226 protein-coding genes, 2 tRNA genes, 1 other RNA gene and 1 pseudogene (2 of these 230 cut by a window edge) are annotated in these 230,686 nt (G+C 39.9%); 114 read left to right on the plus strand and 116 right to left on the minus strand.

Annotation, left to right across the window (positions count from 1 at the left end; genetic code table 11):
- Positions 1 to 130: the start of a replication-associated recombination protein A gene (locus G529_RS0108580; RefSeq protein WP_026915137.1), read on the minus strand. Its footprint begins 1,145 nt before the window's first position; the window shows 130 of its 1,275 coding nt (coding positions 1–130); its start codon is at positions 128 to 130; the stop codon falls past the left edge of the window.
- Between the two features lie 76 nt (positions 131 to 206).
- Between G529_RS0108580 and G529_RS0108585 the strand changes: the two genes are divergently transcribed.
- Positions 207 to 944, plus strand: coding sequence for a rhomboid family intramembrane serine protease (locus G529_RS0108585; RefSeq protein ID WP_026915138.1), 738 nt, complete (start codon positions 207 to 209; stop codon positions 942 to 944).
- Here G529_RS0108585 and rlmB read toward each other — a convergent pair.
- The 6 genes from rlmB to G529_RS0108615 form a co-directional block, all read right to left on the minus strand.
- Positions 941 to 1,675 (minus strand): 23S rRNA (guanosine(2251)-2'-O)-methyltransferase RlmB, encoded by a 735-nt coding sequence (rlmB, locus tag G529_RS0108590; RefSeq protein ID WP_026915139.1) that lies wholly within the window; start codon positions 1,673 to 1,675, stop codon positions 941 to 943. The genes G529_RS0108585 and rlmB overlap by 4 nt on opposite strands.
- 93 nt (positions 1,676 to 1,768) lie before the next feature.
- Positions 1,769 to 3,241: a SusD/RagB family nutrient-binding outer membrane lipoprotein gene (locus G529_RS15685; protein WP_051201405.1), complete on the minus strand. Its 1,473-nt coding sequence runs from the start codon at positions 3,239 to 3,241 to the stop codon at positions 1,769 to 1,771.
- Between the two features lie 10 nt (positions 3,242 to 3,251).
- Positions 3,252 to 6,506 carry a SusC/RagA family TonB-linked outer membrane protein gene (locus G529_RS0108600; RefSeq protein ID WP_026915140.1) on the minus strand — a complete coding sequence of 1,085 codons (3,255 nt, stop codon included), beginning with the start codon at positions 6,504 to 6,506 and terminating at the stop codon, positions 3,252 to 3,254.
- Between the two features lie 208 nt (positions 6,507 to 6,714).
- On the minus strand, positions 6,715 to 7,398 hold the full coding sequence (locus tag G529_RS0108605) for a hypothetical protein (RefSeq protein WP_026915141.1): 684 nt from the start codon (positions 7,396 to 7,398) through the stop codon (positions 6,715 to 6,717).
- 88 nt (positions 7,399 to 7,486) lie between these two features.
- Positions 7,487 to 8,893, minus strand: coding sequence for a SusD/RagB family nutrient-binding outer membrane lipoprotein (locus G529_RS0108610; RefSeq protein WP_026915142.1), 1,407 nt, complete (start codon positions 8,891 to 8,893; stop codon positions 7,487 to 7,489).
- Between the two features lie 15 nt (positions 8,894 to 8,908).
- Entirely contained in the window at positions 8,909 to 12,064 is a 3,156-nt protein-coding gene (locus tag G529_RS0108615; protein WP_026915143.1) for a SusC/RagA family TonB-linked outer membrane protein, read from the minus strand.
- A gap of 339 nt (positions 12,065 to 12,403) precedes the next feature.
- Here G529_RS0108615 and rpsL point away from each other — a divergent pair, with 339 nt between their 5' ends.
- From rpsL to ctlX, 40 genes are all read left to right on the plus strand, one after another.
- Entirely contained in the window at positions 12,404 to 12,778 is a 375-nt protein-coding gene (gene rpsL / locus G529_RS0108620) for a 30S ribosomal protein S12 (protein WP_010230128.1), read from the plus strand.
- 23 nt (positions 12,779 to 12,801) lie between these two features.
- Complete coding sequence (rpsG, locus tag G529_RS0108625) at positions 12,802 to 13,278, plus strand: 30S ribosomal protein S7 (RefSeq protein WP_026915144.1); 477 nt, start codon at positions 12,802 to 12,804, stop codon at positions 13,276 to 13,278.
- A 6-nt stretch (positions 13,279 to 13,284) separates the two neighbouring features.
- Positions 13,285 to 15,396: an elongation factor G gene (gene fusA, locus G529_RS0108630; RefSeq protein ID WP_026915145.1), complete on the plus strand. Its 2,112-nt coding sequence runs from the start codon at positions 13,285 to 13,287 to the stop codon at positions 15,394 to 15,396.
- A 10-nt stretch (positions 15,397 to 15,406) separates the two neighbouring features.
- The gene (gene rpsJ, locus G529_RS0108635; protein WP_026915146.1) at positions 15,407 to 15,712 is read left to right on the plus strand and encodes a 30S ribosomal protein S10; all 306 of its coding nucleotides are present in this window, start codon (positions 15,407 to 15,409) and stop codon (positions 15,710 to 15,712) included.
- Positions 15,713 to 15,858: 146 nt separating this feature from the next.
- Positions 15,859 to 16,470, plus strand: a complete 612-nt coding sequence (rplC, locus tag G529_RS0108640) for a 50S ribosomal protein L3 (RefSeq protein WP_026915147.1) — start codon at positions 15,859 to 15,861, stop codon at positions 16,468 to 16,470.
- Positions 16,470 to 17,096: a 50S ribosomal protein L4 gene (gene rplD / locus G529_RS0108645; protein WP_026915148.1), complete on the plus strand. Its 627-nt coding sequence runs from the start codon at positions 16,470 to 16,472 to the stop codon at positions 17,094 to 17,096. The genes rplC and rplD overlap by 1 nt, the downstream gene beginning before the upstream one ends.
- Before the next feature lie 9 nt (positions 17,097 to 17,105).
- Positions 17,106 to 17,396, plus strand: coding sequence for a 50S ribosomal protein L23 (rplW, locus tag G529_RS0108650; RefSeq protein ID WP_026915149.1), 291 nt, complete (start codon positions 17,106 to 17,108; stop codon positions 17,394 to 17,396).
- A 9-nt stretch (positions 17,397 to 17,405) separates the two neighbouring features.
- A complete protein-coding gene (gene rplB, locus G529_RS0108655) occupies positions 17,406 to 18,242 on the plus strand; it encodes a 50S ribosomal protein L2 (RefSeq protein ID WP_026915150.1) in 837 nt (278 codons plus the stop codon).
- A gap of 3 nt (positions 18,243 to 18,245) precedes the next feature.
- Positions 18,246 to 18,524, plus strand: coding sequence for a 30S ribosomal protein S19 (rpsS, locus tag G529_RS0108660; RefSeq protein WP_011710692.1), 279 nt, complete (start codon positions 18,246 to 18,248; stop codon positions 18,522 to 18,524).
- An 8-nt stretch (positions 18,525 to 18,532) separates the two neighbouring features.
- A complete protein-coding gene (gene rplV / locus G529_RS0108665) occupies positions 18,533 to 18,940 on the plus strand; it encodes a 50S ribosomal protein L22 (protein ID WP_011710691.1) in 408 nt (135 codons plus the stop codon).
- Between the two features lie 8 nt (positions 18,941 to 18,948).
- Positions 18,949 to 19,668, plus strand: a complete 720-nt coding sequence (gene rpsC / locus G529_RS0108670; protein WP_026915151.1) for a 30S ribosomal protein S3 — start codon at positions 18,949 to 18,951, stop codon at positions 19,666 to 19,668.
- A gap of 20 nt (positions 19,669 to 19,688) precedes the next feature.
- Positions 19,689 to 20,108: a 50S ribosomal protein L16 gene (gene rplP / locus G529_RS0108675; RefSeq protein WP_026915152.1), complete on the plus strand. Its 420-nt coding sequence runs from the start codon at positions 19,689 to 19,691 to the stop codon at positions 20,106 to 20,108.
- Between the two features lie 11 nt (positions 20,109 to 20,119).
- Complete coding sequence (gene rpmC / locus G529_RS0108680; RefSeq protein ID WP_026915153.1) at positions 20,120 to 20,311, plus strand: 50S ribosomal protein L29; 192 nt, start codon at positions 20,120 to 20,122, stop codon at positions 20,309 to 20,311.
- 18 nt (positions 20,312 to 20,329) lie between these two features.
- Positions 20,330 to 20,587: a 30S ribosomal protein S17 gene (rpsQ, locus tag G529_RS0108685; protein ID WP_026915154.1), complete on the plus strand. Its 258-nt coding sequence runs from the start codon at positions 20,330 to 20,332 to the stop codon at positions 20,585 to 20,587.
- A 3-nt stretch (positions 20,588 to 20,590) separates the two neighbouring features.
- Positions 20,591 to 20,959, plus strand: coding sequence for a 50S ribosomal protein L14 (gene rplN, locus G529_RS0108690; protein WP_026915155.1), 369 nt, complete (start codon positions 20,591 to 20,593; stop codon positions 20,957 to 20,959).
- A 12-nt stretch (positions 20,960 to 20,971) separates the two neighbouring features.
- Complete coding sequence (rplX, locus tag G529_RS0108695) at positions 20,972 to 21,283, plus strand: 50S ribosomal protein L24 (protein ID WP_026915156.1); 312 nt, start codon at positions 20,972 to 20,974, stop codon at positions 21,281 to 21,283.
- A gap of 2 nt (positions 21,284 to 21,285) precedes the next feature.
- Complete coding sequence (gene rplE / locus G529_RS0108700; RefSeq protein WP_026915157.1) at positions 21,286 to 21,837, plus strand: 50S ribosomal protein L5; 552 nt, start codon at positions 21,286 to 21,288, stop codon at positions 21,835 to 21,837.
- 2 nt (positions 21,838 to 21,839) lie between these two features.
- A complete protein-coding gene (rpsN, locus tag G529_RS0108705) occupies positions 21,840 to 22,109 on the plus strand; it encodes a 30S ribosomal protein S14 (RefSeq protein ID WP_026915158.1) in 270 nt (89 codons plus the stop codon).
- 56 nt (positions 22,110 to 22,165) lie between these two features.
- On the plus strand, positions 22,166 to 22,564 hold the full coding sequence (gene rpsH, locus G529_RS0108710; protein WP_026915159.1) for a 30S ribosomal protein S8: 399 nt from the start codon (positions 22,166 to 22,168) through the stop codon (positions 22,562 to 22,564).
- A gap of 19 nt (positions 22,565 to 22,583) precedes the next feature.
- Positions 22,584 to 23,126, plus strand: coding sequence for a 50S ribosomal protein L6 (gene rplF / locus G529_RS0108715; protein ID WP_026915160.1), 543 nt, complete (start codon positions 22,584 to 22,586; stop codon positions 23,124 to 23,126).
- An 11-nt stretch (positions 23,127 to 23,137) separates the two neighbouring features.
- Positions 23,138 to 23,494, plus strand: coding sequence for a 50S ribosomal protein L18 (rplR, locus tag G529_RS0108720; protein WP_026915161.1), 357 nt, complete (start codon positions 23,138 to 23,140; stop codon positions 23,492 to 23,494).
- Positions 23,495 to 23,499: 5 nt separating this feature from the next.
- Entirely contained in the window at positions 23,500 to 24,024 is a 525-nt protein-coding gene (gene rpsE / locus G529_RS0108725) for a 30S ribosomal protein S5 (RefSeq protein WP_011710679.1), read from the plus strand.
- Between the two features lie 14 nt (positions 24,025 to 24,038).
- Complete coding sequence (gene rpmD, locus G529_RS0108730) at positions 24,039 to 24,221, plus strand: 50S ribosomal protein L30 (protein WP_026915162.1); 183 nt, start codon at positions 24,039 to 24,041, stop codon at positions 24,219 to 24,221.
- Positions 24,222 to 24,230: 9 nt separating this feature from the next.
- The gene (rplO, locus tag G529_RS0108735; RefSeq protein WP_026915163.1) at positions 24,231 to 24,683 is read left to right on the plus strand and encodes a 50S ribosomal protein L15; all 453 of its coding nucleotides are present in this window, start codon (positions 24,231 to 24,233) and stop codon (positions 24,681 to 24,683) included.
- Between the two features lie 11 nt (positions 24,684 to 24,694).
- Positions 24,695 to 26,032 (plus strand): preprotein translocase subunit SecY, encoded by a 1,338-nt coding sequence (gene secY, locus G529_RS0108740; RefSeq protein WP_026915164.1) that lies wholly within the window; start codon positions 24,695 to 24,697, stop codon positions 26,030 to 26,032.
- A 2-nt stretch (positions 26,033 to 26,034) separates the two neighbouring features.
- Positions 26,035 to 26,250, plus strand: coding sequence for a translation initiation factor IF-1 (gene infA / locus G529_RS0108745; protein WP_011710675.1), 216 nt, complete (start codon positions 26,035 to 26,037; stop codon positions 26,248 to 26,250).
- A gap of 115 nt (positions 26,251 to 26,365) precedes the next feature.
- On the plus strand, positions 26,366 to 26,482 hold the full coding sequence (ykgO, locus tag G529_RS16380; protein ID WP_010519235.1) for a type B 50S ribosomal protein L36: 117 nt from the start codon (positions 26,366 to 26,368) through the stop codon (positions 26,480 to 26,482).
- Positions 26,483 to 26,484: 2 nt separating this feature from the next.
- Positions 26,485 to 26,859, plus strand: a complete 375-nt coding sequence (gene rpsM / locus G529_RS0108750) for a 30S ribosomal protein S13 (RefSeq protein ID WP_026915165.1) — start codon at positions 26,485 to 26,487, stop codon at positions 26,857 to 26,859.
- A gap of 8 nt (positions 26,860 to 26,867) precedes the next feature.
- Positions 26,868 to 27,272: a 30S ribosomal protein S11 gene (gene rpsK / locus G529_RS0108755; protein WP_026915166.1), complete on the plus strand. Its 405-nt coding sequence runs from the start codon at positions 26,868 to 26,870 to the stop codon at positions 27,270 to 27,272.
- Positions 27,273 to 27,355: 83 nt separating this feature from the next.
- Entirely contained in the window at positions 27,356 to 27,961 is a 606-nt protein-coding gene (rpsD, locus tag G529_RS0108760; protein ID WP_026915167.1) for a 30S ribosomal protein S4, read from the plus strand.
- A 25-nt stretch (positions 27,962 to 27,986) separates the two neighbouring features.
- Entirely contained in the window at positions 27,987 to 28,979 is a 993-nt protein-coding gene (locus G529_RS0108765) for a DNA-directed RNA polymerase subunit alpha (protein WP_026915168.1), read from the plus strand.
- A gap of 98 nt (positions 28,980 to 29,077) precedes the next feature.
- On the plus strand, positions 29,078 to 29,614 hold the full coding sequence (rplQ, locus tag G529_RS0108770) for a 50S ribosomal protein L17 (RefSeq protein WP_026915169.1): 537 nt from the start codon (positions 29,078 to 29,080) through the stop codon (positions 29,612 to 29,614).
- A gap of 110 nt (positions 29,615 to 29,724) precedes the next feature.
- Positions 29,725 to 30,840 (plus strand): glutamine-hydrolyzing carbamoyl-phosphate synthase small subunit, encoded by a 1,116-nt coding sequence (carA, locus tag G529_RS0108775; protein ID WP_026915170.1) that lies wholly within the window; start codon positions 29,725 to 29,727, stop codon positions 30,838 to 30,840.
- A 104-nt stretch (positions 30,841 to 30,944) separates the two neighbouring features.
- Complete coding sequence (locus G529_RS0108780) at positions 30,945 to 32,162, plus strand: hypothetical protein (protein WP_026915171.1); 1,218 nt, start codon at positions 30,945 to 30,947, stop codon at positions 32,160 to 32,162.
- Positions 32,163 to 32,282: 120 nt separating this feature from the next.
- On the plus strand, positions 32,283 to 32,741 hold the full coding sequence (locus tag G529_RS16195; RefSeq protein WP_157514594.1) for a hypothetical protein: 459 nt from the start codon (positions 32,283 to 32,285) through the stop codon (positions 32,739 to 32,741).
- A gap of 184 nt (positions 32,742 to 32,925) precedes the next feature.
- Entirely contained in the window at positions 32,926 to 34,215 is a 1,290-nt protein-coding gene (gene eno / locus G529_RS0108790; RefSeq protein ID WP_026915172.1) for a phosphopyruvate hydratase, read from the plus strand.
- A 144-nt stretch (positions 34,216 to 34,359) separates the two neighbouring features.
- Complete coding sequence (locus G529_RS15695) at positions 34,360 to 35,931, plus strand: glycogen synthase (RefSeq protein ID WP_035695875.1); 1,572 nt, start codon at positions 34,360 to 34,362, stop codon at positions 35,929 to 35,931.
- Between the two features lie 219 nt (positions 35,932 to 36,150).
- A complete protein-coding gene (locus tag G529_RS0108800; RefSeq protein ID WP_026915173.1) occupies positions 36,151 to 37,434 on the plus strand; it encodes a citrate synthase in 1,284 nt (427 codons plus the stop codon).
- An 82-nt stretch (positions 37,435 to 37,516) separates the two neighbouring features.
- Entirely contained in the window at positions 37,517 to 38,428 is a 912-nt protein-coding gene (locus G529_RS0108805) for a dimethylarginine dimethylaminohydrolase family protein (RefSeq protein WP_026915174.1), read from the plus strand.
- Between the two features lie 9 nt (positions 38,429 to 38,437).
- Complete coding sequence (gene ctlX, locus G529_RS0108810) at positions 38,438 to 39,361, plus strand: citrulline utilization hydrolase CtlX (RefSeq protein WP_026915175.1); 924 nt, start codon at positions 38,438 to 38,440, stop codon at positions 39,359 to 39,361.
- An 8-nt stretch (positions 39,362 to 39,369) separates the two neighbouring features.
- Here the strand turns inward: ctlX and G529_RS0108815 are convergent, their stop codons facing one another.
- Together G529_RS0108815 and G529_RS0108820 are read right to left on the minus strand one after the other, a co-directional pair.
- Complete coding sequence (locus tag G529_RS0108815; protein ID WP_026915176.1) at positions 39,370 to 40,845, minus strand: BCCT family transporter; 1,476 nt, start codon at positions 40,843 to 40,845, stop codon at positions 39,370 to 39,372.
- Between the two features lie 16 nt (positions 40,846 to 40,861).
- The gene (locus tag G529_RS0108820; protein ID WP_026915177.1) at positions 40,862 to 42,304 is read right to left on the minus strand and encodes an SDR family oxidoreductase; all 1,443 of its coding nucleotides are present in this window, start codon (positions 42,302 to 42,304) and stop codon (positions 40,862 to 40,864) included.
- 70 nt (positions 42,305 to 42,374) lie between these two features.
- On the opposite strand from G529_RS0108820, the gene G529_RS0108825 reads away from it, so the two are divergent.
- Positions 42,375 to 42,578 (plus strand): hypothetical protein, encoded by a 204-nt coding sequence (locus tag G529_RS0108825; RefSeq protein WP_026915178.1) that lies wholly within the window; start codon positions 42,375 to 42,377, stop codon positions 42,576 to 42,578.
- Here G529_RS0108825 and G529_RS0108830 read toward each other — a convergent pair whose 3' ends face one another.
- Both G529_RS0108830 and G529_RS0108835 read right to left on the minus strand, forming a co-directional pair.
- On the minus strand, positions 42,579 to 43,211 hold the full coding sequence (locus G529_RS0108830) for a MarC family NAAT transporter (RefSeq protein WP_026915179.1): 633 nt from the start codon (positions 43,209 to 43,211) through the stop codon (positions 42,579 to 42,581). It lies immediately after the preceding gene.
- A gap of 102 nt (positions 43,212 to 43,313) precedes the next feature.
- Complete coding sequence (locus G529_RS0108835) at positions 43,314 to 43,739, minus strand: hypothetical protein (RefSeq protein WP_026915180.1); 426 nt, start codon at positions 43,737 to 43,739, stop codon at positions 43,314 to 43,316.
- A gap of 112 nt (positions 43,740 to 43,851) precedes the next feature.
- Between G529_RS0108835 and argS the strand changes: the two genes are divergently transcribed.
- The 3 genes from argS (at position 43,852) to G529_RS0108850 (ending at position 48,014) form a co-directional block, all read left to right on the plus strand.
- Complete coding sequence (argS, locus tag G529_RS0108840; RefSeq protein WP_026915181.1) at positions 43,852 to 45,630, plus strand: arginine--tRNA ligase; 1,779 nt, start codon at positions 43,852 to 43,854, stop codon at positions 45,628 to 45,630.
- A 113-nt stretch (positions 45,631 to 45,743) separates the two neighbouring features.
- Positions 45,744 to 47,072, plus strand: coding sequence for a signal recognition particle protein (gene ffh, locus G529_RS0108845; protein ID WP_026915182.1), 1,329 nt, complete (start codon positions 45,744 to 45,746; stop codon positions 47,070 to 47,072).
- A gap of 36 nt (positions 47,073 to 47,108) precedes the next feature.
- Entirely contained in the window at positions 47,109 to 48,014 is a 906-nt protein-coding gene (locus tag G529_RS0108850; protein WP_026915183.1) for a bifunctional 5,10-methylenetetrahydrofolate dehydrogenase/5,10-methenyltetrahydrofolate cyclohydrolase, read from the plus strand.
- Positions 48,015 to 48,047: 33 nt separating this feature from the next.
- On the opposite strand, the gene G529_RS0108855 is transcribed toward G529_RS0108850, so the two are convergent.
- From G529_RS0108855 to rluF, 4 genes are all read right to left on the minus strand, one after another.
- The gene (locus G529_RS0108855) at positions 48,048 to 48,446 is read right to left on the minus strand and encodes a YkvA family protein (RefSeq protein WP_026915184.1); all 399 of its coding nucleotides are present in this window, start codon (positions 48,444 to 48,446) and stop codon (positions 48,048 to 48,050) included.
- Between the two features lie 15 nt (positions 48,447 to 48,461).
- A complete protein-coding gene (locus G529_RS0108860; protein WP_026915185.1) occupies positions 48,462 to 49,481 on the minus strand; it encodes an AI-2E family transporter in 1,020 nt (339 codons plus the stop codon).
- A gap of 24 nt (positions 49,482 to 49,505) precedes the next feature.
- Positions 49,506 to 49,928, minus strand: coding sequence for a VOC family protein (locus G529_RS16525; RefSeq protein ID WP_026915186.1), 423 nt, complete (start codon positions 49,926 to 49,928; stop codon positions 49,506 to 49,508).
- 102 nt (positions 49,929 to 50,030) lie between these two features.
- The gene (rluF, locus tag G529_RS0108870) at positions 50,031 to 50,822 is read right to left on the minus strand and encodes a 23S rRNA pseudouridine(2604) synthase RluF (protein WP_026915187.1); all 792 of its coding nucleotides are present in this window, start codon (positions 50,820 to 50,822) and stop codon (positions 50,031 to 50,033) included.
- 117 nt (positions 50,823 to 50,939) lie between these two features.
- Here rluF and G529_RS0108875 point away from each other — a divergent pair, with 117 nt between their 5' ends.
- The 4 genes from G529_RS0108875 (at position 50,940) to dnaG (ending at position 55,411) form a co-directional block, all read left to right on the plus strand.
- A complete protein-coding gene (locus tag G529_RS0108875; RefSeq protein ID WP_026915188.1) occupies positions 50,940 to 51,503 on the plus strand; it encodes an RNA polymerase sigma factor in 564 nt (187 codons plus the stop codon).
- Positions 51,490 to 52,260 carry a hypothetical protein gene (locus G529_RS0108880; RefSeq protein WP_026915189.1) on the plus strand — a complete coding sequence of 257 codons (771 nt, stop codon included), beginning with the start codon at positions 51,490 to 51,492 and terminating at the stop codon, positions 52,258 to 52,260. Before G529_RS0108875 ends, G529_RS0108880 begins: the two co-directional genes overlap by 14 nt.
- Before the next feature lie 49 nt (positions 52,261 to 52,309).
- Complete coding sequence (locus tag G529_RS0108885; RefSeq protein ID WP_026915190.1) at positions 52,310 to 53,338, plus strand: hypothetical protein; 1,029 nt, start codon at positions 52,310 to 52,312, stop codon at positions 53,336 to 53,338.
- A gap of 114 nt (positions 53,339 to 53,452) precedes the next feature.
- Positions 53,453 to 55,411 carry a DNA primase gene (gene dnaG / locus G529_RS0108890; protein WP_026915191.1) on the plus strand — a complete coding sequence of 653 codons (1,959 nt, stop codon included), beginning with the start codon at positions 53,453 to 53,455 and terminating at the stop codon, positions 55,409 to 55,411.
- Here the strand turns inward: dnaG and G529_RS0108895 are convergent.
- Positions 55,404 to 56,042, minus strand: a complete 639-nt coding sequence (locus G529_RS0108895) for a response regulator (protein WP_026915192.1) — start codon at positions 56,040 to 56,042, stop codon at positions 55,404 to 55,406. The genes dnaG and G529_RS0108895 overlap by 8 nt on opposite strands.
- Before the next feature lie 115 nt (positions 56,043 to 56,157).
- Positions 56,158 to 56,949 (minus strand): NAD(+) synthase, encoded by a 792-nt coding sequence (gene nadE, locus G529_RS0108900; protein ID WP_026915193.1) that lies wholly within the window; start codon positions 56,947 to 56,949, stop codon positions 56,158 to 56,160.
- 106 nt (positions 56,950 to 57,055) lie between these two features.
- On the opposite strand from nadE, the gene gldB reads away from it, so the two are divergent.
- The 3 genes from gldB to G529_RS0108915 are packed head-to-tail and all read left to right on the plus strand — an operon-like array spanning position 57,056 to position 58,713.
- Entirely contained in the window at positions 57,056 to 58,015 is a 960-nt protein-coding gene (gene gldB, locus G529_RS0108905) for a gliding motility lipoprotein GldB (protein WP_026915194.1), read from the plus strand.
- Entirely contained in the window at positions 58,015 to 58,353 is a 339-nt protein-coding gene (gene gldC, locus G529_RS0108910; protein ID WP_026915195.1) for a gliding motility protein GldC, read from the plus strand. The genes gldB and gldC overlap by 1 nt, the downstream gene beginning before the upstream one ends.
- A complete protein-coding gene (locus G529_RS0108915) occupies positions 58,354 to 58,713 on the plus strand; it encodes a hypothetical protein (protein ID WP_026915196.1) in 360 nt (119 codons plus the stop codon). It begins immediately after the preceding gene.
- On the opposite strand, the gene G529_RS0108920 is transcribed toward G529_RS0108915, so the two are convergent.
- From G529_RS0108920 to G529_RS0108930, 3 genes are read right to left on the minus strand one after another with little or no spacing between them, the layout of a single operon-like run.
- On the minus strand, positions 58,710 to 59,417 hold the full coding sequence (locus G529_RS0108920; RefSeq protein ID WP_026915197.1) for a hypothetical protein: 708 nt from the start codon (positions 59,415 to 59,417) through the stop codon (positions 58,710 to 58,712). The genes G529_RS0108915 and G529_RS0108920 overlap by 4 nt on opposite strands.
- Complete coding sequence (yihA, locus tag G529_RS0108925; protein WP_026915198.1) at positions 59,418 to 60,023, minus strand: ribosome biogenesis GTP-binding protein YihA/YsxC; 606 nt, start codon at positions 60,021 to 60,023, stop codon at positions 59,418 to 59,420.
- A 12-nt stretch (positions 60,024 to 60,035) separates the two neighbouring features.
- Entirely contained in the window at positions 60,036 to 60,800 is a 765-nt protein-coding gene (locus G529_RS0108930) for an alpha/beta fold hydrolase (RefSeq protein WP_026915199.1), read from the minus strand.
- Between the two features lie 290 nt (positions 60,801 to 61,090).
- On the opposite strand from G529_RS0108930, the gene mraZ reads away from it, so the two are divergent.
- From mraZ to ftsZ, 13 genes are read left to right on the plus strand one after another with little or no spacing between them, the layout of a single operon-like run.
- On the plus strand, positions 61,091 to 61,561 hold the full coding sequence (gene mraZ / locus G529_RS0108935) for a division/cell wall cluster transcriptional repressor MraZ (RefSeq protein ID WP_026915200.1): 471 nt from the start codon (positions 61,091 to 61,093) through the stop codon (positions 61,559 to 61,561).
- A complete protein-coding gene (gene rsmH, locus G529_RS0108940; RefSeq protein WP_035695878.1) occupies positions 61,536 to 62,444 on the plus strand; it encodes a 16S rRNA (cytosine(1402)-N(4))-methyltransferase RsmH in 909 nt (302 codons plus the stop codon). Before mraZ ends, rsmH begins: the two co-directional genes overlap by 26 nt.
- A 5-nt stretch (positions 62,445 to 62,449) precedes the next feature.
- Positions 62,450 to 62,767 carry an FtsL-like putative cell division protein gene (locus G529_RS0108945; protein WP_026915202.1) on the plus strand — a complete coding sequence of 106 codons (318 nt, stop codon included), beginning with the start codon at positions 62,450 to 62,452 and terminating at the stop codon, positions 62,765 to 62,767.
- 7 nt (positions 62,768 to 62,774) lie between these two features.
- Complete coding sequence (locus G529_RS0108950) at positions 62,775 to 64,766, plus strand: penicillin-binding protein (protein WP_026915203.1); 1,992 nt, start codon at positions 62,775 to 62,777, stop codon at positions 64,764 to 64,766.
- Positions 64,766 to 66,232: a UDP-N-acetylmuramoyl-L-alanyl-D-glutamate--2,6-diaminopimelate ligase gene (locus G529_RS0108955; protein WP_026915204.1), complete on the plus strand. Its 1,467-nt coding sequence runs from the start codon at positions 64,766 to 64,768 to the stop codon at positions 66,230 to 66,232. Before G529_RS0108950 ends, G529_RS0108955 begins: the two co-directional genes overlap by 1 nt.
- Positions 66,232 to 67,464 (plus strand): phospho-N-acetylmuramoyl-pentapeptide-transferase, encoded by a 1,233-nt coding sequence (gene mraY, locus G529_RS0108960; RefSeq protein WP_026915205.1) that lies wholly within the window; start codon positions 66,232 to 66,234, stop codon positions 67,462 to 67,464. Before G529_RS0108955 ends, mraY begins: the two co-directional genes overlap by 1 nt.
- Position 67,465: 1 nt before the next feature.
- Positions 67,466 to 68,800 (plus strand): UDP-N-acetylmuramoyl-L-alanine--D-glutamate ligase, encoded by a 1,335-nt coding sequence (murD, locus tag G529_RS0108965; RefSeq protein WP_026915206.1) that lies wholly within the window; start codon positions 67,466 to 67,468, stop codon positions 68,798 to 68,800.
- Between the two features lie 21 nt (positions 68,801 to 68,821).
- On the plus strand, positions 68,822 to 70,030 hold the full coding sequence (locus G529_RS0108970) for an FtsW/RodA/SpoVE family cell cycle protein (RefSeq protein WP_026915207.1): 1,209 nt from the start codon (positions 68,822 to 68,824) through the stop codon (positions 70,028 to 70,030).
- Entirely contained in the window at positions 70,027 to 71,124 is a 1,098-nt protein-coding gene (gene murG / locus G529_RS0108975; protein WP_026915208.1) for an undecaprenyldiphospho-muramoylpentapeptide beta-N-acetylglucosaminyltransferase, read from the plus strand. Before G529_RS0108970 ends, murG begins: the two co-directional genes overlap by 4 nt.
- On the plus strand, positions 71,125 to 72,483 hold the full coding sequence (gene murC, locus G529_RS0108980; RefSeq protein WP_026915209.1) for a UDP-N-acetylmuramate--L-alanine ligase: 1,359 nt from the start codon (positions 71,125 to 71,127) through the stop codon (positions 72,481 to 72,483). It abuts the gene before it with no gap.
- Positions 72,473 to 73,189 (plus strand): cell division protein FtsQ/DivIB, encoded by a 717-nt coding sequence (locus G529_RS0108985; protein WP_026915210.1) that lies wholly within the window; start codon positions 72,473 to 72,475, stop codon positions 73,187 to 73,189. Before murC ends, G529_RS0108985 begins: the two co-directional genes overlap by 11 nt.
- Before the next feature lie 3 nt (positions 73,190 to 73,192).
- Positions 73,193 to 74,548, plus strand: coding sequence for a cell division protein FtsA (gene ftsA, locus G529_RS0108990; protein WP_026915211.1), 1,356 nt, complete (start codon positions 73,193 to 73,195; stop codon positions 74,546 to 74,548).
- Positions 74,549 to 74,588: 40 nt separating this feature from the next.
- Positions 74,589 to 76,580, plus strand: coding sequence for a cell division protein FtsZ (gene ftsZ / locus G529_RS0108995; protein ID WP_026915212.1), 1,992 nt, complete (start codon positions 74,589 to 74,591; stop codon positions 76,578 to 76,580).
- Positions 76,581 to 76,649: 69 nt separating this feature from the next.
- Here the strand turns inward: ftsZ and G529_RS0109000 are convergent, their stop codons facing one another.
- The 6 genes from G529_RS0109000 to G529_RS0109025 form a co-directional block, all read right to left on the minus strand.
- The gene (locus tag G529_RS0109000; protein ID WP_026915213.1) at positions 76,650 to 76,847 is read right to left on the minus strand and encodes a hypothetical protein; all 198 of its coding nucleotides are present in this window, start codon (positions 76,845 to 76,847) and stop codon (positions 76,650 to 76,652) included.
- A 73-nt stretch (positions 76,848 to 76,920) separates the two neighbouring features.
- Positions 76,921 to 77,517: an inorganic diphosphatase gene (locus tag G529_RS0109005; protein ID WP_026915214.1), complete on the minus strand. Its 597-nt coding sequence runs from the start codon at positions 77,515 to 77,517 to the stop codon at positions 76,921 to 76,923.
- Position 77,518: 1 nt separating this feature from the next.
- Positions 77,519 to 78,076 (minus strand): hypothetical protein, encoded by a 558-nt coding sequence (locus tag G529_RS0109010; protein ID WP_026915215.1) that lies wholly within the window; start codon positions 78,074 to 78,076, stop codon positions 77,519 to 77,521.
- Between the two features lie 14 nt (positions 78,077 to 78,090).
- Positions 78,091 to 79,614, minus strand: coding sequence for a helicase HerA-like domain-containing protein (locus G529_RS0109015; protein ID WP_026915216.1), 1,524 nt, complete (start codon positions 79,612 to 79,614; stop codon positions 78,091 to 78,093).
- The gene (locus tag G529_RS0109020) at positions 79,611 to 80,663 is read right to left on the minus strand and encodes a S66 peptidase family protein (RefSeq protein WP_026915217.1); all 1,053 of its coding nucleotides are present in this window, start codon (positions 80,661 to 80,663) and stop codon (positions 79,611 to 79,613) included. Before G529_RS0109020 ends, G529_RS0109015 begins: the two co-directional genes overlap by 4 nt.
- 49 nt (positions 80,664 to 80,712) lie before the next feature.
- Positions 80,713 to 81,978, minus strand: a complete 1,266-nt coding sequence (locus tag G529_RS0109025) for a D-alanyl-D-alanine carboxypeptidase/D-alanyl-D-alanine-endopeptidase (RefSeq protein ID WP_157514595.1) — start codon at positions 81,976 to 81,978, stop codon at positions 80,713 to 80,715.
- Positions 81,979 to 82,092: 114 nt separating this feature from the next.
- On the opposite strand from G529_RS0109025, the gene G529_RS0109030 reads away from it, so the two are divergent.
- Positions 82,093 to 82,725: a 7-carboxy-7-deazaguanine synthase QueE gene (locus G529_RS0109030; RefSeq protein WP_026915219.1), complete on the plus strand. Its 633-nt coding sequence runs from the start codon at positions 82,093 to 82,095 to the stop codon at positions 82,723 to 82,725.
- A 51-nt stretch (positions 82,726 to 82,776) separates the two neighbouring features.
- On the opposite strand, the gene G529_RS0109035 is transcribed toward G529_RS0109030, so the two are convergent.
- Positions 82,777 to 83,355, minus strand: a complete 579-nt coding sequence (locus G529_RS0109035) for a DUF2911 domain-containing protein (RefSeq protein WP_026915220.1) — start codon at positions 83,353 to 83,355, stop codon at positions 82,777 to 82,779.
- Positions 83,356 to 83,614: 259 nt separating this feature from the next.
- Between G529_RS0109035 and asnB the strand changes: the two genes are divergently transcribed.
- The 5 genes from asnB (at position 83,615) to secDF (ending at position 92,643) form a co-directional block, all read left to right on the plus strand.
- Complete coding sequence (gene asnB / locus G529_RS0109040) at positions 83,615 to 85,219, plus strand: asparagine synthase B (RefSeq protein ID WP_026915221.1); 1,605 nt, start codon at positions 83,615 to 83,617, stop codon at positions 85,217 to 85,219.
- 182 nt (positions 85,220 to 85,401) lie between these two features.
- Positions 85,402 to 87,342, plus strand: coding sequence for a DNA topoisomerase (ATP-hydrolyzing) subunit B (gene gyrB / locus G529_RS0109045; RefSeq protein ID WP_026915222.1), 1,941 nt, complete (start codon positions 85,402 to 85,404; stop codon positions 87,340 to 87,342).
- 126 nt (positions 87,343 to 87,468) lie between these two features.
- Positions 87,469 to 88,452, plus strand: a complete 984-nt coding sequence (locus G529_RS0109050; RefSeq protein WP_157514596.1) for a DUF6588 family protein — start codon at positions 87,469 to 87,471, stop codon at positions 88,450 to 88,452.
- A 94-nt stretch (positions 88,453 to 88,546) separates the two neighbouring features.
- A complete protein-coding gene (gene mdh / locus G529_RS0109055) occupies positions 88,547 to 89,473 on the plus strand; it encodes a malate dehydrogenase (protein ID WP_026915224.1) in 927 nt (308 codons plus the stop codon).
- A gap of 167 nt (positions 89,474 to 89,640) precedes the next feature.
- The gene (secDF, locus tag G529_RS0109060) at positions 89,641 to 92,643 is read left to right on the plus strand and encodes a protein translocase subunit SecDF (RefSeq protein ID WP_026915225.1); all 3,003 of its coding nucleotides are present in this window, start codon (positions 89,641 to 89,643) and stop codon (positions 92,641 to 92,643) included.
- Between the two features lie 737 nt (positions 92,644 to 93,380).
- On the opposite strand, the gene G529_RS0109070 is transcribed toward secDF, so the two are convergent.
- The 5 genes from G529_RS0109070 to folE are packed head-to-tail and all read right to left on the minus strand — an operon-like array spanning position 93,381 to position 97,171.
- A complete protein-coding gene (locus tag G529_RS0109070; RefSeq protein ID WP_035695886.1) occupies positions 93,381 to 93,878 on the minus strand; it encodes a DUF192 domain-containing protein in 498 nt (165 codons plus the stop codon).
- Positions 93,879 to 93,881: 3 nt separating this feature from the next.
- The gene (lgt, locus tag G529_RS0109075; protein ID WP_026915227.1) at positions 93,882 to 94,694 is read right to left on the minus strand and encodes a prolipoprotein diacylglyceryl transferase; all 813 of its coding nucleotides are present in this window, start codon (positions 94,692 to 94,694) and stop codon (positions 93,882 to 93,884) included.
- 44 nt (positions 94,695 to 94,738) lie between these two features.
- Positions 94,739 to 94,987: a membrane protein insertion efficiency factor YidD gene (yidD, locus tag G529_RS16385; RefSeq protein WP_084509767.1), complete on the minus strand. Its 249-nt coding sequence runs from the start codon at positions 94,985 to 94,987 to the stop codon at positions 94,739 to 94,741.
- Between the two features lies 1 nt (position 94,988).
- Positions 94,989 to 96,476 carry a cysteine--tRNA ligase gene (gene cysS / locus G529_RS0109080; RefSeq protein WP_026915228.1) on the minus strand — a complete coding sequence of 496 codons (1,488 nt, stop codon included), beginning with the start codon at positions 96,474 to 96,476 and terminating at the stop codon, positions 94,989 to 94,991.
- 17 nt (positions 96,477 to 96,493) lie between these two features.
- A complete protein-coding gene (folE, locus tag G529_RS0109085) occupies positions 96,494 to 97,171 on the minus strand; it encodes a GTP cyclohydrolase I FolE (RefSeq protein ID WP_026915229.1) in 678 nt (225 codons plus the stop codon).
- Positions 97,172 to 97,324: 153 nt separating this feature from the next.
- Here folE and G529_RS15705 point away from each other — a divergent pair, with 153 nt between their 5' ends.
- Entirely contained in the window at positions 97,325 to 99,154 is a 1,830-nt protein-coding gene (locus tag G529_RS15705; RefSeq protein WP_051201407.1) for a T9SS type B sorting domain-containing protein, read from the plus strand.
- Positions 99,155 to 99,201: 47 nt separating this feature from the next.
- Here G529_RS15705 and G529_RS0109095 read toward each other — a convergent pair whose 3' ends face one another.
- Entirely contained in the window at positions 99,202 to 100,713 is a 1,512-nt protein-coding gene (locus G529_RS0109095) for an OmpP1/FadL family transporter (protein ID WP_026915230.1), read from the minus strand.
- A 70-nt stretch (positions 100,714 to 100,783) separates the two neighbouring features.
- Positions 100,784 to 101,914 (minus strand): hypothetical protein, encoded by a 1,131-nt coding sequence (locus G529_RS0109100; protein WP_026915231.1) that lies wholly within the window; start codon positions 101,912 to 101,914, stop codon positions 100,784 to 100,786.
- Positions 101,915 to 102,020: 106 nt separating this feature from the next.
- On the opposite strand from G529_RS0109100, the gene proS reads away from it, so the two are divergent.
- The 4 genes from proS (at position 102,021) to rpsT (ending at position 104,062) form a co-directional block, all read left to right on the plus strand.
- Positions 102,021 to 103,499 (plus strand): proline--tRNA ligase, encoded by a 1,479-nt coding sequence (gene proS / locus G529_RS0109105; RefSeq protein WP_026915232.1) that lies wholly within the window; start codon positions 102,021 to 102,023, stop codon positions 103,497 to 103,499.
- Between the two features lie 77 nt (positions 103,500 to 103,576).
- Positions 103,577 to 103,648, plus strand: a tRNA-Glu gene (locus G529_RS0109110).
- Positions 103,649 to 103,711: 63 nt separating this feature from the next.
- Positions 103,712 to 103,783: transfer RNA gene (locus G529_RS0109115), tRNA-Glu, on the plus strand.
- 30 nt (positions 103,784 to 103,813) lie between these two features.
- Positions 103,814 to 104,062 (plus strand): 30S ribosomal protein S20, encoded by a 249-nt coding sequence (rpsT, locus tag G529_RS0109120; RefSeq protein ID WP_026915233.1) that lies wholly within the window; start codon positions 103,814 to 103,816, stop codon positions 104,060 to 104,062.
- Between the two features lie 76 nt (positions 104,063 to 104,138).
- On the opposite strand, the gene G529_RS0109125 is transcribed toward rpsT, so the two are convergent.
- Both G529_RS0109125 and pepE read right to left on the minus strand, forming a co-directional pair.
- Positions 104,139 to 105,053, minus strand: coding sequence for a glutaminase (locus G529_RS0109125; protein ID WP_026915234.1), 915 nt, complete (start codon positions 105,051 to 105,053; stop codon positions 104,139 to 104,141).
- 1 nt (position 105,054) lies between these two features.
- Positions 105,055 to 105,759, minus strand: coding sequence for a dipeptidase PepE (gene pepE, locus G529_RS0109130; RefSeq protein ID WP_026915235.1), 705 nt, complete (start codon positions 105,757 to 105,759; stop codon positions 105,055 to 105,057).
- 150 nt (positions 105,760 to 105,909) lie between these two features.
- On the opposite strand from pepE, the gene G529_RS0109135 reads away from it, so the two are divergent.
- From G529_RS0109135 to G529_RS0109165, 7 genes are all read left to right on the plus strand, one after another.
- Positions 105,910 to 106,686: a carboxypeptidase-like regulatory domain-containing protein gene (locus G529_RS0109135; protein WP_026915236.1), complete on the plus strand. Its 777-nt coding sequence runs from the start codon at positions 105,910 to 105,912 to the stop codon at positions 106,684 to 106,686.
- 19 nt (positions 106,687 to 106,705) lie between these two features.
- Complete coding sequence (locus G529_RS0109140; RefSeq protein WP_157514597.1) at positions 106,706 to 107,449, plus strand: hypothetical protein; 744 nt, start codon at positions 106,706 to 106,708, stop codon at positions 107,447 to 107,449.
- Between the two features lie 46 nt (positions 107,450 to 107,495).
- Positions 107,496 to 108,299: a carboxypeptidase-like regulatory domain-containing protein gene (locus G529_RS0109145; protein ID WP_026915238.1), complete on the plus strand. Its 804-nt coding sequence runs from the start codon at positions 107,496 to 107,498 to the stop codon at positions 108,297 to 108,299.
- A gap of 98 nt (positions 108,300 to 108,397) precedes the next feature.
- Complete coding sequence (locus tag G529_RS15710) at positions 108,398 to 108,898, plus strand: DUF6702 family protein (RefSeq protein WP_051201408.1); 501 nt, start codon at positions 108,398 to 108,400, stop codon at positions 108,896 to 108,898.
- 61 nt (positions 108,899 to 108,959) lie between these two features.
- Positions 108,960 to 111,257: a M1 family metallopeptidase gene (locus G529_RS0109155; protein WP_026915239.1), complete on the plus strand. Its 2,298-nt coding sequence runs from the start codon at positions 108,960 to 108,962 to the stop codon at positions 111,255 to 111,257.
- Positions 111,258 to 111,338: 81 nt separating this feature from the next.
- Positions 111,339 to 111,620, plus strand: a complete 282-nt coding sequence (locus G529_RS0109160; protein WP_026915240.1) for a Sec-independent protein translocase subunit TatA/TatB — start codon at positions 111,339 to 111,341, stop codon at positions 111,618 to 111,620.
- Positions 111,621 to 111,628: 8 nt separating this feature from the next.
- On the plus strand, positions 111,629 to 112,186 hold the full coding sequence (locus G529_RS0109165; protein WP_026915241.1) for a phosphatase PAP2 family protein: 558 nt from the start codon (positions 111,629 to 111,631) through the stop codon (positions 112,184 to 112,186).
- On the opposite strand, the gene G529_RS0109170 is transcribed toward G529_RS0109165, so the two are convergent.
- Positions 112,187 to 112,828, minus strand: coding sequence for an O-methyltransferase (locus G529_RS0109170; protein ID WP_026915242.1), 642 nt, complete (start codon positions 112,826 to 112,828; stop codon positions 112,187 to 112,189).
- A gap of 92 nt (positions 112,829 to 112,920) precedes the next feature.
- Here G529_RS0109170 and kynU point away from each other — a divergent pair, with 92 nt between their 5' ends.
- Positions 112,921 to 114,207: a kynureninase gene (gene kynU, locus G529_RS0109180; protein ID WP_026915243.1), complete on the plus strand. Its 1,287-nt coding sequence runs from the start codon at positions 112,921 to 112,923 to the stop codon at positions 114,205 to 114,207.
- A gap of 40 nt (positions 114,208 to 114,247) precedes the next feature.
- On the opposite strand, the gene G529_RS0109185 is transcribed toward kynU, so the two are convergent.
- The 9 genes and pseudogenes from G529_RS0109185 to G529_RS0109220 all read right to left on the minus strand — a co-directional run bounded on the left by G529_RS0109185 (position 114,248) and on the right by G529_RS0109220 (position 121,168).
- On the minus strand, positions 114,248 to 114,919 hold the full coding sequence (locus G529_RS0109185) for a hypothetical protein (protein ID WP_026915244.1): 672 nt from the start codon (positions 114,917 to 114,919) through the stop codon (positions 114,248 to 114,250).
- A gap of 34 nt (positions 114,920 to 114,953) precedes the next feature.
- Positions 114,954 to 115,699: pseudogene (locus tag G529_RS15715) on the minus strand (SDR family oxidoreductase).
- Between the two features lie 63 nt (positions 115,700 to 115,762).
- Positions 115,763 to 115,918, minus strand: a complete 156-nt coding sequence (locus G529_RS16530) for a lmo0937 family membrane protein (RefSeq protein WP_157514598.1) — start codon at positions 115,916 to 115,918, stop codon at positions 115,763 to 115,765.
- Positions 115,919 to 116,054: 136 nt separating this feature from the next.
- A complete protein-coding gene (locus G529_RS0109195; RefSeq protein ID WP_026915245.1) occupies positions 116,055 to 117,602 on the minus strand; it encodes a cryptochrome/photolyase family protein in 1,548 nt (515 codons plus the stop codon).
- The gene (locus tag G529_RS0109200; protein WP_026915246.1) at positions 117,590 to 118,870 is read right to left on the minus strand and encodes a DASH family cryptochrome; all 1,281 of its coding nucleotides are present in this window, start codon (positions 118,868 to 118,870) and stop codon (positions 117,590 to 117,592) included. Before G529_RS0109200 ends, G529_RS0109195 begins: the two co-directional genes overlap by 13 nt.
- Complete coding sequence (locus G529_RS16390; RefSeq protein WP_084509769.1) at positions 118,867 to 119,013, minus strand: DUF2256 domain-containing protein; 147 nt, start codon at positions 119,011 to 119,013, stop codon at positions 118,867 to 118,869. The genes G529_RS0109200 and G529_RS16390 overlap by 4 nt, the downstream gene beginning before the upstream one ends.
- Positions 119,006 to 119,653 carry a flavin reductase family protein gene (locus tag G529_RS0109210; RefSeq protein ID WP_026915247.1) on the minus strand — a complete coding sequence of 216 codons (648 nt, stop codon included), beginning with the start codon at positions 119,651 to 119,653 and terminating at the stop codon, positions 119,006 to 119,008. Before G529_RS0109210 ends, G529_RS16390 begins: the two co-directional genes overlap by 8 nt.
- A 75-nt stretch (positions 119,654 to 119,728) precedes the next feature.
- Complete coding sequence (locus tag G529_RS0109215) at positions 119,729 to 119,974, minus strand: hypothetical protein (RefSeq protein WP_026915248.1); 246 nt, start codon at positions 119,972 to 119,974, stop codon at positions 119,729 to 119,731.
- A gap of 87 nt (positions 119,975 to 120,061) precedes the next feature.
- Positions 120,062 to 121,168, minus strand: a complete 1,107-nt coding sequence (locus tag G529_RS0109220) for an alkene reductase (RefSeq protein ID WP_035695891.1) — start codon at positions 121,166 to 121,168, stop codon at positions 120,062 to 120,064.
- A 198-nt stretch (positions 121,169 to 121,366) separates the two neighbouring features.
- On the opposite strand from G529_RS0109220, the gene G529_RS0109225 reads away from it, so the two are divergent.
- Complete coding sequence (locus G529_RS0109225; RefSeq protein WP_026915250.1) at positions 121,367 to 122,710, plus strand: FAD-dependent oxidoreductase; 1,344 nt, start codon at positions 121,367 to 121,369, stop codon at positions 122,708 to 122,710.
- A gap of 30 nt (positions 122,711 to 122,740) precedes the next feature.
- Here the strand turns inward: G529_RS0109225 and msrA are convergent, their stop codons facing one another.
- The 4 genes from msrA to G529_RS0109245 all read right to left on the minus strand — a co-directional run bounded on the left by msrA (position 122,741) and on the right by G529_RS0109245 (position 126,050).
- A complete protein-coding gene (gene msrA, locus G529_RS0109230) occupies positions 122,741 to 123,403 on the minus strand; it encodes a peptide-methionine (S)-S-oxide reductase MsrA (protein WP_026915251.1) in 663 nt (220 codons plus the stop codon).
- A 1-nt stretch (position 123,404) separates the two neighbouring features.
- A complete protein-coding gene (locus G529_RS0109235; protein WP_026915252.1) occupies positions 123,405 to 123,992 on the minus strand; it encodes a hypothetical protein in 588 nt (195 codons plus the stop codon).
- Between the two features lie 182 nt (positions 123,993 to 124,174).
- The gene (locus G529_RS0109240; RefSeq protein WP_026915253.1) at positions 124,175 to 124,954 is read right to left on the minus strand and encodes a zinc ribbon domain-containing protein; all 780 of its coding nucleotides are present in this window, start codon (positions 124,952 to 124,954) and stop codon (positions 124,175 to 124,177) included.
- A gap of 1 nt (position 124,955) precedes the next feature.
- Positions 124,956 to 126,050, minus strand: a complete 1,095-nt coding sequence (locus tag G529_RS0109245; RefSeq protein ID WP_026915254.1) for a Nif3-like dinuclear metal center hexameric protein — start codon at positions 126,048 to 126,050, stop codon at positions 124,956 to 124,958.
- 86 nt (positions 126,051 to 126,136) lie between these two features.
- On the opposite strand from G529_RS0109245, the gene lpxK reads away from it, so the two are divergent.
- Positions 126,137 to 127,141: a tetraacyldisaccharide 4'-kinase gene (gene lpxK, locus G529_RS0109250; RefSeq protein ID WP_026915255.1), complete on the plus strand. Its 1,005-nt coding sequence runs from the start codon at positions 126,137 to 126,139 to the stop codon at positions 127,139 to 127,141.
- Between the two features lie 105 nt (positions 127,142 to 127,246).
- Here the strand turns inward: lpxK and G529_RS0109255 are convergent, their stop codons facing one another.
- From G529_RS0109255 to G529_RS0109280, 6 genes are all read right to left on the minus strand, one after another.
- The gene (locus tag G529_RS0109255) at positions 127,247 to 129,475 is read right to left on the minus strand and encodes a hybrid sensor histidine kinase/response regulator (protein WP_026915256.1); all 2,229 of its coding nucleotides are present in this window, start codon (positions 129,473 to 129,475) and stop codon (positions 127,247 to 127,249) included.
- Between the two features lie 44 nt (positions 129,476 to 129,519).
- The gene (gene gap, locus G529_RS0109260; protein ID WP_026915257.1) at positions 129,520 to 130,527 is read right to left on the minus strand and encodes a type I glyceraldehyde-3-phosphate dehydrogenase; all 1,008 of its coding nucleotides are present in this window, start codon (positions 130,525 to 130,527) and stop codon (positions 129,520 to 129,522) included.
- Positions 130,528 to 130,536: 9 nt separating this feature from the next.
- Positions 130,537 to 131,418: a lipoyl synthase gene (gene lipA, locus G529_RS0109265; RefSeq protein ID WP_026915258.1), complete on the minus strand. Its 882-nt coding sequence runs from the start codon at positions 131,416 to 131,418 to the stop codon at positions 130,537 to 130,539.
- Positions 131,419 to 131,496: 78 nt separating this feature from the next.
- Entirely contained in the window at positions 131,497 to 132,066 is a 570-nt protein-coding gene (locus G529_RS0109270) for an RNA polymerase sigma factor (RefSeq protein WP_026915259.1), read from the minus strand.
- Complete coding sequence (locus G529_RS0109275; protein ID WP_026915260.1) at positions 132,057 to 133,157, minus strand: glycosyltransferase; 1,101 nt, start codon at positions 133,155 to 133,157, stop codon at positions 132,057 to 132,059. The genes G529_RS0109270 and G529_RS0109275 overlap by 10 nt, the downstream gene beginning before the upstream one ends.
- Before the next feature lie 5 nt (positions 133,158 to 133,162).
- Positions 133,163 to 133,369: a hypothetical protein gene (locus tag G529_RS0109280; RefSeq protein ID WP_026915261.1), complete on the minus strand. Its 207-nt coding sequence runs from the start codon at positions 133,367 to 133,369 to the stop codon at positions 133,163 to 133,165.
- A 166-nt stretch (positions 133,370 to 133,535) separates the two neighbouring features.
- Here G529_RS0109280 and G529_RS0109285 point away from each other — a divergent pair, with 166 nt between their 5' ends.
- The gene (locus G529_RS0109285) at positions 133,536 to 134,156 is read left to right on the plus strand and encodes a fasciclin domain-containing protein (protein WP_026915262.1); all 621 of its coding nucleotides are present in this window, start codon (positions 133,536 to 133,538) and stop codon (positions 134,154 to 134,156) included.
- Between the two features lie 48 nt (positions 134,157 to 134,204).
- Here the strand turns inward: G529_RS0109285 and murB are convergent, their stop codons facing one another.
- From murB to G529_RS0109300, 3 genes are all read right to left on the minus strand, one after another.
- On the minus strand, positions 134,205 to 135,221 hold the full coding sequence (gene murB / locus G529_RS0109290; RefSeq protein WP_026915263.1) for a UDP-N-acetylmuramate dehydrogenase: 1,017 nt from the start codon (positions 135,219 to 135,221) through the stop codon (positions 134,205 to 134,207).
- On the minus strand, positions 135,221 to 136,417 hold the full coding sequence (locus G529_RS0109295) for a pyridoxal phosphate-dependent aminotransferase (RefSeq protein ID WP_026915264.1): 1,197 nt from the start codon (positions 136,415 to 136,417) through the stop codon (positions 135,221 to 135,223). Before G529_RS0109295 ends, murB begins: the two co-directional genes overlap by 1 nt.
- Before the next feature lie 150 nt (positions 136,418 to 136,567).
- Positions 136,568 to 136,954: a DUF1573 domain-containing protein gene (locus G529_RS0109300; protein ID WP_026915265.1), complete on the minus strand. Its 387-nt coding sequence runs from the start codon at positions 136,952 to 136,954 to the stop codon at positions 136,568 to 136,570.
- A gap of 134 nt (positions 136,955 to 137,088) precedes the next feature.
- Here G529_RS0109300 and G529_RS0109305 point away from each other — a divergent pair, with 134 nt between their 5' ends.
- On the plus strand, positions 137,089 to 139,719 hold the full coding sequence (locus G529_RS0109305; RefSeq protein WP_026915266.1) for a valine--tRNA ligase: 2,631 nt from the start codon (positions 137,089 to 137,091) through the stop codon (positions 139,717 to 139,719).
- Between the two features lie 56 nt (positions 139,720 to 139,775).
- Here the strand turns inward: G529_RS0109305 and G529_RS0109310 are convergent, their stop codons facing one another.
- The 6 genes from G529_RS0109310 to rsfS all read right to left on the minus strand — a co-directional run bounded on the left by G529_RS0109310 (position 139,776) and on the right by rsfS (position 144,696).
- Entirely contained in the window at positions 139,776 to 140,066 is a 291-nt protein-coding gene (locus tag G529_RS0109310; protein ID WP_245566904.1) for an acyl-CoA-binding protein, read from the minus strand.
- Complete coding sequence (locus G529_RS0109315) at positions 140,053 to 140,709, minus strand: phosphatidylserine decarboxylase family protein (protein WP_026915268.1); 657 nt, start codon at positions 140,707 to 140,709, stop codon at positions 140,053 to 140,055. The genes G529_RS0109310 and G529_RS0109315 overlap by 14 nt, the downstream gene beginning before the upstream one ends.
- A complete protein-coding gene (locus G529_RS0109320) occupies positions 140,699 to 141,535 on the minus strand; it encodes a phosphatidate cytidylyltransferase (RefSeq protein ID WP_026915269.1) in 837 nt (278 codons plus the stop codon). Before G529_RS0109320 ends, G529_RS0109315 begins: the two co-directional genes overlap by 11 nt.
- 3 nt (positions 141,536 to 141,538) lie before the next feature.
- Positions 141,539 to 142,150: an LUD domain-containing protein gene (locus tag G529_RS0109325; protein ID WP_026915270.1), complete on the minus strand. Its 612-nt coding sequence runs from the start codon at positions 142,148 to 142,150 to the stop codon at positions 141,539 to 141,541.
- Between the two features lie 94 nt (positions 142,151 to 142,244).
- The gene (gene ftsH, locus G529_RS0109330; RefSeq protein WP_026915271.1) at positions 142,245 to 144,302 is read right to left on the minus strand and encodes an ATP-dependent zinc metalloprotease FtsH; all 2,058 of its coding nucleotides are present in this window, start codon (positions 144,300 to 144,302) and stop codon (positions 142,245 to 142,247) included.
- 22 nt (positions 144,303 to 144,324) lie between these two features.
- Positions 144,325 to 144,696: a ribosome silencing factor gene (rsfS, locus tag G529_RS0109335; protein ID WP_026915272.1), complete on the minus strand. Its 372-nt coding sequence runs from the start codon at positions 144,694 to 144,696 to the stop codon at positions 144,325 to 144,327.
- Positions 144,697 to 144,788: 92 nt separating this feature from the next.
- On the opposite strand from rsfS, the gene G529_RS0109340 reads away from it, so the two are divergent.
- On the plus strand, positions 144,789 to 145,517 hold the full coding sequence (locus G529_RS0109340; RefSeq protein WP_026915273.1) for a biotin--[acetyl-CoA-carboxylase] ligase: 729 nt from the start codon (positions 144,789 to 144,791) through the stop codon (positions 145,515 to 145,517).
- Positions 145,518 to 145,550: 33 nt separating this feature from the next.
- Here the strand turns inward: G529_RS0109340 and G529_RS0109345 are convergent, their stop codons facing one another.
- Positions 145,551 to 145,943, minus strand: coding sequence for an SRPBCC family protein (locus G529_RS0109345; RefSeq protein ID WP_026915274.1), 393 nt, complete (start codon positions 145,941 to 145,943; stop codon positions 145,551 to 145,553).
- A gap of 1 nt (position 145,944) precedes the next feature.
- Positions 145,945 to 146,586 carry an orotate phosphoribosyltransferase gene (gene pyrE, locus G529_RS0109350; protein WP_026915275.1) on the minus strand — a complete coding sequence of 214 codons (642 nt, stop codon included), beginning with the start codon at positions 146,584 to 146,586 and terminating at the stop codon, positions 145,945 to 145,947.
- 8 nt (positions 146,587 to 146,594) lie between these two features.
- Between pyrE and G529_RS0109355 the strand changes: the two genes are divergently transcribed.
- Positions 146,595 to 147,218, plus strand: coding sequence for an NUDIX hydrolase (locus G529_RS0109355; protein ID WP_026915276.1), 624 nt, complete (start codon positions 146,595 to 146,597; stop codon positions 147,216 to 147,218).
- Here the strand turns inward: G529_RS0109355 and G529_RS0109360 are convergent.
- Entirely contained in the window at positions 147,186 to 148,937 is a 1,752-nt protein-coding gene (locus G529_RS0109360) for a M14 family metallopeptidase (RefSeq protein ID WP_026915277.1), read from the minus strand. The two genes, G529_RS0109355 and G529_RS0109360, sit on opposite strands and share 33 nt — an antisense overlap.
- 164 nt (positions 148,938 to 149,101) lie before the next feature.
- On the opposite strand from G529_RS0109360, the gene G529_RS0109365 reads away from it, so the two are divergent.
- The gene (locus G529_RS0109365) at positions 149,102 to 150,394 is read left to right on the plus strand and encodes a PQQ-dependent sugar dehydrogenase (protein WP_026915278.1); all 1,293 of its coding nucleotides are present in this window, start codon (positions 149,102 to 149,104) and stop codon (positions 150,392 to 150,394) included.
- A 9-nt stretch (positions 150,395 to 150,403) separates the two neighbouring features.
- Positions 150,404 to 152,695: a TonB-dependent receptor domain-containing protein gene (locus G529_RS0109370; protein WP_026915279.1), complete on the plus strand. Its 2,292-nt coding sequence runs from the start codon at positions 150,404 to 150,406 to the stop codon at positions 152,693 to 152,695.
- On the opposite strand, the gene coaD is transcribed toward G529_RS0109370, so the two are convergent.
- Positions 152,692 to 153,153 carry a pantetheine-phosphate adenylyltransferase gene (gene coaD, locus G529_RS0109375; protein ID WP_026915280.1) on the minus strand — a complete coding sequence of 154 codons (462 nt, stop codon included), beginning with the start codon at positions 153,151 to 153,153 and terminating at the stop codon, positions 152,692 to 152,694. The two genes, G529_RS0109370 and coaD, sit on opposite strands and share 4 nt — an antisense overlap.
- 17 nt (positions 153,154 to 153,170) lie before the next feature.
- On the minus strand, positions 153,171 to 154,148 hold the full coding sequence (locus G529_RS0109380; RefSeq protein ID WP_026915281.1) for a D-alanine--D-alanine ligase: 978 nt from the start codon (positions 154,146 to 154,148) through the stop codon (positions 153,171 to 153,173).
- A 101-nt stretch (positions 154,149 to 154,249) separates the two neighbouring features.
- Here G529_RS0109380 and G529_RS0109385 point away from each other — a divergent pair, with 101 nt between their 5' ends.
- From G529_RS0109385 to G529_RS0109400, 4 genes are all read left to right on the plus strand, one after another.
- A complete protein-coding gene (locus G529_RS0109385; protein ID WP_026915282.1) occupies positions 154,250 to 154,873 on the plus strand; it encodes a PASTA domain-containing protein in 624 nt (207 codons plus the stop codon).
- A complete protein-coding gene (locus G529_RS0109390; protein ID WP_245566905.1) occupies positions 154,863 to 155,915 on the plus strand; it encodes an RluA family pseudouridine synthase in 1,053 nt (350 codons plus the stop codon). The genes G529_RS0109385 and G529_RS0109390 overlap by 11 nt, the downstream gene beginning before the upstream one ends.
- 90 nt (positions 155,916 to 156,005) lie before the next feature.
- Positions 156,006 to 156,767: a peroxide stress protein YaaA gene (gene yaaA, locus G529_RS0109395; protein WP_026915284.1), complete on the plus strand. Its 762-nt coding sequence runs from the start codon at positions 156,006 to 156,008 to the stop codon at positions 156,765 to 156,767.
- Positions 156,768 to 156,771: 4 nt separating this feature from the next.
- The gene (locus G529_RS0109400; RefSeq protein ID WP_026915285.1) at positions 156,772 to 157,437 is read left to right on the plus strand and encodes a uracil-DNA glycosylase family protein; all 666 of its coding nucleotides are present in this window, start codon (positions 156,772 to 156,774) and stop codon (positions 157,435 to 157,437) included.
- Position 157,438: 1 nt separating this feature from the next.
- Here G529_RS0109400 and G529_RS16395 read toward each other — a convergent pair whose 3' ends face one another.
- The 12 genes from G529_RS16395 to G529_RS0109460 form a co-directional block, all read right to left on the minus strand.
- Positions 157,439 to 157,573, minus strand: a complete 135-nt coding sequence (locus G529_RS16395; protein ID WP_084509770.1) for a 30S ribosomal protein THX — start codon at positions 157,571 to 157,573, stop codon at positions 157,439 to 157,441.
- Positions 157,574 to 157,717 (minus strand): hypothetical protein, encoded by a 144-nt coding sequence (locus G529_RS16620; protein ID WP_169513788.1) that lies wholly within the window; start codon positions 157,715 to 157,717, stop codon positions 157,574 to 157,576.
- Between the two features lie 76 nt (positions 157,718 to 157,793).
- Positions 157,794 to 158,558: a tryptophan synthase subunit alpha gene (trpA, locus tag G529_RS0109415; RefSeq protein WP_026915286.1), complete on the minus strand. Its 765-nt coding sequence runs from the start codon at positions 158,556 to 158,558 to the stop codon at positions 157,794 to 157,796.
- A 3-nt stretch (positions 158,559 to 158,561) separates the two neighbouring features.
- Positions 158,562 to 159,743 carry a tryptophan synthase subunit beta gene (gene trpB / locus G529_RS0109420; protein ID WP_026915287.1) on the minus strand — a complete coding sequence of 394 codons (1,182 nt, stop codon included), beginning with the start codon at positions 159,741 to 159,743 and terminating at the stop codon, positions 158,562 to 158,564.
- A gap of 1 nt (position 159,744) precedes the next feature.
- The gene (locus G529_RS0109425) at positions 159,745 to 160,443 is read right to left on the minus strand and encodes a phosphoribosylanthranilate isomerase (protein ID WP_245566906.1); all 699 of its coding nucleotides are present in this window, start codon (positions 160,441 to 160,443) and stop codon (positions 159,745 to 159,747) included.
- A 9-nt stretch (positions 160,444 to 160,452) separates the two neighbouring features.
- Positions 160,453 to 161,244, minus strand: coding sequence for an indole-3-glycerol phosphate synthase TrpC (gene trpC / locus G529_RS0109430; RefSeq protein WP_026915289.1), 792 nt, complete (start codon positions 161,242 to 161,244; stop codon positions 160,453 to 160,455).
- An 11-nt stretch (positions 161,245 to 161,255) separates the two neighbouring features.
- The gene (trpD, locus tag G529_RS0109435; protein WP_026915290.1) at positions 161,256 to 162,248 is read right to left on the minus strand and encodes an anthranilate phosphoribosyltransferase; all 993 of its coding nucleotides are present in this window, start codon (positions 162,246 to 162,248) and stop codon (positions 161,256 to 161,258) included.
- The gene (locus tag G529_RS15720; RefSeq protein WP_051201442.1) at positions 162,245 to 162,862 is read right to left on the minus strand and encodes an anthranilate synthase component II; all 618 of its coding nucleotides are present in this window, start codon (positions 162,860 to 162,862) and stop codon (positions 162,245 to 162,247) included. Before G529_RS15720 ends, trpD begins: the two co-directional genes overlap by 4 nt.
- A gap of 10 nt (positions 162,863 to 162,872) precedes the next feature.
- Positions 162,873 to 164,267, minus strand: coding sequence for an anthranilate synthase component I family protein (locus G529_RS0109445; protein ID WP_026915291.1), 1,395 nt, complete (start codon positions 164,265 to 164,267; stop codon positions 162,873 to 162,875).
- 218 nt (positions 164,268 to 164,485) lie between these two features.
- Positions 164,486 to 165,055 (minus strand): YceI family protein, encoded by a 570-nt coding sequence (locus tag G529_RS0109450; protein WP_026915292.1) that lies wholly within the window; start codon positions 165,053 to 165,055, stop codon positions 164,486 to 164,488.
- Between the two features lie 16 nt (positions 165,056 to 165,071).
- Positions 165,072 to 165,725, minus strand: coding sequence for an NAD(P)H-dependent oxidoreductase (locus tag G529_RS0109455; RefSeq protein ID WP_026915293.1), 654 nt, complete (start codon positions 165,723 to 165,725; stop codon positions 165,072 to 165,074).
- Positions 165,703 to 166,161 (minus strand): MarR family winged helix-turn-helix transcriptional regulator, encoded by a 459-nt coding sequence (locus tag G529_RS0109460; protein WP_026915294.1) that lies wholly within the window; start codon positions 166,159 to 166,161, stop codon positions 165,703 to 165,705. Before G529_RS0109460 ends, G529_RS0109455 begins: the two co-directional genes overlap by 23 nt.
- A 136-nt stretch (positions 166,162 to 166,297) precedes the next feature.
- On the opposite strand from G529_RS0109460, the gene G529_RS0109465 reads away from it, so the two are divergent.
- Together G529_RS0109465 and G529_RS0109470 are read left to right on the plus strand one after the other, a co-directional pair.
- A complete protein-coding gene (locus G529_RS0109465; protein WP_026915295.1) occupies positions 166,298 to 166,612 on the plus strand; it encodes a rhodanese-like domain-containing protein in 315 nt (104 codons plus the stop codon).
- 158 nt (positions 166,613 to 166,770) lie between these two features.
- Entirely contained in the window at positions 166,771 to 167,454 is a 684-nt protein-coding gene (locus G529_RS0109470; RefSeq protein WP_026915296.1) for an outer membrane beta-barrel protein, read from the plus strand.
- Positions 167,455 to 167,495: 41 nt separating this feature from the next.
- On the opposite strand, the gene G529_RS0109475 is transcribed toward G529_RS0109470, so the two are convergent.
- From G529_RS0109475 to G529_RS0109505, 7 genes are all read right to left on the minus strand, one after another.
- On the minus strand, positions 167,496 to 169,319 hold the full coding sequence (locus G529_RS0109475; protein WP_026915297.1) for a sodium:solute symporter family protein: 1,824 nt from the start codon (positions 169,317 to 169,319) through the stop codon (positions 167,496 to 167,498).
- 272 nt (positions 169,320 to 169,591) lie between these two features.
- Positions 169,592 to 170,440: a 23S rRNA (adenine(1618)-N(6))-methyltransferase RlmF gene (gene rlmF / locus G529_RS0109480; RefSeq protein WP_026915298.1), complete on the minus strand. Its 849-nt coding sequence runs from the start codon at positions 170,438 to 170,440 to the stop codon at positions 169,592 to 169,594.
- Positions 170,441 to 170,498: 58 nt separating this feature from the next.
- Positions 170,499 to 171,920, minus strand: a complete 1,422-nt coding sequence (locus tag G529_RS0109485) for an exonuclease domain-containing protein (protein WP_026915299.1) — start codon at positions 171,918 to 171,920, stop codon at positions 170,499 to 170,501.
- A 102-nt stretch (positions 171,921 to 172,022) separates the two neighbouring features.
- The gene (locus tag G529_RS0109490) at positions 172,023 to 173,144 is read right to left on the minus strand and encodes a PepSY-associated TM helix domain-containing protein (RefSeq protein ID WP_026915300.1); all 1,122 of its coding nucleotides are present in this window, start codon (positions 173,142 to 173,144) and stop codon (positions 172,023 to 172,025) included.
- Positions 173,145 to 173,492: 348 nt separating this feature from the next.
- Positions 173,493 to 173,624, minus strand: a complete 132-nt coding sequence (locus tag G529_RS16770) for a hypothetical protein (RefSeq protein WP_262489257.1) — start codon at positions 173,622 to 173,624, stop codon at positions 173,493 to 173,495.
- Between the two features lie 64 nt (positions 173,625 to 173,688).
- Positions 173,689 to 180,147 carry an alpha-2-macroglobulin family protein gene (locus G529_RS16200; protein ID WP_026915301.1) on the minus strand — a complete coding sequence of 2,153 codons (6,459 nt, stop codon included), beginning with the start codon at positions 180,145 to 180,147 and terminating at the stop codon, positions 173,689 to 173,691.
- Between the two features lie 110 nt (positions 180,148 to 180,257).
- Positions 180,258 to 181,022, minus strand: coding sequence for a helix-turn-helix domain-containing protein (locus G529_RS0109505; protein ID WP_026915302.1), 765 nt, complete (start codon positions 181,020 to 181,022; stop codon positions 180,258 to 180,260).
- Positions 181,023 to 181,288: 266 nt separating this feature from the next.
- Between G529_RS0109505 and G529_RS0109510 the strand changes: the two genes are divergently transcribed.
- The 7 genes from G529_RS0109510 to G529_RS0109540 all read left to right on the plus strand — a co-directional run bounded on the left by G529_RS0109510 (position 181,289) and on the right by G529_RS0109540 (position 191,867).
- Positions 181,289 to 181,684, plus strand: a complete 396-nt coding sequence (locus G529_RS0109510; RefSeq protein WP_026915303.1) for a type III secretion system chaperone family protein — start codon at positions 181,289 to 181,291, stop codon at positions 181,682 to 181,684.
- Positions 181,685 to 181,695: 11 nt separating this feature from the next.
- Entirely contained in the window at positions 181,696 to 182,412 is a 717-nt protein-coding gene (locus tag G529_RS0109515) for a PspA/IM30 family protein (RefSeq protein ID WP_026915304.1), read from the plus strand.
- A 2-nt stretch (positions 182,413 to 182,414) separates the two neighbouring features.
- On the plus strand, positions 182,415 to 183,125 hold the full coding sequence (locus G529_RS0109520; protein ID WP_026915305.1) for a hypothetical protein: 711 nt from the start codon (positions 182,415 to 182,417) through the stop codon (positions 183,123 to 183,125).
- Between the two features lie 15 nt (positions 183,126 to 183,140).
- On the plus strand, positions 183,141 to 185,216 hold the full coding sequence (locus tag G529_RS0109525) for a flotillin family protein (RefSeq protein WP_026915306.1): 2,076 nt from the start codon (positions 183,141 to 183,143) through the stop codon (positions 185,214 to 185,216).
- Positions 185,217 to 185,291: 75 nt separating this feature from the next.
- Positions 185,292 to 190,169, plus strand: coding sequence for a DNA repair ATPase (locus G529_RS0109530; RefSeq protein WP_026915307.1), 4,878 nt, complete (start codon positions 185,292 to 185,294; stop codon positions 190,167 to 190,169).
- Between the two features lie 81 nt (positions 190,170 to 190,250).
- Positions 190,251 to 191,129: a DUF808 domain-containing protein gene (locus G529_RS0109535; protein WP_026915308.1), complete on the plus strand. Its 879-nt coding sequence runs from the start codon at positions 190,251 to 190,253 to the stop codon at positions 191,127 to 191,129.
- A gap of 90 nt (positions 191,130 to 191,219) precedes the next feature.
- Positions 191,220 to 191,867 (plus strand): class I SAM-dependent methyltransferase, encoded by a 648-nt coding sequence (locus tag G529_RS0109540; RefSeq protein ID WP_035695896.1) that lies wholly within the window; start codon positions 191,220 to 191,222, stop codon positions 191,865 to 191,867.
- Positions 191,868 to 192,158: 291 nt separating this feature from the next.
- Here the strand turns inward: G529_RS0109540 and G529_RS0109545 are convergent, their stop codons facing one another.
- The 3 genes from G529_RS0109545 to aceB form a co-directional block, all read right to left on the minus strand.
- Entirely contained in the window at positions 192,159 to 192,374 is a 216-nt protein-coding gene (locus tag G529_RS0109545; RefSeq protein ID WP_026915310.1) for a hypothetical protein, read from the minus strand.
- Between the two features lie 419 nt (positions 192,375 to 192,793).
- Positions 192,794 to 194,413: an isocitrate lyase gene (locus G529_RS0109550; protein WP_026915311.1), complete on the minus strand. Its 1,620-nt coding sequence runs from the start codon at positions 194,411 to 194,413 to the stop codon at positions 192,794 to 192,796.
- 81 nt (positions 194,414 to 194,494) lie between these two features.
- Positions 194,495 to 196,093 (minus strand): malate synthase A, encoded by a 1,599-nt coding sequence (aceB, locus tag G529_RS0109555; RefSeq protein WP_026915312.1) that lies wholly within the window; start codon positions 196,091 to 196,093, stop codon positions 194,495 to 194,497.
- A 119-nt stretch (positions 196,094 to 196,212) separates the two neighbouring features.
- On the opposite strand from aceB, the gene G529_RS0109560 reads away from it, so the two are divergent.
- A complete protein-coding gene (locus G529_RS0109560) occupies positions 196,213 to 197,691 on the plus strand; it encodes a helix-turn-helix domain-containing protein (protein ID WP_026915313.1) in 1,479 nt (492 codons plus the stop codon).
- Positions 197,692 to 197,700: 9 nt separating this feature from the next.
- Here the strand turns inward: G529_RS0109560 and G529_RS0109565 are convergent, their stop codons facing one another.
- The 8 genes from G529_RS0109565 to G529_RS0109610 all read right to left on the minus strand — a co-directional run bounded on the left by G529_RS0109565 (position 197,701) and on the right by G529_RS0109610 (position 204,251).
- Positions 197,701 to 198,099, minus strand: a complete 399-nt coding sequence (locus G529_RS0109565; protein ID WP_026915314.1) for a hypothetical protein — start codon at positions 198,097 to 198,099, stop codon at positions 197,701 to 197,703.
- 339 nt (positions 198,100 to 198,438) lie between these two features.
- Positions 198,439 to 198,954 carry a cyclic-phosphate processing receiver domain-containing protein gene (locus tag G529_RS16810; protein ID WP_051201409.1) on the minus strand — a complete coding sequence of 172 codons (516 nt, stop codon included), beginning with the start codon at positions 198,952 to 198,954 and terminating at the stop codon, positions 198,439 to 198,441.
- Between the two features lie 374 nt (positions 198,955 to 199,328).
- Positions 199,329 to 199,751, minus strand: a complete 423-nt coding sequence (locus tag G529_RS0109585; protein WP_026915316.1) for a hypothetical protein — start codon at positions 199,749 to 199,751, stop codon at positions 199,329 to 199,331.
- Complete coding sequence (locus G529_RS0109590; protein ID WP_026915317.1) at positions 199,720 to 200,163, minus strand: GreA/GreB family elongation factor; 444 nt, start codon at positions 200,161 to 200,163, stop codon at positions 199,720 to 199,722. Before G529_RS0109590 ends, G529_RS0109585 begins: the two co-directional genes overlap by 32 nt.
- Before the next feature lie 26 nt (positions 200,164 to 200,189).
- Positions 200,190 to 201,470, minus strand: coding sequence for a Glu/Leu/Phe/Val family dehydrogenase (locus G529_RS0109595; RefSeq protein ID WP_026915318.1), 1,281 nt, complete (start codon positions 201,468 to 201,470; stop codon positions 200,190 to 200,192).
- Between the two features lie 6 nt (positions 201,471 to 201,476).
- Positions 201,477 to 201,638 carry a hypothetical protein gene (locus G529_RS16540; protein ID WP_157514601.1) on the minus strand — a complete coding sequence of 54 codons (162 nt, stop codon included), beginning with the start codon at positions 201,636 to 201,638 and terminating at the stop codon, positions 201,477 to 201,479.
- A gap of 189 nt (positions 201,639 to 201,827) precedes the next feature.
- Complete coding sequence (locus tag G529_RS0109605; RefSeq protein WP_026915320.1) at positions 201,828 to 203,150, minus strand: sigma-54-dependent transcriptional regulator; 1,323 nt, start codon at positions 203,148 to 203,150, stop codon at positions 201,828 to 201,830.
- A 3-nt stretch (positions 203,151 to 203,153) separates the two neighbouring features.
- Positions 203,154 to 204,251 (minus strand): sensor histidine kinase, encoded by a 1,098-nt coding sequence (locus tag G529_RS0109610; RefSeq protein WP_026915321.1) that lies wholly within the window; start codon positions 204,249 to 204,251, stop codon positions 203,154 to 203,156.
- 676 nt (positions 204,252 to 204,927) lie between these two features.
- Between G529_RS0109610 and G529_RS0109615 the strand changes: the two genes are divergently transcribed.
- Entirely contained in the window at positions 204,928 to 205,500 is a 573-nt protein-coding gene (locus G529_RS0109615) for a hypothetical protein (protein ID WP_026915322.1), read from the plus strand.
- Positions 205,501 to 205,710: 210 nt separating this feature from the next.
- On the opposite strand, the gene ssrA is transcribed toward G529_RS0109615, so the two are convergent.
- Positions 205,711 to 206,110, minus strand: a transfer-messenger RNA (tmRNA) gene (gene ssrA / locus G529_RS16400).
- A 264-nt stretch (positions 206,111 to 206,374) separates the two neighbouring features.
- Here ssrA and G529_RS0109630 point away from each other — a divergent pair.
- The 3 genes from G529_RS0109630 to G529_RS0109645 all read left to right on the plus strand — a co-directional run bounded on the left by G529_RS0109630 (position 206,375) and on the right by G529_RS0109645 (position 210,530).
- Positions 206,375 to 207,583, plus strand: a complete 1,209-nt coding sequence (locus G529_RS0109630; protein ID WP_026915323.1) for an NAD(P)-dependent oxidoreductase — start codon at positions 206,375 to 206,377, stop codon at positions 207,581 to 207,583.
- 4 nt (positions 207,584 to 207,587) lie between these two features.
- Complete coding sequence (locus tag G529_RS15735) at positions 207,588 to 208,418, plus strand: endonuclease/exonuclease/phosphatase family protein (RefSeq protein ID WP_035696038.1); 831 nt, start codon at positions 207,588 to 207,590, stop codon at positions 208,416 to 208,418.
- A 123-nt stretch (positions 208,419 to 208,541) separates the two neighbouring features.
- Positions 208,542 to 210,530 (plus strand): alpha/beta hydrolase family protein, encoded by a 1,989-nt coding sequence (locus tag G529_RS0109645; protein WP_026915326.1) that lies wholly within the window; start codon positions 208,542 to 208,544, stop codon positions 210,528 to 210,530.
- Here G529_RS0109645 and G529_RS16405 read toward each other — a convergent pair.
- The 12 genes from G529_RS16405 to kdsA all read right to left on the minus strand — a co-directional run bounded on the left by G529_RS16405 (position 210,489) and on the right by kdsA (position 221,756).
- Positions 210,489 to 210,881 (minus strand): ribosomal maturation YjgA family protein, encoded by a 393-nt coding sequence (locus G529_RS16405; RefSeq protein WP_084509782.1) that lies wholly within the window; start codon positions 210,879 to 210,881, stop codon positions 210,489 to 210,491. The genes G529_RS0109645 and G529_RS16405 overlap by 42 nt on opposite strands.
- A 49-nt stretch (positions 210,882 to 210,930) precedes the next feature.
- Positions 210,931 to 212,310, minus strand: coding sequence for a cell envelope integrity protein CreD (creD, locus tag G529_RS0109650; protein WP_026915327.1), 1,380 nt, complete (start codon positions 212,308 to 212,310; stop codon positions 210,931 to 210,933).
- 21 nt (positions 212,311 to 212,331) lie between these two features.
- Positions 212,332 to 213,102, minus strand: coding sequence for an oxygenase MpaB family protein (locus tag G529_RS0109655; RefSeq protein WP_026915328.1), 771 nt, complete (start codon positions 213,100 to 213,102; stop codon positions 212,332 to 212,334).
- A gap of 11 nt (positions 213,103 to 213,113) precedes the next feature.
- Entirely contained in the window at positions 213,114 to 213,398 is a 285-nt protein-coding gene (locus tag G529_RS0109660; protein WP_026915329.1) for a hypothetical protein, read from the minus strand.
- Positions 213,399 to 213,461: 63 nt separating this feature from the next.
- A complete protein-coding gene (locus G529_RS0109665; protein ID WP_026915330.1) occupies positions 213,462 to 213,770 on the minus strand; it encodes a winged helix-turn-helix domain-containing protein in 309 nt (102 codons plus the stop codon).
- Positions 213,770 to 214,405 (minus strand): hypothetical protein, encoded by a 636-nt coding sequence (locus G529_RS0109670; RefSeq protein ID WP_026915331.1) that lies wholly within the window; start codon positions 214,403 to 214,405, stop codon positions 213,770 to 213,772. Before G529_RS0109670 ends, G529_RS0109665 begins: the two co-directional genes overlap by 1 nt.
- Before the next feature lie 102 nt (positions 214,406 to 214,507).
- Positions 214,508 to 215,863, minus strand: a complete 1,356-nt coding sequence (locus G529_RS0109675; protein WP_026915332.1) for a mechanosensitive ion channel — start codon at positions 215,861 to 215,863, stop codon at positions 214,508 to 214,510.
- A 153-nt stretch (positions 215,864 to 216,016) separates the two neighbouring features.
- On the minus strand, positions 216,017 to 216,871 hold the full coding sequence (locus G529_RS0109680; protein ID WP_026915333.1) for a universal stress protein: 855 nt from the start codon (positions 216,869 to 216,871) through the stop codon (positions 216,017 to 216,019).
- The gene (locus G529_RS0109685) at positions 216,871 to 218,499 is read right to left on the minus strand and encodes a BCCT family transporter (RefSeq protein WP_026915334.1); all 1,629 of its coding nucleotides are present in this window, start codon (positions 218,497 to 218,499) and stop codon (positions 216,871 to 216,873) included. The genes G529_RS0109680 and G529_RS0109685 overlap by 1 nt, the downstream gene beginning before the upstream one ends.
- 18 nt (positions 218,500 to 218,517) lie before the next feature.
- Positions 218,518 to 219,663 carry a hypothetical protein gene (locus tag G529_RS0109690; protein ID WP_026915335.1) on the minus strand — a complete coding sequence of 382 codons (1,146 nt, stop codon included), beginning with the start codon at positions 219,661 to 219,663 and terminating at the stop codon, positions 218,518 to 218,520.
- A 37-nt stretch (positions 219,664 to 219,700) separates the two neighbouring features.
- Positions 219,701 to 220,837, minus strand: coding sequence for a porin (locus tag G529_RS0109695; protein WP_035695900.1), 1,137 nt, complete (start codon positions 220,835 to 220,837; stop codon positions 219,701 to 219,703).
- Positions 220,838 to 220,937: 100 nt separating this feature from the next.
- Complete coding sequence (kdsA, locus tag G529_RS0109700) at positions 220,938 to 221,756, minus strand: 3-deoxy-8-phosphooctulonate synthase (RefSeq protein WP_026915337.1); 819 nt, start codon at positions 221,754 to 221,756, stop codon at positions 220,938 to 220,940.
- A 124-nt stretch (positions 221,757 to 221,880) separates the two neighbouring features.
- Here kdsA and G529_RS0109705 point away from each other — a divergent pair, with 124 nt between their 5' ends.
- The 3 genes from G529_RS0109705 to G529_RS0109715 all read left to right on the plus strand — a co-directional run bounded on the left by G529_RS0109705 (position 221,881) and on the right by G529_RS0109715 (position 225,396).
- A complete protein-coding gene (locus tag G529_RS0109705; protein WP_026915338.1) occupies positions 221,881 to 222,366 on the plus strand; it encodes a DinB family protein in 486 nt (161 codons plus the stop codon).
- A 185-nt stretch (positions 222,367 to 222,551) separates the two neighbouring features.
- Positions 222,552 to 224,354, plus strand: a complete 1,803-nt coding sequence (typA, locus tag G529_RS0109710; RefSeq protein WP_026915339.1) for a translational GTPase TypA — start codon at positions 222,552 to 222,554, stop codon at positions 224,352 to 224,354.
- A gap of 136 nt (positions 224,355 to 224,490) precedes the next feature.
- Complete coding sequence (locus tag G529_RS0109715) at positions 224,491 to 225,396, plus strand: EamA family transporter (protein WP_026915340.1); 906 nt, start codon at positions 224,491 to 224,493, stop codon at positions 225,394 to 225,396.
- 84 nt (positions 225,397 to 225,480) lie between these two features.
- On the opposite strand, the gene ppgK is transcribed toward G529_RS0109715, so the two are convergent.
- From ppgK to G529_RS0109735, 3 genes are all read right to left on the minus strand, one after another.
- Positions 225,481 to 226,227, minus strand: coding sequence for a polyphosphate--glucose phosphotransferase (gene ppgK / locus G529_RS0109720; protein ID WP_026915341.1), 747 nt, complete (start codon positions 226,225 to 226,227; stop codon positions 225,481 to 225,483).
- 213 nt (positions 226,228 to 226,440) lie between these two features.
- Entirely contained in the window at positions 226,441 to 227,031 is a 591-nt protein-coding gene (locus tag G529_RS0109725; RefSeq protein ID WP_026915342.1) for a fasciclin domain-containing protein, read from the minus strand.
- Between the two features lie 373 nt (positions 227,032 to 227,404).
- Entirely contained in the window at positions 227,405 to 228,088 is a 684-nt protein-coding gene (locus G529_RS0109735; RefSeq protein ID WP_026915344.1) for a cell division ATP-binding protein FtsE, read from the minus strand.
- A gap of 161 nt (positions 228,089 to 228,249) precedes the next feature.
- On the opposite strand from G529_RS0109735, the gene G529_RS0109740 reads away from it, so the two are divergent.
- Positions 228,250 to 230,686, plus strand: partial view of a tetratricopeptide repeat protein gene (locus G529_RS0109740; protein ID WP_026915345.1) — the 5' portion only. Its footprint extends 584 nt past the window's final position; the window shows 2,437 of its 3,021 coding nt (coding positions 1–2,437); its start codon is at positions 228,250 to 228,252; its stop codon lies beyond the right edge, outside the window.

Consider the following 230,686-nt stretch of genomic DNA (forward strand, 5'->3'; position numbering starts at 1 on the left):
ATATCATAGATGGGATGATACCCTGTTTTATTTGCTGTCTTAAAGCACCATTTTTTCCAATTAGGTGGTGTTGACTCAAATAATCATCGAGAGTTTTTGGTCTTAATCTTTCTGCAAGTGGTTGACTCATGAAATTTTATCTGACAAGTTAACATCCTGAACTTTTTGGATGCTTTTTTGTAATATTAATTAAAATTGAATACAATTTGAAAACATCCTCTCCATTTGTTTTTACCACTGGAACGATCGGATATCCTCTTTTATTTGTGTTGATGATCTGGATTGTTTTCTGGGCAGAGCTGCGATTCAATTTAGATCTGGCGCCATTCGGCATTAGGCCCGGGGAGTTGATTGGACTACGGGGAATCGTATTCTCACCTTTTATGCATTCAGATATCAAGCATCTGTTCAATAATACTATTCCTTTATTCATATTATCACTGGCACTTTTTTACTTCTATAGGCCTCTGCGATGGAAAGTGTTGTTAATAGGTCTCGTTACAACAGGTTTAATCACCTGGCTTATTGGCCGCCCTGCGAATCATATTGGAGCTAGTGGAATTATTTACCTGCTTGCGGGTTTTCTATTTTTCAAAGGTGTTTTTTCAAAGAATTATCGGTTAGTGGCATTATCGCTCATAGTCGTGTTTGTCTACGGCGGGTTGATTTGGTATGTCACTCCTATAGACCCGAAAATTTCCTGGGAAGGTCATCTTGCAGGATTAGTGAGCGGTCTGAGTCTGGCAGTTCTATTTAAAAAGGATGTTGCCAAACCTCCCAAATTTCAATGGCAGTCCCCAGATTTCAAGGAGTCTGATGACCTGTTTATGCAACATTTTGATGAAAACGGAAACTTTGTAGATAATTTACCTTTTCAGGATGTGGAAGAGGAGGAAACCGTTTTCAATTATATTTATATTGAAAAAAAGGAGGATAAAGCTTAGCTTCTTTGTCTTACTGTTTCGTAAAGAACCGCACCACAAGCTACTGAAACGTTTAAAGAAGCAATCTCTCCCAGTAATGGCAATTTTGCCCTGAAGTCAGAAATTTTAAGAATGGAATTGGATACACCTCTGGCTTCATCTCCCATCACGATCGCAAGTGGTTGTTTTAAGTTTACATCGTAGATTGTGTCATCAGTCTTTTCGGTAGCTGCTACAATCTTCACATCATAAGTTTGGAGATGGAAAATGGCATCTTTTATATGATCTACCTTGCAAATGGGTACTTTAAAAACGGCGCCGGCAGATGTTTTCACCGTATCAGCATTAATAGGTGCAGATCCTTTCTCCTGAATAATAATTCCATCTACGCCGCAACATTCAGCTGTTCTTATAATGGCTCCGAAATTCCTTACATCTGTAATTCCATCAAGAAGGAGGTATAAGGGTTTTGTCGCTTTATTCTGAACGGACTCTACAAGATCATTAAGACTTACGAAACTGACAGGAGAGATATTCGCTACAACACCCTGGTGATTGCCTTTGCTGAGTTTGTTCAATTTCTCGATTGGAACGTAAGAGACCGTAAAAGATCCGTTTTTAAGATGTCGGTTAAGTTCCTGAAACAAGTTTCCGGACAAGCCTTTTTGAATGAATATTTTCTCAATGCTTTTTCCGCTTTCAATCGCTTCGATCACAGCTCGAATCCCGAATATTCTTGTAGTTTCTTCCATGCCTCAAAGTTAGTATATTTTATCCTTCCTGAAATGAATAACAAAAAAAAGCCACCCATTTGGGTGGCTTTCTTAATTGAATGATTTCAATTTTTATTCATCATCCTCCTCAGTCGCTGGACCAGGGTAAGTTGATTGATCTGGCTGAGTCACATCCCAGAAAATAGGAGTTTGTGCAGCATCACCACCAATTGCACCAGCAGCATCAATGTAGTTAGCATTGTTCAGGTTCTGCTCATCAATTGGATAAGTATATCTAAGCGGAACGAAAGTCTCATTATCTGTTGGGATATTGAAAACCGGGTCGTCATACAATCTCCAGGTAGACCATCCTTCCGCAGGGTTGTCGTACATGGCGATCCAGAACTGAGTTGCAAATTGCATTTCAGAACCATCATAGGCTACATCAGATTGTGAAAGATATTCTTCAATCGCGTCGCCTGAAATACCCCAGTATTCCATAGATGCTGTGATCGCAGCATTGTAGTGAGTTTCAGCATCTCCTGGTACATTGTATCCAAGTTCAGCAGCTTTCGAAAGATTGAATCTAACTTCAGCATAATCCAGAAGAATTCCTTCTCTGGTTGGATCCAGGAAAGCGTCCCCAATATGCGTGAAAGAACCATAGTTGTTACTTCCACCATAATCACCACCAAGGTAACCATCTGCGATGTTATCATCAAAGTATACCATTCTTCTTGGATCTTCGAACTGGTTCATGTAATCAACGATCGTTTCAGAAGCAAGAAAATCAGATCTACCACTCTGTACAAGGTCTTCCCACAATGGGTTAGTATTTGGTGCGTTAGATTGATAATCTATAGTAGCATTGTCATCATTAGACATAAACACTCCAGCTTCCACTGCAGCTTCTACAGTAGACTGAGATAGAGAAGGATTTACATCCTGTAATCTCATCCCCATTCTAAGTTTAAGAGAGTTTGCAAACATCATCCATTTGCTCATGTCTCCACCATATACTACGTCAGAACCGGTGTAACCCTGTCCTGCTGAAAGCATGTCATTTACGGCATCTAATCTTGAAATTAAATCTGCGTAAATAGTTGCAGCATCATCATATTCTGGAAGAGAGAATTCACTTGGCTGAAGAGCCTGAGTGTAAGGAATGTCACCAAAACCATCAACAAGTAGATGCCAGGTATATACTTCCATCACTTCCAGTTGCCCTAATCTTGCGTCCTTCTCTGCCTGAGAAATCGCGTCATTTTCGTTTACAACTCGTTTAGCATCCTGAAGGTCATAAATTACATTTGTGTAATATCGACTCCAAACTGCATCTGGATTTTGACGAGCGGTAAAATCGTAGTTAGGCTCATCTGTGTATGTGGTTGTCGTGAAGTACTGAGCCAGGAACCTGTAAAGAGGTTCGTTTACGTTCGGGCTGGCTGTATAGTCACCAACGCTTACAGTAGCAGCTGTAAAAAGAAAATCTGAGGCTACTGCATCGGGATTCTTAGGATCCCGGTTTAAGTTTTCATACTGTTCATCACTCTGGCAGGACCAAAGCATTGCAACAGCTGAAAGAGCAACAATATATTTTTTCATAGTATTTTAATTAAAAGTTAAATTTAAGACTAGCACCTATTTCTCTCATAGTTGGGTAAGCACCAGACTGGTATCCTTGGATGTTACCAGCACTTAAACCTGCTTCAGGATCTGCATATGGAATATTCTTATGAATGATCCAAAGGTTACGTCCAATAAATGATACAGAAGCTCTTGTGAATGGAAGCGCATCCAGAACTCTATCACCAAAGTTATAGGTTAAAGTAGCTTCTCTTAGTTTCACATAACTAGCATCGTATACGTGAAGCGCATTAGGAGCACGTGCGTACCCGTAAGGGTTTGCATAGTAATCTGTTCTTGCTCTAGTCTCGTTTGGAGTAGTGTTGGTTACTTCATAAGTACCATCAGCATTAAAGCTAACATCTCCCTGTACACCATCTAAAAGAACACCACCACCATTTTCGATAGTATTTCTAATAGGGTTTCCAAGTTCATTGGTGCCTACACTGCTAGCATAAATACCGGTAGCAGTACCGTACCACTGGTCAAGAGAGAAAATATCTCCACCTTTTTGAACATCGATCAAAAATCCAAGGGAAATATTTTTGTAAGAAAGATTGTTTTGAACACCACCAATCCAGTCTGGCTGGAAGTCACCAATTACATAGTTCGAGTTAGGAGTTTTAGCATAGTAACCAGCAGAAGTGATCACTTTGTTTCCTTGATTATCGTAAACGAAATCTGTTCCTCTAATAGCACCATAAGGTTCTCCCGGAGCAGCGTTGATAGAAATACCTCCCTGTAAGCTAGCCAATTGTAAGTTGTCAATACCATCTGCAAGTTCCAGTACTTCGTTCTCATTCTTCGCCCAGTTTACATTGATGTTCCAGTTAAAGTCTTCTGTTCTAATTGGATTCAAAGTAAGAGCAACCTCAATACCTTTATTTTCAATCACCCCTGCATTCAGCAATTGCTGGCTGAAACCAGTAGATGGAGATACAGGTACTGGAGTAATCTGGTCTTCAGTTCTTGATCTATAGTATGAAAGGTCTAACCCAATTCTTCTATCGAAGAAGTTAGTTTCCAAACCAACCTCGTACGACTTAAGACGCTCAGGTTTCAAATCTGGATTTCTAAGAGTTGTATTGTTACTTGCTACACCTGCACCGTCAAAACCGGCGAAAATTGTGTACGTATTAAATACGTTGTATGGGTTGGTATCATTACCTACTTCAGCGTAGTTACCTCTAAGTTTTGCGAAACTCAACCATTCAGCATCAACCAGGTTCGATAGTAAAACACTTGCAGAAACAGAAGGGTAGTAGAATGTATTGTTTTCTTTTGGTAATGTAGAAGAACGGTCTCTACGAATAGTACCTTCAATAAAGTAAGTGTTGAATAAACCTACACTAGCTCTGGCGTAGACACCATCAAGCATTCTAACGGACTCGTATTCTGAAGGTGGGTTTATTGGGCTGGCACTGTTACTTAAAGCATAGAAACCTGGCTTGTTTAATCCACCGTTTGTAGAAGCAAAAATGCTGTTTCTTTCGTTTCTTCTTAAGTTGAAACCAACGTTACCATCAACGTTTACTTCATCACTCAAATCCTTGTTGAAGTTAAGGATCAAATCATAGTTATACTCTGCAGCTCTATTGTTATAACGGCTATATTTCGCTATATCTGCAGAACCAACGTTAATTCTTTCTTCCTGTAGTTCATCAAAAGTATCAAAAGTAAATCTTCCCAAAATACTGAATACATCATTTAATTCGTAGTTCAGGTTGATGTTACCAAAGTACCTGTTACGAGTGTCAGTCTGGAAGTTTTCGTAGAATGTCCAGTATGGGTTATCAGAGTAGATAGGAGATAGATCATCAGGAGAGTTTGGGTTCCAGGTAATGTTTTGTCCTGTTGCCTCATAAGCTCTTCTTTGCTCTTCAAAATCTACATTCGTCTGGAACCACTGTCTGAACTGTTGCATGATGTTCAAAGAACTATATCCAGTTCCATAACGACCTTTACCGTCTGTCTTTGTGTAAGTAATGTTCGCCTGAGCATTAAACTTATCTGTAAATTCATGAGAACCACTGAACTTTAGCGTGTTTCTCTTGATGTTCGAATTCGGAAGGTTACCTTGTTGGTTCAGGTGAGTACCACTCAATCTGAAAGAAGAAGTTTCAGATCCACCATCCAAAGCAACAGAGTTTACAGAAGTGTAACCAGTTTGCCATACACTGTTTGGATCATTCGCACCAGCTACCCAAGGAGAAGCTTGTTGGTAAGTGTCAAGATCTGGATAGATAGAGTTCCACTGGTAGATTTGTCTGTTAGGATCAAATGCAGCACCAAAAGAAGCATCTTCAGTAAATGGAGTTGTTTCATCCAGGTTACCATCACCGTCCACGTCGTAAAGGTTGAAGTAACCATCATCAGAAGCATAGTACGCGCCGTATCCAGCACCGTACTGATCCTGATATTCTGGTAATGTTTCCATATCTGGATTTGTTACAGTGATAGAAGACTGTACAGATACACCAATACCTTTACCTTTAGAACCTTTTTTAGTTTCAATAATTACAACACCATTCGCAGCTCTTGCTCCATATAAAGCTGTTGCAGCCGCACCCTTAAGTACGTTAATGGAAGCGATGTCATTCGGGTTGATATCCGAAGCAGCGTTACCATAATCATAACCACCACGACCAGCAGCCTGTCCGCTACTGTTAGGGGTGTTATTGCTAATAGGAGTACCATCTACAACGAAAAGTGCCTGGTTGTTTCCTGTAAGAGAAGAGTTACCACGAATTACAACGTTCGTAGATCCACCAAGTGTTCCTGAAGACTTAATACTAAGACCAGAAACCTTACCTGATAGAGAGTTCACGAAGTTTTGTTGTGGAACATCAGAGACAGCTTCACCACCTACTTCCTGAGTAGAGTAACCTAGCTGTTTCTTCTCTCTTTTAATACCTAATGCAGTTACGACAACTTCATCAAGTTGTGCAGAGTCATTTTCCATTACCACATCGATTTGATCGTTTGTGCTAACAGTGTACTCTGCATTTTTCAGTCCAACAAATGAAAAAACTAGAACATCTCCCTGAGATGCAGTGATTTCATAGTTACCATCAAAATCTGTTTGGGTACCCGTGCCAGTACCTTTAATTAAAACGTTCACACCAGGAAGGGGCAGACCGTCTGAGTCTGTCACCGTACCCGCAATGGAACGTTCCTGTGCAAAAGTTATTTGCACCACGAACGCTAGCAATAGCGTTAAAATACTACTAAACTTTGTTTTCATTTTAAAATTTGTTTGAATTAGCCGACATCAAATGTGAGCAGAATAAAGCGTTAAAGCAAACATAATTTTACATTGAAAACATAAAAACAGTCTAAATGACTGTAATTCAGATAGGTGTGAAATTTAATTTAACATTCAGTGATCATTAGTAAAGTTCAGCAGTTTTTTTTGAGTGACATTAATATCAAATTCGATTTGGCTAGAAGTTCTAAAGATCGTGATAGAAATCTAAAATTGGTGAAAGATCCTGTGGTGAATTGATCTGCAGATTGTTTGACGCGATATAGTTCTTTACCTGCTCCTTTCGATCTTTCAATGCTTTTAGAACATGCTTCTCTTTTAGCCTGATCTTTACATATTTTTGGTCACTGTTAAGAATGTAATAGTTTGTGGTCAGTTTATACTCAGAGCTCAAAGTATTATCCTTACTGGATGTCCATCCGCTGGCGTTGGGATCATTTAAATCTTTCACATATTCTACGATTACATTTCTGGATGGTGGACTTATTACGTGATAGTAGCGCGTTTCTTTCTTTTCCTTTTCAAATTCATCACCATCAATTTTCGAAAATAGTAATTCTTCATTCTCATTCTTCAGGATAAAACCTTTCATGGAGTCATCCATTAGTTTCAAAGGTTCTCCGTTTGAACTGACTTTGTACACCAGGTTATTCCCATGAATATCGTAATTCATTTGCTGTGGTCTGGTGGTAGAACCATTGTTATTGATTCCATAACCTACATACCACTCAGAGCTTAAAAAAGGAGTGCCTTTGGGAGAGCTTCTCGTTATTTTGAAACCATCTGAAAGATTTCCTGAATTTGTAGGATTTTGAGCATGAATGTTTAACGATAGCGATAGAAGTATGGAAATTGTAAGTATTTTGTTCATAATCTTGAGTTATTGGATATACAGTTCAATATAAATAAAAACCTGCCCATTCATGAGCAGGTTTTTGAAGTACTAAAACAAGTTGTGACTATTCAAATAACCAAATTTTAGTATTAAGTTCATCTGCACCCTGAGCTGAAATTGCTTCGTTATAGCTTTCTTCGTTTAGGGAGGCAGCAGTTGCCGCATAGGCTTGTCTGTCTGGAATATCGGTTGCATTACTCAACAAATCATCTGGAGCTGTAAGCGCTTTTTCGTATCCCATGGCTTCCAGTCTTCTCCATTCTGCCCAAGCTTCATATCCCTGGAAATATAGAGCTACCCATTTTTCATATCCTATGGATTCCAAACCATCGTAAGGATTTTCGTTGATATAGTCTGAAGCGTCTTCAGATGATTGTCCCCATTGCTGAAAGGATGCCGTGATAGCCTGTGCATAAAGATCTTCAGCATCTTCACTAGTCCAGCCTAATTCTGCAGCTTCAGCTCTTGCGAAAAGTACTTCAGCATATGTGAACATGTACAGGCTTGCTTCCTGATTGTAGATAATATCTTCAGTAATAAATGAATAATCATCTGTTGCAGAATTGGACATTCCGTAAGGTGCACCAACAAAAGTTCCAGAGTTGAATGCAGGTTCAGCCATTCCCATTAATCTTTCGTCCTCTGGGTCTTCTGCAGATCCAGAACCTACCAGGGCATTAACGAAAACGTCACTTACAAGATAATCTCTTCTAAAGCTTGGCGCCAGGAATCTATCTTCCCATGGGTTGTCATTATTTTCATCTGCAAGATAAGGGTATGTGAAATTGTCAGAATTGCTCATGATCTCATTCCCTAAAGCTTCATTGAATTTTTGCTGCCCCAGAGCAGGATCAGCATTGGACAATCTTAAGGCCATCACCATCTTTAAGGTTTGCCCAAAGGATTCCCATCTCGATACGTCACCTCCAAAGATGTAGTCACCCTGAACAGCCGTACCTCCGGTTTGAATCATCGCCAGAGCAGAATCGAGCTCCGCAAACAATCCATTGTAGATTTCTTCCTGAGAGTCATAGGCTGGGAATTGGTTTTCTAAGCCCTGTAGCGCTTCAGAATATGGTAATCTTCCCCATCTTGTTGTCATACCTTCCATGAGGTAAACTCTAAGAATTGTTCCCGCTGCGATTTGATTAGGATTTTCGCTAATCTCAATCATCCTGTCAATGTCAGTAAGTACACCATACCAATAGGAAGTATCCCAGTTTAAAGTTTGATATCTGGATTCCTCGTCGTATTGACCATTGGATAAATACTGTACGTAAAGGTTTGGAGTTGTTGCACTTACATATGCAGAAACTGCACCTTCAGCACTGGCAAGCAAGCTTCCAGAGGAAGGTTGTGTGGGTTCATTGGGATTTTCGTTAATCCCGTGAAAGTCGACCTTTTCGCAGCTGCTAAAGCACACGATTGCCGAAGCAAAAAGGACTGATTTTTTTATAAAGTTCATTTTCATTTTAATAGCTTTTAATTAGAAAGAAATATTCACGTTAAGACCAATAGTTCTTGTATTTGGTGACTGTCCACCTTCTGTCCATCCATAACCAGTAATTTGACTGTCTTCAAGTTCAGAAATATCGATATCGTCTATTGAACTGTAAATTAACCAGAGGTTACTAGCGAATACACCAATGTTTAGCTTCTTGATTGGCGTGTTATCGATCAGGCTGCCATTAACTTCGTAGTCAAGTCTAGCCTGTCTTAGTTTCACATAGGACGCGTCATAGAGCCATTCTTCATGAAGAGCAAACAATCTTCCGTAGTAAGTTTGCGCTTCTACGTAGTAAGATGCTGGCTCACCTGTAGTTTCATCTACACCTTCGATAAGAATACCTCCGGTATCTGCATCTGCATCTGAAGCAGCTACAGCAGCGCCACCACCAGTAACTGGATCACGTAATGGGTTTCCAGCTGCGTTATTACCAATAGTGCTCTCACCCAAACCGGAGTAAGCGTTGAACATTTTTGTTACGGAAAAGATCTTTCCACCTTTCTGAAAGTCGAAGTCCAATCCTAAAGATAGGTTTTTGTACTGCATGAATGAAGTTGCTCCACCAGTCCAATCAGGTAGTACATTTCCTAAATATTGGTTGGAATCGTATCGAGGGTTACCCGTTTCTGATAGAAGTATATTACCTGCGTCATCTCTTCTATAGGCTCTACCATAGATTGCACCCCACTCTTCACCAACTCTTTCCTGAAGTTGGATCCCTCTCCAGGTTGTAGATAAAACGTTCACATCTGTTCCTGGAGCAATTGCATCTACCGTTCTTTCCAGAGTTGCGAAGTTTGCATTGATATCCCAGACAAAGTTGTCGTTTCTTACTGGAACCACGTTGAAAGCTAATTCCCAACCTTTATAAGTTTGTTCTCCTGAGTTTGTAGAAAAACTTGTAAAACCGGTTGATGGATCTAATGAAACTCCTGCTGGTAACTGGTCGTCCTGTTTGTTGAAATATGTTACATCAAGCCCTAAACGGTTGTCTGCAAATCTCATTTCAGTACCAAATTCATATTCTCTTCGAACACCTCCAGTTAAGTTTGGATTGTTCAGTCCGCTTTTTACAGATAGTTTTCCGAAGGAACCATAAGGTGTTCCAATATTGTAAGTTTCTGAAATTTGAAAAACACCTGGGAATCTTGGTGCCTCAGCGACACTGGCTCTTAATTTACCAAAGGATAGGATATCATTTTGAGGTAGTAGTTTGCTAAAAATCAAACTTAAAGAACCTCCATAAGTTTCCACTCTGTTATCATCAGAATTTGCAGTTGACTGCCAATCCAATCTGGCAGAACCATCCAGGTAAAGTAAGTCTCTAAATCCAATCGAAGCTTTAGAAAATATGGACTGTCTACCAATTTCCTGGTAATAGCTTGATAGATTTGGTCTGTCTCTTGAAGTATTCAGGCTGTAGAAACCATCTGCGGTAAGTCCTCCGGCAGTAGATGCTGAAATAGATTTCTCATTTCTATCGTAAACTTCGAATCCAACACTTGCGCTAATATCAAAATCACTTGTAAGGTCTTTCTGATAGTTTAGGATACCAAATAATTCATCTGTATTATTAGTTTCTTCATATTCAGAATAGAAAGGTTGAGCAAGTCCACCAAATCCTGCTCTATTAGAGCTTTCATAAGTGTTAAGTGTTTTTCTAACTTCGACACTGGCAGTAAGATCCTCGTTAAAAGTATAATTAAGACCTAATCTACCATAAAGAGCATTTTTATTTTGTGGATTTACATTCTCATTCGTAATGAAGTAAGGCATATCCCAATAAAGAGGTGATGTATTGGTCGGGCTGTTAAGGTTCCAGCTAACCACCTCACCGTTTCTTCTATAATCCTTTAGGCGATCAATATCCAGCTGTCTTTGCCACCACTGGTTGAAGTTGGAAGCAATATTTCCATAACCATTGGAAGGATAGTTGGATGTTCTTCTATCCTGATAATTTAAGCTGGCAAAACCTTCTAATTTATCTGAAATATCTACACTGGCACTCAATGACCCTTGTACTGTGTTTCTTTCAGAATTAGGAATCACACCAGTTCTGTCAATTTTAGCAAGACTCGCTCTCACTGAGAATCCTTCTCCACCTTTACTGAAGGTTACATTTGTATTTGAAGTAATTCCAGTTTCGAAAAAGTCACGGATGTTGTCTGGATTTGGTGAAAAAGGTCTTAATTCTCCAAACTCCGGTGTATTAGGAATCCACGAATCCCAGTGTCTAACTAACTGACCATCCATTTTTGGTCCCCAGCTTTCATCTGCATAGTATTCTACCATCGACTGTCCATCAAATGAACTCCACTCCGCAGGGTGGATAGATGGGTCAAAGTTGAACGTGTTGAACTCCTGAGAGTAACCGCCTCCATATTCATTCTGGTATTCAGGAATTTTATAAACATTTTCCATCGCAGAACTATGATTGATGGAAATACTGCTTTGTCCCTGTCCGGCACTTTTCGTTGTAATGATGATCACACCATTGATACCCTGCGGTCCATATAATGCAGTGGCAGCAGCACCCTTTAATACAGACATGTCTGCGATGTCATCAGTAATGATGTCTGAAGCACTCTGAACTTTAACGTTATCTACAATGTAAAGCACACCAGTGTTACCTCTTAAACGAATATTGGAGTTACCAAATCCAGAACTTGGAGCTCCTGTAAACTGTACACCCGCAACTTTACCTGCCAGGGCGTTGTTGATGTTGGTTTCTCGAGCTTTTATAAGAGATTCCCCTTCAACGGTCTGCTGGGCATAACCCAAACTCTGTTTTTCACGCTTTATCCCGAGAGCTGTAACTACAACCTCCTGGAGTTGTGCGGAGTCATTCTCCATGGTAATATCGATTGTGTCAATATTATCCACTGTATACTCTGTTTGTTTTAAACCAATGAATGAAAAAACAAGCACATCACCCTGATTTGCCTGAATTTGATACTTCCCATCGAAGTCGGTTTGAGTACCCGTGCCAGTACCTTTAATCAGAACGTTTACACCTGGAAGTGGAAGACCGTCTGAATCGGTCACTGTTCCAGTTATAGAACGTTCCTGTGCGAGAGTGATCTGCACCACGAACGCTAAAAATAGCGTTAAAATAATTCTAAACTTTGTTCTCATTTTTGAATTTGTTTGAGTTAGCCAGCCGCAAAAATTATAATTTAATGTTAATAAAGCAAATTTTAACTAAAAAAATGCAATAAAAAATTGAAACCACCGAGAATCATTCAGGTTTTTGGCGACTACGCTAAATTTTTCTTCATTGAGTTTAGGGATCTCTGCTATTCTCGAAGTGCGCAGGTGACGTTTAATACACGTCTAATTAGCCTTGATATCGCAATATTCTATTATAGAAATTTAAGTATGGCATATATTTGATTATTAGGTTTTTATTTATACCTTTGCAAACCCTAAAAATCTGGGGATTAAAATTTATTAATAATTAGTGTATAGGAAATTATGCCAACAATTTCACAATTAGTACGAAAAGGAAGAGCCAAAATAACCAAGAAGAGTAAATCGGCTGCTTTGGATTCGTGCCCTCAAAGGAGAGGTGTTTGCACACGTGTGTATACTACAACTCCTAAGAAACCAAACTCTGCTATGAGAAAAGTAGCAAGGGTAAGGTTGACTAACGGGAAAGAGGTTAACGCCTACATTCCTGGAGAAGGACACAATCTACAAGAGCACTCGATAGTATTGGTTAGAGGTGGAAGGGTAAAAGATTTACCAGGTGTTAGATATCACATTGTTCGTGGTGCGCTAGATACTGCCGGTGTTGAAGGTAGAACTCAGCGAAGATCTAAGTATGGTGCAAAACGCCCTAAGAAGTAATTAAAAACTTTTAATGTAAAGAAATGAGAAAAAGACAGGCGAAAAAGAGACCGCTTTTACCAGATCCTAAATTCAATGATCAACTAGTTACACGTTTTGTGAACATGATGATGTGGGATGGTAAGAAATCGGTTGCCTTTAAAATTTTCTATGATGCTATTGCGATTGTAGAAGAGAAAAAACAAGACGAAGAGAAATCTGGTTTGGAAATATGGAAAGATGCTCTTTCTAACGTTATGCCTCACGTTGAAGTGAGAAGTAGACGAGTAGGTGGTGCGACCTTCCAGATACCAATGCAGATTCGTCCAGATCGTAAGGTGTCTACTGCTATGAAGTGGTTAATTAGTTTTGCGCGTAAGAGAAATGAGAAGTCTATGGCTGGAAAGCTATCTGCTGAAATTCTGGCTGCTGCAAAAGAAGAAGGAGCTGCTGTTAAGAAAAGAGTAGATACTCATAAAATGGCTGAAGCTAACAAAGCATTCTCTCACTTTAGATTCTAAAACAACATGGCACAAAGAGATTTAAAATTTACTAGAAATATTGGAATTGCGGCTCATATTGATGCAGGTAAAACTACAACTACAGAGCGTATCCTTTATTATACAGGTATAAGTCATAAAATTGGTGAAGTTCATGATGGTGCTGCCACAATGGACTGGATGGAGCAGGAGCAGGAGCGTGGAATTACCATTACTTCTGCAGCGACACACTGTAAGTGGATGTACCGCGATCAGGAATTTACTGTTAATATTATTGATACTCCAGGTCACGTTGATTTTACTGTAGAGGTAGAACGTTCCTTACGTGTTCTTGATGGGGTTGTTGCATTGTTTTCTGCAGTAGATGGGGTAGAGCCTCAGTCTGAAACTGTATGGAGACAGGCTGATAAATATAGAGTACCACGTCTAGGTTTCGTGAATAAGATGGATCGTCAGGGTGCAGATTTTTTCAATGTTTGTCGTCAGGTAAGAGAAATGCTTGGTGGTAACCCGGTGCCGCTTCAGGTGCCAATTGGTGATGAAATCGACTTTAGAGGAGTGGTTGATCTTATTTCTAAAAAAGCGATTATCTGGAATGATGAGGATCATGGAATGACTTATGATACTATCGATATTCCAGAAGAGCTTGTAGATGATGTGAATAAATACCGTGCAGAATTAGTAGAAGCGGTTGCAGAGTACGATGAGGCTTTGATGGAGAAATTCTTCGAGGACGAATCTTCAATCACAGAAGATGAGATCATCGCTGCATTAAGAGCTGCTACTATTGATATGAGCATCATACCAATGATGTGTGGTTCTGCTTTTAAAAATAAAGGTGTTCAGGCGATGCTTGACGCTGTAATGCGTTACCTTCCTTCTCCAGTTGATGTGGAAGCGATTGAAGGTACGAATCCTGAAACAGGTAAAGAGGAAAGTCGTAAGCCAAATGTGGATTCTCCATTCTCTGCGCTTGCATTTAAAATTGCTACCGATCCTTTCGTGGGACGTTTAGCATTCTTCCGTGCCTATTCAGGTACTCTTGATGCTGGTTCTTACGTATTAAACGTTCGTTCAGGTAAGAAAGAGCGTATTTCAAGAATTTATCAAATGCACTCTAATAAGCAAGAGCCTATCGATAGTATTGAGGCTGGAGATATTGGAGCTGCTGTTGGATTCAAGGATATCAAAACTGGTGATACTCTTACTGATTTGAATCATCCAATTGTTCTTGAATCTATGTCTTTTCCTGCACCGGTAATTGGTATTGCTGTGGAGCCTAAAACAAAGGCAGATGTTGAGAAGATGGGAATGGCTCTTGGTAAGCTTGCTGAAGAAGATCCAACATTCACAGTAAAGACTGATGATAATTCAGGACAAACAATTATCTCTGGTATGGGTGAGCTTCACCTGGAGATTATTATTGACCGAATGAAGCGTGAGTTCAAAGTGGAAGTAAACGTTGGTGAGCCTCAGGTTGAGTACAAAGAAGCTGTACGTAGAGATGCTGATCAAAGAGAGGTTTATAAGAAACAGTCTGGTGGTCGTGGTAAATTTGCGGATATCGTATTTACTATGGGACCTGTAGATGAAGATTTTGAAGGTGATGGTCTGCAGTTTATTGATTCTATTAAAGGTGGTCGTATTCCTAAAGAATTCGTTCCTTCCGTAGAAAAAGGATTTAAAGAGGCTATGAAGAATGGTCCTTTAGCTGGATTTACGATGGACTCACTAAAAGTGGAGCTTAAGGATGGATCTTTCCACCCTGTGGATTCAGATCAACTTTCTTTCGAACTGGCTGCTAAAATGGGTTACAAATCTGCTGCTAAATCTGCAGGAGCCGTAATTCTTGAGCCAATCATGAAAGTAGAGGTTGTTACTCCGGAAGAGAATATGGGTGATATCGTTGGTGACCTTAACAGAAGAAGAGGTCAGGTAAACAACATGTCAGACAGATCTGGAGCGAAAGTAATCAAAGCTGAAGTGCCACTTTCTGAAATGTTTGGATATGTTACAACATTAAGAACACTTTCATCAGGTAGAGCAACTTCAACTATGGAATTCTCTCACTATGCTGAGACTCCTTCTAATATTTCTGAAGAAGTGATCAAAGCAGCTAGAGGAGCAGCAAACGAATAATCTTAAGGAAATGAGTCAAAAAATCAGAATAAAACTAAAATCTTACGATCATAACCTGGTAGACAAGTCTGCAGAAAAGATCGTAAAAACCGTAAAGACTACGGGAGCTGTTGTTACCGGACCAATTCCGTTACCAACGAACAAAAAAATCTTTACAGTTCTTCGTTCACCTCACGTGAACAAGAAATCTAGAGAGCAGTTTCAATTAAGCTCTTACAAGAGATTACTTGATATCTATAGCTCTTCTTCAAAAACGATCGATGCGTTGATGAAGCTCGAACTTCCTAGTGGAGTAGAAGTAGAGATTAAAGTGTGATAAAACAGTTCCGCGCACTGCGGTGCGCGGTTAACATGTCCTGAGCGTTTCGCGAGGGAAAAACGGTGAAAAATACAATTCAGGGCTGAATGTGTTTTTCAGCCCTTAGTTTTTTAAATAAGTAAACAATTAATAATTAATTAAATATGTCTGGGTTAATAGGAAAAAAGATCGGTATGACCAGCATCTTCGACGAGAATGGGAAAAATATCCCATGTACCGTAATCGAAGCTGGACCATGCCTGGTTACCCAAGTCAGAACCAAAGAGGTTGACGGGTATGAAGCAATTCAACTTGGTTTCGATGACAAAAAGACTGTTAATAAGGCTGCTGAAGGGCATGCTAAAAAAGCAGGAACCGTTGCAAAACGTAAAGTCGTTGAATTCAAGGGATATAGTGAAGATTATAAACTTGGTGACTCTGTTACCGTGGAACATTTCAAAGAAGGTGAATTTGTGGATATCGCAGGCACATCTAAAGGTAAAGGTTTCCAGGGTGTTGTAAAGAGACACGGTTTTGGAGGAGTTGGACAGGCCACACACGGTCAGCACAACAGATTGAGAGCTCCTGGTTCTATTGGTGCCGCTTCTTATCCTGCGAGAGTATTCAAGGGGATGAAGATGGCCGGAAGAATGGGTGGCGAGAGAGTTAAAGTTGAAAACCTGAAAGTTTTGAAGGTTGTGGCAGATAAGAACCTTTTGGTTGTGAAAGGATGTGTGCCGGGATCTAAAAACTCATACGTAATCATTAGTAAGTAATGGAAGTAGCAGTTTTAGATATTAAAGGAAAAGAAACAGGCAGAAAAGCGCAGCTTTCTGATTCTGTTTTCGCTATAGAGCCTAATGAGCACGCTGTTTACCTGGATGTGAAGCAATATCTGGCTAACCAACGTCAAGGTACTCACAAGGCAAAAGAAAGAGCTGAGATCGCTGGATCTACGCGTAAGATCAAGAAACAAAAAGGTACTGGTACGGCAAGAGCTGGTAGTATCAAGTCTCCTATCTTCAAAGGTGGTGGACGTGTTTTTGGTCCGAGACCAAGAAATTATGGTTTCAAATTAAATAAAAACCTTAAGCGTCTTGCTAGAAAATCTGCTTTATCAATTAAAGCAAATGACAAGGCAATTATGGTAGTTGAAGATTTTTCATTCGATACTCCAAAAACTAAGAATTTCATCGAAGTTCTTCAGGCTCTGGGGATTGACAGTAAAAAATCGCTTATTGTGTTGGGTGACTCAAATAAAAATGTATATTTGTCGTCGCGCAATTTAAAATCCTCAGAAGTTATAAGTAGCTCAGAATTAAGTACTTACAAAATACTTAATGCTAAGAGTATCGTCTTCGTAGAAGGATCTTTAGAAGGAATTGAGTCGAAATTAAGTTAATAAACCGTTATGAGCATCTTGATTAAACCTGTTATTACAGAAAAAGCTACTACAGATAGTGAGATGAACAATCGTTTCACTTTCGTGGTAAGTAACAAGGCAAATAAGATTCAGATCAAAGACGCAGTTGAATCTGCTTATGGCGTGTCTGTTACTAAAGTTCGAACTATGAATGTCCGCCCAGATCGAAAGACTAAATATACTAAGTCTGGAATGATCACTGGTAAAACTAATGCTTACAAGAAAGCAGTAGTACAGGTGGCGGAAGGTGAAACAATTGATTTATACAGTAATCTTTAAGATTAAACAATGTCAGTTAGAAAATTAAAACCAATTACACCTGGTCAGCGTTTTAGAGTAGTAAATGGGTATGACGCCATTACTACTGATAAGCCGGAGAAAAGCCTATTGGCGCCGATAAAAAAATCAGGTGGTAGAAACAGTCAGGGAAAAATGACCATGCGCTACAAAGGTGGTGGTCATAAAAGAAGGTATCGTGTTATCGATTTTAAGCGTGATAAGCAGGGAATCCCTGCTACTGTTGCTTCTATCGAATACGATCCAAACAGAACGGCCTTTATCGCATTATTGAATTATCAGGATGGAGAGAAAAGGTATATTATTGCTCAGAACGGGCTTCAGGTTGGACAGAATGTAGTTTCTTCCAATGAGGCTGCTTCTCCTGAGATCGGGAATGCGATGCCATTGGCAAACATTCCACTAGGTACGGTAATTTCCTGTATCGAGTTAAGACCAGGTCAGGGAGCTGTGATGGCGCGTAGTGCTGGTGCTTTCGCTCAGTTGCTAGCGAGAGAAGGTAAGTATGCGACGATCAAATTGCCTTCAGGGGAAATTAGACGTGTTCTTTCACTTTGTATAGCTACAATCGGAGCTGTTTCTAACAGTGATCACCAATTGATGGTTGGTGGTAAAGCCGGTAGAAGCAGATGGTTAGGTATACGTCCAAGAACGAGACCGGTTGCGATGAACCCTGTCGATCACCCAATGGGTGGTGGTGAAGGTAGAGCTTCAGGTGGTCACCCACGTTCTAGAAAAGGTCTTCCTGCTAAAGGATTCAAGACCCGCTCAAGAACTAAAGCGAGTAATAAATATATTGTAGAACGTAGAAAGACTAGAAAGAAATAAGATATGGCACGTTCATTAAAAAAAGGACCTTTCGTTCATTACAAACTGGAACAAAAAGTGGCTCAGAATGTCGAGTCAGGAAAGAAAGCCGTGATCAAAACCTGGTCTAGAGCTTCTATGATTACTCCAGATTTCGTAGGACAAACTATCGCAGTGCACAATGGGAAACAATTTGTTCCTGTGTATGTAACTGAGAACATGGTAGGTCATAAACTAGGAGAATTTTCACCAACTCGTTCTTTCAGAGGACATGCAGGTGCAAAAAATAAAGGTAGAAAATAATTGAAGCTATGGGAGTTCGTAAAAGAGAAAGAGCAGAGCAAATAAAAGAAGCCAAGAAACAGGTAGCTTTTGCAAAGTTGAATAACTGCCCTACTTCGCCTAGAAAAATGCGTCTTATGGCGGATTTAGTAAGAGGAGAGAAAGTAGAAAAAGCGCTTCATATTCTAAAGTTCAGTAAAAAAGAAGCATCTAATCGATTAGAGAAACTTTTAGTTTCAGCTATTGCCAACTGGCAGGCTAAGAATGAGGATGCTAACCTTGAGGAAGCTGAGCTATTTGTGAAAGAGATTCGTGTAGACGGAGGAAGTATGTTAAAAAGACTTCGTCCTGCTCCACAGGGTCGTGCACACCGAATTAGAAAGAGATCCAATCACGTTACTTTAGTGCTTGGAGCAAACAATAATACACAAAGCTAAGAGATAGTATGGGACAGAAAACAAATCCAATCGGGAATCGCCTTGGTATCATTAGAGGTTGGGAATCCAACTGGTACGGAGGTAATGACTACGGCGATAAACTTGCCGAAGACGATAAGATTAGAAAGTACATCCATGCGCGTCTTTCTAAAGCGAGTGTATCGCGTGTAATCATCGAGCGCACGCTTAAGCTTGTAACCGTTACTATCACCACTGCCAGACCTGGTATTATTATCGGAAAAGGTGGACAGGAGGTAGACAAGCTTAAGGAAGAGCTTAAAAAGATTACCGACAAGGAGGTTCAAATCAACATCTTTGAAATCAAAAGGCCAGAACTTGACGCTCATTTAGTGGCTTCAAGTGTTGCAAGACAAATCGAGAACAGAATTTCTTACCGTCGAGCAATTAAAATGGCTATTGCGGCTGCAATGAGGATGAATGCAGAAGGAATCAAAATTGAGATTTCCGGACGTTTAAATGGTGCTGAAATGGCACGTTCAGAATCTTACAAAGATGGTAGAATTCCTTTGTCTACTTTTAGGGCTGATATTGATTATGCTTTGATCGAAGCTCATACTACCTATGGTAGATTGGGAATCAAAGTATGGATCATGAAAGGTGAGGTATACGGAAAAAGAGAGCTTTCGCCTCTTGTTGGTCTTGCGAAGAACCAAGGAAAAAAATCCGGTGCCGGACGAGGTGGGAACAAATCACGTCGTAGAAAGTAATTTTTTAAAGTAAAGAAAAAATGTTACAACCTAAAAGAACAAAATACCGTAAGCAACAAAAAGGCCGTATGAAGGGGCTTGCTCAAAGAGGGCACAGACTTTCAAACGGAACCTTCGGAATCAAATCAATGGATTCCAGCTTTGTTACTGCACGTCAAATAGAAGCAGCACGTATTGCCGCTACCCGATATATGAAAAGAGAAGGTTCTATCTGGATCAAAATATTTCCAGATAAGCCTATTACAAAGAAACCTCTTGAAGTACGTATGGGTAAAGGTAAAGGTGCCGTAGAATATTGGGCAGCAGTGGTAAAACCAGGAAGAATCATGTTCGAAATTGGCGGTGTGCCAATGGCGACTGCTAAAGAGGCATTACGTCTTGCAGCACAAAAACTTCCGGTAAGAACAAAATTTGTTGTAGCTAGAGATTATCAAGAATAATAATTGGAATTATGAAACAATCAGAAGTAAAAGAATTGTCTGTTGCAGAATTGCAAGAAGAACTTGGTAAGTCTCGAAAAGCTTATTCAGATTTAAAAATGGCTCATGCTGTTTCGCCTTTGGAAAATCCGATACAGTTGAGAACTGAAAGGAGAAAAGTGGCGAGACTAGCTACAGAGTTAACTAAAAGAGAACAACAATAATTGTTATTCTGCTGAAAGATGGAAAAAAGAAACTTAAGAAAAGAGCGTGTAGGGGTTGTTACAAGTAACAAAATGCAGAAATCCATAGTGGTTGCTGAAGTGAAAAAAGTAAAACACCCTATGTATGGAAAATTCGTTTTGAAAACGAAAAAGTACGTAGCACACGACGAAAATAACGACTGCAACGAAGGTGATACTGTAAAGATCATGGAAACAAGACCTTTAAGTAAATCCAAGACTTGGAGATTAGTAGAAATAATTGAAAGAGCGAAGTAAATCATGGTACAACAAGAGTCCAGACTAAAAGTAGCAGATAACACCGGTGCTAAAGAAGTTTTAGCCATTCGTGTGTTAGGAGGTACAAAGAAAAGATACGCATCTGTTGGAGACAAGATAGTTGTCAGTGTAAAAGAAGCTACACCTAACGGAAATATCAAGAAGGGTGCAGTTTCAACAGCAGTTGTTGTTCGTACCAAGAAAGAAGTGCGCAGGCCAGACGGATCTTACATCCGTTTTGATGATAATGCATGTGTACTTTTAGGCCCTCAGGGTGAAATGCGCGGTACTCGTGTATTTGGTCCTGTAGCACGTGAACTTCGTGATAAGCAATTCATGAAAATTGTATCATTGGCACCTGAAGTGCTTTAATACATTAAGAAAATGACAAAGCTTAAAATAAAATCAGGAGATACCGTACGTGTAATCGCTGGTGACCATAAAGGTCAGGAAGGGAAAGTGCAGAAGGTACTTATCGAGAAGAATAAAGCCATTGTGGAAGGTGTCAATATGATTTCCAAACACGAGAAGCCTAGTGCTTCTAATCCACAGGGTGGAATCAAGGAGAAAGAAGCTCCAATCCATATTTCTAACCTATCACTTATCGATAAGAACGGTGATACAACGAGAGTTGGTTATAGAGAAAAAGATGGTAAGAAAGTGAGATTCTCTAAAAAATCTAATGAAGTAATATAGTTATGGCATACGTACCAAGACTTAGACAGGAATATAACGAGAGAGTAAAGAATGCTCTTAAGGAAGAATTCAGTTACTCCAATGTAATGGAGGTGCCAAAACTGGAGAAAATAGTAATTAGCCGTGGAGTTGGTGGAGCAGTAGCCGATAAGAAACTTATCGACCATGCTATCGACGAACTTTCTGCAATTAGTGGACAAAAGGCTGTTGCTACGATCTCTAAGAAGGATGTTGCATCATTCAAATTACGTAAAGGAATGCCAATTGGTGCTAAAGTTACTTTACGTGGATATAGAATGTATGAATTTCTTGATAGATTGATTACCAGTGCACTTCCGCGTGTTCGTGATTTCAATGGTATCAAAGCTAATGGTTTTGATGGTAGAGGAAATTACAACCTGGGAATCACTGAACAAATCATCTTCCCGGAGATCGATATCGATGCTGTGAATAGAATCGCTGGAATGGATATCACTTTTGTTACTTCTGCGGAAACCGATAAGGAAGCAAAAGCATTGTTAACCGAACTAGGATTACCTTTTAAAAAGAACTAATTATGGCTAAAGAATCAATGAAAGCCCGTGAGGTGAAAAGACAGAAATTGGTAAAGAAGTATGCTGAAAAACGCGCTGCTCTTAAAGAAGCAGGTGATTACGAAGCACTACAGAAATTGCCAAAGAACTCTTCTCCGGTTCGTTTGCATAACAGATGTAAATTAACAGGAAGACCTAAAGGGTATATGAGACAATTTGGTCTTTCTCGAGTAATGTTCAGAGAAATGGCTAATCAAGGTCTTATACCAGGTGTTAAAAAGGCAAGCTGGTAATATTATAAACTGGATGAAGGTTCAATAAGGAAAACCACATCCGCAAATAAATTTAAATGAATACAGATCCTATTGCAGATTACTTAACAAGAATCAGGAATGCAAATGCTGCAAACCACAGAGTTGTGGAAATTCCTGCTTCCAATGTTAAAAAAGAGATCACTAAGATATTATTCGATCAGGGATATATTCTAAGTTACAAGTTCGAAGATACTACCGCTCAGGGAACTATCAAGATTGCTTTGAAGTATGATAAAATTACTAAAGAGCCGGTAATTAAGAAGATTCAACGAATAAGTAAACCTGGTTTACGTAAGTATGCCGGATCAACCGAGATTCCAAGAATCCTGAATGGTTTGGGTATCGCGATTGTTTCAACTTCTCATGGAGTAATGACTGGGAAACAGGCTAAAGCCGACAAAGTTGGTGGAGAAGTACTGTGCTACGTTTACTAATACTTAAAAGACTAAAGAAATGTCAAGAATAGGTAAAAATCCAATTACAATTCCAGAAGGTGTGACAGTAGAGCACAAAGACGGTCTTGTAACGGTAAAAGGAAAATTAGGAGAGCTTAAGCAGCAGGTGCAGGATATCGATGTGAAAATCGAAGATAATGTAATTACTTTTGAGCGTACTTCTGATAAAAGTGATCAAAAAGCAAAACACGGTCTTTACCGTGCTTTGGTTAATAATATGATTGAAGGTGTATCTAATGGATTCACTAAATCACTTGAACTCGTTGGTGTTGGTTACAGAGCTAGCAATCAGGGGAATAAGTTAGATTTGGCTGTTGGATATTCTCATAATATTGTACTAGATTTGGCTCCCGAAATTAGCGTGGAGACCATTTCAGAAAAAGGTAAGAACCCTATCGTTAAGCTTACTTCTCATGACAAGCAACTTGTTGGACAGGTAGCTGCGAAGATCCGATCAATGAGAAAGCCTGAACCTTACAAAGGAAAAGGTATCAAATTTGTTGGTGAGCAATTGAGAAGAAAAGCAGGTAAATCAGCATAATAAAGATAGTTATGGCAGTGTCAAAACAAGATAGAAGAAATAAAATTAGAAAACGTATCCGTAAGGATATAGTTGGAACAACAAGCCGTCCTAGATTATCTGTATTCAGAAGCAATAAAGAAATTTATGCTCAGATTATCGATGACGTTGAAGGTAAAACTTTAGCTTCAGCATCTTCAAGAGATAAAGATATCGTGTCTGCATCTGCAGATAGAAAAGAGCAGGCTCAAATGGTTGGAAAAGCCATTGCTGAGAAAGCGAAAAGTGCTGGTATCGATACAATCTCTTTCGATAGAGGTGGATATCTATATCACGGTAGAGTTAAATCATTAGCAGAAGGTGCTCGAGAAGGAGGACTTAAATTCTAGAAAATATGTATCAAGATTATAAAAACGTAGAACATGTAAAACCAGGAGGTCTTGAATTGAAGGATCGTTTGGTTGGAGTACAACGTGTTACTAAGGTTACAAAAGGTGGTAGAGCCTTTGGATTCTCTGCTATTGTAGTAGTAGGAGATGAGAATGGTGTAGTTGGTCAGGGACTTGGAAAATCCAAAGAAGTGGCAGATGCTATCTCTAAGGCTGTAGAAGACGCTAAGAAAAATCTGGTACGCATCCCTTTACATAAAGGAACATTACCTCACGAACAAAAAGGTAAGTATGGTGGAGCAAGAGTTATGCTTCTTCCAGCTGCCGCTGGTACCGGGATTATTGCCGGTGGGGCGATTCGTGCGGTACTTGAGTCTGTAGGTGTGCATGATGTACTTTCTAAGAATCAGGGATCTTCGAACCCACACAACGTTGTAAAAGCTACTTTCGATGCTTTGCTTCAATTAAGAAGTGCTGAAACTGTTGCAAAACAGAGAGGTGTTTCTTTGGAAAAAGTATTTAAAGGATAAAATCAAGGAAAAAGATGGGAAAGATAAAAGTCACTAAAAGGAAAAGTGCTATTAACCGCACGAAAAATCAGAAGCTTGTTCTTGAGTCATTAGGACTTAAGAAGATCGGGCAGACGGTGGAACATGACGATACGCCAAATATCCTTGGTATGGTAAATAAAGTTAAACACTTAGTTTCTGTTGAAGAAACGAAATAATAATCTCTCATGGATTTAAGTAACTTAAAACCTGCAGAAGGTTCAGTTAGAAAGAATAGCAAGCGAATTGGTCGTGGTGAAGGATCTGGTAAAGGTGGAACTGCTACCAGAGGTCACAAAGGAGCCAAGTCTCGTTCTGGTTATTCGAAAAAGATCGGATTTGAAGGAGGGCAGATGCCACTTCAAAGACGTGTGCCTAAATTTGGGTTCACAAACAGAAATCGTAAGGTTTACCAGGGTATTAACCTGGATACTCTTCAAACTCTGGTTGATGAAGGAAGAATTAAGGATACAGTTGATATGGACGTGCTTGCGGAAAACGGCCTTGCCGGTAGAAACGAGCTTGTTAAGATATTAGGTAGAGGTGAATTAAAGGCAAAGTTGAAAATATCTGTTCATAAATTTACGGCCTCAGCGAAAGAAGCTATCGAAGCTGCCGGAGGTGAAGTTGTTACTTTATAATAGATATTCAAATGAAATTCATCAATACGATTCAAAATATTTGGAAAATCGAGGAGCTAAAAAATAGAATTTTAGTTACCCTCGGTTTGCTTTTGGTATATCGTTTCGGGGCGCAGGTAGTGCTTCCCGGAATCGATGCCGCTCAGCTTTCGAGCCTGGCTAACCAGACAGATAGTGGTTTATTAGGTTTACTGAACGCATTTACAGGTGGTGCATTTTCGAATGCTTCTGTTTTCGCCTTAGGGATCATGCCGTATATCTCCGCTTCTATTGTGGTGCAGTTAATGGGAATAGCCATTCCTTATCTGCAAAAGCTTCAGAAAGAAGGTGAGAGTGGACGTAAAAAGATCAATCAAATCACTAGATGGTTAACCATCGCTATCACATTGGTTCAAGGGCCAGGTTACATTTACAACCTGTTTGCTACCCTTCCTGGGGAGGCATTTTTACTGGGAGATAACTTGACATTTGTTATTTCTTCTGTAATTATTCTTACTACAGGAACCATTTTTGCTATGTGGCTAGGTGAGAAGATCACAGATAAAGGTATCGGTAATGGTATTTCATTGTTGATAATGGTGGGTATCATCGCTACGTTACCACAGGCTTTCATTCAGGAATTCGCTTCCAGGGTATTTGAGTCCAATGGTGGAATGGTAATGATATTGATCGAACTAGTTATCTGGTTTGCGATTATTATGGCTTCTGTTATGCTAGTTATGGCAGTTCGCCAGATACCGGTGCAGTATGCAAGGAGATCTGCGTCTGGTGGTTACGAGAAAAATGTTTTTGGATCCAGACAGTATATTCCTTTAAAATTGAATGCCTCTGGTGTGATGCCAATTATTTTCGCTCAGGCAATCATGTTTATTCCTGTAGCACTTGCGGGTCTTTCAGATTCCGACACTGCTCAGGGTGTAACAGCAGCTTTTCAGAACATATTTGGTTTCTGGTATAATCTTGTGTTCGCTTTATTGATTATCGTGTTCACATACTTCTATACAGCGATTACAGTGCCAACTAATAAAATGGCAGATGATCTTAAGCGAAGTGGTGGATTTATTCCCGGGATTCGTCCAGGAACAGAAACTGCCGAGTACTTAGATAGGATCATGTCTCAAATTACGCTTCCTGGATCTATTTTCCTGGCTCTTATTGCGGTGTTCCCTGCAATAGTTTTCTCTTTGCTGGGTGTACAGCAAAGTTGGGCGTTGTTCTTCGGAGGGACTTCCCTTCTGATTATGGTTGGAGTTGCAATAGATACTATGCAGCAGGTAAATTCTTATCTACTGAATAGACACTATGACGGATTAATGAAAACAGGTAAAAACAGAAAAGCAGTAGCTTAATTATGGCAAAGCAGGCAGCGATTGAACAAGACGGAACCATCATTGAAGCATTGTCCAATGCAATGTTTCGAGTGGAATTAGAAAATGGTCACGTAGTGACTGCACATATCTCCGGTAAGATGCGTATGCATTACATTAAATTACTTCCTGGAGATAAGGTGAAACTGGAAATGAGTCCTTACGATTTAACTAAGGCTCGAATAACTTACAGATACTAAAAAGTAATTTTCAGCCTTTTATAAATTTTTTATACTTTTGCACTCTGAAAAATTTATGACGGCTAAAATTTCACTAAAAGGATAATTCCTTGTAAGTGAATTAAAAAGAGATAAGATGAAAGTTAGAGCATCAATAAAAAAGAGAAGTGCCGACTGCAAGATTGTTCGCAGAAAAGGGCGCCTTTATGTTATTAACAAAAAGAATCCTAGATTTAAACAAAGACAAGGCTAATTATGGCAAGAATTGCAGGGGTAGATATACCTAAACAAAAGCGAGGAGTTATAGCGTTGACCTATATCTTCGGAATTGGCAGAAGCAGGGCTCAGGAGATACTTGCACAAGCTAACGTAGACGAGAGTAAGAAAGTTTCTGAATGGGACGATGATGAAATCGGTAAAATTCGTGAAGCCGTTGGTCAGTTTACAATCGAAGGTGAGTTGCGTACTGAGGTTCAAATGAGCATCAAGCGTCTTATGGACATTGGTTGTTACAGAGGAATTCGTCACAGAGCTGGTTTACCTTTAAGAGGACAGCGTACTAAGAATAACTCGAGAACCAGAAAAGGTAGAAGAAAAACAGTTGCTAACAAGAAAAAAGCAACTAAATAGTAATTAGTATGGCAAAGAAGACAAATCAAAAGGCCGGTAAGACTCAGAAGAAACGTAAAGTAATCGTTGAATCCAACGGTGAAGCACACGTGACCGCTTCTTTCAACAACATCATAATTTCCCTTACCAACAAAAAGGGTGATGTTGTAGCGTGGTCATCTGCTGGTAAGATGGGCTTTAGAGGATCTAAGAAAAATACTCCTTATGCTGCGCAGTTAGCTGCTGAAGACGCTTCGAAAGTAGCGCATGAAGCTGGTATGCGTAAAGTTAAGGTTTATGTGAAAGGTCCTGGAAATGGTAGAGAGTCTGCGATTAGAGCAGTACACAACAGTGGTATCGAGGTTACTGAAATCATCGACATCACTCCACTTCCACATAATGGATGTCGTCCTCCTAAGAGACGTAGAGTTTAATAAAATTTAATCATAGAGAAGGATTAAGATTATCGAAGGACTTATGCCTTAATTCATAATCCCTTTTCAAAACCACATTAGTAATGGCAAGATATACAGGTCCAAAAACTAAAATAGCCCGTAAGTTCGGTGAAGCTATTTTTGGTGACGACAAATCTTTCGAAAAAAGAAATTATCCTCCAGGACAACACGGTAACAACCGTCGTCGAGGAAAGAAATCGGAATACGCTATCCAGTTGATGGAAAAGCAAAAAGCTAAGTATACATATGGTATTCTGGAGCGTCAATTCCGTAATATGTTTGAAAAAGCAACCAGAGCACAGGGTATTACCGGTGAGGTTCTTCTTCAACTTTGTGAGTCTCGTTTAGATAACGTAGTGTACCGTATGGGTGTAGCACCTTCAAGAAGAGCTGCTCGTCAGTTAGTTGGACACCGTCACATCACAGTAAACGGAGAACTTGTAAATATTCCATCTTACCACCTTAAAGCCGGAGATGTTGTTGGTGTAAGAGAAAAATCTAAATCACTTGGTGTAATTCAGGAGTCATTATCTAACAGTAGTAATGTTTACGAATGGCTTTCATGGAATTCTGAAAAGAAAGAAGGTACTTTCGTATCTGTCCCTGGAAGAGTTCAAATTCCTGAAAACATCAACGAGCAATTTATAGTCGAATTATATTCGAAATAATAATTCATCATACAGAAGTCGAAATATGGCAATACTAAATTTTCAGAAGCCCGATAAAGTTATAATGATTGATTCAACAGATTTCGAAGGGAAATTTGAATTTCGCCCTTTGGAACCTGGATATGGATTGACTGTTGGTAACGCTTTAAGACGAGTGCTTTTATCTTCTTTGGAAGGTTTCGCGATCACTTCAGTAAGAATTGAAGGTGTTGATCATGAATTCTCTACCATCGCAGGTGTAGTGGAAGATGTAACTGAGATCATTTTGAATTTAAAACAAGTTAGATTCAAAAGACAGATCGATGAGATCGATAATGAATCAGTAACAATTTCAGTTTCCGGAGAAGAGCAATTAACTGCCGGTCACTTCCAGAAATTTATCTCAGGTTTTCAAATTTTAAATCCAGATCAGGTAATCTGTCATATGGATAAAAAAGTGAACCTGAACATGGAAGTTACTATTGAAAAGGGTAGAGGTTACGTTCCGGCAGAAGAAAACAAAAAGGCCAATGCACCGCTAGGTACAATTTTCGTTGATTCTATTTACACTCCTATAAAGAATGTTAAGTATAGTATCGAAAATTACCGTGTGGAGCAGAAGACTGACTATGAGAAGCTGGTATTCGAAATCATTAGTGATGGTTCCATTCATCCTAAAGACGCTTTAACTGAAGCTGCAAAAACACTTATTCACCACTTTATGTTATTCTCTGATGAGAGAATCACTCTGGAAGCTGATGAAATTGCACAGACTGAAACTTATGATGAGGAAAGTCTTCACATGAGACAACTGCTTAAAACAAAACTGGTCGATCTTGACCTGTCTGTTAGAGCACTGAATTGTCTGAAAGCTGCGGAAGTCGATACTTTGGGAGATCTTGTTTCTTACAATAAGAATGACCTTATGAAGTTTAGAAATTTCGGAAAGAAATCCTTAACTGAATTAGAAGAGCTTGTAAGTAATAAAGGTTTGAACTTTGGAATGGATCTTTCGAAATACAAACTAGATAAAGACTAATATAAAGGCGAGATCTCTCGCCTTTCATTTATAATTAAAATCTGTCATATTTTGCTCCCCATAAAGGGTTGTAGCAAGATGGCAAAAGATAAAAAGTCATGAGACACGGAAAAAAAACAAATCATTTAGGTAGAAAAACTGCTCATCGTAAAGCGATGCTTGCGAATATGGCATGTTCCCTAATTGAACACAAGCGCATCAACACTACAGTAGCTAAAGCGAAAGCTTTGAAAGTATTTGTTGAGCCTCTAGTAACTAAATCTAAGGCTGATACTACTCATAACAGACGTATTGTTTTTAGTAAGTTAAGAAGCAAGGAAGCGGTTAGCGAACTTTTTCGCGAGGTAGCTCCTAAAGTTGGTGATCGTCCAGGTGGTTACACAAGAGTGATTAAACTTGGGAGTCGTCTTGGCGATGCTGCTGAAATGGCACTTGTGGAATTAGTTGATTTCAACGAGACTTACAATGTAGGTGGTGATAAGCCTAAGAAGAAGAAGTCTACTCGTAGAGCAGGTAAGAAGAAAGCTGATGAAACTACAGCTCAACCTGAAGCAACGAAAACTGAATCTAAAAAAGAAGAGTCTAAAGCTGAAGAGCCAAAGACTGATACTAAAGAAGACAAAAAAGAGGAATAGAAATGAATCTTTTCAACTTCTAATTTTTAAAAAGGATAAGCTTTCAGAGTTTATCCTTTTTTTATATCCATACGATAATTGTTTAATTTTATTGCCACAATAACACAACTATGAAATATCAGGCGAAAAGAAAAGCGATCATTTTACTCGAAGATGGAACGATCTTCTACGGAAAGGCAGTAGGTAATGCAGAGGGTGAAGCCTCTGGCGAAGTTTGTTTCAATACAGGAATGACTGGTTACCAGGAAATCTTTACAGATCCATCTTATTACGGACAGCTCATGGTTACCACCAATGCACACATTGGAAATTATGGAACCAGTCAGGATGAGAATGAATCTAATGGAGCAAAGATCGCCGGTTTGATTTGTAAGAACTTCAGCTATGTACAAACCAGACCTTCAGCAGATCAAACTTTACAGGAATTTTTAGACTCTAATAGCATTTTCGCGATTTCAGATGTAGATACTCGGGCTCTTGTAACTTATATTCGAGAGAATGGAGCCATGAACGCGATTATATCTACAGACGTGGATAACGTGGAATCTCTTCAGAAAAAATTAAAAGAGGTGCCGAATATGAATGGCCTGGAACTAGCATCAAAAGTTTCAACCAAAAAGGCTTATTATTACGGTGACGAAAGTTCAGATTTGAAAATTGCTGCTCTGGATGTTGGAATTAAAACGAACATTCTACGTCATCTTGCTCAGAGAGGGGCTTATATTAAGATATTTCCTTACGATGCCAGTTACGAGGATATGAAATCCTGGAATCCAGATGGTTACTTTCTTTCGAACGGTCCTGGTGATCCTCAGCCACTGGAGAATGCCATTAGTGTAACAAAACAGATCATTGAGAATGATCATCCTTTATTCGGAATTTGTTTGGGTCACCAGATCATTGCACTAGCCAATGGAATTGATACCTACAAAATGCATCATGGTCACCGCGGAATTAATCATCCGGTTAAGAATATGATCACTGGTAAAGGAGAGATCACTTCACAGAATCATGGTTTTTCAGTAGATAAAGCTCAAACTGAAGCTCATGAGGATGTCGAGGTAACTCATGTTTGCCTGAACGATCAAACTCTTGGTGGATTGGCTATGAAATCTAAGAATGTGTTCTCTGTGCAGTACCATCCGGAAGCTGGACCAGGTCCACATGACGCCAGTTATCTTTTTGATGAGTTTATTGATAGAATCAAACAAAAGCAATCAGCATAATAAAAAAGCCGGAGTTTAAACTCCGGCTTTTTTATTACTCTTAGGTCTAAATAAAATTTGTTTAAATAGAATTTAATTCTAGTTTTGGGAACCAAATCCAAAGAATGAAATATTTACTTACGCTATCTGCAATTCTAGTTTCTGCAACTCTATTTTCTCAGATTCAATTTGAAAAAGGCTATTACCTAACCAACACTGGTGAAAAAATTAACTGTTTTATTAAAAATTCTGATTGGAATTATACCCCTGAAAGTTTTGAGTATAGATTAGCACAGGATGCAGATTCGAAAACTGCAAATCTGAACGAAGTCCAGGAATTTAGAGTAAATGATTTTTTCTTTATCAGAAAACCTGTAGAAATCGAGATTTCTTCAGATAAAACCAGTGAACTTAGCACTGAAAGAAAACCACAATTTTCAAAGAATGAAGTTTTTCTAAGATTACTCGTAGATGGTGAGGTCAAATTATATGAGCATAATTCCAGGACCAAAGCTAATTACTTTTATAGTGTGTACGAAGGAGGGGTAGAACCTTTGATTTTTAAAAAATATCAGGTCAACGGCAAAATCAAAGAGAATGGAAGGTTCAGGCAACAATTGGCTTCAGATCTTCAATGCACTAATCGAAATTTTCAGGTGAGTTCCATCTCTTATAATCGTAGAGATTTGATATCCCATATCCAGAAAGTAAATGAATGCCTGGGATCAAATTCAGAGATCTATTTAAATAGAGATAAAAAATCAAAACTAGTGGTATACCCCGTTATAGGTGTGGGATATGCAAACTTAGAAGTAGATAAAGGCCTTGGTGCGAAAGGCACTAGTTTGAGTAGTCTGGAGTATAGTGCTGGTTTAGAATTGGAGTATATTTTCAATTTTAATAAGTATAAATGGTCGGCATCTATCGAATCAATTTATCGAAAATTTCAGGCTGAGCAATCGATTGAGAATGCCGGCTACCAATCTGATTTGAATGTAGATTACCAATCAATCTCTACATTTTTAGCAGTCAGACATTATTTCTATCTAAGTGAGAATTCAAAAATCTTCGCTCATACTGGGCCTGTCGTCGATATTCCTCTCAATTCTGAAATTTTATATGCCAATACTGGTAGAGCTATAGATCCCGTATTAAATGACCTGGATGTCAATTTTGGTTTTGGTGTTGGAGTAGGTTACGCATTCGCTGATAAAGTAAGATTGAGTGTCGATTACAATTCAAAAAATATCACTGGAGAAAAGTTTGTAGAAGCCAACTACGATCTGGATTGGAGAAGTTCGTATTCAAGTTTTAGTTTGAAAATTGAATACGCAATTTTTTAGTTTTACAAATACTCTAGATCATCAGACGTGTTTCCCATGTTCAAAAAAATAGTTCTAATAAGTTTTGGAGTCTTTATATGTAATTATAGCTACTCTCAATCAACCGAAAATCAGTTTTCTTTGAATATTTTAATGCCTTCAGCAGAATATGAGCTGGCACTAGGTCAAAATACCAGTCTTGACACCAGTCTTGGACTGGGCTTTGCATATCATTATTCAGATTTCAGTGATGAAAGTGAGTACGGAGTCTATCCGAATCTGAAGGCTCAATACCGCTGGTATTATAACTTTGCCAAGAGACTTGATAAGGGTAAAAAGGTGTCTGAGAATAGTGGGAATTATGTAGCGGGTGTGGTACTGCTGTCCAGTGGAGAGCCTCTTTTTGGAGACATGGAATTGCGGAATGATTTGTCTGGGTTCGTTGGGCCTGCCTGGGGATTGCAACGTGTTTATAATAGTAATTTTAAATTAAATCTTAACCTGGGAATAGGATATGGTTTCAATGATCATGGGGATGGCTATGTTTCTCCGCTACTGGACCTTCAGCTAGGATTCAAACTAGGAAAATATTTGAATTAAGAGTTTAAAATTTCACCCTCGCTGAATTTTCCTATTTTACTTTTATTGCATTCCGAAGCTATAACGTCGAAAACGTTTTAGTAGATTTCCTGTTATAAATGCTTTAAAACTAGCCTTCTCAGTCGGAATTTTGGCACTGTATTCGTATCTTGCCTGTAATTCATATAAAAACAAAAAATAGATTATGAGCGCAATTTTAGATATACATGCACGTCAAATATTTGACTCCAGAGGAAATCCAACCGTAGAAGTAGATGTTTACACAGAAAATGGAATTTTAGGAAGGGCTGCAGTTCCTTCCGGAGCATCTACTGGAGAGCACGAAGCGGTTGAACTCAGGGACGGAGGAAATGATTTCATGGGAAAAGGGGTATCTAAAGCGATCGAAAATGTAAACGATGTGATTGCACAAAAGCTTCTGGGTTTTTCTGTATTTGAACAAAATCTTATCGACCAGACTATGAGGGATCTTGATGGGACTCCAAACAAGTCAAAACTGGGTGCTAATGCTATTCTGGGCGTATCTCTTGCTGTTGCCAAGGCAGCGGCGAATGAGCTTAATATGCCGTTATACAGATATATTGGAGGTGTTAGTGCTAATACGCTACCAGTACCTATGATGAATATCATCAATGGAGGTTCTCACAGTGATGCTCCTATCGCATTTCAGGAATTTATGATCATGCCCGTAATGGCCGAGAGTTTTTCTCATGCTTTAAAAACTGGAACAGAGATATTTCATAATCTTAAAAAAGTACTTCATGATCGCGGATTGAGTACCGCAGTAGGTGATGAAGGTGGGTTTGCACCAACTCTTGATGGAACTGAAGATGCACTTGATACGATACTAAAAGCCATTAAGCAGGCTGGATACGAACCAGGGAAGGATGTGATGATCGCACTCGATTGTGCAGCTGCTGAATTTTATGTGGATGGTAAGTACGATTACACCAAATTTGAAGGAGACAAAGGAAAGATTCGAACCAGTGAGGAGCAGGCTGAATATCTTGCTGAATTAGCATCCAAGTATCCAATTATTTCTATTGAAGATGGGATGGATGAGAACGACTGGGAAGGTTGGAAGGCTGTTACCGATAAAATTGGTGATAAAGTCCAGCTAGTTGGTGATGATCTGTTCGTAACAAATGTTGAGCGCCTTGGAAGAGGAATCAAAGAAAATATCGCCAACTCGATACTGATCAAAGTAAACCAGATTGGTACTTTGACTGAGACGATTGCTGCTGTAAATATGGCTCACAATGCGGGCTATACATCTGTAATGTCACATCGCTCAGGAGAAACTGAAGACAATACCATAGCAGACCTTGCAGTAGCACTAAATACCGGACAGATCAAAACCGGTTCTGCTTCAAGAAGTGATAGAATGGCCAAATACAACCAATTACTCAGAATAGAGGAAGAATTGGGAGATGTTGCTTACTATCCTCAGGATAAAGCTTTTAAAATAAAATAGTCAAAAACTAGAATTTTTAGAAGCCTCTTCAATTTGAAGAGGCTTTTTTTGTTTAAGAGATAGTATATTAACAATCATTTAATTAAAAGAATACTTGAATAATCAATAGAATCCTTAATTTCAATCAAATAACCAACCTAACTATTGAAATCTAGATTTTTATTTGTCGCTGCCGAGAATGATGCCATACCCCGTTGTAAAGCTGGAGGAATGGGAGATGTGGTAAGGGACGTACCAAGGCAGATCGCTGCCAGAGGAGATGAAGCCATCGTGATCACACCTTCTTATTCCAGAATTCACCTTCAGGATAGCCAACGCATTAGTGAAATTAAATTTACATTCAGAGGGGTGCCTCACACGGGAGAGCTTTACGAAGTCCAGGGCAAAAAGGAAATAGAAGGGATTCGACATTTTGTCATTCATCATCATGATATTAAGGCCGGGGATATTGCGCATATCTATTTTAACGATGCAGATCAGCCGTTTTTTACAGATGCGAACATCTTTTCGTTATTCTGCTCTGCCGTAGCGGCTACGATTAAGGCTGGTATTTTTGGTGAAATCAATGTAGTACATCTTCATGACTGGCATACAAGCATGTTATTGTTCCTAAGGGAATTCGATCCTGAATATGAGCTTCTGAAGAGTATTCATTTTGTTTATTCAATTCACAACCTGGCTATACAGGGAATTCGACCTTTTAGCAATAATTATTCTTCGGTGGATGCGTTTTTTCCGAATGTTCCGTATGATTATGAAGTATTACAGGATAGAAGGTACCCGGACTGTATAAACCTCATGGCTGTTGGAATCAGGCTGGCTGATGCCGTACATACGGTCTCGCCTTCTTATATGGAGGATATTCAGAAGCCAAGTGATCCGCCTCACTTTATCGGGGGAGAAGGTTTGGAAGAAGATCTTAGAAACGCAAATAAGGAAAACAGGCTTTTTGGAATCCTAAACGGTGCGAATTACACAGATATTAATTCAGTCGAAAAAGGCATTCTTTTCAGGCAATGTATAAGGCGACTTTTTCGATGGTTACAGGAGGAGAATAAGGATTATAAATCGCATTATCTGGCTCATACTGGTGAAAAACTTACACGCTGGCAGCAAAAACAGCCAGATTTTATTTGTTGCAGTGTAGCCCGGTTAACTGAACAGAAATTCTTTTTCTTCAGGGAGAACCCAGATCTTTTACCAGCTCTTATGAAAAAACTGGAAGAGGTGAACGGAATTTATCTTTTACTTGGAACAGGAGCACCTGAATATGAAACAATTTTTAGAGAAGCCAGCTACAAATACAAGAACCTGATCTTTATCAATGCCCAGTCTGAAAGTGTGATCGATATGCTTTACCAGGAGTCTGACCTCTACCTAATGCCAAGTCAGTTTGAGCCATGTGGGATTAGCCAGATGCTGGCTATGAGAAATGGTCAGCCCTGCCTCGTTCACAATACCGGAGGTTTGAAAGACACTGTTGTTCACGGTAAAACAGGTTTTAGCTTTGATGGCAACACCACTGAAGAGAAAACGGCTGACTTTTTAAAGCAGTTTTCCAATGCGGTGGATCTTTTCTTTCAGAATAAGAAGGAATGGAAAAAGATCAGGGAGAATGCTAAAAAGCAGCGCTTCACCTGGAATAAATCTGTAGATGCGTACTATGAGCTGTTGTATCGATATGACAAAGATCAGGTCAGTAATTTGCAATCTTAAAATAACTCCGGGATTAGCCGCTGTCGGTTAATTTTTTTCATATTGTTCCCGTAATTATTAAATAAGGCCAGACTTACCCTTTAGACTTAGTTAAAATTTGCGAAAACGGAATAAAATAGGCGTATTTCTGAAATTTCAATAGTCGGCTTAAAATAATTTTAACACTAAAATTCGTAAATTAGCAATCCTTAAAAATTAATCTAAAGAACAAAATATAATATGTCTAAAACAGCGACTTTCGAATTTGACGGAAAGAAATATGAATTTCCCGTTACTGTGGGAACTGAAGATGAAATTGGTATAGATATCAAGAAGCTTCGTGGAGAAGCCGGGCTTATCACATTGGATCCAGGTTTTAAAAATACTGGTAGTTGTGAAAGTGCGATCACCTTCCTTGATGGTGAGAAAGGGGTGCTTAGATATAGAGGGTATGCGATAGAGGATCTGGCTGAAAAGGCTGATTTCCTGGAAGTAGCCTATCTTTTAATATTTGGAGAGCTGCCAAACAAGTCGCAGCTTGACAAATTTACCAAGGATATCAAAGAGCAGTCTCATGTAGACGAAGAGATGAAGAAGATCCTTGATGGTTTTCCTAAATCAGCTCACCCAATGGGCGTTCTTTCGTCCTTGACTAGTGCGCTTATCGCTTTCAATCCATCATCTGTGGATGTTTCTTCAGAAGAAGATATGTATAAGGCAATTGTCAAGATTCTGGGGAAATTCCCGGTTCTTGCAGCCTGGACGTTAAGAAAGAAGAACAGTCTTCCATTGAATTATGGTGACGAAGATCTGGGATATGTGGAGAATCTTCACAAAATGATGTTCGAAAAGCCGAACAAGTCATACGCTGCAGATAAAGCTGTAATCGAAGCACTGGATAAGCTGTTGATCCTTCATGCAGACCACGAGCAGAACTGTTCGACTTCTACTGTAAGAATGGTAGGATCTTCACATGCCGGACTATTTGCTTCAATTTCAGCTGGAATTTCAGCACTTTGGGGACCTCTTCACGGCGGTGCAAATCAGGCGGTGATCGAAATGCTGGAAAAGATCAAGGAAGACGGTGGTGATACGCATAAATTCATGCAAAAAGCGAAAGACAAGGAAGATCCATTCCGTTTGATGGGATTTGGTCACAGGGTTTACAAAAACTTCGATCCACGTGCCAAGATCATTAAGAAATCTGCAGATGAAGTATTAGGTCAGCTTGGTGTACAGGATCCAGTTCTGGACATCGCGAAAGGCCTGGAAAAAGAAGCGCTTGAAGATGATTATTTCGTACAGAGAAAACTGTATCCTAACGTAGATTTCTATTCAGGAATTATATACAGAGCTTTGGGAATCCCGGTAGAGATGTTTACCGTGATGTTTGCATTAGGTAGACTTCCAGGATGGATCGCACAATGGAGAGAAATGAGACTTAGAAAAGAACCAATTGGAAGACCTCGCCAGATTTATATTGGAGAGAACTTAAGAGATTTTAAACCACTTGGAAGTAGATAATATCTGGTTCCATATTTTACGAATACCATAAAAAAGCTTCATGATCGCATGAAGCTTTTTTATATTTGTCAAAACCCTAGCAATGAAATTGCATATATCAAGTGAAACGTCCAGATTACGTGCTGTAGTGCTGGGAACTGCCAGAAGCATTGGACCTATTCCTACTTTGGAGGAAGCTTACGATCCAAAATCTCAGGAACATATTAAGGCTGGAACCTACCCGACAGAAGAGGACATGGTAGCAGAAATGGAGGCTGTAGCCGCTGTTCTGGAGAAATATGATGTTCAGGTGTTCAGGCCTAAAATTATTGAAGACTACAACCAGATCTTTACAAGGGACATCGCATTCGTGATCGACGATAAATTTATCAAATCGAATATCCTGCCAGACAGAGATCAGGAGATTGAAGCGATAGAGCACGTTATGAAACAAATTGATCCGGCAAAGATCATTACTTTGCCTGAAGAAGCTCATATTGAAGGAGGAGACGTAATGCCTATGGGCGATCATATCTTTGTGGGAACCTATAAAGGAGAGGATTACCGCAATTATATTACCGCAAGAACTAATCAACAGGCGGTAGCTGCTTTAGTGAAATTGTTCCCGAATAAAAAAGTGATCAGTTTCAGCTTAAAGAAAAGTAATCACGTCGCCAAAGACAACGCACTGCACCTGGATTGTTGCTTTCAACCCGTTGGTAAAAATAAAGCGATCATTTACAAAGGCGGCTTTCTAATTGAAGAGGAATATAACTGGCTCGTTAATTACTTCGGAAAAAAAAATGTCTACGAGATCACTCGCGATGAAATGTATCATATGAATTCGAATATTTTCTCCATTTCTGAAGATGTAGTGATTTCAGAAAAAGGATTTACACGACTTAATACCTGGCTGAGAGAGCAAGGAATTAAAGTAGAGGAAGTGCCTTATGCTGAAATATCCAAACAGGAAGGATTACTTCGCTGTTCAACCTTACCACTAATTCGCGATTAACTTAAAGCTATGAAACAGATTACAGATACCATTTTAATGGTAAGACCGGTAAACTTCAGAATGAATGAACAAACGGCTGTTAATAATTATTTTCAGAAAAAAGTTGATGCAGATAATGTAAATGCTCTAGCTACCAGAGAGTTTGATGCATTTGTAGATAAGTTAAGGGAGGTTGGAGTGCAAGTGATTGTGGTAGATGATATCAAGGAAGAAGATACACCAGATTCCATTTTCCCAAATAACTGGGTGTCTTTCCATAGCGATGGGGAGATAGCGCTATATCCTATGTTCGCCGAGAACAGGCGTAAGGAGAGACGACTTGAATATTTCTCCAAACTCGAGGAAGCTGGCCTGAAGATCAATAATATTGTAGATTATACTTCAGCTGAAGAAGACGATATTTTCCTTGAAGGAACCGGAAGTCTTATCCTGGACCGGGTTCATCAAAAAGCATATTGTGCCATCTCTCCAAGAGCAGATGAAGATCTGGTAATAGAATTTTGTGAGGATTTCGAGTATACCCCGGTTATTTTCAACGCTTATCAAAGTGTAAATGGTAAGCGACTTCCAATTTATCATACCAATGTGATGATGTGCCTTGCTGAAGAATTCGCGGTGATTTGTCTTGATACCATTGATGACAAAAAGGAGCGTAAGAATGTGGTCAAACACCTTAAGATGGATGGTAAGGATATCATTTCCATAAGTGAGGAACAAATGCATGAGTTCGCCGGGAATATGTTACAGGTTCAGGGTGCAACGGAGAAATATCTCGTAATGAGTGCTCGTGCGCACAGAAGCCTTAACCAGGAACAGTTGCGTAGCATAGAGAAACATTGCAAGATCTTAAGTTCTGAAATCGAGACGATCGAAACCTGTGGTGGAGGTAGTGCTCGCTGTATGATGGCTGAAGTATTCCTGCCTAAAGCCTGAGACTATACCTAATTCTTCCGCAGCAGCTTTCTGCTGAATAAAAAGATGATAATTACGCTTAGAATGGCGAATGGAAGGGAACTGATGATCAGGAATTTTTGCATAGCCGTGAGAACATTGGAATCTGGTTTAGTGTGACCGAGTACAATAATAGCCTCACAAAATATAAGTATCAATACCGCCCATACCAGGCGGTATTTCTTTTTTGGTTCAGGATTTCCTTTATCTGTAAACATACTTAGAACGAAGATGGCTGAATCTACAGAGGTTACCAGGAAGCTAACTAACAATATGATAATGATCAAACTGGAGAAAGCAGGGAAGGGGTAATTTTCGATGAAGATAAAAAGTGAGGTGAATACATTGCCAAATTCGTTGTTATAAGTACTTATCTCTCCAATTAATTCGAATGCTGAAGTACCAAAAACGCTGAACCAGAAAAAACTACCCAGGGATGGAATTAAAAGCACTCCAAAGATTAACTCTCTAATACTTCTGCCTTTTGAGATCCTGGCTATAAAAACACCAGTGAAAGGAGCCCAGGCCAGCCAGAACGCCCAGTAGTAATATGTCCAGTCGGTAAGAAACTGCTTTCCCGGATCCAAATCTCCACTTGCCAGGCTCAGCGGTATAAAATCAAAAACATAATGATAAAGTGACTGGAAGAAATTCAGAATCATTTCCGGGATATTTCCCAGGAAGAAAACGAATAATAGAAGTGTAACGGTAGTATAGATGTTCCAATTGGAAATTCGCTTAATTCCCTTATTTACACCAGCCCAGGCTGAGAAAAAGGCCAGCACGCAGATGACAAGTATCAGGAACAGGTTTGGTAACAAATTGCCTGGATCTTTGGATCGCAAATGACTTATGCCACCTTCAATCTGCGAAGTTCCAAGCCCAATGGCAGCTACAAGACCTATTACCGTGGTAAGAATCGTAAGAATGTCGATGGATTTTCCCCAACGATTCCCCTGAAATACCTGCAAGCTTGAACTTAAACGTATATCCTGTTTTTCTACAAATAAACTAAAGGCTATGATCAACGCGAATAAACCATAAAAGGCCCAGGCAGTAAAGCCCCATTGATAAAAAGTATATTCCAGAGCTATAATCTTTGCTGAAGAACCCGTCTCTATAGGAGGATTCAAATACATATATACCGGTTCCTGAACAGCCCTTAGCAATATGCCGGCTCCCATCCCGGCGCTATACAGCATGGCGATCCAGGATAAACGATCATATTCTGGCGGGGAATTTCCTAATTTTATCTTTCCGATTTTGGACATAGCGATGATAAACAGAAAAAAAACACAACCCAGACCCAGCCACAAATAAAATGTTCCGAAATATTCACGTACCCAGACCGACCCGATTTCGATAGCTTCGTAAAATTGTTCTGTGAAAAGAAGGATAAAAAAGGATCCTATTAATAATATCGTAGCAGAGAGGGTAAGTACCTTGTTTCTGAACAATTCTTTCATAAGACTACTTGAATTTTTAGGATTTTTTTCCGGAAGAACCATAAGCGATCCTGTTGATCATTCCTTCAAAAATAAAGAAATGGAAGGGGTACATCGCATACCAGTATGCGCGTCCCAGAAGTCCCTTAGGTCTGAAAGTCGCATTTTGATGTAGCACATTATTTTCATCGATCCTAAACTCCAGCCAGGCTTCTCCTGGTACTTTCATTTCAGCAAACAACAGCAATCTTTTTTCTTCTTTATCGGCAAGTAGAACTCTCCAGAAGTCCAGGGAATCTCCTGCATGCAGCTTTGTAGCATGGGTTCGCCCCCTGCGGAGTCCAACACCGCCGGCAAGTTTATCCAGGTAACCCCTTATTTTCCAGAGCCAGTTTCCATAGTACCACCCGGTCAAGCCACCAATGGCCCAGACTCTTTCTAAAACTGCGTTAGGATCTTCTATTTGTTTTGATTTTTTATCCTGCATGCATCCGTATTTCGGGATCTGGATATATTTATTCAGTTCACGGCGAAAACGACCGCTGCTCATACTATCCTTCCAGCTCGAGATGACTTCATTTTGTTCGATCTTATAAAAGGCCATTCTTATTGCCTCCTTATATGGAATCAGGTCTACATTTAGAAGTTCCTGTAAACGAGTATCCTTCGTGATTACTTCTACAGACATGCTATCTACCAGGTTCTGTGCGAGCTTATAGGAGGTTGAGGTTACAAAATAGAGCCAGTATGAACTCAATTTTGGAGACATCACGGGAACACGAATAATCCAGAGTTTTAGTTTTCGAACCTCAGCATATTGCAGCATCATTTCCTTATAGGTAAGAATGTCTGGACCACCAATGTCGTAAGACTCATTATAGCAATCTTCGCAGCCTATAACTCTTATCAAGTACTGAATTACATTTCGTATGGCGATGGGTTGAATGCGTGTATCCACCCATTTTGGTGTTACCATCACCGGTAATTTTTCGCAAAGATCTCGGATAATTTCGAAAGATGAACTGCCACTGCCTACGATGATTGCAGCACGTAGCACCGTGACATTATAATCACCTTTATATAGAATTTCTTCAACTGCTTTCCGGGATTTTAAGTGCTTGGATAATTCTTCTTCATTAATAATACCGCTAAGGTAGATCACCTGTTCTACAGAGGTTTCAGCCATCATGGTGTTGAAATTCCTGGCTGCTTTTGCTTCCTTTTTATCGAAATCTGCTGTAGAACCTGTCATCGAGTGAATCAGGTAATAAGCGGCATCGATATTTTGAATGGCTTCAGGAGCTTTAGTGTCTTCAAGATAATCGATCTCAACGATCTCGACCTTTTCCCTAAGTTCCTCGTTGGAAGTGAATCTGTGCTTGTTTCTAACCGCGCATATTACTTCATGGCCCTGTTCAAGTAATTGAGGTAGAAGCCTCATGCCAATATAACCGTTAGCACCGGTAAGTAGTATGCGCATTTCAGAAGTTTGAACTTCAAATTATAAATTAAATCATTATTTTCACCTGAGATTAGTAAAACTTTATTAAATGAATAACGTCCTTAAATTTGTTTTGCTCATTATCGGGATAGGGCTTATTGGCTATGGGGTTTATGATCTTCTAACCCCAGAATTTTCCATTGATGCAGGACCTCTTCAGGTTGAAGCCCATGGCGACCAGACACAGTCATACGCCATGATCGCATTTGGAGTACTTGCTCTTATTGGAGGGCTGGCTTTCGGGAAACGTTAGTTACAGACTTATCGTTTTAAATATGTTTATCACAGATGAGCTGATATACTCCACTCCAATGGCGATCACTATAAAACCTATAATTCTCGAAATCGCATTGATTCCAGATGCGCCGAGCATGGATACTATGTAATGGGAGCTTCTAAGAACCAGTAGTGTCGCTAAACAAACACTAAAAATGGCTCCAACCGCGATCAATTTTTCATTCCAGGTTGCGTATTCTTCATACAAACCAATTAAAAACGAGATGGAACCAGGGCCTGCAAGCATCGGGATGGCTAATGGAGTTAGTGAAACGCCGTCACGCTGGAAGGCATCTTCCTGAACCTTTGGTTTTTCCATCCCTTTGTGTTTTGCAAAGGAACCTGTAAGTAAAGCAAATCCAGACGTAGTGATGATAAGACCACCGGCTATTCTTAAAGAATCCAGGCTTATTCCGAAGAAATTGAGAATATATCTTCCGGTAAAGAAGCTGATTAGCAGGATCACGAATATGTTGATAGCAGTAAGGAGTGAAGTGCGAGAACGTTCAGGTTTCGTATCCTCTTTGGTAAGTCCTACGAAAATTGGAACCGTGCCTAAAGGATTGATAACCGAGAACAGCGCGGCGAAAACATAAATGAATAGCTCCATTGATTTTTTCGGCAAATGTGCATCGATAAACGATTCGCTAGGAAAAATTCAAATCAATTTTAGGTTAAGGAATTGTATCTAAATTTGATTAATATACATTCTTTACAGATCGTCGATTTGCGTAGGTGCATTATCGGTCTTATAATTGATGATCTTTTGAAAGAACTTATGAATGCCTGGTGTGTCTGCTTTCACCTTTATAAAATGATGATCCCGGTAAATACTATATTCTTCGGCTTTACCTTTATAGAGATTTAGTTTATAATACGGGATCACCAGCGCATAGGTCTCAAGAAGTGATCTAAACATCACGATGATACCATTGCCTCGCATTTCAACATTACACACATTCGCATTGTTGTCAAGAATGAGCAGGTTATGTATGTCTATACTACAGGAAGTTATTTGTAGCTTAGGGGAACCGGAGCCACGAAGTTTAACCCGCTCCATTAATGTGAATGGTTTTCCCACCTCGGCATTAATTTTTTCTGAAATTGCCGGCCGGTTGTAAGAGATATTAATTAGCATTTCTTTTTTCCTAAATATAAGGATTTGCGCTCAAAGGCTAGAGACAGGAACTTCAATTCTTTTTATCTTTGCGCACTTAATTGAATACAGAACAGGCTAAAAAGCATTGAAAATGACCATAGAACAAATTCTTGCCGCTAAAGTTAAAGAAGCAGTAATCAAACATTATGAGGTAGAAGCTCCAACCCTAGAGTTCCAGCCAACGCGTAAGGATTTTGAAGGAGACATTACTCTGGTCGTATTTCCAATGCTGAAGCAAATAAAAACCAATCCTGCACAGTTAGCCGAAAATATTGGAAGCTATTTGAAAGCTGAGGTGACTGAAGTGGCAGATTATAATGTAGTCAAGGGATTTCTCAATATCGTTATTAGTGATTCATACTATATCAATTTCTTTAATGAAATAAGGGATCGATCAGATTTTGGGGTGTTACTGCCTCAAAGTGACGCCAGCGGAATCATGATTGAATATAGTTCGCCAAATACCAACAAGCCTTTGCATCTTGGTCATATTCGTAATAATCTTTTAGGATTTTCTGTAGCAGAGATCTTAAAGGCTGCTGGGAATACGGTGCACAAAGTACAGGTGATCAACGATCGTGGAATACATATTTGTAAATCCATGGTAGCCTGGCAGAAATTTGGGGAAGAGGAAACTCCAGAGTCTACTGGATTGAAAGGTGATAAACTGGTTGGAAATTATTACGTGAAATTCGACCAGGAATACAAGAAAGAGATTGCGTTATTAAAAGAGCAGGGAAAATCTGAAGATGAAGCTAAGGCAGAAGCTCCAATATTTGTCGAGGCCCAGGAGATGTTGCGAAAATGGGAAGCGAACGATCCCGAGGTTGTGAAATTATGGTCAACCATGAACCAATGGGTATACGATGGTTTTGAAAAGACCTACGACGCTCTGGGTGTCGATTTCGATAAGAACTACTATGAAAGTGAAACCTATCTTTTAGGTAAAGATAACGTGATGAAAGGCTTGGAAGATGGAGTTTTCTATCAGAAGGCAGACGGAAGTGTCTGGATCGATCTAAGTGATGAAGGCCTGGATGAGAAGATCGTACTTCGAAGCGATGGAACGGCAGTGTATATGACCCAGGATATAGGGACGGCCATCCAGAGGTTTGCAGATTTTGATATCAACCAGATGGTTTACACTGTAGGAAACGAACAGGAATATCATTTTAAAGTATTGTTTCTTATTCTGAAAAAACTAGGTTATGACTGGGCAGCTGCATTATATCACCTGAGTTATGGAATGGTGGATCTTCCAAGTGGGAAAATGAAAAGCCGTGAGGGAACCGTGGTAGATGCAGATGACCTCATTAAAGAAATGACCGAAACAGCTCGTACTATTTCTGAAGAACTTGGAAAACTTGAAGGCTATTCAGATTCAGAAAAAGAAGAGCTTTATAGAATCATTGGTCTTGGAGCGCTCAAATATTATATTCTGAAGGTGGATCCCCGAAAAAGAATTCTTTTCAATCCTGAAGAATCTGTAGATTTCCAGGGGAATACAGGTCCATTTATTCAGTACACCTATGCAAGAATTCAGTCCATTCTGAGGAAAGCCGAATTCGATACTACAGCGGCGCTTTCAGAAGAATTTAAATTTCATGAGAAGGAAAAGGAATTGATCAAGCAATTGCAATTATTCCCGGAAACCATCGGGCTGGCAGCAGAGAACCATTCACCGGCTTTAATTGCAAATTATACGTATGAACTGGTGAAATCTTTCAATTCGTTCTACCAGAATGTACAGATACTTGGTATTGATGACGAGGCCGAAAAAGTTTTCAGGGTGCAACTTTCAGGAGTTGTGGCCAACGTGATCAAATCGGCTTTTAAGTTACTTGGAATTGAGGTTCCAGAACGTATGTAATGGAGATGATGTAGCCACGATATTTAAGAAGATGGACTTTATACTTCAGCTTCAAATCATTAAATTTGCAATTCGCTGCCAGTCAGCAAGAGAATAAAACCACAGGAAAAATTATGTTTGATAATTTAAGCGATAAGTTAGATAATGCCTTTCACGTTCTAAAAGGACACGGGCAGATCACCGAGATAAATGTTGCGGAAAGCCTTAAAGAGGTTAGACGAGCTTTAGTTGATGCCGATGTAAACTACAAGATTGCCAAGGAATTCACCAGTACGGTGAAAGAAAAGGCTATGGGGCAGGATGTACTAAAGACATTGAAGCCAGGCCAGTTAATGGTAAAACTTGTAAAAGACGAGTTGACCGAACTAATGGGCGGTGAAGCTGCAGGAATCAATCTAAGCGGTAATCCATCAGTGATCCTGATGTCTGGTTTACAGGGTAGTGGTAAAACTACTTTCTCTGGAAAACTTGCAAACTTCCTTAAAAATAAAAAGACTAAAAAGCCTTTACTGGTAGCCTGTGATGTATACCGTCCTGCGGCGATCAACCAGTTACATGTAGTTGGAGAGCAGATTGGGGTTGAGGTATTTTCAGATGAAGGTAACCAGGATCCAGTGGCAATCTCACAGGCCGCTATAGCCTATGCTAAAGAGAATGGTCATAATGTGGTAATTATTGATACCGCGGGTCGACTTGCTGTGGATGAAGCGATGATGACCGAGATCTCGAACATTCATAAAGCGATCGAACCTCAGGAGACTTTGTTCGTGGTAGATTCCATGACAGGTCAGGATGCTGTAAATACGGCAAAAACCTTCAATGATCGCCTTAATTTTGATGGTGTTATTCTTACCAAACTGGATGGTGATACTCGTGGTGGTGCGGCAATTTCCATTAAATCTGTTGTAAACAAGCCAATCAAATTTATTGGTACCGGTGAAAAAATGGATGCGATCGATATTTTCTATCCTTCGCGTATGGCAGACAGGATCCTTGGAATGGGTGATGTTGTCTCGCTTGTAGAAAGAGCTCAGGAGCAATATGATGAAGAAGAAGCGAGAAAACTTCAAAAGAAAATTGCCAAAAATAAATTCGGTTTTGATGATTTCCTGAATCAGCTTCAGCAGATCAAGAAAATGGGATCCATGAAAGATCTTTTGGGAATGATCCCTGGAGCTGGAAAGATGCTGAAGGATGTAGATATAGACGATGACGCTTTCAAAGGCATTGAAGCGATCATACATTCAATGACTCCACTGGAAAGAAGTGAGCCAAAGGTGATTAACGCCAGTCGAAAGAAAAGAATTGCAAAAGGATCTGGTACAACGGTGCAGGAAGTAAATCAATTACTTAAGCAATTTAACCAGATGGGCAAGATGATGAAAATGATGCAAGGCGGCGGAGGCCGAAAAATGATGCAAATGATGAAGGGAATGAATTAATTCCCTTTTTTTAATACAACGCAAACACAACACACAATGACAATACTCGATGGTAAACAGGTTAGTAACGATATCAAAAATGAGATCGCTGCTGAAGTTGCCAAACTCAAATCTCGTGGGGATAAGGTTCCACATCTGGCTGCGATCATCGTAGGGAAGGATGGTGCTAGTTTAACTTATGTAAACAGCAAGGTTAAGGCTTGTGAACGAGTGGGATTTCAATCTTCACTTTACCGAATGCCGCATACCGTAAGCGAGATCGAGCTACTGGACAAGATTCAGGAGCTTAATGAAAATGATGATATTGATGGTTTTATCGTGCAGCTTCCATTGCCTCCACAAATAGACACGCAAAAGGTTTTGAATGCCGTGGATCCAGATAAGGATGTAGATGGTTTCCATCCCACGAACTTTGGGAAGATGGCACTGGATATGACCACCTTTATCCCTGCAACGCCTTTTGGAATACTGGAACTTCTGGAGCGTTATGACATTCCTACCAAAGGGAAGCATACGGTGGTGATTGGAAGAAGTTATATCGTGGGAAGGCCTATGAGCATTTTAATGGGGCGTAGTGGTTTCCCTGGAAATTCCACGGTAACCTTAACTCATGAGTTCACAAAAAATATTACCCAGGTGACGTCGCAGGCAGATATTATTATTATCGCCGTAGGAATTCCAGATTTTCTGAAAGCTGAAATGATCAAGGATGATGCGGTCATAATTGATGTGGGAATCACCAGGGTGCCTGATGATAATACTGAAAAGGGATACGTGATTAAAGGCGATGTGGACTTTGAAAATGTAAGCAAACGAGCTTCACATATTACACCTGTTCCAGGTGGAGTGGGGCCAATGACGGTTTCGATGTTATTGAAGAATACGCTTCTTGCCAGAGAAAGGCATAAAAAAAGAGCCGATATTAAATCTTTAGAACGATAAAAAAAAGAGGGAATTTGATTCCCTCTTTTTTTTTTAAGCCTGTTCTTCAATTTTCCAGTCCAGATAATTATGGAGATCAGATTCTATAAATCGTAGTCCAAAAGTGATGATCGCCAGGTCATCGATATACCCAAGGCCTGGAATGAAGTCTGGAATGATATCCAGAGGATTCAGAATGTACAGGAAAGAAAAGGCAATGGTAGCGATGGTAAACCAGGGCACCTTGTTATAGATTCCTTTCCTGTAATCCTTCAGCATCCCATACATTAGTTTCGCAAGTTCGCTGTATTTCTGTAATAAGCCTGAGTTATTGATCTTATCATCAACCTTATCCTGGTTATCCATTGCAATACTTACATCATTATCGTCGATCTTGGTTACTTCAGTTTTAAAGTAATCTTCATCTATTTTTTTCTTAAGGTTTTCAAACATAGGTTCTTTTTTAAGTTATAATCGGTGGTGAGCATTTCCATACTCTTTTTTGTAGATCTTCAGAATTAATAAGAATAAGGATACCAGTAATGGTCCAAAAATCAGCCCTATAAATCCAAATAAGGGAACTCCTACGATCACTCCAAAAAGGGTGATCAATGGATGTACACTGGCAAGTTTTTCAAGGACATAAAGTCTAATGATATTATCTGTGGAACCCACCACGACTAGGCCATAGATGAGCAATGCAATAGCTTGAAAATCATTTCCCTGTGCAAATAGTAGAATGACCGCGGGCAGAACTCCTATAGCGGTTCCTATGAATGGGATCATGGAGCCTATTGCTGTGATAACGAACCAGAAAAAAGGATCTGGCACTCCAAATATCAGGTATCCTATAAGTGCGATCACGCCCTGTACGATTGCTACAAGCGGTATCCCCAATGCATTGCTTCTAACCAGCTGGTCACTTTCATCGCCTATCACGCGTATATTATCTTTTCCTAACGGAATATAGTCGATCAGGGAATGTCGCATCTCTTTTTGATTGATGAGCATATAATACAGCATAAAGTACATGATCCCTATGGCAATAAAAGCGTCAAAAGTTCCACCGGCAAGATTCTGCAGATTGGAGGAAAGCCATCCGGTTACGGCAGAGGTGTCTATGCTTTCACTTATGTTGTAACCGATGTATTCCTCGGCATTATTTAATTGATCTTTCAATGCGCTGAGTACCCTTTCAGAATTGGCAACTGCCTTACCAATCTTACTGGTTAGCATAATAGCTATCAATGTAACCGGGACCAGGATGCCTATAATGCTTCCAGTCATAAGAAGTCCGGCGGCAAGGGCTGGTTTCCATCCACGTGTTACCAGTTTTTTCTGCCAGCCTTTCATGATCACATAAAGGGTCACCGCACCAAGAACTCCAGAAAGATAGGGCACTACCTCACGGAATATCAATACCGACAAAAACAGTATCAATAGTAATACAAATATTTGCCGTACAAGTGACGGTTTCAGTCTATCCATTGGCCTGGTTGATAAGTGAAAGTTCTATGTTGCAAATAACTGGCTCATATCCTTGAATGCTTTGAATTCCAATGCATTTCCGCAGGGATCTTTGAAAAACATGGTAGCCTGTTCTCCTGGTTTTCCTTCAAACCTGATATAAGGTTCTATGACAAAATCGACATTTTTTCTTTTTAACAAACCGGCAAATTCATGAAAAACATCCCATTGCAATACAACCCCAAAATGAGGGACCGGAACTTCCTTGCCATCTACAGGATTGGAAGTTGAGTTCGGCGTTTCCTTTGGGTCCTGGTAATGTATGACGAGCTGATGTCCAAAAAAATTGAAATCTACCCAGTGATCACTACTTCGACCTTCTCCACAACCTAAGGTTTCTTTATAAAATTTTCTGCAAGATTCCAGGTTGGATACCGGGATCGCTAAATGAAATGGCTGTACTTTCATAGAATTAAGATTGGTTGGTTCTAAAAAATGAACTCTAAGGGTTCATGACTTAAAATTAACAAGAACTACCAATATTGCTACATAGAACAGCCTAATTCTGTGTTAAGATTTGGAGATTCTAGGACGCTTTTTTTTCTCGTGTTGTCCTTGTTCAAGAATGGAGCCTTCTTCAGTTTTTGTAGATTCTCCTGTAAGTCTATTGATCGTGTCCAGCTCTTCTCTAGTAAGATCACGCCATTGGCCTACTGGAAGATCCAGGGAAACATTCATGATTCTTACTCTTTTTAAGGAGGTCACCTCATAGTCTAAATATTCGCACATGCGACGAATTTGTCTGTTCAAACCTTGTGTAAGAATGATCCTGAAAGTATGTCTTCCGAGTTTTTCCACTTCGCATTCCCGGGTCACTGTATCCAGAATAGGAATGCCCGAAGACATTTTTTGAATAAATTCTGAAGTAATTGGTTTGTTTACCGAGACCACATACTCTTTCTCGTGATTGTTTCGCGCCCGCAGAATCTTGTTGACGATATCCCCGTCATTGGTAAGGAAAATAAGGCCTTCACTCGGTTTGTCCAATCGGCCTATGGGAAATATTCGTTTTGGGTAATTAATATAATCTACAATATTGTCTTTTTCCACTCGGGTATCTGTAGTGCAAACGATACCAACAGGCTTATTAAAAGCTATATAAACATTTGGTTCTTTAAGCTCGGCTTTGGAGACAGGTTCTCCATTCACTTTTACCACATCGCCCGGTTTTACCTTGGTCCCCATTTCTGGGACTTTATCATTGATCGTGATACGGCCCTGGTCAATCAACTTGTCTGCCTCTCTGCGGGAGCAATATCCTAACTGACTCAAATACTTATTAATTCGAACTTCCTCTGCCATGTTACAAAGATAAGGATAGAATTTGGACGCCAGAATTTGTAAAAAAATAAAATTTTTAAAAGCTCAGGCAACCTTTTGTAACTTTCTCTCGTCTATATAATAGAAGGCCTTTTGAAAATGGTAAAAGTAATACAGCTTTTTAAGAACGAATCCTCTCTTATCAAAAGAGCGAGTGCTGGTAGCAGGGATGCCCAGAAGCAGATCTATGAAAAGCACGCTTCAAAAATGTTAAGCGTTTGCCGGCAGTATATAAAGGATCTGCATCATGCCGAGGATACAATGTTGAAGGGTTTCATGAAAGTATTTACTCACCTGGATTCTTTTAAGGAAGAAGGTAGTTTTGAAGGCTGGATCAGGAAGATCATGGTTCGGGAAAGTATCAGTTTTTTAAGGCAGTTCAAAGAGATGGAATTTCAGGAAGATGCGGAGTTTGGAAACGAAGTGGCGAATAATATTAATTCTGAAATGGACGTGGCAGACATACAATCACTTATAGATAGTCTGCCTGAAGGTTATAAAGCAGTATTTGTCATGTATGCCGTAGAAGGTTACAGGCATCATGAAATTGCTGAAATGCTGGAAATAAGCGAAGGGACCTCAAAATCCCAGCTGTTCAAAGCTCGCAAGATGCTACAGCAAAAAATCAAAAACAATAATACATCTAGTTATGGCGCCAATTAAATTTGAAGAACATATCAGGGAAAAACTGGATAGCCGGGAGATCAGTCCGTCAGCTGGAAGTTGGAATAAACTTAGCGAACAATTAGATAAAAAGGAAAGCTCGGGAAAGAATAATAGATGGTGGATCTCCTCAATAGCTGCAATTTTTGTGCTTGCGCTCTGCGGAATCATCTACCTGAACATGCATAGCAATGTCAAAAATACTATAGTGAACACTCCGGAAATTCAGAATCCTTCTAAAAATACCGTCGATGAATTTGAGGATCCGGTGCAGGTGGCAGAGCAGCAACAAACTGAAGAACCGCGAGCTCAGCAGGCATCAAAGCCAGAGTATAAGAAAGATCCAGTTTCCGAAGATGTAAGAGTTAGTCCCAACAACAAAGAGCAGATAGCTTCAGTCACAATAGTAAAATCGGTCGAGCCAGAGCCATTAGAAATAATATCGCCATTTACCTTACAGGATTTGAAAATTTCCGAAGAAGTGAATAAAGTACTGGCAGAGGTTTCAAGGCTTGAATCTGAAAATGGAGAGGTTAGCGATCCAGAAGTGGAAGCATTGTTAAATAATGCGATTGCTAATCTTCAAAATGAAAACATCAGGAAGTCTGGCGAAATTTCAGCAGATGCTTTGCTGGCAGATGTGGAAGCTGAAGTTTATGAGTCATTTAAAGAGAAAGTATTTGAACTGGTGAAAACCGGTTATCAGAAAGCAGCAGTCGCTGTTTCAAATAAACTTGATCATTCCGAAGAAAAATAAGTATCCCTAAGAGGGTCATTCATCAATCAATAACTAAATACCAAACATCATGAAATCATTACTCATTACAATCGCATTATGCATTCTTAGTTTTAGTCCGTGTGACGCACAAACCGTGGAAATTACAAATGGGAACAAGATCGAAGTTCTAAAGAAACAGCGCGAAAACATCATCAAACAGGAGAAGGACGAACTCAAGGCAGAAGTAGAAGCTATCAATGAGCGACTTGATAACGAAGAAATTTCTATGCAGGAAGCCGATAAGCTGAAAGAGGAAGCTGCTAAGAAACATGCGCTGAATATCGAAAATCGTCTGGCTATCCTTGATAATAAAATCGCGCTTCTGGAAAGAAACGAGGAATCTAAAGTTGAAAGTGACAAAACATTCGTTTTCTCCTGGAAAGATGAAGACGATAAAGAAGATCCTGATTACGAGGACAAAAGAACCACGTCCACTTTGATGGTCGCAGCAGGATTTAATAATGCACTTTTGGACGGGCAATCCCTCAATGATTCAGATTTTAAAATTGGCGGGAGTCGGTTTTTCGAAATTGGTTGGGTGTGGAATACGAGAGTTTTCGAAGAATCGAACTGGTTAAGGCTTAAATACGGAGTTTCATTTCAGTTCAACGGACTCAAACCTACAGATAACAGATTCCTGGTTGACAACGATGGAATCACAGAATTGCGGGAATTTGAATATGACCTGAACAAGTCAAAATTCAGAATGGATAACCTGGTCATCCCGGTGCATTTTGAGTTTGGACCTTCAAAGAAAATTGACCATGACGGAGATTATACATTTTCAACCTATAAAAAATTTAAAGTTGGTCTTGGAGGGTATACCGGTTTCAGTTTAGGTGAAAGACAGAAACTTAAATATAAAGAAGATGGGGACAGAACCAAGGAAAAATTAAAATCTGATTACAACACCAATGATTTTATATATGGATTGAGTGCCTATGTAGGATGGGGAAATACTTCGCTCTACGCAAAATATGATCTAAACCCGATCTTTGAAGATCCAAACCCGGAGTTAAATAATGTCTCACTTGGAATTCGTTTCGATCTTGATTAATTAGCCAATATAGTTTAGTTTTGCGGGGCTTTAAATTTGAGTAATCATTTTTGAAGCTCTTTCTTTTTTGAAGCCTTTTCATTTTGTATTTTTCCATTAAATAGTTGTGAAAATTTGATCTCCAGAACCACCATAGATAATGTTTTTGAAACCGCCCGTGTAGAGGAGGTGATTGGGGATTTTGTACAATTGAAGAAGTCTGGTAGTAATTTAAAAGGGCTTAGTCCTTTTACAGACGAACGTTCTCCAAGTTTTATGGTATCCCCGGTGAAACAGATCTGGAAAGATTTTAGTAGCGGAAAAGGAGGAAATGTAGTGGCGTTTTTAATGGAGCACGAACACTTCAATTACCCTGAAGCGATCAAGTATCTCGCAAAGAAGTACGGTATTGAGGTAGAGGAAACGCAGCAAACCGATGAACAGAAAGAGCTAGCCGATGAGCGCGAAAGTATGTACCTGGTTTCAGAATATGCCAGTAAATATTTTCAGACGCAAATGCATAAGACCGATGAAGGTCAGGCAATAGGTCTAAGCTACTTTAAAGAACGCGGCTTTACTTCTGAAACTATTAAAAAGTTTGATCTGGGATACTCTCCAGATGAATGGGATGCTTTCACGAAAAACGCACTCGGTGATGGATACAAACTGGAATTTCTGGAAAAGACGGGTCTGAGTATTGTGAAGGATGAGAAGACATTCGACCGTTTTAAGGGAAGAGTCATGTTTCCCATCCAATCAATGTCTGGACGGGTTCTTGGCTTTGGAGGAAGAATCCTCGGGAACACCAAGAAAGCAGCTAAATACCTCAATTCTCCGGAAAGTGATATTTACCATAAGAGTAAAGTGCTTTACGGGATTTATCACGCCAAGCAATCTATTGCCAAAGAAGATAATTGTTACCTCGTTGAAGGGTATACCGATGTCATACAGTTTCACCAAAGTGGTATCGAAAACACAGTATCCTCGTCTGGAACGGCATTGACCTCAGAGCAGATCAGGTTAATTAACAGGTTGACCAGGAATATCACTGTGTTGTTTGATGGCGATGCTGCGGGAACCAGGGCATCTATGCGAGGAATCGATCTTATTCTGGAGCAGGGCATGAACGTGAAGGTTTGTCCGTTTCCAGAAGGTGAGGATCCGGATAGTTTTGCCCGCTCACATTCTGAAGCTGAACTTGAGGAATTTCTCAAAGAAAATTCATACGATTTTATTACCTATAAGGCCTCTCTCCTCATGGATGAGGCTAAGAATGATCCGGTGAAAAAGGCAGATCTCATTAGAGACATGGTACAGAGTATTGCGAAAATTCCAGATAATATCCAGAAGGAAGTTTATTTGCAGGAATGCTCCAGGATCATGGATATTTCTGAAGATGTTTTATACGCCACTTTAGCTCAACTGGAGAAGAAGGACGGTAAGACTCCGTCCAGGTCTGAGAAGAAACCGATGCAGGTGGTTCGAAATGAAGAAACTACGCCGGTAAAGAAAATAGATCAGCTATATATACTGGAGCGAAAAATTATAAGTCTGCTGGTTCTCTACGGAAGGCAGGAAGGTGAATTTCACGATGTTATTTTAAAACATAATGATCAGGGTGAGCCGGTGTATGAATCTGAAGTGCAGGAGGCCAAGGTATTCGAAAAAATTTACCTCGATCTTCAGGAAGATGAAATTGAATTTACCAATAAGGATTTCAGAGAATTATTCTCATTATTGATAGAGAAGCTTAATTCTGAAGATGAATTTGGAGTGGAAATGATCATTAATGACCTTGAGAAATCTCAGGCTGTTGAACTCACAGATATCCTAATGGAAGATGAGCAGTATGAGCTTCATGATTGGGAACGTCATGACATTCCTGTTAAAAGTAAAACTCAGGGAGTTGCCCAATTCGTAACGCAGACTATACTATCATTACGTAGATTTCTTGTTGGTCGTAAGATCAACGAACTCATGGAAGAAATTCGCGAAGTATCCTCAGAAGAGGAGCGCACTGAAAAAATTCAGGATATTATGAGCTATACCAGTTTAAGTACGATTCTATCCGATCGCCTGGGCAGGGTTATGTAGTATTAAGCTGTAATAATCTGGATTGCGTGATAAGATCTGCTACATTGTCCACTTTCAATTTCTTCAGTAACCTGGTTTTATAAGTGCTCACCGTCTTTTCGTTAATGTCCAGCGCCTCAGCAATATCCTTATTTCTTTTTCCGGAAGAAAGCAGATTTAATACTTCCGTTTCGCGGGTAGAAAGCTTCTTGAATTTTGTAATCAAACTCTTACCTCTGGTGATACCGGAATTCAGTTTTTCTGTGATCTTGCGATTTAAGTAGATCCCACCTCGTGCAACCTGGTAAATTGCCTTCTCCAGAGTCTCACTATCTGTATGCTTGGAAATATAACCAGCAGCTCCTGCTTTGATCGCACTTAGAGCATACATTTCTTCAGGATGTGAACTGAAAATTAGTGTTTTTACTTCTGGAAATTCCTGCTTGATCCTTCTAATGGCGTTGATACCGTTGATTTGCGGAAGATCCAGTTCCACGATCAAAACTTCGGGAGCGTTCTTTTCTAACTGACTGAACAACTGGGTGCCACTGCTTACTCTGCCTGTAACCTGAAGTGCCGGATTGTTCTGAAGTACGCATTTGATCCCTTCAAAAATAATTGGATGATGGTCTGCAATTAATACTCGATACATGATTCTAAGTTAAAAACAAGTCCGGGGGTAACTCGTTGAGTTTGGTTTCTTTAACCTAAAAATACTGCTTTGACCACTGTTATGGGAAATCAGCTACATATATTCGACAAGATGATTATTTCAATAGATGAACGGGTATGTCGCAAACCGGAATCGGAACCATCTTATGTGTATTCGCAGCATTCAAACGCGAATATATCTGGAAGACTTCCAGCTGCCTGCCCTCAAAATCTTCAGCGGCTTTTCCAGCTTCTTTTTGAGACATAGCCCATTCCAGTTCATCATAGGAAGCTCCTAACTGGTCCTCATCACTTCGGCTATCACCAAATAATCCGTCTGTGGGAGCTGCGGTCATGATGTCTTCAATAATATTCAGATATTTTCCAAGGGCGTATACTTCACTTTTCATGAGATCGGCAATTGGGCTAAGGTCCACACCACCATCCCCGTATTTTGTATAGAATCCAACTCCAAAATCCTCTACTTTATTTCCAGTTCCGGCAACAAGATATTTATGTAAACCGGCAAAATAATATAAGGTGGTCATTCGCAGCCTTGCTCTTGAATTTGCCAGAGTAAGATCAAGGGAAGGAGATTTTCTTTCCTGCGGCATTGCAGATTTAAACTGTTCAAAAACCGGGGTAAGATTTACTTCTAGGTTGCTCACGTTCGCAAAATTATGTTCCAGCTCACTAATATGCTTTCTTGCGCGGGTAACCTGGCTGCTGGCCTGGTGAATTGGCATTTCCAGGCATAGAGTAGGCATTCCTGTTTTGGCGCAAAGTGTTGAGGTTACAGCTGAATCTATACCGCCGCTCACGCCAACTACAAATCCGTTCATATTCGCTTTAGTAGCGTATTCTTTTAACCAGTTTATGATATGATCTGCGACTTTTTCGGTTTGCATAATGTTGGGTGATTTAATTAGTAAGTAATACCTTTGCCTCACAAATCTAACACTAAAAGCCAATTTTTAAAAGATGGCTGCGTTAAAGCCTTCCTAATTGCCTGATATGCTTAAAAAGATCCTGGTTTTGTTCATCATTATTCTGGTAGTTTCCTGTAACCAAAAGACAGGAACTGAAGAAAAGATCGAAGCGATAGAGCTCGATCTGCAAGTCATTAGATTTGAGCAGGAATTTGCGGGTACAGATCCCCGCCAGTTACCTGAATTAAAGCAAAAATATCCATTTCTATTTCCTGAGCAGTTTCCAGATTCAGTTTGGATAGAAAAACTATCTGATAGTCTTCAGCTGGAGATCAATCAGGCTGTAGAGGAAGAGTTTTCAGATTTTACGACACAGGAAAATGAATTGTACGCGCTTTTCCAGCATATCAACTATTACTTTCCGGAGTTTGAAATACCGGCGGTGATCACAGTAACTTCAGAAGTGGATTATAAGAACAAAATAATTTATGCTGAAGATTATTTATTTGTTTCCCTCGACACCTATTTGGGTACAGATCATCCATTCTATACCGGTCTTCAGAATTACCTGAAAAAGAATTTTAAAAAAGATCAGATCGTAGTAGATGCTGCGGAAGAGATCGCGAAAAAATACGTGCCGGGTCCAGATTCGCGAACCTTTCTAAGTCATATGGTATATTACGGAAAAATCCAGTATCTAAAAGAAGTATGGCTGCCAACACTTGATCCCGCACGAAGAATAGGCTATACTAAAGCCGAATACGACTTTGCAGAAGCTAATGAATCCCAGATCTGGAGATATTTTGTAGAGAACGAGCTTATATACGATACAGACAACCAGTTGCAAACACGCTTTTTATATCCTGCCCCATTTTCAAAATTTTACCTGCAGCTGGATGCTGAAAGTCCGGCCAGGTTAGGTCAATATATTGGGCTTGAGATCGTGAAAGCATACATGGATAAGAACGACGTATCCCTGAGCCGGATGCTGAAAACATCTGCGGAAGAGATTTTTAATAATGCCAATTTTAAACCAAGGAAATAATGCCAGAATTTAAAAAATCTGAGATCAATATAGAAGTTGTAACCGATGAGAATCACGTTCCTGAAAATATAACATGGAGTGCTGAGGATGGAAATGTCTATAAAGAAGATGCAAAAGCGCTGATGCTTTCGGTGTGGGATAGCAAAGATCAGGAAACTTTGAGAATTGATTTGTGGACTAAGGAAATGCCGGTAGATGAAATGAAAAAGTTCTTTCATCAGACTTTAGTTTCTATGAGCGACACCTATTATCGAGCGACCCAGGACGATAAAATGCGTGATACTATGAAAGATTTCTGCGATTATTTTGCGGAAAAGACTGAAATCAAAAGAGGCTAATTGGAAAAACTGATTTTTGTTTACAATGCCGACTCCGGCAAACTGAATTCGATCATTGGTGCATTTCAAAAAATTGTAGATCCCAATTCATACAATTGTAGTTTGTGTAAGTTAACCTATGGAGCTTTTGACGAGAAAAAGCAATGGAGGCATTTTCGTGAAAATGCCGATCTGGATATGGAATTCCTGCATAAAGATGAGTTTTTGAAAAGCTATGCTTCCAAGTTTGGACATAAATTTGACTTCCCGATCATTCTCGCGCAGAACCAGAAAGGTCTGGAAGTGCTGGTGTCAACTTCAGAATTAAAGGGAATTACAGAGGTTGAGGAGCTAATTTCAAAAATTAAGGAAAGAACCTAATTTTTATGATCTACCGGAAAAAATTGTGACCAGTTGGCCGGCTCAAGATGTTTCGCAATACCCTGTAAACCATATTCGCCATTTCTTATTAACATTTCTCCATTTGGTTTGATAATCGCGTAAGAACCGCATAAACTAGGATTCTGAAATAAAGCCTTTCGCAAAAAACCAGATTGATCCTGGAAAATCATTTTCTTCTGATTTTCTTTAAGTTCAGGCAGCATAATGCCTTTTTGAAAATGGCTGGAGAACACAACCTGAGGATACTTCTTCTGTACTTGTTTTAAATTGCTGGATAGATATCGGTATTTGTTATTAATACGCTGCGGAGTCCATTTATTTGGCGCTGCATTAGTGCAGTAATCATTTTTAAAGATGTAATGCAGGATGAAAATGGTTTTATCTGTATATGTCTTGCCGGTGAGATTCGTCATAGATTTCTTAAACTGCCGGTAATTGATATTGTAGGTTTCGTATTCAGGATGACTGAATCTTAGAACCATCCTACTATCCTTGGCTTTATATTTCCATAAGGCATAGTCGCTGGTTCCAGTTACTAATTTTGCATCGAAGGCTTCTTTAGAAATAGAGTTTCCATCCTTATCCAGGTAAAAGTTAGTGGGCGGAACCTTATGGGTACTGCAAGAGAATAGCAGGAGTATGCTAAAAAGGGTGTATATTATTCTGATACATCCAATTTGCATTTACTTACTATTCAACTGTTCGTTGATACCTTCGATATAACCCAGAACTTCCTCTTTACCTAAACCTGCAGATGCTGAAGTAATAAAATATTCTGGCATCTCCTCCCAGCTTTCCAGCATTTCAGCCTTGTAATTGGCGATATGTTTATCGAGAACTTTTGGTTTCAGCTTATCGGCTTTGGTAAAAATGATACAGAATGGGATCGCGTTTTCACCCATCCATTGCATGAACTCCATGTCGATAGGTTGAGGGGAATGTCTGGAATCAATTAGAACAAATGCACATACCATTTGTTTACGTTGCTCGAAATAGGCGGTAATGAATTTCTGAAAGACCTTCTTTGTGGATTTTGAAACCTGGGCGTAACCATAACCTGGTAAATCTACAAGGTGCCAGTTCTTATTGATCAGGAAATGATTGATTAGCTGAGTTTTTCCTGGTTTTGCCGAAGTTTTAGCCAATGCCTTTCTACCCGTGAGCATATTGATAAGCGATGATTTCCCAACATTACTGCGGCCAATAAACGCGTACTCGGGCAGCGAACTGTTGGGACAATGATCAACTTTCGAATTGCTAATAACGAATTCTGCAGTTTTGATCTTCATAATAAAAGATTTTTAAATAGCTCTTTCTTTAAGCCATGCGTGTAACACCTGGTTGAATTCCTCTGGATGCTCCATCATTGCGGCGTGACCACACTTGTCGATCCAGTAAAGATCTGAATCTGGTAGTAATCTCTGAAAATCTTCGGCAACCTCTGGAGGAGTTACTGTATCGTTCTTTCCCCAGATGATGCAGGTTGGTGTTTGCATCTTAGGCAGGTCTTTCGCCATATTGTGACGAATGGCGCTCTTGGCAATGGCCAGTGTTTTAACCAGTTTATTGCGATCACTTACTGTTTCATAAACTTCATCAACGATTTCCTTGGTGGCAACCTTTGGGTCGTAAAAAACAGCTTCAGCTTTTTTCTTGATAAAGTCGTAATCCCCGCGTCTCGGGTAGCTTTCACCCATAGCATTTTCGTAAAGGCCAGAACTACCGGTAATAACTAAAGCTTTTACGCTTTCAGAAAACATTTTGGTAGCCAGAAGAGCTATATGACCTCCCAAAGAATTACCTAATAAGATCACTTTATCAAAACCTTTATGGTCCAGAAACTCCTTTAGATATTTCGCGAACGTGCCTACACTGGTTTTAAGTAGGGACATCGAATAAAGTGGTAATTCCGGGATTAAAACCTTATAGCCATTTTCCGGAAAGTGACTTACAACTCCGTCAAAATTACTTAGGCCTCCCATAAGTCCGTGAAGAATAACAATCGGGGTGCCTTCGCCTTTTTCTAGATATGTGAATTTCCCCTCCTGCCTTAAGTGATCTTTCATTGATAGCCTTTGCGGTTAGCAATCGCAAATATAGCGATTTCGATACAAGTATAATCATTTTTGATTAACTGCAAGCTCATTTCCGGGAAGTGGGAATAGAAGATTCGAGAAGAAAAAACTACTCAGCGCTCCACTTTTTCCCACGATTTTTCAAAAGTCTGAATAATAAGGAAATAGAGCTATTTAGAAGGTTTTCAATCACATACGGTGGTAAAACTTATCAACATTGTGGTAGAAAGTGGTAAAATGTGGTATTATTTTCAATATATTTGACTTTGTAAAGTAAGATCGTGGTAAATCTCATTGGAACATACGAATGTAAAGTTGATGCTAAGGGCCGGTTAATGGTTCCTTCAGCATTAAAAAAGCAATTGTCTCCAATGTTGCAGGATGGGTTTGTCATCAAAAGATCGGTTTTTCAACCTTGCCTGGAATTATATCCAATGGAGCAATGGAATCTTATGATGACGAAGATCAATAAACTTAACAGGTTTAAAAAGCAAAATAATGACTTTATAAGAAGGTTCACGGCCGGTGTAAAAACTGTGGAGGTGGACTCAAATGGACGTCTTTTGATTCCGAAGGACCTGATAGGTTTTGCCGGGATTGAGAAAGAGATCGTCCTGTCTTCTGCGATCGCCATCGTGGAGATTTGGGATAAGGATAAATACGAAACTGCCATCGGCGGTTCTTCAGATGAGGACTTTGCAAGTCTTGCTGAAGAAGTGATGGGAAATGACGACTTCGATGGAATATCATAATCCAGTACTCTTAAAGGAATCTGTAGATGGTCTTGATATCAAGCCAGACGGAGTGTATGTAGATGTGACCTTTGGAGGTGGAGGTCATTCCCGGGAGATCCTTAGCAGGTTGGGACCGGCGGGTAAACTATTCGCTTTTGACCAGGACAAGGACGCGCTTCAGAATAAAATAGATGATGCACGTTTTACGCTCATCAATGAGAACTTTAGGTTTTTAAAAAGATTTCTAAGGTTCTACGGGGTAAAAAAAGTTGATGGCATTCTTGGTGATTTCGGGGTTTCCTCGCATCAGTTCAATGAAGCTGAAAGAGGCTTTAGTACAAGATTCGATGCCAGGCTGGACATGAGGATGAACCAAGGAGATAAGTTGAGTGCGTATGAAGTCATTAATGAATACGAAGAGGAGCAGTTGAAGACGTTGTTCTATGCCTATGCAGATTTGAAGAACGCTCCCAAACTGGCCCGAACCATTGTCGAGCAAAGAACCAATGGGCCAATTGAGACCAGTGACGAGCTCAAAGAACTTTTAATGCCGCTGTTGTTCCGCGGAAAGGAAAATAAGATCCTTGCGCAGATCTATCAGGCTATTCGAATAGAAGTGAATCAGGAAATTGAGGTGCTGAAGGAATTTCTTCAGCAAACTGAAGAAGTGATTCGTCCGGACGGAAGGTTGAGCCTGATCTCCTACCATTCACTTGAGGACAGGCTGGTGAAGCGATACATAAGAAGTGGATTGTTTGAAGGAGAACCGGAGAAAGATATGTATGGTAATATCGATGTTCCTTTTAAGAAAGCCGGTGGCCTGATTGTGCCAACCAAAGACGAAATAAAGAGAAATAACAGGGCAAGAAGCGCCAAATTAAGAGTGGCGCATAAGCTGTAAATACTATGAAAAAAGGCTTTTACAATATACTCAAGGCTAATTTTCTAATTAGCGAAGATGCTGTAAAAAACTGGCGGTTCATCGTCTATTGTACCGTTCTGGCTATCATTATGATCGCCAGTTCTCACAACGCAGAAAAAAAAGTGCACCAGATCGCAAGATTGAGCACAGAAGTAAAGGAATTGAGAAGTGAGCATATTGAGCGAAGATCAGATCTTATGAAGATCAAAATGGAATCCACTATCACCGAAGCTATGTCGGGTAAAGGTATTGGGCCGTCTGATACGCCACCGAACAAAATTAGAGTCATCATAAAAGAATAAACCTTAAATGGCAACAACAGAAAAAAGCATCCTGAATCGTATGTACTTCGTGGCCGGCTGCCTGTTCCTCTTCGCGATCGCGGTAGGGGTTAAGTTGTTGAATATTCAGTTTGTTCATGGTGAACATTACAAAAGTCTTGCGGAAGAGCGCACCTTAAGAAATTTTAAAATTCCAGCCAACCGTGGGAATCTTTATGATTCTAACGGAAATCTTTTGGCTACTTCAGTTCCCAAATATGATATTCGTTTTGACGCTGTAACTGTTTCAGACAAAAATTTTGAAGAGAATATTGGAGAACTGTCTGCAAAACTCTCTAAAATGCTTGGCCGTTCAGCTTCCTATTACTCTCAGAAATTAAGAACAGCTCGTGCCAATAAGCAACGTTATGTGCTAATTGCCAAGAACCTTGGATATTCAGAATACATGAAGATCAAGAGTTTTCCTATGTTCAATCTGGGTGCTTATAAAGGTGGGATGATCACAGAGCAAAGCACGGTAAGGGAACACCCGCTTGGTAAAATGGGTGAACGAACGGTAGGTTATGAGCGCAGGGACGAGAACGGGTATTTTACTCGCGTTGGTCTGGAAGGGGCCTTTAGCAATTATCTAAGAGGGACAGACGGTCGACGCCTGAAGCAGAAAATAGCCAAGGGACAATGGAAGCCTATTAGCGATAATAACGAAATGGAGCCCAAAGATGGCTATGACGTTATCTCTACCATCGATGTGAACATACAGGATATAGCACATCATTCATTATTACGCCAGTTGGAACATTTTGAAGCAGATCACGGGACTGTAGTGGTTATGGAAACCGCAACCGGAGAGATCAAAGCAATGTCTAACCTTGGCCGTACAGAAGATGGCAACTACTTCGAAAAAAGAAATTACGCTGTTTACGAAGCGCATGAACCTGGCTCCACTTTCAAATTAATGGCCATGGTAGCCGCCCTTGAAGATGAGGTGGTGGATACCAGCCAGGTAATCGATACAGAGAAGGGGGTGGTTCGGTATTATGGTCGTCCTGTACGCGATTCGCATCATGGTGGTTATGGGGAGATTTCAGCGGCGAAAGCATTTGAATTGTCTTCGAATACTGCATTTACAAAAATGATCACCGAGGGTTATAAGAATGATCCTTCGAAATTCGTGGACAGATTATATGATATGGGACTTAATGATAAGATTGGTCTTGAAATAAAGGGAGAAGGGTCCCCTCGAATTCCTCATCCTGAAGATAAGTCCTGGAATGGTTTGAGTCTTCCCTGGATGGCCTTTGGGTATGGGGTGGCTATCACACCTTTGCAAACACTTACTTTCTACAACGCGATCGCAAACGATGGTGAAATGATCAAGCCACGATTCATCAAGGCGGTAAAGGATCGGGATAAAGCTATTCTTACGATGGACAAACAGGTGATGAATCCATCTATCTGTTCTCCGGAAACTGCAGCGAAAGTTCGTGAGATGATGAAAAATACTGTAGAACGCGGTACAGCTGCAAACATATATACAGAGAACTTTTCGATGGCTGGAAAAACTGGAACCTGCCAGACCGAATATTGGATAGAGCCAGGCAGATATATAGCCTCCTTCGCTGGATATTTTCCTGCGGAAGATCCTAAATACTCCTGTATCGTAGTAATCCATAAACCAAACAGAAGAAAGGGATATTATGGAAATATCGTGGCGGCACCGGTTTTTAAGGATATCGCCAGAAAGATATATACCGATACCCCGGTGATGGATGAGCTGGAGAACCTTGAATTTGAAAATGAGGATATCCAATCAGATTTCGATACGTACTATGCGAGCATTCAGAACGAAAAAATGCTAATGCCAGATGTCACCGGGATGCCGGCTATGGACGCGATCTCTATCCTTGAAAATCTGGGGATACAGGTGCGGTTGAATGGAAAAGGTATTGTAAAAAGACAATCTGTTTCGGCAGGACAAAAATTAGATAATAACGCCATTGTAAATCTAGAATTGAGTTAATGCAGGTTTTAAAAGACATACTCTACAAAGTGAATATCAAATCGGTTTCCGGAGATACCGGGGTGACCATACGTGATATTCATTTTGATTCCAGAAAAGTTTCTCTAAATGATGTTTTTATCGCCATTCGTGGAAGTCTTAGTGACGGTCACGACTATATAAAAAATGCTGAAAATCAGGGCGCGCTGGCCATTGTGTGTGAGGAGCTTCCGAAGGAAAAAGTCAACGGCGTCACCTATATTGAAGTTGCAGACTCTAAGAGAGCCCTGGCATATATTGCAGCTAATTATTACGAGAATCCCTCAGAAAATCTAAAGTTGGTGGGAGTTACCGGAACTAACGGGAAAACAACCATTGCGACTTTGCTCTATGACCTGTTTACCAAAGCTGGGTTTAAGTGCGGACTTCTTTCTACCGTAAAGATCATGATTGGAGACGAAGAGCGAACTGCTATTCGAACCACTCCAGATTCTATAAGTATCAATTCCCATTTAAGTGAGATGAATGATGCCGGTGTGGAATTCTGCTTTATGGAAGTAAGTTCACATGGGATTGATCAGCATCGCACAAGCGCTCTAAAATTTGCAGGCGGTATTTTCACTAATCTCTCGCATGATCATCTTGATTATCACAAGGACTTTGCAGAATACCGTAATGTGAAAAAGAGGTTTTTTGATGAATTACCTGCTTCAGCTTTTGCGCTCACCAATATAGATGATAAGAATGGTGAAGTGATGCTTCAGAATACAAAAGCGAAGAAATACAGCTACGCACTAAAATCTTATGCAGATTACCAGGCGCAAATCCTTGAAAATAATTTTACAGGTTTACTTCTGAAGGTGAAAGATCAGGAATTATGGACGAGACTCATAGGTACTTTTAACGCTTACAATATTCTTGCGATTTATGCTACTGCGGAATTGTTAGGTCTAAAAACCCTGGAAACGCTTCGTATCATAAGCGAATTGAATTCTGTTAGCGGAAGGTTTCAATATATCATTTCCGAAAGAGAAAAAATCACTGCGATTGTAGACTACGCTCATACTCCCGATGCTCTTAAGAATGTTTTGGAGACCATCAACAGCATTCGTACAAAAAATGAAAATCTCATTACAGTTGTAGGTTGTGGAGGTGATCGCGATACTACGAAACGACCTAAAATGGGACATATCGCATCGGCACTAAGCAGTAAAGTGATCTTTACCAGTGATAATCCAAGAACAGAGGATCCAGATAAGATCATAGAAGATGTGGAAGCCGGTGTGGAACCACAGAATTTTAAAAAGATTATGAGTGTTACCAATCGCAAGCAGGCCATTAGGACTGCATGCCAGATGGCGACCAATAACGATATCATTCTAATTGCCGGGAAAGGTCATGAGACCTACCAGGAGGTGAATGGAGAACGATTTGATTTTGACGATCTCAAAATCGTAAAGGAATTTCTAAAAACTCTGGATAAATAATGCTGTATTACCTGTTTAAATTTTTAGAAGATAGATATCAGCTGCCGGGAGCCCAGTTATTTGAGTTCCTGTCTTTCAGATCTGCCATGGCTATTATTCTATCGCTGGGAATTTCGACCATCTATGGTAAAAGGATTATTAATTACCTGAGAGCGAAACAAATAGGTGAAAGCGTTAGGGATCTTGGATTAAAAGGTCAGACTGAAAAAGCAGGCACGCCAACCATGGGAGGTGTGATCATTATCGTTGCGACACTTATCCCTGTGCTGCTGTTTGCAAAACTGGAAAATATCTATGTAATCCTGTTGATCATTACCACCTTGTGGATGGGAGCGATCGGTTTTCTGGATGATTATATAAAAACCTTTAAAAAAGATAAGGAAGGATTAAAAGGAATATTCAAGGTGATTGGCCAGATTGGCCTGGGTCTAATCGTCGGATGTACCATGTATTTTCATCCGCAGGTGACCACGAAAGAGGTAATCACTGAAACAAACCCAACTGAAAATGTGATCGCCAGAGCAGAAGTTGTGGATATGGGTCCGGAAATAAAGGATACCAGTACGACCATTCCTTTTGTAAAGGACAACGAATTTGAATACTCCAGCCTGATAAGCTGGATAGATGCAGACCTTGTGAACTATGCATGGCTCATTTTTATTCCTATCGTGATCTTTATCGTTACGGCGGTATCAAACGGAGCAAACCTGACCGATGGGATCGACGGACTCGCCGCGGGATCTTCAGCTATAATCGTACTCACCCTGGGTATTTTCGCGTGGGTTTCCGGTAACATCATTTTTTCAGATTATCTCAATATCATGTACATACCGAGATCTGGAGAAATGACCATTTTCATAACAGCTTTCGCAGGTGCACTGGTAGGTTTTCTATGGTATAATACTTATCCCGCGCAGGTTTTCATGGGAGATACCGGAAGTTTGACCATTGGTGGGATCATTGCGGTTCTGGCTATTGCAACTAGAAAAGAATTACTGATTCCTCTTTTATGCGGAATCTTCCTGGTAGAAAATCTATCAGTGGTGATGCAGGTAGGCTGGTTCAAATGGACCAAGAGGAAATATGGTGAAGGTAGAAGGATATTTTTAATGTCACCACTTCATCACCATTATCAGAAAAAAGGCAGGCACGAAAGTAAGATCGTAGTAAGATTCTGGATTATTGGAATATTCCTCGCAATTCTTACCATCGTCACCTTAAAAGTACGCTAGGATGGAAAGACTGGTCATACTTGGAGGTGGAGAAAGTGGCGTAGGTACTGCCATCCTGGGAAAGGAAAAAGGATACGACGTGTTTCTTTCTGATAAAGGAAGGATCAAGGATAAGTACCGTGATGTTCTTACAAAACTTGAAATAGATTGGGAAGATGAACAACATTCAGAAGAAAAGATTCTCAATGCGAATGTGGTAATGAAAAGTCCGGGAATTCCCGATACTGCTGCGCTGGTTGTAAAGCTTCGGAAGAACGATATTCCTGTTATCTCAGAAATTGAATTTGCTTCCTGGTTTTCTGAAACTCCCGTAATCGGGATCACAGGCAGTAATGGTAAGACCACGGTGACCAATCTAATTCAGCATTTACTGAAGAATGGAAACATCAATTCAGGAATGGGTGGAAATATTGGAAACAGCTATGCGAAAATGGTTGCTGAAGATCGGCATGATTGGTTCGTGCTGGAGTTATCCAGTTTTCAGCTGGACGGGATCAGCGATTTTAAACCACATATCGCGATCCTGACTAATATAACACCAGATCATTTAGATCGCTATGATTACAAATTTGAAAATTATATAGAATCAAAATTCAGAATTACAAAAAACCAGACAGCCGAAGATTATTTCATCTATGATGCAGATGATCCAGTGATCACAGAATGGCTTGAGAAAAATTCTGTGAGAGCACAAAAGCTGCCATTTTCGATGGAAAAGAAACTTGAAAATGGCGCTTACTTAGAAGATACAAATATTGTTATAAAAATAAATAATACCGAGTTCACCATGTCGACATCAGATATATCCCTACAGGGCAAACATAACACCAAAAATGCAATGGCTGCGGCCACCGTTTCGCAGTTGCTTCGAATTAGAAAGCAGACCATCAGAGAAAGTATGGCCAATTTTCAGGGTGTGGAACATCGTCTTGAAAAGGTGCTGAAAATTAACAATGTTATGTATATCAACGATTCCAAGGCTACGAACGTAAACGCTACCTATTATGCACTGGAAAGTATGGAGTCTGAAACTGTCTGGATCCTTGGAGGTGTAGATAAAGGCAATGTATATGATGACCTGCTGCCATTGGTTAATGAAAAAGTGAAAGCGATCATTTGCCTGGGGGTTGATAATGAAAAAATTAAGAGTGCCTTTGGTAATATCGTGGAAAATCTGGTTGAAACGGCATCTATGGAAGAAGCGGTGAAAGTGGCGTACAGGTTCGCCGACAAGGGTGATAATGTGTTGTTATCTCCTGCCTGTGCGAGTTTCGATCTGTTTGAAAATTACGAAGACAGAGGAAGACAGTTTAAGAACGCCGTGCGTAATCTATAACAAGGTATTGAATAGCGAATAATGAGCAACGTTTTTGCAAATCTAAAAGGTGATAAAGTGATCTGGGCGGTAGCAGCTTTGCTGGCGATCTTTTCCTTTTTACCGGTGTACAGCGCCAGTAGTAATCTGGCCTATCTCCATGGAGATGGTAGTACAACCGGGTTTCTTATCATGCACTTTTTTCATTTATTGCTTGGTTTCTGCCTGTTGTTCGCGGTTCATAAAATACCATATCACTATTTTCGGGGTATCAGTATATTACTGCTTCCAGTCGTGATCCTGTTGCTTATCTTTACCATTGCACAGGGAACGACCATAGACGGTGCGTATGCCAGTAGATGGATACGAATTCCCGTATTGAACGTATCCTTTCAATCTTCAACTCTGGCCTCGGTGGTTTTAATGGTTTATGTTGCCAGGTATCTTTCAAAAATCACCGAAAAAAAAGTCACCTTTAAGGAAACAATAATTCCGCTCTGGGCGCCTGTTTTCGCGGTTTTAATATTAATTTTGCCGGCCAATTTCTCTACAACGGCCATCATTTTCGTCATGACCTTGATACTGATGTTTTTAGGTGGTTATCCAATAAAATATCTCTCGGCAATTGTTGGAGCTGGAATTGTAATGCTGGGGATTTTCGTACTTACGGCTAAAGCATTTCCGGGTTTGTTACCCAACAGGGTCGATACCTGGTCCAGCCGGATCGAAACATTTTTTGATGGCGAGGAAGCAGATGAGCAGTACCAGGTTGAGAAAGCAAAAATTGCGATCGCTCAGGGTGGTATCACCGGAACTGGAATAGGTAAAAGCGTACAAAGAAATTTTTTACCGCAGTCCTCATCAGATTTTATTTACGCGATCATCGTGGAAGAAATGGGATTGATTGGAGCTTTTGGAGTCATGCTGGCTTATTTGCTCCTGTTATTTAGAATTGTCATCGTGGCTACCAAAGCGAGCAGCATATTTGGGAAGCTGGTGGTCATGGGCGTTGGATTGCCTGTAGTTTTTCAGGCACTTATCAACATGGGTGTCGCGGTGGAGTTATTTCCTGTTACAGGACAAACGCTTCCTTTGGTGAGTAGTGGTGGAACGTCCATCTGGATGACCTGCATTGCCCTGGGAATCATTTTAAGTGTAAGTGCAAGAAGAGAGGAAATTAAAGAGTTTGAAAATGAAAGTCTTGAAGGCGAGGAGGAGAATCCTCTGGATATTTTGAGCGAAGCGATATGAAGAAGAACATGCGAGTTATATTATCAGGTGGTGGAACAGGTGGACATATCTATCCTGCGATCGCGATTGCAGATGAGATCAAAAATCGTCATCCAGAAGCTGAAATATTATTCGTAGGTGCGAAGGATCGAATGGAGATGGAGAAGGTGCCTCAGGCTGGTTACCAAATTGAGGGATTGTGGATCACAGGGATCGATCGTTCTTTAAGTCTTAGAAACTTATCATTTCCTTTTAAACTCATTAGCAGTATCTCCAAATCGAGAAAGATCATTAAAAGGTTTAAACCAGATGTGGTGATTGGTACTGGTGGATTTGCCAGCGGCCCGCTACTTAGGGTAGCCATATCCAGAAATATACCTACACTCGTTCAGGAACAGAATAGCCTGCCGGGTATCACCAATAAAATACTTGCTAAGAATGCAAGCGTTATCTGTGCCGCCTACGAAAAGGTGAAAAATTATTTCCCTGCGGAAAAAACTGTCATTACAGGAAATCCCGTAAGACAGGATCTTCTGGAGGTCAATAAACTAAGACAGGAAGCTCAGGAATATTTTAAACTGAAGCCAGGAAAGAAAACTGTACTTATTTTGGGCGGAAGCCTGGGTGCAAGAAGGATCAATAAATTGATTGAAACCTACTTAAAAAGGTTCGAACAGGAGAATGTGCAGTTAATCTGGCAGATTGGGAAGCTATATTACTCAGATTATAAAAAATATGCTTCAGAGGCTATTGTGGCTAAAGAATATATCAATCGTATGGACTTTGCCTATGCAGCTGCAGATGTGATCATTTCTAGAGCTGGAGCAGGAAGTGTTTCAGAATTATGCATAGTGGGAAAACCGGTATTATTTATACCATCTCCTAATGTTGCTGAAAACCATCAGGCTAAAAATGCCATGGCGGTAACAGATCATGACGCGGCTTTGATGATCACTGAAGATGAACTTACAGAAAAATTCGATCCATGCTTTTTTAGTTTTCTTAAAGATGAAAGAAGACTGGAAAGATTTTCAAAACGTATAAAACAACTGGCGCTGCCAAATGCCACTTCAGATATTGTTGACGAAGTAGAAAAATTAGTAAGTAAAAAGTAAATGAAGAATCCTGATCACATAAAACATTTTTACTTCATCGGTATCGGTGGAATAGGGATGAGTGCACTTGCCAGATATTTCAAGGCGAAAGCTGCGGTGGTTTGTGGTTATGATCGTACACCTTCAAAACTTACGGCAGAACTGGAGAAGGAAGGAATAATTATTAATTATGCAGATGAGGTTGAGACTATTCCGCAGCATATCTTAAAAGATGTGGAAAATAGTCTCGTGGTGTATACTCCTGCCGTTCCAAAGGATCATAAGCAGTTTGGATATTTTCAGCAGCAAGGATTCCAGGTCGTGAAAAGATCTGAATTGCTGGGAATGGTTACCGCTAATAAATTTTGCCTGGCCGTTGCCGGTACTCATGGTAAGACGACCACGACAGCTATTCTAGGTCATTTGCTTAAAGAAACGGGCGCGAAAGTAACTGCATTCCTGGGCGGAATTAGTGAAGATATTCAGTCCAACCTTATCATGCAGGGCGATGAGGTCGTTGTGGTTGAGGCAGATGAGTTTGATCGCTCCTTTCTTCGGCTATCGCCTAATATTGCGGCAATTACTTCCATGGATGCCGATCATCTGGATATCTACGGAAGTAAAGATGAACTGGAAAAATCTTTTAAAGAGTTCGCTTCGAAAATACCCGAAAATGGTACCTTATTCGTAAGCAGTCAATTATCCTTAAGCGGAAAGTCAATTGGCATAGATGATGCGAGTGACTATACAGCTAAGAATGTAAATATTGAGAATGGTACTTATGTCTTTGATCTAAAGACTCCTTCTCAAACATTAGAAAATTTAAGATTTAATCTACCCGGCAACCACAATTTGCTAAATGCTATAACAGCCCTGGCGATGGCGATCGAATATGGATCCCCAACCCTCGATCTGGCCAGGGCTTTATATTCTTTTAAAGGTGTTCGACGTAGATTTAATTATAAGATCAAAACCGATAAACTGGTGCTAATTGATGACTATGCTCATCATCCTACAGAAATTTCTGCGGTGCATCAGGCAGTTCGGGCAATGTACCCCAGTAAAATTGTTCTTGCGGTTTTTCAACCCCACTTGTTTAGCCGTACCCGTGACTTCGCTGAAGATTTTGCCTCCAGCCTTTCAGAATTTGATAAGGTATTTCTCATGGATATTTATCCTGCGCGAGAAACCCCAATTGAAGGCATCACTTCAGCCTGGTTGCTGGAACAAATAGATAATGATTACAAAAGACTTGTGGGTAAACATGATCTCATTGATTCCATAAGGTCGGAATATGCAGATATCGTAGTAATGATGGGTGCTGGAGATATTGGAGATGAAGTTGAATCTGTTCAAAAAGCATTGCAGGATGAAGCGTAGTCTAAAATTTATACAGCCTTTAATTTTAATCCTGCTCCTTGGAGGCTTATATGGCTTTGCAGAACATCGCCATAAAAACAGAAATTTAACTGGTATCATGGTGAATTTCACTGATACGGAAAACCTCTATGTGACTGAGGAAGTGGTTAATAAATTGTTAATACAAACTAATGACAGTGTCTCGAGTATAGATAAAGAAACTTTAGATTTGAATAGAGTGGAAGCTATGCTGAACGATCATGATATGATTGAAAATGCAGAAGTATTTCTAACGCTCGACGGCAAACTGAAGGCAACCGTAAGTCAAAGAAAACCAATTGGCAGGGTAGCTGGAAACTCGTCGTTTTACCTGGATAGAAATGGAGAGATCATGCCGTTATCAAAATATTACTCGGCCAGGGTGCCTTTAATGTTTGGTTTTGATGGCAGCACGGTGGCTGAGGTTTATGGAATCGTGAGTTATATTCAGAATGATGATTTTCTTAGAAAACATATTACCGGGATAAGCCGTTTGAATGCAGAAGCCTATGCTTTGGAGCTGAGAGAGAATGATTTTGAAGTATATTTTGGAGATACCACCAATGTGGATCTCAAATTCAACAATTTAAAAGCTTTTTATAAAAAGGCTACGAAGGATAAGAAGTTAAATACCTACAAAAAAGTGAACCTGCAATTTGGAGACCAGGTTGTTTGCACGAAAAAATAGTTTATGGAACAGAATGATATTGCAGTAGGATTAGATATTGGAACTACCAAGATTGTGGCCATGATAGGTCGCAAAAATGAGTATGGAAAAGTAGAGATCGTAGGCATAGGGAAATCAAAATCCCTTGGCGTACATCGCGGGGTGGTGAATAATATCACCCAGACGATCCAGTCTATCCAACAGGCAATACAGGAGGCAGAAGCCGACAGTGGTTTAAAGATAAGTGAAGTGGTAGTTGGAATCGCGGGGCAGCATATTCGAAGCCTTCAGCATAGCGATTATATTACCAGGCATAACCCAGATGAGGTTATAGATTCAGAAGATATTCACACACTATGTAACCAGGTTCATAAACTGGTGATGCTTCCGGGTGAAGAGATCATACATGTACTTCCGCAGGAATTTAAAGTAGATGGGCAGGCAGAGATCAAGGAGCCCATCGGGATGTACGGTGGGAGACTGGAAGCGAACTTTCATGTTGTGGTTGGACAGGTTTCTTCCATTAGAAACATTGGCAGATGTGTGAAAAGCGCCGGTCTGGAACTTTCAGCAGTGACCCTGGAGCCACTGGCTTCAGCCAATGCAGTCCTGAGCCAGGAAGAAAAAGAAGCTGGTGTAGCGCTTATAGATATAGGAGGTGGAACTACAGATCTTGCCATATTTAAGGATGGGATCATCAGGCACACCGCAGTGATTCCTTTTGGTGGAAATGTGATTACTGAAGACATTAAAGAAGGATGTTCCATTATCGAAAAGCAGGCAGAGCTTTTAAAAATAAAATTTGGATCTGCATGGCCAGGTGAGAATAAGGACAACGAAATTGTTTCTATTCCAGGTTTGCGCGGGAGAGAGCCGAAGGAAATCACTTTGAAGAATCTTTCCAAGATCATTCACGCACGTGTCGTGGAGATCATCGACCAGGTTTACCTGGAGATCAAGAATTACGGTCATGATGAGCAAAAAAAGAAATTGATCGCAGGAATTGTTCTAACCGGTGGTGGTGCCCAATTGAAGCACCTTAAGCAACTGGTTGAATATATTACCGGGATGGATACACGAATAGGATATCCTAACGAACATCTTGCTGGCAATAACGATTCAGAAACCACCAGTCCGGTCTATGCCACGGCTGTAGGATTGGTAATGAACAGCCTTGAGCAGGGGAATAATAAGTATCAGGAAGAAGTCCTGCTCTCACAAAAACGATCGCTGGAAGAGAAGGTCGATGAGCAGCATGATGAAGAAGAAGATGAATATGATACGTACAGGGAAGAGCCCTCTTCCAGCAAAGTTGCCCGTAAGAGCATCTTTGATAAATGGGCAGAGAAATTCAAGGATTTCTTAGACAACGCAGAATAAAATAGATACAATACAACCAGTAACCAGTAAAACAGAGTTTATGAGCAGTACAGAATTTGGAGACATCTCATTCGATTTACCAAAGAACCAATCGAACGTCATCAAAGTGATTGGAGTAGGAGGAGGAGGAAGCAACGCCATTAACCATATGTTCCAGGCAGGAATAAAAGGGGTTGATTTTGTTGTTTGTAATACCGACTCCCAGGCTTTGGAGAACAGTTCGGTGCCCAACAAGATTCAGTTAGGTGTAACTTTAACTGAAGGACTTGGAGCAGGGGCAAACCCGGAGATCGGTGAGAAAGCGGCAGTAGAAAGCTTTGAGGAAATCAAGCAAATGTTGGATACCAATACCAAGATGATCTTTATCACGGCTGGTATGGGTGGTGGTACCGGGACCGGTGCTGCTCCAATCATTGCGAAACAGGCAAAGGAACTGGATATTCTTACGGTGGGAATCGTAACCATTCCATTTCAATTCGAGGGAAGAAACAGAAACGAACAGGCACAGTTAGGAGTCGAAAGACTGCGTAAGCACGTAGATTCGCTCATCGTGATCAATAATAACAAACTTCGTGAAGTCTATGGAAATCTTGGTTTTAAAGCCGGATTCTCAAAAGCTGATGAGGTGCTGGCAACTGCGTCCAGAGGAATTGCAGAAGTAATCACGCATCACTATACTCAGAATATTGACCTTCGCGATGCGAAGACAGTACTGAGTAATTCTGGTACTGCTATCATGGGTTCTGCAACTGCTTCAGGAGCCAGCAGAGCTACAGATGCTATCATGAAAGCGCTTGATTCACCATTATTGAACGACAATAAGATCACCGGTGCCAAAAATGTATTACTGCTTATTGTATCTGGCAACGAGGAGATCACGATCGACGAGATTGGTGAAATCAATGACCATATTCAACTGGAAGCAGGGCACAGCGCAAACATTATTATGGGTGTAGGCGAAGATGAATCCCTGGAGGACTCTATTGCTGTAACTATCATCGCTACTGGTTTCGATGTAGAACAGCAAAACGAGATCACAAATACTGAATCTAAAAAGATCATTCATACCCTTGAAGACGAGCAGAGAGCCGAACAGGAATTAATCGCCAAGCGAACTGGTTCTATTTCTGAAGTGACTCCGGAAAAGAATGATGATATAGAGGATGCTCAGATAGAATTTGAAGCTCCTAAAAAGGAAGAAAAGATCATTCATACCCTGGATGAAAATGTGGAGGAAGTAGATGAGGTAGGCAAAATTCAGAAGAAAATAGAAGACATCTATAAAACACCAGATTTTGCAAGAAAACTGGATGTTATTTATGAGGAAGTGAATCCAGAAGAATTTATCATCAATGATACTTCGGAAACACTGGATACCGAAAACTTTAAAGAATCTGAAGAAGGAAAGTCTGAAAACGAAGAACAATTCATGTTCACTTTCGATATTCCAATGAATCAGAAGGAGGAAAAAAAACAGTTTTCAGAAAAGAAGGAAGAGGTAAAGCGCCATTCTCTAAGTGATGAGGAAGAAGAGTCTGCCAGAAATATTCGAGTGAACGAACATGTAGAGATAGTTCCGGTAACCGAAAATTCTGCTACGGGAGTAAAGCGATACAGTCTTGATGATTACATGGAGATAGAGCAAAGACTTGAAAGTTCAAAGGCTCCTGAAAAAGAAGAAGAGAAGGACGAAACGGTGGCTTTTGAGAAGAAGACCGTGGCTCCTGCTCCTTCAAGAGAATATGAGAATGACGAGCACGATCCCTTTGACAATCCAATTTCTTCTGAAGTCGTGCGTCAACGTACAGCGGAGCGTAAAGCAAAAATGAAGGAGTTCAATTATAAGTTTAGAACTGGTTCAGCACAGATCGATGAGATCGAAAAGCAGCCGGCATACAAAAGGGCTGGAATTGAGCTGAACAATGCGAAGCCTGGTGAAGGTAAATTATCCCGAACCAGTATAGAGCAGGATGATAACAATGAACTACATTTTAGAAAGAACAACTCTTTCCTTCATGACAATGTTGACTAATGATTTCTGTAATCAAACAAAAAGCTGCCATAAGGCAGCTTTTTTTTATGTTCAGAATTTGCGAACTAATTACTTTCGTACTGGAACTTCATCGGTATCTCTGCGGTATTTCAGCATGGAAATTCCTGCTACAAAGAATACGAATCCAAGGATGGTAAGAGCCCAGGGGCTAAGCATTAGTGCCACGCTTCCAAATATCCCTAAAACGCCCATTACCAGTGCAATCGCACCGCCAATAGTCATAATCATTGCTAAGACTTTAATCATAATGCATTAAATTATTGGTTATCAATAATAAAAGTATCTATTTAAATTAATTGGAAATTAGAATTAACAAACTTTACAATTTTACCCTCAACCTTTCTATTTCCCGTATCGCTTCTGTTTCATCGCCCCAACCCTGGATCTCTGTATGATCCTCAAGGTCATAATGAGCAAACCAGGTTTCCAGGATGTTTACTGCACCGGGATATTGGTCCAACAGCTGTTGGTAATTTTCAGCCTGGATGGTCCTGAATTCTTTGCGAGCGGGAATAGCTATAATTTTAAAGTCTTCTTCCCCGGCATCTATGAGTTTGATCATACCAATAGGGATAAATTCCACGACCGTTCCAGAGTCTAGGGTGCTACTAAGGAGCATGATATCCAGTGCATCACCGTCTCCACCATTCACAGGATCTGAATATGTGGACGGGATGAACCCGTAATTTGCCGGATAAGCCAGAAAATCTATGATCCTCTCCTGTCCTTGCCGAAGGGACGTATTGAAACGTCTTAAATCCTTGTCGTATTCAACCTTGGCATTGGTGCCTGCCGGAATTTCTATAATGGCCTGGTAATTCCCATCTTTTGAAAGTAAGCTGGTGGATAGCAAGTCCTGTCCAGACTTGCAGGAGGCAACCAATATCAAAATAAGAAGAAGCAGCTGCCTTTTCATGCTAGTTCCAGTAGATCATAAAGTACTTTATCTTGGCATCATCTGGAATTTGTGAAGCCATGATCTTGCTATCTGTATCATAGCGAAGATTAGACGGTAATTGTGCTTTGTCTATGGTAATGTAGGCATTGATCTCATCCAGAAATACTACTGCAGAGTTGATGGTATTCTCGATCCTTGAGATCGTATAGTTCTCCATGATATCCTTGAAGGTGCTATTCACATTAAGTCCGTTCTTTGTCTCATATCGTGCATCTAGTATGCGAATGTATCCAATGGTACTGGTAGAGTCAAATTCCTGAAGTGGTTCCAGGCTCATCAGGGCTGCACCATCTTCGCCGAAAATCTTGATCTCATCTGTAGAACGAAAGTCCTGCGGACCACTAGTTTGTCTTACAATACTGTCATTTTTAAAAATGCTGTCCAGTTGATTGATCTTAACTTCCTTTTTCAAAGGTCCCACTTGTGTTGGAGTAATGAGAAATGGATTTTCTTCATCACTTGTACATGATACCATCGCGGCACAAAGGCCTAGAAAGATAAAAGCTTTTTTATACATAAATTCGAGTTCCTTTATTTTAAAATTTTATTCAATATTCCCATCACGCCGCGTATAAAAGTTGCACTGGTGAGTACTTTGATGATCGCACCTTCGCGAGAGCTTTTGCTTTTACGACGGGAACTGGTTTTAGTTACTTTCTCGCGTTGTTCTTTGGCCTGTTGTCTGGCTTCTTCACCTTCTGCCTCTTCGATCTTTTTATTTAAGATCTCATAAGCACTTTCGCGATCGATTTCCTCATTATATTTCTGGACAAGTTCAGAATTTTTGTTGATTTGTCTCAATTCTGAATCAGTTAATATGTCCATTCTGCTCATTGGTGCGCGCAACATGGTCGCTACCAGTGGAGAAGGTCTTCCTTTTTCGTCTAAGGCTGAAACCATGGCTTCCCCAATACCTAACGAGGTAAGCATATTTTTGGTATCGTAAAATTCAGAAATAGGATAATTTTCAGCAGCAAGTTTGATGGCCTTTCGGTCTTTGGCGGTAAAAGCCCTTAAAGCATGCTGAATTTTCAGTCCCAATTGTCCCAAAACTTCTTCAGGTACATCGGCCGGATTCTGTGTCACGAAGTAGAGCCCGACACCCTTGGATCGTATCAGTTTTACGATACTTTCAATTTGATCAAGTAATGCATCTGAAGCTTCATCAAAAATTAAATGTGCTTCATCTATAAATAAAACGAGTTCCGGCTTATCCATATCGCCTTTCTCTGGGAAACTTGAGTAAATTTCAGCAAGCAGCGACAGCATGAATGTAGAGAACAATTTTGGCCTGTCCTGTATATCGGTAAGTCTCAAAATATTTACATAACCTTTGCCATCTGAGGTTTTTCTTAGGAGATCATTTACTTCGAAAGACTTTTCACCAAAAAACAACTCTGCACCTTGTTGTTCCAGTGCCACGATCTTCCGAAGAATAGCACCGGTGGAAGCGCTGGAAATTCTTCCATATTCCTTGCTAATTTCTTCCTTACCTTCTTCAGTAGTATACTGAAGCATCTTTTTAAGATCCTTAAGATCCAGAAGTGGAAGATGATTGTCGTCGCAGTATTTAAAAATGATCGCCATGATACCGGATTGAGTATCATTCAGATCCAAAATTCTTGATAAGAGTACCGGGCCAAATTCACTGACTGTTGCTCTTAGTCTTACGCCGTCCTGTTCTGAAAGACTGAGCATTTCTACAGGTGCAGCAGCAGGATTATAAGGGAAACCGAGTTTCTCATGTCGTTCATCTATAAATGTCGCGCCATCTGAAGCTTTGGCAATCCCGCTAAGATCACCCTTTACATCCATTAGTAATACCGGAACTCCCTTCTGAGATAGATTTTCTGCCAGGATTTGGAGCGTTTTCGACTTTCCGGTTCCGGTAGCACCGGCGATCAATCCGTGCCGGTTCATGGTTTTTAATGGAACCTTTACCGGCGCACTCGCAAAAACCTGTTCTTCCAGCATACCTGCACCCAGATATATATAGTCGCCTTTTGTAGTGTATTCTGAAGATATATGATCTACGAATTTTTCTGTTGTGGTCATCTTACTGCAGATTTTAATAATGTTATGGTACCATTTTTACTATTCACCTCAGCTTCAATTCCATTCGGGATCGTGCTGTTGTCATCTATATGACCAATCATTGCGCCTGAGAATGCAGGGATCTTCAGTGGTTTGATATAGTGATCTATGACTTCTTCCATGGTAAGTGAGCCATAACCGCTTCCACCGGGATCACAGCCAGTACATTTTCCAAAGACAAATCCTGAGACCTGCTCAAGGATACCGCCAAGTTTGAGTTGGGACATCATCCTGTCTACAGCATAGATCTTTTCTCCAATATCTTCGAGATACAGGATCTTATTAGACCAGTTCCCAGGGAAGTAAGGAGTTCCCATGATGGCTGTTAATACAGATAGGTTTCCGCCAAGTAATTCTCCTTTCGCGGTACCAGGATGAATAGTTCTAATTCTATTACTGGTTTGCACTTCCAGTAAATTGTGATTTTGAGGATTGGCATACTCAATCATATCTCCTTCAAATAGAAGCGTCCTGAAAATTTCGTAATTGAATTCATTCCAGGAAGAGCTAGCCATTGGTCCATGAAATGTCACCAGTCCGGTTTTTTCATAGAGTGCCAGATGCAATGCGGTAATATCGCTATACCCTATAAAGATTTTCGGATTATTTTGAATTAGGTCGTAATCAATTTTGTCCAGAATTCGTGAAGCTCCGGCACCTCCGCGAAGAGCAATGATCGCATTAATATCAGGATCACCGAACATTTGATTTAGTTCTGAAGCACGTTGCTCATCGGTTCCACCCAGGTGGCCGTATCTGCCTTTGGCGAATTCTCCAAATTTCACCTTTAATCCCATTCCTTCGAGATTTTCCCGGGCGATCTCATAAGGTTCGCTGTCAAAAATCGCTCCGGCAGGACTAACGATTCCGATAGTATCACCTTTAGAAAGTTTTTTTGGAATTAGTTTCTGCTTATCGAAAAGTTGCGGCTTTGGAGCTGCTGAAAATGATTGAAAGGGAATGCTTAATCCTGCAAGTCCCAGACCGTAAACGAAATTGCGTCTTTTCATAGGTATGTATACTGTCTCGAAATTAGGGAATATTTGGAACTTCTAAAATTCAATATCTATTTCGAATATGGATTAACAACTTTGAAATTTCAGCCTTGATCTGTTCAGCAGAACCTAAGTGATTGGAATTCATGATACTGAAGATTAGCAGTCGATCACTATTTGTTTTCAGATAACCACTAAGGCTATAATTATTTTTTAAAGTGCCAGATTTGGCGAATACAAATGCATTTTCGTCTGTTAATATATCTGCAAGGGTTCCATCTTTTCCTGCGGTGGGAAAAATGGCTGTAATCCAGGTCTCTGTTTTTTTGTTCCAGATGCGTTGGAGAATGTTTGCCAGGTTAGCTGGTGAGTTCATGTTATACCTAGACAATCCAGAACCATCTGCCCATTGAAATTCGTCTGGCAGATCGTTCAAAAGCATCTTTCTGGTTTGATCTATGGCAATTCGTGTGCTCATGGTGTCGGTTAATTTTTCTGAAATCATGACCAGCAATTGTTCGGCAATGAGATTGTCGCTCTGGTGCATCATTTGTTTGTAAAGACTGTCGGAAGCGATGGACTTGATGGTCTTGCTGGCTTTTTGGCCAGGAGGAATCATTGTAATAGATCGTCCAGTTTGCTGCTCAAGAATTTGAATGCTTAATTCTTCTGAAGTTTCAAAAGGAACACGAAAAGTATCCTGCTTCTGAATGTTCTGCGGAACCATAAATTGATTCCTGCCCTCCAACTTTTTTAACCTGTCTACATCACTGTATATAATGCTGTCCTGAAAAATACCCGGATAGATGATAACACCTTTGTTGCTTTGACTGAAGCTAAGATTATTTCCATAAACAGGAATGGCAGAAATTTGAGGAGAGAAGGCGTAAGTAAAGTCATCCCAGCTCCAGCCGGCACCGTAAGCCGCCTGTTTCCAGTTGGCTGTTTGATAGTAGATGGAATCCCTGGAATTCCGTAGAAATTCCAGGGCTGCGCTCGAGGAGAATTCAGGATTTAGCAATCCCGGATCTCCGGTGGCGGAAACTATGAGCGAATCTTCCGTATTTCTGTATCTGAATGTATGAATGCTGTCATCCAGAAAATGTATGGCAGCATATAGACTGAGTATTTTGGTATTCGAAGCGGGAGTGAAAGTTTTGTGAGCGTTGTACTGAAATAGTTCCTTACCAGATGCAGCATCCAGCAAAATCATCCCGGTAAATCCATGATGATCTTTCTCGAATGCTTCGGTTCTTCGAGATAAACCGGGAGCACAGGAGGATATGAAACCCAGGGCGAACAAAACTGCTATGAAGATCTTCAGCCGCACATTAAATATTTGCTTTAAATATAAAGTATATCGGTTTCAGAATTAAACAGAAGGAACAGAAACTCAAAAACAAAGGTTATTGATCCTGAAGTATAATGATTATCTTTGCCGGCTATGATTTCAGAAGAGACAAAAAGCCTGGTTGACAAAGGAATAATGCTTCCGCTAATGGAAGAATTTTATACCATTCAGGGAGAAGGATTCCATAAGGGAACGGCCGCGTATTTTATACGAATTGGTGGTTGTGATGTAGGTTGTCACTGGTGTGATGTGAAAGAAAGCTGGGATGCCTCTACACATCCACCTACCCATATCGGGGAGATTGTTGAAAATGCCACTCGCCACAGCAAAACTATTGTAATTACCGGTGGTGAACCATTAACCTGGGACATGACTGCGCTCACCCAGAATCTTAAAAATCAAGGTTGCGATATACATATAGAGACTTCCGGGGCTTATGAGCTTTCCGGAACATGGGACTGGATATGTCTTTCACCCAAAAAAATCAAATTACCTACGGAGGAGATCTATCCTTTGGCGAACGAGCTTAAGGTGATCGTTTTTAATAAACATGACCTGCAATTTGCTGAAGAACAGGCTGCCAGGGTGAGTGAAAATTGTATCTTATATCTGCAGCCGGAATGGAGTAACCGGGAGAAGGTGATCCCAATGATCGTGGATTATGTTATGGAAAATCCAAAATGGAAAGTATCATTACAAACTCATAAGTATTTAAACATACCATAAAAAAAACGCCCGTGAAGGGCGTTTTTGATTTATTTGCTGCTGTACTTCAGCTTAGTTCACATTCTTAAATGGAACTTTTACGTAGCTGTTGTCCCATCCAATAAGAAGGTCTGCACCATTTTTAGCTTCCTGAAAAGCCATCGATAGCGATTCGATCGTATTAGGAGCCTTTCTTACCGGCACATTGATTCTTACCTGGTCCTCTTTATCTGTATATTCATAAGAACCCCATGTATTGGTTTTGCTATTAAGAATAACGGTCCATTCCTGTTCTCCGGGAATAGTGTATAAAGTGTAATTTCCAGCTTTAATGGTAGCATCTGCAACTTTCATATCCTTATATAAAGTTACTTCGGTGGCTTCGTTCGCTCCAGTTCTCCATACCTCTCCATAAGGTACCAGTTTACCGAAAATCTCACGATTTCTTTTTTGTGGTCGGCTATAAATAACTCTTGCCACTGCAGCATCATCTTTGTCTCTGTACAAAGCGAGGTCCATTGGACTTGCGTCTACTTTGGAGAATTTAAGTTCTTCCTTAGAATAGTTCACCTTATCGTCATCCTGTGCGTTAATAGGACTGGCAACGAAGAAAAACATTGCGCTTAAACCACCTATGATCAATTTTTTCATAATTCTAAATATTTGAATTTTAGTAAGTATAAAGATAAGATGTAGAAAAGCGTGAATTGTTAAAGAAGCTCCAACAAGCTGTTAAAATTTTAGTGCAAGTTTACAAATGGAAGAAAAGTTTCAATTTTAGGGGGATGTACTTGCTTTTAAGATGTAATTCTTCAGAAGAACTTTTCAATTATAATTGCTTTTGAAAATTGCGTTTTCATTTATATAGCATTGACCCATATTTGTCTCATAATAATAAACAATATAAGTCATGTGTGGAATTTTAGCAGTTATCGGAAAAGATCTTGACAAAAAGAAGATCGCTGATCTTTCAAAAAGAATGTCTCATAGAGGCCCTGATGAAAGCGGACTGAAAATTACTGAAAAAGGTTACGTGATAGCTCACGAACGCCTTTCAATCGTAGATCTCACCACAGGTATTCAGCCAATTCAAGGAACTGAATCTGCCTGGATGGTACACAATGGAGAGATTTATAACCACATGTCGCTAAGAAATAATGAACTTAAGGATCATACTTTTAGAACTACAGGAGATTCTGAAGTCATTGTTCACATGTATGAAAAGTACGGTCTCGAATTTGTGGATAAATTGGATGGCGTCTTTTCTTTTGTCATCATAGATGGTGAAGATTTTATGGTCGCCAGGGATCCAATTGGTGTGAAACCTCTTTACTATGGTAAGGATGAAACTGGCGCCATGTGGTTTGCCAGTGAAATGAAATCTCTTGCAGACAGCTGTATTGAATTTCACGCTTTCCCTCCTGGGCATTATTATACTCCAGAAACCGGGTTTGTAAGATATTATTCTCCAGATTGGTTTGATGCTGAAGTTGCCACGCAGCCGGCAGATCTTAAAAAACTACGTGAAAGTTTGATCGAAGCGACCAGAAAAAGACTTATGGCAGATGTGCCGCTTGGTGTATTGCTTAGTGGTGGACTCGATTCTTCATTAACAAGTTCTATTGCGGCGAGGCTAATGAAAGATAGTGGCCAGACTTTGCATTCCTTCTCTATTGGATTGGATGAAGCGGCACCAGATCTTATTGCAGCACGTAAAGTTGCAGACTTTCTGGGAACTGAACATCATGAAATTCATTTCACCGTAGAGGAAGGGATCTCTATTCTTAAAAAACTTGTGTGGCATCTCGAAACCTATGATGTCACTTCCATTAGAGCCAGTACCCCAATGTATTTTCTTTCCAAAGCTATTGCTGAAAAAGGGATAAAAGTAGTATTGTCTGGAGAAGGATCAGACGAGATTCTGGGTGGATACCTGTATTTCAAAAATGCTCCTTCTGCGGAAGAATTTCAGAAAGAGACCATTAGAAGAGTACAGCGACTGGCTACTGCAGATTGCCTGAGAGCAGATAAATCAACGATGGCTCATGGTCTTGAAGCACGGGTGCCTTTTCTGGATAAGGCATTCTTAAAGACCGCTATGGAAATAGTTCCTGAAGAAAAAATGCCGGTTACTTATGATGGAGTGGAAAAGTATATTTTAAGAAAAGCATTCGATACTCCTGAAGAGCCTTTTCTTCCAAAGGAAGTATTGTGGAGACAGAAAGAACAGTTTAGTGATGGAGTAGGTTACAACTGGATCGACCAGTTAATAGAATATGCTTCAGAGCAGGTAACAGATGTACAAATGCAAACTGCAGCTACAAAATTCCCGGTGAATACTCCAGCGACCAAGGAAGCTTATTTCTACCGCGAGATCTTTCAGGAGCACTTCCCACAGGATTCTGCAGCAAAGACTGTAAAAAGGTGGATTCCGAAGTGGCAGAAAGATCTGGATCCTAGCGGAAGAGCCAATGAAACTCATGTCGCTCCCGGTATGAAGAAAGTTGCCGTATAAACCTCAAAAAATATCTGAATTAGCTCAAAACCCGAAATGTGAAAATATTCTTAAACATTTCGGGTTTTTCCACATAATTTGTTGATAACTTCAAGCCTGAGCGCAGGTCTGTAACCTGTTAAAAGTATGCGAATTGTTATATTTGTTCGTTATCCAAAAGAGATAAAATTAATTAGCATAATATGAGCGAAGAAGCTAAGAAACATAATTATTCTGCCGACAGTATTCAGGCATTGGAGGGGATGGAGCATGTTCGAATGCGGCCTTCCATGTATATTGGAGATACCGGTGTTCGAGGACTGCATCACCTGGTGTATGAGGTTGTTGATAACTCTATAGATGAGGCTCTTGCCGGACACTGTGACAATATAAAAGTGACTATCAATGAGGATAATTCCATAACCGTAGAAGATAATGGTAGGGGAATCCCGATAGACATGCATAAGAAAGAGGGCGTTTCAGCATTACAGGTGGTAATGACCAAAATTGGTGCCGGTGGTAAATTCGATAAGGATTCTTATAAGGTTTCCGGTGGTCTTCACGGGGTTGGAGTTAGCTGTGTGAATGCGCTTTCAACTCATTTAAAAGCTACTGTTTACAGGGATAATCAAATCTGGGAGCAGGAATACGAGATTGGAAAGCCAATGTATCCTGTGAAACCGGTAGGGGAAACTGAGCTTAGTGGAACTATCGTGACATTTAAGCCAGATCCAAGTATCTTTCAGCAAACCCTGGAATATAATTATGATACTTTGGCCAGTCGTATGCGCGAATTGGCATTTCTGAATAAGGGTATAAGGATCAGTCTTACAGATAAAAGGAATAAGGAAGAAAACGGAGAGTATGTTCAGGATAATTTTCATTCTGAAGAGGGCTTAAAGGAATTCATAAAATTTCTGGACGGCAACCGAGATCCAATTATTGGAGATGTGATCTCCATGGAAGGTGAGAAGAATGACATTCCTGTTGAGGTTGCTATGATCTATAATACCTCTTTTAATGAGAATCTTCACTCTTATGTAAACAATATTAATACTCATGAAGGTGGAACTCACCTTTCAGGGTTTAGACGTGGTCTTACCACCACTCTTAAGAAATATGCAGATGCTTCCGGGCTTCTGGATAAGGTTAAGTTTGAAATTACCGGAGATGATTTCCGTGAGGGATTGACTGCGATCATTTCAGTGAAAGTTGCTGAACCTCAATTTGAAGGTCAGACTAAAACAAAATTAGGAAACCGTGAGGTGACCTCTGCAGTGTCTCAGGCAGTTTCAGAAATGCTTGAGAATTATTTGGAAGAAAACCCGAACGATGCTAAAACTATTGTTCAGAAAGTAATCCTTGCTGCGCAGGCGAGAAATGCTGCGAAAAAAGCCCGTGAAATGGTTCAGCGTAAAACCGTCATGAGTGTAGGCGGCTTACCTGGAAAATTATCAGACTGCTCAGAGCAGGATCCGGCACAATGCGAAGTATTTCTTGTGGAGGGAGACTCGGCAGGTGGAACAGCCAAACAGGGTAGAGATCGTAAGTTTCAGGCGATCCTTCCATTGCGAGGTAAAATTCTGAATGTCGAAAAAGCGATGTCTCACCGCGTATTTGATAACGAGGAGATCAAGAATATTTATACAGCGCTTGGGGTAACCATTGGAACGGAAGAAGATAGTAAAGCTTTGAACCTTTCAAAACTAAGATATCATAAAGTAGTAATTATGTGTGATGCCGACGTGGATGGTAGTCACATTGAAACTTTGATTCTAACGTTCTTTTTCAGGTATATGCGAGAGTTGATCGAAAACGGTCATATCTATATCGCAACACCACCATTGTATCTTGTAAAAAAAGGGCAGAAGAAGCGATACGCATGGAGCGAAAAAGAGCGTGATGAAATCGCTGAAAGTTACAGCGGTGGAGTTCAGATCCAAAGGTATAAGGGTCTTGGGGAGATGAATGCCGAGCAGTTGTGGGACACCACGATGGATCCGGAATTCAGAAAACTAAGACAGGTAAATATCGACAATGGAGGTGAGGCAGACAGGATTTTCTCCATGTTGATGGGAGATGAAGTTCCTCCAAGACGTGAATTTATCGAGAAGAATGCTAAATATGCCAATATTGATGCTTAGTATTTTCTAACATAATAATGATCTAAACCCACGCTAAAACTAAGTGTGGGTTTTTTTCGTTTAATATTTGTGTGACTCTTATATTTACCAACCCTAACACCTATAATTTAACCTAAATCAATACAAGTGAAAAAATTTAAAATCTTAATGCTTGTTCTCACTATTTTTAGCGGTGGAATGATGCATGCTCAAACAGTACCTGCAGAAGGACAGGAGATTATCGATGATCTTCTATTTATTGCAGATGGATTTGCTACTCCTGCAGCAGAAAGCGCAGCATACCAGGCGACAGCAAGCTGGTTTACATCAGCCAAAGCACTGGAGCCATGGAAGGTGGATGTTTCCCTGCACGCTAATGCTTTGTTTGTTCCTTCGAGTAAAAAGGAGTTTACCATAAATAATAATGACTTTACCAATCTTACAATTGCTGGTGGAGGCAACGCGGCTGTAGTTCCAACTGCATTTGGGAGTGATACAGATGTAATGTTCAATGGAAACTTTCTTGGTCAGGAATTCGCATTTCAGGCTATCGAAGGTATAGACACAGGCGCTTTGATGTATCCTTTTGCTCAGGTTTCGGTAGGATTGCCTTTGGGCTTTCAGCTGGGGGTTAGAGCTTTGCCGGCCCTGGAGGTAAGTGGATCTGAGTTTAGTACTTATGGCATCGGATTGAAGCACAATTTGAGTCAGTATTTTGGCAGAAGAAGAACAAGAGATGATGATCTGGAAGTTGCCGCCATTGTTGCGTATGATATTTTTGATGTGAAGTACGAATTTGAGCAAATTTCAGTACCTAATCTCCTTAATCTTAATTTGATCGATGTAAGTTCCGGAGTTTGGATGGCTGAGGTGATGGCATCCAAGAAATACGAAAACTTTGAAATCTTTGGAGCACTTGGTGTGGCACAATCAGACTTTGAATATGAATTTGGAGGCAGCGGTCTGGCACTGGATCTGGTCAATAACGAGATTTCAAGGCTTAATGATTCACAGGCTCAGTTTAAAGGAGATATTGGTTTTAATCTATATTTCAACAGTTTCAAAGTGAGTACCATGGCTACTGCCGGAAAGTTTGTAAATCTGAACGTTGGATTACACTTCCTGCTTTAGGCTGAAACTGATTTAACCATTCCTTATTATTAAAACTGCATCGTAATTCGTAATTTCGCAGTCGATATTAATAGAAATTAAATATAATTTTAACATGAAAGTTACCATAGTAGGAGCAGGTGCAGTTGGTGCCAGTTGTGCAGAGTATGTAGCCATAAAAAATTTCGCTTCAGAAGTAGTATTGCTTGATATTAAAGAAGGATACGCTGAAGGAAAAGCCATGGATTTAATGCAAACGGCAACACTTAACGGTTTCGATACCAAGATTAGTGGAAGTACAAATGATTACTCTAAGACTGCAAATAGCGACGTAGCAGTTATAACTAGTGGAATTCCTCGTAAGCCAGGAATGACCAGAGAAGAGTTGATCGGGATCAATGCAGGAATCGTAAAAGAAGTATCTGCGAATTTGATCAAGCATTCTCCAGATGTAACCCTAATCGTGGTTAGTAATCCAATGGACACCATGACTTACCTGGTTCATAAAACTACGGGACTTCCAAAGAATAAGATCATTGGAATGGGTGGAGCATTAGACAGCGCTCGTTTTAAGTATAGGTTAAGTGAAGCCCTGGAATGCCCTCCGTCTGATGTTGACGGGATGGTAATTGGTGGACACAGCGATACTGGAATGGTGCCATTAACTCGCTTGGCTACAAGAAATTCTGTGCCTGTATCAGCATTTCTGGAATCAGATCGTCTTGACCAGGTTTCAGAAGATACAAAGGTTGGTGGAGCTACATTGACCAAGCTGCTGGGAACCAGTGCATGGTATGCGCCAGGTGCTGCAGTATCTGGACTTGTACAGGCAATCGCTTGTGATCAAAAGAAAATGTTCCCATGTTCTGCATTGCTGGAAGGTGAGTATGGATTAAGCGATCTTTGTATTGGTGTGCCTGTTATTTTAGGTAAGAACGGTATCGAAAAAATCGTTGAGATCGAGCTTAATGATGCTGAGAAAAATAAGATGAAAGAAAGTGCCGAAGGAGTGAAAAAGACCAACGGATTGCTAGACGTTTAAGTCTGTAATAAATTTTTCTGACTATACGCTAAAGCCACATTTTATGTGGCTTTTTTGATGCTTTTAAAAGTTAAAATTATCCAAAAAAAAATATTGGGATTTGAATTATGAAGTCCTATATTTGTCCGTTTTTAAAATAGACCTAATAATCAATAATTTGAGGAATAATGCAGAATAAAGGACTGATTAAAGTTTTTGCAATTTTGTTTGGGCTGGTATGTTTGTACCAGTTGTCATTTACTTTTTTGACAAACAACGTTGAGAGTGATGCTGAAGAATTTGCCATACAGAAAGTAGGCGAGGATGTAGAAAACTACTCAGAACTTCGTGACCAGGCAGAAGCAAGATATCTTGATTCTATTGGAGACAATGAAATTATTGCCGGGATCACTTATGATTCAGCGAAAGACAAAGAACTGAACAAAGGATTGGACCTTAAAGGAGGTATCAATGTGATTCTTCAAATTTCGGTTAGAGATATTTTAAGCGGACTGGCGAATGACTCTCAGGATCCGGCATTCAGAAAGGCTATTGCTGAAGCAGATGCTGCTCAAACTGATAGCCAGGAAAATTATGTAGATCTTTTCTTCGAGGCTTTCAATAACATCCCAAATGCTAAGCTTGCATCTCCTGATGTATTTGCCAACAAAGCATTAAGCAGCGAAATCAATTTCAACATGAGCAATGAAGAAGTTGAGCCAATCATAAGACAGAAAATTGACGAATCCATTACTTCAGCTTTTGAAGTATTAAGAAAGCGTATCGATAAGTTTGGTGTAACTCAGCCAAACATTCAGCGTTTAGGAAATTCAGGAAGAATCCTTGTTGAATTACCAGGAGCTAAAGATATCAGCAGGGTGAAGAATTTGCTGCAGTCTACTGCACAACTTGAATTCTGGCATACTTATAAAAGTAACGAGCTAGGTGGATTCCTGGTTCAGGCGAACAACCGTCTTGCTGAAATGAAAAAGTCTGAGGAGGTTACTTCCGAAGAAGAAATAGATTCATCAGCAACTTCAGGAGATAATGAGATCGATGATCTGCTAGCTGATGCTGAAGACAGTACCAGCGTTGAAACAGGAAATAACCCGTTGTTTGATCTAATGGCTTCTCCAGGTTTTCAGGGTGGGCCAGTTCTTGCGAACTTCAATGTTCAGGATACTGCGCAGGTAATGGATTACCTTCAAATGCCGCAGGTAAGATCATTACTTCCTTCAGAAATGCGTTATGCTAAATTTGTTTGGGGTGTTGCAGATGAGGATACAGAGACTGCTGCATTATATGCATTAAAAGGTAATCGTAACATGGAGCCACCACTTAGTGGAGGTGTGATCACAGATGCACAGCAAACTTACGATCAATTAGGACGTATCGCAGTAAGCATGCAAATGGATGGAACCGGAGCTAAGATCTGGGAAAACATGACAGGTAAAGCTTCTGCTGAACAAAGCCAGATCGCGATTGTTCTTGATAACATCGTATATTCTGCACCTGGTGTTTCTACCGGTGCGATTGCTGGAGGTAGAAGTGAGATCACTGGTGATTTCACCATTACTGAAGGTCAGGATTTAGCTAACGTACTTAGAGCGGGTAAATTACCAGCTTCTGCAGATATTATTCAGAGTGAGGTTGTAGGTCCCTCTCTTGGTCAGGAAGCGATCGACAGTGGTATAATGTCATTTGGTATCGCACTTATCCTGGTATTACTTTGGATGATCCTTTATTATGGTAAAGCAGGGGTTTATGCAGATATCGCCCTTATTGTAAACATCTTATTCATCTTTGGAATTCTTGCCGGACTTGGAGCTGTCCTAACACTGCCTGGTATCGCCGGTATTGTGTTGACTATTGGTATGTCTGTAGATGCGAACGTGCTTATCTTTGAACGTATCAAGGAAGAACTTGCAAAAGGTAAAACTCAAAAGGAAGCCATTGCCGATGGATTTAGAAATGCATTGTCTTCTATTCTTGATGCCAATATCACTACTGGTCTTACAGGTCTTATCTTATTCTTATTAGGAACTGGTCCTATCAAAGGTTTTGCAACTACCTTATTAATTGGTATTGCTACCTCTTTATTTACAGCAATCTTTATTACCAGATTGTTTATTGACGGATATGGAACGAGAGGTAAATCTTTGGATTTCGCAACTTCCATGACCAAGAATCTTTTCACGAACATGAATATCGACTTTCTTAAGAAGAGAAAGATCGCTTATATCGTGTCGGGAATATTTATTGTGGTTAGTTTAGGTTCATTGTTTACGCAGGGTCTTAACGAAGGAGTAGATTTTGTTGGAGGAAGAACTTATACGGTGAGATTTGCGGAGGATGTAAATCCTACGGCTGTAGAAAAGGATCTTGCTCAAGTATTTGGAAGTGCAGAAGCTAAAACTTTTGGTCCGGATAATCAGCTAAAGATCACTACGAAATATAAAGTGGACCAGGAAGGTGCAGAAGTGGATGAAGAGATCCAGAGATCTCTATTTGACGCGCTTGGATCTTATCTGCCAGCAGATATCTCTTACGAACAGTTCGTAGATGGAGCAGACGATAAGGAAGTTGGTGTAATGCAATCTATGAAAGTAGGTGCGACTATTGCAGATGATATCAAGAACGCTTCATTCTGGGCGGTATTAGGATCTTTGATCGTGGTATTCCTTTATATCTTATTAAGATTTAGAAAATGGCAATTCAGTTTAGGTGCGGTGACTGCAGTATTTCACGATGTGTTGGTAGTACTGGGAATCTTCTCCTTACTATACAAAGTGATGCCGTTCAACATGGAAATTGATCAGGCTTTTATAGCGGCAATCTTAACCGTAATTGGTTACTCCCTGAATGATACCGTGGTAGTGTTCGATAGAATTCGTGAATTTGTAAATGAGCATTCTACATGGCCATTAGGAAAGACTGTGAATGCAGCACTTAACAGTACATTGAGCAGAACTCTAAACACCTCGCTTACTACATTGGTTGTACTCCTTGCAATCTTTATCTTTGGTGGAGAAAGCATTCGAGGGTTTATGTTCGCATTGATTATTGGTGTGATCGTAGGTACTTATTCTTCGCTTTTCATTGCCACTCCGGTCATGTTCGATAGCGTAAAGAAAAAGTCCTCTTTAGAGTCTAAGAAAAAGCCAGTTGCTGAAGAGGCGACAACGGTTTAAAAACTAATATTTTTTGTATTTAAAAGGCTTCCAATTTGGAAGCCTTTTTTGTTCAGAATCACTGCGGAAGCTTTTGTTCAGAATCACTGCGGAAGCTTTTGTTCAGGATTTCTCCGGAATTTTTTGGATTCATAGAATTACCCATAATTTCAGTTTATATATGATCCAAACTGAAGACGTTTTAGAGCAGAATAGCTTAAAGCTATTCCGAATGAAGCAGTCTGTCGTGGCACTGTCCAATCCTCGGAAATCTGAAGCTTAAGAATTCTTTAGTTCAAATTATGTGAGTTCTGTATCGTCATACGTGAATTAATCAAAAGTTCTAAAGATCGGCTTACTGCTAGCCTTGAGTCGGCAATTAAGATTTATCCACGTTTGGTTTTCGGACAATAAGATATTTCAGTTCAGGTCAATTGCTAAGTATACGGAAACCTGCATAGGGCCTAGTAAAGACTGCAAAGAGCGCTAGCCTTGCATTTGAAGTGCATTATATTCCGAATTATCATTAATTCAGTCGTATCAATCAGAAGAAATCAAAAAGCAAAGATTGAAATTCAGGGGGGCAATGAGATTTAAATAATTCCTGAAAATTTAGCTTTGCTGAGGAATGTTCAGAATGCCAGTAGAGAAGCTATAAATTTTAACTGCTGGGATACTGCCAACTATAGATACATGCGTTAGCATTTGCCGATACCTGAAATGATAAATTCAAGAATTAGTTTATCATATTTAAAGCATTACTCTTTTGCTAAGCTGAAAGTACTGATTGAATCGATATTCCACTCTTCAGCCAGTCCAGCATTGATTTCCAGTACAAATTGTGCAGGTCCCTCTGAAGGTAAGCTCGTTTCATCTCGTGGTGTTGCATTCTTTTGAATGCTTACTAACGTACTGTCTGCATCGTAATAAAGAATATCCAACGGGATATAGGTGTTTTTCATATAGTAATTGCGAATCCGTTCGTTCTCGTAAACAAACAACATGCCCTGCTCGTTTCCCAGGCTTTCCCTGTACATAAGCCCAGTTTGTCTTTCATAATCGGTTTCGGCAAGTTCCACGTCAATCTTTCGAAGTGTATCACCATTCGAATTTTTCAGGTATAATTCAGCTTCTTTATTAAAAATGATTGGTTCGGTTTCGATAGATTCCTCCTTTTCCGTAGTATTATCGCAGGAACTAAAACCAAAGCCGAGTGTAATTATGAGTAAACCAGTACGAAACAATTCCATTTTCATGACCTATTTTTTGGCTGGACGATACATGAAGTAAAGTCCGGCAATTACAAATGGGATACTTAACCATTGCCCTGTATTCAATAACCAGTTGGCGCGTTCACCAACTTGTGGTTCTTTTACGAACTCTACAAAGAATCTTACGGTCCATAGCAGTACCAGGAAGAGACCGAAAATATAACCAAGCTTCAAACGCTTCTCAGTTTTCCAGTAAATAAACCAGAGAATCAGAAATATGAGGAGGTAACAACCAGACTCATAAAGTTGAGCGGGATGTCTGGCGAAATCTTCTCCAAGTTTTTCGAATACAACCCCATAATCTGTGCCGGTTGGCTTTCCTGTAATTTCAGAATTGATAAAGTTTCCAATTCTAACAAAAATAGCTCCACTGGCAACAGGAATTACGATCCTGTCCAGAATCCATAATACGGGTTTTTTAAGTACTCTTTTTGCATACAAATACATCGCTACGATAATTCCTATCGCCGCGCCATGACTCGCAAGTCCTCTGAATCCTGTAAACTTAAATTCAGGTTCAAATCTTACCGGAAGAAAAATTTCCAGCAGGTTATTCTGAAAATATTCCCAGTCGTAGAATAGCACATGCCCCAATCTGGCACCTATCAAGGTGGCTAGTACGGTATAAATAAACAACGAATCCAGTTTCTCTATATCTATACCCTCACGAACATAGATCTTTTTCATTATGTACCAGCCAAGCGTAAAAGCGATGATGAACATGACACTATAATAGTGCAGATTGAAAAAGCCCAGATCCAGTCCTTCCGATGGATTCCAGTGTATAGCATTAAATAACATAAAGATTAATTTGAATAGCGGTAAATATACATATTTGAAGATTCTTAACCTTCTTTCGAATGGGATTTTGGCGGTACGGGATCATAACCATGGCCACCCCATGGATTACAGCTAAAAATCCTCTTCAAGGCCAGCCAGCCTCCTTTAATTGGGCCATGTGTTTCTATGGCCGTAACAGCATACGTGGAACAGGAAGGAGTATATCTACAGGTAGCCGGTGTTAATGGAGAAATAACAGCCTTGTAGAATTTGACCAGTGCGATCAAAAACGAAGACAATGCCTGGCGTAACATGTTAATTAAGACTAAATGTAGTGCCTTCTTTCCCATCCTTCAGCTGAATGCCCATATCCAGTAACTGATCCCTTATCTGGTCGCTTAAAGCAAAATTCTTGTTTGCACGGGCTTCAGCTCTAAGCTGGATAAGTAATTCGATCGTACCACTGAGTTTGTCGGCATCTGTATCAGCTTCAGAAGTCATATCACTTAGCCCCAGAATATCAAACATAAAGGCTTTCATACTGTCCTTTAATTCTTTCCTGTCTTCCGAAGAAATACTTACTGATCCTTCTTTAATATTGTTGATTATTTTAACAATATCAAATAATTTCGCGATCACAATAGGACTATTGAAATCATCATTCATGGCGTCGTAGCAGGACTGTTTCCAAGATAAAAGATCAAAATCTGTTTTATCTGAAGTTTGAATTTCATCCAGGCTATGGTAAGCATCCATCAACCTGTTGAAGCCTTTCTCACTACCCATAAGAGCATCACTGCTAAAATCGAGGATGCTGCGATAATGTGCCTGCAGGATGAAAAACCGAACCACGTTTGGGCTAAAGGCTTTCGTTAACACATCATTCTGTCCACTAAAGATTTGTTCTGGCAAAATAAAATTACCAGTGCTTTTCGCCATCTTTTTCCCGTTGAGGGTCAGCATATTGGCATGTAACCAGTAATTTACCGGAGACTTTCCACTGGCTGCTTCTCCCTGAGCGATTTCGCATTCATGGTGTGGGAATTTAAGATCCATTCCACCGCCGTGAATATCGAATTCTTCTCCTAAATACTTCGTACTCATCACGGTACATTCAAGATGCCATCCGGGAAATCCATCGCTCCATGGTGACGGCCAGCGCATAATGTGTTGCGGTTCAGCTTTTTTCCATAAAGCAAAATCCTGAGGACTTCGTTTGTCACTTTGAGCAGCAAGTTCACGCGTATTTGCGATCATGTCTTCAATCGCTCTACCGCTTAGTTTCCCGTACTGATGATCTTTATTGAATTTGATCACGTCAAAATAGACCGATCCATTTGCTTCATAAGCGTAGCCATTTTCAAGAATCGTCTTAATGATCTCTATTTGCTCCACGATATGTCCCGTTGCAGTAGGTTCAATACTAGGAGGAAGATTATTGAATTTCTGAAGAATATTGTGAAAATCGACAGTGTACTTTTGGACTACTTCCATAGGTTCGATCTGTTCCAATCTGGCTTTTTTTGCGATGCGATCTTCACCACTGCTATCGGCTTCATTTTCCAGATGGCCGGCATCGGTAATATTTCTTACATAGCGCACCTTGTAACCTAAATGCTTTAAATACCTGAAAACAAGATCAAAAGAGATGAAAGTTCTGCAGTTCCCTAAATGTACATTGCTGTAAACGGTAGGACCGCAAACATACATTCCAACATTACCTTCGTTGATAGGAGTGAAAATCTCTTTTTCACCGCTCATAGAATTATAGAGTCTAAGGTTTTGTTCCTGGTATAGCGCCATGAAGAAAAGTTTTATGCTTAGAAAGAAGTATCTAATTTAATATAATCGAGAAATTCCCTGCGAACCTCTTTTTGTTTAAAAGCTCCACCAAACTCGCTGGTAACAGTGCTGCTTTCGATATCTCGAATACCACGGCTGTTCACACAGAGATGTTTCGCATCAATCACACACGCAACATCTGGTGTCCCGAGTGCATTCTGTAATTCCTGAACGATCTGCATCGTCATCCTTTCCTGAACCTGCGGTCTTTTAGCGTAATAGTCTACGATTCTATTCATTTTGGAGAGACCAATCACCGTACCGTTTGAAATATAAGCAACATGAGCTTTTCCCACGATAGGTAATAAATGATGTTCGCAAGTAGAGTAAACAGTAATATTCTTTTCTACAAGCATTTCTCCATACTTGTATTTATTCTCAAATACAGAAGCTTTAGGTTTGCGCTTTGGATGTAATCCTGAAAATATCTCGTTCACAAACATTTTTGCCACTCGTTGCGGAGTTCCTTTGATGCTGTCATCTTCCAGGTCCAAGCCAAGAGTGTCAAGAATATTTCTTACATCCTTTTTGATGAGTTCGATCTTTTCATCGTCGCTAACTTCGAAGGCGTCATCTCTTATTGGATTTACAGCGCTGCTGCCAGCGTGTGCATCACCCATTTCATCTATATCGTTCAAAATTTTATCTACTTTCATGCGTTTTGCAATAATAGTCGGTCAAAACTGTTTTGGCTTGCAAAGATACATAATTTATAAGGTTTACAGAATGCGCAAAATCAAATGAACCTGAGAGATTGTTTGCTCATATTTTCATATTTTGCGCTAGTTTGGTTGAGGCATCCCAAAGGTATGAACATCAGATTCCAGTTATTTGCAGTTTTCTTTATTCTTGCGGGTTTTTCTGCCTTTGCTCAGGGATCGATCTGTTCTAATATTGAGCCTTTCTGCGCCGGAGACCAACGCCTCACCTTCCCCAATTCGAATGCAACAAATAGCAGTCAGATTTCTGGCGAGCTGGGCCCTGATTATGGTTGCCTCGAAGAACAGCCTTATCCTGCATGGTTTTTTCTTCAGGTAGAGGATAATGGAAATTTGAGATTCAGAATAAGTCAGAATAGCAGGGAAGATGGACGAGGAGTGCCTCTGGATGTGGACTTTGTGGTTTGGGGACCCTTCGAAAGGGGAGAGGATTACTGTAGCGCCTCAAATCTTAGCGTAGCCAACCAGGTGGATTGTAGTTACCTGCCAGATTCCGTCGAAACCATGACCATTCCAAACGCCAGGGAAAACGAAATTTACGTGGTGGTCATCACAAATTTTGAACAGGTGCCAGGTTTTATAAGTCTCGAACAGACTAATACCGGAGAAGGCTCAACAGACTGTTCCATCCTTGAGTTTGATCTTGGAGATGATATTGCGGTTTGCGGGGAAGATGAATATTTGCTCGATGGAACTTCAGATGAAGATGCGGAATATCAGTGGTTCAAATATGATGAATCATTAATGGAATATGTTGAGATTCCAAATGAAACCGGACCAACTTTACTGGTTACCGAAGAAGGGGATTATAAGCTGATTGTTACAGATGTTCTGGAAGATAAGACAGAAGAGGATGAGATCAATATTTCATTCTATGATATTCCGGAAATCTTTCCTGCGGAAGATCTTGCAAATTGCGACTCAGGAAGTTCTATAGATCTCACTTTGTTAAATAACCAATTGATTGGTGCTGCTGCTGAAGTATCTGATCGTGAGGTCAGGTTTTACGAAAGCTTACAGACCGCTGAAGATAACGAAGCAATAGCAAGTCCTCAAAACTTTCCTTTTGAGGAAGGAAAACAACTGTACGCCAGAGTTGTAGATAATGAGTCAGGATGTTTATCTGAAATAGAATCTTTTAACCTGACTATTTTCGATTTTCCTGAATATTCTTTAGCTGAAGAAACTGTTGTGTGCGTTAACCTGGCAGGGAATGCTATTGGTAGTTCTACTTTAGGTGAAGATTTGGGTGAAGAGTATCAATATGAATGGATTCTGGATGGAAATATAGTTAGTACAGAAGCTCGCTATACTTTAGAAGTGTTGCCTGGCAATGGCATATTGGAGCAGAATATTATTCATGCTGAATCGGGTTGTTTTCAGTCGTACTCTACATCCATTCAGCCAGTTTCCCGACCTGAAACTCTGGAAGTGAACATTTCAGGGTCAGATTTTGGAGATGGATATGTAATTAACCTTGAAGCCGTTGGAGGAATCGGGCAGGAATTCGCCTCTTACGAATATCGTTTGGATGGTGGAAACTGGAGAAGTTCGCCAAGATTCAAGGACGTAAGACCTGGAAATCACTTTACATATGTTCGAGAGACAAATGGATGTGGAGAAACCAGGAGTACGTCGTTTTTCCTGGTTGGCTATCCTCGTTTCTTCACGCCCAATAATGATGGATTCAACGATACATGGCAACTAATAACCGACGAGAATATCAAGATTCATGAAGTGATGATTTTCGATCGTTATGGTAAAAGCATCATAGAGCTCAAAGCCGGTGAAGATTTTTCCTGGGATGGTACCACTAATGGCCGGCCACTTCCAGAAACCGACTATTGGTTTAAAGTGATCTTTAGTACTAACAGTACAGACAGAGAGGAGTTTATGGCTAACATCAGTCTCATAAGATAGAAGGCTGATCAATAGACCAGCCTTCCATAATTTTAGATATTTAAATATTAAAGTCCTATTGTTAGTGTGGCAACGAATTGAGAGAGGTCTCTGTCCAGACTTACAGGATCAAGCAGTCCTGAATTTAAAGGGCGAATTTGTTCCTGATAATTTGAAGTTTCATAAGCGATATCCAGGTTTACAGAGCCAAAGTTGTAACCGAGACCAGCGCTGTAACCATTGAGGTCACTACGTATCTCCTCGTTTTCAAACGGACTGGCCTCATAGCGGTACCCAGCTCTAAAGCTTAGAGCCTTTAACCTGTACTCTCCACCAATCCTAACCGCCGGTGCCATGTCCATAGTTTCAGAGATCGCATTGTTCAGACTCTGGAAAAAGAGATCGTTTTTTGGTTTAAACTGAATATTTCCATAATCTGTCAGGCTTAGATCACCACTTATAAGTCCGTTCTTTCCGAACAAAAACGCAATACTACCAGTATGGACAGATGGGGTTTGGAAATTATATTCAGGATAAACATTAATGATATTTGGAGAAACACTAACAAACTCACCAGTACTGCTATAGGTATCCAGATATTGAGAAGTTTCTTCGAACATATTGTACCAGGTTGGCGACTGGTAGGTATAACCAAGTCTTACATGATCACCAGCTTTCGCAATGGCACCTAACTGGAAACTGAAACCATCTCCGTTAGTTCTCAAGTTATTACCAAAGTCAATCCTGGAAGTTATATTAGGATCGTTTGAGCTATTAGGATGCAACTCAGAGATCTCTGTAAATTTATCATAATTAATGAAGTGACTGTTTAAGTTCAGCCCCAGGTACAACCAATCTTCATATTGGGTCGCGATATTAAAGCTTAATTTTCCATTAAGTCCGGTAGTGTGATAACGATATTGCTGGTCAAAGCTACCGTCCTCCACTAGAGAAAAATATTCTACATTGTCAGGATTGTCTTGGTTGGCTTCTATGATATAACCCTGATATCCTAAAAAAGCCTGTTGTTCATCGAAACCGAAGTTTTCTCCTAAAAAAGAGTATAGATCGGCTATGTTTTCATCGTCTCTTAGCTGAAGTTGATCAAGCGGAACACCATTAGCTTTTTGAAGAAAATAAGCATCAACAGATCGCTGGGAAATTCCACCGGCGACAAAATTATTATCAAAACTGGAAGAAGTATTGAAGTTAAGTCCTAGGCTAAACTTACTTAACTTCTTATCAGGACTCCCCTGGAATACAAAAACACCACCAGCGTTTCCAAGATCAACATCATCATTTTCAGCAAAGGTGCTATTTCCATTATAGTTTAAATTATCATCGGTATTTCTGGACTTCAGACTAATGGTTGCAATACTATTCAGAAATACTGCGGAGGAAGCAGGATTACTGGAAATTGCTGAAATATCACCACCTAAAGCTCCAAAAGCACCGCTCATACCAATGTATCTTGCAGTTCCATTTAGTTCAGATCTGGAATAGCGATAAGCATCATCAATGCTCTGTGACCATAGTTTTCCCGCAAAAATTAACAGGCATATTAAAAACGTATTTTTCATGTTATAGGATGTAAATGCTGAAAAAAGCCTTGCTGATGAAAATCAGCAAGGCTTTGAAATTTTTTAAATTTTATCTTCCGCCTCTGCCACCACGGGAGGTTCTACTAGATCCACTGGAAGAACCACGACTTGTGCTTCCAGAACTTCTGGATGAACTACTGGAACTACGAACGCTCCTGTTGGTTGATGAGCTTCTTCTCGAAGGAGAGGAAGTCTGAATGGATCTGCTGGTGTTCGATCTTGTTGATCTATAAACCGGACTCGAAGACCTTGTATTTGAAGTATCATAATAACCACTTCTTTCAGTTCTTCTACTGGTACGTGAATAAACATTATTACGATCGTAACCATCACTGGTACCTCTGGCTCTAGATCTTGATCTAACTGCATCAGCCTGAGCACTTCTAATACTTCTTATACTTTCTGAGTAACTGCTTCTTGCGTCATTCGATGATCTATAAGTACTTGTGTTCCGTCTTCCACGATTATAGGCTATATTGTTTCGATTTCTAGTTGGGTAGGGATATCCGTATCCATATCTGTTATTAAACCAGGGATTTCCAAAACCGAAGTTGTATCCATAAGACCAGCCGTATCCAAACCTGCCGTAACCCCAAGGTCCACCAAAACCTCCGTAACCCCATTGACTACCATAACCAAAAGCGAAACCTCTTCGAGCATAAGGATTAAAGAAGGGGTCGAAAAAAGGATCATAGAATGGATCGTAAAAAGATCCGAAGTATGGGTGACCAAATCCATATCCCCAACCTAGTGGTCTTCCAAAACCAAACCCAAAGCCTGGACCATTATTTATAATATTTACAGTATAGGTGTCCGGGTCGTTGCCCCATGGTGCATTACCACCAACATACGCAACATCACCACCAACTTCAGAATAATTATCATACCCGTCATTGGAAGAATAACTGTCAACATCTGTAAATACATCACTCTCGAGAAGTTCACCGACCATTTCAGATTGCTGCGCAAACATATTTTTATAATAGTTGTTCTGATTATTCGGTTTCACCTGTGTTTGCTCATTTTCAGCCTGCTCCCATATACCTGGTCTTGACTCACCGTAAATTCCATCTGTTTCATATCCAGAGTACTGATAGGATGAACAGGATCCAAGACTTAAGATTATAGCAGGTAGAAACAGCAGTTTTAGCCGGTTTCGTAAGAGGTAGTAAGTTTTCATCGGTTATTCTTTTTATTGTTGGACATTCTAAAAATGGTTAGTTTTGCCCGAACGGTTAGTACTTGACTATTCCTAAAAACACAAGTTTTGTGCCAAATTACGAACTATGGGTAAGAAGTTAACAAGCAGAAGCGAGGATTATTCCAAATGGTATAATGAATTGGTGGTCAGGGCAGATCTGGCAGAAAATTCAGCAGTTAGGGGCTGTATGGTTATCAAGCCATATGGTTATGCGATCTGGGAGAAAATGCAGGCTGAACTGGATAGAATGTTCAAAGAAACAGGACATCAAAATGCTTATTTTCCTCTTTTCGTACCTAAAAGTCTTTTTGAAGCTGAAGAGAAGAACGCTGAAGGTTTTGCTAAAGAATGCGCCGTGGTTACTCATTACAGATTAATGAATGATGAGGATAATCCAGGGAAATTAAAGGTAGATCCCAATGCAAAACTGGAAGAAGAGCTTGTGGTTAGACCAACCTCTGAAGCAATCATTTGGAACACCTATAAAAATTGGATCCAGTCCTACAGAGATTTACCTATTAAAATCAATCAATGGGCTAATGTGGTTCGATGGGAGATGAGAACCCGTTTGTTTTTAAGAACAGCAGAATTCCTTTGGCAGGAAGGGCATACCGCTCATGCGACCAAAGCTGAAGCTCTTCAAGAAACTGAATTGATGAATAATATTTATGCTGAATTTGCCGAAAACTTTATGGCAATTCCAGTCATAAAAGGTGCTAAAACTGAAAATGAGCGTTTTGCCGGGGCTCTGGAAACCTATTGTATTGAAGCTTTAATGCAGGATGGAAAAGCCTTACAGGCCGGTACTTCTCATTTCTTGGGACAGAATTTTGCTGAAGCATTTGATGTGAAATATGCTACCAAAGAGGGTGGTCTGGAGCATGTATGGGCAACTAGCTGGGGTGTTTCAACAAGATTGATGGGCGCATTGATCATGACGCACAGCGATGACCATGGTCTGGTGTTGCCTCCAAAACTAGCGCCAACACAGGTGGTGATCGTTCCTATCTACAAAGGAGAAGATCAATTAGACCAAATTTCCATAGTTGCAGAGGAGTTGGTCAGGAATCTGAGAGCAGCTGGAGTATCGGTAAAGTTTGATAACAATGACAACCAGAAACCAGGCTGGAAATTTGCTCAATACGAATTACAGGGCGTTCCTCTTCGTATAGCAATTGGACCTAAAGATCTCGAAAAAGGCACGGTTGAGCTTGCCAGAAGAGATACTCTTTCCAAGGAATTTGTGAAGAGGGATGAAGTAGTAGAAAAAATTCCTGCCCTTCTGAATGAAATACAGGAAACATTGTTTACAAAAGCTAGAAATTTTAGAGATACGCATATTACTGAAGTCGATACTTTCGATGATTTTAAAAAGCAACTAAAAGATAAGGGTGGTTTTATCTCGGCTCATTGGGATGGTAGCCCGGAAACCGAAAATAAGATCAAAGAGCTTACTAAGGCTACGATTAGATGTATTCCATTTGGCAGGAAAGAAGAAGCTGGAACCTGTATTCTTACGGGAAATCCATCTGAAGGAAGAGTGCTTTTTGCGAAAGCCTATTAAAAATTTTAAAAATTTTTGAAGAACATTTGCGGCATTCCAAAAAAGTTGTATTTTTGCATCCGCATTTGAAACAAAATGGTCCGTTCGTCTAGGGGTTAGGACGCCAGGTTTTCATCCTGGTAACAGGGGTTCGATTCCCCTACGGACTACTAGAAACATCGAAGTGATGTTTTTTTGAAAGCAACCAGGTGTTGCACATTGAAATAAATAATGGTCCGTTCGTCTAGGGGTTAGGACGCCAGGTTTTCATCCTGGTAACAGGGGTTCGATTCCCCTACGGACTACTTTTAAAACTTTTTTAAATAATAATTATAATGGCAAATCATAAGTCAGCGTTGAAGAGGATTCGTAGCAATGAGACTAAGCGTCTTAGAAATCGCTACCAGCATAAAACTACAAGAAACGCGATCAAGAAATTGCGTGAGGCCGATAAGAAAGAGGCTGAGGCTATGTTGCCTTCTGTAATTTCTATGATAGATAAATTGGCTAAGAAAAATATCATTCATGATAATAAGGCTGCTAACCTGAAGTCTAATATGGCTAAGCACGTGGCAGCACTATAATTTTAGCAGTGTTCAATTCATAAAAAAATGCTTTTCGTTCTTCGGAAAGCATTTTTTTGTGTTCTGAACTTACTTCTTAAAAAACTGAGACACCAGTAAGGGTAGTCAGTCTTTCCAACGCCTTCATTCCTAATTCTGAATTTCCTTTTTCGTTCAGTATAGGGCTCCAGACGGCTACTGAATAATTTTCTGGATGTATGGCTACAATGCCACCTCCAACACCACTCTTTCCTGGTAATCCTACCTGGAAACTAAATTCACCAGCCTCATCATAGAACCCACAGGTTTGCATTAAGGCATTGATACGTTTTACGGTCTTTGGTTTAAGGATTTTTTTATCATTCTCAAGAATTCGTCCTCTGTTGGCGAAAAGCATAAATGCTTTTGAAAGCTGTTCACAGGTCATAGCAAGCGAACACTGGTGAAAATAGAAGTCAACAATAGATTTTACATCGCATTTAATGTTTCCCAGCGCTTTGATGTAATTGACCAGCGCTACATTACGGTATCCCGTTGCCTGTTCTGAAGCAGCGACGGTTTCATCATAGTGAATATCCTCATCCCCGGTAATTTCCCTTACAAAATCCAGTAATTCCTGTTTTGGATCTTTTAACTGGTCTACAAGAATGTCTGAAATTACCAGTGCACCGGCATTGATGAATGGATTCCTGGGAATTCCACTTTCGTATTCCAGCTGAGTAAGACTGTTAAATGGATCGCCAGAAGGTTCAACATCCACACGATCCCAGAGATCTTCTCCCATAAGACGCATGGCCATTGCCAGAGTGAAAACTTTGGATATACTTTGAATTGAAAATTTCTCTTTACTATCACCAAAATTAAAATGCTGGTTATCTCCGCAATATACATGCATTCCGAATTTACGGCGATCTACCTTGGCGAGTTCCGGGATATAGGACGCGACCTTTCCTGAAACGTCTCGATAGCTCATTTCATCATATATCGTATCTAAAATTTTCTGGTATTCCATATTAATTGAGGTCACTAAGATCTGAATCTGTTTCTATTTCGAAAGGTACTTGATCCTTCCTGAAGATCCGGGCAGGTAGATCTCCTTTTAACGTAACTTTATTACCGCTCAACTCGAGCCAGCTTCCTTCGCGAAGGCCCACCACAGGCGGCGAATTAAGATTGTGGAATTCTTTGATTCTGGTCTCCCGTGTCTCGCCTTTGTGTTTGGTGTCTGGATCTGGATCCAGGTAATGTGGGTTGATATTAAAGGGTACCAGACCAAGCGTTTTAAAGGATGGAGGATACACTATAGGCATGTCATTGGTCGTTTGCATGCTTAAACCTCCAATATTGGTTCCCGCGCTTGTACCCATATATGGAGTTCCGGTTTTAATTTTTTTCTTCAATATGGTCATCACCCGGTTTCTGTATAATTCTGAAACCAATAAAAATGTATTTCCACCTCCGGTAAATACGCCTTCGGCATTTTCAATTGCCTTAGCGGGATCTTCAAATTCATGAATTCCTTTGATCTTCAAATCAGCTTTGGCAAAAGCCTGTTTCGCTCTTAATGTATATTCATCCAAAGTTATTCCTCCTGGCCTGGCATAGGGAATAAAGATCACTTCCGCAGCATTAGCATACAATTCTGGAAGATGCGGGATTAGATATTCAAGATAATCCTGGGAGTGCAGGGTGGAAGTACTGGCTAATATTGCGTTCATGGAATTTTTTAAAGTAAAAGTAAAGAATCGAAGACGTTAACAAAAGTTTACAGGGTTAATAAAGGCGATTTTAGTTTTTGGGGCGTTATCATTAAACCGAAACCAACTAACTTGACTATTATTTCTCATAGTAGCTTAAATCTCCTGCTTATGCCAGTGCTCCTGTGCTTTGGCCTGCAATCTTTTGCTCAGGAATTTAAGATGATCAAAGGCAGTATTCTTGCCGGAACCCAGCCACTGTCGGGAGTTCATGTGATCAACAAGAATTCAGGCACCGGTACTACTTCAGATGATTCGGGAAATTTTAAAGTTTTAATACGCCAGGGCGATATTCTTCTATTTACTTCAGTCCAGTTCGAAAAAATCGAAGTAGTGGTTTCCGAAGAACATTTAAGAACTGGAACTATCGAAGTGATCGTCACAGATGCTAACAGGCTGGAAGAGGTTGAAGTTGGTCAAATACCGCTTAGCGGATATCTTGACAATGATCTTAATCATATTGAGTATTTAGATAGAGATCAATTCCATATTCCGCATCCAGAGAAAAAACTTACGCCTAATGAGTTGAGGCTTTATACCGCAAATGAAGGCGTTACCAGCAGATGGTCTTACATTGGAATTCTTCTGGGCGGGGTGTCTCTCGATGTTTTGCTTAACGATATCAATGGAAGGACCAAATATCTTAGGGAGATGGTAGAACTGGACAGATTACAGGTAAAAGTACAGGCAGCTATCGATCTCTTCGGAAAAGATTTTTTCAACGAATACCTGGATTTACACGGTGACGAGATTATCAACTTTATCTACTACTCATTTGAAGATGAACATTTCAGTTTAATGTATGAACAGGAAAAAGAGCTTGAAATGATCGAGTATTTTCAGAAACATATTATTGAATTCCGAAGAATGAGAACCCAGCATGAATAGCAGAAGAAAACAATTTTTAATGTGTGCCCTGCTGGTTTTTCTGGTAGGTTTTGCTTCCGAAGTAACAGCTCAGGAGAGAAAGGTAGTTTCCGGTAGAATTATTAGTGACAGTCTCATTGATAAAAGCGGGGTGCACGTGATCAATATCACTGCGGAAAAAGGGACTGTAACAAATGAAACGGGTGAATTTGAAATGATGCTGAAGCTGGGTGACAGCATCTATTTTTCATCGGTTCAGTTTGAAAATGAATTTAAGGTGATTGGAGAGCAGCAAATGAAGGATGGCTGGACCAAGCTGCTCTATCCCAAAATGAACGAACTGGCCGAGGTGCAGCTCGATAATATAAAGCTTTCCGGGGTGCTTGGGCAGGATATCACCAGGATGCCAAAAAGCATTTATGAAAAACTCGGTATTCCTTTTCCCAAACCCAGGCGTACCAGTCTGGAGCTCGCTTTGCAGGCGAATTCGAACGATCCGGTTTCACAGGTGATCAATATGCTGAATGGAACAAGTAAGCAGCTGGAAAAGGCGGAAGAAAATGCAGAATTTACAGAACAGGTTACTAAGGCAAGAGGCCGCATGCAGGATGCTTACTTTATAAATGGTCTTGGACTGCCCGAAAATGAGATCCTTAATTTTCTTTATTATTGTGCCGACTTCCCTGCTTTTGAACTACTGCTTGAGGGAACTGAAATTTTTAATCTCATGGAGTTTTTTGATGAGAAGTTGCCTGAATTCAAAGAAAGAAGACAACTGGAATAATACTATCGATATATTCTGAACGTTAAAGTACGACATAAGCAAACATATGTTATATAAATACCTGGGCGCCGTTATAATTATTTTCTTATTCTCTGTGAATCTGAAGGCACAGGAAGCAGCTATGCTTAAAGGGCAAATTGTTTCTGAAAATAGGGATGTTCAGAATGTTCATATTGTAAACCTTACACAGGAAACAGGAACGACCAGCGATGAAAAGGGAAAGTTCATTATTGGTGCTGCTGTGAATGATAGTCTGTTTGTTTCTTCGGTTCAGTTCCAGAACAGGACTATAGTTGTGCGACAAAATATGATAGAAAGCGGACGAATTGAGATCGAGCTTTACGAAGCCATGAACGAACTTTCCGAAGTTTTTATAGATAATATTGAGCTAAGCGGTTATCTCGCAAATGATCTTAATTTAATTTCCATAAAAGAAGTAGAGACTAAAAATCGATTACAGCAGAATCTGGATGACTTCATCCGGAAAGACAGGGATCTTAATCCCTACTATCAGCCTAGTATGACCGAAGGAATTAGAATAGATAAAATTGCCATGGCCATCGCCGAAAAACTATCTAAAAACAAAGAGACTCCAATCGTTTATAGTCCGAAAGAACTGGCTGATCTTAGTCTGAAAATAGTAGGAGAGGAGTTCTTTAGTAAAGAGCTTGATCTTGATGCCAATGAAATCTGCAACTTCCTTTTATATTGTGAAAAAGATCAGAATTTCAAGAACCTGGTTCTTAATAAAAATGCTTTGGTTTTAATTGAATATTTTGAAACCAGGATTGATTCTTTCAGAAATCTTCGAGCTGAAAATCTTAATGCAGGCAGACAGCTTCCCGGTTGATTCCATTTTTAAACCTTCTACATCTTTCAAAGTCTTAAAGCTGACTGCTCAATCTCTATGAATGGCGCAGTAATTGTTTTATCTTCGGAAAAAAATATATGAAGAACCTGATTTTAAGCCTCTTTTTTCTGATTCTCCTCAGTTCTTTTAGCAGCGATGATCATGAAACTTACTTAAGTGTTACGGAGATTGAATATAGGCAGGATAGTAAATCTGTGCAGGTAATCTCCAGGGTTTTCATAGATGACATGGAAGATGCGCTCAGCAGGCGCTTCGGTAAACAAGTAAGCCTCGCCTATAAAAAAGATCTTTCTGCTAATAAGGATCTTCTCGAGAAATACTACTCTAAAAAATTAAGCATTCAATCAAATAATAAGGATATCCCATTGAAATTACTGGGAAGTAAGTTTGATGCAGATCAAATTGTACTGTTCCTGGAAGGCAAAAACGTGGAGGATTTTACAAGCGTGGAAGTAGAGAACCTGGTGCTTACAGATCTATTTGATACTCAGAAAAATATTGTCCATGTAAAAAAAGGTGACATCATTGAAAGTATGCTCCTGGTAAAATCAAAAGGAAGCGGCACCGTTAAATTCTGAAAACTTTTAGATTGACATTTAAAATCTTATTTTTAGCAACCTATAAATTAAAATTTAGTAAATGAAGCGATTAAAATTGTTGACCTCCGTATTCTTGATGTTTGTATTTGCAGGTGTCAATGCACAGGAAACTGAACAACAGGAGCCACGGCAGCAAGGCCATACCAATCAAAACAAATTCAGGCAGATGTACCAGGAAATGGCAACTCCTAATGAGTACAGAACCGCATCTGGAGCTCCTGGACCTGCCTACTACCAGAATGAGGCAGATTATAAGATGAATATCGTTCTTGACGATAAGAATTCTGTACTTACCGGAGAGGAGACTATTACCTATCACAATAACTCTCCACAGGATCTGGAATATCTTTGGGTTCAATTAGATCAGAACATCAGGAAAAAAGATGCTCCGCAAAAAGATGGAGACGGAATGGCGCCGGTGGCTACAGCAGCTGGTTTCGCTAATAAATATCTGGAAGCTCCATTTGATGGTGGTTTTAATATTAAAGAAGTTTCTGCAAATGGATCAGATCTTAAATATACGATCAACCAGACCATGATGCGAGTAGATCTTCCAAAGCCTTTAAAATCTGGAGAAACTTACGTATTCGATATCAAATGGTCTTACAATGTGAATAATCACGTGACCAATCGTGCTCGTTCAGGGTATGAGCTATTTCCGGAAGATGGAAACAAAGCTTACGTGATCGCCCAGTTCTTCCCGAGAATGGCTGTTTATAATGACGTAGAAGGATGGCAGAACTACCAGTTCTGGGGCAATGGTGAATTTGCGCTTCCATTTGGAGACTATGAGGTGAATATTACCGTACCTGCAGATCATATCATGGAAGCAACGGGTGAACTTCAGAATAGAAAGGAAGTTTATACCAAAGAAATGATGAAACGATATGAGCAGGCGAAAAAGAGCTATGACAAACCTGTGATTATCGTAACTCAGGAAGAAGCTGAAAAGGCTGAAAAGAACTTTTCAGAAAAAACAAAAACCTGGACATACAAGGCAGATATGGTTCGTGACTTCGCTTTTTCAACTTCAAGAAAATTTATTCTTGATATGATGGCGGTAGACGTGATGGGAAAAGATGTAATGGCAGTTTCTGTTTATCCTAAAGAAGGAAACCCACTATGGGAAGAATGGTCTACAAAGGCGGTAGCTGCAACTTTAGAGAGCTACTCAGCACATACCTTCCAGTATCCTTATCATAAGGCAGTTTCGGTTCATGCCAAGAATCAGGGAATGGAATATCCAATGATATGCTGGAATTATGGTCGTCCAGACGAGAACGGTAAATATAGTGACCGTACCAAATTCGGGATGATAAGTGTGATCATACATGAAGTTGGACACAATTTCTTTCCAATGATCGTCAATTCTGATGAAAGACAATGGGGATGGATGGACGAAGGAATCAATACTTTCGTACAGTATGTTGCAGAACAGGAATTTGGTAAGAAGCATCCGGAAGCGATCGCACCAGAAAAAAATTATCCTTCCAGAAGAGGAGCGCCTAGCAAGATCGTACCTTACATGAAAGGAAACCAGGATTATATTTCTCCAATCATGTCCAATCCAGAGCAGGTGTATCAATTAGGTAATAATGCGTATGGTAAGCCTGCAACTGCATTGAATATTCTTCGTGAGACAGTAATGGGTAAAGAATTGTTTGACTATGCATTCGCGACTTATTCTAAAAGATGGATGTTCAAGCACCCAACTCCGGAAGATTTCTTTAGAACGATGGAGGATGCTTCAGGCGTAGACCTTGACTGGTTCTGGAGAGGTTGGTTCTATACGACAGATTATGTGGATATTGGAATAAAAGATGTTCAGAAATACTATGTAACCGATAATCCTACGGAAGCTGGAAGAGAAATGCTGAAGAGATATGGAACAACTCCTGAAGAAACAAAAGCACTTTATGTTGTTTCAGAAGATGATGAAGCATTTTCAGAAGAGATGAAGGGTAGATCCCTGATGGAAAATTCTGAAACTCTACAGGCATATGTAATGGATAACTTCAGCGAAGAGGAGCGTAAGAATCTTCAGGCGCCGAAATATTTCTATCAGGTTACTTTTGATAAGCCAGGTGGACTGGTTATGCCAATCATTGTAGAGTTGAGCTATGCTGATGGTACTTCCGAAAAGGTTACTTACCCAGTACAAATCTGGAGAAAAAATGATACTGCTGTGAGCAAAGTGATTCCTTCCAACAAAGAAATCACCAAGATCACCCTGGATCCAGATCTGGAAACTGCAGATGTAGACGTGAACAATAACAGCTGGCCTAAGAACGAAAATAAAAGTGAGTTCGATGAGTACAAAGAATCCACTCAGGACTAGGTTTTAAGCTAATAATATTTAAGCCGACTTTAACGAGTCGGCTTTTTTTATGCTTAGATTTGTATCTATATTTGTTTTACTATGCATACGTTACCATTATTTATTAGCGGAGCCGAGATAGGCTTTATATTGTTCATCCTGGTGATGGTTTTTGGAGCTGATAAGATTCCTGATATAGCCAAAGGTTTGGGTAAGGGAATGAAAGCTGTTAGAAACGCGTCTAATGATATTAAAAGCGAAATTCAGCGAAGCGCTGAAAAGCAGGGTATAGATACAGACTTCACAAAAGATGTTCGTGGCGAGATCGATAAGGTTAAGGAAGATATCGATGATATCACAGGTTCTGTTCGCCGCAAGTTTTAGTATGTAGTATGTGGGAACAAATCGAAGAGTGGGACAGGCAACTATTCGTATACCTGAATAATCTTGGTATAGAAAAGTATGATACTTTCTGGATCTTCGTTACCAATCCAGCCCACTGGATTCCTGTCTTTATAATATTTTTCCTGCTTTTCTTTATAGCATTTCACTGGAAAAAAGGTATTATTACCAGTTTATTTCTCTTGCTCACAGTGGCTGTTACGTATGGTTTTACAAACCTGGTTAAAGGTCTGGCTGTTCGCAATCGCCCTAATAATACCCCAGAGCTCGCAGAGTTAATAAGAATTCTCCAGGAACCAACCAATTATAGTTTCTTCTCAGGTCATTCCTCCACCTCGTTTGCGGCAACTACTTTTATTGTTCTCGTTTTGAGCAAATGGAGCAAGTGGATCTATCTCGCTTACATTTGGCCGCTACTATTTGTGATGAGCAGGATCTATGTAGGAGTACATTATCCGGGAGATATTATAGTTGGTATGATCGTAGGAATTCTAATTGCCATTCTTTTCCATAATCTTTATAACAGAGCAGGAACAAGGCTGTACTAATTATTTCACTCGTGAAAGAGTGAGACCGTCGCGAATTGGCAAGATCACAGTCTCTATTCTTGGATCTTCATTTAATAGATTATTATATTCCAGTAAGGCCTTAGTGGAAAGATCATCTTTTTTCAATTCTTCCACGACTTTCCCACTCCATAGAACATTGTCTGAAAGAATGATCCCACCGCTATTCATTTTATTGATGATAAGTTCGAAATAAGCGGGGTAATTTGGTTTGTCGGCATCGATAAAAACCAGGTCGAAATGTTCATCAATGTTCGGAATGATCTCTGTAGCATCACCAATATGCTGTATAATTCTATCTCTGTATTTCGAGGCTTGAAAATGTTTCTTCTGAAAGTCTTCCAGTTCTTCGTTGATATCTATGGTATGCAAAATTCCATTTTCAGTAAGACCTTCTGCCAGGCATAAGGCAGAATAACCCGTATAAGTACCAATTTCCAGGATAGATTCGGGATTTTTCATTTTGGAAAGTAAGCTCAATACTCTTCCCTGGTAATGCCCGCTTAGCATCCTGGGCTGCATGACTTTCTGGTTGGTTTCCCTATTCAGTTTTTCCAGATGCTGAGGCTCTGGTTGGGAATGCGCTACAATATAATCGTCTATATTTTCAGGTAGAAAATGCATATTCAAAATTTGAGTAAAAATATGGATTTTCTCTTTCCTGCGGGCCCTGATGTATTGAAAACGAAATTGTATTTTTACAAAAAAGACACGTTATGAAATTTGAAAATTCATTGGAATTTGCTCAGCAACTGGATAAAGAAGATGAACTGGCAGATTACAGGAATGAATTTATTTTTCCGAAGATCAATGGCAAGGACGCGATATATTTTGTAGGTAATTCATTGGGTCTGCAACCCAGAACTGCAAGAAAATATGTAGATGAAATCATGAAGGACTGGGCAGAATTAGGTGTTGAAGGACATTTTAAAGCTGAAAAGCCCTGGTGGGATTACCATGAACGATTTGCCGGAAAACTTGCCAGTGTAGTAGGAGCAAATGCTTCTGAAGTAACTGTAATGAATACACTTACTGTAAATCTTCATCTGCTGATGGTAAGTTTTTACAGGCCAGAAGGCAAACGATATAAGATAATTTGTGAAGAGAAAGCTTTTCCCAGTGATCAATACATGATCTCAAGTCAGGTTAGACTCCACGGTTATGATCCTGAAGACGCTATTGTAGAGATCAAAAAGCGGGATGGAGAACATAACTTTAGAACAGAGGACATCCTCAATAAAATTCGGGAAGTAGGAGAGGAATGCGCGCTCGTATTGATTGGCGGAGTAAATTATTATACTGGCCAGGTTATGGATATGGAAACCATTACTAAAGCGGGACATGAAACTGGAGCATTCGTAGGCTGGGATCTTGCACACGCTGCCGGGAACATTGAACTGAAACTAAGCGAGTGGAATGTAGATTTTGCTGCCTGGTGTAGTTATAAATACATGAATTCAGGCCCTGGCAATGCTTCGGGGTGTTTTATTAATCAGAAATATCATAATCAAAAAGATATTCCAAGATTCGAAGGCTGGTGGGGACATAACAAAGAACGCCGATTCCTGATGGAACCAGAATTTCAACCAGAATCGAACGCAGATGCCTGGCAAATTAGCAATGCGCCCGTTCTTGCGCTCGCACCGTACCTTGCATCTCTGGAAATGTTCGCTGAGGTTGGCATGAGCAGTTTGCTAAAGAAAAGGGACAAGATCGTGGCATATCTGGAATTCGTACTAAAAGAGATTGATAAGGAAGTAGAGAGTACTTTTGAAATCATCACGCCTTCCGCACCAAGTGAAAGAGGAACGCAACTTTCAGTTTTTCTGCACGGTGAAGGGAAGGAGATTTTCAACTATTTAATGGACAATGGTGTAATGCTCGATTGGCGGGAACCAAACGTAATTAGATTGGCGCCAGCACCATTTTATTGTTCTTATGAAGATATCTTTCGTTTTGGTCAAATTTTGAAACAAGGGATACTCTCAAAAAATAAGTCATAAAAAAAGGAGGCATTTGCCTCCTTTTTTTATGACTTATTTTTTATTCTACCGAGATATCGTCGAAGAACAACTCAAAACTTTCATCTTTGGATTTATGCATAGTTGCGATCTTGATCCCATCAAAGTCCTTATAGTCTTCCCAGGTAGTTGCCATCTCTTGAGCTCCGTTTGAAGATTTATATACCCACTCGCGAATCATGAATTCGTCATCGAAATAGATGTCGTAGCTATCACCCGGAGTGTATCCGCCATCCTTAGGATAGCTAACAGTAAGCATCTGCATCTCATCTCCGCTAATTGGCGCTTTTGCCTTCTTTGGTTCGCTTAGATCTGCCAGTGACCATTTTAATTGAAATGGAAATAACAACCAGTAAGAATCATTGACAAAACGCTGATCGATATATTTCTTGTCGTCAGCCAGGCTGTCTTTTCTGGTGTAGCTCATGACTGAATCATTCTCTGTAAGACTGATCTTATCTGTTCCCACATTCCAGTTCCATCGTCTTTCAGACCTTAGGGAATCATTGATTTTCACATTGAAGGTAAATTGAATCTTTTTGATGCTATCAAATTTCTCGAAACCGTTGACCATGGCGATTTTTTCGTGGACTTCCAGGTTTGGATTTTCTTCAGGAGTTACCTCTTTCTTTTTGTCTTCGTTGCAGGAAATAAGTGTAATTCCGGCAAGAACAGTAAGCAGCAGTTTTTTCATATTTTTTGTTTTTTAAATATAGCAATTCTTTTATTTATAATGCGTTGACACTCATCCCCCCATCGGCGACGATGTTCTGTCCTGTTACAAACGACGAAGCCGGCATTGCTAAAAATGCCACGATACTGGCTATCTCCCTGGCTTCTGCGACCCTGTTAAGCGGAGTCCTGGATATGATGGATTTCATTTTCGTGTCATCATGCAGATAACCTTTTGTTAGCGGAGTTTTTGTAAACCATGGCGAAACCGCGTTTACTCTAATCCCTTCTGAAGCCCATTCCACAGCAAGACTTCTGGTTTGCTGCAATAAACCTGCTTTGGCGTTCCAGTACCCACATCCTGTAGGGCTGCTGAAGATGCCACGTTAATAATGGCAGAGTCACCCGAAATTTTCAAATATGGATAAAGGAGTCGGCTTAAAGTGAATGGAGCAACCAGGTTGATGTTCAGAACTTTCCTGTATTCCTCTTCAGAATATTCCTGAGCCTTCTTCCGGATATTGATGCCCGCGTTATTCACGAGCACATCCAGACTGCTCCAGTTTTCTGAAATCCAATCAGTAATTTTCTTAGAATCAGATAATTTTGAGGCATCGGCAACTAAACCAGCAACTTTAAAGCCCTGTGCTCTCAAATCATTTTCCAGATCTTCCACCTCATTGGATGTTCTGGCAGTAAATAATACCTGCGCTCCCAATTCCAGGAATTGTTGTACACAAGCTTTACCAATACCTTTTGTGCCACCGGTTACCAGTACTTTTTTAGATTCTAATCTCCACATATTTCAGTTTTAAACAAAAAACCCTTTGATCGCTCAAAGGGTTTATATAATTCAATCTAAATATTACAGTCTACGACCTGTAAGTAATTTGTACAGGATAAGTATTACAGCTACTACAATAAGTATGTGGATGATGCTTCCTAGGTCTGGGAATGCAAAATATCCAATTAGCCATCCAATTACTAGTAATACGATAATAAGCCAAATTAAATCTCTCATAATGTCTTGGTTTTAGAAAGGTTTTATCCCGTCTACGGTTAATTAAAATCAGTTAGTTGGTTTGATAATTCCATGACTAAATTAGACAAACCTTGCACCCGCTGGATTTCATTTAACCTTGATTTAACTTTAAGTATTAAAAGTCTTCTGGATTCGAAATAATCTTCGCTGCCCGTTCTCTTATTTTCTGCATTTCTTCGGGAGCCTTCTTTTCCAGTAGGCTCATCATCATGTTCATTCTTTGATTTCCCGCGAAATGTTCCCGATTGGAATCCAGAAAATTCCAGTACAGACTGTTAAATGGGCAGGCGTCATCTTCCGTCTTTTTACTAACCTTGTAGTGGCAGGATTTACAATAATTACTCATTTTATTAATGTAACTACCACTGGAAACATATGGTTTTGTAGCGACGATTCCACCATCAGCAAATTGACTCATTCCCCGGGTATTAGTAATCTCTACCCATTCAATCGCGTCTATATATATTCCCAGGTACCATTGGTCCACTTCATCTGGATGAGTTTCAGTTAAAAGAGCATAATTACCGGTGATCATTAGTCGCTGGATATGATGAGCATATGCATTCTCTAGGCTATTTTTAATAGAATGATGCAAACAATTCATTTTGGTTTTTGCATCCCAATAGAAACCTGCAAGTTCATTTTGATTTCGAAGCTTGTTACTACGGCGATAACCCGGCATTTCTTTCCAGTAAATACCTCTCATGTATTCTCTCCAACCTAGTATCTGCCTTACAAAACCCTCGACCTGGGAGATATCGATCTCATCTGTATGATCATAATAGTAATCCAGAACAGAGTCTATAACTTCTTTAGGACTCAACATTTTGGTATTCATACTAAAGGACAATCTCGAGTGAAATAAATAAGCTTGATCGGTATGCAAAGCATCCTGATAATCACCAAAATGAATTAGCAGGTTTTTACAGAAATAGTTGAGCACAGAGAGAGAATCTTCCCGGGATGTTGGCCAGTTATAGTTCTCAGCTTCAATAGACCCAAATGTTTTTATGCCTGCAGCCTCGATTTCCTGTACCAGATCACTTACGTTCTTACGAAAACCTCTTTCATGAGGGATTTCGGGCTTACCTTTCCATTTTTGCCTGTTACTCTTGTCGAAGTTCCATTTTCCGCCCTCAGGATCCTTGGCGTTGACCATTAAAATATCATGTTTCTTCCGCATATCGCGGTAGAAATATTCCATGGTCATTTGCTTCTTACCCTTATAAAACTTTTCAAGGTCATTTCTGGTTGTAAAAAAATGTTCAGTATCAAAACTCTTAGTTTCAATTTCCAGAGTATCGCATAATTTTTTCAATTGCTCATCAAGTCGATACTCATCTGGCAGCTGGTATTGAAAACTTTCAAATTTATGCTTGGCGATAAGCTGTGTAATATTTTTTTCAAGATCCTGCGTGTTATCTTTATGATCGATCTTATAATAGATTACCTGATGATCTCTTTCTTCCAGATAACTGGCGAAATTGCGCATGCTGCGAAAAAATCCTACCACCTTTTGTATGTGGTGCTTAACATAGTCGGTTTCCTGACGCATTTCCATAAATAGATAAGTGACGTCCTCGAGGTCATCTTTGTACCAGCTATGTTGATGATTTAATTGATCGCCTAGAATCAATCTTAGTGTCTTTTTTACTTCAGCCATAAATCTTGATACTCGTTATCGGGATCGTAGCGATCTGCCTGACTTTTAATATTAAATTTCCTGTCTCGGGGATCGTTTCCAACTCCGCTATTATACATCCAGTTTCCCCAGTTGCTATGCACATCATAATCAATAAGCAGACTCTCAAAATATGACGCACCTTTTCTCCAGTCGTGTTTTAGTTCCTTGGCAAGATAACTGTTCACATTCTGTCTTCCACGATTGCTCATAAATCCAGTCTGGGCTATCTCCTTCATATTAGCATTTACGAAATCTTCTTTGGTCTCACCATTGATCCATTTTCTGAAATTTTCAGGATCATCGTCCCAGTCATGTGATTTTCCCCGAATTCCCTCCAATTGAAAGATCTTACTGCCATGCTTTAATGAGATGTATTTAAAAAAATCTCGCCAGATCAATTCGAAAATAAGCCAGTACGTACTTTTATTGCTTTTAATTTCCTTCTCATACTTTTTAACCTCGAAATAGATCTGCCGGGATGAAATACTTCCATTGGCCAGCCAGGCCGAAAGTTTTGAACTGTAATCTGTGCCTATCAGTCCATTCCTGGTTTCCTTATAAGTCTCCAGATCACGCTGTTCAAAAAAGTACTGCTGCACTCTTTTGATTGCCTCATCTTCTCCACCTTGAAATGGGAAAGCAGTTCGCTTATCTGTTTTGACTTCTTTTAAACCAAGATCCTGTAAGCCGGGAATTTTAGTGTTGTTTTTGATTTCAAAAGCTTCCACTTTTGAGTTGGAAAGAAGTTCTCGAACTTCAGAATATTTCTCACATTTTTTTCTGAATTCAGTAAAAACCTTTGGAATTCTCTCAAACGAGTCATAGGGAATATCTTCAGGATGAAAAAGAAACTGCTGGTAATGATCTTTAAACTCAACATTCTGGATAGATTCCTTCAAATTCTGCTCAACTTTCTTCTCTTCCTCTGTCCACTCCTTCTGAAAATAGATGGTATCTATCCGGTGTTCTTCAGCTAATTGAGGGATTTTTTCTTCTGGTTTATCCTGAAAAACGAACAAGGGAATATTTAGCTTCTGAAGATTTTTCCGAAGTTGACCAATACTCTCAATCAGGAATTTAGCCCTGAATCTTCCGGTTTTTGGATAACCAATGTCCTGTTGTTCAAAGTGCCTTGGATCAAAACAATAAACTGCGAACACTTTCTCATGATTCCTAGTTGCAGTTGCAATTCCTTCATGATCCTGGGTTCTTAGATCGTTTCTAAACCATATTAAAGCTGTACTCATTTTTTCTGTTTTCTACATTTATCACTGCAGTACCGCACCTGTTCCCAATCTTTCTCCCATTTTTTTCGCCAGGAGAAAGGACGTTGGCAAACCGGACAGATCTTCTGCGGGAGATCAGATTTCTTCTTCGTTTTATTACTCATCCTTGCTAAAGAAGGATTTTACTTCCTGTCCCGGCCGTGCGTAATGAAATCTGTCCAGCAAACTTGGCAGAGAATAGCCATCGAGACCATTCACCGCAACTGTTCCGGCATCATCTAGTCTTAGCCAGCCATCAGGCATTTGTATGCCTTCGTCAAAATAAATATGTTCAATAGAGGCAATGACAAGTACTGTATCATTTTCCTTTATATGGTATTCATTCACGAACTTACAGCCTAATTTAACTTCAGACTGTTTAACGTATGGCGCATGAAAACCATCAAGATATTCTTCGTCCAGTCCCGTTTTGTTAAATTCAGAAATTTCTTCATCATACTTTGCGGCGGTCTGGTGCGCCTGCGCGATCATTTTGTCCTGAATATGATTTACCGTAAAATAGTCAGTTTCCTTAATATTGCTATAGGTGTTACGGGCTACACTTAGCGGCCTGGTGACAAATCCAAGCATTGCAGGATCACTGCCAATATGGGTGACCGAACTAAATACAGCTACATTTGGATTTCCAGATTTTGATCTGGTAGCAATGAGATTGGCAGATTTATAACCGGTACAACTATTTACCAGGTTAAGGCGATAGATTTTTTCCATTTCCTCAATTTCTGAGGCAGTAATATGTTTCATAAAAAAAGGTCAGTTTTTTAGACTGACCTCAAGTTATAGATTGCTTTACTAGAAAGCTGTTAATGGAAATTTAAATTAACTCTGATTTTCCATCTTATTAATAGCCATGTCATATTCTTCCATGGCTTCTCTTACGGCATCGATATTATCTGATGCTTTCTGATGCGCATCTTCCATTACCTTCTCCAGGTTCTTGTCTGGATGCTGGAACAAATCTGTGATCACGTGGTTAATTTTATCTATGATACTGCTTTGCGTATTCTTGATATCTTCCAGTTTGTTCAATGTAGACCTCATATGGTCTAGTTTCTCCTGATCCATAATATTTGTTTTAGTTCATCTAATATACTGCCTCGCAAGAGTGAAGCCAATGCAGTTAACAGCTTTTAGAACAGCTTTATCAAAAAATTAGGATTCCTGTTGTTCTTTGTAGGGTGGATAATCTATGTATCCCTCTTCTCCCGGCGTATAAAAAGTATCTTCATTATATGAAGCCAGCGGCCATTTGTTCTCAAATCTTTTCACCAGGTCTGGATTGGAGATATACCATTTGGCATAACTCACCAGGTCTGCATTACCTTCTTCAATTACCTTGTTGCCAGATTCTCTGTCAAAACCGGCATTGATCATCAACGTGCCTTTATAAATTTTCCTGTAGTGTTTCGCAATGTCGGTAATCAAATACGGTACATCGCTCACATCTGAAAATGGTTCTGAAAGATGTATATAAGCCAGGTCATATGCATTCAGCTTTTCTATAATATAGTCAAATGTATCAATGCTTTCTTCTGAAGCCATTATTCCGAAGATCTTGTGCAAAGAGGGATTGAATCTACAACCAATCCTGTTTTCTGGCCAGACCTCGTTGATCGCATCCAGAACTTCAAAAAAGAATCTGGCGCGGTTTGGAATGCTTCCACCATATTCATCTGTACGTTGATTGGAATTTTTGTTGAAGAACTGATGGATAAGATATCCATTGGAAGAATGTATTTCTACCCCATCAAACCCGGCATCTTTTGCATTTTGAGCTGCAGATTTGAATTCCTGTACAGTTTCCTGAATTTCCTGAACGCTCATGGCTTTCGGCTCTTCGGTTTTCTCCTGGCCATCTGGAGTGAATACCTCTGTGTTGGGATTCACGGGACTGGGAGCAAGAGGTTTGTCGCCATTATGAAACTTTGGATGAGAAATTCGCCCGACATGCCATAGCTGAATAAAGATCTTTCCGCCTTCGTTATGAACAGCTTCGGTCACTTTTTTCCATCCTTCTACCTGCTCTGCAGAATGGATACCAGCAGTATTAATATAGCCTACAGCACGGGATGAAACCTGGGATCCTTCAGAAATGATTAGGCCGGCACCGGCACGCTGTGTATAATATTTCACATGCATATCTGTGGGAGCATTCGCATCATTTTCAGCACGGCTTCTGGTCATTGGAGCCATGATAACACGATTTTTCAGATTTAGATCACCCAACTGGTAGGTTTGTAGTAAAGCTTGTTTTTCCATAGTCATAATTCAATTTTACTTAAAATTACCAGTTTCGTGGGCTTTCTGGTGTTAATGAACTGGTAAATCAAATATTGTCATGTATGCAGCGCGCTAAGTCTATATGTCTGCCATTGAATTGGATATTATTGAGTAATTTCGTGGTTCTAATTAATATATTCCTGTAATTTTTTTCAGACAGGGATTAGTTTATAATTCATGCAAAATCAAAAAGATGTAGCTATTGTAGGATCCGGACTTGTTGGATCTTTGTTAGCCATTTTTCTTCGTAAACAAGGTCATAAAGTCACCATATTTGATAGGCGTCCCGATGTTCGACTAGTGGAATTTTCTGGAAGGTCCATTAACCTTGCCATGTCCAATCGTGGCTGGAAAGCTTTAAGAGAAGCTGGAATAGAGGATGAAATCAGGCAGCTTGCATTGCCTTTGGATAAGAGAGCGATGCATGTAGATGACAAACCAGTCTACTTCCAGAAGTATGGAGAAGAAGGAGAAGCGATCTATTCCATTTCTCGCGGAATATTAAATCGAAAGATGATAGACCTAGCAGAGGAGGCCGGTGCAGTATTCAGGTTTGAAGAGAAGATCTGGGATGTTGATCTTCCAAATGCTAGGCTGTATACAGGAGAATCTGAAAAAAGCGTCTGGAAAGAATACCAGTTCGATCTTATATTTGGAGCAGATGGCGCGTTTTCCAGGACCCGTCACAAAATGCAGCGACAAAGCAGGTTCAATTATTCCCAGCATTTTATTGATGTGGGATATAAAGAGTTGACCATTCCCGCCAATAGCGATGGGTCTCACAAACTGGACAATGCATCCTTTCATATCTGGCCACGCGGTAACTTTATGTTGATCGCCATGCCCAATCTTGATGGAAGTTTCACCTGTACGCTTTTTATGCCTTTTGAGGGAGAAGTTTCCTTTGAAAGCATTCAAACAGAAGACCAGGCAGACCAGTTCTTTGAGCAGTATTTTCCAGACATCAAGGATGAAATTTCGAACTTAAAACGCGACTTCTTCAAGAATCCAACCAGCGCCATGGTAACGATCAAATGTTATCCATGGTCTTATTTCGATAAGATCACCCTGGTAGGAGATTCTGCCCATGCCATTGTTCCTTTCTATGGTCAGGGCATGAACGCGGGATTTGAAGATATTTCTGTTCTTAATCAAAAGATGAACGAACACGGAGATAATTGGGAAGTAATTTTTGAAGAATATCAACGGGAACGCAAACCAAATGCAGATGCGATCGCCGAGTTAAGCTACCGAAACTTTGTGGAAATGAGCAGTAAAACGGCCGATCCATCATTTCTACTTCGGAAGAAAATTGAAAAGAAATTCGCTCAGAAATACCCTGAACTTTGGATGCCTCTATACTCGAGGGTTACATTTTCAGACAAAGCCTATGCAGACGCGCTGAATATTGGAGATTATCAACGAGGGATCATGGATGAAGTCATGAGAATTCCTGAAATTGAGAAAACATGGGATTCAGAAGAAGTTGAATTGAAGATAAAGGAATTACTCCAGAGATAAAAAAAGCTGCCAACTGGCAGCTTTTTTATTTTAATGTGCATCCTCTTTCAGGATGTCTGGAAACTTTTCTTTAAATCTATTCAGCCTTGGAATCGATACGTTTTGAATATAGGGATTCTGCGGATTATTTTTTTCGTAATCCTGGTGGTAATCTTCAGCAACCCAGAATTTTTGAAACGGTAAAATTTCTGCAGCGATTGGTTTTTGGTAATTTTTTGCTACTTCAGTCTTTACCTCGTCAATAATATTTTTTTGCTCTTCGGTTTGAAAAAATATGATAGATCGATACTGTGATCCATTATCTGGTCCCTGACCATTTACTTGGGTTGGATTTTGAGAACCGAAAAAAACTTCTACCAGCGTTTTAAAGTCTACAACTTCAGGGTCGTAGATAACTTCCACCGCTTCCGCATGACCTGTTCTTCCAGTGTTGCTTTCTTCATACGTTGGATTTTTGGTATGACCACCAGCATAACCGCTTATGACTTCATCCACACCCTCGATACTTTCGTAGATTGCTTCCACACACCAGAAGCAACCACTGGCGAAATATGCCTTTTCCATCCCATCCTGCATCTCAACTTTCACAGGTGTAGCATTTGCAATTTCCGGCTTGGTAACAGATTGCTGAGTATTCTGGTTTCCGCAGGCCAGCAAAAGCAGGCTAAGAATATTGATAAATATAAATTTCATGTTATTTGAGTTTATAAGTTCCTTCGAGCGTTTTCTTACCTAATAAGGCATAATCCACGGCAGTTTTACCGTCGATTTGAAAACCTTTCCAGTCCAGTTGATATTCGTTTTCTCCTACTTTACTGAAGACTGCAACCGCTGTGCCAGTATCGAGATCATTCCATGGAATGTCATTCTGCTTACTTTTTACCGAAGCTCCTTGGTAAAAAACATGAATTTCATCACCAACTTTTTTAAAGTTTGCTTCCATATATAACTCTCCCGGTTTCAGGCAAAGTTCTGAACTGCTTCCTACCTGTATTTCCAGGCAGTAGCATTCGCAGTTTTGGTCTTCAGTAAATGCGAGGTTAGTGTACGTTCCAGAATAATCTGTCTTAGATTGTCCTAAAGTACCAGTGGTGTCTTTAGACTGAACTTTTTTAGGCTTGTCTGGTTCTTGTTCTTCTTCTGTATTGGAAAGATTCTTCTGAGCAACGATGGTGTCTTTAGCCTTATTCTCCTTATTGGAATTGGCAGAATTATTACAACCTAAAATAGATAACAGCATCAGGCTGTATAGACAGGTTTTTAATGCAGTAAATTGTTTCATAACGGGTTAAAGTTAGACTATAATTTACTGAAAATTGTAAAATGAATGTTAATGCAGAAACTGTATATACTCGAAAGTAAATTTAAAAAAAGGCATAAAAAAAACTGCCTGAAAAACTTTTGCTTCAGATCCTGAGATCTTACTGTTATTTTCCAGGCAGTTAAAATATATCTTAAGAAGTATTAGAACTTCTTGAACATTGATTGCATTTTTTCCTGCTCTTCTTTAGCCAGTTCTTCATCTACAAGAATTCTACCGCTATGCTCATCTGTAATGATCTTTTTACGACCAGCGATTTCCATGATCACCTGAGGTGGAATAGTAAAGAAAGATCCTCCGGAAGCTCCCCTTTCTACAGGAACCACGGCTAAACCATTCTTAACATTCGTGCGAATTCGCTTGTAAGCAGTAACAAGTCTCTCTTCAATATTCTTTTCGTATTCTTTAGACTTTTCGATTAGTGCCTGCTCTTCTTTCTCAGTTTCCTTAAGAATTTCGTCCAGTTCACTTTTCTTGTGCTTCAGATGCGATTCTCTTTCAGCCAACTTCTCTTTTGTTTGAGAAATTACTTCTTTTTTCTGCTCGATCTTCGCCTTGTACTCGTTAATGTGCTTTTCTGAAAGCTCTATCTCAAGTTCCTGGAATTCAACTTCTTTGCTTAATGCGTTGAATTCACGGTTATTACGAACATTTTTTTGCTGTTCAGAGTATTTTTTGATCGTCGTTTTAGACTCCTCAATCTGGTTCTTCTTGTTCTTGATATCATTATCAATCACTTCGATATCCGCATCCAGTTTTTCCAGGCGTCTGTTCAAACCTGCTACTTCATCTTCAAGATCTTCAACTTCAAGAGGAAGTTCTCCACGTACATTTCTAATCTCATCAATTCGTGAATCCACCAACTGAAGATCGTACAGTGATCTTAACTTCTCTTCTACAGTAACATCGTTTTTTTTCGCCATATTATAAGTAATGTATTGGATTGGTATTTGTATCTGCTAAAATAAGTGCAAAACTACTAATTTTTTTGGTAAGAAAAGAATATAGTAAATTTTTTGTAAACTGTTCACTTTCATAGTGTCCGATATCTGCGACGACCAGCTTTCGCTCGGCTTTATAGTAATCATGATATTTTAGATCTGCAGTGATAAATAGATCTGCTCCTGCTCTTTTTGCATTCTCAATCGCAAATGCTCCACTACCACCCAAAACAGCAACTTTTTTAATTGGTTTTTCAAGAATTTCAGAATGACGAATTCCTTTGCTATTAAAGGTTTTTTGAATCTGTAACAAAAAGCTCCTGGCATCTACCGGAGCTTCTAGTTCGCCAATCATACCCATTCCTAAATGTTGATTCTTATTTTCAAGAGCATGGATTTCGTAAGCGACCTCCTCATAAGGATGACTCTGAAACAATGCACTCAGTATTCTGGATTCCAGGTGTCTTTTATAGGTAATTCCAATCTGTATCTCGTCCTCAAAATGAACGCTTCCTTTTTGACCAACAACAGGATTTGAATGCTCGTTTCCTTTAAAACTTCCGGAGCCAGGCACGTTAAAGCTGCAATTATCATAATTACCGATATTTCCTGCTCCCGCCCTGAATAAAGCTTCTCTCACTTTTGTAGCGTCAGGAACAGGGACATAGGTTTGCAGTTTTTTAATGGTATCGTTTCGTGGGATCAGAATTTGCCTGTTAATTAGTCCCAGCTTTTCGGCGATCATATCATTAACGCCTTTATGTTGATTATCCAACGCCGTATGAATGGCATAGATCGCAATATCGTTCTTGATCGCCTTTAACACGGTGCGCTCCACATAGTTCTTACCGGTTAATTTCTTAAGACCTGCAAATATGATCGGATGAAAACTGATGATAAGGTTGCAATTTTTGGCAACGGCTTCATCTACGGTTGCTTCCAGGGTGTCTAAAGTAATTAGCGCGCTCTTAATTTCTTCAGTAGCATCGCCAACAAGGAGTCCCACATTGTCAAAATCTTCAGCATATTCAAGTGGCGCGAATTCTTCTATAATAGTAATTACTTCTTTAATCAGCATATTTTGATAATTTTGCAATCAGCCTGGAAATTGAACCGAGTGCTCAATTCAGGCTTCAGAATCAAAGATAATTATATTAAGCGTTTATGCAGAATCCCAGAAAATTGCTTTTACCGTTTTCCATTGTTTACAAAGCGGTAACAGGGGTTCGTAATCATTTATATGATCAGGGATATTTGAAAAGTATGAATTTCGAAATTCCAGTGATCGCAGTTGGGAATTTGAATATGGGTGGTACCGGCAAGTCTCCTATGATCGAATATCTTATAGACCTGCTATCAAAAAACTGGAAGCTTGCCACCTTAAGCCGAGGATATAAACGTGAAAGTTCAGGCTTCCAGATTGTACAGTTTGAAGATGCAGCCAGTAAAAGTGGTGATGAACCTCTTCAGTTTAAGAACAAATTCCCGGAAATCACAGTTGCTGTAGATGCAAATAGAGTAGAGGGGATTCAAAAATTGAAACAACATGGCTCCAATCTTATACTCCTGGATGATGCGTTTCAACATCGAAAGGTGGAAGCGGGATTTTATATTTTACTAACATCTTATAAAGATCTTTTTACGGAAGATTTTGTGCTTCCTGCTGGTAATCTAAGGGAGTCCCGCCATGGTGCCCGCCGGGCGAATGTGGTAGTGGTAACGAAATGTCCGCAGGATCTTTCAGGGAGCAAACAAAACGAAATACGTTCAAAAATTAAGGCCTATTTTAAAGGTCCGGTTTACTTCAGTACTATTCTATATTCTGATATGATCGTAGGTCAAATTGAGCGTGTACCTTTAATCGATATCGAGCAGGAGGATTTTGTTCTGGTAACCGGCATTGCCAACCCTTCTGCCATGATTTCATACCTGGCTGAAATGAATATTGATCTGAAACATTTTAAATTTCCAGACCATCATAATTTTTCGAATGCTGAAATTGAGAAACTTAGTACTTATGATAAAATTCTTACCACCGAGAAAGATTATATGCGCCTGAAGAATACAAGGCTGTTAGATAAGCTCTACTATCTGCCAATTCAAACCAGAATACTATCTGAAGCTAAAAAATTTGATGATTTAATTTTGAGATATACTCAAAAAAAATGAGGTGCAAAGCACCTCATTTTATATTGGCTAATTCAAATTATATGTGTTTCGTATCTTCAATATAATTCTACTAGCAATAACTTTACAAAGCCTGTGCCATTTTTCTTAAACCGTTGTTTCTCTGGCGGCTAGGTACTTGTTTATCTTGTGGAAAAATTCTTCGGTCTTATAAGGTTTGGGGATAATATCATTAAAGCCATTCATATAAAACTCATCCAGATTATCATCGAGGGTCACCGCGGTTAAAGCAATAATTGGAATATCCGGATTAAATTTTCTAATCTCTATGGTTGCTTCAATTCCCGTAATTCCGGGCATATGAATATCCATAAGAATGAGATCAAAATCATTGTTTTGAACCTTTTCTATCGCAATGGTACCATTATCTGCCACGTCGCAAATTACCTTGTTCTTTTCAAGGATCTTCCTGGTGATCATTTGATTGATCTTATTGTCCTCCACGATCAGGATATTCTTATCCTTCATAATATCGTTGGTTAGAACGATATCTTTGGAAGGAGCTATAGCTTCAGTTGGTTTTGTTTCCAAAGTCTCTGCTTCGAACTGCAATTCGAAAGTAAAAGTAGAACCTTTGCCCAGGTCGCTTTCCAGCTCAATTTCAGAATTTAGAAGACTTAGAAGATTTTTTACAATGGAAAGGCCGAGACCGGTTCCTCCAAATTTCCTGTTGATCTGGGTAGAGCCCTGTGTAAAGTTTTCGAAAATTGCTTTTTGTTTTTCCTTGCCAATTCCTTCCCCATTATCCTTGATCTCAAACTGAAGTGATACGAACTTTCCATCTTGACGGGTTTTGTTTACGGCAATCCATATGTCACCATCTTCAGTAAACTTGATGGAGTTGCCAATAAGATTGATAAGTATCTGAGAAACTTTGAGTGGATCCCCAATAAGTTTGGCCGGGATATCCTTGTCGTAAGAAAAATGAAGCTTGGTGTTCCTATCGTCTGCTGAATTTTTTAAGGCGATCAACACATCTGATATACGCTTCTGAAGATCAAAATTAGTCTTCACGATCTCCACTTTGTTTGCTTCCAGTTTGTTGAGGTCGAGAATGTTATTGATTAGAGATAGCAGGTATTCCCCGGAAAACTTCAGTGAATTTAAATGTTCTTTCTGGCTTTCCGTAGGGCTTTCCTCCAATAGCAGATGGGTGAGTCCTGTCACTGCGTATAGAGGCGTTCGTAATTCGTGCGTGATGGTAGTTAGGAACTGAGCTTTTGCCAGTGATGCTTTTTCTGCATTTTCCTTAGCCAGAATCAATTCAGAATTCTTCTTTTGCAACAACTCATTTGCTCTGGCCCGTAGATTATTGTTTTTGTACAGGCTTAATGTAAGCAGCGATAATATGGTGATCAAGGCTACGCTAAGTATTGTCGTAAGTTTGTTTACTTTTAAAGTTCTTTCGGTCTCTGCCTGCTGAGCTGTAAGTTGATCTACAGTAGATTTCAGTGCCGAATTTCCTAAGCGGGCATTCGCTTCAGTTGCAAGCGCTTCTTTGTTTACATCGAAAATGGTTTCTCTAATTAAATTTCCCTGCTGAAGTAATTCAAGGGCGCTCGCATAATTTTTTCTTTCCTGAGCAATTTCACTCAAAAGATTATAACTGTACATGATCATGCCTGTATATCCTTCTTCCTTGGAGATATTCAAGGCATTTCTGGCAGCAAGTTCTGCTTTTTCGTAATTTCCGTCTTTCAGAAAGCCGCGAGCCATAAAATAGTTCAATCTGGACTTTTCGTACTGGTTATTCGATTCTTCAAGGTAAATTTCTGCATTTCTCAATTCAGCCAGCGCTCTTGGTTTGGTTTCATCGTTATTGAAGTAAATAACAGCCCTGTTTAGAGCAATAATCCCCAGTTGCTCCCGATTATTTTGCTGAGTGTAATATTTTTCTGCTAGCCCCAGATAATTCAGGGCCCTTGTATATTCTCTTTTCGAAGTAAGCAATTTGGAATACAGCACATAAGAATAGTTCAAACCAGCATCATCGTTGATCTCTCTTTGAATAGACATTGCTCTGTCCAGCTGACTAATTCCATTGTCGTATTCATGTCGAACATGATACATCCTGCTAAGAATGGTGCTGGTGAGGGCGATATAGCTTTTCGCATCTATGCGCCTGGATAACTTTAAGGATAGATCTAATTGTTCCTGAGCCTTGTCAAAATTCATTGTATTGATAGACACCTCGGCTGCTGCCAGCAGTTTTTTGATCTGTTCAGGTTTTGGGTTTTCTTCATCAATCCCGGACTCCTGGAATCCAAAGATGGCGAAGCAACATACTAAAAGGATGAAACGCTTGAAGTTTTTCATTTATGGAAAAATAGCTAGAAGCTTTAATAAGTTGTTAAATATAGCTATTTATCGTTAACAAGTGAAATTAAATCGATAAGACGATTAGAGTAACCAATTTCGTTATCATACCAGCCAATCAGTTTGATTAAAGTTCCATCGATTACAGAGGTCATTCCGGCATCGAAAATGCAACTATTCTTATTGTCCAGGATATCTACAGAAACTATAGGATCTTCAGTATACTCCAGGATTCCCGACATTTCATTTTCTGAAGCTTTTTTGAAAAGCTGGTTCACTTCTTCTATGCTCGTAGATTTTTCCACATTCAATGTCATATCAGTAAGAGAGCCATTTGGAACCGGAACCCTGATGCCGCATCCTCCAATAACTTCGGTCAGGTCTGGGAATATGCTCGTAAGTGCTTTTGCTGCACCAGTAGTGGTAGGAATAATGGATTGTGCTGCCGCCCGACTTCTACGTAAATCTTTATGAGGTTTGTCATGCAAACTCTGGTCTGATGTAAAGGAATGAACAGTGGTGATATAAGCCTGTGTAACCCTTAATCGATCATGGATCACCTTTAGCATTGGTGCTGCATTATTAGTCGTGCAGGAGGCATTTGAAATAATTTTTTCATCACCGGTTAGAATTTCTTCATTAACACCCAATACGACCATCTTTATGGCATCGTCCTGTGGAGGTACCGATAGAATGACTTTTTTAACACCATTCTTCAGGTGTGGCATTAAGACTTCGGTCGTTTTGAATTTACCGCTACTTTCTATAACCATCTCCACTCCAAACCTATCCCAGGGAATATCTTTCGGACTTTGAAAATTTAATAGCGGAATAATACGACCATCCACAATTATTTCGTTGTCACCAGCAGAAATTTCATTGAAGATTCTTCCGTGGATACTATCATACCTGAGTAAGTGGGAAAGACTACGGGCGTCATGAATATCATTGATAGCCACAACTTCGATCTCTGGATGGTTTAGTAAAAGTCTAAAGAGATTTCTGCCTATGCGGCCAAAACCGTTAATGGCAATTTTTACAGGACTCGCCATGCAAACTTTTTAATTGATATGCTTTTGTGCTTTATAAGAAGATCTTACCAGAGCGCTGCTTTCTACGTGTCTAAAACCTAATTCCAGTCCGTATTCTTCATAGCGCTTAAATTGATCTGGAGTAATGAACTGTTTGACCGGTAAGTGTTTTTTACTTGGTTGAAGATATTGGCCAATCGTGACCACATCTACACCGGCTTCACGAAGATCTCTTAAGGTTTGGAATACTTCCTCTTCCTGCTCGCCAAGGCCAAGCATGATTCCAGACTTGGTTCTTCGAATTCCATTGTCCTTTAAATACTTAAGTACGGCCAGACTACGATCATACTTTGCCTGAATACGCACTTCTCTGGTAAGGCGTTTAACGGTCTCCATATTGTGAGAAACCACTTCAGGACTTACTTCGATGATTCGATCTATATTGCGTTCATTTCCCTGGAAATCGGGAATTAATGTTTCCAGTGTTGTTTCAGGATTCATTCTACGAATCGCCTTTACAGTTTCTGCCCAAATAATAGATCCCATGTCCTTAAGATCATCACGATCTACGCTGGTCACAACAGCATGCTTGATCCCCATGATCTTGATAGATCTGGCAACCTTTTCAGGTTCATCCCAGTCTACAGTCTCAGGTCGGCCGGTTTTAACACCGCAAAACCCACAGGATCTTGTACATACATTCCCAAGGATCATAAAAGTAGCTGTTCCCTCACTCCAGCATTCACCCATGTTCGGGCAACTACCGGAAGTACAAATAGTATGTAAGTCATATTTATCAACCAGGCTTCTCAACTCGGTATATTTCTTACCAGTAGGAAGCTTCACGCGTAACCACTTTGGTTTTGGAGTTCTTTGTGTCTTGGTTTTTACTGGAGCAACGTCTGTATTCATAGCAATAAATCTCTGTTTCAAAGATACAATAATAAGCTGAACTGCATAAATTAGACTACCGCCGATTCGAAACCTTACTTAAGGTTTCCTGCTTTCAATAATAGCTGCAAGTAACTTCTTGGCACGCAGTAGTTTTACCTTAATATTACTCATGGGTTCATCGAGATATTCTGCAATTTCCTTATAGGATTTCTCCTGAAAGAACCTGAGGTTGATCACTTCCTGGTAATGCGGTTTTAATTGCTTGATATCAAAAAGTAACTGTTCGAGATTCTGTTCTTTGATAAGCTTATCTTCAATCCCCGGGGTATCATCTGCGATCTGGTAAACCTGTTCTTCATCCTGCATGGAAGTCCTTGATCTAATAGAGGCTTTTTTCTTCCTGATTTGATCTATATGGATGTTCTTGGAAATTGCTATGAGCCATGTCACAAAGGAATAATTATCATCAAAGGTTTCAATGCGATTAAAAGCTTTGGAAAAAGTCTGGATGGTAATATCTTCAGCTTCATACTCATTCTGAGTCTTTTTAAGCTGAAAGCCATAAACATCTCCCCAGAATCTGTCTACCAGATAATTGAATGCCGACTGGCTGCCTTTCTGTGCTTCGCTGATCTTTTCTGAAAGTTGATTTGGGTTTACTTCCACTGTCCTGGTTTTGAAATGAGGTTGGAGCTAAATATAGCCAATTGAAAAAATATCAGGAAAAAATCAAATAATGGGTAGAACCAGATGACGTCTCTCTCATCAAGCTTTTCAGCAGCTTTGTAATACACGACCCCGTCAAGAATCAATTTAATTATTAGAATGGATATAACTGCGATAGGGAATACCTGGAGTATGCAGAGTATGATCAATAAGATCCAGAAAAATAATCTTGCAGTGTAATAAACTCCAAGCAGTAACTGGTGTATCTTCTGGTATTGTCTGGCTGTAGACACGTGCCTGCGTTTCTGTGTCATCCATTCTGAAAAATTTTTCTTCGGAACACTTCTCGTTATGGAATCTTTAGAAAAGCAAATAGCGGTATTCTCATCGTTCGCTGCTTCATTGACGAATAGGTCATCGTCTCCAGATTTAATATGCAGGTGACTGGCGAAACCTTTTAATTCGTAAAATCTATCTGAGGTATAAGCCAAATTACGGCCAACACCCATGTATGGGATACCATTTTTTGCATAGCTAAAATACTGCAGCGCAGTTAGCAAGGTTTCAAATCGTATTAATTTGTTCAATAATGAATTCTTCTGTTTGAAGTATCCGCCATATCCAAGAATGATTTCCCTGCTCGTAAACTCGTGCGTCATTTCACTAATCCAGTTCCTGGATTGGGGTACGCAGTCTGCATCAGTAAATAAAAGGTAGTTGTTGGAAGCTTTTTTAATACCCAGGGTGAGGGCATATTTTTTATTCGCCCAGAATGCTTCGATGTTCTGAACATTTACAATCTTCACCCGTGGATCGATATTCTGAAAATGCTCCATGATCTCCAGGCTATTGTCTGAAGAAGCATCATTGATTAGAATAAGTTCGAAATCCGGATGATCTTGTTCCAGAATAGCAGGTATACAATTCTGCAAATTCGCTGCTTCATTTTTCGCACAAACAATCACTGAAACGGGCAGGCTTGCAGTTTGTGACTTTTCCGAAGATGCAGAAGTGAATGAGAAAAAACTAAGATTATAAAGAATATTGATTATACCCGAAAGTATAAATAGACCAAATAAGACTATTTCCATTTAATCTAAGTAGTCTTGGCGGTATCTGAACAATTCTCCATCTCGTCTGGTAGTTTTCCACAAAAGCTACATGGTTCACCAGATTTGTTGAGGTAAGGATTCTGGCTGGCGCAGGTACCGGCAAACTTTCCATTTTTCTTTCCCCATATTTTAATAGCAATTCCGGCAAAAGCCAGACCTAACAATACCAGACTGATAATAAATAGTTTCATAGACTTCGAATTCTGTTGCAAAAATAATAATAAAAACAGGCAACTGAAAATTGGTCGTCTCATTAGTATATCGTTTACACTATTTAACTAAATTTTAATCGAATATGTAGCGCTATCAGTTAATTCAGAGATATCTTGCAGCGTTAACCACGAAAAAAACTACAATATGAAATTTAAAATGTTATTTACAACTCTTGCACTTTCAGCAGTCGTTTTCACTTCTTGTGATGATGGTAAAAAGAAAGAGCAGGAAGAAAAAGAGAAAATGGAGCAAATGGAAGCCGAAGAAAGAGAGGCTGAAATGCAGGCTGAAAAGGAAAAGCAGGAGATGCAATCCAACAGTATCGCTGCAAAAGCGATGGCAACAGACACTCTAAGTACTTTAGTATCTGCTCTAAAATCTGCTGAATTAGCAGAGATGATGAAGACAGAGGAAGGTCCTTTCACAGTTTTCGCGCCGAACAACGCTGCGTTTTCTAAAGTAGATCAGGCGACACTAGAAAGCTTGATGATGGAAGAAAATAAAGACAAACTGGCTGGTGTATTGAAATACCACGTAGTTGAAGGTGAAGTTATGGCTGCAGATCTTGTCAAATTGATCCAGGATAATAACGGAACTTATGCGGTTTCTACCGTTGGTGGAGGAGAGTTGAAAGCTTCTTTAGAAGGCGAGAACGTGATCCTTACCGATGAGAATGGAAATAAGGCGACTGTAGTACAGGCTGATGTTGATGCTTCTAACGGAGTTGTTCACATCATCGATGCAGTAGTGATGAAGAAAGCATAATTCTTCGACGAATTATAAGAAAAAAGGAGCGCATTTGCGCTCCTTTTTTTAATTGATAATATTGACTTCTGCCTCTAAAGGAACTTCAAATTTTGAATAAACTTTATCCTGGATCATCTTGGCAAGGTTCAGAATTTCCTCGCCTGTTGCCTCGCCATAATTGACCAGTACCAAAGCCTGATTCTTGTGAACTCCTGCGTCCCCATGTCGATATCCTTTAAGACCAGCCTGATCAATAAGCCATCCCGCCGGAATTTTTATTTCATCACTAGAAACCTGATATGAGGGTATTTCGGGATATTCCAGTTGTAATTCTTCAAATTGCCGTTTTGCAATCACGGGATTTTTAAAAAAGCTACCGCTGTTTCCAATTTCCTTAGGGTCAGGTAATTTTGATCTCCTTATAGTAATCACTGCATTCGATACATCCTGAATTCCTGGATCATTGATTCCAGATTTTTCCAGTTCATTGCGAATCGCTCCGTAATCGAGATGTAACTGATGATTTTTTTTGCTAAGCCTGAAACGAACAGATGTGATAATATAGAGGCCTTTGAGTTCATTCTTGAAAACTGAGTTTCGATAGCCAAAATTACAATCTTCCCGACTGAAGTCTTTCTCTTCAAGAGTTTGAATATTCATGGCATGACAACTTTCAAAGCTGTCTTTCAATTCCACCCCGTAGGCGCCAATATTCTGAATAGGGGAAGTGCCTACATTACCCGGAATAAGCGATAAATTCTCTAATCCTCCAAAACCTTGATCGATCGTATATAATACCAGTTCATGCCAGTTTTCTCCAGCAGCAACTTCCAGAATTACTTCATTTTCATCTTCAGCGACAACCTTTATGCCTTTGAGAGCTATATGAACTACTGTCTTATGAATATCCCTGGTAAGCAGCATGTTGCTACCACCTCCAAGAATAAATAACTCAGAAGAATAACTTTTCTTTAGAAGACGCCTTAGGTCCTCAAGGCTCGAGACCGATATAAATTTATCGGCCCGAACATCGATTCCAAAACTGTTATACTCCTTTAGTGAAAAGTTACGTATGACCTGCATTAAGCTTTGCTATTATATTGCTTTAAAGCTTTTTCCAGAATGACCAGTGCACGCTGTAAATTTTCTTTCTTCAAAACATAGGCAATTCTTACCTGATTCAATCCTGTATTTGGGGTAGAGTAGAACCCAGCCGCAGGTGCTACCATGATTGTCTCATTTTCATCTTCGAAATCTTCCAGTAACCATTTTGCAAAATCATCTGCATTTTCGATTGGAAGTTCAGCGATACAGTAAAAGGCTCCCTTTGGATTTGCCACCTTTACACCTTCAATCTTTTCCAGTCCCTGTACCAGAAGGTCTCTTCTTAAAGTGTACTGATCGATCACTTCGTCAAAATAGCTTTGAGGAGTATCTAAAGCAGCTTCACTGGCAATTTGCGCAAATGTTGGCGGGCTCAATCTTGCCTGTGCAAATTTCATGGCCGTAGCGATCACTTCAGTATTTTTAGAAACCAGACAACCTATACGAGCTCCACACATGCTGTATCTCTTTGAAACCGAGTCTACCATAATGGCGTGATTGGCCAGTTCAGGAATACTCATAATAGAATGATGTTTTACACCATCATATGCGAATTCGCGATATACTTCATCTGAAACGATAAAAAGGTCGTGCTTGATTGCGAGATCAGCCAGCTGTTTGATCTCCTCTTCTGTATAAAGGTAACCTGTTGGATTACCAGGATTGCAAATAAGTATCGCCTTCGTTTTCTCGGTGATCAATTTTTCAAATTCTGAAATTGGAGGAAGGGCAAAACCATCCTCGATCTTAGCCTGAATTGGTTTAATGTTTACTCCAGAAGCAGTTGCAAAACCATTGTAGTTTGCATAAAATGGTTCTGGGATGATCACCTCGTCTCCCTGGTCTGTAATGCTTCCCATGGTGAAAAGCAAAGCTTCAGATCCTCCAGTAGTGATAATGATATCTTCTTTTTCAACAGGAAGAGCAGTATTTTTATAGTATGAAGCGAGTTTTTCACGATAACCTTCAAAGCCTGCAGAATGACTGTATGACAGGACTTCAATATCATGATTTTTCACAGCGTTTAACGCCACTTCAGGAGTCGCGATATCTGGCTGACCAATGTTCAGCTGATAAATGATTTTACCTTTTGCAGCGGCTGCTTCAGCATAAGGGACTAATTTTCTTATAGGTGATTCGGGCATTTGCTGCCCTTTATTTGAAATCTTTGGCATGATAGTTCTTTTATAGGTTTGCAAAATTGCAAAAATAAAGCCTGAATCAAGAATAAACAATCCTGAATTATACGGTCTAAGCAGTTAAATTTCAGCATAAAAAAAGCCTCCAGTAAAGGAGGCTTTCAAATTTATTTCTGGAAGATGGCCTTAACTACCTGTCTCATCCACTATCTGTCCCTTAATTTTTAAGGACTTTATAGGTTCTTCAGCATTAGAATAAACCGTCACGGTTTTTCTGATATGACCTACTTTCTTTGTGTCGTACTTTACCTGGATTTCCCCGGTTTCGCCAGGCATGATTGCCTTTTCAGGTTTCTTGGGGATCGTGCATCCACAGCTGGATTTTATATCTTCCACGATCAAAGGTTCGTCTCCAACGTTTTTAAATTTGAAGACACGTACTCCATCGCTACCTTTTTTTATAATACCATAGTCGATCGTTTCAGAATCGAACTCGAATTTGGCCGAGTTTTGCGCCTGGGTGGTAGCAAAACCTGCCAGTACGAAAACTACGATTGCAATTAATTTTCTCATAATTCAGTTATTTATTCGGATTAGTAAAGATAAGGTGAAATGGGCTCAATCTCAAAATTTTAATCATTTCAGCAGCTTTCATAATCCTTCATTAATAATTACTTTTGCCCATATTTCAAAAACCAGACCAAGAAATGGCAATTGCTTCACAATACAATGCGAAAAAAGTAGAGGATAAGTGGTATGACTACTGGATGAAGAATAACTACTTTCACTCTGAAGTAGATGAGCGTGAACCTTATACGATAGTGATCCCGCCTCCTAATGTCACGGGAGTTCTCCATATGGGTCACATGCTGAACAATACCATTCAGGATGTCCTGGTTCGTCGAGCTAGACTAAAAGGTTATAATGCCTGTTGGGTGCCGGGAACAGATCATGCTTCTATCGCTACAGAGGCTAAAGTTGTGGCGAAATTAAAAGAAGAAGGTATCGATAAGAATGATCTTAGCCGTGAGGAATTTCTACAGCACGCCTGGGACTGGACTCATAAACATGGTGGAATTATTCTACAGCAATTAAAGCATCTTGGTGCCTCTTGTGACTGGGAGCGTACAAAATTCACGATGGATGATGACATGTCGGCATCGGTCATTAAAGTTTTTGTAGATCTGTATGACAAAGGACTTATATACCGCGGATACCGTATGGTGAATTGGGATCCTCAGGCAAAAACTACACTTTCAGACGAAGAAGTGAATTATGAAGAGCGTAATGGAAAGCTCTTCTATTTAAAATATAAGGTAGAGGGAAGCGACGATTATCTTACGGTTGCCACGACCAGGCCGGAAACTATTCTTGGCGACACTGCGATCTGTATCAACCCTAACGACGAACGTTTCGCCCATCTTCGAGGCAAAAAAGCGATTGTGCCAATCTGTAATCGAAGCATTCCTATTATCGAGGATGAATATGTAGACATGGAATTTGGAACCGGATGTTTAAAGGTGACTCCGGCGCATGATGAGAACGATAAGAACCTGGGAGAGAAACATCAACTGGATGTTATCGATATTCTTAATGATGATGCGACCCTGAATAGCTATGGTCTGCATTATGAAGGAAAGGATCGTTTTGTTGTTCGTGCAGAGATTGTAGAGGAGCTGGAACTATCTGGTAACCTTTCGAAAGTGGAAGATCACGTCAACAAAGTGGGAACCAGTGAAAGAACAGGTGCTGTGATCGAGCCAAAGCTCAGCGATCAATGGTTTCTGAAGATGAAAGAAATGGCAGAGCCTGCTATCAAAGCTGTGGTAGGTGACGATATTAACCTGGTGCCAGAAAAGTTTTTGAACACTTACAGGCACTGGATGGAAAATGTGCGGGACTGGAATATCTCTCGCCAGTTATGGTGGGGGCAGCAAATTCCTGCTTATTTCTACGGAAATGGCAAAGAGGATTTTGTAGTAGCTGAAACTGCTGAACTGGCACTGGAAAAAGCCAGGAAAGTAACTCAGAATGAATCACTTCAAGCTGAAGATCTTACTCAGGATAAGGATGCACTGGATACCTGGTTCTCCTCGTGGCTATGGCCAATGAGCGTTTTCAACGGAATTCTTGAACCGGAAAATAAAGAGATACAATATTATTACCCTACTAACGACCTGGTTACAGCACCTGAAATTCTGTTTTTCTGGGTAGCTCGTATGATCATGGCTGGTTATGAATATCGTGGAGAAAAACCTTTTAAGAACGTATACCTAACCGGAATAGTTCGGGATAAGCAGCGTCGTAAAATGTCCAAGTCTCTAGGGAATTCACCAGATCCACTTGGATTAATTGAGCAATATGGGGCAGACGGAGTTCGTGTAGGGATGCTTTTAAGTTCCCCTGCAGGCAACGACCTTATGTTTGACGAGGATCTTTGCAAGCAGGGTAGTGCTTTTACTAATAAAATTTGGAATGCTTTCAGACTCGTAAAAGGCTGGGAGATTTCCGAAGAAACAGAGCAACCGGAAACAGCGAAAAAAGCGATCGAATGGTATAAAGCTAAATTTCAGCTTAGTCTTAGAGAGATCGAAGACCATTATTCCAAATACCGAATAAGCGATGCTTTGATGTCTACCTACAAGTTAATATGGGATGACTATTGCAGCTGGTTCCTGGAAATGGTAAAACCCGGATATGGAGATCCTATAGATGCAGTTACTTACAGTCAGGTGATCGAAATCCTGGAAGACAACTTAAAAATACTTCATCCATTTATGCCATTTGTTTCTGAAGAGATCTGGCAAACTATTACTGAAAGATCTCCGGAAGAAGCACTGATCATTGCAAAATGGCCAGCGCAGACTTCCTTTGATGAAACCATTATTAAAGAGTTCGCTCATGCTTCTGAAGTGATCGCAGGAGTAAGAAAGATTAGAAAAGACAAGAACATTGCCTTTAAGAATCAGATCGAATTAATGGTGATGAATAATGAAAATACCAGCAGTAGTTTTGATTCGGTCATTTCCAAAATGGGTAACATCTCCAGCTACAACTATGTGACTGAAGCTACAGAAGGAGCCTTGTCCTTTAGAGTGCGGAGCAATGAATATTACATTCCAATAGTAGGCGCCATTGATGTGGATGCTGAAAAGGCGAAGATCCAGGAAGAATTATCTTATACAGAAGGTTTCCTGAAATCTGTCGATAAAAAATTGTCCAATAAGAGATTTGTAGACAATGCTCCTGAAAAGGTGGTTGCTATCGAAAAGGCTAAAAAAGCAGATGCTGAAGCTAAGATAGAAGCTCTAAAGGCCAGTCTTAAAAATCTAGGCTAGACCTGATAGTCAAGCGCAAAAAAAAGAGGATCATTTGATCCTCTTTTTTTGTTCTTCTAATTGATCTTGCCAATATATTCTTCAACAAGTTCTATATATTTTTCCTCCGCTTCCTTTTTACTAAGTTTTCTTACCTGGACAAGCGCATTGATCTTAAAAGCGCTTCTCAGATCGCCCTGGTTTCCAGGTGGTATGTAGAAACCGTTTCTTTCTGTAGCTCGCTTGTAAAGTGCGTAGAAATGCAGCATCACATCGGGTGGAAATTGTTCCTCGGTCTTGCTCGCCATTTCATAGGCTCTAAGAAATTTCATGTTTTCTACTACCATCACGTGATTATGATACAACATCAGCAATTACGCTTACGCCACCTTTTACTTTATCATTGATTCCAACATTGACTTTAGTGCCAATTGGTAAGAATACGTCTACACGGCTTCCAAATTTAATAAAGCCACTTTCACTTCCCTGAACTACCTCAGTTCCTTCCTCTGCATAATTTACGATGCGCTTGGCAAGTGCTCCGGCTATCTGTCTGTAAAGAACTTCACCAACAACTTCGTTCTCAACTACCACTGTGGTTCTTTCGTTTTCCTCGCTGGATTTGGGATGCCATGCTACCAGGAATTTCCCTGGATGGTATTTACTGAATTTTACTTTTCCGCCAACCGGGTGACGTGTAACATGAACGTTCAATGGTGACATGAAAATAGAAACCTGTAATCTTTTATCTTTAAAATATTCCTTTTCAAAAACTTCCTCGATCACCACTACTTTCCCGTCAACAGGAGAGACAACATGTTCATTATTGTGAACGGTTGGTCTTTTAGGGTTTCTAAAGAACTGAACGATCAGTAAAAAGAAAAGTACCGAGACTACGAGAATGGCAAATTTCAACCAGTAGAGGTCAATGAGGCTATAAGTTACTACGTTGATCGCAATAAGGATCAGCGCAGTTAATATCATTATTTTGTATCCTTCCTTATGAAACATAATTCAATATATATAAATATGCATAGATGAATGGGCTTGCAAATATAATACTATCCAGCCTGTCAAACAATCCGCCATGTCCTGGCATCAATTTTCCGCTGTCTTTTACGCCTGCCTGTCTTTTGAATTTGGACTGAATCAGATCGCCCAGAGTGCCGAAAATACTTAGAATAATCGCCATGCCTAGCCAAATAAGCGGCGTATTAAATTTACTAAAATCTGAAAGAGTGGTAGGAAAGAGTGGGCTGTAATACCAGATCGCGTAGCTCATCAGGCAGCTAAACACAAGTCCGCCCAGAAATCCTTCGATCGTTTTATTCGGACTTATCTTTTCATAAAGTTTATGCTTTCCGAAGTTTTTACCTACGAGATAAGCGAAAGTATCATTCGTCCAGATCAAAAAGAAAATTCCGATGACCAGCTTAGGAATAAAAACGCCCTCTATGGTTGGAATAAGGGTTAGGAAAATGGTGGAAGAAATAAGATAAAATATGATGATGATATATTTTTTCTTTTCGAAAACCGGGATCTTCTTGACTATAATAAGGTCTTTTACCAGGAAGAGGTTTACGAAAATTGTAATGAATAAAAGCATCACCGTGGCATCCTGATTAAATTTCAGAAAACTGAAGAGGTAAAACAGTATCGCCTGTAAAATAAATAACGCGTAGCTTTTGAGCCGAAGCAACTTTTGCATTTCAACAAGGCAAACGAGGCTCAACAGGTAGAAAAGAATTATAAATATTAATTCAGAGGAGAGTATCGAAGCAACCAGAATGGCTGTATACAATAGTCCAGATACAGTACGTATAATGGTTTCCTTCATAAATTACAGATCTTCCAGCAGTAGCAGGTATAAATTCTTTGTGCTACTTCCATAGCTCATAAAATCACCTTCTTTCTGGGTTTCAAAATTTTTAATGGTGGTAATATTGGAAGGGATTTGTTGTTTGTTTTTAAACTTAATTCCTCTTAATCCTTCTCCTATGGTGTCTATCAACTGGCTGGTTGAAGAAAGGATAATGAAATTGGTAGGGAGGTCGTGAAGTTTTCTTTCTTTGATCTGGTTCGACGAGATCAGAATAGATCCATCATTAGCCACGAGAAATTCACAGGTAGAAAGATAAAATTCAGCTTTTGCAGAGTGATTGAATTCCAGGTTAAAACCTTTGAATTTTTCCTTCAAATTATCGTCGAAACAGCAGCATTCTCTCTCATACCAGTCGTTTTCCAATAATATATTATCGAAAGCTTCCTGTACTTCAGCTTCATCAATGCAGTATAAGAACTTTCCCCCGTTATTTTTAAAGTTGAGCATAAAGCGCTCGTCAGTAGGTAATTTTACCTCTGGCATATACTTCCCTCGGTCTGCTTTCTCAGGCGTATCCTGATCCTGCTCTGCTCTCGCCTTGGGATTAAGAAACCTTTTGAATAGATTCATGGGGATGGATTCTGTTTCTTAGACATTTTATCAAAGTTAAAAAATCTGAAATTAACCCTTGTTTAATTTCAGATTTTTTAGCTATAGTTCTACACTACTTATTAACCGAATCCTGATCGAACTGATCTTCAGTTTTTGGAGCCGGATCATTGGAGCTGATGGTCTCATTTGAGACATTACTTCCTTCGGGTAGTGCGTTGGTTTCCTTTACAGGTTTCCCGATTGGTTCTTCTTTTTCGTACGGTCTTTTTCCGAAGATCTTTTCAAGGTCATCTTTAAAGATCACTTCTTTGTCCAGAAGGATTTCAGCAAGTTGTGATAGTTTGTCCTTATGATGTTCTAATAGGTCGATCGCGCGTTTGTACTGTTCCTCAATGAGGTTGGAAATTTCCTTATCGATCAATTCCGAAGTTTTCTCACTATAAGGTTTAGTGAAGTTATATTCACTCTGCCCTGAGCTATCGTAATAGGTAAGGTTTCCTACTGCATCGTTCAAACCATAGATGGTAACCATCGCCCTGGCTTGTTTGGTAACCTTTTCCAGATCACTAAGTGCTCCGGTGGAGATCTTGTTGAAAATAACCTTTTCTGCAGCACGACCACCAAGAGCGGCACACATTTCATCAAGCATTTGTTCCGGGCGAACGATCAAACGTTCTTCTGGAAGATACCAGGCAGCTCCTAGGGATTGTCCACGTGGTACAATCGTTACCTTAACCAGCGGGGCAGCATGTTCCAACATCCAGCTCACAGTTGCGTGACCGGCTTCATGGAATGCAATTGCCTTTTTCTCACTTGGAGTTATGATTTTGTTCTTCTTCTCGAGACCACCAACAATTCTATCCACGGCATCAAGGAAATCCTGCTTACCTACTGCTTTGTTTCCTTTTCGAGCTGCGATAAGGGCCGCTTCGTTACAAACATTTGCAATATCTGCACCAGAGAAACCTGGGGTTTGCTTGGCGAGAAATTCAGTGTCAAGTTCATCTGCAACTCTTTTCAATGGAGCTAAATGAACTTCGAATATTTCTTTTCTTTCGTTTAGATCTGGAAGATCTACATAGATCTGCCTGTCAAATCTACCAGCCCTCATTAATGCTTTGTCAAGCACATCTGCACGGTTGGTAGCGGCAATAACGATCACATTCGTATTGGTTCCAAAACCATCCATCTCGGTTAATAGCTGGTTTAAGGTATTTTCCCTTTCATCGTTAGAACCTGAAAAATTACTTTTTCCTCTTGCTCTACCAATGGCATCAATCTCATCAATAAAAATAATGGAAGGAGATTTTTCTTTTGCCTGTTTGAAAAGGTCACGTACTCTCGAAGCTCCAACTCCAACGAACATTTCAACGAAATCTGATCCAGACAGAGAGAAGAAAGGAACTTTAGCCTCGCCGGCTACCGCCTTTGCAAGTAAAGTTTTACCTGTTCCCGGAGGTCCTACCAATAATGCTCCTTTCGGGATTTTACCTCCCAGCGCTGTATACTTTTCAGGTTGCTTAAGGAAGTCTACAATTTCCTGTACTTCTTCCTTGGCACCTTCCAGTCCGGCAACATCTTTAAAAGATGTCTTTACATCTGTGTTTTGATCAAACAGTTTTGCTTTTGACTTCCCTATGTTAAAAATCTGGCCTCCAGCACCACCGCCGCCTCCAGCGCTCATCTTTCTCATGATGAAGATCCATACTCCAATGATGAGGATGAATGGAAGAAGAGTAAGGAAAAGGTCGCCAAGAATGTCACTGCTTGTGTCGTAAGTAACAACAGTCGCTAAGTTATTCTCGTTTTTGATCTCGTTGATGTCATTTTCAAAATTCTGAAGATCTCCGAACTGAAAAGAATATACTGGTGAGTCACCTGTTGAAAAGAGGTCTGGATCGATGTTTTTTTTATGTATCTCTTTCTCCTTTGCTTCCTGGGTAAGATATACACGAGCCTGATTTCTATTGATGATCTCAACTTTCTCTACATCACCGTTCTTGAGATATTCTTTAAATTCTGCCGGATTCGTTTTTGCAGGTTCAGAGAAACCACCGTCTCCGAATAAATTGAGACCAAGAAATATAATTATGATCGCAGCATAAATCCAGTAGGCACTGAACTTAGGTTTTCTGGGATCGAGTTTTTTCTTCGCTTTTTGATTCGCCATTATGTCTTGCTAAAAATTAAATTTAATAACTTGTTTGGATAGAAGTGATTTTCGCATCACCCCAAAGGCTTTCAATATCGTAAAATTCCCTGATATGCTTCTGGAAAACATGTACAACGACGTTCACGTAATCCATGAGCACCCACTCGGCATTCTCACTACCTTCGATGTGCCAGGGTTTGTCCTGTAATTCTTTACTAACCGTTTTTTGTATGGAATTGACTATGGCGTTAACCTGTGTGTTTGAAGTACCGTTACAGATTATAAAGTAGTCGCAAACTGTGTTTTCAATTTCTCTAAGATCAAGGATATCAATGTCATTACCCTTTACTTCCTCAATCCCTTTAATAATATGTGCAATAAGTTGATCGCTGTTTTTTTCCTTTTCTGACATTAATTTGATTTATTTATGCAAATTTATCATTTTTTGCTCTTTTCGAGGAGATTCTTACAGAAGATTTAACGCCTCTATTTCTTATCATTACCATGCGTATAATCAAAGTTAATGCCATTGACTCTACGAATACTTTCGTGCGGAAGTTCTATGACAATAATGGTCAATTTGAACCTGTTTGCGTAAGTGCAGCCCATCAAACTAATGGCAGGGGACAGAGAGGGGCTAACTGGAATGTTCAACCCGGTCAAAACCTCACTTTTAGTATACTTTACCCGCAGCAGGACCTTAATATTTCAGGCTATTTTAAACTGAACATCTGCATTTCCTTAGCTATCCTGGAGGTACTGGCAGCCAAAAACCTGCCTCAGCTCAAAGTGAAATGGCCAAACGACATTATGTCACAGCGAAAGAAACTTGGTGGAATTCTAATTGAGAACATTGTCAAGACCGAAGGCATCGTGGCCAGTATTATTGGTATTGGTATCAATGTGAATCAAACCAATTTTAATGAGCTGCCCCAAGCAACTTCCCTAAAAAATGTGACCGGTATTCATTGGAGTGTTGATGATCTTCTCCATGAACTTTGTGAAATTCTGGATCTTCGATTGCGCTCAATTGGTGTAATGGATACAAAGGAACTGATGGAGAACTATGAAAACCACTTATTTCGAAAAGATGTTATATCTACCTTCCAGGTGAATGAAGATAAATTTAATGGCATTATTCGCGGGGTAACTTCAGAAGGAAAACTTCAGGTTGAAAAAGAAGAGCAGGTGTTCCAAACCTTCGATCTCAAAGAAATCAAATTGCTGTATTAAAAAAGCCGGAAATACATCCGGCTTTAGAAAATTTTAGAGCTTCCCAATATTTTCAGTAAGGGAATTGATAAATTTTTGCAGAGGGCCTTTGATCATCATGCCCATCATCGCATTAAATTTTCCTACAAAGTCCATATGGACTTCACAGCTGTTATCACCTATGGGAGTAATATGTGTGTTCAGGCTAAATGGAAACTTATCTGATGTAGACCCCAGAACCACTAATTCCGGTTCTTTTGTTTCAGTGATCTTCAGTTTGATTTCCGGCATGCTTTTAAGTTGAAAAATAAAAGTATCGGTTGCAGTAACCACGAACTTTTCCTTGCTTTCCGGCATGATCTGCTCGTAATTCTCTACGTTGGTTAGGAAATCAAACATTTCCTGCTGGCTCTTATTTGCTTGTACTTTTTGGCTTTCTAATTTCATATTATGGTTTCCAGTTTGCCGGATCTTTTCTCCAGTTTCTAAGGATATCGGCTTCTTCAGTATTTATATAATTCGTGTTGTGAGCAGTATCTATCAGGTGATCGTAATCGCTCAAAGTATGCAGCTCTATTTTTTCGGCTTGAAAGTTCTTTTCAGAAGCTTCAAAACCATAGGTGAAGATTGCGAACATGCCTTTAACGTTAGCACCGGCTTCTTTTAATGCATGCACAGCGTTTAAACTGCTTTTCCCCGTGCTTATGAGGTCTTCAATGACCACCACGCTCTGTCCTGGCTGTAAATTACCCTCGATCTGGTTTTTTCTTCCGTGACTTTTTGGTTCGGGTCTTACGTAGACAAAAGGAAGACTCAGGTATTCAGCAACCAGCATTCCTATTCCAATTGCACCGGTGGCCACGCCAGCGATCACATCTGCCTTGCCATACTTCATTTCAATTTGCTTGGCGAAATGCTCTCGCACGTAGTTCCTAATGCTTGGATATGAAAGAATGATCCTGTTATCGCAGTAGATTGGCGACTTCCAGCCGCTAGCCCACGTAAAAGGCTCTTGCGGTTCTAATTTTATTGCTTTAATTTGCATTAAAAGCTCAGCGGTCTTTTTTGCTGTTTCCTTATTCAAAATCATAGGTACAAATGTATAAAGTTTTTGTGAATGATGTCCCCATAATAATTTCTACGAGAAAGGATTTTGGAGGAAACTATAAGAACTATCGATTAAAAACAGTTCGCTTAAAAAAGATAGTCCGGAAGATACTGGATGGTAAACTCACCCACGTGAATTTGTACAATAAGGACGAATCCAAACTACTGGATCTTCTTCTGAAGAAAATGAAGGTAGTGACTGCTGCCGGCGGGATGGTCATTAATCCCAAGGAGGAGATCCTTTTTATTTATCGCAACCATCGCTGGGATCTTCCGAAGGGAAAAACCGAAAAGAATGAGAGCATTGAGGATTCAGCCATTCGTGAGGTAGAAGAGGAAACGGGTGTGCAGGGCCTTGAGATCAAACGTTTTATAACCAGGACCTTTCATATTTTTAAAAGGAATGGGAAACTTCGCCTGAAGGAAACCTACTGGTACGAAATGTATACAGAATATGACGGGGAACTGGTACCTGAACTGAATGAAGGGATCAAAAAGGCGAAATGGAAAAATTATGAGAAAACCCAGAAAGCTCTCACAAAATCCTATGCAAATATCCTGATGCTTTTTCCTGAACGTTATCTAGCGGGGCAATCTAAAGATCGGATAGCGTAAATGCGCTTCTTCATAATTTGAAGATCGCTTATGCAGCCAGTCCAGTTGCGCGTACCAGTTACTTCGGAAATCTGCATCGTCCTTTTTCTTTTGATCGAATTCCTTCTGAAGATCAGCATCGCTGTCAAGTAATTCTTTCGCCTTATCTTCGAAGACATATGGTGAAAATCCTTCTTTTTGCTGAAGAACGGTATCAAAAAAGTTCCAGTTAAAAAACGAGTCTGTTGCCGAAGGTTCCAGTGTTTCCAATAGATATCTTGCTCCATCCTGAAAAGTGGTCACCAGATAATCTCCCTGTCTAAAACGAACTTCCGCTGTAGACTTGCTCACTTTCGTATTTTGATGTGGATAATGACCCTCGTATGGGTTTTTAGAAGTGTCGTAATCTTCGATTTTGTAAACCTCTACCTGAATTAGCGTATCACGATCAAGTGCTTCCATCTTAATGTTATTCATCTTGAGACGATCTACAACTTGCCACCAGCCCTGTGGGATAATGTAAGCTCTTGGGATTTCTACCTCTTCGGTAGCTTTAAAATTATCATAGTAATCGATTTCTTTGGAGAATTTTTTATCTGTATCATATTTAAGCCGTTCGCCATTTGTTACTTCGCTGGCTATCTTTTCAGCTTCAAAACCTTTAAATTGTCTTTTACTCGGATTTTCCTGGTCAACTTCAAATTGCAGGTTATAATGCCTGTCTGTTAAATACTTTCTTCTAGCCTGGTTTCGCAGATCCTTGATCCTGGTAGATTCTTTATCTGTGATCCTGATCATGGATTGCATTAATTCGTAGGTTCCATAAACCCGTTTATCATACCTTTTAAGCATATGAGTTTCTACCATCATACCCAAAGTATTCCATAAAGTGGTGTATCCTGTACTGTATCTTGGCGAATCCATGAACTGTGAAAAGCCTGCTTCAGGAACATCATTGAAAACGTTGACATATGGCGTGATATCCCAGTTTTTATTCTTTAAGGAATCTTCCAGAGCGGGCATCATAGTCTCATTGAGATACTTCCCCAGGTTTCCACCTAGTTTGTTATGCTGAGTGAATAAATGGGTAAGCGTGTACTGGTAATCTGCGCCATTGCTCACATGGTTGTCTATGAATACTTCAGGATCCACATAATGAAAGATCTCGTAAAAGGTCTGAGCATTTTTGGTATCGGCTTTTATAAAATCCCGGTTAAGATCATAATTTCGGGCATTTCCGCGGAAACCATATTCCTTGGGTCCATTCTGGTTGGTTCTTGTGCCAGAATTGCGATTGAGTGCGCCGCCAACGTTATAAATTGGAATGGTTGCTACGATCGTGTTCTTTGGTGAGTTAATAGAGTCACCGGCCATATCCCTGAAAAGCATCATGGTCGCATCTATTCCATCACTTTCTCCAGGATGTATCCCGTTGTTGATGAGGATAAAACTATGCGACTTGCGAATCTTCTCCAGGTCAAATTCACCGTTTGCGTTGTAGATGGCCAGATGCAAAGGATATCCACTATCTGTACTGCCAAACTCAATAAGATCTATGGAAGGATACGCTTCAGCAAGTTTTTCGTAATAGGCAATCACTTCCTCATAAGTACCAGTTTCTTTCCCACCAGATTTTTCGAAACGCGTTTCGAAATCATAATTCTTTACCAGCTTGTATTTCGAAAAGTCGCAAGAACTAAAGCTGATAGCCAGCCCCAATATCAACCACAATTTTTTCATAAATATTTCTAAAAATGGAGGCGTAAACTTAGTTAAAAACTGGCAGTATTGCTAAAAATGAGCGCATTTCTGGAATCTTATGAATCGATGTTAAATTAAAACTAATCCTTACCGCGGCTTACTCAAGCTACTAAAATCAATTTATTTTTGTGGAAAACTGAAAGATGAGAAAGAATATCAAAAATTTATGCTTGGCTGGAACCTTCCTGTTTTCGGTTAGTATGACCGGGCAGGCTATTGAGAATTTAAGTGATCAGAAAAAACAGGAACTGGCCAAAGCCGGTCCTGATATTGTTCAAACCACGGTGGGTCCATTGAAATTGCCGGCTCCTTTTTCTACGGAATCTGTAAGCAAGGAAAGTAAGATCGTGGAATGGCCCGAGGGTGAGATGCCAAAAGCTCCGGCAGGGTTTAAGGTGACAAAATTTGCTGAAGGCCTGGAACATCCGAGAAGAACCTATGTCGCACCTAATCATGATATTTTTGTAGTGGAGTCTGATGACGCCAAGAAAAGTGCGAATAAGATTACGATGTTTCGTGATAAGGACCAGGACGGAGTGCCTGATGAAAAATACAGTTTTCTGAAAAATCTGAATCAACCATACGGAATGCTGGTAATGGGAGACTGGTTTTATGTGGCGAATGTAGATGGGGTGGTTCGTTTCCCCTATAAGGAAGGACAGACTGCTATTGACCAGAATGGGGAAGAAGTGTATGCGCTTCCAGCCGGAGGTTATAATCATCACTGGACCAGGAACATGATCGCAGGTCCTGATAATAAGAAAATATATATTACTGTAGGTAGCTCGAGTAATGTTGGAGAACACGGGATGGAGAAAGAAGAACGCAGAGCCAACATCATCGAGATCAACCCTGATGGTAGTGGAGAAAGAATTTATGCGTCTGGTTTAAGAAATCCTGTAGGTGTAGACTGGAATCCAGTTACCGGTGAACTCTGGGCAGCCGTAAATGAAAGAGATAAGATAGGGGATAACCTGGTTCCAGATTACGTGACCAGCGTAAAAGATGGTGGTTGGTATGGATGGCCATATTCTTATTATGGAAATATCAAAGATCCACGATGGGCCAATGATCCACATAATGAATTGGTGGAAAAAGCCATCATCCCTGATGTTCCGGTAGGAGCTCATACCGCATCCCTTGGATTGATATTTTATACCCAGGATGCATTTCCAGAGAAGTATCATAATGGAGCATTTGTAGGCCAGCATGGATCATGGAACAGGTCAAATTTTGCGGGATATAAGGTAGTTTTTATTCCTTTTGATGCGAATGGAGTTCCACAGCAACCAGAGGATTTTCTTACTGGTTTTATTGCGAGCGATGATTCCAGCCAGGTTTATGGAAGACCTGTTGGCGTCACTACGCTGCCTGATGGATCATTACTTGTAAATGATGACGACGGAAATACAATCTGGAGAGTCTCCGCAGAATAATTAGAAAATTTGAAAAAACTACATCTAGTCCTGGCTTTCTTGCTATGCAGTTCTGCATTGGTAAGTTCACAGAATTTTAGCGCGAAAGTAAAGGACTCCGAGTCTGGAAAATTTCTTAATGATGTCACGGTAACTGCCGTAAGTTCTGGGAAAATTCAGATTACAGACACTAATGGAAATTTCAGTTTTGACGGTATCAGTTTTCCGTTAAAGCTGAAATTTTCTTTTATAGGATATAGAAGCACCACTGCAATTTTTGATGCTTCAGAAGAAGGAACGATCATTGAACTGCAGCGTGATGTTGATGTTTTATCTGAAGTTGTTCTGCGCAGCTCCAATATTCCGCAGAAATTATTAAAGGAATCAGCCGCGGTGAGTGTGCTTTCAGCAGAAGATTTCAATAGAGTAGATGATTTTAACCTGGTGCAAAACCTAAATTATGTGCCGGGTGTTTTTGTGAGTCAGGGGGCGCTGAATACCAATAAAATCGATATTAGAGGAATCGGTGCTCGTGCTCAATACAGTACAAACCGGATAAAATCCTACATTAATGGTATCCCTCTTACCACCGCAGAAGGTGAATTAACCCTGGATGATTTTGACAATTCCTATCTTGACAGGATCGAGATCTATAAAGGTCCGGTTTCTTCCATATTTGGAGCAGGATTGGGAGGTGCGATCAATTTGTATACTCAGCGAAACAGGCCGGATCAGCGCTCTGTACAAACCAATTTTAGCTATGGAAGCTTTAATACCAGGAAAACGGGTGTTAATGTAAATTACGTCGAGGATAGTCTGGACATTGCGATCAACTACAATAAACTGGATAGTGATGGCTACCGCGATAATGGAGCATACAATCGAAATTCGTTTGTAGTGACCGCTGGTTTGCTAAATAAAAAAGGAAATCGCTGGGATCTTTTCTATAATTATACCAATCTAAAAGCCTTTATTCCCAGTTCTTTGAATGAAGATGATTTGCTAAACTCACCCACAAAAGCTGCTTTTACCTGGGGCAGGGCAGAGGGTTATGAATCGTACGACAAGAACATTCTTGGTTTGGCCTATACCCATAATTTTTCTGAAAACTGGAAGAACCAGACCAGCATATTTATGAATTCCCGTGATGGATATGAACCCCGTCCTTTTGATATTCTTGATGAAGACAGGAATTCGATTGGTCTTCGAACAAATTTCAATCACGAAACTGCAATCGTAGGCATGCCTGCGAAAGTAAGTTTTGGAGCTGAAGGGATGCTGGAATTCTACGAAGTTACAACTTACCAGAACTTGTACGAGGACTTTGAGAATCGTGGCAGTGTCCAGGGAAATAGTCTTAGCAACAATGAGCAGGATCGAGATTACATCAATTTCTTCGGTCAGATCCAGTTGGAATTAACCTCAAAATTAACGGCAGATCTTGGAATTAACTTGAACACTACTTCCTATGATCTTCAGGATAATTTTAACCAGAATACAGAAGATCAGTCTGGGGATTATAGTTTTGATGCGGTAGTTTCGCCGAGACTGGGATTAAGCTATGAAGCCTTTAAGGGGAAGCACTTCTATGCTTCAGCAAGTCACGGGTTTTCTGCGCCCACGGTAGCTCAAACCCTGACTCCGGAAGGTAGCATTAATACAGATCTTCAAACAGAAACGGCTTGGAACTACGAGATTGGCTTTAAAGCAAACTGGTTCAAAAACAGGTTATATACGGAAGTGAATGCATATTCCATCCAGATTCGAGACCTTTTGGTCGCCAGAAGGATCGACCAGGATCGCTACGTTGGAGTGAATGCAGGAAAGTCTGATCATTATGGCCTGGAATTTACTTCAGCCTACTTACAGCCACTTTCGAATGATGCGTCCATCAAATTTTTACTGAATGCAAATCTCACCGATTATACATTTGATAAATTTGTGGATCTTGGTGAAAATTATTCTGGAAATGAAATACCAGGTGTGCCTGAATATATGCTAACACCAGCGGTAGAATTCAGCTATAAAGACTTTTCAGCAAATATAAATTACCAGATGTTTGGTGAAATGGCGCTGGATGATTCAAATTCCGGTAGTACTGATGCTTACGAGTTACTGAATTTCAGACTAGATTATTCTACGCAAATAACCAGTTATCTGGAAGCAGGTGCGAACTTTGGGATCAATAATATTACAGATGAGCTTTATGCTTCTAGTATCGTTACCAACGCGGTAGGTTTTGGAGGTTCTGCCCCACGTTATTATTACCCGGGAATGCCCAGAAACTATTATGCTGGCCTGAATTTGAAATTAAGTCTTTAAGAAAACTGGGTCTTTACGACTTCAGGAACCATAAAATCATAACTTCCACCGTGACGCATCACATCTCTAACCACGGTGGAAGAAATATGAGCAAGACCAGAACTGGAAATTAGAAAAATGGTTTCGATACCAGACATTTTGTAATTAGTTTGTCCAATAGCCTTCTCAAATTCAAGATCCTGAGCATTTCGCAATCCTCTTAATATAAATTCTGCATCTTTGGTTTTGCAATAATCAACGGTAAGTCCGCTGTAAGTTTCCACCTGAATCTTAGCTTCGTCTTTGTATGTCTCCTTTAGAAAATGTAATCTTTCTTCCAGGCTGAACATATATTTCTTGCTCGAATTGGTACCAATTGCCAGAATGATCTTATCGAATAGCGGTAAAGCACGGTCGATTATATCGGTATGGCCCAGGGTTATGGGGTCAAAACTTCCAGGGAAAACTGCAATTTTCATAATTCTTGATTTAGGTGCTATTGATTCAATGCGGCTTCCACGGCACTACCAAAAAGATCTTTTAGCGTGATTCCTGCTTTCTCAGCTTGTTGAGGTAAAATACTCGCCTGGCTGATTCCGGGGTTGGTATTCATTTCAATGAAATGTGGTTCTCCATTGTGGAAAATAAATTCTGATCTTGAAAAGCCTTTCATCTTTAATTTGCGGTAGATCATTTTAGCGATCTCCTGAACTTTCAGGGTGTCTTCCTCAGAAATTCTGGCCGGTGTGATCTCCTGGGATTTTCCGAGGTATTTAGCTTCATAATCAAAGAATTCCCCATCAGGAACAATTTCTGTGACAGGCAAAGCGACAATTTCACCTTTGTACATAATAACCCCTACCGAAACTTCAGTTCCATCCAGAAATGATTCAATGATCGCTTCATCATCTTCAGTAAAAGCAGTTTTTGCCGCAGAAACTATTTCTTCTTCGGTTTTAACCTTAGTTACCCCAAAACTACTTCCGGCACGATTTGCCTTCACGAAACAAGGAAGACCAACGCGATCTACGACAGCCTTTGTGTCGATATCCTCCCCTTTATTCAGAAAGTAATTCGTGGCGGTTTTAACTCCGTATGGTCTTAAAACCGAAATAAGATCTCGTTTATTGAAAGTTAGAGCCGATTGATAGTAATCACAACTGGTCTGCGGTACTCCAATAAGCTCTAAGTATGCCTGAAGTAATCCGTTTTCTCCAGGTGTCCCATGGATCGTATTAAAAACGCAGTCAAAACTTATCACCTTTTCATCGATAGTAACTGTAAAATTACTTTTATTAATGGGGTAAGGTGTATCATCTTCAGTTACCACGAACCATTCGCTTTGCAGGATATGAACACGGTATGGCTCATAGAGGTCACGATCAAGATGTTTGTAAACAATATTACCACTGTTTATCGAGATGCGGTATTCACTGGAATAACCGCCCATAGCGATGGCGATTGTTTTCTTCATATTCAATATTTCCGGGTTGAAGTCGTTAAACAAAAATATCACTTAATAGGGCAGTCACCAAAACCAAAGGGTTTTATATCTTTGTCCATTATCATGAAACTATGGGATTTTTTCGATTTATCTTCAGCAAGACCTTTTTAATTCAATTGGTGCTTGCCGGTATTGTATTGATTATACTTGCTTTTCTGGCAATGCAATGGCTGGATTACTCCACAAATCAGGATCAGCGTATCGAAGTTCCCGATCTTGCGAGAATGAATCTGGATAAAGTGGAAGATCGTCTGGATGAGATGGATCTGGATTTCGAAATTCTTGATTCGGCAAATTTTAACCCGGATTTTCCTCGTTACTCTGTGATAGACCAGGCGCCTGCACCGGGCAAATTTGTAAAGGAGGACCGTAAAATTTATTTAACCCTTAATCCTTCCGGGTACCGAAAGGTTGAGATTCCACAAAACCTGATCAGGAAAACCCGCAGACAGGTAGAACCAACCTTAAGATCTTTAGGTTTCGAAATTGGAGAGGTTAGCTACAAGCCAGATATTGCTGAAGATGCGGTACTTGAAATAAGACATAAAGGAAAATTGGTGGAAGCCGGTGAAAAGCTCATGAAGACATCTGTGCTTGATCTTGTTCTTGGCGATGGGAGTGGAAGATACAGAGAACTGGACGAAGATAGTCTGGATGTAGAACAGGAAACAGAAAGTGAAGTAGATGAATTCTAATATGGAACCCAACACCAACCTGGATGATCAGGATGAAAGCCTTTATGAGCATCATAAGTTTGTTGCTGAAGTAGGGCAGAATCCACTTAGGGTGGATAAATACCTGATGAACTTCATCGAAAACGCAACCAGGAACAAAATCCAAAAGGCAGCCAAAAGCGGAAATATCTACGTAAATGGTGAAACCGTAAAGCAAAATTATAAAGTTAAAGGCGGCGATACGGTACAGGTGATGTTCGAGCATCCTCCTTATGAATATTTGCTGGTGCCTGAAGATATTCCACTGGATATTGAGTATGAGGACGATACTTTACTGGTAGTAAACAAACCTGCCGGAATGGTGGTACATCCAGGTCATGGTAATTACAGCGGTACACTAATCAACGCGCTTGTACATCATTTTGATAACCTACCGAACAATAGTAGTGATCGCCCGGGACTGGTTCACAGGATCGACAAGGATACCAGTGGATTGCTAGTGATTGCCAAGACCGAAGAAGCAATGGCGCATTTATCAAAACAGTTTTTCGATAAAACGAGCGAAAGGGAATATGTTGCGATCGTATGGGGAAATGTAGTGGAAGACGAAGGAACCATAGAAGGGAATATTGGTAGAAATCCTAAGAACCGATTGCAGAATATCGTGTATGAAGGAGATCTGGAAGAGGAGGGAAAACCAGCGGTGACACATTACAAAGTGATTGAAAGACTTGGGTACGTAACCCTGGTCTCATGCAGACTTGAAACTGGCAGAACTCACCAGATCAGGGTGCATATGAAACATATTGGGCATACGCTTTTTAACGATGAACGCTACGGTGGCGACAAGATTCTGAAAGGAACTACTTTTACGAAATACAAACAATTTGTAGACAACTGTTTTAAGGTGCTTCCAAGACAGGCTTTGCACGCCAAAACCTTAGGTTTTACCCATCCAACAACAGGAAAATGGTTAAGTTTTGATACTAAAATTCCTGAGGACATTCAACTTTGTGTTGAGAAGTGGAGAGCGTATGCGAAAAGTCAGCTTGAGAATCTCTAACATAAAAGCTGTCTATTGATCTATCGATAACTAATTCTGGGAGGCTTCAGGATTTTTGATGATTCAGCTTATATTTGGAAAAACACGAAAATGAAAATTGTTGTTTCCCCAGCTAAAAGCCTGGATTACGATTCAAAATTACCCAGCAGTCGTGGTACACAGCCACAATTCCTGGAAACTACCGCCAAAATAAACAGGAAGTTATCCCGTCAATCCAAGAAAGAGCTTTCCGAATTGATGAGCATCAGTGATAAACTGGCAGATCTTAATTACTCCAGATACCAGGAATTTGAGGAAGATCATACCAAGAAGAATTCAAGACCGGCAATGTACGCGTTCGATGGCGATGTTTACACAGGTTTGGATGCTTATACCATTCCTACAGATAAACTTGATAAACTTCAGGATACTTTAAGAATATTATCCGGGATGTACGGCATCCTAAGACCTTTGGATCTCATGCAGCCTTATCGCCTGGAAATGGGAACTTCTATAGGAATTGAGCGCAATGAAAATCTTTACGAGGTCTGGAAGGATAAAATCACAAAGTCATTAAATGCTGAGCTGAAGGATGAAGAGTTATTTCTGAATCTTGCCAGTAACGAGTATTTTAAGGCAGTAGATACCAAGCAATTAAAGGTGCCGGTCATCGCACCAGTTTTTAAAGATTATAAGAACGGAAAGCTCAAGATCATCAGTTTTTACGCGAAGAAGGCTCGCGGAGCGATGGTTAGATACATCATCGATAAAGATTGCGAGACACTGGAAGATATCAAAGGCTTCGATTACGAAGATTATCGCTTTAGTGAAGAGCATACAGAAAAGGAAAATCAGCCAACTTTTATAAGATAGTATTCTGGAACTTTTTCATCATACTCATCCATTTCCACCTTTTATTCCTGAAGATGCCACGAAGCTCATTGTAGGAACGCTACCACCTCCGCGATTTACACGAGGGGACTTGAAGCCAGATGATGTAAATTTTTGCTATGGCAGCAGGGATGGTTTGTTATGGCCGGTGCTTTCTCGGTTATTTCAGCTGGAGTTGAAGTTTGAGAACACTTCAGAAGCGATACAGCAGCGCCAGGATTTTTTGAAAAGGAGAAAGATTGGGATTTGTGACATCGTGGAGAGTAGCATGCGCGCAAAGGTCAATGCCAGTGACCTGGGAATGCAGGAAGTAAAGCTACGCGATATGCTGGAAATTCTTCGGAAGAATCCTAAGATCGATACACTACTATTTACCGGAGGGAATTCTAAAAACGGTCCTGAATATTTCTTCAGAAGATATTTGAAGAAGACGGGTACAGACATTAGACTAAAGATCGTGTCGAACACATCACCCAGGATTCATCAGTTCATTTTGGATGGACGGGTCATTAAAACAGTATCGTTGATCGCGCCTTCAGGTGCTGCGAATATTTCAATTGGCAGTTCTGAACTTTATAAGGAAATAAAAAAGAAAAACCCTGAATTCAATACGTTTGATTTCAGGGTTCTTCAGTATAAAGAATTTTTCTAGATCACTGCAATTCTTTTTTATCCTGGTGAGCCAGGGTAGTAGGCTTGATCTTGAATTTTTTACGTTTTGGCCTCAGCTTACCACTGGTTCCAATAGCAATCTTTCCTCTTTTCGTTTTCTTGTCACCTCGACCCATCTATTTCTTATTTTGCTGATCTTTGATGGTCTTTTCATCAAAATCCACCTTATTCGTTCTTTCGTTGCGATTTCCGGTGGGATTAGTTGGGTTTTTTTGATCCTTTGATCTTTCTCTCTTGTTATCTTCAATTGGTCCTCCCATAATATATAATTTTACGATTTGATCTAAGATAGCAAGTAGTAGTCTAAAAAGCTCCTAAGAGGCTGTTACAATTAGGTTAAAGCTTGATAGGACTAATAAATTCTGAGATCTTCGATGTCCCTTCCTTTTCAAGATGTTTAATAAAAGCACTACCAATGATCGCACCTTTAGCAAATTGTGTGGCCGCTTTGAAAGTCTCCTGATCTTTAATCCCGAAACCTACAATCTGAGGATTCTTTAAATCCATTTCATGAATTCTGCGAAAGTAATTACTGGTTGCTTCCCCAAAACCTGAAGTAGATCCGGTAACACTGGCGCTGCTTACCATATATATAAATCCATTAGACACAGAATCGATAAACCTGATTCTTTCTTCTGAAGTTTGAGGAGTGATAAGGAATATATTGATCAATCCATATTTTTCAAAAAGCTGCTTGTATTGTTCATGGTAGACATCCACCGGTAGATCTGGGATAATAAGTCCGTCAATGCCAGTTTCAGCACATTTCCTGCAAAATTCCTCTACTCCATATTGCAGCATTGGATTAAAATACCCCATGATGATCAAAGGTATCCCAACTTTTGATCTAATATCCTTTAGCTGCTCGAAAAGTTTGTGCGTGGTCATTCCATTGCGCAGGGCTTTAGTCGAACTTTCCTGAATTGTAGGGCCGTCTGCCAGTGGATCGCTAAATGGAAGTCCAATCTCGATAAAGTCGACACCGCTTTTTTCCAGGTCTAAAATGATCTGTTCAGTATCATCAAGTGATGGAAAACCTGCACTAAAATATATGGAAAGAAGTTTTTTGTTTTCTTTTAATTTCTCCTGAATTCTATTCATTTTCTATAAATTGAAATAGTCAATATACGTATTCAAATCCTTGTCACCTCTACCTGATAAATTCACCACAACAATATTGTCCTTTTCAAATTTCCGGTTTTCAAAAACTGCCAGGGCATGCGAGGTTTCTATCGCAGGGATTATTCCCTCCAGTTTGGCCAGTTCCAAACCGGCTTTCATGGCTGCTTCGTCTGTAATACTAATAAATTCGCCTCGTTTGCTGGTAAAAAGATTCGCATGCATAGGTCCAACTCCCGGGTAGTCCAGGCCAGCTGAAATACTATAAGGCTCGGTAATCTGCCCGTCACCAGTTTGCATTAAAAGCGTTTTGCTTCCATGAATAATTCCCGGCTTTCCTAATGCAGAAGTGGCAGCACTTTCCCCGGTATCAATACCTTTACCAGCTGCTTCCACGGCAATAATTCCAACGTCTGGATTGTCGAGATAATGGTAATAGGCGCCGGCAGCGTTGCTACCACCACCCACACAGGCGATCACATAATCTGGATCTTCTGTATTTTCCTTTTCCATTAACTGGTACTTGATCTCTTCAGAAATAACACTCTGGAACCTGGCTACCATGTCTGGATAAGGATGAGGTCCAACCACAGAACCTATGATATAATGAGTGTCTACGGGATTATTGATCCAGTCGCGAATAGCTTCGTTGGTAGCATCCTTCAAAGTACGGCTTCCAGATTTTGCCGGGATTACCTGGGCTCCCAGCATTTTCATCCTGGCTACATTGGGAGATTGTCTTTCAATATCCACCTCGCCCATATAGACGATGCATTCCATTCCCATTAAAGCACAAACCGTTGCGGTGGCCACACCATGTTGACCAGCTCCAGTTTCAGCAATGATTCTTTTTTTTCCAAGCCTTTGCGCCATTAGGATCTGCCCAACTGTGTTATTTACTTTATGAGCACCCGTATGGCAAAGATCTTCACGTTTAAGATATACTTTGGTGCCGTAATGCTCGCTAAACCGCTTTGCATAATATAATGGCGTAGGTCTCCCTACATATTCTCTTAACAGATCATGAAATTTCTCCTGGAAGGATTGCTCCTGCATGATCTCAATATACCTGGAACGCAGTTCTTCTACGTTGGGGTACAGCATTTCAGGAATATAAGCTCCGCCAAAATCCCCGTAATATCCTTTTTCATCTACCTGATAGCTCATTTTATGAATTTATCTTTTGTTTGAATTCTTTTAATTCCTTCAATTTTTTTAATCCGGGTTTTAATTCGAATTTACTATTTACATCTATGGCATAAAGAAGATCTGGTTTGCCTTCTCTGTAGAAATGATTTTTCAATTCGGCTATGGCTTCCCCATGCTCAGGGCCAATACCACCACTAAGGAAAAAGGGCGTGTTGGAGGGATACTCTTTTAAAATCTGCCAGTCAAATTCTTTACCGTTTCCACCTCGTAATACTCCTTTAGTATCAAATAGAAAATAATCTGCGATACCTTCGAATGCCTGAATTCTCTGAAAATCGAAGTGATCACCAACACTAAAAACCTTGATAAGCTCAGGGGTACTCCCTTGTTGCTGAAAGCTATTCTTCAGTTTTTGACAGAATTCTGCCGACTCCTCTCCGTGTAACTGAATAGCATCCAGTTGATGCTTGCTGGCAGTCTCCAAGATGATGGAAATTGTCTCATTTACAAAAACTCCTGTTTTTTTGATATCAGAAGGAAGTTCAGGAAGTTTTCCGTCGAAATAGCGGGGAGACTTTTCGTAAAATATAAAACCCATGTAAGTAGGCTTTAGATCTGCTACCTGCAACATATTTCCTGGTTGCTGCATCCCACAAACCTTAAGACTCAATCCAGAACTTTGTCCTGAAGCCGGCGTAGTTAAGTTTTGTTCCTGCATCATTTCTATTTATGACTTGCTATTAATTCCTTTTATAAAATCCCTGGCTGCTTTCCCTGGATCTTCTGTACGCATGAAGTTCTCTCCAACCAGAAAGCCTTTATACCCATAGTCCTGAAGTTCTGCGATCACTTGCGGATCGCTGATACCACTTTCTGAAACCTTGACGAATTCATCTGGAATATGTTTTGAAAGAGTTTTGGAGTTTTCAATACTCACTTCGAAAGTTTTAAGGTTTCTGTTATTGACCCCAATCATATCTACATTTGCCTCGATCGAATTTTCAAGTTCCTTCAGGTCGTGAACTTCAAGTAGAACATCCATGCCTAAATTTCTTGCGAAAGTTGCCAGACGTTTTAACTCTTCCGTGGGTAATACGGCCGCTATTAGCAGGACTACATCGGCACCAAATGCTTTGGCTTCCAGGATCTGGTAATCATCTACGATAAAATCTTTACGCAAAACAGGCATTTCCACAACCGCCCTGGCATATAAAAGATCTTCAAGGGAACCCCCAAAGTATTTACCGTCAGTAAGGACAGACATGCCGCAAACTCCGGCGTCCTGATAGCCGCTGGCCACATCCTGAACGTTGAGGTCGTGGTTAATGATAGATTTGGAAGGTGACCTTCGTTTGTGTTCAGCGATTATTCCACTGCTGGAAGATCTAAGTTTATCTGCCAGTGAAACCGGGCTTCTTTGAAATAAGATGGAGTTTTCAAGCTGTTCTACGGGGAAAATGGATTTTTTAAGTTCCACTTCCCGGCGTTTGTCTGCGACAATTTTATCCAGAATATTCATATTCTCAGTATTTAAGTACTTAAGTCCTGTAATTTTTTGAAACATCTGAAGGCATTTCCAGATGCGATCGATTCCTTTGCACGGGCAAAACCATCCTCAGCACTAAGATTTTCTACAGTAGCGATGGCCATCCCTGCATTGGCGCATACGACATTTTCCTGCGCTGCCGTACCGTTTCCTTTCAATATGCCCGTTAAGATTTCTGCGGAAGATTCAATCGAACCACCTCCGGCAATCTGTGATGGCTGTAATTCTGATACTCCAAAATCCTGCGGTCTCAACATGCTTTCAGAATCATTTCGAATACTTTTGGTCTCACAGGTTAATGAAATTTCGTCGTAACCATCAAGAGCATGGAGTATTGTGTAATTCTTGTTTGTATTTTGATAAAGATACGCATACATACGTGCCAGCTCCAAACTGAAAACTCCTACAAGTTGATTCTTAGGAAAAGCGGGATTTACCATTGGTCCAAGCATATTAAAGAATGTCTTTACGGCCAGGCTTTTTCTTACCGGCGCTACATTCTTCATAGCGGGATGGAATAGGGGAGCGTGTAAAATGCAAATATTGGCTTCTTCCAGCGACTTTTGAAGAAAGCCTTCGTCATTGCTAAATTTTATACCGAGATGTTCCATCACATTGGAACTTCCGCTCACCGATGAGACACCATAGTTTCCATGCTTGGACACCTTGACTCCTGCACCTGCAGTCACAAGAGAGGCGGTTGTGGAAATATTAAAAGTGTCTTTTCCATCACCACCGGTTCCGCAAAGATCCACGGTGTTGTAATCCTTGAGATCTACCTTTACACACAGTTCGAGCAATGCATCTCTGAAACCTTCCAACTCCTGGATAGTAATGCTTCTCATCATGTAGACGGTGAGAAATGCCGCGATCTGTGATTCTGAATATTTACCTTCAGAAATATTGAAAATGGCCTGTTTTGCTTCGCTGGTTGTAATTGTCTCGTGACTAATCAGCCTGTTTAAAAGATCTTTCATGAAGTTGTATGCTCGTTTTTCTTATTCTGATGTGTTACCGATTCAGATTCGTGTTCAACCCAGTTTTTGATCATTTTTTTGCCATCTGGCGTCAAAACCGATTCCGGGTGAAACTGAACACCTCGAACATCAAATTCCCGATGTCTCAACGACATTACCTCACCTTTTATGTCATAACTGGTAGCCTGCAACTGGGGAGGAAGATCTCTGGCAACAACCCAACTGTGGTATCGCCCAACTTCCAGTTCCCTTTCTAGACCATTATATAGATATTCATCTTCTACAAATACTTCAATACTTGTGGCAACACCATGATAAACTTCTTCAAGATTTAGTAATGTACCACCATAAACTTCCCCAATTGCCTGCATCCCCAAACATACCCCGAGAATACTTTTGGTTGCTCCATATTCTGCAATGATCTGTTTTAAAAGGCCTGCCTCCTCCGGGATTCCAGGACCTGGAGATAGTAAAATCTTATCATAATCTTCCACCTCTTCAAGGTCAAGCTGGTCATTTCTCTTCACCGTCACTTCACAATCCAGTTCTTCAAGATAATGTACAAGATTGTAGACGAAAGAATCGTAATTGTCTATTACTAGTATCTTTTTCATCTTTTCCATACTATATTTCTTCAGCTATTTCCAGAGCTTTGGTAAGGGCTCCCAGTTTATTGTATACTTCCTGCAATTCATTTTCAGGTTTTGATTCTGAAACAACTCCGGCACCTGCCTGGTAATGTAGTTCGTGATCTTTACTTACGAAAGATCTAATGATGATCGCATGATTGAAATTCCCTTCAAAATCCATAAAACCAATCGCACCACCGTAAGCCGACCGATTCACATTTTCAAATTTTTCAATAAGTCGCAGTGCCATGGGTTTCGGCGCACCACTTAAAGTTCCGGCAGGGAAGGTGTCTGCAACGATCTGCGGAGTTGGTACATTGGCGGCTATCTTTCCGGTAACCTTGCTCACCAGGTGAATCACATGAGAAAAGAATTGTATTTCGCGGTAATTCTCAACTACTACATCACTTCCGTTACGGCTTAGATCATTGCGTGCCAGGTCAACCAGCATCACGTGTTCTGAATTTTCCTTACGATCTGCAGCGAGTTCTTTGGCCAGTTCTGCGTCCTTTTCATCATTCCCGGTACGTTTAAAAGTTCCGGCAATAGGATGAATTTCAGCCCGACCTTCATTTACCACCAATTGCGCTTCAGGTGAACTACCGAATATTTTGAAATTTCCGTAGTCAAAATAAAAGAGATAGGGGGAAGGGTTTACATTCCTCAATGCCCGATATACATTGAATTCATCACCCTTGAATTTTTGAGAAAAGCGCCTGGACAGTACCAGCTGGAATACATCACCTCGCTGGCAATGCTCCTTCGCAGCTTCCACCACGTTGCGATATTCATCGTCGTTCAGGTTCGAGGTAGGCTCATTGGTTCTGGAAAAATTATAGGATGCGAAATTTTTAACCTTCAGCAGTTGTTCTATCTCCTCCAGTCTGGATTCAGATTCATAACTGTGATCAAAGATATAAGCTTCGTTTTTAAAATGATTGATCGCGATGATGTTTTGATATACCGCATAGTAAACATCTGGAATTTGTAAATCCTTTTCTTTCCGGCTTATCTCCACATTCTCAAAATATCGCACGGCATCATATCCTATATAGCCGAAAATCCCATTATTGATGAATTTATAATCTGAAGTATCTGCCTTAAATCTTTTGGAGAATTGCTGGATCGCAGCAGGAACTGAAACCTTTTGGTCAATCTTCGTTGTTTGAACGGTTCCATCAGGCAGACTTTCAGTAATCATATCGTTTTCGACCTTAAAGGAAGCGATTGGATTACAGCAGATGTAGGAAAAGCTATTGTCACTGGCGTGGTAATCACTACTTTCTAGCAAAAGACTATTTGGATAGCGGTCCCGAAGCTTCAAATAGATACTTACCGGGGTGATCGTATCTGCAAGGATCTTTTTTGAAGTTGTATTTAATTCGAACATGGAATCTTAAATTTTTTTAAATAAAAAAAGGCTTGTCGTGAGACAAGCCTTATATATCTATATATGAAATGGCGTATCAGCTCACGATCTTTTGCGTAAGTTACTCCACCACCAGTTATGTGTATTCATAATTAACATGGCTTCAAAGATAGAAATCAATTATTCATTATCAAACTAAATTTTAAAAAGAATCTCAAAGATTTACTTTGGGAAACTTATTAGAATTGCAATTTAATGTCAAGGTCAAAATTGTCATAAATAGTTTTATCTCCAAGATTGTCAAAGAAACTACCAGACCCGTAACGTACATCGTACTTGGTTCTATCTATAGTTACCTGAGTGGTAGCTGTATCACCGTTCATGTTCAGGTCAAATGTTAAAGGATGTGTTTTCTCTTTAATGGTAAGATCTCCTACAATTCCATACTTACCGTTACCTTTAGAAGCCGCGCTGGTAATCACGAGTTTTGCTTTAGGATGATCATTTACTCCGAAAAAATCATCAGACTTCAAATGTCCTTCCAGTTTCGCTTTGCCATCTCCTGAAAGATCGGTTACGGTAATACTGCTCATGTCCATGACAAATTCACCACCTGTGATCTTATCGTCTTCCATCATAAGGTAGCCACTTTCCAGTTGAATAGTTCCTTCATGAGAACCGGTCACTTTTTCTCCGGTCCAGGTAATGCTGCTTTCAGAAGTTTTTACCTCTTTTTTCGAATTTGTAAATGCTACGGTAGTTACTACTACGAGCATAATTACTGCGGAATTGATTAATTTACTTTTCATGATACTTATTATTATATTAAACGAATTGGATTAAATCTGAAGTTGATTTTCTAACCTTAGCCAGGTGCTGATACTTATCATCCTCGCTTCGATACCCAATAGGCGCAATCACCGCCGTAGTGAGATCCTTATCTTTAAGCTGAAGAATTTCATCAAACTTTTCCGCATCAAAACCTTCCATTGGGCAGGCATCTATTTTCATATGTGCCGCTGCAGCTAACAAATTCCCTAAAGCGATATAAGCCTGTTTCGCTGCCCATAAATTCTGCTTTTCCTGGGGTAATTGAAGCGTGGTGTTTTTAATCATATCCTCCATACCTTTCAGGTCTTCTCTGGACATATTACGCGTAGCTGCAATATTGTCCATGTAATTATCCACATATCTTTCAGTTACCCTGGTAAGATTTGCGAAAATCACCAAATGCGATGCTTCTGTCACCTGGGTCTGGTTCCAGGCTTCAGCTTTTAATTTTTCTCTTATTTCCGGATTTTCAACTACGATCACCTCATATGGCTGTAACCCGTAGGAAGAGGCAGTCAACTGAATGCTTTCCAATAATTGATGAAGGTCCTCAGTATTGATTTTCTTATCGCTATCAAATTTCTTTGTAGCATATCTCCAGTTGAGGTCTTCGTTGAATCTTGTTTTAGTCTGTGTTTCTAAGCTCATTTAATTTATAATTTAAATCTGTTAATTCCTGTGTTGTCAATTTTTCTGAAAAACTGTTCTCCATGGATTCAACCAGAGGATCGATCTCTTTTAAAAGCTCCTGTCCAGTTTCGGTAATTGTGATCTCAACCTTCCTTCTATTGGAAGGACAAATGATTCTTTGACACAGGCCTTTATCGATCAGTTTGTCCACCAGTCTTGTGGTATTGCTCATCTTGCTAACCATTCGTTCCTGGATATTACCAAGACTGGCAGGCTTGCCTTTCTGTCCTCTTAAGATCCTTAGAACGTTGAATTGCTGCGGACTTATACCGAATGGTTTTAATACATCCTGCATTTGATCGCCTAAATGATTGGCCGTCACAATTAAATTCAGGACTAGTTTTTTAGTTTCTGAAATCTGATTAGAAGTTTTTAAGAGATCCTCGATTTTCATTTGTTAGTACAACATTTGTATGTACAAATATAAAAATATGATTTGATAATGATAATAAATAATTGTTAAAAAAGTCCTTGGGGACTTTACGGTTTTTAAGCAATCCTATCTTTACACTAATCAAAACTTGAGTAACATGAAAGAATTATCACAGGACGAATGGCAACAGAAAGCCAAAAACGATGATAAGGCAGTTCTTCTGGACGTAAGAACAGAGGAGGAAGTCGATGAAGGATATATTCCAAACTCCAAGAATATCGATATTTATAAAGGTCAGGAATTTGTTGATGAAGTAGATAAGCTTGATCGTGACAAGCATTACTATATATATTGTCGCTCTGGAAAAAGAAGCTCCCAGGCCTGTACCCTGCTGGATCAAATGGGATTCGCAGAAACCTACAATCTTGCCGGAGGATTTTCAGAATGGGAAGGAGAAAAGGAAACCAACTAAACTATTTATAATCAGTTTAGAAAGCACCACTTGTTGGTGCTTTTTTATTTATACTAATACTGAAACATCGGTTTATGCGTTAAAAACTTAAACCGGATTATTTGATTAGTATATTTAATTGATATATTTAACCCCGATTGACCTCGAATTAAAGCATCATGAATAAATCTTTATCTTTTTTAATTACAGCGCTATTGTTCGCTACGAGTTTAACTGCCCAGGATTTTAGCTTCGGAATAAAGGGAGGACCAAGTTATTCCTCAGGCGGTACCATCACAGGTATAAGTTCTAATGGGTTGTATTTTGACGGAGTTGTGGAAGCCGAATCTGAGATAACATTTCACGCCGGTGCCTTTTTCGAAGTCAGATTCGGAAAATTCCTACTAAGACCCGAATTTATTTACAGCACCATGGAAACTGAATTTCCATTTCCTACTGCCCCTTCTATCTATGCGGTCGACAAAATTAATGTACCCTTACTGGTAGGATATAATATTTGGGGACCAATCGACATTTATGCCGGTCCTGCTTATCAAAATATACTGGACGCCTCACTGGAAGGAACTGAGCCGCCAGATCTGGAAATAGTAGCTCAAAATACTCCGCTTTCTGGTCAGGTTGGTATCAAAGGTTCTTTTGGAAGATTTGAACTTGATTTAAGATACGATCGTTCTTTGTCTTCAGAAGAAAATCAGGGGATCGATATTGTAAATGCTGACTATGGGATTAATCGTGCGACTTTTAATGATACAAGGTTGAACCAGATCATGCTAAGCATAGGATTCAAAATATTTGATAGTTCTGCGAATCCAGGCAGAAGAAAAGGTGGATGTTATTTTTAAAATAACACGACACATTTAAAAGGCTCCTCTGGAGCCTTTTTTTATAGTACCTGGGTTCGGATCTTAAACCAAAGCCTTCTTAAAACAAAGGCTAGAACCAGAACAATACCCGTAGTAATGGTTGCCTTGAAATATTCACCATAGATCCAGTAACCTGTACTGAATAAAGCAGCATATACAGCGAAGCACCCAAGTATGGTCGCTACAATTCCTAAAGGAACATTCCAGGAGTCAGCAGCGGCATTTTCATCCATTTGATTACCTATAGCTTTCCAGCCCGGTCCTCCAGGCTGAGTGCGCTGGTAGAAATTAATGAGCACTTCTTTTCTCTCAGGTTTTGTTAGAAAGGTAACCAGCAACCAGCAAAAAGTAGTGATGCCAACCACCACCGGATAGGTAGCCCAACCAGGAAGTATTCCTGTAATTTGTGAGTTTGTAGCAATGTCCATACCGCCAAACATATAAATGCCGGCACCTGTAAAATTAAAGATTACTGATATTATGCCTGATACCAGCATGGCTGTAATCTCACTCCAGGCGTTGATGCGCCACCAGAACCAGCGTAGAAGGAATATAAGACCAGTGCCAGCTCCAAACATTAGTATGATATTGAATAATTGCAGGGCGTTTTGTAATACAAGCGCCAGGATTGCACTTATAAGCATCAGTATTATGGTACTTATTCTTCCAACATTCACCAATTCTTTTTCTGAAGCAGTTTTTTTGATATACCGGGAGTAAAAGTCATTCACTATATAGGAAGAGCCCCAATTTAAATGTGTTGAAATCGTAGACATATAGGCAGCAACCAGAGAGGCTATTACCAGGCCCAGAAGGCCTGCTGGCAATTTTGTTAACATTGCAGAGTATGCCAGATCCTGACCGAGCTTATCTTCGCTCACGTTGGGAAAGGCTACCTGGATGCTATCCAGATCTGGGTAAACGATCAGGGAGGCCAGCGCTACAAGGATCCACGGCCATGGTCTCAAAGCATAATGAAGCACGTTGAAAAAGAAAGTAGCTCCAATTGCATGATTTTCATTCTTTGCGGCGAGCATTCTCTGAGCCACATAACCACCACCTCCAGGTTCTGCGCCGGGATACCAGGCACTCCACCACTGTACAGCCAATGGTATAATTAAAAGAGTGATCAAGGCTTCGGTGTTAGAGAAATCGGGAAGCATGCTTAGCTTACCGGAAACATTATCGTGAGTCAATAAATTTTCGAGTCCGCCCACCTCCGGTAAATTCACGCAATAATACGCAGCACCAATCCCACCTATAATTGCAGTGAAAAAAAGTATAAAATCTGTATATACCACACCTTTAAATCCACCAAGAGTACTGAAGATAACCGTTACAATACCAGCCAGGGCGAGAGTTTCGATAGCAGACAGCCCCAGCATGACCTGGCCAATTTTAATCGCAGCCAAACTCACAGCGGCCATAGCCATCACATTAAATACAACCCCTAAATACAAAGCTCTGAAACCTCTTAGGAATTTCGCCGGTTTCCCTCCATATCTTAATTCATAAAATTCGATATCTGTATCCACATTGGATTTACGCCATAATCTTGCGTAAACAAAGACGGTTAGCAGGCCCGTTAGTAAAAACGCCCACCATACCCAGTTTCCAGAAACTCCGTTATTACGTACAATATCTGTAACCAGGTTTGGAGTATCTGTGGAAAAAGTAGTGGCAACCATGGAAACGCCAAGTAGCCACCAGGGCATCGTTTTGCCAGACAAAAAATATTCTCTGGAATTTTTACCTGAAGTTTTGGAAACATAAAATCCAATTCCCAGGGTTAGCGCAAAAAAAGAGAAAATAAGGACGTAGTCTATAGTAGCTAATTCGATCATTCTTAGAGCAGCGTATTTGCTACAATAACGAAAATTTATTCGATATATGTAAGACTATAATCAGCATACAATAAAAAAGGGACGACTTAGTCATCCCTTTTTCGGTTGGTTAGTTAAAGAATAAGGTATTAATACACCTATGCTATACTTACTCGATAACCAAAACTTTAAGCGTTAAATTTAGACTTTTTAATTGAATTTCCTAATAAGGGTTTATACTTAAAATACAGATGCTTACAAAAAGTTTGAAATGAATTGAAGTCAGATTATTTTTAAAATTTCCAGGCTATAAATCTGGATTTTTTATTTCCCAGTTGCATCGGAATAATATCATAGTCTGCACCCAGTTTTTTCAGGTGTTTTTCTATAGCCGGCAGGTTTTGCTGTTTTGAAACCAATGAGGTGAACCACTGGACTTTTCCTTCTACTTTTTGACTGTCTCTAATCATTCTTTTCAGAAATAAAGCTTCGCCGCCCCTACACCATAATTCATTGGAGCGACCTCCAAAATTCAACTTTCTGGTGTCAATACCCAGATTGCTGTTTTTTCTGAAATTAGCTTTATTCGCTTCTTCTGCGGAATCATGAAAGGGTGGATTGCACATACTGAAATCTAACGAATCATCTTCTCGAATCACGTTTTTCAAAATCGATCCGCGATCCTTCTGAAGTCGAATTTTTATTTGAGATGCAAGCTTGTTGTTCAGGACATTTTGTTCTGCTGCTTCAATAGATCGCATTTCAATATCGCTGCCAATCATGTTCCATCCCATATGCTTCGCTGCCAGGATTGGATAGATACAACTTGCTCCAACGCCAATATCAATTCCTGCATAGCGCTTCTTGCCGATCTTTTGATCAAGAAAATCCTTGAGATGCAATAGATAATCCATCCTACCGGGAATGGGAGGGCAGAGAAATCCCTTTGGAATATCCCAGTTCTCAACTTGATAATGATAATGCAGAAGCGCTTTATTCAGGTAAAGTACTGCTTCAGAATTGCTGAAATCTATGGTGAGATTGCCATATTTGTTTCTGAAGACATGGTTTTCTAGATCGCTGTTAACCTTGACCAAGGCAGGGAAATCATAAGGTTGTTTATGAGGATTTTCTGGATGCATATAATCTTTTCAGAAGGTAAAAATAAGGAAATAAGAGTCTGTCAACTGGATCTGCTACCTATCCAAACCAGAGGTCATTTTCCACCAGCTCTTCAGAAGCATCTAATTTAATGGGTGAAAGATTTTTCTTTGTATTTAAATACCGACTTACAATACGATCTGCATAACTCGATGTTTTCGCGGGTACCAGGAAATTGGTGAATTCGTCGGGATGGTTAAAGTTGTCTGCAGGTCCAATATATCCGTAGCCGGCGTATTTACCCTTGTTGAGGTATATAAAACTTTTTTCACCTTTTACACGCCCTTTCTCCATAAGAAGACAGGATTCGTCATAAGTTCCAATGAATTCTACAGCTCTGCTCACCCGGTCGTTATATTCCTCAACTGATATTTCACCTTTGCAAACTCCGCTACAAGTATGCACCTTATAGTGGTTGCAGGCAGAATTGGCACTTTGCAAACCGGTATATTTTGGGCACAGATCGAAGTCTTTGCACAGGTTTTCCAGAAAACTTATCGCTTCTTCGCGAGTATAAAATTTCATCCAGCTAACCGGCGCAATTTTGTTCTTGTGCAAAGCAAACACTTCTATACCTTTTTGATTATGATAGGAGGTAAGGGTATAGGGCCTGGAAACTTTTTTCTGGGCTTTATTGTATTTCGGGTAAAATTTCAGAATTAATTCAGCTTCTCTGAGTAGCGCAAGAAACTCAGAACCTGTTAGCTCATAATCGATGCTATAAGTCTCCTGCATCAGGGAATATTTCCGATTGCTTCTTTCCTGGAAGTGGGATTTAATACGGGTTTTGATATTCTTCGCCTTGCCGATGTAGAGGGGAATACCGTCTTTATCCCGAAAAAAATACACTCCGGTAGATTTTGGAAGCTTTTCAAAATCGGCATTTTTGAAGTGGGGCGGTAGATATTCTGCACCACTCTTTCTATTTAGAAATTCGGTTACCACCTCGAGCTCAGGATCCAGTGAAAGGCAGCGCTTTAACAAGATTACCGTCGCTTCACAATCCCCCTGTGCACGATGCCGGTCATAAATGGGAATATTGATGGAAGTACAAATATTCCCTAAACTGTAAGAAAAAAGACCCGGTATTAATTTTTTCGTAAGCCTTACGGTACACAGGCGCTTTCTTTTAAAATCCATGTCAAGCATGGCAAACTCTGCCCTTAGGATGTTGTAATCGAAGTTTACATTATGTGCAACGAAAATACAGTCCCGGGTCATCTCCATGATTTCGTCTGCGACTTCAGAAAACTGCGGTGCACTGCTTACCATGTCATCATTGATGCCGGTAAGACTTTCAATATACAGTGGAATGGATTGACTGGGATTTACCAGCGAAGTAAAGGTTTTTGTAATTTCACCATTCTCAAGAATGATCACGCAAACCTCTGTGATCCTGTTACCTTTGATACCGTTTCCGGTGGTCTCGATATCAACAACCGCGTATTTCAACTCCTCCATGCCTGCAAATTACTATAAACTTCAGAAAAAATAAAGGAAAATATCCAAACTAATGGAATAAATCCAAAAACGTCAATAATTGGAGCAATTGAGTTCAGTTTTCTACTTACGTTTTTTCTTCTTCAATTTATTCAGCCAGATAATGGTTCCGGTGACGGGTAGGGAAGTGGCAATCAGGCAAGCCAGAAAATAAATAATCTTGGAAAAGATCCCAAATATCTCACCGGTGTGCAAAGGTTTAATGAGCGAGGCGATCTTCACATTGAGATCCTTATCGTCGAAAAGTTCTTTTTTCAACACCGCTCCATTCCGGTCCAGTACCAGCAGGTCTGATGTTGAAGGAGACCAGTTCACATCTCCATATTTTCTTATCTGAAGCACTTCATCCGCCTGCTGGGGAATACTGATGCTGGTTTTTCCTTTATAATCCAACTCATTATTTGCTATGGAATAGACTTCTGAAAGAGGAATCAGATCAGAACCTGGTGTTTCAGAAGTGATTCCGGGACCTCCTCGTCCTCCAAAAATTTTCGTACCCAGAACCTGGCTTCCTGCTTCCCGATACCATTCAAAAGACCAGCAAAGTCCTGTAAGTATCATCACGACCAGGACAATACAGGAGTAGAAACCAAGAGTGTTATGTAGATCGTGATTGATTCTTTTCCAGTTTGCCGACCATTTGATCTTAAACCCTGGTTTAAAAGCCTTCCATTTCCATTTCTTCGGAAACCAGATGATGATCCCGGTAATGGACAAAAACAAAAAGATGATTGTAGCGATACCAACAATGGGCCTACCAATGCCTGTATCAAGAAGAAGCCACCGATGCATTCTAAACATAACACTGAAGAATTCGTCCAGTGGTGAAGGCTCAGGTTTAAGAATTTCTGCGGAATACGGATCCATCATAAAAGTTGTTCCCCGACGATCTTCCGGGGAGGTCTTCACCCTGAATTCGTAGGCTTCAGAAGCTTCTGTTGGAATGGTGACAGAAGAAACTATGCCTTTTTCTGATATCCTGGAGCTTAGTTCATCGATCGATAACTTTTCGGAAGAGGGAACAACGCGAAGTTCTTCAGCAAAAATTGCTTCGATCTCCTTTTCAAAAACCAGCATGGTGCCACTAAAGCAAACCAGAAACAGGATGATTCCGCTGGCCAGACCCAACCAGAGATGCACATCTGTCATAAACTTCCGAAATGTATAAGCCTTCTTTTTTTTCATTACTTATAATATGATTTTAACCTCACCGGTTTGATAAAATTTTATTTGAATTATTTAATTGGACACTTAGCTGGTAATTCCGCTGCTCATCCTTCGGATCCAGTTCTCTGGAAATAGATTTGCAGTTTCACCGAATTGGAAAAACTTTGCTTTCAAACCTTGGCACTACGTGATAAATCATCAAAAATTGTTTATTTAGACTAAATATAAACAAGTTGCGAATGTATCCTAAATTTTTAAATTTTGAAAATTGTTAGAATGATTTCAAATAGAAATTTTTGAAATGGAAGTGAGTTCCTGGATTTAAAAGAAAGAAGCTTCCGCATCGCGAAAGCTTCTTTCTTTAATTTACTGTAAAAAATAGACCAGGATCATGATACCGATCCCAGCGCTTAGAATAGCATACTTCATCAAATTGTAGCTTCTCTCCAGGCGTTCGATCTTTTCAGTAAATTCATGGTCTTCATTTGATCTTTCCATGATCTTTGATTTGGGGTTATCAATATCATAAAAATTTAGTTAACATCCTAGATCATTTCGCAACTTATGGATTCTCATCAATATCAACTCGAATTCCACTGGTATGTCCCGAAAATTCTGGAGCATACATAGATTCTATCGTGCTAATTCCATTCGAGAAAGATCCAGCATTATTCGCTCTTACAGTGTATTCCAGTACATAAGATCCTTTTCTTAGTGTGTCAAAGAAGAAATGTGTTGCAGCATCTCTGGTGCTTTCATAATAGCGGGTATTATTCTGATACTTATGTTCACTAATCACATTAGTTGGCTCAAAACCACTGGCACGCATATCCTTTAAATGGATAAATTCCATATCAGCTTCGGCCCTTACAACCAGTCTTACACTTACCAGGTCTCCGACTTTCAGCTGTGTATTGGCGCCAATTCTTTTAAGTTCATTATTACCAATATTGAGATATAGTTCCTTCTCGATATTCAGCGGACTCTCAGAGTGTGTTTTGATCTTGTCAAGATCTTCAAAATACTGCCAGTAAGCACCGCCATAACCCGCGGTTGTATTATTATTCTCTATCTTCAGATTTCCAAAATCTTCTGAAAATTCTCCGGCTTTCCAGGTTTTTTTGACATATCCAGATCCAGCTTGTGCAGGAGTTTCGCCAGGTTCTTCCATATTCAGGTTCTCTCCACCAATAACGATTTGAGTATTCGAGCTCAGTGGAAGTATATCCATGCCCTGCATAAGCAACGCATAAACGGCTGCAGTGGTGGATTTAGTAGTTTCCCAATAATTCGTTCTCTTATTCTGAATCAACCAGATCTTGAGTTCTTCAATGGTTTCTATATCTTTCGTTACTTCAGCAAAAGCCTGGATTATTTGTGCTTGCACTTCAACAGGAGTATTAAATGTTCTCCAGCTAGCAGTATTCTCTTTCCAGTACATGCCGTAGGTTTTGGATTTTACCGCCGTTTGTTTGAGAGACTCCAAGATTTCCAGTGCTTTGGTGCTGTGCCCAAATCTATGCAGGGTGACAGCCAGTTTTGCTTTTTCTGAAAGATCATAATCTGTCCATCGTTGCTTTTGATATTCCAGAGCTTTTTCAATGAGATTTTTCTGGTCAGCCGGGATTGGAAACTCTTCCTGATGCATGCTTCTGGTATGTGCATAGGCTAGAACCGTGTAGGTTTTATAGAATTCGGTTGAATTACCTGGCTGTCTTCTTTTCTTCTGCTCCATCAATTCGTTATCCAGATAGGCGATCGCATTGGCAAGAATTCTTCGATCTTCCAGCTCAATCTTCATGTTCTTTAACTTTCCGAAGCCTTCGATAATATGCGAAGTGATATAATAGTTATCCCTGCCACCGGCAAACCATGGAAAAGCGCCCGAGGAATTTTGCGTTCTGCGCAACCTACTCATTAGTGAAGTCAGTTCACTGTCAATCCGCTCGTTTTCAAACAGTAAACCAATACGTTGCTGCTGCAAACTCTCAGATTCAGCATCCTGAACCCACGGGGTTTCAGCAAGCAACAGACTCTTAAGTTCTTCATTTTTCTGAAGATTACTCACCATACTGGAATCTTTTCTCCAGTTTGCATAAACTTCTGCGATCTCAGGTTTTGAGTTCACGATTTTCTGTCCAACAGAATTAGCGAAGATTTTCGAAAATATCTGTTCAGAACAATCATGCTCATATTCCATTAGGTAAGGCAAACTTTGCAAGGCAAACCAACCGGGATTGGAAGTATATTCAAATGCGAACAAATGATTCTCCAGTGTTTTGGAGTCATTCGTTTGAAGATTTTCGAATTCAAAGCTTTCAGTTTCTCCTGCTCTTACAAATAGCGGGATACTTTCATAAACCAGCATCCTGTTCTTCAAAACCGGCAGTAAATTTTCTTCTCCATCGCTAAAATCTCCTGCTTTTGCAAGGATTCTATAGGTCACCGCAGGAATAGTATCGGGAACAAAAAGTTTCCAGCTTACAACCCTGGTTTTTCCCTCCTGGATCTGGAAGGCTTGCAACGTTTCAGTATTTCCCATAGGAATATCTACCGGCTCCATTGTCACAGCGTTGAATAATTTAAGAACAGCGTTCCCCGTTATGGTTTCAGCGGAAAGATTTGACACTTTCGCCTTGAAAATGATACTATCACCCTCTCTTAAAAATCGTGGTGCATTTGGTACCACGTTCAGATCCTTGCTTGTGGTTACGACTTTCTCCAGGTTACCTTTGCTCCAGTTCCTGTTATGAGCCAGCAATCTCAATTTCCAGCTGGTTAAAGCTTCCGGAGTGGTGAAACTAAAGGAAATAGTACCATTTTCATCCAGTCTTAAATCTGGGAAGAAAAACGCAGTTTCCTGTAGATTTGTTCTGGCATCAACATTTTCCAGGCCTTTCAGACCTTTGCTGGTGGTAATGATCACCACTCCATCCACCGCTTTGCTGCCGTAAAGAAGAGTAGCTTCAGCGCCTTTTAGAATTTCGACACTTACAATATCCTTTGAATCGAGCTCGTAGTTCTCAACAGGTTTTCCGTCTACGATAAACATCGGGCTTCCAGTCCCATCCAAACTTGAATTACCTCTTATCTTAAACTCTGTACTTGCTCCCGTTCTGGATACCTCAACGCCGGCAACCTTGCCCTGTAGCAAGGCTACAGATTCACTTTCTTGATCGGCAACTTCCATGACTTCCTCGGCCACAGCTTCACCATAACCTACAGCTACAACTTCATCCAGACTGGCAGAATCGGCTTCAAGGTCAATAAATACTTCAGTCTCATCACCAAGCTGGAATTCCTGACTCACATAACCTACATAACTAAAAATAAGAGTAGCATTTTTTGGAGCATCGATTCCAAATTCACCATCGAAGTCTGTCTGCGCTCCAAGACTCGAACCTTTGATTATTACATTCACTCCTGGTAGCGGTTCCCCGTTTTCATCAACCACTCTTCCCTGTACACGAGCATCAGAATCCACATTACTGCTCACCTTCAAAGTACGCAGATAATTCCTGTATTGATAACTGTTAGGCTGTCCAAAATAAAAACCAAATTGAGAGAGCTGATCAAAGCGAAGATTCACCCGACTGTAATAATTATTTCTACCAAAATATCTATACAGGTTAGTGCTTCGGCCTAAATTATCAAAATACAAGGATGGATAATTAGATGTGAAACCAGTGAATCCTGCGTCGGTATTCCACTCATCTTTTTTGAATTGATCTAGTGAAATATCATACATGGAAGCCAGAACTTCAGCTTCCTTTTTTTCTCCAGGAGTTGATATTTTAAAACTCCAGGTTTCTTCAAGTCCAGGACTAATTTTATTTCTGAAAGTTTCTGTAGAGATTTCAATATTTTCAGAATCTTTTCTGAAGTTCACTACCTCATTGAATTCAATTTGCCTGTTATTCATCACTGAAGAAACAACCAGTTTAAACTCCTGTTCCTGTAAGGATTTGAGCGGAATCTTTAATAGCAACTTTCCATCGAGCCTGTCATATTCTCTGAAGATGGAAGTACGATCACTGCTAAATGCTGAAACGCGAATTTGTAAATTTTTTATTGGAGAGCTGATCTCCACCTGTGCATAAGCATCTGAAGCTAATGTTTGCTTATTGACGATACGTACCAAAAGATCCTGAGCTGTATACGGTATTTTGCTTTCTGGATCCTGTATACTAATTACCTGTTGCAGTTCTTCTGTTTTTCCATCATGTTGTAGATGGAAACTTAGCAGGTAGCTCCCGGCCTTCCAGTTTCTGGTGGCGATGTCATCTTCAAAATCCCCATCTGAATTAAAACTGGATTCATAAACTTTTTCCAGTTGGTCCCAGTTTTCTGGCTTTGTCGGCTTTCGATAAGGTTCATTCGGGAATAGTCTCTCAAATTCATCCTTGGAAATAAGTTCGAATTCAGGAGCTTCCCACCATCTTTCCTGATAGTGTTTTTCAGGGTTTTTAAGCCGGTAGATCTTATAATTACCGCTTGCATATATCTTTTGATCATTGAGATTTCTGATGGTAAGATCGATCTTCAGCGTATCGTTGATATCGATTTTTTCGGAAATTTCAAGCTTTGGAAGAAAATTCTTGTTCCCAATTTTCAGGGATTGCTGTGCATCCCTGGTTTCTCCACTCACATCGGTTACAGAGGCAGATACAGAGTAGCGATAAATAAGATCATTTAGATCGTTCTGCTGGTCTGTTTTCGCTTCAAAAGGAATGATAAATTTGCCATTTTCATCAGTTTCAGTAGTATCAGTTTTTATGATCACAGGATCTGAATAATAACTTCTCCACCACGAATAATGCATGCGTTCCCTGGTGATTGTGTAGGCAACTTTAAGATTAGGGAGCGATGCACCAATATAGGCTACAGCAGAACCCTTAAGTTCAATTTCTTCACCTAATTTGTAGGCTTTATTAATAGTGTCAAAAGTTACTTCAAAGGTGGGTCGTTTATACTCTTCTACACTAAAATATTTGTAATCATCCTGAAAGTAATCCAGGTTGTCCCAGAAATCGGAATCGGTTTCAAAATATTCTTCAGCATAAATGGAGAACTGGCCGGTAAGGTTATTGACTGGAAGATCGAAACTACCTGTAAAAGAGCCATATTCATTGGTTTTGAATCTCAATTCATGGATTTCGTTCTCATTGGGGTCATCTACGAATACATCGATATATTCATTAGCAACTACACTGGTTGAATCTTTTCTATGCTGAAGTAAAACTCCTTTAAAATGTACTTTCTGTCCTGGACGGTAGATCGCACGATCCAGGAAGAAAAGTACCTTCGCCTGTGAATTATCATTTTCATTTTGACTGGCAGAATAGCGATGGCCGCCGCGATTAAAGGATGAGGAATAAAAATCTTCACCTTTCGTGAATTCCAAATGCTCTTCCCAGTAGCGGCCTCCTGAATAACGATCCAATAGTATTTCTCCATTTCGATCTGAAGTTCGGGTAAGAATAGTTGCTTGTTTCTTTTTAACCTTTAGTACTACATCACTAAGGTTTTCTCCTGTTTTACGATCAACTACATGAAACAGGTTGTTTTTTTGCAGGTCTGTTCTGGAAACGGCGATGTTGGTTACTAAATAAGTCCCGGAAGTATGATTGCCTTCTGAATCGTATAGATGAACAAGATACTGGCCGAAGTCTTTTCCGGGAAGCACAATTTCAGTAGAATGCTCGTTATAATCAGTTTCCCCTGGTAAAATGATCTGTGCGCTATCTGAAATTTTTGCAGCTTCTTTTCTTATAAAAGCAGCTCTATCCTGATAGTTTACCTTATCCAGAAAGTCCATGCTCACCTTACCTATTTTCATATAAATAGTATCAGTATTCCTGTAAGTCAGTTTAGCGCGTCCTGGTTCATCTCGGGTCAGAATATTCTGCAATTGCGCCTCCAGACTAGGTGCGGTAAGCTTTGTCAATAAATTCTGGGCATTTTGCCGGGTAAGCGTATTACTGTAATTCGACTCAATCTGCTTTAAAAGATCAACCGCTTTAACATTATATTCCGGATACTTCAGTAGTCCCTCGTCCTCTCTTTCTGTAGCTTTTTCAGCATAGGCATTCGCCAGTTCAAAAAGTAACTGTGCCTTGATTTTTCGATCCTTGGATTTTTCTTCCAGTTTCTCAACCGCACTGATATATTCCTGGAAGTCAACATGAAAAACATCACGTACAAATTCAAGACGCTGTAATTTCCAGTAATTTAGAGACACATCACTGCTGTCCCTTGCGTGAGTTTCTTCCAGTTCCTGATACTGCTTCAGCGCAAGTAGTTTAGAATTTTCAGAATCCTTGATAATAGCATTTTCAAATCTTGAGTCAACAGCAAAAAGTACTTCTTTACTAATAGTTGTTTTTGCAGCTTCAAATTCAGCACTAAAAAAACTTTCATCCTTCAGGAATTCCAGGTAACGTCCTGCTAAAAGATCATAAATAGAAGGTTTGAAATCCCTTGTGATGGCTTTGGCATTTAGAAGAACATCGATTTCAGCATTGGGGAAGTTGACCAGTTTTTCGGGATTAGCAATAGCATTTTTATGAGCTGTATGAATACTGTCTTTGATAGTTTCCAGGGACCAGGTGGTTAAATCTGAAACATCAGGATTATCAATTTGTTTCTGGTCGCGACGGCTCCATCGGTTCTGTTTGTAATAATCACCGAGTATTTCAGCTTTATAACTTTGCAGGACCTGATCAAATGGAAAAGGGATCTGGGCAATGGTATGATTGATATCCTTTAGAATGTAGTTCTCGGCTTTTTCGTGATTGATCTGGTAAAGACGGTAGTGGGATATCTTTGATTTTATGAGCTCATCATACCGCTTATCAGCCCATGCTCGCTGCATGAGATTGTTAGTTTGCTCTAAAGCCGTTTCCACTTTGCCCTCTTTTTCGAGAGAGTTAATATGATACCAACTTTCTTTGTAGTTTGGGTTTTGCGCGAACAGTAAACTTTGGGATATGATGAAGATCCCTAAAAACAGTTTTTTCATAGGTAGCAGGTTAGGTTGTAATGCTATTAAAAAGGTACTAAAAGATTTAGCACTGCAAAGGTTATGCCTGTAATATTAAAAGCAAACAACTTAATCTGAAACCCGGGACCTTAATTGTTGAGAGAGGTGCGTAATTTGTGAAATTCTTCCTCCAGAAAACTCAATTGTTGCTTGATATCGGTATTTCTGCTATCCGGAATACGATGATAGAATGCATATTTGATCTCCCAGAGTTCTTTTACATCTGCATAAGCCATCTCAATGTCCTCTATTCCTTTATGATCTGCTTTTAGAATAAACTTTTTTGCCGACTGGTATATTCTTCTCAGGAATACTTTCTCTTCGGAAACGACCAGGAACAAACAGGCACTCGCGAGATTTGCAAATTGCTTTTTCTGAACTTTGACTCCAATAACAACATCTTTAGGATAAAAACCATCAGAATCTGTACTCATTTCCAGGTCGTGAATTACAAAAGCACGCAGATCTGACTCATGATAGATAGGCAGATGGATTTCTGGCAAGTCCTTTATAAAGTTATTTTTCTGATGATGTGCTATATAGTCCTGTTGTAACTCCGGAGTGATACAGGGTACCTTTTTACAGATATCTGGTTTAGTATTTAGATCATCATGTTCGGGTTTCCCTCTGAATTTGAGTAATTCGTTTACGGTAAGTTCACTGGTTAGCAGATCGTCTATCGGGATGCTAAAATAATTAGCAATTTTTATAATAGTTTCAATTTTAGGTTCGCTGCGTCCTTCCTCGTAAGCGCCTAAAGTCCCGCGCTTAAGGTCGAAAAGCTCTGCGAAGGCCTGCTGACTCAAACTGCGAACCGATCGTATTTTCCTGATATTTTTTCCGAATAAAGACATTAATTGCTAATAATATTTGCAGAATTGAAAATTTATTGTAAATTAGTCTAACAATATTAGCAAATACATTTCAGTATTGCTAATTTTTTTAGTCTGAAATGTTCGAACACTCAGAGATCTGTTATTAACCAACTAAAGAATTAGAATTATGATCTCATTTATTATCGATGTAGCCACCGAGCTTATCATGTTTCTTTAACAAAGTCTTAATACTTTTTTGTATTATTAGGCTCTCAAAATAGTAGTACTAACCGTAATAACCACCTATGAAAAATCACTTCAATATCACGAGAGATTTTTTACTGGAATTAAATTTTAATATCACCCGGGAGAATCCGGAAGACGGACTCCTGGTGATCCAAAAAGAAAATTCTGGAATTAGAAATCTTATCGTAGGCGTTGCTCCGCCAATCCTGATCATGGAGCAGTACATATTTAAGATCAACAACCAGTCTGAAAAGATCTTTAAAAGTTTATTGCAGAAGAATCGTGACATTGTTCACGGAGCTTTTGTCCTGGACGAGTCTGGTGAAAAAGTCATTTACCGTGACACCCTTCAAATCGAGAATCTGGATCTGAACGAACTGGAAGGGAGCTTAAACTCACTTAGCTTATTAATGAGTGAATATTCAGATCAAATCATTGAATTCTCAAAATATTAAAAATCAGCATTATGAACATCTTTAAGAGATTATTTAAAATAGGGGAGGCAGAAACAAATTCTGCCCTGGACAAAATGGAAGATCCCATCAAAATGACCGAGCAGGGCATTAGAGATATGAAGCTTGACCTGGATAAAAGTCTGGAAGCGCTGGCACAGGTGAAAGCACTGGCTATAAGAGCGAAGAACGACCAGGAGGAATTTCAGAATAAAGTGGACGATTACCAGAATAAAGCCATTATCATCCTGAAAAAAGCGCATTCCAAGGATATGGAGCAGGCAGAGGCAGATCGCCTAGCGCAGGAAGCTCTTGTGCAAAAAGAAGCGGCACAGCAGCAGGTTCTACGAGCAAAGGAAGAGTCGGTTAAATTCGATAATAATGTTGCTCAACTGCAAAAGAATATCCAGACTATAAAAGCAAATATCGGGAACTGGGAGAATGAACTCAAAACCCTGAAAGCAAGGGTCAAGGTTTCCAACGCTACCAAAAACCTGAACAAGCAAATGGCTGAACTTGATAGCACCGGTACGGTTTCTATGCTGGAGCGTATGAAGGAAAAAGTAGCCCAGGAAGAAGCGCTGGCAGAAGCTTATGGAGATATCGCCAGTGCCTCCAAATCTATCGATGAGGAAATAGATAAGGCGGCAGATACCACAAAAGCCCAGGCAAGTGATGAACTGGCGAAGCTGAAAGAACAACTTGGAATGAAAGATTCTAAAAACGAATAAACTTGGATAACCTAATCAACATACTTTTTTCAGAGGTAAACGTGATCCTGAGCGTATTGCTCATCATCCTGATTCTCTACTGGATCATCACCATGATAGGTGGCCTGGATTTCGATCCAGATTTCGATATCGATGTAGAAGTTGATGCAGATGTGGATCTGGATTCCGGCATCGAAGGGGGGAATATGGACTTTGAAGATATTTCCAATACCGAGATCAACCAGGAAGATGTGGTGGGGAAAAGGCGAAAACCTTTAAAATGGTGGCAGATTTTCCTTATCTACTTCAATTTTGTGGGACTGCCATTCATGTTCACTTTTACTTTCTGGATCTTTGTCTGGTGGTTTATCACCACACTGGTTACGGCGATCACAGCGACTTATGACAATTTCATAGGTTTTGGGATCATGCTCCTGGCTTTGTTTCCGGCACTAATAGTGACTAAAATTCTAACCACCCCTTTTAAAGGTTTCTTCAAAAACCTGAATAAGGATGGTGATGCGCCCATCGATTATCTTGGCAGGAAGGCCACTTTGTTATCTACAATTTCCGAAGACCGAATGGGAAATGCTGAGGTGAGTGTTAACGGCGATAGTTTGTCTATCTATGTAAAGTCACTTACCGGTGATGTACTCTCTTATGGAAGCAGTGTTCTCATTATCAAGCGATCTCCAGATCGCAATTATTACCTCGTACAATCATATAACGAATAATCTAAACTAACTACAATGGAATCAATCTTACCAATTATTGGAATTGGAATTGGCGTCTTGCTATTTCTAATCATCGTTTACTTCGCGATCATCGCGATGTTCTATAAAAAAATTCCCCAGGGACAGGCACTCATCAGGACCGGCTTTGGAGGGACAAAGGTCGCTACAGATAAAGGTTTGTATACCGTACCTGTTTTCCATAAGACAGAAGTTATGGACATCTCTGTTAAGAAGATCCAGATCGAAAGACTCGCACACGAAGGTCTTATTTGTAAAGACAATATGCGTGCAGATATCAAAGTGGCCTTTTTCGTGCGTGTGAACAATGATATCGAATATATCAAGAAAGTGGCGCAAACCATAGGTGTGGACCGAGCCTCTAAAATTGCCACGCTGGAAGATCTTTTTGAAGCAAAGTTTTCAGAAGCATTAAAAACAGTGGGTAAAAAATTCGATTTTATCGAACTTTATGAAGCCAGACGTGAATTTCGTGATGAAATTGTAAATATTATCGGGACAGATTTGAATGGCTATACGCTGGAAGATTGTGCGATCGATTTCCTGGAGCAGACTTCAGTAAAGGAATTAAAGCCGGATAATATCCTCGATGCGGAAGGGATCAAGAAGATCACCGAACTTACCGCCGTGCAGAACATGAAGGCCAATCTTATCAAGCGCGATGAGGAAAAAACCATCAGGAAGCAGGATGTGGAAGCTCGTGAAGCAATTCTTGAACTGGATAAGCAGTTAGCTGAAAAAGAAGAACAGCAGAAACGTGAAATTTCGAATATCAAGGCTCGTGAAGAAGCTGAAACTTTAAAAGTTAATGAAGAAGAACGCCTGAAATCTGAAAGCGCGCGAATTGCTACGGAAGAAAAAGTGAAGGTTGCTGAAGAAAACATGCAACGCCAGATCATTGTGGCGCTTAAAAATAAAGAGCGTACCGATGCTGTGGAATCTGAAAGAGTCGAAAAAGACAGACTACTGGAGGCGACCGAACGTGAAAGAGTGGTAACTCTTGCTCAGATCGAGAAAGAAAAAGTAGTGGAAGTTGAGAAGAAAAATATCCAGGATGTGATTCGCGATCGAGTGATGCTGGAAAAAGGTGTAGTGGAAGAGCAGGAGAACATGAAAGATATCCAGGCATTTAAAACAGCCGACAGGGATAAGCAGGTTAAAATCACTACTGCGGAAGCATCTGCCCAGGAAGAATTGATCAAAACGATTAAATCTGCAGAAGCTCAGAAGGAAGCCGCCAAGCAAAAAGCTGAAGAGATCAATATCGAAGCACTTGCTCATAAAGAAGCCAGCCAGAAACAAGCTGAAGCCAGAAAAATACTTGCTGAAGCCCAGGCGAAAGAAGAAGCGACTGTTGGTATGTCTGAAGCTCAGGTGATGCATGCGAAGGCTGATGCCAACGAGCGTCAGGGACTTGTGGAAGCGAATATCATCGAGAAAAAAGCACGTGCTGAAGCGGCCGGAATGGAAGCCAAAGCAGATGCGAAACGTAAAGATGGACTTGCTGAAGCTGATGTGATTAAAGAGAAAGCGATAGCCGATGCTTCAGGAATCGAGGAGAAAGCTGCAGCCATGAAGAAACTGGATGGTGTTGGAAAAGAGCATGAAGAGTTCAAATTAAGACTGAACAAAGATCTTCAGGTAGATCTCGCCAATATCAATATTCAGAAGGAAATCGCAGATGCACAGGCGCAGGTTATTGGAGATGCTTTGAAAGCTGCTAAGATCGACATCGTTGGTGGAGAGACTATGTTCTTTGATCAAATCGTGGGACAGATCACCAGAGGTAAAGGATACGACAGGCTTGTCCAAAACTCTACGAACATCCAGGAGGTAAAAACTGCCATTCTTGGTAGTGAAGATGTAAAGGGAAATTTGTTGGAAAAAGTAAGAGACTTCGCGTCTAAATATGGAGTAAGTACCGAGGATATCAAAAATCTTAGTATTGCGTCACTCATCACAGATCTTAAGATAAAATCTGATGATAAAGAAGAGCAAACCATGCTCGGCAATCTTCTGAACCTGGCGAAAGGTCTGGGAATTCAGGATAAGCCGATCTCAAAACTCAGATAATTAAAATAGCCGGTGCCTGGCACCGGCTTCCTTAAAAATCTACATCAAATACATCACAAACTTCAGGAAGAGAATATGGCAAAGGAACCCATAAAGGAAGAGAATGCGCAAAAACTGGATGTTGGTACCTACGAGGTAATCCAGGGCAGACTGCAAAAACAAAAAACAGAACTTCAGGCCAGGCTTCAGAAATTAAATGAAGAGCGGCAAAAGGTTTTTGGGTCTCTGGAAACAAAGCTTATTGCCAATGACCGCATTAACACTGAAAACAATTGTATCGCCCGGGATATCGTTTCGCTTGGGAACACCTGTGTTTTTGGTTATAATGTGCATTTCGGCCTGCGTACAGAGATCTCCTTGAATGATGTGATGAGCGTCTACAGGTTTGAGAACAATGCTTTTGAAGCGATCGATACAGGTCTTCTAAAAGACGAAGTTTTCGAATCTGATTTTAAAAATCTTTATAAGTATTACAGGAATACCATTTTCTCGAAATTCGCGGTTATTGGAAATTACCTGTATATGGTTTTCCGATTAAGTGAGAGTGTGACAGATATCAAAACCTTCAAATGGCTTATTAAAGATGAAGGTTTGCAATATGTGGACAATCGCAGTGATCACGAATACAAACTGCCATCACAACACGAATTTAACTGGCAGGAAGTATCCAGAGATCAGCATCGGCAGGGAGTTCATGCGCATGTTTCTATTCTGGATCGTGTTTTTGTAGAGACCATTGGCGGCGATCTTACGATCAAGATCGAAGATAATACCAATGATGGAAAAGGAATCTATTCCGAAGAAGTGGAGCATAGGGATCAAACCCTGGATGACGGGCAGTATAGATTTGCCAACCTGGGGAATTTGATCATTCTTGAGATCAAACCCTTTCAGGAAACTCCGCGTTATTTTGTGTATAATCATAAACTTCGGGAAGTACAAAAAATTAGCAGTATCAAGGATACCTGCGTTTTATTGCCAGATGATCAGGGAATAATATTTCCAACCGGATATTATTTGCAAACCGGGGAGTATCATTTATTCGATCATAGCATTCCGAATTTAAGATTTCAGGAAAAGATCAGTTCTCCCAATGGCGAGGATTTTCTGTATGTTTTTTATGCTCCGGAAAACGGACTGTACAACCTGATGAGCTACAACGTGATCTCCCAGGAAATACAAACTCCAATTATTTGCAACGGTTTTACCATTCTCGAGAATGGGGAGTTATGCTACTTCAAAAATGAGAACGAACAAACCAAACACCATGTGATCCAGATCTGGCAAACGCCATATTTAAATGGCGATTTTATGCCTTCCAGTCATAAGGATAGCCTTTTATATAAGATCGGGAACAAGGATATCGTAAAAGCGATGGCTGAGGTTAACGGACTCGTAAATTTGCTCAATAAAGAGGATAATTATGATGGTTTGTATGCAGATCTTTCCAAGCGTTCCAAAGATATTCTGGATGCTTATTACTGGCTGAAAGAAGAGGAAACTCAGCTTCTAAATGAACCACTTCGGGAAATCAACCAGGCGGCAAATGCGGCGATGGATGAATTTGAAAAGGTGCTGGAACTTAAAAAGAATGCAAGGCAGAAAACTAACGAAATAGGCAAAGAAGCGGAGCAAATTTTTAATAAGATTAAAAGTTCTGGTTTTCGCGATATCAATGATTTCGTAAATGCGCTTACTCAGCTTAGATCCCTTCGCGGTGAAGCGATAAGTTTGAAAGAGGTTCGTTATGTAGATGAGCAATTCATTGAGAACCTTGAAGAGCAGATTGCTGAACAAACTACCAGAATCTCACGACGATGTGTGGAATTTTTGCTGGATGAAAAAGCTCTGAATCCCTATTACAAAGCTGTAAGTGCAAAGGAAGAACAGCTGTCTGAGATTAAAAAGGTAGTGGATGCCCGAAAACTGGAAGAAGAAGTCAATAAAACTTCAGAAGATTTGGAATTATTGATCGATATCGTTTCCAATCTTGAAATTGAGGATACTTCGCATTCTACAAAGATCATCAATAACATCTCGCTGATTTTTTCTTCGATCAACCAGTTAAAGGCAGAGATCAGGAAGAAAAGAAAGTCTCTTGGAAGTGCTGAAGCCCAGGCCGACTTTGCCGCGCAATTGAAGCTTATCGATCAAAGTATCATCAACTATCTTGATATTGCAGACACTCCGGAAAAATGTGATGATTTTCAAACCAGGATTTCTATACAGCTGGAAGAACTGGAAGGGAAGTTTGCCGATTATGAAGAATTCATCGAGCTTATTATTGAGAAGCGGGAAGAGGTTTATAATGCTTTCGAGGCGCGCAAGAATACACTTGTAGAAAAGCGGAATAAACGCGCGGTTACTTTACAAAATTCCGCAGAAAGAATTCTGAAAGGGGTACGTAAGAAATCTGAATCTTTCCACGAGGTTTCAGAGATCAATGCCTATTTCGCTGCAGATATCCTGGTGAACAAAGCTCGCGATATTGCCGGGCAACTTCAGGAAATGGATGACAGTGGTAAGGCTGAAGAAATCCAGTCCATGCTGAAGTCGGCACGGGAAGATGCACTGCGAAAACTCAAGGATAAAAAAGAAATTTACGAGGATGGCGATACGATCATCAAGCTTGGAAAACACAAATTTGGCGTTAATAAACAGGAGCTTGATCTTACGATCTTATATGTGGATGATGCTTTGCATTATCATATCACTGGAACCGATTTTTATCAGAAGATCGAAAACGAGACGCTTCTGAAATCTGAACAATACTGGAGTCAGGATTATATTTCAGAAAATAAAAATATCTACCGCGCCGGTTTTCTCGCGTATAAGTTATTCCGAAGATTTGGTGAAGCATTGAAAGATCATACAGAGGAAGATTTGATCAGGCTGGTGCAGGAAGAGAGCAGTAAGGATTATTCTGAAGGATATGTAAAAGGAATTCATGATCTGGACGCGGCAAAAATCCTATCTGTGCTGCTGGAAAAACACGAGGCCCTGGATTTGCTTCGGTATCATCCTGTTATTCGTTCCTGCGCGCAATTCTTCTGGAAATTTTCTTCTGCGGAAATACGGTCCAATTTAGATAAGAACATCAAAGCAGCGGGAGAAGTCTTGCAAATTTTTCCAAATTCCAGAGAATACCATTCATTGCTGAAAATACTAACCAAAGAGATCCAGGAATTTGGGCAGGAATCAGGAATTTTTGAGCCGGAGCTGGCTTCTGAAGCTGCAGCATATCTATTCGAGGAACTGCAAAATGATGATGATTTTCAAAAAAGCGGAATCGCCATAGGGATCAAAGAAGACTTTTGGAGTATGCTGAAGTCTGAAAATGCTGACCTGAAATTTAAGGATAGTCTGGAAAACCTGAACTCAAACCAGGCGAAAGTAGCTTTAATAGAGCAGTGGTTAAAAGCATTTTTGCAGAGCGAGGCGAATGAGCAAACCAATCTGAAAAATAAATACGTGAGTGAAGCAGCGGCGTTGCTGCTTTTTGAAGACGAATCTGTTCTAAACACAAAATTCACTTCCCCGTCTCTGCAAATAGAGAATCTACGAGGAGAGCATCGTCTGATAAAAGCAGGAGTTTTCGATTTTAATTATCACGATTTTGTATCAACTTACAGAAGCTATTTTGAGATCGACGTACCGGCTTACCAGGAATTTAGAAAAGCCAGGCATGATGTGACCCTTCAGCTTAAAGAAGATCTTAAACTAGAAGAATTCAAACCGGGAACGCTCAATTCTTTTGTTCGGAATAAATTGATAGACCAGGTTTACTTTCCGCTATTTGGGGATAACCTGGCCAAACAGCTGGGCACCGTTGGGGATCAGAAACGAACCGATAGAATGGGTTTGCTATTGCTTATCTCTCCGCCTGGTTACGGAAAAACCACTCTAATGGAATATATCGCGAACAGGCTGGGACTGGTTTTTATGAAAATTAATGGTCCCGCAATTGGTCACGAGGTAACTTCAGTAGATCCATCATCAGCTACGAATTCGGCAGCCCGGGAAGAGCTAAAAAAACTGAATCTTGCCTTTGAAATGGGGAATAACGTGATGCTGTATCTTGACGATATCCAGCATTGCAATCCTGAATTCCTTCAGAAGTTTATATCTCTTTCCGACGGAACCAGGAAAATTGAAGGAATTTATAATGGAAGATCGAGAACCTATGATATGCGTGGCAAGAAATTTTGCGTGATCATGGCCGGGAATCCATATACGGAAAGTGGCGAGAAATTCCAGATTCCCGATATGCTCGCGAACCGTGCAGATATTTACAATCTTGGAGATATTATTGGAGATACGGCTCACCTGTTCAGGCTGAGTTTGATCGAAAATTCGCTGACTTCCAATCCTGTTCTGCACCAGTTAAGCAGTAAGAATTTTGATGATGTGTATAGATTGCTGGACAGAATCGAGAATAACAACCAGGAAGTTCAGCTGGAAGGGAACTATTCGAACCAGGAAGTGCAGGAATATGTGGCTGTTCTGGAGAAAGTCATACAAATAAGAAACAGTGTTTTGAAGGTTAATGCGGCTTATATAAAAAGTGCAGCGATGGAAGATGAATATCGAACAGAACCATCTTTCAAATTGCAGGGTTCTTATCGTGATATGAACAAGCTGGTGGCAAAAGTAGTTCCGGTAATGAATGATGCTGAATTACAGAAGCTTATTTTATCGCATTACGAAAGTGAATCTCAAACGCTCACTTCAGCTGCGGAAGCAAATTTGTTGAAATATAAAGACCTTACCGGTAGTTTGAATGATGAGGAGCGCAGAAGATGGAATACCATCCAGGAAACATTTCAGAAGAATAATAAGCTAAAAGGTTTTGGGAACAAAAATGAGTTGGCGCAATTACTATCGCAAATGATGGAATTTACTGATGGTCTGGAGGGAATTAAAAAAGTATTACAGAATGGTTTAAAAAGGTGAAACCTGTGAATATTTGAATAAAATTTTTCAGTTTTCAATTAAATAACAGAACTTTCGAAGTTCTAACCAAACCAACTATTTATGGCCTCAGGATTTTTTGCTTTACTGGATGATATTGCAGCGTTGATGGATGATGTTGCGGTAATGAGTAAGGTCGCGGGTAAGAAAACTGCCGGATTACTAGGCGATGATCTTGCCGTGAATGCAGAAAAAGCCAGTGGATTTATTTCAGACCGAGAATTGCCCGTTCTCTGGGCGATTACCAAAGGCTCGTTACTAAACAAGCTTATAATTTTACCCGTTGCATTTTTACTGAGTGCTTTTGTTCCGGTGGCCATAAAGATCATTCTCATCATTGGAGGTTTGTATCTGGCCTATGAAGGAGCTGAAAAAATCTATGAATACATCTTTCCTCACAAACACGATGTTGCCAAACCGGATGTGGAAAATCTTTCCAAGGAGCAAATGATGGAGCGGGAACAGGAAAAGATCAAATCTGCTATTTTAACAGATTTTATTCTTTCTGTAGAGATCGTGATCATTGCTTTAGGAACCGTAAGCGGAGAGGAGTTGCCAACTCAAATTGGAGTTGTAAGTATCATCGCACTTGTAGCTACCGTTGGTGTTTATGGCGTGGTTGCTCTTATCGTAAGAATGGACGAATTTGGAGCAAAGCTTATCAATATGAATGAGCAAACTGATAGTTTTTCAGATAAAGTTGGTCAATTTTTAGTGAATGCTTTGCCATGGGTTATCAAAGGTCTGGCATTCATTGGTACGATCGCATTGATGCTGGTTTCAGGTGGAATATTTGTTCATAACCTTCATTTTATTCATGACCTGGTTCATTCACTTCCTACCATACTTGGCGAGTTTTTAGTAGGCCTGGTGGTGGGTGCACTCGTCTTACCTCTTGTTGGATTAGGGAAAAAAATATGGAGGTCGGTTTCAGGAAAGTAGGGTTTTTGGAGTGGTGATTTTGATATTGAAAGCGACCTAAATTATAGCTTTGTAACTTCTATATATAACCCTGAAAAATTCAATCTAGACATGAAAAAACCATGGCCTACCAAAGCTGCGATGGAACAGGTATACTGCATGAGGCTATGGGGCAGAGGGGAAACTGACTTTTATTCCGGGAATGGTTCGCATGATGACGCGCTGGTGCAGCCATACCTGGAAGTAGTTAGAAATTTCCTTAATTCATTTTCTCGCGGACTTCGCGTTTGTGATCTTGGATGTGGCGATTTTAATATAGGAAGGCAATTACTGGATCACGCCCTTCACTATATCGCTGTAGATATAGTTCCTGCACTAATCAATTACAATAAAGTTCATTTTCAGTTTGATAATCTTGAATTTAGATACCTGAATATTGCGACAGATGAGCTTCCAGAGGGGGATGTAGTTATTTTAAGGCAGGTTTTACAACATCTGTCTAATGATGAGGTTCAAAGTGTGCTGAATAAAATCAACAGCTTTAGATATCTTATTCTTACAGAGCATCATCCGGAGTATCATTTTACTCCAAATGCAGATATAATTTCCGGACAGGGTATACGGCTCAATAAGAATAGCGGACTGGTCATTGAACAGCCACCTTTCAATTTCCGGTTTCGGGATCGTACGGAATTGTTATCCATTAAAGTGCCTGAGGGTAAGGGCGTGATCAAAACTATGCTTTATAAAATTCAGTAAATCGATGCCAGGTTCAGATTAAAGAGGCCGGGTTGATATGGAGAGAATGGTAAACATATATAAATTAGTTCTGTCGTGGGTTTTCTTCAAATGAAGCTGAATCTATATAGCTTAACTGACATGATTTGCTAAAAGTTATGGAGCGTTCTACTCTGAAGAAGTCGGAAAAAATGGAAATACAGGATGAATAACCGCTGCTAAATATTCGGAAGTTAAAATTGAGCGAGTCAGCTCTTTTTGTTGAACCCGCTCAAATTTTAAAGTTTTTCTTGCTGAAGAAAGGTGTTCAGATTAGGACTCGAGTCCTGGGATAGGAGAAAACTTTCCATTTGTGGATTTTCCAAGAATCTCAACATCCTTGATATCCCGGTATTCTTCAATCGCCAGCTTAAGCTGATCTACTGTATCCCGGCGAACTTTTACTCCTCCTGTTTTTTTATTTTTATTTCTAACTTCAATATAATAACCGTCTCTGAGATCTTTCGGTTTTGTAGAAGGTCTGCCCATAACAATTTTGATTATTCGAGATTAAATTAAATTTAGTGATACCTGAGTATGACTAAATAGTTACAAATTAGCAACTTGAGTGAATATAGGATATTCAGATCAAATATTGAAGGTTGAGTTTCAAAAAATACTAGCAGTTTTAAGTTGCAGAATAATCGAGCGTCAAACCTAGCTATGTATCGTAACTACATTTTACTATAATTAGGCAAAGATAAGGACTCTATAAATCTTTTATTCAAATTTGTAAACTTTTTCTTCGAATTTTTGCAGGACTCTGTAATTTTCCTGATCAAATTTGCAAATAAGTCATCTTAAATGAGGTTGATCTGCAGTCTTTCTATGTGACCGCAATTTTCTTTCATAAAAGAAGCTCCCTGTCATTCTCAAGAAATACAGGGAGCTGTAACTTAGTTCTAAAATTAATTTACTAGTTCTAGCTTCTTACCGGGAGTCTTATCGGTAAACTGGTTACTGGTATTTTTCTCACCTCCGGCCTTCAAAGCATTTTCTCCGGCGAAGAAACTTTTGTGATCATCTCCAAGGTCAGATCCTGCCATCCTCTGGTGTTTAACGCAGGATACTCCTTTTCTGATCTCCTGTCTCTGGACACCCTCTACGTAGGCCAGCATTCCTTCTTCTGAAAAATAACCTTTTGTAAGATCATTCATATGAAGTGCCGTTGTGTGATATGTAGGCAAGGTGATCAAGTGGTGAAATACTCCGGCTTCCCGAGCAGCATCTTTTTGAAATGTCCTGATCTTCTCATCTGCTCGGTGACACAATTCAGACCCATCATAGTCTGCGGCCATGAGATTATTTCTATCGTAAGCAGTCATATTTTCTCCTTCAGCAAGCATCTCTTCGTAGGCCTGGTTCCTAAAATTCAGGGTCCAGTTGAAAGATGGGGAATTATTGTAAACCAGTTTAGCGTTTGGAACTACTTCTCTCACGCGGTTCACCATATGCGCTATTTGCTTTACATTGGGCGTTGGAGTTTCTATCCATAGTAGATCTGCACCATGCTGTAAACTGGTAATACAATCCAGTACCACCCTATCTATGTTAGAGCCCTCTTTAAACTTGTATAATCCATTAGGCAAACGAACTGGTCGCACCAGTTTTCCATCGCGTTTTAGAAGAACGTCGTCTTCGCAGGCATCATTTATGTCAATGGCTTCAGCTTCCACAAAGGCCAGGTATTTTGAAGCCAGATCTCCAGGTTCTGTGCTTACTGGTAACTTCTGGGTAAGACCGGCACCTTCAGAGTCGGTTCTGGCCACGATCACACCATCTTCAACACCCAGTTCAAGAAAGGCATATCGCACAGCATTAAGTTTGGCGATAAAATCTTCATGAGGCACAGTTACTTTTCCATCCTGATGGCCGCACTGTTTTGCATCTGAAACCTGGTTTTCGATCTGAATGGCGCAGGCACCCGCTTCGATCATTTCTTTGGCCAGAAGATAAGTTGCTTCCTCATTTCCGAAGCCAGCATCAATATCAGCAATAATAGGAACCACATGCGTTTCAAAACTGTCGATTTCAGCCTGAACATCTTCCCCTCTTTCAAGTCTTTTGAATAGATCGTTGAGTTCCACGGCGTCTGCCTGTCTCAGGAAAGTATATATCTCCTTAATCAGGGCAGGAACAGCAGTCTTTTCATGCATGGATTGATCTGGCAATGGCCCAAACTCAGAGCGTAAGGCAGCGACCATCCATCCAGAAAGATACAGATATTTCCTGCTGGTGGTTTTATGGTGCTTTTTTACGGCGATCATATTTTGCTGAGCCACAAATCCGTGCCAGCTACCAAGAGATTGAGTGTATTTGGAAGAGTCGGCATCATAAGCAGCCATATCTTTCCTCATGATACCAGCGGTGTATTTTGCAATATCGAGTCCTGTTCGAAAACGATTCTGACTTATCATTCTAGCTGCATGTTCAGGTTTTACTGAGTTCCAGCTCTCTCCGTACTTCTTTTTTAATTCCTTCACTGTTTTGAGCGCAGATCGATAATTCGAATGAGATAAATTTTCCATAATTTTGTAATTGATTATTAAGTTTGTCTAAAGTTTGATAATTGGGTCTCGCAATCTATGCCAGTAGTTGCGAGACATTTTTTATATATGTTTATATGCTGGGAGCGTTAAGAATTCTTCGAATCTTTCAGAAATAACCAGCGTGTCAAAAAGTTTAAAAGCCAATTCGAATTTTGTGTTCTTAATATTGGACTCGCCATATTCGGTAATGATCTTCTCAATTTCATCTTCAAATATTTCAATATAAAGTTCCATATTAAATTTCCTGCCATCTTCGAGAACCACTTCATTTTTGAGCCATTGCCATAATTGTGTTCGTGAGATTTCAGCAGTAGCAGCGTCCTCCATCAGGTTGTATAGAGCGACCGCACCATATCCACGCAGCCAGGCTTCCAGGTACAGTATGCCTACATTGATATTTTTTCTAATTCCTTCTTCAGTAACAGTACCTTCAGGAATTTTGAGTAGATCCTGCTCTGTTATTTTTAAATCATCCCTGGATACTTTCATTTGATTAGCTTCAGGCATATGTTTGTTAAACTCCTTTAGAGCTACTTCAACTAAAGCAGGGTGAGCTACCCAGGTGCCGTCATGACCGTTCATAACTTCTCTTTCCTTGTCTTTTCGAACTTTTTCGATCGCTTCGTCATTGGCACGCGGATTATTCTTAATTGGAATTTGGGCAGCCATTCCGCCAATTGCCAGAATTCCTCTTTTGTGACATTTCTGAATTACCAGTTTCGAATAAGCATCCATAAATGGAGAGGTCATGGTGACCTGATCACGATTAGGAACAACGAAATCAGGACGGTTTCTGAACTTCTTGATATAGGAAAATATATAGTCCCAGCGACCGCAATTAAGTCCAACAATATGGTCTTTTAGTTCGTAGATAATCTCATCTAACTGGAAGCTGGCTGTGATCGTTTCAACCAGTACGGTTGCTTTAAATGTACCTGTGGGAACATTGAGGTATTCCTGTGCGAAAACAAAAACCTCATTCCACCAGCGGGCTTCTTCGTAGTGTTCGAGTTTTGGCAAGTAAAAGTAAGGTGCTGTACCATTTCCAAGCATCGTTTTGGTATTATGAAATACATACAGGCCAAAATCTACAAGGCTTCCAGATGCTTCTTCTTCACTAATTAAAAGATGCTTTTCGTTAAGGTGTAAACCTCTTGGTCGCACGAGGAGGACTGCTGGGTCAGGGTTCAAAGTATAGGATTTTCCACGTGCAGCGTCTTCCAGTGAGATAGTTCCTGCATTTGCATCTTTAAGGTTTTGCTGACCTTCAATCACATTTTCCCAAGTAGGAGAGGTACTGTCTTCCAGGTCTGCCATGAAAGTTCTGGCGCCCGAGTTTAATGCATTGATGATCATTTTCCTGTCTACCGGTCCGGTGATCTCAACTCGCCGGTCTTGAAGATCTGCTGGGATCTGACCTGCTTTCCAGTCTCCATTTCTTATGGAAGCTGTTTCAGCAGGAAACTCAGGTACGTTCCCGGAATCAAAATGTTGCTGCTGAGCTTCTCTTTTCTCGAGAAGAGCAAGTCTTTTGTGGTTGAATTTTTCATGTAATGCGATTAGAAACTCTAGAGCTTCTTCGGAAAGGATCTGTGGATAATAATTACTAACCTTTTTACTGAAGTTTAATTGTAATGAGTTTAGTGTGTTGTTTTCCATGGTGTTAGTGTTTTACATGACAATATTATAATAAAGAATTCAATAAAACAAGCGAACGTTCGCTTAAAGATATTATTCGCAAAACATCAGTATTCGCAGAATTGTTTATATTTGATTCTATGGAGGAAGATTATATCAAGCTAATTTTTGGATTAAAGTTAAAGCAGATAAGGATTGAGAAGAGTTTATCTCTATTTGGATTGTCCAAACTTTCAGGGCTTTCCAAGTCATATTTGAATGAGATCGAGAACGGAAAAAAATATCCTAAACCTGATAAAATTGCATTACTATCAGATAAATTAGAGGTTCCTTATGATCAAATGGTCTCCCTTAAGCTTGATAAGAACCTCGCGCCAATAGGAGAATTACTTCAGTCAAAGATCCTTAAAGAAATTCCGCTTGAATTATTCGGGATCAAGGAGAGCAACCTTATCGATATAGTTTCCAATGCTCCGGCAAAGGTGAATGCCTTCATTAGTACCATTATTGAAATAGCCAAGCACTATAACTTTAGCAGGGAAAGCTTTTTCCTGGCTTCGGTTCGATCTTTTCAGGAAGCGAATAACAATTACTTTGATGATCTGGAACAGCAGGTTTTAAAATTTTCAAAAGCTTACCAGGTAGATCTTACCAAATCACCAGGTTCCAAAGTGCTTGAGGAGATTCTGGTAGAGGAGTATCAATATGTAATTAACGAAGAAGAGCTAGATAAATTTGAAGCTTTAGAGAATTTGCGCTCTGTCTTTGTTCCGAAAACCAATACCCTTCTGCTGGCAAAGGGAATAGATGAAGCTCAGCGCAGTTTTATATTTGCAAAGGAACTCGCATATAATTACCTCGAAATTTCAGATCGGCTGCATTCTTTTCCGTGGATAAAATTTGAAAGATTTGATCAGGTCTTAAATAACTTTTATGCCTCCTATTTTGCAGGAGCATTAGTGATCCCGAAGGATGAACTTACCATCCAGTTGGAAAATCTATTTCAGAAGGAAAACTTTGATCATGTTCATTTTCTGAATATGATGCATAATTTTAATGCTTCTCCGGAAACATTCTACCAGAGGCTTACCAATATCCTTCCGAAGGAATTCAACATAAAGAACCTGTTTTTCCTAAGGATCACGCATAAAGCGGATAGCGGTAAGTTTTATTTGAACAAAGAATTGCACTTAACCCACCATCATTCCCCTCGTGCGAATGAAACCAACGAGCATTACTGTAGGCGCTGGATGTCGTTAAAGGTGATCAAAGAAATCAGTAAGTCTAAGAACTCACACGAATTTGATGTGCAGATCTCCAATTATCCCAGTCATGAAAACAGGTATCTAATTTTTTCTTCAGCAACCAAAGACCCTTTTAGAGAAAATCAATTTAGAAGTATCAGCATTGGTTTGCTAATTAATAAACAACTGGAGCGAAAGCTAAAATTCCTCGAGGATCAAAATATTGTTAGAAAGAATGTTGGAGTGACCTGTGAGCGTTGCGCTATTTCCGACTGTAAAGTAAGAAAGGCACCTGCGATCGTTCTGGAAAAGCGCGAGAAGAACAGTAAAATAGAGTCTATTGTAGATGAATTAACGGCTAAGTTCCAAGCTTAATAACTCTTTCTAGTTTTTAAGTAAATTGAAAAATACATAGGTAAAGAACAGGAAGAAAATCCAGTCATTCACACCATACACCGCATAGAACATTCCGGCAAAAAGATCTTTATCGAACACCTCTGTAATGCTATTATTAAGATGCCAGTTGATCCATGTAAAACCATAAATAAATTTTTCTATAGCAAAAACTGCGATTAGCCACTTCACTCTATGGTAATTATTTGCGACTGAAATATAAGCCAAACCCCATATCAGGATCATTAATAAGCCGAAATTAGACATTACCACCGGGTCAAACTTAGGAATAACCGGGTTGGTAAATAGTTTTGAAAATAAGAGCACCGACATGTTCATTAAACCGGCGAGAATAAATCCTTTGCGAATGCTTGATGGGCTACTTTCCATGTTCTTCAATTTAAATACTTCTGAAATTTAGAAGGATCGTCTTGTTTGACGAAATTTCAGAGGAAAGTTAAGTCTTTTCGGGTCATGAGAAATTATAACTCCAGACTTATTCAGAATACTACATATTTAGGGAACTTCGATGATGGAGATATTTTCTAATTTCCACAGCTAGAATTTATTCTGAATGCTGAAGCGTAGTAAAGGATATTTCCGAAGAAAAAAATAGAGAATGACGGAGCTGAGAGTAAATTGTGCTTAGTCTGAAGAAAATGACGGAAAAAGGTAAGTTTCAGATGCTTTCAGGATTGAAGGATCAGCTGCCTTCTGAGTTTGGTGCTTCTAATCTGTAAAACTTTTAAAATTCATGCGTTTGGCTAAGATCAGGTAATTCTTGAGAAGTCTGTTAATTCGCGCTTTACCTTCAGGATTAGTGCTGTGAGAAGACCATTGCGGTGGTAGCAGTTGATGATTATAGCAATAATCGATCAGTACTTCGGCACAATCAAAGCCATTGAATGAATTGCTTAAATCGTAATCAAAACAAATTGCATCTGGCAATCCATTTGTATGGATCCAGGTTTGAAATTCATTGATCTCTTTCAGCCATATAATATTGACATCACGGCCAATGGGACTGAACGCCAGCCAATCCATTTTTTTCTCAAGGGGATTGATTCGGTCATCCAACCATATTAGCGTTTTACGATGAGCCTTTCTGTTTTTTTTAATAGCAACTGAGACTGATTCTTTTAGAAAAGCTGGTCTATTCAAAGTAAAGAGATTCTGCGACCCAATTGAAAATAAGTCTTTCAGGTTCAAAAGATTCCGAAGAATATGACTGTGGTAAGCTTTCATTAAAAAATATCTCAAAGGTTGGTGAATTTAAAAACAGAGCAGACTATAGTAAAATGAACCCGGGGATCTCCTAAATTTTTTGAATTCGCACCACGAGAAAAATGAATAGCATGAAAATGGCGCCAATAAACAATACGGTATACAGGTTTTCTTCCCAAATGCGATAATAGAAATCCTGATGTAGATAAATTGACCTGCATAGAACTGCAGCGATCACTAAACACAAGCTCTTGTAAAATTTACTTTTCATAATATTGATCTTTAAAAAACCAGATAGCCCGCGCATTAATAGTGCTGAAAATTAACTTCTTCTCTAAACCCTACGAGAAGAAAATGGCGAAGACTATCTGGACCAACTAGGTTTGTTGAATTAATTAATCTAAAAACTTTTCAATCCCATCCTTCAAAAAGCAGAAGGCTGAATATTTTATATTCCGCACCTCCTTCAGGTGCTTTTCAATCTTTTTACGTAAAACGATATGAGCATTAATAAAAGCATGGTCACACTGTATATCATCACATTCATTCATTTCATCCAGCCTGGGAAGAAATTTCTGACAGGTTTTCAAAATACCGTGATTTACCTCCCTTAGATCCTGGAATTGATTGAAGAGATATTCAGCATCAACACGATTTACCTTTGTTCTTTTAATAAGTGAAGAATTAAAAATATCCAGGTAAAATTCAATTTCCTGAGCCACAAAATCCAGTTCGAGTTTCCATTGCCTAACCTCATTTTGAAGCCTGATTGTTTCTATCTCCTCTTCACTGTGGTGTTCCTGAATGTTGCTTATCATAGTTCATATTCATTAATCCTGATTCTATTTGTTTTACTTCCTGGATATGTATGTGACTTTCTCCAAGTGGAAAGGTCCAGGTAATGTTGTCTCCCTTTGCGTATCCAAAAAGCGCAAGTCCCATGGGAGCCAGAACAGAGATCCTGTTCTTACGCAAATCACCTTTGTCTGGAGTCACGATCTGGTAGGTTCTTTCTACTGAGTAGGCAGTTTTAATACTTACAAACGAATTCAGTCGAATCACATCTGCAGGCATCTTAGCATTGCTTACCACGTTTGCACTTTTGAGCTCCTCATTCAATTTATGGATCGATGCTTTGTACGAGGTATCTTTGTAGTATTTGGCCAGCGACATGATTTGTTTTAGAAAATCATATTCCTTTTTCTCAATTATTAATTCTCCGTATTTCATTTCTTACTTATTTAATTGCAGTCCTATTAAGGAAAAATCCCTCTTTGTTTGTAGGCCGTTTCTACTCTGGAAATAGCCAGGATAAATGCCGCTGTTCTCCAGTCCACCTCACGCTTATTTACTTCATTATGGATCTTATGAAAGTTTTCGGTTAATTTCTTCTGGATCTTGGCCATCACCTCATCCAGCTGCCATAACTCTCCGTTTCTATTCTGAAGCCATTCAAAATAACTTCCAATTACACCACCAGAGTTGCAGAAAATATCAGGAATGATCTTCACTCCATTTTGAAGCAGAATTTTTTCACCCTCTTTATCTGTAGGTCCGTTGGCTCCTTCAGCAACGATCGAAGCTTTGATTTTAAAGGCATTTTCAGCAGTGATCTGGTTCCCCAGAGCTGCAGGAATGACGATGTCGCAATCCAGCCCGAAGAATTCATCAGCGTCTATTTCCGTAGCGCCATCGAATCCTTTTATCGATCCTTTTCTGGGTTCACAATGCTGAGCCAAAGCTTCAGTATCTATTCCATCTTCGTTGTATACTGTCGCGTGCGCATCCTGAACAGCTATTAGCTTTGCGCCATCCTGAGATAAAAAGTGGGATGCCCAGTAGCCTACATTTCCAAATCCCTGTACGATGAATCTTTTATCTTTTAGATCTTGCTGTTCGGTTTCCAGCAATAACTTAATGGATAGATATACCCCAAACCCGGTTGCACGATCACGACCTTCCAGACCTCCTGCTCCTACGGGTTTTCCGGTCACTACATGTTGATTATGTGAACGTTCTGAAGATGAAATGGTAGACATATAGGTGTCTACGATCCAGGCCATGGTCTGCGGATTGGTATTTACATCTGGCGCAGGGATGTCATGTTCCGGTCCAATGTTTTCGCCCAGAGCATAGGTGAATCTACGGGTAATGCGTTCCAGCTCTGAATCGGAATAATTTCGAGGATCTATCTGAATACCTCCTTTTGCGCCACCGAATGGTAGTCCGGCGAGGGAAGTTTTCCAGGTCATCCACATCGCAAGTGCCTTGGCAGCATCAATATCTACCGTATCGTGGTATCGAAGTCCGCCTTTGTAAGGTCCTAATGCATTATTATGTTGAACACGGTATCCGGTAAAAACCTCCACTTTGCCATTGTCCATTTTAACTGGAAAATGAACAATGATTTCATTATTGGTAATACCCAGGATCTTTCTGATATTTGGGTTCAAATCTATCATATCTGCCGTATTGTTGAACTGGTTCATTACGGTCTCGTACATAGATTGTTTAATCACTTTTTTAGTGTTTATCATTTTGTATTATTGAAAGTGTTCACAATGAAATTTTCTGTCCTCTTTCCAGGTACAGGTTCTGCGATTGTCGCAGTTGAAGCATAAGCCTTTGAGCATTTCCTGGGTGATACCTTCAGGATGCTCCCTATTTGGAATAGTGACTTTAGCTATTTCCTTAATCAAATTCATTCGGTCATAGATTTAATTTTTTCTGATTACAGAAAGTCAAAACCTATGCCCGTGCTAAGAATATTTCACAAAATAAAATTTATACTACTGATAACCAGTAACTTATATAATAAAAGAATAATTATAACTCTATTTAAATCGAGGAGAAGCGCCCCGGCTGGGAAGAAACGTACCGGTACTATTTGATCGTTAGTTTAGCTTTTTTCGAAGTGTTTTACGATCGATTTGCAGAATTTCGGCTGCTTTGGTTTTATTATTATCCACACTGGCCATGATTTTAAGAATATGTTCCATTTCCACTTCCTTCAAAGATTTTGAAGTAGAATTATGGTCTGGGACCGGGTATTTGAGATGATCTGGAAGTTGTTCTAAATCGATACAGTCTTCGCTCATAATAATAGCTCTTTGAACCACATTTTCCAGTTCACGCACATTTCCAGGCCAGTTATATCTTTCCAGTATTTCCAGGGCTTTTGGAGTGAATTCTATTCGTGGTCTGGCATATTCTGAAGCATATTTTCGAAGAAAATTCTTAGCGAGTAGCGCGATATCACTCTTATGGTCCCGAAGTGGAGGGGTTTCGATATTCACAACATTTAGCCTGTAATAGAGATCTTCTCTAAAACTTCCTTTTTCAACCATCTGTAGGAGGTCACTATTTGTTGCAGCGACTATGCGGAGTTCTATTTTTTTAGCTTTCTGTTCTCCAATTCTCCGAACTTCTTTCTCCTGAAGTACTCTCAATAATCGTGTTTGAACAGTTAATGGAGCAGTGCCAATTTCATCCAGGAAGATTGTACCACCGGCAGCAGCCTGGAAAAAACCGGGTCGATCCTCATTCGCTCCTGTAAATGCTCCTTTCCTATAACCAAAAAGTTCGGCTTCCAGAAGTTCTCCCGGGATAGCACCACAGTTAACAGCGATAAAAGGGTTTGCAGCAAAGGAACCTTTATAGTGAATAGCTCGTGCAACCAGTTCTTTACCCGTCCCGCTTTCGCCCTGAATTAATACGGTGGCGCGGTTATTCTTAACCCGTTCTATGAGATCAATAAGTTGTTCGATCTTTTCTGAATTACCTACAATTCCGGCATAAGCTGTTGCTTTGTTAGTGGATGCAATTGGGACTTCAGAATTCTGGGATTTTTTAGGAAGTGATTTCTCTACAGATTGTTTTAATTCTTCCGCAGTAAATGGTTTTACGATATAATCCAGTGCACCAGATCTCATGGCATTCAATGCGCCGTCCATGGAAGGGTATCCGGTGATGACCAGCTTCGGAACTTTGGGAAAATGTTCTTCTACATATTTTATGAGTTCCATTCCACCAATACCAGGCATTTGCAGATCGGTAATTAGAAGATCCACAGCATTGAACTTTAGAATATCGATCGCTTCCTTTACTGAAGCCGCCTTGTAAGAGTGAAAGTGTTGCTCCTGAAGTTGACGTTGTACTAATTCAAGCATGTCATAATCATCATCAACTATGAGAATATTAGCCTTTTTTAGCAGCATAACTTACATTTTTAGAGGTAGCTTAATTTGAAAAACAGTTCCTGTAGGTTTATTATCAAAATTAATGATTTCTCCGCGATGACTTTTAATAATTCCATGAACTACACTAAGTCCTAACCCTGAACCTTCTCCTACAGGCTTTGTAGTGAAAAATGGTTCGTAGATCCTGGCATTTAGATCGGCTGGAATACCAGGGCCCTGGTCTTCAATTTCCAATAAAAAATGGGAATCCGTGTTGGTTACTTGAATAGAGATGAGGCTTTTTTTAGGGGAAGCGTAAATAGCATTAATAAGCAGATTAAAAAGTACCTGGGTAAACTGAATCGTGTCAATTTGAGCTTCCAGATCGGGATTGTCAATTTTAAATTTATAACTAACCTCTGCTTTGTAAAAATTTTGAGATAGTAATTTCAATGCCTGGTCAATGATTGGTTTGATCTGAACGAACTCTTGATGCTGCGGCATTTCACAAGCAAAGAACATTAATTTTTTTACAATTTCGCGAGAATAAATAGCTGCTTTAATGATCTTGCCTGTGTCTTTTCCGGTTTGGTTTTCCTGAGTTTTTGATTTGATCAATTCCGCAAAACCCAGAATATTTCCAAGAGGTGTATTTAGTTCATGGGCAATCCCCGCAGTTATTTCTCCTAAAATGGAAAGTCGGTCATTTCGCTCTGCACTTCTTTTTAAAAGTTCTTCCTTTCTGGTGATTTCTCTGCGTTCAAAAAATTCACTAATCTCGATCGATATTTTGTTTAAAAGCTTTTGTTCTTCTTCCAGAAAGTATGCGCTTTTTAGCTTCTCAGTATCATAATATACCTTGATTGATCCTTTGGTTTCATTGAAAAGGCTGATAAGGCTTTCCTGAACAATAGAACTTTCTGGAATATCTGAAGTTGAAATCTGAAGCTCATCTACTTTCAGCTCAACGATCGCATGGTTTGGGTAGAACCAGGCTTTCTTTGTAATCTCACAAATTTCTTCCATCGTGTTATCAACTGAATCTGAATGTTTACGAATCGCGGAGGAAACCTCGTAAAGGCAGGACAGTTCCTTGATACGTTCTTCGAGTTTTTTAGATAAGGAGATTTCTTTCGGCATTTATATAGGTTTTCGAACTGAATGATTCTAGCATTCCAAAATTTAGGGTTTACTTATGATGATTCCGCGATCGTTAAGGATCAAGAAATATTATATACTTAAACTGGGAATAATGCTTAAGTTAATTATTTTCTTTCAGGCCTTTTTGCGATCAGCTATAAATATAATCCTCCCGCCAACTTTGTGAAATGAACGTCGAGGCATTCTTGGAAATTTTTATCTGAGTAGGCGTGATGTTGTCTACTTGATTTTTCAGTAAGGAATATATTACTAATAGCGGATTTTCAGTTATGGAATCACGCATCAATATATAATCATTCTTGAACTCCTTGAAGTTGACCTGATAATAGTATTTAGAGAAGTTTTTCTTTCCTGACGGACCAGGTATTTTACACATAAATCCTGCTCGATAAAATTCGGCATGATTTGTTTGATTCAAATCACAATGTTATTGTGAGTGATTGTCGAGCTTGTTCTGTATTAAATTTACTTAACCGTATGTTTCCTTGTTAAGAGCCTGATTTATTGAAAGACTTAAACTTATTATCATTTGATTATTTAGTAAGTAATAGGTAATCCTATCACTTTAAATTGTCACCGGATCTGTAAATGATAATCCAAATCAAAAAAGAATTCATTAGTATACTTTTATTATTATTTTCAGGAAAATTTAATTATGAGAACTTTTTTGATTCTAATTTTCTGTGCATTTGGCTCGATGGTCTATTCGCAAAATCGTTGTAAAGTTAGAGCAGATATTTCATACACTAGTTCGGAAAAAGAGTATAAAATCGAACTTGCCAGAAGGCAAAATGTCTCTAGTTTAATCGTATATAAGCTCTCTTCGGAAAGAAAAAGCTATAGTCTGCGTGATCAAAAAAGAGTAGATGAATTACGTGGAAAGTGGAATACTGCTGAAGAGCATAGAGAACTCGAAGAAATAAGAAATAGATATAAAATTTTTGATAAGGATTCTATTTTAATCTCCAATAACAGTAAAACCATCCAATATTCTGACTCCCTATTATTTCACTTTGAAAAAATTCTGGACGAAAAGAAAGATCAACCAGTATATACCGATGCTATGTATGTAGAGATCTATGAAAATGGACTTCAAAAGTATAAAGTCTATAATCCTCAGACAGATATTTATTCAATCGTTTATTACTTTATTCAATCGGCATTACAAGACTACTGGCAGAAGGTTTCAAAACCTATCTTAACAAAAGACTATACCTCCATTCATTAGTCACCTAAAAACAAAAAGCCCCGTAATCATTGATGATTCGGGGCTATAGAGTGGAGTCGGAGTGGCTGGCTTCGCCTCAACCTTGTTCTCCCCATCCGGTAAATGCATCTGGCTGTCCTTTCAGTCCAGGTGTTTTAAAACAAAAAGATCTGCTCAGGTAAGTACCTGGCAGATCTTTTAAATTTTAATCCGCAGCCCGGCTGCGTTTATTTGTGGAGTCGGAGGGATTCGAACCCTCGTCCAAACAAGCAATTCAGAAGCTTTCTACACGTTTAGTTTTCACTTGATTGTCGATGTAAAGCCGGCCGAAAACCACCAACTTTACACGTATTCTCGATTAAGTTTCAGAAACTCATCAAGACCCTGAGCTTCCTATATTTACTTTATCGGTGCCTCTGTTGTGGATGCCGTAAATCAAGGCCTCCACGAGACATCTCGGCTCCCTGCCTTGCAGGGACTAAGTATAACCTACTGTAATTCGGTTACGCAGCCAAGGCGTAGTTATTCTCGCCGTTTGAAAAAGTGTGAAACATGAGATTTAAGAGCTATATCCCGGCGCTCTACGTGCTTACAACTCAATTAGACTCGCTGTCAAAACCAAGTCGACCCCATAAAATAATGAACATTTTCTTTGTAATCTTCTGGGCGTTCCGCTCCTCCCTTCGTCCCTTCGACAAGCTCAGGGCTCAGGACGTCGCGGCGGGCTATTCGCTTCAATCTTTTTGCTCATACTTCACAAAAAGGATTTCCGCTGCTATCCCTAACGCAAAATTTTCAAAGAATTCCGATTGCATATTACAATCGGGCCTGCAAAGATACTCATTTTAATTTATATCTTTGAGTTGCTGCCTAAACTGCAAAACCCATACCATATATGATAAAATTCGCCCTGATCAAAGAACGAAAAACACCGCCAGACAGGCGTGTGGTGTTCTCTCCACAAATGCTGAAAGAGGCAGTAGCCCGTTTTCAGGAAGCTAGTTTTAAAGTGGAAAGTTCTGATATAAGGATCTTTAGCGATGACGAATATCGTGAGGCAGGTTTTGAAGTTTCCGAAGATATAAGCGATTGCGACGTACTTTTAGGCGTCAAGGAAGTGCCTATTCCAGATCTGATACCTGACAAAAAGTACTTTTTCTTTTCGCATACCATCAAAAAGCAGCCCTATAACCGTGATCTGCTTCGTGCAATTCTCTCAAAGAATATCGAATTGTATGATCATGAAGTGGTAACCGCGAAAAACGATGCCAGGTTAATTGGTTTTGGCAGATATGCCGGCCTTGTTGGAGCTTATAACGGGATTCGTTCCATAGGCATCAAAGAAGGCAAATTTGAACTTCCCAAGGCAGAAGCTTTACCAGACCTGGATGCTATGCTTGCCGAACTGGATAAGATAGAATTACCAGATTATAAGTTCGTCCTCACCGGAAGCGGGAAAGTGGCGTATGGTGCTAGAGAGATCCTCGAGCATTTAAAGATCAAGAAGATAGATCCTGATACGTTTCTGGTAAACGAATTCAGTGAACCGGTTTTCTGTCATATCGATGTGCTGGATTACGCCAGAAGAAAAGACGGAGCAGAAGGAAGCAGGATGGAATTTTATAAAGTCCCGCAGAATTACGAGTCAGATTTTATGAAATTTGCCAAAACCAGCGATGTCTTTATAGCCGGGCATTTTTATGGCGAGGGCGCACCCGTATTTTATTCTGAAGAAGATATGCAGCACAAAGATTTCCGCATAAAATATGTGGCAGATATTTCCTGTGATATTGCGGGGCCCATAGCGAGTACTATTCGACCATCCACCATTGCAGAGCCTTTTTATGGTGTTGACTTGAACACAAATACTGAGGTGGATTTTAAAAGCAAAAATGCTCTTGCCGTAATGGCCGTGGATAATTTACCCTGTGAATTACCCAAAGATGCAAGTGAAGGCTTTGGAGAGATGTTTCTTAAACATGTGATTCCAGCTTTTTTTGACGGGGATCAAGAAACAATTCTGGGCAGATCGAAAATGACCTCGAATGGAAAGCTAACACCTTTATACTCATATTTACAGGATTTTATAGATGGAAAAGAGTAGCGGCATGTTCAAATTTTTCAGCAGTATTCTCATAGTACTTTTCACCTGCGTTTGTAGTGCGCAGCAGCTAAACCTGATGAGCTATAATATCAAGTATGCCAATGAGAATGATGGTGAAAACAGCTGGTCAAAAAGAAAGGAATTTCTAGCAGATCAAATCCAGTTTTACGAACCGGAAATCATCGGACTCCAGGAAGCTCTTAAACTACAGATCGATCATTTTCTACTGAAGATAGGCGAATACGGGTATCTGGGCGTGGCCAGGGAAGATGGTAAGGAAAAAGGGGAGTATACCGCGATACTTTATAAAAAAGAAGAATTTGATGTGATCGATACCGGCAATTTCTGGCTTTCAGAAACTCCTGGAAAAGTTTCAACGGGTTGGGATGCTGCTCTTCCCAGAATCTGTACATATGCCAGATTCAGAAATAAGAATAGCAAAGCTGAATTCTGGGTATTCAATACTCATTTTGATCATAAAGGTAAGAATGCCAGGACTAAAAGTGCTGAGTTAATTCTGGAAAAAATTGCAGAACTCAACACGAATGCACTTCCAGTTTTTCTTTTGGGTGATCTCAATTTGGAACCAGATGCAGAAGGCGTACTTCATATTATGAAAGAACTTAAGGACTCCAAAAGCCTTGCAAAACATACTTTTGGACCTACCGGAACATTTAATGGATTCCAATTTGACCAGCCCGTAGAGAGACGTATCGATTATATTTTCGTTAGCGAGCAGGTGCTGGTTAAAAAACATGCTGTACTGAGTGATTCAAAGGATCTGAAATATCCTTCAGATCATTTGCCGGTGTTAATCGAAACAGAAATCAGGTAATTCATTTTAAAGTGCTCATAGATATTAGCAATAAGCCTCTCAAACTTCCGAGAAATTTTAGATGTTACCGGAAGTCTTAAAAAACTCATAAAATTTGATATCTTTGGAGCTCTACCCAATGATATGAACAAACTATTTCTATCGCTTATTATCTTACTAAGCGCCCAAATTTGCACTGCTCAGGATTCCATAAACTCAATTATTCCCGCAGATCTTTTCTTTGAACATTCTCTCAAATCTGATTTTAAAATAGCTCCGGGAGGGGATTATTTTGCTGAAATATATCTGAATAATGGGACGACAGAACTGGTGATCATCGATATTAACGATCGAAAAGTATTACACCAGATCCCACTAGCCAAGGGAACTATTGATGATTTATACTGGGTGAATGATGAACGGCTGATCTTTGAGTCGGAAGGGAGAATTTTTATAATTGACCGTGATGGAAAGAATACCAGAATGCTGGTGGGGCATATCGATTTTCAGGAAAAATCAAAGGGTTCTGCTTACAGTAAGTTTAAATACAACCATGTAGTCAATTTACTTCCTGGGAATAAAGACGAGATCCTGGTGGAAACTTTCAATTACAAAGGCTTTGCCAATATTGAAAAGGTAAATCTGTTTACCGGAGAGAAAACGATCGTTGCAGATGGGACAGAGTCTGAAATAAACATCTGGATTCTTGATAGCCATGGAAAAGTTAGACTTGGAGCGAGAAAAGAAGATTCTGGGATCGAATTTTTTGAGATAAATCAGGTAACTGGAGATGTTAGACCATTTACAATTCATATAGGAGATAAAGCATATTCTGTAGATATTAAGGGAGAGACCGTCATGAACCAGGAATATACTTTTTTCAGAAAAATTTCTGCAGATGACAAACTGTTCCTGGGTTCTACGGCCAATAGTGATACTCGTAAGTTAATAAGCTATGATCTTCGTACCAGGAATGTGGAAACGATCATTGCAGACCAGAACTATGATGCCGGCGACTTTTTTGGATCAGACCTGGAGATTTATACAAGTCCGGATACTGGTGAATTGGCTGGAATTAAATTCGAAGGTATCACACCGTATTATAAGTGGTTCGATAAATCTTTGGAACAGGGGCATCAGGAACTTATGGAGCAATTTCCAGCCTATTTTCATGACATTATTGATACAGATGTTGCAAAGAAACGTTTTGTTGTTCATCAGTGGAATGAAAGAAAGTCTGGTAATATTGTAGTTTTCGATCTTGCTGATACCACCTATACGCCTATTACATTTCTAAATGAAGATTTGGATACGTATCAATTAACGAAAGTGAGGTCGATTTCCTTTACTACCCGTGATGGGGAAAGAGTAAGTGGCTACCTTAATATTCCTTCCCAGAACAATTCAAAAAATTTACCGCTGGTAGTGATTCCTCATGGAGGCCCATGGGCACGGGATTATTTTGAACTTGATGGTTTTTCTCAATTTTTTGCCAATCGGGGTTACGCTACTTTGCGTATTAACTTTAGGGGTTCAACCGGCTTTGGGAAGAAATTTCTAAAGGCTGGAATAAGTGCGATCAATACGGTAATGATAGATGATATAGCTGATGGTGTAAGCTGGACCATCGATAAATACCCTATTGATGCTGCTGAAGTTTATTTGTTTGGTCATAGTTATGGAGGGTATGCCGCTTATATGAGTCTCATGAAATATCCTCAACTGTATAACAGCGCCGTGGCACTTTCGGCTCCTACTGATATTAAAAGCTGGATGAAAGAATTGAAAAATGACGAAGAGGGTTTCTCTTATGAGTTCTGGAACGCCGCATTAGGCGATAAAAACTCAAATTTTCTAAAACAAATGTCTCCGGTGTATCTGGCACAGAATATCAACAAACCATTGATGATTGTGCATGGACGTTTTGATCCCGTAGTTCCTTTGGAGCATGCAGAGAACATGTATGAAGAATTAAAAAAAGAAGATAAAGATGCAACTTTAAGAGTCATAGAAGGTGTAGGCCATTCACTGGAAGACAGTAAAAGTATGGGCTATATTCTAGAACAGGCAAAGGAGTTTTTTACTGAAAATTCAAAAAATTCTGAAGGAGCCTCGAATTCTGAAAGTTACTGATTCTATTAGCCACACGCATAATATTCCGCAGGAATAGGCGATGAGGTCCAGGGTTGAATAACTACTTCCAAGTATGATCTTTAAAATAGCCGGTGGAGCATCACTCAGGTAATAAATCAATCGAAAATACTGAGAAAATTCAACTGCAAAGGCTACTAAAATGCTAATCCAGAGTGCCTGCCTGCATGTTGTATTAAAAGTGGTCATCAGTAAACAGTAAATAAGAATTACGACCAGAAAATCTCCAAAGTAAGGCCTGATGAATTCATCATGAATATACAAAGCGATGAGGCATTCTATCAGCAATAGAATCAGGAATGCAGAGAAGTATATTTTTCGGCTAAATTTCATCTTAGAAATAGAGTAGGGCGGCAGTAATGACCACCACCCTCCATTTATATTAGTGATTCTGCCAGTCAATCTTCCTGGAAACATACATCACCGTTCCCAGAATTATAAATAATCCAACGCTTCCTACCAGCAAGGCATAACTTTCCAGCTGTATGATAATATATATAAAAGTATGCAACGCGAGTAGGGATATGGCAATAAACAAAGGAAATTTCCAGCCTTTTAAAATACTTCGCGAGTACAGACTAATCATGCAAATAACCGCAGCTCCCGCGATGAGGTAAGCTGTAAAGAAACTACTGTGTTCAGATATGGAAATGAGTAAGGTGTAAAACATCAACAGTCCAAGTCCAATCATGAGATACTGGAAAGGGTGGATGGCAATTTTACTGAGCGTTTGGATTAAAAAGAAGATCAGAAACGTAAGGCCAATGATCAAAATCCCATATTTTGTAGCGCGTTCGCTTTTCTGGTATTCATCCACAGGGATCATAAAGTCCACACCAAAAGCAAATTCATTGAGATCTGGTAAAGACCCATAGAATAGTTGAGGGAAGGGACGATTGATGTCCAGCACTTTCCATGAAGCCTGAAAACCACCTTCACTTAGCTTATCACTTTTTTGAGGCAGAAATTCCCCGGTAAAACTTTTGGTTTTCCATTGAGAAGAAATGCTGGCGCTTGTAGTTTTACCAATGGGTATAAATGCTATTTCTGAACTTCCCTTAATAGAAAGGTTCATATCAAATTTTAGTGATTTCCGTTCAGGAAGATCTAAGCTTTTTAGATTGGAACTTTCCATTAAATGCATGACTGGCTGTTGTGTTGATTTACCTGAAGACTGATATCTGGAATTGAAATTGTAGGAACTGCCAGCTGCCTCGATGCTAATTTGCTCATCGATGCCGCGTAGATTTGAAGTTTTAAAGACGAATTGAGCTTTATCCCATAGAATATCCTGAGCTGTAATTTCGTCACTTTCTATGGATTCGAGATCGTAAGCTCCAGACAGATTGGTTTTGCTTTTGTAAACCGCGGTTTCAAAAATCCCACGCTTTTTAAGTTCCGGATCTACAGTGGAGCTAATTTCAAGTTCCTGCGGAAAAATATAGAAGTATTTAATCCTTTCGACCTGCTCCAATGTCTTGCCTGTACTGGAATTGATGAGTTCTTTTTGCTGATATACTTTATACGGAATTTTGAGAATGGGTCCATATATAACTACTTTTTCACCCCATTTTTCGCTAATTTCAGAGACCACGCCATGTTGCCGATTTTTGCGTTCATGGATAAGATCTTCCACCATGTTAAGAGGAATAAGCATTACAAGGCATAAAAAGCAAATAAATAATAACCTGGTGGTGATCGAATTCTTCACAGAGTTGATAAAGCGATTCCCGTGCAATGAATTTTGTGATTGACTGTCCATTTTTTGATTGTTATATGATGATTAGATGGTGATAGGTTGATGATCCAGATCTTCAATCTGGTTTAGATATTGATTGGGTAGGATGATCTTGCGTAGTCTGCGGTCTGCTTCAAGATTTTTACTCAGGCTGTAGATCCATAATAAAGATTTTAAAATACTAAGCGAACTCATGTTCAAATGCTTTCTTACTTCAGCAGGTAATAGAAACTTTTGAGTCTGCTTCAGTAAAAAATAGCGAACCGGTCCCAGGTGCTCGCGATAGCTTCGGTATAAGGCCTTACTAAAATCTCCATAGTACAAATGCTGCTGAAGATGAATGGCTCTTTGTTGTTCAAACGCGTCAAAACTGACTGGTAGTTCTTCAATTTTCATAAGTGTACCCATGCGCCAGAACACATGGAAAACTTCCTCTTTCTCTTCTGAAGTTAAATTTTCTACAAGGACTTCATAGGATCGAATACTGTAATCTATGAGCATAAAAAGTACATCCCTGTAAGCCCACTGGGGAATATGACTGCCTCTGGAACTTTCTACGGAAGAATGAATAGCGTTGATATTTCTGATGGCAGCTTCAGCTGAAGATTTTTCAGCAAAAACAATTTTTCGAGCATATTCCACTGTGCTGAAAAGTCTGTCCAATGGGTTGGCTGGTAGTTTCCCGGTATAGAAAAGCCAGTCTACAGCTTTGTTCAAAGCAAATTCAGCAGAAGCACCTGCGAAAACCAGCAATATGGTATCGGCATTACCCCAGATCTTTCGCACGATCGAATCTTTATGTACAAAATATCCCATACCAGGTTTTATTAACTTCCTGCGAAAGGAGTTCCGAAAATACCCACGGCGAGTTCTGCCCATACAATCAAAAGCACAAAAATTATCACGGCGCAGGCGATCAACCTGCTCCGAAAGGTTTTGAGTCTGCTTAAGGCGAAATTGATGGCAAGCCCGGTTAAGAATAATAAGGTTCCCATGATCACAAAGTCTGAACTGCTCCAGTTCAATTCAGTAGATACCTGGCTGCCAATGAAGGGGATAAGTAATATGGCGCCAACTATCGCCAGGATGATCAATACATTTTTAGTTTTCATAATTGAATATTTAGAATTAGCTAAGTACTTTGAAATACAAAGTAGATGTTCAAAAAAATAGTGTTATTGAATTTCATTTTTCGTGTTTAGTAATTTTTCCAGGGCGCCCAGATGCTCCTGAAAAGCCTTTCTTCCGGTATCGGTTACCAGGTACCTGGTATTTGGTTTTCTGTCTATAAATGATTTTTCCACTTTAATATAATGCTGTTTTTCGAGCGCTTTGGTATGACTTGCAACGTTTCCATCTGTCGCACCAAGCAGTTCCTTTAAAGTTTTAAAGTCGGCAAACTCATTCACCATCAGAATACTCATGATGCCTAACCTGATCCTGTGATCAAAGGCTTTATTTATATTACTGATAATGTTTTTCATCAGGCCGCTTTTCGGTCATATTTGTTATACATCCACACACCGTAAACGATGTGAAAGATACCGAATCCCAATGCCCAGAACACGATTCCGTAGCCGATAAACTGGGTGGCGATAAGACCTAGAATTACATTGGCATACCCCAAACTTTTTAAATCTGAAAATGTATACTTGCTCGCGTGAATTAATGCCAGGCCGTAAAAAATAAGCATCGCCGGAGCAATGAGACCAATGATCTGGTATTGCAAAAGGACGAGGCAAAAAATTCCGCCTGCCAGCAGAGGTGCGAAAAAATTGAGCAGTAACCTTCTACTGGTGCTGTCCCATATCTTCTTCCCTTGCATTTTAGCTTTCCTGGTGGTAAGTACAATAGCAGTTCCAATGGCGAGCACGAGTACCGCAGCAGCTACCATCACTAATTGCGTCACAAGATCTGTATTGGTAGTGGCGATATAGGATTGGCTATTTGTATAAACTGAAGGTTCGTAGGATAAGATTTTTGCAGCAACCAGTGCGCCGGCAATGGCATAAATCCCTGCAAATACTCCAGACAGTCCGCTCAGCGAGATAAAACGAGATGACTGACTCATCATGTTCCTGATCTCAGTGAGATCTTTAAGATACTTTTCGTTCTCCATTTTAAAGTACTTTGAAAAACAAAGTAAGTCTAAAATTATGGTTCCTGCAAGTACAGAATAAAAAAACCCGCAAAATTTGCGGGTTTACAATTTTCAGGTAATCTAGAGGTCCAACCTGTTTTCATCAGATCTTCCCGGTGATGGGTTATCTGGTCTGTTTGGATTGGCGGGATCGTTTATATTTCCTGGTCGGGTTCCGGTATCTGGAGTGGTACCAGTAGTTCCCATGTTTCCAGTATTGCTTGGCGTGTGTGGAGGGTTAGTACTTCCACCATGTTTAATATTGGAATTATCATCTTTCAGCTTCTGAACAATTTCTTTAAAATGCTCTCCGGCTGCTTCACGACCACCAAGTCCATAGCTCAGCGCCACCGCGACTGCGATCGCTCCCAGGGTCAGGCCGAAGGCAAGCTCAACGATTTCATTGGCAATTCCCATGGTTTCCAGCGCTATGGCAAGAAACAGGGCCAGTGATGCCCAGCGAACTATCTTCGCTACGAAATTGCTTCCGTCTGCCTTGCTCATACTATTATAGATAAGCAGGGAAATATAATTTCCAACGGCAAGTATGATCAATCCAAAGAGGATTTGTCCTGTTAACATCAGGATCTGGTCAAGAATTTCAGTTAATTGTGTAAGACCTATGATCTCGACAGCGGTTATAATTCCGAAGAAAACCAGGAAGAAATAAACCAGGTTCGCCACTATTTTTGAAAGAGACTGATCTCTGCCAATCATATTATGAATATGGATCTTTTCTGCAGCCCGGTCAAGTCCCATACTTCTAAACAAATCCTCCAGGAAGTTCGCAAGATATTTTCCACCCCAGATGAATACAGCCAGAATAATTCCTGCGATCAGGATCTCACCAATCAATGCTGTGAAATCTGCAAGAATATCATTTGCCGGACCTGAAATGGCGTCCAGTTCCAAAGCGTTGAATGCCTGGATAAGGAAAGGAATAAAAATAACGATAAACACTACTTTCTTAAGAATGTTTATAAGCTTATCGGTGTCCTTAAAACCTGTTTTATCAACCATGCTATCCAGGAATGTTCCTCCTATATTAATAAGATTGGAGACAAACTTAGCCAGGATATAACCTATAAATCCAATAAGGATCGCAGCGACAAGATTAGGAATAAAGCTAAGGAATTCATTCACCATATTTTCCAGTGGAGTGAGTACCTGATCGACACCTAAAATTTCCAGAACGATCAGGATCACGATGATCATGATAACGTAGTACACGATGTTGGCAAGAAACACGTTGGTATCCTCAATCTTACCTTTGCCGAAAACACGCTCGTCCCAACGGGTTCTTTTCAGCAATCGTACAATAACCGCTTTGATACCCTTGGCGATAAGCCAGCCTATCAATAAGACCAGTAAAGCACCTAGCAGGTCTGGCAGGAAATCACTGATCCTGTCTGCAATATTTTCCAGTTCATTTCTCATAATTTAATTTTGTTAGTTAGACCGAATGAAATTAGGAGAATTGTAATTCTATTGTCTTTTGATTAACAATAGTTTAGGTAATAAGCAGCAGAAAGCGTAATGAATTAATTAATATCGTTAATTCATTACGCTTTGTAATAAAACCTTAAAAATTTACTTCGAGATCCAGACCGGGATATTTCGTTTCATTTTGAAAAGTTCACCAGCCACACTTCCTACCAGTAACGAAGAAAATACATTGTTTCCTTTACTGGCAATAACTATTAGATCTGCCTGTTCCTTATAAGATTCCAGGACAAGACGTTCTGCGACACTGGCATCCTTAGCACGAAAGATCTTTGTGGTGGTATCTGTTATGAGGTAGCGCTTTAGAAATTTATCAAATTTCTCCTGACTGTGCTTCTGGATCTTTGGTAGCATCGCATCCTTTTCAATGTATGGTGTAAATTGCATAGGAATGGAATACACATGAATTGAAGAAACTCTGGCTCCGGTATAATTGGCGATGAGAGAGGCTGTTTCAAAAGATTTGGCAGATTCGCGTGAGAAATCTGTTCCCACCCAAATATTATTCATGCTGCTCTCCGCATTTTCCGGAACAGATACGATATCACATTTCAGGGTTTTCATCAGTTTTTCTGAAATTCCTCCTGAACCTTCGGTGATCTTCTTTTTACCTACTATCACCAGGTCAATGGCGTACTTATGAACCACGTAGCTCATCAGGCTTTCGGTATAGGGATCTTCGGAAATCAAAACCTCAAATTCAGCAGAAGCTGAAAAATGCTGAGAAACCTTTTCGTCCAGTTCATCACTAATCATGCTCTCCAGGTCCAGGTCCTTCAGCTGCTCCTGAAAGATCTCGGAAATTTCATATTTCTTGATATTATGGACAAAGTAAATTTTTTCAGGCTGTAAAGTATCTGCCAGGAAAGAAGCATATTGAATGAGGGTCTCATCTATCGTGCTTAAATCAAGAGCGACCAGGATATTATTGACTTTCTTCATTACTGCTTGTTTTTAGGTTCATTTTTCACATTACGTTTCTGTACAATTTCCGAAACGATCTCTTCATAATTTTTCATCTGCTTTTCAGACTTCTTTTCTTCCATTTGCTCGTGATCTTCCTGTAATCCCTTGTATAAAGAATAGCACATCACCAGAAGGATGATGGCAAACGGAAGACCTGTGACTATAGTGGCTGTTTGCAGCGCCTGTAAACCACCTCCAATTAACAAAACTGCGGCAACAGCACCTTCAGTCACCGCCCAGAAGATTCGCTGCCCAACCGGAGCATCGATCTTCCCACCAGTGGTCAGGCTGTCAATTACCAGGGAACCTGAATCTGAAGATGTTATGAAGAAGCCTGCAATGAGTAATATCGCCACGATATTAATGACCATAGACAGAGGGTAGTCCTGGAAGAAAACGAATAGTGCGGTAGCGATATCTGCATTCACTGCATCACTTAGAACATCGCTTCCAGACATGATTTGTTCAATAGCCACGCTTCCAAAGGCAGACATCCAGAAGAATGTTACAATGGCTGGTACTAAAAGAACACCAAGAATAAATTCACGAATTGTTCTTCCTTTAGAGATTCTGGCGATGAACATCCCTACGAATGGAGACCATCCAATCCACCAGCCCCAATAAAATACGGTCCAGTCATTTTGCCAGGTTCCATTGGTAAAGGTTTCACTCCAGGTAGAAATTTCAAGGAAATTATATAAATAGCTTCCTGTATTCTGAACAAAACTTCGGAAAATAAATAATGTTGGTCCTAATATGAGTGCAAGTATCAATAGAATCACCGCGATTCTCATATTCCATTCACTCAGGATCTTTACTCCTTTATCTACTCCCAGCACCACAGAAGTAGTGGCGATCAAGGTTACAATCCCAATGATGATAACCTGCGTTGTGATACCATCGGGCAATCCAAATACATGATTTAGTCCCGAAGCGATCTGCTGTACTCCAAAGCCCAATGACGTCGCGAGACCAAATAACGTGGCCAGAACTGCGAAGACATCGATCACATCACCAATTCTACCATAGATTCTGTCCCCAAGGAACGGATAGAAAATGGATCTAATGGTAAGTGGTAAACCTCTTGAATAGGTGAAATACGCTAAGGATAAGCCTACAAGTGCATAAACCGCCCAGGCATGAAATCCCCAGTGTAAAAAGGTGAAATTCATTGCTTCCTGAGCCGCGGCGGCCGTGCCGGCAACTTCTGTAGGTGGGCTGTTAAAATGCATCACGGGTTCTCCAACCCCAAAGAATAACAGGCCTATTCCCATCCCGGCACTAAATAACATGGCAAACCAGGAACCGGTCTTAAATTCTGGTTTGGCGCCCTGTCCACCAATTCTCATATTTCCATATTTTGATGCTGCCAGATAGATTAGGAACACCAGGAAAATATTTATGGAAAGAATAAAAAACCAGTCCGCATTTTCAGCAACCCCAAGCTGGAGATCACTGAAAAAACTTTCTGCCTGTTTATTAAAAATCAGGGTAAGGGTGATGATTGCGATAATGATCGCGGTTGAAGTAAAAAATACCGGACCGTTCACTTCAAGTCCAAATATTGATTTCTTTTCGTCGCTTCTGGTAACTTTTTTAGCCATAAATTAATTTAAGTCTGATTAAAAGTAATATCCTATGTTTATATTAAATCGGGCTTCCCATTTTGCATCGGGATTCCCGGTGGAGAAGTCATCTACAAAATTTCCTCCCAGCCAGGATTGGTTATAACCGGCGGCATAATCTACATATGTATAGACCTGTCCTGCAGTGAGCAGCATTCCTGTGACATTCATAAAGGAATCTTCAAAACTCCCTACCTTTTTATCCTGGTATCCAAAATCATTGTAGAACTGGATATTGCTTACGGGTCCAAGTGCTACCGGAATACTTTTGGAGACGGCGATCGTGTAAATATTAAAGTCTGATGCTACTTCGTAAGGAAAGCCATAAGCACCCATTTTAATGATTTCCCTGGATTCACCCGGTAAATTTTCGGGATCATGGTCTATATTCATTGCCTGTAACTTCAGGTTCCAGTTCTTATAGAACATTTCGTAATGTAGCGCCAACCCGTAATGAGTTCCTGTTTTTTCTGTATCAAGATTGTACAAACCTCCATATTGAATGGAAGTTCCCAATCTATTTTTGATGGAATCACCAAATTTATAGATGAGTTTTCCGTTGAATTGATTTACCTCTTTATTTCTGCCCACGACATCATATGAATATCTATCTGGAGAAACTTCAGAAGTTCCACCAAAACGCAATTCTTCAGCATTTTTAAAGAAAGCCAGGTTATATTCGAACTTGTCATCAATATGTACATACTTAACGCCCATGTCGTGGTCATCTTCTAATCCAAAATAATAGGTAAGATTAAAAAACCAGTTATGAGAATTATATTGCTGAATTCCGAAGGGAACCTGAGTTAATCCCACCTGTATCTCCTCCTGATCGTTAAAGTGATAGCCTAACCAACCCTGCTTCAGAAAACCTCCACCAAAGGATCGAGAATACAATCTGTATTCTGCATTTAAATAAATACCCTGGTAGGCTCCGTTCACATTCACCCTGAACATGTCATAGCCAAAGTCACCACCACGATCTTTCTGTCCTTCTTTCCATGAAGAAAGATTGTAATTAAATCTTAGTGCGCCACCAATTTTCAATTCCGGATCTTCCTGGGCATAGGACGCTTTCATCCCGGTAAATGCAGCTATTATAAGCATCACAATTATGAACCTGGAAGATGTAGTTTTTGACATGCTGAAATATTGTTTCTCGATTGTTGCTGCTAAAAATTTAGAAGTAATAGCCTATGTTGATATTAAACCTTGCTTCCCATTTGGCATCGGGATCCCCAACTCCAAAATCATCAGCGAAATTTCCTCCCAGCCACGAATGGTTGTAACCCGCAGCATAGTCTACAAAACAATAAATAGGACCAGAGCTGAATAATACTCCAGTAACATTCATAAAAGAGTCTGTAAAGCCTTTCTCTCTTTTGTCCATGAACCCAAAATCGTTGTAGATCTCGAGATGCTTGAACAGTTTGGTATCAATATCTATATATCTTGAGATCCCGAGAGTATAGATCTCGAACTTAGCAGCAGTTTCGTAAGGCACTCCGTAAGCGCCTAGTAATAATTTATTTCTTGGTTCACCGGGAGCATTGATGGGATTGAATCCAGCAGTCAGGATTTGCGTTTTAATTAACCAGTCTTCTGTGTGATACTGGTGATGGATCGCAAAGGCATACCGGTCTCCAATTTCTTCGGTGTCGAGATTATAGATGCCGCCATATTTTGCAGACGCACCAAGCCTGTGTTTCTTGGTTCCCAATGGTTTCCAGATGAATTTACCATTTACCTGGTTGATCTCTTTATTCCTGCCCACGATATCATAAGAATACCGGTTCGAAGAATTTTCAGAATTACTTCCAAATCGCAATTCTTCAGAATTTTTGAAGAAACCTAGATGATACTCAAAATCATCATTCTCATAGGTGTAGGTAACTCCCATGTCGTAATCGTCCTCCAGGCCCACATAATATGGAAGATTTAGAAAAAAGTTATTGGAGTTATAGCGTTCGATACCAAAGGGGACTTTGGCAAGACCTGCTTCAATTTTACTGTTTTCATTCAATTCATAACCAACGACTCCATGTTTTAAAAAATCTCCTCCAAAAGCTTCAGAATAAAACCTGTATTCTGCATCCACATAAATACCCTGATAGGCTCCGTTTACATTTAATCTGAAGAGATCATATCCAAAGTCGCCACCGCGATCTTTCTGTCCTTCTTTCCAGGATGAGAAATTGTAATTAAAGCGCAGGGCACCACCAATGTCAACTTCCAGTTTTTCCTGTGCATGGGCTGAGCTGAAAAGACATAAGCAAAGTGCTACCAGTAAACCCTGATAGAATTTTGAATAAAGCATCGGTATAGTATTGTTAAGTTATCCTAAGTTACAGGAATATCTGAAGATTTTCCACTTATGTTTTAAAAAAAGAAACCGCTGTAAGGCGGTTTTAAAAATTTTAGAATGAATTAATGGTCTTTCGAATACTTACCAGATTGGTTAAAAGATTCTCCAGATAAGCCAGATCTAGCATATTTGCACCATCACTTTTTGCATTTGCAGGATCAAAATGAGTTTCGATAAAAAGCCCATCAACATGATTCACCACTCCGGCACGGGCAATGGTTTCGATCATATCTGGTCTTCCTCCGGTTACCCCGCTGCTTTGATTTGGCTGCTGCAGAGAATGCGTCACATCCAGAACGGTTGGAGCAAATTCTCTCATGGTAGGAATTCCACGAAAATCCACAATCATATCTTGGTATCCGAACATGGTTCCACGATCTGTGACCATTACCTGGTCATTATTACAATCGGTTACTTTGGTTACTGCATGTTTCATGGATTCCGGACTCATAAACTGTCCTTTTTTCAGGTTCACTACTTTGCCTGTTTCTGCAGCTGCTACGACAAGATCTGTCTGTCTAACCAGAAATGCAGGAATTTGAAGGACATCTACATATTCTGCGGCCATCTTGGCATCACTTACTTCGTGGATATCGGTCACTGTAGGAATCTCAAAAGTTTCTGAAACCTTGCGCAGAATCTTAAGCGCTTTCTCATCTCCAATCCCGGTAAAACTATCTAATCGACTGCGGTTTGCCTTTTTAAAAGAACCTTTAAATATGTAAGGGATCTCCAGTTTAGAAGTGATTTCCACCACCTTTTCGGCAATTCGCAATGCCATTTCTTCACCTTCGATCGCACAAGGACCTGCAAGTAGAAAGAAATTATTAGAGTCACTATGTTTTATCTGCGGAATTTTACTCAGTTCCATTTCTTCGGTTTTTTGCAAAGATAGTTCAATTAATCCCGCATCAAAAAATTGGGAGATCGTGATTTTGCTGATTCTTATCTGTAAATGCTGTAATTTAGAAAGAATTAACTTTTAATCTGAAACGATGAAGATCCAAGAATTTTTAATTCCCCAGTTAAAGCAGGAAACCGCACTTGCTCTTAAATTTCTAAAACGTATTCCAGAAGATCGAATGAACTGGAAACCTCATGACAAGTCGATGAGCATCAAAGAGCTCGCCAATCATTTAGCAGAGATTCCGTCATGGATTAGTGGTACTATGGATCATGGGAGTATGGATCTTTCAGGATATAAAGCACCTTCAGGTGCGACTGTAACAGAAATTATCGCGACGCTTCAGAAAAATTCCGAAGAAGCCATGAAAGCTTTGCAAAAACCAGACGAAGCTTACCATGAACTATGGGAAATGACCAAAGATGGAGAGAGTTTAATGCAAATGCCAAAATTGAATGTATTACAAACTATGGTCATGAACCAATTCCCGCATCACCGGGCGCAACTGGGTGTGTATTTCCGGCTTTTGGATGTGCCGGTTCCTTCAACCTATGGACCTTCAGCAGACGAGCAGTAAGACTACAGCTTTTAGAATGAAAAAGTGATTTCTGGAATGTTTCAGCTTTTTACATATTTCAGAAGTATAAATAATGATTTGGTAATTGCTTAAATTATTTGATTATCAGTAAATTAAAATCTTTTAAAGATACGATGGTTTAGCGAAAAATAGGTGTACATTTGCAGCCTTAAAAATAAGGCTTCATGACAGCTATTAGAAATATCGCGATTATCGCACACGTTGACCACGGTAAAACGACCCTGGTTGATAAAATAATGTATCACTGTGAATTGTTCCGTGATAACCAATCTACAGGTGATCTTATCCTGGACAACAATGATCTTGAAAGAGAGCGTGGAATCACGATTACTTCCAAGAACGTTTCTGTTGTTTATAAAGACACGAAAATCAATATCATTGATACTCCTGGTCACGCCGATTTTGGTGGAGAGGTAGAACGTGTTTTGAACATGGCAGATGGTGTTCTTCTATTAGTAGATGCTTTTGAAGGTCCTATGCCACAGACCAGATTCGTTTTGCAAAAAGCGATCGATCTTGGTTTAAAACCTTGTGTGGTTGTAAACAAAGTGGACAAAGAAAACTGTACTCCTGAAGAAGTTCATGAGAAGGTTTTTGATCTAATGTTCGAACTTGGTGCTGAAGAGTGGCAGTTGGATTTCCCAACTGTTTACGGTTCTGCCAAGAACAACTGGATGAGCGATGACTGGAGAAAGGAAACTGAAAATATTGAGCCGCTACTTGATATGGTGATGGAGCATATTCCTGCGCCTAAAGTAGATCTTGAAGGTTCTCCTCAAATGTTGATCACGTCACTTGATTTCTCTTCGTTTACAGGTCGTATCGCGATTGGTAGATTACAGAGAGGTACTTTAAAAGAAGGTCAGCAGGTTTCTTTAGTGAAACGTGACGGAAGCATTAAGAAAACAAGGATTAAAGAATTACATACTTTCGAAGGTTTAGGCCGTAGAAAGATCGAAGAAGTACAGGCAGGTGATATTTGTGCTATCGTTGGACTGGAAGGATTTGAAATTGGTGATACCGTTGCCGATTTCGAAAATCCAGAAGGGCTTAAAACAATTGCCATCGATGAGCCTACCATGAGTATGCTTTTCACTATTAACGATTCTCCTTTCTTCGGAAAAGATGGAAAGTTTGTAACCTCAAGACATATAAAGGAAAGACTATTCAAAGAACTTGAAAAGAACCTTGCACTTCGTGTTCAGGAAACTGATAGTGCAGATAAATTCATGGTGTTTGGTAGAGGGGTACTTCACTTATCTGTTCTTATTGAAACAATGAGACGTGAAGGTTACGAACTTCAAATTGGTCAGCCACAGGTAATCATCAAAGAAATTGACGGAGTAAAATGTGAGCCCGTAGAAGAGCTTACGATCGATTTACCAGAAGATGTTTCTGGTAAAGCTGTGGAGATGGTGACCATGAGAAAAGGGGAGATGCTTTCCATGGAAGCAAAAGGCGATAGAATGAACATCCAGTTCTTAATTCCTTCCAGAGGGATCATTGGCCTAAGAAACCAGTTGCTTACTGCTACGGCGGGTGAAGCGATCATGGCACACAGATATAAAGAATACCAGCCATTGAAAGGTGGAATTCCTGAAAGACAGAATGGTTCACTGGTTTCTATGGAAAAAGGAAAAGCAATTCCTTATTCTATCGATAAACTTCAGGACAGAGGTAAGTTCTTTGTAGATCCGGGAGAGGATATTTACGAAGGTCAGGTAATCGGTGAGAACTCACGTCAGGATGATATGGCGGTGAATATCACTAAGACCAAAAAGCTTTCTAACGTACGTTCTTCTGGAGCAGACGATAAAGCCAAGATTGTTCCTGCGATCAAGTTCTCGCTGGAAGAAGCTTTGGAATATATTCAGAAAGATGAGTATGTAGAGGTAACTCCAAATCATCTAAGACTTAGAAAGATCTTCCTTACCGAAAACGAACGTAAGAGAAATAAGATCGTATAATCTTTTGATAAATAATCTTGAAAAGCCTGCCGTAAGGTGGGCTTTTTCATGCAAAATTTTCGCTGGAAAGTTTTGTAAAAACCTCTTGGGAGCATTCTTTGAACTATGGGATGCTCTATTATAGTGTATTGAAAATATGGACAAATCTGTACTTAAAGGATCCATTCTGGTAGCACTGGGAGCATGTAGCTATGGGATGCTTACCACCTTCGTTAAACTGGCTTATGAGGATGGTTATACTTCGCATGAGGTTACCTTTTCTCAAATGGCACTAGGACTACTGGGGCTTTTACTTATAAATCTTTTTGTGCGCAAGAAGGAGCATGCTGAAACCGGAACTTCCAGGAATCGTAGTAAACTAAAACTGGTTGCGGCTGGAACAACACTAGGCCTTACCAGTTTTTTCTATTATCTCGCTGTGAAATACATTCCGGTGTCCATCGGGATCGTAATGTTGATGCAAAGCGTATGGATGGGCGTGGTCCTGGAAGCTATTATGAAACGGAAAAAGCCGGGTACTAAGAAGATCCTAGCGGTAATAGCCATTCTTGCAGGTACGCTCCTGGCTACCAATGTCTTTAAAGATTCTTTCGAGATCGACTGGAGAGGAATAGGCTGGGGAGTTCTGGCCGCCATGTCCTATACAGGAACGATCTATTGCTCTAACACCGTATCCCTGGAAATGCATTCTCTAAAACGAAGTCTCTGGATGATGCTTGGCGGTTTTATCGTAGTAAGTATCATCACCTTACCATACCTGATCGTAGAATTCAACACGAGTATTTTCCTGAGCTGGGGATTGGTACTGGCTTTGTTTGGAACGGTTTTGCCACCGCTGTTGTATACTGCTGGAATGCCGAAAATTGATGTAGGGCTTGGAGCGATTATTTCTTCTATAGAATTGCCCGCTGCTGTACTTATGGCATACTTTTTACTGAATGAGCAGGTGAATCTTTCACAATGGTTGGGAATAGGTTTGATCCTGCTGGCTGTAGTTCAAATGAATTTAAAGAAGAGTGTGCACGCCAGGGCTAAAGAATAGCTCTCTCTTCGGAAGTAAAGAAAACTTTAGTGCTAAACTGAAGCATTTGAACATGTGATTCTCAAGAACGGTCCAGCAACATGATTATCCTGCGTACTTCAAGTGTGCAGCCAGTGCTGCACCCAGAATACCGGAATCATTGCGCAGTTTCGCCGGAATAAGCGGGACATTGATCGTTAGATGATCTTTAAATTTATGCCAGTCATTGGAAATTCCGCCTCCAATAATGATGGTATCCGGATTCAGAATTTTTTCGACATATTGAAGGAAGGTATTAAATCTTGTTCCCCATTCCTGGTAGCTAAGTCCTTCCTCCGTCTTGATGGAAGAAGCGGCCCATTGTTCGATTTTCTCAAATTCTTTATAAGGGATCTGGCCCAATTCAAAATTTGGGATGAGTTCACCTCTCAGGTATGCACCACTGCCCAGGCCTGTGCCTACAGTGATCATAAGTATAAACCCATCAAGCTCCTGTCCTGCTCCAAATTTTATTTCGGCCAGACCGGCGGCATCTGCATCGTTGATCACACTAAATTCCAGTCCGATAGCATTTTCGAATAAACGATCTACATCTTTCCCTACCCAGTCCAGGTCCAAATTTCCTTCGTGTTGGCAAATACCATTTTTGACAATGGTTGGAAAACCGCAGCCTACAGGTCCTTTGTGGTCGAAGAAGGAAACCATTTCAGCTACGGCCTTTGTGATCCCTTCTGGTTTACGGTCTACAGGAGTCGGAATTCTATGAACGGCCGTTTTTAAGGATCCGGTTTGCATGTTCACTATGGCTCCTTTTAAACTGGAACCGCCAATATCTATTCCTAAAATGTCCATGAAATTATTTGAATTTATACAAGTTAGTAAAATTGAAGTTTTTACTCAGCAGTTTCATTAAAATTATCATTTCTCAAATTCTCTTAATTGACTTGCCGGTATTTCAACGGCTTGCTTTCCGCATTATTAATATCAACAGGTAGATTTGAAAAGCATTAATAAAAAAAGCCACCCAGAAGGTGACTTTTATTTTATGGTAGATTTATATGAGCTTTATAATTCTGGAACAAGCACTTCATCGATCACGTGAATCACTCCATTGGAAGCTGGAATGTCGAATAAGCCGGCGCCTACAAGAATAGAAGCATCTGCATCCATGTCACTATCATTGGTATCAATTCCGGCTGAGCTATTTACATAAATTGATGGACCCAGAAGAGTTTCAATTTCCCTTGGTTTATTTTTTGGCACCACACTATTGCTGAAACGTCTTCCTTCAGTAACATGATAGGAAAGAATTGCCGCAACCTCTTCAGGTGTAAAATCAGTTAAAGCATTATCTCCCAGAAATCTTTGAAATGCTGCATCTGTAGGAGCGAACACGGTATATTGATCAGATTCTGCGAACAGGGAAGTGATTCCGGCATAGTTCAGCGCGGCTAAGAGTAAGGTAAATTCCGGGTCTTCTTCAGCTGAAGCAAACTTTACGACGTTAGCAGCGATACTTTCGTCACTTCTTTGAGCTGCAACAGAAGCTTTTGCGCTTGCGTCTGCAATGTTCAGCTCTTCTGAAACTGGTTCCTGTTCACAGGAAATAAAAAGAATCATCAGCAGGGCAATTCCGAAGGAAGATAAAACTCTCATAATATTTAAGTTTTTGATTATGAGATAAATATAGATTTAAAATCAACTTTGTTTAATGTAATTAACTAAACTTTAAACAAAGTTTAAATGCTGATAATTAATCTTTTATGTGTAAGGGTAAAATGCAGTTGAAACAATAAAACTTAGGGTGAATAAGTGCTATCGGTGAAAATGCAATTCTAAAATTCGGATGAATAAGTCCTGTTTTTCCGCTTTCTGAAGCTTATAACAGATGCAAACAGAATAAACAAATTGGATGTGGTAAGGATATAAAAGACAGTATCGAAATTATCAGGGTAAGCGAGCCTAAAGTTTACCGCTATCAGAATCAATGCAAGTATCGCAAGTATATAAGCACCTTTTTCTAAGTTCATTAAACCGATTTCTGAACCACTTCGAAGACTCTCTGGCCATCACACTTCAAAGTTTTGGAAGGATACTTCAGCAACAACGCATAATCATGGGTGGCCATTAGGATGGTGTTTCCATTCTTGCTGATTTCCTGAAGTACCTCCATGACCTCCACAGAGGTTTGTGGATCCAGGTTTCCGGTAGGCTCATCTGCCAGAATTAATTCAGGATCGTTCAACAAGGCGCGGGCAATGGCCACACGCTGCTGTTCTCCACCTGAAAGCTGATAGGGAAATTTAAATCCTTTAGTTTTCATCCCAACCTTGTCCAGCACTTCATCGATCTTGCTATCCATTCCTTTTTTGTCTTTCCAGCCAGTGGCTTTCAGTACAAAAAGGAGATTATCCTTAATATTTCGATCTGTTAGCAATTTAAAATCCTGAAAAACAACTCCCAGTTTACGTCTCAAAAACGGAATATCCTTTTCCTTCAAGGTTCGAAGATTATAATCTACAATGCTTCCTTCACCTTCAGTAAGAGGCAGATCTCCATAGAGGGTCTTCATAAAGCTACTTTTACCTGTCCCTGTCTTTCCTATCAGATAAACGAAATCACCTTTGTAGACGGTAACATCCACTTCAGATAAAATAAGACTTTCGCGTTGATAGATCGCGGCATTTTTAAGTTCAAGTACAGTTTGAGACATGGCTTGCTAACGTTGAATATTCCAAGTAAATTATGCTCAAATATACATTTTTCAAGGTGCAGCAACATACTTTTTTTACCATTAACATAATTATAGAAGTTAAACCACGTTATAGAATCAAGCTTTAAATTATCTTTGATTTCCAATCTAAAACATCATAAATGACACTGAAAAAAGCTTACCTGCTAGTCGTTTTCATATCCTTCTCATTTTCCGGTATTTGTCAGCAATCTGCTGCCTACACACATGACCTGGTTGACTTCAATCGGGCACTGGAACTATACAATAATCAGCAATATCTCGCCGCTCAGAATCTATTTGATGAGGTAATGGATGAGACGAATGATGAAAAGGTCAAAGGAGATGCAGCTTATTATATTGCCAATGCCGCGGTAAGACTAAATCAACCGGGTGCCGACAGGCTCATGGAAAATTTTGTGACCAGGTATCCTACCAGCACAAAAACAAATTCGGCTTACCTTGATGTAGCCGATTATTATTTCCAGACCGGGAAATATGCACTTTCCAGAAAGTGGTATGACCGTGTGGATGAAAATGCCATGAGCAAAAAGGACAGGGAGCGATACTATTTCAATAATGGATATGCATACTTTCGATCCAATCAATTCGAAGAAGCTCAAACTTACCTGAACCGCGTTCGGGATTCCAAAGAATATGGCGCACAGGCCAAATATTATCTTGGTTATATCGCTTATGAAGGCGACGATTATGTGGAAGCGAACGAATATTTCGAGGAAGTAAAAGGAAACGATCGGTATACCGAAGATCTATCTTATTTCCAGGCAGATATGAACTTCAAGCTTGGAAATTTCGAAAAGGCAATTGAACAGGGACTTGAGCAGTTGCCAAAAGCTAACCGACAGGAGATTCCGCAGTTAAATAAAATAATAGGAGAGAGCTATTTCAATCTTGGGAACTACGAAGAAGCGATTCCTTACTTAAAAGGTTACAACGGTTTACGTGGTAAGTGGAATAATACAGATTACTATCAGCTTGGTTACGCTTATTACAAACAGGGTAATTATGAAGCGGCTATTGGTGAATTCAATAAGATCGTTGATGGTAAAAATGCGATCGCACAGAACGCTTACTACCACCTTGCGCAGTCATATCTTGAGAGTGACCAGAAGCAACAGGCCCTGAATGCTTTTAAAAATGCTGCTGAAATGGATTTTGATGCGAAGATCAAGGAAGATGCTCTTTTCAACTACGCTAAACTTAGTTACGAGATCGGGAATTCTTATGAGAGTCCGTCGCAGGTTTTGATCAACTACTTAAACGCCTATCCGGCATCTGAGCATAAATCTGAAATGGAATCATTGCTGATCGATTCTTTCATTACTTCAAAAAATTATGAAGAAGCGATGAGATTGCTGGAAAATAACAGAAACTTCAGTGATAAGCAGGCTTACCAGAAAGTTGCTTATTTCTACGGACTGGAACTTTTCGAGGAAGCTGAATACTACGAGGCGATTAAGAATTTTGATAAGGCTTTAAAAGAACCTAGAAACCAGGATATCACTGCGAAAGCTACTTACTGGAAAGCTGAAAGTGAGTATAATATCAATAGAATGGATGACGCCATTCTTGGATATCGTGAGTTCAAAGGAATGAGCGCTGCACGAAATACTCCGGAATATGAAGATCTGGACTATAATATTGGGTATGCATATTTCAAAAAGAACGATTATACCCAGGCGGTCAACTACTTTAAATCATTTGCCGCTTCAGCTTCTGCGGAAGGAGCAAAAAAGAATGACGCCCTGCTAAGACTTGGAGATACGTATTATGTAACCAGCCAGTACTGGCCGGCGATGGAAGCTTATCAGAAAGCTATTGACAATGGAGTGAGCAATGCAGATTATGCAGCTTTTCAAAAATCCATTAGCTACGGCTTTGTAAATAGGAATGATACTAAACTGGAAGAATTGAATGGATTTATTAATCGTTACCCGCGCTCACCATATCGTGATGATGCGATGTATGAACTGGGAAATACGTATGTAGCTGCAAATAATACAGACCAGGCGATCCAGTCTTACAATAGACTGATTCGTGATGTTCCGGAAAGTGCACTGGTGCCAAAAGCGATGCTTAGACAGGGATTAATTTATTATAATAATAATGATGGTAACAGAGCCCTGGAGAGACTACGAAAAGTGGTTGCGGAATTCCCAAATACTCCGGAAGCAAAACAGGCGGTTTCAACCGCTAGAAACGTCTATGTGGATTTAGGGAGAACCGATGAGTACGCAGATTGGGTAAGAAATATTGACTTTGTAGAGGTAAGTGATTCAGATCTTGACAATGCTACGTATGAAGCAGCAGAAAATCAATATCTGAACAACAATACTGCGAAAGCAATGGCGAATTTTGAAAAGTATGTTCAGAATTTCCCGAACGGGATTCACTCGATCAATGCTAATTTCTACCTCGCTCAGCTATATTATCGTGATGGAAAAGTTGACCGCTCGATTGCTAATTATCGATACGTAACTTCTAAACCTAAAAACGAATTCAGCGAACAGGCACTTACCCGTTTGTCTGAAATTTACCTGGAGAAAAAAGATTATGCAC

The sequence above is a fragment of the Christiangramia portivictoriae DSM 23547 genome (genome assembly GCF_000423045.1).
GTDB classification, from domain to species: domain Bacteria; phylum Bacteroidota; class Bacteroidia; order Flavobacteriales; family Flavobacteriaceae; genus Christiangramia; species Christiangramia portivictoriae.

Excerpts from the sequence above, each read along its gene's own strand:
- rlmB (WP_026915139.1), bottom strand. The coding sequence starts at position 1,675 with ATGGAAGAAACTACAAGAATATTCGGGATTCGAGCTGTGATCGAAGCG.
- G529_RS15685 (WP_051201405.1), bottom strand. The coding sequence starts at position 3,241 with ATGAAAAAATATATTGTTGCTCTTTCAGCTGTTGCAATGCTTTGGTCC.
- G529_RS0108600 (WP_026915140.1), bottom strand. The coding sequence starts at position 6,506 with ATGAAAACAAAGTTTAGTAGTATTTTAACGCTATTGCTAGCGTTCGTG.
- G529_RS0108605 (WP_026915141.1), bottom strand. The coding sequence starts at position 7,398 with ATGAACAAAATACTTACAATTTCCATACTTCTATCGCTATCGTTAAAC.
- G529_RS0108610 (WP_026915142.1), bottom strand. The coding sequence starts at position 8,893 with ATGAAAATGAACTTTATAAAAAAATCAGTCCTTTTTGCTTCGGCAATC.
- G529_RS0108615 (WP_026915143.1), bottom strand. The coding sequence starts at position 12,064 with ATGAGAACAAAGTTTAGAATTATTTTAACGCTATTTTTAGCGTTCGTG.
- rpsL (WP_010230128.1), top strand. The coding sequence starts at position 12,404 with ATGCCAACAATTTCACAATTAGTACGAAAAGGAAGAGCCAAAATAACC.
- rpsG (WP_026915144.1), top strand. The coding sequence starts at position 12,802 with ATGAGAAAAAGACAGGCGAAAAAGAGACCGCTTTTACCAGATCCTAAA.
- fusA (WP_026915145.1), top strand. The coding sequence starts at position 13,285 with ATGGCACAAAGAGATTTAAAATTTACTAGAAATATTGGAATTGCGGCT.
- rpsJ (WP_026915146.1), top strand. The coding sequence starts at position 15,407 with ATGAGTCAAAAAATCAGAATAAAACTAAAATCTTACGATCATAACCTG.
- rplC (WP_026915147.1), top strand. The coding sequence starts at position 15,859 with ATGTCTGGGTTAATAGGAAAAAAGATCGGTATGACCAGCATCTTCGAC.
- rplD (WP_026915148.1), top strand. The coding sequence starts at position 16,470 with ATGGAAGTAGCAGTTTTAGATATTAAAGGAAAAGAAACAGGCAGAAAA.
- rplW (WP_026915149.1), top strand. The coding sequence starts at position 17,106 with ATGAGCATCTTGATTAAACCTGTTATTACAGAAAAAGCTACTACAGAT.
- rplB (WP_026915150.1), top strand. The coding sequence starts at position 17,406 with ATGTCAGTTAGAAAATTAAAACCAATTACACCTGGTCAGCGTTTTAGA.
- rpsS (WP_011710692.1), top strand. The coding sequence starts at position 18,246 with ATGGCACGTTCATTAAAAAAAGGACCTTTCGTTCATTACAAACTGGAA.
- rplV (WP_011710691.1), top strand. The coding sequence starts at position 18,533 with ATGGGAGTTCGTAAAAGAGAAAGAGCAGAGCAAATAAAAGAAGCCAAG.
- rpsC (WP_026915151.1), top strand. The coding sequence starts at position 18,949 with ATGGGACAGAAAACAAATCCAATCGGGAATCGCCTTGGTATCATTAGA.
- rplP (WP_026915152.1), top strand. The coding sequence starts at position 19,689 with ATGTTACAACCTAAAAGAACAAAATACCGTAAGCAACAAAAAGGCCGT.
- rpmC (WP_026915153.1), top strand. The coding sequence starts at position 20,120 with ATGAAACAATCAGAAGTAAAAGAATTGTCTGTTGCAGAATTGCAAGAA.
- rpsQ (WP_026915154.1), top strand. The coding sequence starts at position 20,330 with ATGGAAAAAAGAAACTTAAGAAAAGAGCGTGTAGGGGTTGTTACAAGT.
- rplN (WP_026915155.1), top strand. The coding sequence starts at position 20,591 with ATGGTACAACAAGAGTCCAGACTAAAAGTAGCAGATAACACCGGTGCT.
- rplX (WP_026915156.1), top strand. The coding sequence starts at position 20,972 with ATGACAAAGCTTAAAATAAAATCAGGAGATACCGTACGTGTAATCGCT.
- rplE (WP_026915157.1), top strand. The coding sequence starts at position 21,286 with ATGGCATACGTACCAAGACTTAGACAGGAATATAACGAGAGAGTAAAG.
- rpsN (WP_026915158.1), top strand. The coding sequence starts at position 21,840 with ATGGCTAAAGAATCAATGAAAGCCCGTGAGGTGAAAAGACAGAAATTG.
- rpsH (WP_026915159.1), top strand. The coding sequence starts at position 22,166 with ATGAATACAGATCCTATTGCAGATTACTTAACAAGAATCAGGAATGCA.
- rplF (WP_026915160.1), top strand. The coding sequence starts at position 22,584 with ATGTCAAGAATAGGTAAAAATCCAATTACAATTCCAGAAGGTGTGACA.
- rplR (WP_026915161.1), top strand. The coding sequence starts at position 23,138 with ATGGCAGTGTCAAAACAAGATAGAAGAAATAAAATTAGAAAACGTATC.
- rpsE (WP_011710679.1), top strand. The coding sequence starts at position 23,500 with ATGTATCAAGATTATAAAAACGTAGAACATGTAAAACCAGGAGGTCTT.
- rpmD (WP_026915162.1), top strand. The coding sequence starts at position 24,039 with ATGGGAAAGATAAAAGTCACTAAAAGGAAAAGTGCTATTAACCGCACG.
- rplO (WP_026915163.1), top strand. The coding sequence starts at position 24,231 with ATGGATTTAAGTAACTTAAAACCTGCAGAAGGTTCAGTTAGAAAGAAT.
- secY (WP_026915164.1), top strand. The coding sequence starts at position 24,695 with ATGAAATTCATCAATACGATTCAAAATATTTGGAAAATCGAGGAGCTA.
- infA (WP_011710675.1), top strand. The coding sequence starts at position 26,035 with ATGGCAAAGCAGGCAGCGATTGAACAAGACGGAACCATCATTGAAGCA.
- ykgO (WP_010519235.1), top strand. The coding sequence starts at position 26,366 with ATGAAAGTTAGAGCATCAATAAAAAAGAGAAGTGCCGACTGCAAGATT.
- rpsM (WP_026915165.1), top strand. The coding sequence starts at position 26,485 with ATGGCAAGAATTGCAGGGGTAGATATACCTAAACAAAAGCGAGGAGTT.
- rpsK (WP_026915166.1), top strand. The coding sequence starts at position 26,868 with ATGGCAAAGAAGACAAATCAAAAGGCCGGTAAGACTCAGAAGAAACGT.
- rpsD (WP_026915167.1), top strand. The coding sequence starts at position 27,356 with ATGGCAAGATATACAGGTCCAAAAACTAAAATAGCCCGTAAGTTCGGT.
- G529_RS0108765 (WP_026915168.1), top strand. The coding sequence starts at position 27,987 with ATGGCAATACTAAATTTTCAGAAGCCCGATAAAGTTATAATGATTGAT.
- rplQ (WP_026915169.1), top strand. The coding sequence starts at position 29,078 with ATGAGACACGGAAAAAAAACAAATCATTTAGGTAGAAAAACTGCTCAT.
- carA (WP_026915170.1), top strand. The coding sequence starts at position 29,725 with ATGAAATATCAGGCGAAAAGAAAAGCGATCATTTTACTCGAAGATGGA.
- G529_RS0108780 (WP_026915171.1), top strand. The coding sequence starts at position 30,945 with ATGAAATATTTACTTACGCTATCTGCAATTCTAGTTTCTGCAACTCTA.
- eno (WP_026915172.1), top strand. The coding sequence starts at position 32,926 with ATGAGCGCAATTTTAGATATACATGCACGTCAAATATTTGACTCCAGA.
- G529_RS0108800 (WP_026915173.1), top strand. The coding sequence starts at position 36,151 with ATGTCTAAAACAGCGACTTTCGAATTTGACGGAAAGAAATATGAATTT.
- G529_RS0108805 (WP_026915174.1), top strand. The coding sequence starts at position 37,517 with ATGAAATTGCATATATCAAGTGAAACGTCCAGATTACGTGCTGTAGTG.
- ctlX (WP_026915175.1), top strand. The coding sequence starts at position 38,438 with ATGAAACAGATTACAGATACCATTTTAATGGTAAGACCGGTAAACTTC.
- G529_RS0108815 (WP_026915176.1), bottom strand. The coding sequence starts at position 40,845 with ATGAAAGAATTGTTCAGAAACAAGGTACTTACCCTCTCTGCTACGATA.
- G529_RS0108820 (WP_026915177.1), bottom strand. The coding sequence starts at position 42,304 with ATGCGCATACTACTTACCGGTGCTAACGGTTATATTGGCATGAGGCTT.
- G529_RS0108825 (WP_026915178.1), top strand. The coding sequence starts at position 42,375 with ATGAATAACGTCCTTAAATTTGTTTTGCTCATTATCGGGATAGGGCTT.
- G529_RS0108830 (WP_026915179.1), bottom strand. The coding sequence starts at position 43,211 with ATGGAGCTATTCATTTATGTTTTCGCCGCGCTGTTCTCGGTTATCAAT.
- G529_RS0108835 (WP_026915180.1), bottom strand. The coding sequence starts at position 43,739 with ATGCTAATTAATATCTCTTACAACCGGCCGGCAATTTCAGAAAAAATT.
- argS (WP_026915181.1), top strand. The coding sequence starts at position 43,852 with ATGACCATAGAACAAATTCTTGCCGCTAAAGTTAAAGAAGCAGTAATC.
- ffh (WP_026915182.1), top strand. The coding sequence starts at position 45,744 with ATGTTTGATAATTTAAGCGATAAGTTAGATAATGCCTTTCACGTTCTA.
- G529_RS0108850 (WP_026915183.1), top strand. The coding sequence starts at position 47,109 with ATGACAATACTCGATGGTAAACAGGTTAGTAACGATATCAAAAATGAG.
- G529_RS0108855 (WP_026915184.1), bottom strand. The coding sequence starts at position 48,446 with ATGTTTGAAAACCTTAAGAAAAAAATAGATGAAGATTACTTTAAAACT.
- G529_RS0108860 (WP_026915185.1), bottom strand. The coding sequence starts at position 49,481 with ATGGATAGACTGAAACCGTCACTTGTACGGCAAATATTTGTATTACTA.
- G529_RS16525 (WP_026915186.1), bottom strand. The coding sequence starts at position 49,928 with ATGAAAGTACAGCCATTTCATTTAGCGATCCCGGTATCCAACCTGGAA.
- rluF (WP_026915187.1), bottom strand. The coding sequence starts at position 50,822 with ATGGCAGAGGAAGTTCGAATTAATAAGTATTTGAGTCAGTTAGGATAT.
- G529_RS0108875 (WP_026915188.1), top strand. The coding sequence starts at position 50,940 with ATGGTAAAAGTAATACAGCTTTTTAAGAACGAATCCTCTCTTATCAAA.
- G529_RS0108880 (WP_026915189.1), top strand. The coding sequence starts at position 51,490 with ATGGCGCCAATTAAATTTGAAGAACATATCAGGGAAAAACTGGATAGC.
- G529_RS0108885 (WP_026915190.1), top strand. The coding sequence starts at position 52,310 with ATGAAATCATTACTCATTACAATCGCATTATGCATTCTTAGTTTTAGT.
- G529_RS0108895 (WP_026915192.1), bottom strand. The coding sequence starts at position 56,042 with ATGTATCGAGTATTAATTGCAGACCATCATCCAATTATTTTTGAAGGG.
- nadE (WP_026915193.1), bottom strand. The coding sequence starts at position 56,949 with ATGCAAACCGAAAAAGTCGCAGATCATATCATAAACTGGTTAAAAGAA.
- gldB (WP_026915194.1), top strand. The coding sequence starts at position 57,056 with ATGCTTAAAAAGATCCTGGTTTTGTTCATCATTATTCTGGTAGTTTCC.
- gldC (WP_026915195.1), top strand. The coding sequence starts at position 58,015 with ATGCCAGAATTTAAAAAATCTGAGATCAATATAGAAGTTGTAACCGAT.
- G529_RS0108920 (WP_026915197.1), bottom strand. The coding sequence starts at position 59,417 with ATGCAAATTGGATGTATCAGAATAATATACACCCTTTTTAGCATACTC.
- yihA (WP_026915198.1), bottom strand. The coding sequence starts at position 60,023 with ATGAAGATCAAAACTGCAGAATTCGTTATTAGCAATTCGAAAGTTGAT.
- G529_RS0108930 (WP_026915199.1), bottom strand. The coding sequence starts at position 60,800 with ATGAAAGATCACTTAAGGCAGGAGGGGAAATTCACATATCTAGAAAAA.
- rsmH (WP_035695878.1), top strand. The coding sequence starts at position 61,536 with ATGACGACTTCGATGGAATATCATAATCCAGTACTCTTAAAGGAATCT.
- G529_RS0108945 (WP_026915202.1), top strand. The coding sequence starts at position 62,450 with ATGAAAAAAGGCTTTTACAATATACTCAAGGCTAATTTTCTAATTAGC.
- G529_RS0108950 (WP_026915203.1), top strand. The coding sequence starts at position 62,775 with ATGGCAACAACAGAAAAAAGCATCCTGAATCGTATGTACTTCGTGGCC.
- G529_RS0108955 (WP_026915204.1), top strand. The coding sequence starts at position 64,766 with ATGCAGGTTTTAAAAGACATACTCTACAAAGTGAATATCAAATCGGTT.
- mraY (WP_026915205.1), top strand. The coding sequence starts at position 66,232 with ATGCTGTATTACCTGTTTAAATTTTTAGAAGATAGATATCAGCTGCCG.
- murD (WP_026915206.1), top strand. The coding sequence starts at position 67,466 with ATGGAAAGACTGGTCATACTTGGAGGTGGAGAAAGTGGCGTAGGTACT.
- G529_RS0108970 (WP_026915207.1), top strand. The coding sequence starts at position 68,822 with ATGAGCAACGTTTTTGCAAATCTAAAAGGTGATAAAGTGATCTGGGCG.
- murG (WP_026915208.1), top strand. The coding sequence starts at position 70,027 with ATGAAGAAGAACATGCGAGTTATATTATCAGGTGGTGGAACAGGTGGA.
- murC (WP_026915209.1), top strand. The coding sequence starts at position 71,125 with ATGAAGAATCCTGATCACATAAAACATTTTTACTTCATCGGTATCGGT.
- G529_RS0108985 (WP_026915210.1), top strand. The coding sequence starts at position 72,473 with ATGAAGCGTAGTCTAAAATTTATACAGCCTTTAATTTTAATCCTGCTC.
- ftsA (WP_026915211.1), top strand. The coding sequence starts at position 73,193 with ATGGAACAGAATGATATTGCAGTAGGATTAGATATTGGAACTACCAAG.
- ftsZ (WP_026915212.1), top strand. The coding sequence starts at position 74,589 with ATGAGCAGTACAGAATTTGGAGACATCTCATTCGATTTACCAAAGAAC.
- G529_RS0109000 (WP_026915213.1), bottom strand. The coding sequence starts at position 76,847 with ATGATTAAAGTCTTAGCAATGATTATGACTATTGGCGGTGCGATTGCA.
- G529_RS0109005 (WP_026915214.1), bottom strand. The coding sequence starts at position 77,517 with ATGAAAAGGCAGCTGCTTCTTCTTATTTTGATATTGGTTGCCTCCTGC.
- G529_RS0109010 (WP_026915215.1), bottom strand. The coding sequence starts at position 78,076 with ATGTATAAAAAAGCTTTTATCTTTCTAGGCCTTTGTGCCGCGATGGTA.
- G529_RS0109015 (WP_026915216.1), bottom strand. The coding sequence starts at position 79,614 with ATGACCACAACAGAAAAATTCGTAGATCATATATCTTCAGAATACACT.
- G529_RS0109020 (WP_026915217.1), bottom strand. The coding sequence starts at position 80,663 with ATGAAAAGACGCAATTTCGTTTACGGTCTGGGACTTGCAGGATTAAGC.
- G529_RS0109030 (WP_026915219.1), top strand. The coding sequence starts at position 82,093 with ATGATTTCAGAAGAGACAAAAAGCCTGGTTGACAAAGGAATAATGCTT.
- G529_RS0109035 (WP_026915220.1), bottom strand. The coding sequence starts at position 83,355 with ATGAAAAAATTGATCATAGGTGGTTTAAGCGCAATGTTTTTCTTCGTT.
- asnB (WP_026915221.1), top strand. The coding sequence starts at position 83,615 with ATGTGTGGAATTTTAGCAGTTATCGGAAAAGATCTTGACAAAAAGAAG.
- gyrB (WP_026915222.1), top strand. The coding sequence starts at position 85,402 with ATGAGCGAAGAAGCTAAGAAACATAATTATTCTGCCGACAGTATTCAG.
- mdh (WP_026915224.1), top strand. The coding sequence starts at position 88,547 with ATGAAAGTTACCATAGTAGGAGCAGGTGCAGTTGGTGCCAGTTGTGCA.
- secDF (WP_026915225.1), top strand. The coding sequence starts at position 89,641 with ATGCAGAATAAAGGACTGATTAAAGTTTTTGCAATTTTGTTTGGGCTG.
- G529_RS0109070 (WP_035695886.1), bottom strand. The coding sequence starts at position 93,878 with ATGAAAATGGAATTGTTTCGTACTGGTTTACTCATAATTACACTCGGC.
- lgt (WP_026915227.1), bottom strand. The coding sequence starts at position 94,694 with ATGTTATTTAATGCTATACACTGGAATCCATCGGAAGGACTGGATCTG.
- yidD (WP_084509767.1), bottom strand. The coding sequence starts at position 94,987 with ATGTTACGCCAGGCATTGTCTTCGTTTTTGATCGCACTGGTCAAATTC.
- cysS (WP_026915228.1), bottom strand. The coding sequence starts at position 96,476 with ATGGCGCTATACCAGGAACAAAACCTTAGACTCTATAATTCTATGAGC.
- folE (WP_026915229.1), bottom strand. The coding sequence starts at position 97,171 with ATGAAAGTAGATAAAATTTTGAACGATATAGATGAAATGGGTGATGCA.
- G529_RS15705 (WP_051201407.1), top strand. The coding sequence starts at position 97,325 with ATGAACATCAGATTCCAGTTATTTGCAGTTTTCTTTATTCTTGCGGGT.
- G529_RS0109095 (WP_026915230.1), bottom strand. The coding sequence starts at position 100,713 with ATGAAAAATACGTTTTTAATATGCCTGTTAATTTTTGCGGGAAAACTA.
- G529_RS0109100 (WP_026915231.1), bottom strand. The coding sequence starts at position 101,914 with ATGAAAACTTACTACCTCTTACGAAACCGGCTAAAACTGCTGTTTCTA.
- proS (WP_026915232.1), top strand. The coding sequence starts at position 102,021 with ATGGGTAAGAAGTTAACAAGCAGAAGCGAGGATTATTCCAAATGGTAT.
- rpsT (WP_026915233.1), top strand. The coding sequence starts at position 103,814 with ATGGCAAATCATAAGTCAGCGTTGAAGAGGATTCGTAGCAATGAGACT.
- G529_RS0109125 (WP_026915234.1), bottom strand. The coding sequence starts at position 105,053 with ATGGAATACCAGAAAATTTTAGATACGATATATGATGAAATGAGCTAT.
- pepE (WP_026915235.1), bottom strand. The coding sequence starts at position 105,759 with ATGAACGCAATATTAGCCAGTACTTCCACCCTGCACTCCCAGGATTAT.
- G529_RS0109135 (WP_026915236.1), top strand. The coding sequence starts at position 105,910 with ATGCCAGTGCTCCTGTGCTTTGGCCTGCAATCTTTTGCTCAGGAATTT.
- G529_RS0109140 (WP_157514597.1), top strand. The coding sequence starts at position 106,706 with ATGTGTGCCCTGCTGGTTTTTCTGGTAGGTTTTGCTTCCGAAGTAACA.
- G529_RS0109145 (WP_026915238.1), top strand. The coding sequence starts at position 107,496 with ATGTTATATAAATACCTGGGCGCCGTTATAATTATTTTCTTATTCTCT.
- G529_RS15710 (WP_051201408.1), top strand. The coding sequence starts at position 108,398 with ATGAAGAACCTGATTTTAAGCCTCTTTTTTCTGATTCTCCTCAGTTCT.
- G529_RS0109155 (WP_026915239.1), top strand. The coding sequence starts at position 108,960 with ATGAAGCGATTAAAATTGTTGACCTCCGTATTCTTGATGTTTGTATTT.
- G529_RS0109160 (WP_026915240.1), top strand. The coding sequence starts at position 111,339 with ATGCATACGTTACCATTATTTATTAGCGGAGCCGAGATAGGCTTTATA.
- G529_RS0109165 (WP_026915241.1), top strand. The coding sequence starts at position 111,629 with ATGTGGGAACAAATCGAAGAGTGGGACAGGCAACTATTCGTATACCTG.
- G529_RS0109170 (WP_026915242.1), bottom strand. The coding sequence starts at position 112,828 with ATGCATTTTCTACCTGAAAATATAGACGATTATATTGTAGCGCATTCC.
- kynU (WP_026915243.1), top strand. The coding sequence starts at position 112,921 with ATGAAATTTGAAAATTCATTGGAATTTGCTCAGCAACTGGATAAAGAA.
- G529_RS0109185 (WP_026915244.1), bottom strand. The coding sequence starts at position 114,919 with ATGAAAAAACTGCTGCTTACTGTTCTTGCCGGAATTACACTTATTTCC.
- G529_RS16530 (WP_157514598.1), bottom strand. The coding sequence starts at position 115,918 with ATGAGAGATTTAATTTGGCTTATTATCGTATTACTAGTAATTGGATGG.
- G529_RS0109195 (WP_026915245.1), bottom strand. The coding sequence starts at position 117,602 with ATGGCTGAAGTAAAAAAGACACTAAGATTGATTCTAGGCGATCAATTA.
- G529_RS0109200 (WP_026915246.1), bottom strand. The coding sequence starts at position 118,870 with ATGAGTACAGCTTTAATATGGTTTAGAAACGATCTAAGAACCCAGGAT.
- G529_RS16390 (WP_084509769.1), bottom strand. The coding sequence starts at position 119,013 with ATGAGTAATAAAACGAAGAAGAAATCTGATCTCCCGCAGAAGATCTGT.
- G529_RS0109210 (WP_026915247.1), bottom strand. The coding sequence starts at position 119,653 with ATGAAACATATTACTGCCTCAGAAATTGAGGAAATGGAAAAAATCTAT.
- G529_RS0109215 (WP_026915248.1), bottom strand. The coding sequence starts at position 119,974 with ATGGATCAGGAGAAACTAGACCATATGAGGTCTACATTGAACAAACTG.
- G529_RS0109220 (WP_035695891.1), bottom strand. The coding sequence starts at position 121,168 with ATGGAAAAACAAGCTTTACTACAAACCTACCAGTTGGGTGATCTAAAT.
- G529_RS0109225 (WP_026915250.1), top strand. The coding sequence starts at position 121,367 with ATGCAAAATCAAAAAGATGTAGCTATTGTAGGATCCGGACTTGTTGGA.
- msrA (WP_026915251.1), bottom strand. The coding sequence starts at position 123,403 with ATGAAATTTATATTTATCAATATTCTTAGCCTGCTTTTGCTGGCCTGC.
- G529_RS0109235 (WP_026915252.1), bottom strand. The coding sequence starts at position 123,992 with ATGAAACAATTTACTGCATTAAAAACCTGTCTATACAGCCTGATGCTG.
- G529_RS0109240 (WP_026915253.1), bottom strand. The coding sequence starts at position 124,954 with ATGGCGAAAAAAAACGATGTTACTGTAGAAGAGAAGTTAAGATCACTG.
- G529_RS0109245 (WP_026915254.1), bottom strand. The coding sequence starts at position 126,050 with ATGCTGATTAAAGAAGTAATTACTATTATAGAAGAATTCGCGCCACTT.
- lpxK (WP_026915255.1), top strand. The coding sequence starts at position 126,137 with ATGCAGAATCCCAGAAAATTGCTTTTACCGTTTTCCATTGTTTACAAA.
- G529_RS0109255 (WP_026915256.1), bottom strand. The coding sequence starts at position 129,475 with ATGAAAAACTTCAAGCGTTTCATCCTTTTAGTATGTTGCTTCGCCATC.
- gap (WP_026915257.1), bottom strand. The coding sequence starts at position 130,527 with ATGGCGAGTCCTGTAAAAATTGCCATTAACGGTTTTGGCCGCATAGGC.
- lipA (WP_026915258.1), bottom strand. The coding sequence starts at position 131,418 with ATGAATACAGACGTTGCTCCAGTAAAAACCAAGACACAAAGAACTCCA.
- G529_RS0109275 (WP_026915260.1), bottom strand. The coding sequence starts at position 133,157 with ATGGAAATAGTCTTATTTGGTCTATTTATACTTTCGGGTATAATCAAT.
- G529_RS0109280 (WP_026915261.1), bottom strand. The coding sequence starts at position 133,369 with ATGAAACTATTTATTATCAGTCTGGTATTGTTAGGTCTGGCTTTTGCC.
- G529_RS0109285 (WP_026915262.1), top strand. The coding sequence starts at position 133,536 with ATGAAATTTAAAATGTTATTTACAACTCTTGCACTTTCAGCAGTCGTT.
- murB (WP_026915263.1), bottom strand. The coding sequence starts at position 135,221 with ATGCAGGTCATACGTAACTTTTCACTAAAGGAGTATAACAGTTTTGGA.
- G529_RS0109295 (WP_026915264.1), bottom strand. The coding sequence starts at position 136,417 with ATGCCAAAGATTTCAAATAAAGGGCAGCAAATGCCCGAATCACCTATA.
- G529_RS0109300 (WP_026915265.1), bottom strand. The coding sequence starts at position 136,954 with ATGAGAAAATTAATTGCAATCGTAGTTTTCGTACTGGCAGGTTTTGCT.
- G529_RS0109305 (WP_026915266.1), top strand. The coding sequence starts at position 137,089 with ATGGCAATTGCTTCACAATACAATGCGAAAAAAGTAGAGGATAAGTGG.
- G529_RS0109310 (WP_245566904.1), bottom strand. The coding sequence starts at position 140,066 with ATGTTGTATCATAATCACGTGATGGTAGTAGAAAACATGAAATTTCTT.
- G529_RS0109315 (WP_026915268.1), bottom strand. The coding sequence starts at position 140,709 with ATGTTTCATAAGGAAGGATACAAAATAATGATATTAACTGCGCTGATC.
- G529_RS0109320 (WP_026915269.1), bottom strand. The coding sequence starts at position 141,535 with ATGAAGGAAACCATTATACGTACTGTATCTGGACTATTGTATACAGCC.
- G529_RS0109325 (WP_026915270.1), bottom strand. The coding sequence starts at position 142,150 with ATGAATCTATTCAAAAGGTTTCTTAATCCCAAGGCGAGAGCAGAGCAG.
- ftsH (WP_026915271.1), bottom strand. The coding sequence starts at position 144,302 with ATGGCGAATCAAAAAGCGAAGAAAAAACTCGATCCCAGAAAACCTAAG.
- rsfS (WP_026915272.1), bottom strand. The coding sequence starts at position 144,696 with ATGTCAGAAAAGGAAAAAAACAGCGATCAACTTATTGCACATATTATT.
- G529_RS0109340 (WP_026915273.1), top strand. The coding sequence starts at position 144,789 with ATGCGTATAATCAAAGTTAATGCCATTGACTCTACGAATACTTTCGTG.
- G529_RS0109345 (WP_026915274.1), bottom strand. The coding sequence starts at position 145,943 with ATGAAATTAGAAAGCCAAAAAGTACAAGCAAATAAGAGCCAGCAGGAA.
- pyrE (WP_026915275.1), bottom strand. The coding sequence starts at position 146,586 with ATGATTTTGAATAAGGAAACAGCAAAAAAGACCGCTGAGCTTTTAATG.
- G529_RS0109355 (WP_026915276.1), top strand. The coding sequence starts at position 146,595 with ATGTATAAAGTTTTTGTGAATGATGTCCCCATAATAATTTCTACGAGA.
- G529_RS0109360 (WP_026915277.1), bottom strand. The coding sequence starts at position 148,937 with ATGAAAAAATTGTGGTTGATATTGGGGCTGGCTATCAGCTTTAGTTCT.
- G529_RS0109365 (WP_026915278.1), top strand. The coding sequence starts at position 149,102 with ATGAGAAAGAATATCAAAAATTTATGCTTGGCTGGAACCTTCCTGTTT.
- coaD (WP_026915280.1), bottom strand. The coding sequence starts at position 153,153 with ATGAAAATTGCAGTTTTCCCTGGAAGTTTTGACCCCATAACCCTGGGC.
- G529_RS0109380 (WP_026915281.1), bottom strand. The coding sequence starts at position 154,148 with ATGAAGAAAACAATCGCCATCGCTATGGGCGGTTATTCCAGTGAATAC.
- G529_RS0109385 (WP_026915282.1), top strand. The coding sequence starts at position 154,250 with ATGGGATTTTTTCGATTTATCTTCAGCAAGACCTTTTTAATTCAATTG.
- G529_RS0109390 (WP_245566905.1), top strand. The coding sequence starts at position 154,863 with ATGAATTCTAATATGGAACCCAACACCAACCTGGATGATCAGGATGAA.
- yaaA (WP_026915284.1), top strand. The coding sequence starts at position 156,006 with ATGAAAATTGTTGTTTCCCCAGCTAAAAGCCTGGATTACGATTCAAAA.
- G529_RS16395 (WP_084509770.1), bottom strand. The coding sequence starts at position 157,573 with ATGGGTCGAGGTGACAAGAAAACGAAAAGAGGAAAGATTGCTATTGGA.
- G529_RS16620 (WP_169513788.1), bottom strand. The coding sequence starts at position 157,717 with ATGGGAGGACCAATTGAAGATAACAAGAGAGAAAGATCAAAGGATCAA.
- trpA (WP_026915286.1), bottom strand. The coding sequence starts at position 158,558 with ATGAATAGAATTCAGGAGAAATTAAAAGAAAACAAAAAACTTCTTTCC.
- trpB (WP_026915287.1), bottom strand. The coding sequence starts at position 159,743 with ATGAGCTATCAGGTAGATGAAAAAGGATATTACGGGGATTTTGGCGGA.
- G529_RS0109425 (WP_245566906.1), bottom strand. The coding sequence starts at position 160,443 with ATGCAGGAACAAAACTTAACTACGCCGGCTTCAGGACAAAGTTCTGGA.
- trpC (WP_026915289.1), bottom strand. The coding sequence starts at position 161,244 with ATGAATATTCTGGATAAAATTGTCGCAGACAAACGCCGGGAAGTGGAA.
- trpD (WP_026915290.1), bottom strand. The coding sequence starts at position 162,248 with ATGAAAGATCTTTTAAACAGGCTGATTAGTCACGAGACAATTACAACC.
- G529_RS15720 (WP_051201442.1), bottom strand. The coding sequence starts at position 162,862 with ATGAAAAAGATACTAGTAATAGACAATTACGATTCTTTCGTCTACAAT.
- G529_RS0109445 (WP_026915291.1), bottom strand. The coding sequence starts at position 164,267 with ATGTTCGAATTAAATACAACTTCAAAAAAGATCCTTGCAGATACGATC.
- G529_RS0109450 (WP_026915292.1), bottom strand. The coding sequence starts at position 165,055 with ATGAAAAGTAAATTAATCAATTCCGCAGTAATTATGCTCGTAGTAGTA.
- G529_RS0109455 (WP_026915293.1), bottom strand. The coding sequence starts at position 165,725 with ATGAGCTTAGAAACACAGACTAAAACAAGATTCAACGAAGACCTCAAC.
- G529_RS0109460 (WP_026915294.1), bottom strand. The coding sequence starts at position 166,161 with ATGAAAATCGAGGATCTCTTAAAAACTTCTAATCAGATTTCAGAAACT.
- G529_RS0109465 (WP_026915295.1), top strand. The coding sequence starts at position 166,298 with ATGAAAGAATTATCACAGGACGAATGGCAACAGAAAGCCAAAAACGAT.
- G529_RS0109470 (WP_026915296.1), top strand. The coding sequence starts at position 166,771 with ATGAATAAATCTTTATCTTTTTTAATTACAGCGCTATTGTTCGCTACG.
- G529_RS0109475 (WP_026915297.1), bottom strand. The coding sequence starts at position 169,319 with ATGATCGAATTAGCTACTATAGACTACGTCCTTATTTTCTCTTTTTTT.
- rlmF (WP_026915298.1), bottom strand. The coding sequence starts at position 170,440 with ATGCATCCAGAAAATCCTCATAAACAACCTTATGATTTCCCTGCCTTG.
- G529_RS0109485 (WP_026915299.1), bottom strand. The coding sequence starts at position 171,920 with ATGGAGGAGTTGAAATACGCGGTTGTTGATATCGAGACCACCGGAAAC.
- G529_RS0109490 (WP_026915300.1), bottom strand. The coding sequence starts at position 173,144 with ATGAAAAAAAAGAAGGCTTATACATTTCGGAAGTTTATGACAGATGTG.
- G529_RS16770 (WP_262489257.1), bottom strand. The coding sequence starts at position 173,624 with ATGGAAAGATCAAATGAAGACCATGAATTTACTGAAAAGATCGAACGC.
- G529_RS16200 (WP_026915301.1), bottom strand. The coding sequence starts at position 180,147 with ATGAAAAAACTGTTTTTAGGGATCTTCATCATATCCCAAAGTTTACTG.
- G529_RS0109505 (WP_026915302.1), bottom strand. The coding sequence starts at position 181,022 with ATGTCTTTATTCGGAAAAAATATCAGGAAAATACGATCGGTTCGCAGT.
- G529_RS0109510 (WP_026915303.1), top strand. The coding sequence starts at position 181,289 with ATGAAAAATCACTTCAATATCACGAGAGATTTTTTACTGGAATTAAAT.
- G529_RS0109515 (WP_026915304.1), top strand. The coding sequence starts at position 181,696 with ATGAACATCTTTAAGAGATTATTTAAAATAGGGGAGGCAGAAACAAAT.
- G529_RS0109525 (WP_026915306.1), top strand. The coding sequence starts at position 183,141 with ATGGAATCAATCTTACCAATTATTGGAATTGGAATTGGCGTCTTGCTA.
- G529_RS0109530 (WP_026915307.1), top strand. The coding sequence starts at position 185,292 with ATGGCAAAGGAACCCATAAAGGAAGAGAATGCGCAAAAACTGGATGTT.
- G529_RS0109535 (WP_026915308.1), top strand. The coding sequence starts at position 190,251 with ATGGCCTCAGGATTTTTTGCTTTACTGGATGATATTGCAGCGTTGATG.
- G529_RS0109540 (WP_035695896.1), top strand. The coding sequence starts at position 191,220 with ATGAAAAAACCATGGCCTACCAAAGCTGCGATGGAACAGGTATACTGC.
- G529_RS0109545 (WP_026915310.1), bottom strand. The coding sequence starts at position 192,374 with ATGGGCAGACCTTCTACAAAACCGAAAGATCTCAGAGACGGTTATTAT.
- G529_RS0109550 (WP_026915311.1), bottom strand. The coding sequence starts at position 194,413 with ATGGAAAATTTATCTCATTCGAATTATCGATCTGCGCTCAAAACAGTG.
- aceB (WP_026915312.1), bottom strand. The coding sequence starts at position 196,093 with ATGGAAAACAACACACTAAACTCATTACAATTAAACTTCAGTAAAAAG.
- G529_RS0109560 (WP_026915313.1), top strand. The coding sequence starts at position 196,213 with ATGGAGGAAGATTATATCAAGCTAATTTTTGGATTAAAGTTAAAGCAG.
- G529_RS0109565 (WP_026915314.1), bottom strand. The coding sequence starts at position 198,099 with ATGGAAAGTAGCCCATCAAGCATTCGCAAAGGATTTATTCTCGCCGGT.
- G529_RS16810 (WP_051201409.1), bottom strand. The coding sequence starts at position 198,954 with ATGAAAGCTTACCACAGTCATATTCTTCGGAATCTTTTGAACCTGAAA.
- G529_RS0109585 (WP_026915316.1), bottom strand. The coding sequence starts at position 199,751 with ATGATAAGCAACATTCAGGAACACCACAGTGAAGAGGAGATAGAAACA.
- G529_RS0109590 (WP_026915317.1), bottom strand. The coding sequence starts at position 200,163 with ATGAAATACGGAGAATTAATAATTGAGAAAAAGGAATATGATTTTCTA.
- G529_RS0109595 (WP_026915318.1), bottom strand. The coding sequence starts at position 201,470 with ATGATAAACACTAAAAAAGTGATTAAACAATCTATGTACGAGACCGTA.
- G529_RS16540 (WP_157514601.1), bottom strand. The coding sequence starts at position 201,638 with ATGAATTTGATTAAGGAAATAGCTAAAGTCACTATTCCAAATAGGGAG.
- G529_RS0109605 (WP_026915320.1), bottom strand. The coding sequence starts at position 203,150 with ATGCTGCTAAAAAAGGCTAATATTCTCATAGTTGATGATGATTATGAC.
- G529_RS0109610 (WP_026915321.1), bottom strand. The coding sequence starts at position 204,251 with ATGCCGAAAGAAATCTCCTTATCTAAAAAACTCGAAGAACGTATCAAG.
- G529_RS0109615 (WP_026915322.1), top strand. The coding sequence starts at position 204,928 with ATGAGAACTTTTTTGATTCTAATTTTCTGTGCATTTGGCTCGATGGTC.
- G529_RS0109630 (WP_026915323.1), top strand. The coding sequence starts at position 206,375 with ATGATAAAATTCGCCCTGATCAAAGAACGAAAAACACCGCCAGACAGG.
- G529_RS15735 (WP_035696038.1), top strand. The coding sequence starts at position 207,588 with ATGTTCAAATTTTTCAGCAGTATTCTCATAGTACTTTTCACCTGCGTT.
- G529_RS0109645 (WP_026915326.1), top strand. The coding sequence starts at position 208,542 with ATGAACAAACTATTTCTATCGCTTATTATCTTACTAAGCGCCCAAATT.
- G529_RS16405 (WP_084509782.1), bottom strand. The coding sequence starts at position 210,881 with ATGAAATTTAGCCGAAAAATATACTTCTCTGCATTCCTGATTCTATTG.
- creD (WP_026915327.1), bottom strand. The coding sequence starts at position 212,310 with ATGGACAGTCAATCACAAAATTCATTGCACGGGAATCGCTTTATCAAC.
- G529_RS0109655 (WP_026915328.1), bottom strand. The coding sequence starts at position 213,102 with ATGGGATATTTTGTACATAAAGATTCGATCGTGCGAAAGATCTGGGGT.
- G529_RS0109660 (WP_026915329.1), bottom strand. The coding sequence starts at position 213,398 with ATGAAAACTAAAAATGTATTGATCATCCTGGCGATAGTTGGCGCCATA.
- G529_RS0109665 (WP_026915330.1), bottom strand. The coding sequence starts at position 213,770 with ATGAAAAACATTATCAGTAATATAAATAAAGCCTTTGATCACAGGATC.
- G529_RS0109670 (WP_026915331.1), bottom strand. The coding sequence starts at position 214,405 with ATGGAGAACGAAAAGTATCTTAAAGATCTCACTGAGATCAGGAACATG.
- G529_RS0109675 (WP_026915332.1), bottom strand. The coding sequence starts at position 215,863 with ATGAGAAATGAACTGGAAAATATTGCAGACAGGATCAGTGATTTCCTG.
- G529_RS0109680 (WP_026915333.1), bottom strand. The coding sequence starts at position 216,871 with ATGAAGAAAGTCAATAATATCCTGGTCGCTCTTGATTTAAGCACGATA.
- G529_RS0109685 (WP_026915334.1), bottom strand. The coding sequence starts at position 218,499 with ATGGCTAAAAAAGTTACCAGAAGCGACGAAAAGAAATCAATATTTGGA.
- G529_RS0109690 (WP_026915335.1), bottom strand. The coding sequence starts at position 219,663 with ATGTCAAAAACTACATCTTCCAGGTTCATAATTGTGATGCTTATAATA.
- G529_RS0109695 (WP_035695900.1), bottom strand. The coding sequence starts at position 220,837 with ATGCTTTATTCAAAATTCTATCAGGGTTTACTGGTAGCACTTTGCTTA.
- kdsA (WP_026915337.1), bottom strand. The coding sequence starts at position 221,756 with ATGGAACTGAGTAAAATTCCGCAGATAAAACATAGTGACTCTAATAAT.
- G529_RS0109705 (WP_026915338.1), top strand. The coding sequence starts at position 221,881 with ATGAAGATCCAAGAATTTTTAATTCCCCAGTTAAAGCAGGAAACCGCA.
- typA (WP_026915339.1), top strand. The coding sequence starts at position 222,552 with ATGACAGCTATTAGAAATATCGCGATTATCGCACACGTTGACCACGGT.
- G529_RS0109715 (WP_026915340.1), top strand. The coding sequence starts at position 224,491 with ATGGACAAATCTGTACTTAAAGGATCCATTCTGGTAGCACTGGGAGCA.
- ppgK (WP_026915341.1), bottom strand. The coding sequence starts at position 226,227 with ATGGACATTTTAGGAATAGATATTGGCGGTTCCAGTTTAAAAGGAGCC.
- G529_RS0109725 (WP_026915342.1), bottom strand. The coding sequence starts at position 227,031 with ATGAGAGTTTTATCTTCCTTCGGAATTGCCCTGCTGATGATTCTTTTT.
- G529_RS0109735 (WP_026915344.1), bottom strand. The coding sequence starts at position 228,088 with ATGTCTCAAACTGTACTTGAACTTAAAAATGCCGCGATCTATCAACGC.